The following is a 228,493-nucleotide window of genomic DNA, read 5'->3' as shown; positions in this document are numbered from 1 at the left end:
GCTTGGCAGACGAAGACCGGGGGCAGACACTGGCCCGCAAGCACACGGAAGACCGGTTCTGCGCGCCATGGATGTTGCAAGCGGAGCAAGCGGTGGTGGACATCGCCAACCGCCGGGCCAACGAGACCCAGCACCATGCTTCGCAGGCCACGGTGGATCGCGTCATTGAGGACTACCAGAAAGCCAAGGGCTTCCAGCTCTCGCAAGAGCAGTTGGTGGCCGTGAACCACATCTGTCGCGGCAGTGGCGGGGTGGCAAACTTGAGCGGCTTAGCAGGCACCGGCAAGACCACGATTTCCGAGCTCTACAAGGAAGCGCTGGAATCTGAGGGGATGGTGCTGCTGGGGGTGTGCGTGTCGAACAAAGCCGCCCAGAAGTTGGAAGTGGAATCAGGGATGCCCTCAACCTCCATGGCACAGATGCTTCACGACTTGGCCGAAGGCAAGCGCGAACTCCAGCCCAACGACGTGCTGGTCATTGACGAAGCCGGCATGGTGGACACGCGGGACACCCGAGCCTTGTTGGCCTACGCAGAGAAGGCGAAATCCAAGGTCATCCTTCAAGGCGACGCCGAGCAACTGCAGCCCATCGGGGCCGGGTCCGGTTTTCAGCTCACCAAGCAAGCGGTGGGCGATGTGAAGTTGACCGAGATTCGCCGACAGGCGCGGCAGGAGGACCGCGAGACGGCGATGGGGTTCTACGCCAAAAACGAGAACGGTGAAGTGGTCGATCTGAAAAAGGGCACCCGCAGCCGGCGCGAAACCTTGGAGCTGGGCGATGAGCAGAAGGAGCGCCTGATGGACTCCATCGTGGAAGCCCACTCGCAGGAGAAATGCATCGAGCGCCTGGTGAACGACTACTTCAAGAATCCAGCGGCGCTGGACGACAAGCTGGTGCTGGCCCACAGCCGGGCCGAGGTCGGCGCTCTCAACGCAGGGATTCGAAAAGGCCTCAAAGAACGCGGCGAGATCGGCACGGATGAGGTGGTGGTGGAGGGGCGCGTCAATGGACGAAAGTTCGATCTGGCCTTGGTAGAGGGAGATCGGGTGATGTTCACAGCCAAACGCAAGGACTTGGGTGTGGTCAATGGCACCCAGGCCACCATCCAATCCATCAAAGCGTCGCGCTCTGGCGGCTACGATATCGTCGGCACCTTGCGTTCGGAGAACCCAAAGGAGAATGGGCGCAAGGTGGTGTGGAACACGCACGAGCACAAGGCGGTGGTCCACGACTACGCGGTGACCGTCCACAAGAGCCAAGGGCAGGGCAAGCGCGAAGTGTTCCACCTTATGAACCTTGGGATGATGGACAACGCCAGTTCGCTGGTGGCCTTTACCCGTTTGACTAAAGGGAGCTACAAGCTGTATGGCACCTACGATGACGTGGAGCAACTCAACACCCGCTTGGGGTTGGAGCGATTGAAGGCGACCGTTCTGGACGCGGGGCTAAAAGACGATCCGCAACGGCCGGTTGTCCAGCGCCTTGGGGCAGCTGCACGCCCCACCGCTCAACGCCCAGCCGCTCAGCGAACGCGCATCCAAGGCAAGCTCGACGCGCTGCTGAAGGAGCACGCGGAACGCCCAAAACCGCAGAGGAGCGAGGGCGAGCGCAAGGCCCGTTGGCTGCTGGAAGTGCTGGAGCCGTTGCGGCGGGCGCGCAAGGCGTCTCCCAAGCTGCCGGCGCAGTCCCCGAAACACACGCAGGGCTTCTCGTTGTGAGCAGCAGGCTGGGCGGCCATGCCGCCCATGTGCTTTTCTCTCCAAACCGCTTTTGCTTGGAGGGGCGGCCCGCGGCTTCCGCCGGGGCCCTTGCTTTACAGGGTGGCCATGACCACGGCCTGCAGCACTATCACCGCCACGCCGAAAAGGAAGGGGTAGAGGAACAGCCATTTGAAGAACCCCCAAGCCAGGGACGACGGAGCCCCCGCCGAGCGGCGCGGAACCGCCTCGGGCCACGCATACCCCGCCGCCAAGGACTTCATGTAACCAGTGGTGCGCCTGCGGGGATCGCGGATAAGAATGCCCGGTGGCTTGCTATAGATTCGCCAGCCATGCTGAAAGGCTTTGTAACGCCAAGCGTATTCGTGAGCCTCCGCATCGGCCTGGGTGCCCGTCATGCTCGACAGCGGCACGAACGAGAATCGGCGCCCCTGCCAGCCCCCACGAGCGCTGCGGTGCTGCTGCTCGCGTTGGTTTAAGTCGACGGTCTGCCCCACGTAGCAGCACCCGTTGTCAAAGAACAAGCCGTAGAGATGGCGTGGGCGGGACAGGTATTTCTGATTGCGTTTCCAGTTCAAAGGTCCTCCCAAGATGGGTATACCTACATACCCATAAAAGAAAGATCCGATTCGTCAAGGCTCGCCACGAACAAAGGCCCCGAAGGGCCCTTGCCGAGATACGATCACCTCCTTTTCCACCACGCAATCGTTTAGCGCCCCAAGTTGATGCTCAACCCGAAGCCGGCCACCGGCTTGTTGCCAGAGCCAAAGGACAGGCCAGCAGAAATACTGGTGCGCTCAGACACCCGAGCACCCCAGCCCACGGCCATTGCAGCACTGCCCCCCGAGAATCCCACGCCCACGTTCAGGTTCACCTGGCCAACGGCCGTGCCCCCGTTCTGGGCCGCAGCGGTGGCCATCTGGCTCATCGCGCCGAGTTGTGCGCCCAAGCCGTTGACGCGGCGATCCTGGTGCCGCAAACGGCGGTCCGTATCGACCCAGCGGTCATCCCACACCTGCTGCATTTCGTAGACCTGCCCACCGTTCACAGCATCCGTGGACCCGCGTTCGATGCGCCCCGGAGCCACGCCGGTCACGCGCTGATTGCCCGCGTTGACGCCCGCAGTCGTCACCGAAGGGCCGCCTTGAATCGTCACGCCTTGGCCGTTGAGCGTGGTGGTGCCGACCTGGACGGAGCCCGCGTCAGACAGTTGCACGTTGTCGCTGACCGCCACGGTTTGGGTGCCGTCCGTGTTGTCGGTCACCTCGACGTTCTTGCCCGCCCTTACAGTCGAGCCCGCGCCGGTCCCGGCGGTTCCATCCACCCCATCGGTGCCGGCAGGTCCTTGGACCCCTGGCTCCCCTTTCAGGCTTGCCAGCCAATCTTGTTCATTGCCTTGGAAGCCGTTGGCCAACGCCACCTCGTAGGCGCTTAACCCATCTGCGCCGCGCGGGCCGGGCGTGCCCGAACCGCTGCCTGGGTTTTGTTCAAGGAAAGTCACCCGTCCATCTAGGTCGTCCAAAGCGGCTCCCACAGTTTGATGCGTGGCACCGCTGCGGAACTGATAAATGGGCGCGACAAAGTTGCCGTTGACGAACGTGGCGCCGCCGCCCAACGCTTGGGCCGCCTGACGGACCTGACCGAGGTTTGCGACGTCGGTGTCTGAGGTGCCGGCCCGAACGTTCGTGATTCGGCGGGTGCTCTGGCCTCCGTCCTCAAAAGTGGATCCCACGCTGACTTCGTCGCTGGCCCAGCAACGGCTATGAGAACCCAAAGCGACGCAATCCTGCGCTCGGGCCTCAGCCCCAACGCCTAGTGCAAGTGACTGAAATGCATCGGCAACGGCAGAACTGCCTATGGCGACTGCATGGTCAGCGTTTGCCTCTGCCAAGATGCCTTGAGCAATCGATGCATTGCCCCGCGAACGGCTGAAGTAGCCAAAGGACATGGAAAGATCCCCACTGGCTTGTGACTGGACACCAACCGCCAAGGAATGGGCTCCGGTAGCCGCGGATTGCGCGCCCAGGGCTATGGACGCTTCGCCCCCCGCGTAGCTCAGCGTGCCTACCGCGACGGCGCTCACCGCCGCGGCATTTGCGGCTTGGCCCGTCGCAATGGAGTTCGCGCCGGACGCTTGGGCATTCGTCCCCGACGCCACCGCGTTGTCTGCGGAGGCATTGGCTTGAACACCCGTGGCGACGGCCCCGTTCCCGGAGGCATTGGCATAGGCGCCCGTTGCAGTGGCATTCGGGGCTGAGGCTTGGGCGTATTCCCCGGTCGCCGTCGAGTTGTCTGCGGAGGCGTTGGCTTGAACGCCCGTGGCGATGGCCCCGTTCCCGGAGGCATTGGCATAGGCCCCCGTTGCAGTGGCATTCGGGGCTGAGGCTTGGGCGTATTCCCCGGTCGCCGTCGAGTTGGGTTCCGAAGCCGTGGCCCCGGTTCCCGTGGCGGTTTGAGCAAACGATGGGGAGGCAAACAACGAGGCCCCCATCAAAGCCGTTAAGATCGAAATGCGAAGCGAAGACATGAAAACCCTCCCGAGTATGGATTGATACTTCATCCATAGCAGGCGATTGCATTTCCGCAAGGCGATCAGGCGATCTTTTTCAAGGTGTTAGGGAAGGTGCCGACACAAACCCGAGCCGGGAGCGTCCAGTTCCAGGTCATCCGGTTTTCATTGCCCCACGCCAGACACGACGTTTCCATCCCCGCAGGGCACCAAGCCGGCGCCAGCGCACGGGCCAGCACTTCCGAAGAGGGCTCTCCGGTCACCGAAGGAAACGCGCCCGGCTTGCGCCCCTGCCGGTAGGCCCACTTGGCTTGGCCGCACTCGGCTTTCATCTCGACGTGCGGATAGTCTTTCGGGCTGGTCCATCGGCCGCCCCAGTTCAGCCCCACGATCTCCGCCAGCTCCCCAAAGCGTTGATAGCCGGCCATCACATGGGCATCGTCCAAGTTCCAGCTGGGCTCCCCATTGACGAACACGGCGGCATCCAAGGCCAGTCCGAAGTTGTGGCAGCTGGAGAATGCCCCAACGCTGGTCACGCCAGACCCGGAGGCAAGCAGGGCCGCCTGGCGCTCGGGGCTTCGATACCCTTCCACGGGCCGCACATCAAACCCTTCCGCGGCCAGTTGGGCTTGGACGGCTTCGACCTTTTCCCGCAGCGCTGGGGAAACCCCTTTCCACGTCCTTTCGCTTTTCGGGTGGAAGAATCGGTAAATGGCGCCGTGCGGCTTCGGGGTTTGGAAAACCCAGGGGCTGCTGGGCTTGGGTTTGGATTTGGGTTGAACGGTCGAACACCCGGCCAAGGCCAGGCAAGCCAGAACGGCGGCGATGGTGAAGCGGGGCTGCATGCTTTCCTCCCAGAAAGAACAATGGATGCTTTCAGGGGTAGTGGATTTTCGGAAAAGCGCAAGCGGGCGAAAACAAAAAAAGCCCCCGAACAACCGGGGGAGGAGGCCTGCAGCTCGGGGGCTTAGTGGGGCAGGGAAAAAGGAGTAAGAAACCCCGTCCCGTTGAAAGCCATAGCACACACCAAGGCGAAGTCAACTGCCTTTTTTCTTCCTCGTCTTTTTCAAGTAGTCCCGCTGGGCTTTTTCAGCCGCTGCTTTCGTGACCTCAAAAAGCTCGCCCAAATCTTGCATGTCAGGGTTGTAGTAACGGGTCAGCATCTGGGTGGTCTTGTGCCCCGAGAGTTGCATGACCTGGTGCATGGGCAGCAAGTTGGCCAGCTCGGTGATGCGGGTGTGGCGCAGGTCGTGCAGGGTGGCGTCGGTCACCCCCGCTTGTTCGCGGGCGCGTCCCCAGGCCTGGGTGAGCGTGTCCGAGGCAATCGAGGTCTTGCCCTCGTCCAAGCTGAAGACAAAACCGGAGCTGGGGCGCACGGCGGGCGGGTTCTGGGGAGAGGGCGGGATGCGATCCTTGCGCAGCTTGGCGGCGTGGAGCTCCTTGGTCAGGGTGTCCAGCACCGCAACCGCTTCAGGAGTGAGGAAGATGGTCCGATGGATGGGCTTGCCACCCTTGGGGTTCTTGGTGTCCCGGAACGTGGCCTCGGGGCGCTGCTTGCTGTAGTCCAAATCTTCCCAGCGCAGCTTGATGGCTTCGCTGCGGCGGGCCGCGGTCCAGCGCAGGAAGGCAATGGCGCCCCGGGTGGCCGCGGACATGGGGGCAAGGGCGGTCAGGATGTCCGCCCACTCCTTATCAGTGACCACCCGCTCGCGCTCGTTCCTCACCTTGGGCTTGAGCGTGGCGTGGATGGGGTTGTCCATCTTGAAGCCCCAGCGCTTGATCGCTGCCGTGAAGACGCTGGAGAGAACGGCGAGTTGGCGAGTGATGGTGGCCGGGGCGAGGTAGTAGTCATCTTCCAAAGACCGGGCCATGCCGCCGTTGGCGAGGCCGAAGTCCTGGGGCGTGAGCTTGTCCACCGGCTTGCTGAAGGTGGCGGGGAAGCGCTTGGCGAGCAGGCGCAAGAGGCGCGCATCGTTGTCGCTCCCCTTCTTCTTGCCATCCTTGGCCTTGAGTGAGAGCACCTCGGCGATGTAGCGCTCGATCCAGACCCCCAGGCTCTGGCTGCTCATCAGGTTGGAGGCGGGTTGCTTCTCTTCGTGGAGCGCGGCGCGCTCTGCAGAAGCGAACGCCTCGGCCTGGGCGAGGGCCTTGGCTCGGGTCGCTTCGCTGTAAGGGAAAGTGCGGTTGATGGCGTGCAGGTTGCCCGCTGCATCCTTGCGCTTGATCTTCACTTGGAACGCCGAACCGCGGTCGTAGACGCCCTTTGTGCGGGCGGTTTTTTTGGGACGGGCCATTCGTTCAGTCCTTGATTAGAAGAATGGATTTTCCCAAGGTTTTCCCTTGAGTTCAATAAGTCATTGTTTTTAAATGACTAAAATGAGAATCGTTCGCATGCGTAATGCGTAGGTCGCAGGTTCGACTCCTGTTTCCGGCACCAGTTGCAATGAAAAGCCCCGGTCTTTGGCCGGGGCTTTTTGTTTGGCCGATTGGCGGCGTGTCGCCATCAACGCCGCGCCATCCCCGCATCCTTCGCCAGCCACCACGCCAGCTGCTGGAGATAACCACCCGCTGCTCCCGCCAATGCGCCGATCAGCAGGCGTGCGAGCACTCTGGTCCCGCGGCTGGCCCGCTCGCGTACCCATGGCAGCACCGCGACCACCTGCGCACCCAGCAACAGCATCAGTACGTCCAGTCCCGACGCATCCACCAGCGGCAACAACGGCAGCAGATCCGGATTGCAGGCCAGCACGATCACCAGCGTAGCCCCAAGCACGGCCATCAGCCGGCGCCCGGCGGGCAGGGTGGTCCAGCGCAGCAGTCGTTCGATCATGCGCATGACGTTCCTCGGGTCATGCGCGAGAACCCTCGTCAGGCCCAACCGCCCGCACCGGTTGCCGCAGCACGGTCTTCAATCTCGCCGCGTCGGTCTTTCGCGGATCACTCAGGTAGATCTCATGGTGGGGGCCGGCAAAGGTGTAGCCCAGCGAAGGCATCAGCTCGTCGTGCAGATGAGCCAGGATCGGGCCTTCGTCATCGTAGGGGCCCACATGCAGGGTCTGCAGGCAGAGGCCTTCCTCAAGCACCCTATGACGAAGGCCAGCCGGTGTCTCGCCCAGCTTCTTCGTCGCCTTGGCGATGGCGGTCTCCAGTTGCCCTGGGCTGATCCCGTCCGGCGTACGGATCATCACCGTCCACGACCACTCGTCCTTACGGCGTGCCACAAAGCTCGCCGGGTCGTCGGCGGTCCAAAGCGCTTCCAGCGGCGGCACTACGTAGTCCCGGCCCTCGGCCTTCAGCGCGAACTTCAGTGCATAGCTCACTGCATACAGCCACTGCACCGACTGCAGGTAAGCCGGGGCGGTATTCGGGTCGCCGCGGCCGTCGATCATCAGGTAGGGCAACGGCGGCACCTCCACTTGGACGAACCGGCCTGCCGGGGGCTGGTACAGCGCCCGGTCGCGCTTCTTGAAGTCGATCTTGTCCATGGCGTCCCTCCTGCCTGGAGCATCCCATGTTCCTGTCTGTCCGCGCACCTGAATCTGTTCAGGCGACTTTGCCGAGCGCGGCGGATCACCGGCCGATGCCATCGTGCGTGCGCGGTGCGACAACGTGTCGCAGCCAGAATCGGGCCTTTCCTGCGCTCGATCAATGTCAATGCCTTTCTTAAATGATGGGTGACGGCCTAAAATTGAAAGGCTGACTCGACCCCACCTGCCTGCCTGTCTTCCGGACCGGTGGGACCGGCTTTGGCCGGAACAGGCAGGGACGGGGAACGGCATTCCCTCGCAATTGGATCGACCGATGATTCCGTTGAAAACCCTTGGGCGCTGGTTGCGCCCGGGCCTGCTGCTGTCGTTGCTGGTGATGCTCACCGGCTGCGATGCCGTGGCCATCCTCAGTCCGAAGGGCCAGATCGGCCAGGATGAGAAGACCCTGCTGATCACGGCCACCGTGCTCATGCTGCTGGTCGTCATCCCGGTCATCATCATGACCCTGACCTTCGCGTGGAAGTATCGCGCCTCCAACACCAAGGCCCGTTACGAGCCGAAGTGGTCCCACTCGACGGCGATCGAGGTGGTGGTGTGGTCGATCCCGTGCATGATCGTGCTGGTGCTGGCGGTCCTGACCTGGCGCTCGTCGCACGCACTGGATCCGTACCGTCCGCTGGATTCGGACGTCAAGCCGGTCACCATCGAGGCGATCTCGCTGGACTGGAAGTGGCTGTTCATCTATCCGGAAGAGAAGGTGGCGGTCGTCAACGAAATCAAGTTCCCGGTCAACACGCCACTGAACTTCAAGATCACGTCCGATTCGGTGATGAATGCATTCTTCATCCCGCACCTGGGCAGCATGATCTACTCGATGGCTGCGATGGAGACCAAGCTCCACCTGATCGCCAACGAGACCGGTGAATTCCCGGGCATGTCTTCGCACTACAGCGGCGCGGGCTTCGCCAAGATGCACTTCACCGCCTACTCGGTCACCGATGCCGAATACCGCCAGTGGCTGGACCAGGTCCGCGCCGGCGAGCAGACCCTGGACAAGGCCTCGTTCAAGGCCCTGGGCGAAGCACGCAACGCCGAGTGGTATCCGGTCACCTACTTCGGCAAGACCGAAGAAGGCCTGTTCGACTGGGTCATCGCCAAGCACATGGGCGACAACAAGCATTACGGCATGAAGCACTCGCATGCCGGTGCCGCCGCTGCCGACGCCGCCACCCATGAAGCGCACGAGGGCCACGCCCCCAGTGATGCGCATGATTCCAAGGAATCGGGTGAAAACCTGGATGCCAACGAACACGAACACGCAGGCCATGCCGGCCACGCGGGTTCGGGAGAATGAACATGTTGGGAAAACTCTCTCTTGAGTCGATCCCCCACGATCCGATCGTGCTGACCACCCTGGTCGGCGCGGTGCTGGGTGGCCTGGGCGTCGTCGCCCTGATCACCAAGTTCAAGCTGTGGGGCTATCTGTGGAAGGAGTGGTTCACCTCGGTGGACCACAAGAAGATCGGCGTGATGTACCTCATCGTCGCCTTCGTCATGCTGCTGCGCGGCTTCTCCGACGCCATCATGATGCGCACCCAGCAGGCGCTCGCCGTCGGCGGGTCCGAGGGCTACCTGCCGCCGCACCACTACGACCAGATCTTCACCGCCCACGGCGTGATCATGATCTTCTTCGTGGCGATGCCGCTGATCACCGGCCTGATGAACCTGGCCGTGCCGCTGCAGATCGGTGCGCGTGACGTTGCGTTCCCGTTCGTCAACTCGCTCAGCTTCTGGCTGTTCGTGGCGGGCGCGGTGCTGATCATGCTGTCGCTGTGGATCGGTGAGTTCGCCGCCACCGGCTGGCTGGCGTTCCCGCCGTTGTCGGGTATCGAATACAGTCCAAGCGTCGGCATGGACTACTACATCTGGGGCCTGCAGGTGGCGGGTTTGGGTACCACGCTGAGTGGTATCAACTTCTTCATCACCATCCTGAAGATGCGTACCCCCAGCATGAAGCTGATGCAGATGCCGGTGTTCACCTGGACTGCCCTGGTGACCAACGTGCTGATCGTCGCTGCCTTCCCGGTGCTGACCATCACCCTGGTGCTGCTGACCCTGGACCGTTACCTGGGTACGCACTTCTTCACCAATGACGGTGGCGGCAACGCCATGCTGTACATCAACCTGATCTGGATCTGGGGTCACCCGGAGGTGTACATCCTGGTCCTGCCGGCGTTCGGTGTGTTCTCCGAAGTCATCGCCACGTTCTCGCGCAAGGCGCTGTTCGGCTACAAGGGCATGGTGTACGCCACCGCCTGCATCGGCGTGCTGTCGTTCATCGTGTGGCTGCACCACTTCTTCACCATGGGCTCGGGTGCCAACGTCAATGCCTTCTTCGGCATCACGACGATGATCATCTCGATCCCGACCGGCGTGAAGATCTTCAACTGGCTGTTCACCATGTTCCGCGGTCGCGTGCACTTCACCACCCCGGTGCTGTGGACCATCGGCTTCATGGTCACCTTCGTCATCGGCGGCATGACCGGCGTGATGCTGGCGATCCCGGCCATCGACTTCGTGCTGCACAACAGCCTGTTCCTGATCGCCCACTTCCACAACGTCATCATCGGCGGCGTGGTGTTCGGCATGTTCGCCGGCATCACTTACTGGTGGCCGAAGATGTTCGGCTTCCGCCTCAATGAGTTCTGGGGCAAGTGCGCGTTCTGGTGCTGGTTCATCGGCTTCTACGTGACCTTCATGCCGATGTACGTGCTGGGCTTCATGGGCATGACCCGTCGCCTGCAGAGCACCGTCAACCCGGCCTACGAGCCGCTGCTGCTGGTTGCTGCCTGCGGTGCGTTCATCGTCGGCGCCGGCATCCTGTGCCAGATCATCCAGGTGGCCGTGTCGATCCGCGACCGCAAGAAGACCGTGGACCTGACCGGTGACCCGTGGGATGCCCGTACGCTGGAGTGGGAAACCTCCTCGCCGCCGGCCTTCTACAACTTCGCGACCCTGCCGGACGTCACCGAGCTGGACGATTTCTGGGAACGCAAGCAGCGTGGTGAAGCCTGGCCGAAGCCGGCCAAGTACACCGACATCCACATGCCGCGCAACACCGGCACGGGCGTTGTCATCGGTGCCTTCAGCCTGGTGTTCGGCTTCGCGATGATCTGGCACATCTGGTGGCTGGCCATCGTCGGCTTCGTCGGCATGATCGCCACGTTCATCTACCGCACCTTCGACCAGGACGTGGACTACTGGGTCCCGGCCGCCGAGGTGGAACGCATCGAGAACGCACACCGCAAGCACCTGGAAGCCCAGGGCCTGGTGAAGTCGGAGCTGAAGGCATGAGCACCAATACCTCGACCCTGAGCCACGGGCACGCCGCACACGCGGCGGCCCATGGCCATGACGACCACGAGCACCACGACACCGGCGGCAACACCGTCTTCGGTTTCTGGGTGTACCTGATGAGCGACTGCCTCATCTTCGCCTCGCTGTTCGCCACCTACGTGGTGCTGGCAGGCGGTACCGATGGTGGCCCCACCGCGAAGGACCTGTTCGAGCTGCCGTTTGTGGCGTGGGAAACCGCGCTGCTGCTGACCTCGTCGCTGACCTTCGGCCTGGGCATGATTGCCATGCACCGCAAGCAGATGGGCCAGATGTACCTGTGGCTGGGCATCACCTGGCTGCTGGGCTTCGGCTTCATGTGCATGGAAGTGTGGGAGTTCCAGCATCTGATCCATCAGGGCTACGGTCCGGACCGCAGTGCCTTCCTGTCGGCGTTCTTCGCCCTGGTCGGTACCCACGGCCTGCACGTCAGCGCGGGCCTGCTGTGGCTGCTGGTGATGTTCGTGCAGCTGAAAAAGTACGGCCTGACCGCGACCAACAAGACCCGCATGGCGTGCCTGAGCCTGTTCTGGCACTTCCTGGACCTGATCTGGATCGGCGTGTTCTCCGTCGTCTACCTCAATGGAGCGCTGTAATGGCACATGACAACCATGCACACGACCACGGCACCGGCGGCGAAAGCCACGGCAGCGTGAAGTCGTACCTGATCGGCTTCGTGCTGGCGGTGGTGCTGACCGTCATCCCGTTCTGGATGGTGATGTCGGGCGATTTCTCGCGCACCGTCAACGGTGTGGTGATCGCGGTCACCGCGGTGCTGCAGATGCTGGTCCACCTGGTGTTCTTCCTGCACCTGGACCGCTCTTCGGAAAGCCGCTGGAACGTCAACGCTGCGGCCTTCACCGTCGTGGTGATCGGCATCATCGTGATCGGCACCCTGTGGGTCATGCACAACATGAACGTGCACATGATGCACTGACGTCCTCGCGACGTTCCCACGCAGAAAGGCTGCCCTCGGGCGGCCTTTCTGGTTTTCCGTTGTCCGGTAGTGCCGGCCGCTGGCCGGCAATCGCGGGAAGCCGGCCAGCGGCCGGCTTTACCCCGCCACCCGGCGCAGGAACTCCTCTGCCTCCATCGGCCGGCCCAGGTGGTAGCCCTGCAGCTGGTCGCAGCCCAGCTCGCTCAGGTACTCGCGCTGCGCCTGCGTTTCCACGCCTTCGGCCACCACCTGCAACTGCAGGGTGCGGCCCAGCGCAATGATCGACGACACGATGGCGGCATCTTCGTCGTTGCATTCCAGATCACGAACGAACGCGCGGTCGATCTTCAGTTCGGTGGCCGGCATGCGCTTGAGGTACAGCAGGCTGGAATAGCCGGTGCCGAAGTCGTCGATGGCGATGTGCACACCCATCGTGGTCAGGTCGTTAAGGATGGCCAGGCTGGCATCGACGTCCTTCATCGCGGTGGTCTCGGTGATCTCCAGGGTCAGCCGGGCCGGTTCGATCCGATGCCGCTGCAGTACTTCGCGCACGCTGTCCAGAAGCGCCGGCGAGGCGAACTGCAGGGGCGACAGGTTCACCGCCATCGACCAGTCTGCGTGGCCGGCGTCATGCCATGTCCGCAGCTGCGCGCAGGCCTGGTCCAGTACCCAGTCACCGATCGGCAGGATCAGGCCGCTGCGTTCGGCGATCGGAATGAACACGTCCGGTGCCAGCAGGCCCAGCTCCGGGTGCTGCCAGCGCAGCAGCGCCTCGGCGCCGGTGGCCGGGGCGCCGGCGGCAGGAAACTTGGGCTGGTAGTGCAGGACCAGTTCGTCGCGTGCGATGGCCTTGCGCAGGTCCTGCAGCAGGCGCAGCTGGCGATTGGCACTGAGCTGCATCGAGGGGGTGAAGAAGGTATAGCCGTTCCGCCCGGTTTCCTTGGTGTGGTACATCGCCGCATCGGCGTGCGCCATCAGTTCGCGCTCATTGCTGGCGTCGTCCGGGTACAGGGCGATGCCCAGGCTGGCGCTGACCTGCAGTTCGGCCGCATCCAGCGTGAACGGCTCACCGGCGGCGGCAATGATGCGCTCGGCCACCACCACCGCATCGTCGGGAATATCGATGGCCAGTACGATCACGAACTCATCACCGCCGAGGCGGGCGAAGGTATCCTGCGGGCGCAGCAGGCCGCCGATGCGCTGGGCCACCGCCACCAGCAGGCGGTCGCCGAACTGGTGGCCATAGGCATCGTTGACCGCCTTGAAGCCGTCAAGGTCGCAGAACATCACCGCCACCGCACGATTGCGGCGCCGCGCCTTCTCGATGGCCTGCTCGATGCGGTCCTGCAGCAGCATGCGGTTGGGCAGCTGGGTCAACGGGTCGTGCAGGGCGGCCTGGATCAGCTTGTCGTTGGCGTGCGCCAGCGAATCGGCCAGCAGCCCGGTCCGCACGCGCATCTGCCGGTCGAACAGCGAGGCGACCAGGGCTATACCCAGTGTGGCCACGGTGGTGACGATCACCAGCACCGCCAGCCAGCGCGTGTCGATGCCGCCGCTTCCCACCGCGCCACAGATGCTGCCCTCCGGGAAGCGCGCTGCGGCCATGCCGGTGTAATGCATGCCGACGATGGCCAGGCCCATCACCAGTGAGGCAAGCAGGCGCAGGCGCGTGGTGTTGCGCTGTTCGGCACGTAGCCGGAAGGCGATCCACAACGCCGCACCCGCAGCGCCGATGGCCACCGCAATGGAGGCGGCGAACCAGCCCGGGTGATAGTCGATGCCTGGCTGCATGCGCATCGCCGCCATGCCCAGGTAGTGCATGGTGGCGATGCCCAGGCCCATCAGCACGGCCCCGGCCAGCAGCCGGCGCCAGGGCAGGCTGGGCCGCGACACCAGCCACAGCGCATAGGCCGAGGCGCCGATCGAGACCGCCAGCGAGTACAGGGTGATGCCAAGGTCGTAACCCACCGGAATCGGCAGGTCGAAGGCGAGCATGCCGATGAAGTGCATCGACCAGATGCCCAGGCCCATGGCCGCCGCCCCCCCGGCCAGCCACCAGCGGGCCACGCGACCCTCTGCCGTGGCCAGGCGGCCGGCCATGTCCAGCGCCGTGTACGAAGCAAGAATGGCCACCAGCAGGGAGATGGCGACCAGGCTCTGACTGTAACTGCCAGTCATGTTGAATCCAGAGGAAGAGGGAGGGGCGCCCGCAAGGCGCACGCCCGCGACAGCTATCGGCGCGGGTGGACGGGACTTGAGCGGTCGCAGCACCTGCGACCTGGCTCGGCTATCCTGCCACGCCTGTTCCCATTGCTGGAAATCATCCGATGGCAAAAGCCCGCACCGCCTACGTCTGCAATGAATGCGGCGCCGAATTCAGCAAGTGGCAGGGGCAGTGCACCGAGTGCAACGCCTGGAACTCGTTGTCGGAGATCGTGCTGGAGAGCGCGGCGGCGGCCAAGGCGCCGGCCTCGCGGCGGGCCGGCTGGGCCGGGAAGATCGACCCGCCGAAGATCACCGCGCTGAAAGACGTGGAGCAGACCGAGCATCGCCGGGTCTCCACCGGCATCGGCGAGTTCGACCGCGTGCTGGGCGGCGGCCTGGTCGAAGGCGCGGTGGTGCTGGTGGGCGGCGACCCGGGCATCGGCAAGTCGACGCTACTGCTGCAGGCGGTGGCGAAGATGGCCGCTGAACTGCCGGTGCTGTACGTCACCGGCGAGGAGTCGCTGGCCCAGGTGGCTGGCCGTGCGCATCGCCTGGAGCTGCCGCTGGACGGCGTCAATGCGCTGGCCGAGACCGGCGTCGAGTCGATCCTGCAGCACGCGGCCAAGGCCGGCCCGCGGCTGATCGTGGCCGACTCGGTGCAGACCCTGTGGACCGAAACGCTGACCGCGGCGCCCGGCTCCGTAAGCCAGGTGCGCGAGAGCGCGGCACGGCTGGTGCGCTTTGCCAAGGAAACCGGCACTGCGGTGTTCCTGGTCGGCCACGTCACCAAGGAGGGCGGCATCGCCGGCCCGCGCGTGCTGGAGCACATGGTTGATGCGGTGCTGTACTTCGAGGGCGAGAGCGGCAGCCGCTTCCGCCTGTTGCGCGCCTTCAAGAACCGGTTTGGTGCGGTGAACGAACTGGGCGTGTTCGCGATGGGGGACAAGGGCCTGAAGGAAGTCTCCAATCCATCGGCCATCTTCCTGTCCGGCGGCAGCACCCATCAGCCGGGCAGCTGCGTGATGGTTACCCGCGAGGGCACGAGGCCCCTGCTGGTGGAGGTGCAGGCGCTGGTCGATGCATCGCCGCTGTCGAACCCGCGCCGTGTCGCGGTCGGCCTGGAGCAGAACCGCCTGGCGATGCTGCTGGCGGTGCTGCATCGGCACGGCGGCGTGCTGGTCGGCGACCAGGACGTGTTCGTCAACGTGGTCGGCGGCATCCGCGTGCAGGAGACCGCCGCCGACCTGCCGGTGCTGCTGGCGGTGCTGTCGTCGCTGCAGGATCGGCCGCTGGCGGAAAAGACGATTGCCTTTGGCGAGGTTGGCCTGTCCGGCGAGATCCGCCCGGTGCCCAATGGCGAGGACCGCCTGCGCGAGGCGGCCACCCATGGTTTCAAGCGCGCCATCGTGCCCAAGGCCAACGCGCCCAAGGGCGGCTCGGTGAAAGGCATGGAAGTGATCGCGGTGGAGCGGCTGTCCGAGGCTATCGACGCGGCATGATGCAGTCTCTGCAAGCGTCAATCACGGCAACGGTCAGCTTCCTTGTGCTAGTTTTTCCCGCTCGACGAAGACGCCCTCTGGCGTCTTTCCGTGCCCAGGAGTAAACGATTACATGCAGGACACCGCGCTCACCACCCCCAACGCCGAGATCCGTCGCGCCGGGGTCGATCTCAATGGACTGATGACGGTGCTGGGCAAGCACCTGTATTCCACCCCGGTGGTGGCGCTGCGCGAACTGGTGCAGAACGCGCACGACTCGATCATCCGCCGCCGCATCGAACAGCCCGGCGTCGCAGTGCCGTCGCGCATCTCGGTGCAGGTCGATGCCGGTGCCGGCGTGCTGCGCATCTCCGATACCGGTGCCGGCCTGACCCGCCAGGAGATCCACGATTACCTGGCCACCGTCGGCGTCGGCTATACCCGTGGCCTGCGCCAGGGCGGCGAGGACGATGAGGGCCTGATCGGCATGTTCGGCCTCGGGTTCCTGTCGGCCTTCGTGCTGGCGCGCCGGGTCAGCGTGCGCACCACCTCGTACCAGACCCCGGACCTGGGCCATCTGTACGTGTCCAGCAATGCCGAGCAGTACACGGTAAGCGAAGTGCCGGCACGTGCGGTCGGCACCGAGGTGGAGCTGGAGCTGCATCCTGATTTCCTGCCGCTGGCCAACGAGGCGCGCCTGCACGAGGTGCTGGGCCGCTACTGCGCGCTGCTGTCCGAGCCGATCTTCATTGGCGCTGCGACCGAGGCGATCAATCCCGAGCCGCCACCGTGGCGCGATCAGGGGGATGTTGCCGTGCATCCGGTGCAGGCCCGCCGCCAGGCGCTGCAGTTCGCCGCGCGGTTCGAGCATGATTTCGAGCCGATCGTCACCGTGCCGTTGCGTGCCGATGGCAACAGCGATGCCACCGGCCTGCTGTGGGTGCAGGACGGCGCCACCTATGGCACCAGCGACAACCGCAACCTGTCGGTGTTCGTGCGCGGCATGCTGCTGGATGACGACGCGCGCGACCTGCTGCCGCCGTGGGCCGGTTTCATCGGCGGGGTGATCGAATCCTCGCGGTTGACGCCCACCGCCAGCCGCGAAGACCTGCAGCGCGATGACCAGTACCGCGCGGTGCAGCATGCACTGCTGGAGGCGCTGATCGACGGCCTGGCCGACGTCGCGAAACAGCAGCCGGAAGCCTGGCGGCGCGTGCTGACCCGCCACAACGAGGCCCTGCTGGGTGCGGCACTGTGCGATGAGCGCCTGTTCGAACTGCTGATGGAGCATGTGCGGGTGCCGACCTCGCAGGGCGACCTGCCGGCCAGCGCGTTGCCGGCGCGCGGTGCCGTGCATGTCATCCTCGACAACGGCGGTGGCTTTGAAGAGATGCTGTTCCGCGCGATGGGCGTACCGGTCGCGCATGGCCATCGCTACGCGGTGGTGCCGTTCCTGCGACGCTGGGCACAGGCCAAGGGCCTGCGCCTGGTCGAGCTGGGTACCGAGCAGGGCAACCGTGCGCTGTTCCGCAGTGATGACAGCCTCGACGAGGCGCAGCTGGCCTGGCTGCGCGAACAACTGGGTGACGGCGAACAGTTGCTGCCGGCACGCTTCAGCCCGGAGGCGCTGCCGGTGGTGGTGGTGCCCGACCGCGAGGCCGAGCTGAAGCAGCGCCTGGAAGACGACGAGAACGACAAGCGCGTATCGATGGCGGCGCTGCGCCTGGCGCGCCAGTTCACCGCGCGCATCGAATCACGCGCACCATCGCGGCTGTACCTCAACCTCGACAACCCGGCGGTGCAGGCGCTGTTGCGCGCCCAGCGCGAGGGCCATCCGCAGGCCGAGGCCGCAGCCCGCCTGCTGCGCTCGCTGAAAGTCATCGTCGCCGCGCAGGGCCGCCCGCTGGCACGCGCGAACGCTACGCCCGGCCCGGATCTCAACGGCGCCTTTACCGATATCGCCGGTGCCCTGCAGCAGATGCTGCGCTGAGCACCGCACCTTCTCATCCAGCCTTCGCTAGACAGGAGCAATTACCCCCATGGACATCTGGAACTGGGTCGAAAAGCTGCAGGGTGACCTGCGCCAGGCCGGCCAGGCGCAGAACGCGCACCTGCTGAACCGTCTCGCCGACGAGGTCAGTGAACTGCAGATCGACCGCGTCGATGCGCTGCTGCCCGAAGCGCGCGCATTGGGCAAGGCGTTGGACAACCCGTGGGTTGACGTCTATGTCGGCCACTGGGCGCTGCGCAACCGCGTCGGCAACCGCGTGGAAGGCGAAAGCGCACTCGGCGAAGCCGTAGCGCTGTTTGAACGCGCGCACCGCGAGGACACGCTGGAATGCCCGCAGTCGATCTGCGTGACCCAGGACCTGGCCGCCTGCTACGGCAACATCGATGGCCCGGGCTGGGTGCCCGAGCGCATCGAGGTCTGCGATGAAACACTGGGTCGCATCGACCCGAGCTGGGCCTGTTTCCAGTGCCTGAGCTGCGAGAAGGCCGATGCGCTGCTCGATGATGGCCGTGGCCAGGCGGCACTGGATTACCTGCAGGTGCAGGCCGATGCCGTGGAGGCCTGTGGCAAGGAAGTGTTCGACAGCTTCCCGGAGATGCAGATCAAGATCCTGCTGGGCATGGGCCGTGCCGATGAGGCACTGGCGCTGATCGAAAAGCGGGAGGCCGAAGTTGCTGCGTCCGGAGAGTACGAGCCGGCCAACTGCACGGTGCCGCGCCGCCTGTCCAAGGCCTGGGCGCTGGCCCAGCTGGGCCGCGACGAAGAGGCGCTGCAGCAGCTGGTGCCGTGGAGCGAACTGACCCCGAACTACTGGCGGCTGTGGGCAAACACCGCGGCAGCGCTCTGCCAGCGGGATCCGGCGCGCAATACGTGGGACCTGGGCACGCGCTTCAACACGATCATCGAGCACTTCGCCCGGGTTGGTTCGCATCGCCTGCTGATCGAAGTGGCGGCGCTGAGCCTGGAGCTGGCGCTGCAGCGTGGCGCGCGCTGGGTCGCACTGCGGCAGCTGGAACTGGCCCGCACCCATCTGGCGCAGCTGCGCCAGGACCGTGGTGCCGCGGCCCTGGTGGCCGGCCTGGCCGCGCGCATCGAGGCATTGCCGGACGTCGCGCCGCTGCCGGTGCCGGCCGGCGAGCTGCTGGCATGGCTGGACGCGCAGGGCGAACAGAACCAGTCGCGCGATCCCGAGCGCGAAGCGCAGTGGTTGCTGCAGGCGCATGCCGAGCTGCCCGATGACGAGGCGCTGGCCGACATGGCCGCCTCGGCACTGAATGCCTGCGGCGCGCAGGCCGAGGCGCGGGCGCTGCTGTGGCGGTTCGTGCGCGGCCATGCGCAGCACGATGGCCCCGCGGCCTACACGCTGATGCGCTGGCTGGCCGAACAGGGCGACGACGACGGACTGCGCCAGCTGGCCGATCTCTATCGCGGCAGCGTGCCGGTGTTCGCGCACTGGTGCGAGGTGCAGCGTGCACGCCGCGTGTCCGACTGGCCGGCGCTGGAGCAGGCGGCCCGATCGCTTCTGGAGCTGTCTCCGGGCTCGCACGGCGCGCGCGGCACGCTGGCGCGTATGTACATGGAAACCGGCCGTTTCAGCGACGCCCAGGCCTGTTATGCACAGCTGGTGGAGCTGCTGGAGGAGCCCAATGCCGCGCATTGGGACCACATGAGCGCAGCCAGCGCGGCGCGCGACTGGGACGCCGTGCGCCGCTCGGCGGCGGCGCTTGGCATGGAATTGTCCAGCCAGGAAGGTGTGGTCGAGGAGCCATGGGGCTGGGTGATCATCCGCAGCGAAGAGAACGGCGAGCCGATGGAGTACTACGCCCGTCGCAGCGGTCCGGTGACCGCGCGCATCGTCGAGAACGCGCCGTCCAACCGCGCCCAGCAGGTGGGCGACTGGGTGGTGTTCGATGCCGCGCTGGTGCATCCGGCACCCGAGGAGGAGGAAGCGCGCGAGCATTTCATCCCGACCTACTCGCAGGTGCATGTGCTGGAGCGCGGCGGCTTCGCCCGCAGCTGGATGATCGATGGCGCGCACCCGGGCGAAGAGGCCTGGAACGCCTTCGTCGAGGCGGCCGAAGCACAGGGCTGGAAGGTGTGGTCACACAGTCGACCGGACTACACCGTCACCGACCCCGATGTGGAGGAGGGGACGCTGCCGGGCCTGCTGTTCACGGTGGCCCAGCCGCAGGACCATACACCGCTGGCACTGCACCGCTTCCTCCAGCAGCAGACCGCGACGTGGCCGCATCCGCATTGCTGGCTGCGGCTTGCCGAGGCCTGTGACCAGGACCGCCAGCCGCACCTGGACGTGATCGAGCGTTACGGGTTGTAAGCCGGGTACCGGGTAGTGCCGGCCGCTGGCCGGCAGCACCGGGATATCCTGTAGTGCCGGCCAGCGGCCGGCACTACCTCAGGGAAAAATACGTGGGAAAGACAGGGATGTTCGTGATCGCCGGGGTGCTGCTGGCCCCTACCGCACAGGCCGCACCCGCCTGCCAGGAGCCTGCGGCTGTCGCCCGCGCTTTCTACGAGGCGACGACCGGCAACGGTGATCTGCTGGAGCCGCCGGCCGCGCTGGTCAGCGTGGCCTTCGGCAAGGCGCTGCGTGATGAGCGCGCCTGCCAACAGCGCGAGGAGGGCATCTGCACGATCGATTCCGATCCGTGGCTGGATGCGCAGGACGGCGACATCGAAACGCCGGTGCGCTACAGCTGGGAAGAGGCGTCGGCCACCGCCGGCCAGGTTGAGATGCGCTACTCGGTGTGGAAGAAGGCTTACCTGACCCGCCTGCCGATGGTGCGGCAGGGGCAGGGGTGCTGGCAGGTTGATGACATCCTCACCAACAGCGGTCGTTCGGTCCGGAAAATCCTGGCGCAGCCGATTCCCTGACCGGCGGCAGCGTCCGCGCATTGCGTGGCTGCCGGCCAGCGGCCGGCACTACCAGGGTGGGTGGGGGCGGCCGGTGGCCTGCAGTACCGGGGTGGGTGCCGACCGTTGGTCGGCACACGGCCTATCGCGTATGCCCGAACACCAGCTCGATCACGAACTGGCTGCCGAAGAACGCCAGCAGCAGCAACAGCATCGCCGCCAGCGTCCAGTGCACCGCCTTCATGCCGCGCCAGCCGTAGCGGCGGCGGCCGATCAGCAGCACGCCGAACACGATCCACGACAGCACGCTCAGCACGGTCTTGTGCACCAGCTTCTGCGCCAGCAGGTCATCGACGAACAGTACGCCGGTGACCAGGGTCAGGGTCAGCAGCGCGAAGCCGACGGTGATCACCCGGAACAGCAGCGACTCCAGGTCAGCCAGCGGTGGCAGCGCGCGCAGCCATGGCCGGAACTCGCGGCGGCGCAGGGCGCGCTCCTGCAGCCACAGCATGATCGCCAGCAGGGCGGCGATGCTCAGCGTGGCATAGGCCAGCAGGGCCAGCCAGGCGTGGCTGGCCAGGCGCCAGCCCAGCACCTTGCTCGGCTCGTGGCCGTAGCCGTGGTAGGCCAGCAGCAGCACGGCAGCCAGTGGGAACACCACCACGCCCAGCGCCGACATCCGCCCGCGCGCGCCGACCAGCGAGGTCAGCCAGGCCATGCCCAGGCCGACCAGCGACAGCGCGGCGAAGAAGTGCATGTCCGGCCCGCCGGTGGTACGCATCGCCACCATCACGTGGTAACCGCCATGCAGCAGCATCGCCGGCAGGGCGGGCCACAGCCAGGTGGGCGAGCCGATGGTTTCATCGCGGCCGAGCGCGCGCACCAGCAGGGCACTGGCAGCCAGGTAGAGCAGGACGGCGATGAGAACGATTGTCATCGTTGCAGTTTCGCATACCCCTGTGATGCTGGCGACGGCCCTGTGGTCGCAGTCCGGGGCGACGGCCGGACCCGTTATACTGTCTGCCTTATTGTCCCCCGCTTTCAGACAGGTTGCGCCGCATGTTCGAGTCCCTGACCCAGCGCCTTTCCGGCACCATCGAGCGCCTGCGTGGCCGTGGCCGCCTGACCGAGGAGAACATCCGCGAGGCGACCCGTGAAGTGCGCATCGCACTGCTCGAAGCCGACGTCGCGCTGCCGGTGGTGCAGGCCCTGATCGAGCGCATCAAGGTGCGCGCGGTCGGCCAGGAAGTGCTGAAGTCGCTGACCCCGGGCCAGGCCCTGATCAAGGTCGTGCGCGACGAGCTGACCGCCGTGATGGGCGCCGAAGCCAGCGACCTGAACCTCAACGTTCCCGCTCCGGCCATCATCCTGATGGCAGGCCTGCAGGGTGCCGGCAAGACCACCACGGTGGGCAAGCTGGCCAAGCACCTGAAGGAAAAGCGCAAGAAGAAGGTGATGGTGGTGTCGGCCGACGTTTATCGTCCGGCCGCGATCGAGCAGCTGAAGACCCTGGCCGAGCAGGTCGGCGTGCTGTTCTTCCCGTCCAGCGCCGACCAGAAGCCGGAAGCCATCGTGCGCGCGGCCATCGACGATGCGCGCAAGTCGTTCGTGGACGTGCTGCTGGTCGATACCGCCGGCCGCCTGGCCATCGACGAAGCGATGATGGCCGAGATCAAGGCCCTGCACGCGGCGGTGAACCCGGCCGAAACCCTGTTCGTGGTCGACGCCATGACCGGCCAGGACGCAGCCAACACCGCGAAGGCCTTCGGCGATGCGCTGCCGCTGACCGGCGTGGTGCTGACCAAGACCGACGGCGACGCCCGCGGCGGTGCCGCGCTGAGCGTGCGCTACATCACCGGCAAGCCGATCAAGTTCGTCGGTGTCAGCGAAAAGCCGGAAGGCCTGGACGTGTTCCACCCGGACCGCATCGCCAGCCGCATCCTCGACATGGGCGACGTGCTGTCGCTGGTCGAGCAGGTCGAACAGCAGGTCGACAAGGACAAGGCGGCCAAGCTGGCCGAGAAGGTCGCCAAGGGCAAGAAGTTCGACCTGAACGACATGCGCGACCAGCTGGAGCAGATGCAGAACATGGGTGGCATCGGTGGCCTGATGGACAAGCTGCCGGGCCTGGGCAACATCCCCGATCATCTGAAGCAGCAGGTCAGCCAGGGCAAGGAAGTGCCGCGCATGATCGCCATCATCAACTCGATGACCAAGAAGGAACGGCGCAACCCGAACCTGCTCAACGGCTCGCGTCGCGCGCGCATTGCCAAGGGCTCGGGCGTGACACCGGCCGACGTCAACAAGCTGATGAAGCAGTACATGCAGATGGAAAAGATGATGAGCAAGATGGCCGGCGGCGGCATGAAGGGCATGTTGCGCAGCATGAAGGGCATGATGGGCGCCATGGGTGGCCGCGGCATGCCGTTCCGTTGATGACGGCCCCGGTCGCAGTCTGATGTAGCGCCCGAGCCCACGCCCGGGCGGGGCGGCGCACAGTGGCCGCAGCAGGCCGTCAGGCAGCAGGCTCGACTCTTCCCCTGTCCTGCGCGCACCATGAGGGCCTGTCCAAAATGATGGGCCGTCATGCAGAGTTCCGCTGTAGCTTCCCGCGCCGAGGCGTTCTGCCGGCGCTTTGGCGTTTCCGTTCCAATCCTGCTGGCACCGATGGCCGGCGCCTGCCCGGTGCCGTTGTCGGCCGCGCTGGCCAACGCCGGCAGCATGGGCGCGATGGGCGCGGTGTTGTCCTCTTCGGCCGATATCGGTCGCTGGATGGACGAATTCCGCACCGCTTCGACCGGCCCGGCCCAGGTGAACCTGTGGGTGCCCGATCCCGCACCGACCCGTGATGTTGCCGCCGAGGCCGCCAGCCGCGCCTTCCTCGCGCAGTGGGGCCCGGACGTGCCGGCCAGCGCCGCCGATGCCACGCCCGCCGACTTCGAAGAACAGTTCGCCGCACTGCTGGCCGCGCGCCCGGCGGTCGCCTCGACCATCATGGGCGTGCTGTTGCCGCATCACGTGCAGCAGCTGAAGGACGCCGGCATCGCCTGGATCGCCTGTGCCACCACCTTGTCCGAAGCGCGCGCGGCACAGGACGCTGGTGCCGATGCGGTGGTGGCGCAGGGCGCGGAGGCCGGCGGCCATCGTGGCGCGTTCGATCCGGCGATGGCCGAGCGCCAGTTGGTCGGGTTGTTCGCACTGCTGCCGCGCCTGGCCGATCACCTGCAGATTCCGGTGATTGCCGCAGGCGGCATCGCCGACGGCCGTGGCATCGCTGCCGCACTCACGCTGGGGGCCAGCGCCGTGCAGATCGGCACCGCCTTCCTGCGCACGCCCGAAGCGGCGATCGCTTCGGCGTGGGCTGATGGGCTGGCCGCCAGCGAACCGGAAGACACTTGGCCGACCCGTGCCTTCAGCGGTCGTCTGGGCCGTGGTCTGGCGACACCCTACGTGCGCGCCGCCGCCGCAGAAGGCGCCCCGGCGCCGCGTCCGTACCCGGTGCAGCGCGGCCTGACCGCGCCGATGCGCAAGCAGGCCGCGCAGGAAAACCGCCTGGCGGCGATGCAGGCCTGGGCCGGGCAGTCGGCGTGGATGGCGCCGGCGCAGCCGGCCGCCGACGTGCTGCGCGGCATGTGGGAGCAGGCGCAGGCACTGTTGCCATGATGGTGAGCTGCAACGGCCGGGCGGCGCAGGTGGAGGATCTGCTGCCGGCGCTGGTGAACTACGGCCACTTCACTTCGCTGCAAGTGCGCGACAGCGCAGCGCAGGGCTTGGACCTGCATCTGGCGCGGCTGTCGCAGGCCACGCGCGAACTGTTCGGCAGCAAACTGGATACGGCGCAGGTGCAGGGCTGGATGGCGCAGGCGCTGCGGCAGGCCGGCCTGGCCGATGCCTCGCTGCGGGTGACGGTGTACTCGCGCCGCTTCGATTTCCGCAATCCGCTGGCGGCGGTGCCGGTGGACGTGCTGGTGGCGGTTTCAGCGCCGGTGACGCTGACCGCCTCCAAGCGTGTGCGCAGCGTGACCTGGCAGCGCGAGCTGCCGCAGCTCAAGCATGTGGGCACCTTCGGCCTGTTCGCCGAGCGCCGCGCGGCGATGGCCGAAGGATTCGACGACGTGCTGTTCGTGACCGCCGATGGCGAAGTGAGTGAAGGCAGTACCTGGAACCTGGCCGTGCACGATGGTGAACGGCTGCTCTGGCCGCAGGCGCCGGCCCTGCGCGGGACCGCCGAGGCGCTGCTGAAGCAGCATTGGCCGGGGGCGCAGGCCACGCAGCCATTGCGGCTGGCGGATATGGCCGGCGTGAAAGCCGCTTTTGCCTGTAACGCCAGCGGTCTATGGGCGCTGGAGGCCATTGACGGGCATGTCCTGGCCGGCTCGCCGGCGCTGGCTGAACAGGGCAGGGCGGTGCTGGCGGCGGTGGCCTGGCAGCCGCTCTCCTGAACGAGGCGCGCGGGCTGCCGGTCGCCAAGCATGGCCGGACGCTACCTTGAAGCGTTGCAGCCGGTAGCGCCGGGCCATGCCCGGCGGATGCCGCCGCAGCGAACAACGCACCGGGGTTCCAATCCGATATGAGTACGGTCACCGAGCAGCATCGCGCGGTAGCGATGCACGCAATCAAGATCATGGGGGGGGGGGGCGGCCCAGGGTCCAGGCCTTTCACGATGATCATCGCCTGCGTTCGGTCGATATCCTTACGACGTCCAACTCGCCGGAAGCAGGGCTGAAGTCCATCTCGTCCATCGGTCTGTCGGATTTTGCTTTATGTCATTCAGAGGGGCACGAGCTGGAAACCCGCGTCGAGCTGTGCGCGTGTGCGGAAGATGACACGCAGCACTGGGACAACGTGGTCGCCTCGACCGCCTTTGCAATCATGCGTGATCGTGCGGCGGTGTGGCCGGGTTGCGTGATTCCCGACATCCTGCAGGACTACTTCCCATCGACCCGGATGCCGCACGTCTATCTGGTGCTGCCCTTCTTCTGGAATGACGCAAGTTTTCCAGGGTTGGAGGTTCCGCCCGTGGCGATCAATTGGCTGCAGTGCATCGCCATCCACGAATCCGAGCGGCAACTTGTCGAGCGGATTGGCGGCGATGCATTTGACGACCTGCTGCAGCGGCACGAGGTAGATGTGCTGGACATGCATCGGGCGCCTGTCGCTGGAGCACGTTGACGTTATCGCCATGGGGACGTCGGCGGGGTAAGTCAGAAGTCGATCACATTGCTGAACAAGAGCCGCCGGGCATGGCCCGGCGCTACCGTGAGGGCGCGGCGTCATATGGGGTTGGCTAGGCCGGGCTCTGCCGCTATAATCGCCCGCTTACCTCGCCATCCTGGCGACTGGGCAATAGGAAAAACACCATGGTCAAGATTCGACTGACCCGCGGCGGCGCCAAGAAGCGTCCGTTCTACCACATCATCGTCACCGACGTGCGCAGCGCGCGCGACGGCCGCAACATCGAGCGTGTTGGCTTCTACAACCCGGTCGCCCAGGGCGCCGAGAAGCGCATCGAGCTGGACCTGGCCCGTGTTGACCATTGGGTCAAGAACGGCGCCCAGCCGACCGACAAGGTCCGCAACCTGATCAAGGAAGCGACCAAGTCCCAGGCCGCTGCGGCCTGATCCTGACGGGCCACGCTTCGGCGTGGCCCTCTTGGTTGAAGCAGATGAAAGATATCGAGCGCCGCATCCTGCTGGGCAGGGTTGTCGGCGCTTTTGGTGTGCGCGGCGAGATCAAGCTCGAGTCCTGGACCGAGCCACGTTCCGCCATTTTCCGTTACCAGCCGTGGATCGTGCGCAGCCCGTCCGGCGTGGAAACCACGATAGAAGGTGTGCGTGGCCGTGACAGCGGCAAGCACCTGGTCGCCCGTTTCCCGGGCGTCGAGGACCGCGACGTGGTCGAAGCGATGCGCGGCACCGAAATCTACGTGGCCCGCAGTTCATTGCCGCCACCGAAGCCCGATGAGTACTACTGGGTGGACCTGGAAGGCCTGGACGTGACGACCACCGAGGGCGTCGCCCTGGGCCAGGTCTCGCACCTGTTCAGCACCGGCGCCAATGATGTGGTGGTGGTCCGTGGTGACCGCGAGCGGATGATCCCGTTCGTGCTGCCGGACTTCGTCAAATCGGTCGATTTCGAGGCCAATCTGGTCGTGGTCGACTGGGATCCCGAGTTCTGAGCAGACGCATGCGTTTCGACGTCATCACCCTGTTCCCCGAGTTCCTCGCCCAGTCCGCTGGATTGGGCGTGGTCGGGCGCGCGCGGGAGAAGGGGCTGTTCAGCCTGCATGGCTGGAACCCCCGTGATTACGCCGGAGGCAACTATCGCCGGGTGGACGACCGTCCGTTCGGCGGTGGCCCGGGCATGGTGATGCTGATCGAGCCGCTGCAGGCCTGCCTGCAGGCGATCCGTGAGGCTGATCCGACCCCGGCTCCGGTGATCTACCTCAGCCCGCAGGGCGCGCGGTTGACCCAGGCCAAGGTGCGGGAGCTGGCGGCGCTGCCGCGCATGGTCCTGCTCTGTGGCCGCTACGAGGGCATCGACGAGCGTTTCCTGGAGGCCAATGTCGACGAGGAAATCTCCCTCGGCGACTACGTGCTGTCCGGGGGCGAGCTGGGCGCGGCGGTGATCATCGACGCCGTGGCCCGCCTGCAGGAGGGGGCCCTCAACGATGCGGAGTCGGCGGCGCAGGACAGCTTCGAGGGCGACCTCGGCCTGCTCGACTGCCCGCATTACAGCCAGCCGGCCCAGCACCCGCTGGGAGACGTGCCGGAGGTGCTGCGCTCGGGCAACCACGCGGCCATCGCGGCCTGGCGCCGCCAGCAGTCGCTGCTCCGTACCGCCCAGCGACGCCCGGACCTGCTGGATGAACAGGCGCTGGGCAAGGCCGACCGCAAACTGCTGGACCAGGCCCGCCAGGCGCAGAAACCCAAGGCCAGCCCCTAGCGCAGGGCTGGCTTTATCGGCTATCATGGCCAATTCCCGCCAGCCCCGGTTGGCGCGCGCAGTACCCAAAACAAACGTGCAGCACAGTCCGGTGACTGCATGAGCCCACGTTGTCGATACGACACGCCCACCCGAACAAGAATCGGTGTAACCCATGAGCAAGCTGAACAAGTCCATCGTCGCGGAATTCGAATCCGCCCAGATCACCCGTGAACTGCCGAAGTTCAGCCAGGGCGACACCGTTGTCGTCAACGTGAAGGTGAAGGAAGGCAGCCGCGAGCGCGTGCAGGCCTACGAAGGCGTCGTCATCGCCACCAAGAACGCCGGCCTGAACTCCTCGTTCACCGTGCGCAAGATCTCGCACGGCTACGGCGTCGAGCGCGTTTTCCAGACCCACAGCGCCATCATCGACTCGGTCGAAGTGAAGCGTCGTGGTAAGGTCCGCGCCGGCAAGCTGTACTACCTGCGTGGCCTGGAAGGCAAGGCTGCCCGTATCAAGGAAGACCTGGCTGCCGCTGCTGCCGCCAAGGCTGCCCGTCTGGCCGAAAAGGCCTGATAAACAACTTCGGTTGTTGCCGCGACGGCCACCTTCGGGTGGCCGTTTGCGTTTCCGGCATTGCATCGGCCACGATCGGGTGATGAATGACGTCAATCCGCACTATCCCGTCGTGATCCAATCGGCGCTGCGCTTTCTTGATGACAAGGGGCTGGCACGCGCGCAGTCGGCGCCGCTGTTGCATCGGCTGCTGTGGCGCGCAGGCATCGCACTGCCGCCGCCGATCCTGGCTGGTTTCGGTACCAATGCGCTGGTGCAGGGCCTGCTGTTCGGGCTGTTCTGGACCGCGCTGATGTGGCTGATGCTCTGGCAGGGCAGCGAGCGCCCGCTGGTGCTGTTGCTGGTGGCAGGCCTGTCGGCCGGAGCGCTGTTCGGCCTTGTGATGGCGGCGCTGATGCGCTCGCTGCGCCGCCACCGCCAGCTGCCGGAGTGGCGCCGGTTCCGCGCGCGGCAGGCGGACTGAGCCGATGGCGCACTGCGCCGTGACGCCCGGCACAGGCCGCGCTAGGCTGCAGCGTCATTCCGATGGTCGTACCGTGCGATGCCTGCCAAGCGAACCGCACCCACCGCTGTGCCCACGCTGCTCACCGGTGGCAACCCGCAGATCGCCAAGGGCGAGGGCGATGCTCCGGTGCAGGCGTACATCGCCGCAATGCCGGATTGGAAACGTCCCATCGGCGCACGGCTGGATGCCCTGATCGAACGGGCCGTACCCGGGGTGCACAAGGCGGTGAAGTGGAACTCGCCGATGTATGCGGTGGCTGCGGGCGCAGGCTGGTTTCTCAGCTTCCATTGCTTCACGCGCTACATCAAGGTGGCCTTTTTCCGCGGCGCTGCCTTGACGCCGGTGCCACCGGAGCCCTCCAGGAGCGCCGACACGCGCTACCTGCACATCCACGAATCCGGCCTGTTGGATGAAGCGCAGTTCCTGGACTGGGTGCGCCAGGCCGCTGCGCTGCCCGGCGAGCGCATGTAAGCCCGGCATTCCGTTCCCTTCCCGACGAGAGTCCCTGATGGCCACGCATGCTCCCAACCCTGACGATGCCGGAACACCGGCGGCCGAACTGATCGATGCACGCATCGCCGCGCTGGGGGACTGGCGCGGCGAAACGCTGGCACGCGTGCGTGCATTGATCCATGAAGCGCTGCCGGACGTGCAGGAAGCCTGGAAGTGGCGCGGTACACCGGTGTGGGAGCACAACGGCATCCTGTGCACCGGCGAAACCTACAAGCAGGCAGTGAAACTGACCTTCGCCAACGGTGCCGCGCTGGCGGACCCGAAGGGCCTGTTCAACGCCAGCCTGGAGGGCAACACGCGGCGTGCGATCGACATCCATGAAGGTGCGATGCCAGATTCCGCGGCGTTGAAGGCACTGCTGCGCGCGGCGGCGGCGTTCAATGCGGCGAAGAAGAAGAAGCGCTGACCGTCTTCTGTAGGGCCGAGCCCATGCTCGGCTGACAGGCCTGTGCGGACCAACGGTCCGCACCCACCTCACCGTGGCGGGGCTGACTCCAGCGCGGCATCCGGGTCGGCCACCGGCGACGGCGGACAGGCCGGAATCTCCGACGGCGTGGCCAGCGCTTCGGCGTGTGACGGCTTGCCCAGCATCCTTGCCTTGCGCCAGCCGCCCCAGCGGTAATACGTCAGCGACAGCAGCATCGAGACCAGCGAGCTGACCGGGAAGCTCCACCAGATCGCATCGGCGCCCCAGTACGGCTGCAGCAGCTCGGCGAACGGCACGCGCACGCCCCACAGCGAGCCGGCCAGGATCAGCAGCGGCGGAATCACCGCGCCGGTGGAGCGCACCACGCCGGAGATCACGAAGCTGACGCCGAAGAACAGGAACGAGCCGATCACTACGTGGTTGAGGTGGCGCGCGATGTCCAGTGCCTGGCTGGCCGGTGGCAGGAACAGCGCCAGCAGCTGGCGATCGAACACCACCAGCGGCAGGATCAGCGCGCCGGTCAGCAGGAAATTGAACAGCACGCCCTGGCGTGCGGTGCCGCGTACGCGGTCCCAGCGCTGCGCACCGACGTTCTGCGCCGCCATCGAAGAGCACGCCGCGCCGATCGCCATCGCCGGCATCTGCAGGTAGTTCCACAGCTGCAGGGAAGCGCCGTAGCCGGCGGCGGTGTCGGTGCCGTACTGGTTGACCATGGTCATCAGCAGGATCACCGACAGCGAGATCAGCACCATCTGCAGGCCCATCGGCACGCCCTTGACCACCAGCGCCTTGAGGATGGCCATGTCGAGCTTGAACAGGCGCATGTCGGCGCGGCCGAGCCACAGGGTGTGGCGCTTGTGCCGCATGTACAGCAGCAGGCCGGCCAGCGACAGCGTCTGCGCGACCAGCGTGGCCCAGGCCGAGCCGGCGATGCCCAGCGCGGGGAGCGGCCCCATGCCGAAGATCAGCACCGGGTTCAGCACGATGTCCAGCGCCACCGACACCAGCAGGAAACGGAACGGCGTGCGCGAATCACCGGCACCGCGCAGCGCAGCGGTGAGGAAGGCGAACGCGTACAGCGTCGGCATCGCCAGGAAGATGATCTGCAGGTAGGCCTCGGCCAGCGGCAGCGAGGCGGCCGGCGTGCCCATCGCCGCCAGCAGCGGGTGGGCCATGAACCAGCCAGCGATGGCGATGATCACCGACAGGCCGATGAAGAACGTGGCGCTGGTGCCGACCACGCGGCGTGCCTGCGCGATGTCGCGCGCGCCGATCGCTTGGCCGATCAGGATGGTCGAGGCCATGCCGAAGCCGAACACCGAGCCGATCAGGAAGAACATGATGTTGTTGGCGTTCGCGGTGGCCGTCAGCGCCGCCTCGCCGAGGAAGCGCCCGACCCAGACCGCGTTCACCGAACCGTTCAGCGACTGCGCGATGTTGCCCGCCAGGATCGGCAGCGAAAACAACAGGAGATTGCGCCCGATCGGGCCGGAGGTCAGGTCAAGCGGCGCTTTGGCCATGGAGTGGTGATCGAATCCCGGGAGGCGCACACTAGCACCAAGCCGGTTTGCGGGATGTGGCAATGCATCAACGACTGCAGGTGAAGCGGAGGCTGGCGCTGGCCTTGATCGGCGCCACGCTGGCCGCATGTTCGACAGGTGACCGGCTGGGCGATACCCAGGTGCGGCCGACCGACCGCCCCGAGTGCCTGGTCGGCAGCCAGCGCCAGGATCTGTCTGCCGGCGCACCCACGTTGATCGGCGGCAGCGGCTGCCGCAGCGACCCCGACAACCCGCGTCCCCTGAACAAGCGAACGGAGTAGTCCCTGCCGATGACCGAGCTTTCCCCGCTGTCGCCCAGTGTCCGCCTGGACATCTGGCTGTGGGCGGCCCGTTTCTTCAAGACCCGCAGCCTGGCCAAGCAGGCGATCGAAACCGGCAAGGTCAGCGTGGCCGGGCAGCGCCCGAAATCCTCGCGCGCGGTGCGCGTCGGCGAGCACTTGCAGGTCAACCGTGGTGAGGAGCATTTCGAGATCCAGGTGCTGGGCCTGAGCGACCAGCGCGGGCCGGCGCCGGCGGCGCAGCAGCTGTATGCCGAGAGCGAGGCCTCCAAGGCGCGCCGTGCCGAACAGCGTGCGCTGCGCATCGCCGCACGCGATGGTTTCCAGCCGCCGGAGCACAAGCCGGACAAGCGCGCACGCCGGTTGATCCGCGCGCTGGGTGATATCGACGCGTTGTAGGCGTGCGCCGGGTCATTGCCCGGCGCACACAAGCCTCAGCGTTTGCCGCCCAGCAGGCTGCCGCCGATCTTCAGCAGGTCGCCGACACCGAGCTGGCCGTCACCGTCCTGGTCCAGCACGCTGCCGAGCAGGCCGCCGGCGATGCCACCCTGCTGCTGCACCTGCTGTTTTTCCTGGCCGAGGGCCTGGCTGAGCGCGCCTGCATCGGCTTGTCCGCCGCCGAGGCGCTGGGCGAGGAAGGCCATCACGATCGGTGCCAGGATCTGCAGCAGCTGGCTGGTGCGGCCGCTGTCGAGCTGGGTGGCCTGGGCCAGGCCGGTTTCCACCTTCTGCTGGCTGCCGCCGAAGATGTGGCCGAGGATGCCGGCGCCGTCGCTGGCGGCACCACCGCCACCGCCGCCCAGCACTGAACCGAGCACACTGCCCAGGTCCAGCCCACTGTGGTTGTTCTGCAGTGCGCCGAGCAGCGCCTGCGCGCCCTGCGGCTGCGAGGCGTTGTTGCCCAGCGCGCCCATCAGCACCGGCAGTGCGGCACTGATCGCACCGGAGGCCTGGGTGTCGCTGATGCCGAGCTGCTGCGACACCTGCTGCAGCGGGGCGCCCTGCAGTTTGGCGAGAAGTTCATCGGTCAGGCTCATCTGCGGAATCCTTGATTGGGGTTGGGCGTGCAGAAGGTACGACGCGGACCGTTAAAACGGCGACGCCGCCCCACACGGAGGCGGCGTGCCGTACACGGGGCAGGGCGATCAGAGCTCGATGTCTTCGGCGCCCGGGGTGGCAGTGGGGAAGTCCGCTTCCGGCTGCGCCGGCTTGAACGGATCCGACGGCTGGCTGGCCAGCGCCTTCAGCGCCGCAGCGACGCCGGCACCGTAGGCCGGGTCGGCCTTGCTGCAGTTGTCGATGTGGCGCTGCTTGATGAAGTCCGGCGCATCGCCCAGGGCGCGGGCGGTGTTGGCGAACAGGCGGTCCTTCTGTGCCTGGTTGTAGCTGCGGAACAGCGCACCGGGCTGGCTGAAGTAGTCGGCGTCGTCCTCACGGAAGTTCCAGAAGTCGGCGTCGCCCCGGATCTTCATCGGCGGTTCGCGATACTGCGGCTGCTCCTGCCACTGGCCGTAGCTGTTGGGCTCGTAGTGCGGCAGGCCGCCGTAGTTGCCGTCCACGCGCATCGCACCGTCGCGGTGGTTGCTGTGCACCGGACAGCGCGCGGCGTTTACCGGAATCTGGTGATGGTTCACGCCCAGCCGGTAGCGCTGCGCATCGGAGTAGGCGAACAGGCGCGCCTGCAGCATCTTGTCCGGCGACGGGCCGATGCCCGGCACCAGGTTGCTCGGCGCGAACGCCGACTGCTCCACGTCCTGGTACCAGTTGACCGGGTTGCGGTTCAGTTCGAACTGGCCCACTTCCATCAGCGGGTAATCGCTCTTCGGCCACACCTTGGTCAGGTCGAACGGATGGATGCGGTAGGTTTCCGCTTCCAGCTCCGGCATGACCTGGATGAACAGCTTCCACTTCGGGAAGTCGCCCTTCTCGATCGCGGCGAACAGGTCGCGGCCGTGGCTTTCGCGGTCATGGCCGACCAGGATCTGCGCCTGCGCGTCGGTCAGCGATTCGATGCCCTGCTGGCTGACGAAGTGGAACTTGACCCAGAAGCGTTCGCTGTCGGCGTTGGTGAAGCTGTAGGTATGCGAGCCGAAACCGTGCATGTGGCGGAAGCTGCGCGGGATGCCGCGGTCGCTCATCACCACGGTCACCTGCAGCAGGGCCTCGGGCAGCAGCGTCCAGAAATCCCAGTTGTTGCGCGCGCTGCGCAGGTTGGTATGCGGGTCGCGCTTCACGGCCTTGTTGAGGTCGGCGAACTTGCGCGGGTCGCGCAGGAAGAACACCGGCGTGTTGTTGCCGACCAGGTCCCAGTTGCCTTCTTCGGTGTAGAACTTCAGTGCGAAGCCGCGGATGTCACGCTCGGCGTCGGCGGCACCACGCTCGCCGGCCACCGTGGTGAAGCGCGCGAACATCTCGGTCTGCTTGCCCACCTTCTCGAACAGCTTGGCGCGCGTGTACCGGGTGATGTCGTGGGTGACGGTGAAGGTACCGAACGCGCCCGAGCCCTTGGCGTGCATGCGGCGCTCGGGAATGATCTCGCGGTTGAGGTTGGCCAGCTTTTCCAGCAGCCACACGTCTTCCATCAGCAGCGGGCCGCGCGGGCCAGCGGTCCTGCTGTTCTGGTTGTCCACCACCGGTGCGCCGAAGGCCGTGGTCATCGGCGTGACCGGATCGTCGCCGTGCTTCTGCTTCGGCGTGGTGCTCAGTTCACGCTGCTGCTGGGCGCCTTCTGCCGGCGACGGAGCGGTGTGATACGGGCACTTGGGACTGGTGTTATCGGACTGGCTCATGGCTGGCTCCTGCGGGTGAAGACGGGGGTGGAACATCTTCACTCGACTTTAGCTAGGGCCAGATGAAATGAATAATCGAATGATCCGTTCAGGCCGATAGTTTCTGTCAATTGAAACGTGAAGTAGGATTTGCAGAGCCTTTCGGACGGCCGCCCGCGCCGTGGCGGGAGCCGGGGCCGGGCGCGGCAGTCCTAGAGCAGCGCCTTCAGGCGGTACAACGCTTCCAGTGCCTGCTTCGGGGTCAGCTCATCGGGGTCGATGGCCGCCAGCGCTTCCTGTGCCTTGTTCGATGGCGCGGCGAACAGCCCGAACTGCTGCGGGGCATCCAGCGCCTGCGGCGCCAGTTCGGCGGCATGGCTCTCCCCGCCGCGCTGCTCCAGTTCGGCCAGGCGACGCCGTGCCTGGGCCACGGTGGCGCGCGGCAGGCCGGCCAGTGCCGCCACCTGCAGGCCGAAACTGCGGTTGGCCGGGCCATCCTTGACCGCGTGCATGAACACCAGCGCCTCGCCGTGTTCGACGGCGTCCAGGTGCACGTTGGCGATGCCGCTGCGGCCGCCTTCGTACTGTTCGTCGGCCAGCGCGGTCAGCTCGAAATAGTGGGTGGCGAACAGCGTGTAGCAGCGGTTCTGATAGGCCAGGTGACGGGCCACCGCATCGGCCAGCGCCAGGCCGTCGTAGGTGGACGTGCCGCGGCCGATCTCGTCCATCAGCACCAGCGAATGGGCGGTGGCGTGATGCAGGATGTAGCTGGTCTCGGCCATCTCGACCATGAAGGTCGACTGTCCGCGGGCGAGGTCGTCACCGGCGCCGATGCGGGTCAGGATGCGGTCGATCGGGCCGATCACCGCACGGCTGGCCGGCACGAAGCTGCCGATGTGGGCCAGCAGCACGATCAGCGCGTTCTGCCGCATGTAGGTCGATTTACCGCCCATGTTCGGGCCGGTGATGACCAGCATGCGACGGTCCGGATGCAGGTCCAGGTCGTTCGGTTCGAACGGCTGCTCGCGCACCGCTTCGACCACCGGGTGGCGGCCACGCTCGATCTTCAGGCACGGTGCCGTTTCCAGTTCCGGCCGCGACCAGTCCAGTGCCTGCGCGCGCTCGGCGAAGGCGGCCAGCACGTCCAGTTCGCTCAGCGCAGCGGCACACTGCTTCAACGGTTCCAGCTGTTCGCCGAGGGTATCCAGCAGCTGCTCGTACAGGTACTTCTCGCGAGACAGCGAACGGTCGCGCGCGGACAGCACCTTGTCTTCGAACGCCTTCAGCTCTTCGGTGATGTAGCGCTCGGCATTGGTCAGTGTCTGGCGGCGGGTGTAGTGCACCGGCGCGCGGTCGGACTGGCCCTTGCTGATCTCGATGTAGTAGCCGTGCACGCGGTTGTAGCCCACCTTCAGGGTGGGAATGCCGCTGCTTTCGCGTTCGCGCTGTTCCAGGTCCACCAGGAACTGGTCGGCGTGGGTGGACAGGCGGCGCAGCTCGTCCAGCTCCTCATCGAAGCCGTCAGCCAGCACGCCGCCGTCGCTCAGTTTCAGCGGCGGCATTTCGGCGATGGCACTGGCCAGCAGCTGCGCGCACGCATCGTGTTCACCAAGTGCGGCATGCAGGGCCTGCAGGCGCGGTGAGTCCAGCGGTGCCAGCACCTCGCGCACGGCCGGCAGCAGCCCCAGGCCGTCGCGCAGCGTGGAGAAGTCGCGCGGGCGCGCCGAGCGCAGCGCAACGCGGGTGAGGATGCGTTCCAGGTCGCCCAGGCGGCGGAACTGCTCGCGGATGTCGGCGTCCGCGCCGCGATCGATCAGGGTTTCCACCGCATGGTGGCGCTGCACCAGCACCTCGCGCAGGCGCAGCGGACGATGCAGCCAGCGGCGCAGCAGGCGCCCGCCCATCGGCGTGACCGTACTGTCGAGCACGCCCAGCAGGGTGTTGCGGGTATCCCCGTCCACGCGCGTATCCAGCTCCAGGTGGCGGCGGGTGGCGGCGTTCATCGCGATCGCCTCGCCGGCGGTTTCCATCGCGATCGAGGTCAGGTGCGGCAGGCGCTGCTTCTGGGTCTCCTCGACATAGCCGAGCAGGGCGCCCGCGGCTGCGGTCGCGCGCGGCTTGTCATCGATGCCGAAGCCGCTCAGGTCATGCAGCTTGAAAAACGCCAGCAGCTGTCGGCGGCCGCTGTCGGCGTCGAACAGCCACGGTGCGCGGCGGCGCACCCCGGTGCGCTGGCGCAGGAACTCCGGCCAGTTCTCCTCGTCCGGCACCAGCAGCTCGGCCGGTTCCAGACGGGCCAGTTCGGCTTCCAGAGCGTCGTCGGTTTCCACTTCGTTGACCAGGAAGCGGCCGCCGGCCAGGTCGGCCCAGGCCAGGCCATAGCCCTGCTTGCTGCGCGACAGGGCCATCAGCAGGGTGTCGCGGCGCTCATCCAGCAGCGCCTCGTCGGTGACCGTGCCGGGGGTGACGATACGCACCACCTTGCGCTCGACCAGGCCCTTGGCCAGCGCGGGATCGCCGATCTGCTCGCAGATCGCCACCGACTCGCCCAGCGCCACCAGCCGTGCCAGGTAGCCTTCGTACGCGTGCACCGGCACGCCGGCCATCGGGATCGGTGCGCCACCGGAACTGCCACGCTGGGTCAGGGTGATGTCGAGCAGGCGCGCGGCCTTGCGCGCGTCGTCGTAGAACAGCTCGTAGAAATCGCCCATGCGGAAGAACAGCAGCAGGTCCGGATACTCGGACTTGGCTGCGAAGAACTGCTTCATCAACGGGGTATGTTCGGCGGACTTGTCTTTGGACATGGGACTCGTGAATCGGGGCGTCCGGCCGCGCCGGAGGGCGGCGGCAGCGGAGCCGGTACAGGGCCGTCCATGGTAACTGCTGGGGCGCAGGGCTGCCGCCACGGGTGGCAGGCCGGTGCGGCACGAAAAAGGGTTCAGGCCGGGACCAGGGTGATCTGCCGATGGCTGTCGAAGATCTGCATGATGATCTCGAAGTAGGTCGGGCCCTCGCCCTGTCGCACCGCCTGCAGCCGGCGGGCGATCGCCCGCGCGTTGAAGCTGCCTGGTGCGTCCAGCTTGGCCTGCAGCCACTGGCAGGTCGCCTCCACGCCCAGGGCCGCACGGCTGTGGGCGATATCGCGCCAGATCAGCGTGGCCTGCGCCTGCCCGGCCAACGCGCCATAGCCGCCATGCAGCAGGTCGTCCAGTGCGTCCAGGCTCGGCCCGAGCTGCCATGCCTCGCCGGCCATGAACACGCGGTTGATCTCCGTGTAAAGGCTGGCGATGTCATCAATGGCGGCGCCTTCAATCTGCAGGACGAGGGTCATGCGCCGACTGTAGCGTGGTCCGCGCTGTTGTTGATGGCCCAGCACGAGAGAGCTTTGCGCGGTCGCTCCGGGCTGGATGCCATATGGCATCGCGGTGCGGCTTTGCCACAGGTCACGACGGACGTCGAAGGATGCGTAGAGGGCCAGCGACGATGCGAATCATTGCACTGGCTACGTGGTGGCTTGCTCTGCAGTGGGCGGACGCCACGCCGCCATGCATCTTCTGCATCGGTCATGGATGCCAGGGACTACTCCGGAGAAACACCGATACTGAGCGCGAGTTCATGAGGCTCTCTCGAGAAAGTATCGAACGTTCTTTCCCAGGCCAGAGGCGGAAGGAAGCGTGGCACATGCCTCTGGTGGCTTCTTCGCAGCCCAAGTTAATGCTGGCCACCCGTTCTCCATGCGCCGTCACCGGCTCGCAAAATGAATAACCCGCATTCAGGTCGAATATTGGGTGGTCCGATGCACGTTTGCAATGCGCGGCTGCAGGATTGCCGGTGCGCGGTTTTCACAACAGCCCGCACATTTCAGGATATCTGGATCGATACAATAATATCGGCCCATAAAGTTTCCCCTGCCTGCGCCGCCATCGACCGTACGGCCATTGATCAAGGGAATTGAGATGCTCGCCTTACGCAACCTCCGAGTGGGATCCCGGCTGGGCGCCGGGTTTGGTCTGCTGCTGCTGTTCATCGTCGCCATCGTCGGCCTGGCGTTGTACGGAAATCACCTGAAGTCCACCCAGTTCGAGAAAGTGGTGGACGTCAACATGGTGAAAATGCGGTTGTTGAACGAGATGCTGGATACCAATAATGCGGTGCTGATGCAGCGCCGGCTGATGGTGATCAAGCGCGGTGAGGATTTCGACAGGGATTATCGGAAGGCGCAGGAGCTGTCGCAGGCTTACGACGCCATATGGGCCAAGTACATCAAGATTCCGCGTGATGCCACCGGCGATACGCTGGTCGCGCGGATCGACGCGGCACGCAAGGCCACCGACGCGTCCACCCGGCAACTGCATGAGCGCATGAAGGCCGGCGATTTCGACGGTGCAGCCAAGGAGCTGCTTGCCGAGCAGGGCCTGGCGACGGCCTGGAACGAGGCGATCTCCACCCTGCTGCGGCACCAGGAGGTGCTGACGGCGCGCAGCCGCGAGGACTACCGCGCGACCGAGGCGTGGACCGGCACCTTGTCGATCGTGTTCGGCGTACTGAGCCTGATACTCGGCTCGCTGGCCGCATGGGCCATCACCCGCAGCCTGACCCGGCCGCTGGAGGGAGCCGTGAAGCTCGCCGATGGCATCGCCAACGGGCGGCTGGACAGCAGCATCGACGCCTCCGGCAACGATGAGGTGACGCAGCTGCTCAGGTCGATGCAGCGCATGCAGGCGCAATTGCAGTCTGTGATGGCGGCGCAGGGGGAACTGGCTCGCCAGCACGATGCGGGCAGCCTCAGCTATCGCATGGATGAGAGCGCCTTCCCCGGTGACTACGGGCGCATGGTGCACGAGACCAATGCGCTCGTCGGCTCGCATGTGCAGGTGCAGAACCGGTTGATCGAAGTAATGAAGCACTACGCCAGGGGCGATCTGTCGGTAGACATGGATCCTCTGCCGGGCGAGAAGGCCGCGATCACCCAGGCGATGGACGAGACCAAGGCCAGCCTGTCAGCGATCAACGGTGAGATCCGCAGGCTGGCGACGGCAGCAGCGGCGGGGGACTTCAGCCTGCGCGGTGACGAGCAGCGCTTCGCTCACGATTTCCACGACATGGTGGCCGGGCTCAACCGGCTGATGCAGACCACCGACGAGAACCTGGTGCAGGTATCGAGCCTGTTGCAGTCCATCTCGCGCGGTGACCTGACCGTGCGCATGCAGGGGGACTTCCACGGGGTGTTCGCCCGGATGCGCGATGACTGCAACGCCACCGTCGACCAGCTCACGCAGATCGTCGGCCGCATCCAGGCCAGCGCGTCCAGCATCAACCTGGCGGCAGGCGAGATCGCCGCGGGCAACACCGACCTGTCGCGGCGCACCGAGCAGCAGGCGGCGAACCTGGAAGAGACTGCGGCGTCGATGGAGGAACTGACCTCCACCGTGAAGCAGAATGCCGAGCACGCACGCCAGGCCAATCAGCTCGCGATCGGCGCGCACGGTGTCGCTTCGCAGGGCGGCGAGGTGGTCGGCCAGGTAGTCACCACGATGTCGGCGATCGAGGCCTCGTCGAAGAAGATCGCCGAGATCATCTCGGTCATTGATGGCATTGCTTTCCAGACCAACATCCTGGCGTTGAACGCGGCGGTGGAAGCCGCGCGAGCCGGTGAACAGGGCAGGGGCTTTGCGGTGGTGGCCAGTGAGGTGCGCACACTGGCACAGCGCTCGGCGGGTGCGGCCAAGGAAATCAAGGGCCTGATCGAGGATTCGGTTGGCAAGGTCGCCGACGGCTCGGCGCTGGTCCGCCAGGCTGGCACCACCATGTGCGAGGTGGTGGCCTCGGTGCAGCGGGTGACCGACATCATGGCCGAGATATCTGCCGCATCGCAGGAGCAGAGCTCGGGCATTGAACAGGTCAACCAGGCGGTGGTGCAGATGGACGAGACCACGCAGCAGAACGCGGCGCTGGTGGAAGAGGCCAGCGCCGCGGCTCGTTCCATGGAGGAGCAGGCCAATCTGCTGGCCGAAGCGGTTTCGGTGTTCCGCATCAGTGCGGCAACCACGGCCGCAGCCGTGCGCCCGGTCCTGGCCGCGGTCGCGGCGAAAGTGACTCCGGTACGCCGGCCGGGGGTACTGGTACCACGCATCGAGCCGACGCTGGCTGCGAACGCGGGCGGCTGGGAAGAGTTCTAGCAACAGCGCATGCCGGCAGGGAGACGGCGCCCATCACGATCGTTGACCGTGATGGGCGCGGATTTTTTCCCTGAACGCGCGATGGCCGGCGAGATTGGGGACACGCCCATTTCACTTCCGGTTGCCAACCGCTGGGGGACACTGGCCCCGTACCGGAATTCAGGAGATGGCCATGAAGACCTCGACCCGATTGCTTGTGCTGGGTACCCTGCTGGCGGCCTCGTCGGTGGCCGGCGCGCAGACTTACGGCCCGCGTGATGAGGGGCGCAGGTTCAACGACGGTAGCCGCGTGGTCTGCAAGAACGTGGAAGTGCAGCGCAACTCGCGCGATCCGAACCGCATTGCCGGTACGGCAACCGGCGCGGTAATCGGTGGCCTGCTGGGCAACCAGGTGGGCGGCGGCAACGGCAAGAAGCTCGCTACCGTGGCGGGCGCCGTGGCCGGTGGTGCGGCTGGTCGCCAGATCCAGGGCAACAGCCAGCAGAAGAACGGCGACCGCGTCGTCGAGCGCCGCTGCGAACGCGTCTATCGTTGATCGGTCGCTGCCACACCTGTTCGGCCCTTCCACATCGCAGTATTCGAACGCCGGCCCCGCGCCGGCGTTCGTCGTTCCGGACCCGTATCGCTGAATCTGGCGTCATGCCTATACTGCGCCGACTCAACGGATGAACGTCCAGTGAACGAATCGGCTCCAGCTCCCCAACCGGCACCGCTCGCCGGGCATGACCCGATAGCGGAAGCGACCGCCCATCCCCAACGGGTGCGTGATCGCACCGATGAACTCGAGCTGTTCATTTCGGGCCTGCTGGCGTTCGCGCTGCTGGCCGTGCCGGGCTATCTGTTCGACGCCTGGGCGCGCAGCAGCCTGCACACCGAAGGCATGTACTTCCAGATGCTCTGGTTCGGTTTCAGCATCAGTGTCGGCATGTGCTATGTGCTGGCAGTCGCCTTGATCGTCCACCTCACGGTGCGCGGCTACTGGATCGGGCTGATCGGCCTCCGGTCGCATTTCCCCGATGGCATTGACTGGGCGCGCCTGCCAAGAATGGGGGCGGTCACGCGCGCTTTCCTGCAGGCCCGGGACGGAGGCCTCGATGGCAGCATCGAACGGGCCGACCGGCTGGCGACGATGCTGTTCTCGACCACCCTGCTTGCCGTACAGACATTGGCGGGCACGCTGGTGTTGGCCGTCCTGACGCTCGGTGTGTCGATGGTGATCGGCGCGCTGTCCGGTGGCGCCGATCATGTCGCCATGCTCGCCCTGTGCAGCGTGCTGGCCGCACTGTTGACGCTGGCTGTTACCCCCGGGATCCTGGAAAAGATCGTGGCGCGGCGGCAGGCGCGCGGGCAGCCCCATGAGCGACCGCAGCGACTCCTGCAGGCCATGCTGGCGGCCCTGCAACGGGTTCCGCTGTTGCGCCTGATGCAGACCATGCAGCTGACCATGCAGAGCAACCTGCGCTCGCGCTCGTTCATGGCGGCCTACCTGTTCGCGGTGCTGGTAGCGATGCTGCTGGCCGCCGTGCAGGTGATGGCGTCGTTGAAGTTCTCGCTGTTCAACCGGTACCAGATCGTCACGGAAGCGGCGGTTGAGCACGGCATGCTGAGTGCGCATTACGAATCGATGCGTTCGGCGCATGACCAGCTGCTGCCGTACCCGATGATCCCGTCGGACACGATCAGCGGTGGGCAGCTTCGCGTGTTCATTCCGCATCGCCCGCAACGCGACAATCCGCTGGCGCGCCAGCATTGCACCGCACTTCCGGACGCGCACAATGAAGCCTCCGGGCAACAGGCCGCCAACGCCGCAGTGGAGTGCCTTTCCCGGCTCTGGCAGGTCAAGCTGGACGGCACCCCGGTCGACCTGCATGGCTTCGTGCCCATGGAGCGGCGCGACCTGGATATGCGCGGCCTGGTGGGGTACCTGCCTACCCGCGGCCTCGCGCCCGGACGCCATGACCTGGAACTGGTGTGGAATGCCACAGGCGGCGAGCGCGGGGGCGGACGGCGTCGCGCGTTCCGCATCCCGTTCTGGTACGCCCCGGATCCCTGAGCGTCGGCTCGAAGCGGCCATGCCGCGGCCCTTGAACAGGTTGCCTGCGACTTAATCCCCTCCGTCCCCGTTTCGGGCCAGGAGGCGCCAGGCGGCGAGGCTGCCGTAAAGCAGCAGCAGAAGGGTGAGGGTGATCAGTTCGTGGCTGACGTCGGTCAGGCGGGCGTCCATCTGGTTCAGGCGCACCATCAGGTTGATGCCCGAGGTGGTGGGCAGCAGCTGTGCCAGCCAGACCAGCGGTTGCGGCGTCATCACCGCCGGCCACGACAGGTTGGCCAGGAAAAACAGCGGGATCGAGGTGGCGACGATGTACTGGAAGGCGCGCTCGCGGGTGCGGAAGAAGCTGCCGACCAACAGGCCGAAGGCCACGGTGACGGCGACGAACAAGGTGCCGCCCAGCAGCTGGCCTATCGGGTTGCCGCCGCGCGGGTAGTCCTGCGCCCAGGCAGTGAAACCGGCGTACCAGAACAGGCCGAACAGTCCGATCAGGCCGAAGCCCAACGCCATGCCGGCCAGCGTCGGCAGGTCGAAGCGCAGGCGCCGGCCCAGTGCGAGGCGGCGGCCGCCGAGCAGAACGCCGATGCCCATCAACAGCGTCTGGTGCACGATCAGCTCGGCCACCCCGGGCACGATCGCGCTGCCATAGCCTTCCTGGGTGTTGTACAGCGGACGCTGCACAAGCGTGACCGGCGGGGCCTGCGGTGCACCCATGAAGGCGGCCTGGCCGACCACGGCATCACGCCCGAACGCACCCAGCGCGTCAGCTACGCTGCCCAGCACCCAGCTTGCGCGGCCCAGGTAGGCGCCGTTGCCAAGCAGTACCAGCTTGGCTGGATGGCCGCGCAGGATGTCGCGCTCCAGATTGGCCGGGATCACGACGATCCCCTCGGCCTGGCCGGCTTCCAGCTGCCGGCGTGCGCTGTCGACGTCCGCCGGTTGCCCGACCACGCGCGCAACGCGCAGTGCGTCGAGCTTGCGCAGCAGCTCGCGGCTGGTCGCGCTGTGGTCTTCGTCCACCACCAGCACCGGCAGGTTGCTGGCCACCTGGTGCCGGTAGGCGGCCGGATAGAAGAACGAGTACAGGATCACTGCGCCGACCATCACCACGATCGCGTAGCGGTCGCACACGACCGCCATCAGGGTCTGCCGGAGGCTGCGCCAGAGTACGCTCATGCGTCGCGCCCCGCCGGCTGTGCGGCTTCTGGGGTACGCGCAAAGGCGATCAGGCGCAGCCCGCCGATGCCCCCGGCCACCACCGTCATCAATAGCAGCGTAGCCAGCGGCCATGCCGAAACCTGCAGCGGCGAGCCGATGAACTGCTGTTGGGTCTGCAGCTTGATGTAGGCGCTCAATGGCAGCAGCTGATGCCAGATGCGGGTGAACAAAGGCCCGTCCAGCACCGGGAACGTGGCGCTGGAGAACGCCAGTGCGGTGCCGATGCTGAGGCCCACCGCGGACAGTGCGGTGCCCATGTCGCGGGTGACGCCGACGAAGAACAGCGCGTAGGCGGCGGTGGCCAGGTAGAACAACGGCTGCGCGAGCAGCAGCAGAAGTACGCTGCCGGCCACGCCGTCGCCACGCAGCCATGCCAGGTAACCGATACCGAGCGCGCCATACAGCGAGAACAGCAGGAGGTACGGCGCGACCTTGCCGGCAATCGCCGACCACGGCGTGCGGCCCAGCCAGGCGGGCAGGGTGCCATCGCGGATCTCGCGGCCGAGGCTGCCGGCCACCGCAAGTGCCAGTACCAGTGACAGCACCGCCGGGAAGATCAGCGGCAGCAGGAACAGCTCGTAGCTGCGTGCCGGGTTGTAGAGGATGTCCGACTGCACAGCGATCGGCGCCGCACGCAGCTTGCCCGGGCCGACCTGCAGGCCAATGCGCTCGCGCAGCAGGCGTGCATTCCATGCGGAAACCGCCTCGCCGATGTCGCGCGCCGCCGACTGGCCGGTGGTCATGTAGGTGGCGTTGTAATAGGCGAACACCGTGCCCTGGCGGCCGCGCAGCGCCTGCCGGGTGACATCGCGCGGCACCAGCACGATGGCGAACACGTCCAGGCTGCGCAGCTGCGAACGTGCCTCCTCCAGGTCCGCTGGCTGGCTGGCGACGCGTACGCCGGGACTGGCGTCGAGCATGCGCAGCAGCAGGCGGCTGTCACTGCTGTGGTCAAGGTCAACCACAGCAATCGGGATGTCGCGCATCACCGACGGCGTGAACATCCATGCCATCACTACCAGCATCAGTAGTGGCAGCAAGGTGACCAGCAGCAGGTCGGCACGGTTGCCGCGCAGCGACTGCAGCTCGCGTCGCCACGAAGCGGCGAAGCCGTTGCGGTCCGGGCTCAGTGCTGGGGCCATGCGAACAGCACGCTCATGCCGGGGCGGAAGCCCTCGATGCGGCGTACCGGGCGCACCCGCACCTCGAAGCTGCGGACGTCATAGCCGGACGACTGGCGGGTGGTACGCCAGGTTGCATAGTCACCGGCCGGATTGATGAAGTAGACCTCGAATTCGCCGTCCAGGCCGAGCGCCGGCACGCTGCCCTGCAGCTTGCTGCCGACCTTCAGGCCCTGCATCTGCGATTCGCGCAGGTTCATGGCGACCCACATGCGGTCGATGTCGACCAGGGTGAACACCGGATAGCCGGCCGGCACCAGCTCGCCCGGGTCGGCCATGCGCTTGTTGATCTCGCCCGCCACCGGCGCGCGTCCCTCCACTTCGGCACGCGCCGCGTTGACTTCGGCCACCGCGCCCTGCGCCTGCTGCACCTGGCCCTGTGCGGCGCGCTTGTCCTGCTCTCGGGCGCCGGCCAGTGCCATGTCGTACTGCGCGCGGGCGGCGCGGGCCAGTTCGCGCGAACTGGTGGCCTGGGCATGCGCTTCATCGCGCTTCTGCCGGGTCATCACCCCTTCATTGAACAGGTTCTGCACGCGCCGGTAGGTGGCTTCGGCCAGTGTCGCGCCGGCTTCGGCGCGCTTCCAGTTCGCTTCGGCGGCGCGGATGTCTTCGCTGCGCGCGCCTTCGTCGGCCTTGTCGGCCACCGCCTGCGCAGCCGCCAATGCGCCGTGCGCCTGCTGTTCCTTGGCGGCCACTTCGGGGCTGTCGAGCAGGAACAGCACCTGCCCGGGCTGCACGCGATCGCCCTCGCGCACCTTGAGCTCGGCCACGCGCGCGGTGATCTTGGCGGCCACGTTGATCGTGTCCGCATCGGCCATGCCCTGGATCTGGTCGGCCGGGCTGCGCCAGGCCAGCCACAGGCCGAGCACCACCGCGACCAGCAGGACCACCAGCAGGATCGGTCCCAGCCGTCGCTTGCCGGGGGGCGTCGTCGCATCGTCGTGCAGCACGTCACTCATGGTCGATCACCTCGTCCGCACGCCGCCGGAATTCTTCGAAACGGTCCATCTGTCCACTGATCTCCAGCAACTGTGCCAGCGCAATGTCGTATTGGTAGGCGGCCTGTGCGCGCTCGACACGGGCGCCGCCCAGGCCGAGCCGCGCATCGATCACATCCAGCGAGGTGGCCTGGCCTTCGCGGAATGCCAGCTCCTGCAGGCGCAGGTTTTCCTGTGCCTGGGCGATGCTGCTGTCGAGCAGCACGAACTGCTGGCGCGCGGTTTCCAGTTCGTTCCAGGCCTTGCGCACACCCAGTGCGACCTGGTTCTCGGCCTCGCGCAGGCCGGCTTCGGCCTGGTCCTGTTGTGCACGCGCGGCGCTGATCTGCGCCGGCCGCGAGTTCGGTGACAGGAAGGTGTACTTCAGCCCGATGCCGAACGCCCAGTCCGGGTCGGTCAGCATCTCGTCGCGGCGACGGAAGTCGTATTGGCCGAAGGCGAAGATCTGCGGCTTCAGCTTGGCCTGCTGCACGCGCACGCCCTGTTCGGCCTGCGCCACCATCGCGCGCAAGCGCGCGATCTGCGGCTGGCGCGCCTGCGCCGTGCGCTCGAAGCTGGTCACCGGTTCCAGCGGCACGCGCTGCACGAACAGCGGCGACACCGGCTGCACCTCGCCACCACTGCGCAGCAGCGTGGACAGCGCGGCCTTCAGCGTGGCCAGGTCATTCACCGTCTTCTGATACTCGCGCTCGGCCTTGTCGCGGGCCACGGTTGCCTGCAGGCGCTGGGCGCGGGTGGCGAAGCCCTCGCGTTCGAGCTTTTCGGCATCGGACAGGTGGCGGTTGAGGCCGTCGCGCACGTCGCGGCGCACGTCCACCGCCTGCTCGGCCAGGCGCTGGCCGAAGTAGGCCTGGGCCAGCTGCACGGTCAATGATTGGCGCTGTGCCTCGCGCTCGGCGTTGGCCTGCTCATGGGCGGCGCTGGCCGCACGTTGCGCGGCCGGGATCACGCCGCCGGTGTACAGCGGCAGCACCGCGGTCACTACCGGGCGTGTACGCCAGTCGCGCTCGGTGAACGACAGCGGCGAATCGATTCCGAAGGCTTCAGCCACGGGCGCCAGCGAACCCAGTGGCAGGGTCAGGGTCTTCTGGAACTGCAGGCGGCGCACTTCGCCGGTGATCTCCGGCAGGCGCAGCAGGCGCGTGGCGTCCTGCAGGTCCTGCTTGTTGCGTACCGCTGCATCAGCGGCTGCCAGCGCATCGGAGACCTGCTCCAGGCGTTGCCGTGCCTGTTCCCAGTCCAATGCGGGGGCGTCGTTGCTGTTCTGCGCGGACGCAGCGGTTGGCAGGCAGGTCGCCAGCACCAGCGCCAGCGCGGCCTTCGCGCGGTGCATCCTTGTACGTCGGCCGATCACGCCCATGCCGTCCCAGTGGTAAAGAAGTGCGCAAACGGTAGTGCGCGCGGCGTGAAGCCCGAGTCTGCGGTCATCGGATTGTCCTCAACGAAGGGTGCCGCTGGCTGCCGTGCGCAGCGCCTGGGTGATGTGCTGCAGCGTGCTTGAGCGCACGGCGGCATGCTGCCAGTACAGCGGTACGTCGAGCCAGCGGCGGGGTTCCAGTACCACCACGCGGCCGGCGCGCACGGCGGGCGCGACCAGGGTTTCCGGGGCCATGCCCCAACCGAGTCCGCACGCGGCGGCTTCGACGAAACCGGTGGAAGAGGGCAGGTAGTGTAGCGGCGGCTGCAGTCGCGCGCGGGTCAGGCGCCGCACGAAGCGCCATTGCAGTTCATCCTTGCGGTTGAACACCAGCATCGGTGCGCGCGCCAGGGCCGCGGCCTGCATGCCATCGTTGAAGTACTGGCGGGCGAAGCCGGGCGAAGCGATCGCGTGGTAGCGCATGGCGCCTAGCGGGTGCACGTTGCAGCCCTTCACCGGCTGGCTTTCGGCGGTCACTGCGCCGAGCACGCTGCCATCGCGCAGCAGGTGCAGGGTGTGGTCCTGGTCGTCCATGCGCAGGTCGAACAGGTAGCCATGGCGCTGGTGCAGGTCGGCGACGGCCGGCACGAACCAGGTATCAAGCGAGTCGTCGTTGACCGCCAGGGCGATCGGCGTGCGCGCGGTGTCACTGCCACGCTCGGGCAGCAGCTCGGCCAGCGCCTCGGCCTCGAGCGCCTGCATCGGCCGTACCCGGCGCAGCAGTGCTTCCCCCGCGGCGGTGGGGCGGCACGGTGCCTGGCGAACCAGCAACACCTGCCCGAGCCTGTCCTCCAGGGCCTTGATCCGTTGCGACAGTGCCGACGGGCTGATCGACAGGCGGCGTGCCGCAGCCTCGAAGCTGCCTTCTTCCAGCACCGCAGCGAATGCGGCCAATTGTGGATGTACCAGATCCATGCCGGTGCCCCTTCAGTTTTTCTGCACAGGATAAAGAAAAACCAGATTGTCTTAACCGGCCGTTGGCCGCACCCTGCGCATCCCTTCGCTGCCTGGCTTGTCCTGATGTGGATCGCCGCTACCGCCGCCGGCCTGTTCGCAGGTGCCGGCCTGATCATCGCCATCGGTGCGCAGAACGCCTTCGTCCTGCGCCAGGGCCTGCAGCAGCGTCATGTGGGGAGGGTGGTGCTGGCCTGCGCCGGTGCGGACATCGCGCTGATACTGGCTGGCGTCGGCGGCATGGGCGCGCTGGTGCTGCAGTGGCCGCTGCTGCTGCAGGTGCTGCGCTTCGGTGGCGCCGCGTTCCTGCTGTGGTATGGCCTGCGGGCAGGGCTGCGCGCGTGGCGCGGAGGCAGTGCACTGGCCGCGGCCGAGGCGCAGGGCGGCAGCGCGCGCCAGGTGCTGCTGACCTGCCTGGCCTTCACCCTGCTCAATCCGCACGTCTACCTGGATACCGTGGTGCTGCTGGGCAGTCTGTCCACGCGCTACCCGGGTGACCTGCGCTGGGCCTTCGCCGCCGGGGCGTGCCTGGCCAGCGTGGCCTGGTTCTGTTCTCTGGGCTATGGCGCGCGCCTGTTGCAGCCGGTGTTCCGCAAGCCAGGTGCCTGGCGGGTGCTGGATGCCGCCGTGGCGGTCTTCATGTTCTGCCTGGCGACACTGTTGCTGTTGCGTCCGCTCTAGGCCGCGTCCACCGCGCACAGTGGCGCTTCGCCGGGGCGCAGGGTCAGTACGCACACACCGGTGCGGGTTACCGCCACCGTGTGCTCGAACTGCGCCGACAGTTTGCCGTCGCGGGTGTAGACCGGCCATTCGTCCGGCTGTTGGCGGATGGCCGGCTTGCCCTGGTTGAGCATCGGCTCGATGGTGAACACCATGCCTTCTTCCAGCACCCTGCCGGTGTTGGGATGGCCGTAGTGCAGGATCTGCGGTTCCTCGTGCATTTCCTGGCCGATGCCGTGGCCGCAGTATTCCTTCACCACGCTGTAGCCGTGGCTGCGCGCGTGGCGGGCGATGGCGTGGCCGATATCGCTCAGGTGCGCGCCGGGGCGCACCGCAGCGATGCCTTCCCACATCGCCTGGTAGGCGGTCTGCACCAGCCGGCGCGCGGCGTAGTCGACCTCACCGACCAGGTAGGTGGTGCTGGAGTCGGCGATGTAGCCGTTCTTCTCCAGGGTGATGTCGAGGTTGACGATCTGGCCGCTGCGCAGCACGTCGGTGGTGCTGGGCACGCCGTGGCAGATCACGTTGTCGATCGAGGTATTGAGCACGTACGGGAAGCCGTACTGGCCCTTGCTGGCCGGCCGCGCCTGCAGCTCGTCGACGATCATGCGTTCTACGAAATCGTTGATCTCCATCGTGCTGCGGCCCTGCAGCGGCAGCTGGTCGAGTGCGGCGAACACCTGGGCCAGCAGGCGCCCGGATTCGGCCATCAGCTCAACTTCTTCCGGCCGTTTGATGATGCCCATGGACTCAGGCCTGACCTGGCGCCAGCAGCGGCGGCTGCACCCCGGCCGCGCGCAGTTCACTGGCGACGATGTCCTGGAAGCTCAGCGTGGGGTTCATCTCGCACAGCATGCCGACCCGGATCCAGAAGTTGGCCTGGGCGTTGATCGAACGGCTGGAGACAGTGCAGGCACGGCGCAACTGGTCGTGCAGGGTGTCATCGATGTTGACGATGCCCATCGGCGGTCCTGGAGTGGGAATATACGAAGCGTATATGTTTCGTATATCCGCCTCAAGCCCGCGTTGTTCAGTCCAGGTGGGTGGCAAAGCGCAGGCGGTTGCCGTCGGGGTCGCGCAGCAGCATCTCGCGGCTGCCCCAGTCGGTGTCATGCGGTGGCTGCTCGATCGGCACGTTGGCGGCGCTGAAGGCGCGGTACAGGCTGTCGACGTCGTCGACGATGAAGTACACCGCGCCGCCGACCTCGCAGTCACCGCTGTGCTCGGTGAGGAAGATCGTCTGGCCATCGCGGGTGAGCTGGGCGAACAACGGCAAACCGGCTTCGAAGCGGTGTTCCCAGTCGACCACGAAACCCAGCCCCTGCACGTAGAACGGCAGGGTGGTATCGGCGTGGCGCATGCGCAGTTGCGGGATGACGGTCTGGGGCATGGCGAGGGCTCCGAGGTGGGAACCCAGTGTAGAGCCGAGCCATGCTCGGCTGCTGTTCGCGGTGCCCGCAGTCGAGCATGGCTTGACTCTACAGAAGGCGCCAGCCGAGCGTGGGCTCGGCTCTACCCGGCTCTGGTAGTTGCCAACCTTGGTTGGCATTGCCGGACAGTGGTCAGCAGGCCGTCGGCACGGCGGCCATTGCCGCCAGCAGTTCGCGGTTCACCTGCTGGTGCCGGGCCTGCCAGGCAGGAAGATCATCGGCGCTGACGTCCGGCTGGCCATCCAGCGAAGACAGCCAGCGCTTGAAGCGACTCTGGTAGTTGGCCAGCGACACTTCCCCGGTGATGTCACTGCCGAACAGGCCGCCTGCACGCAGCGCCTCGATCACCACCAGTGCGTCCTCCAGCTGGAATCGGCCCTGGTCCCAGTTGCTGCGCGCGACGTCCTCGGCGAACACGTCCTTGTCGATCGACAGGTAGGTCGGCTGGGGCGACTTGGCCTGTTCGGCAGCGAACGCGGCCACCAGCGCTTCAGGGTGCTCGAAGCGGCGGAACGCGTGGCCCATGCCGAGGCGATGGCCCCAGCTGACATCCACATCCATGCACCAGTACGTCAAGCGACCGCCCAGCAGCGGGCGCCAGTGGTTCTCCCAGGCATGGCCGAGGCCGATGTCGCTGGAGGTAATGCCGAGCACGTGGATGTGCGAGATCTGCGGCAGCTTGCTGGCGGCATTCACCCATGAGCCGCAATGCATGCCGAACGGAAAACGCATGTTGTCCGGATGGTTGTCCAGCACTACCAATTGGAACGGCGCCTGTGTGCGCATGCGGCGCAACAGCGGCAGGCTGAGATGATGGAAGTCGCCACTGCCCAGCATCACGGTGCCGAGCTGCGCGGGCAGCGGCGCCAGCACTTCGGCGGCGAAACGGTGCAGTGTGGCATTGCTGCAGGCGAAGCGCAGCGGGTCGTGCCACTGCGGCAGGGCCAGAGTCTGTGCCTGGGGCAGTGGCAGCACGCCACCGTCCAGGTCGAGGATCAACGGAGAACGCAACGGCATCGTTCAACCGCCTCCATCGGGTTCGCCCTGCAGGTACGGGGCCAGGCGGCGCAGGGCGGCGCGCAGCAGCGGGGAACGGGCGTGGATCGCATGCCGGGTGGAGGTGAAGCTTGCCCCCAGCTCGGCCTTGATCCGCGAGTCGGTCCAGCCGGCCACATAGTGGCTCAGGCCGTGCTGCAGGGCATACTCGAGGTTGTGCATCCAGCTCACCGCGTACAGGTTGTGCTCGCGTGACTGCGGGTAGGCCAGGCCGATGTACTTGTCCACCAGCTTTCCGGCATGCACGTAGCACAGGTTCCAGCCGATCAGCTGCCCTTGGTGGCGATACAGGAACATCCGTCCCTGGCCCTGGCTGTCGGCCAGCAGATGCTGGAAGTAGGGCAGGTCGAGCTGGTCGAAATGCACCGCGCTCTGCGCATACACGCCCAGGTACAGCGCATACAGTTCGGCCTGCAGCTGCGGGTCGGCGAGGACCGGATCGCCGGTGGCGATGCAGTCGATCTGCAGGTCATCACGCGAACGGAGCTTGCGCCGGATGTTCTTGCGGCGCGAGGACGACAGGCGGCCGAGATAGCCATCGAGCGAATCGAAATCGATCGCCACCCAGGCCAGTGGCATGCCTTCCAGTTCAACGAAGCCGCGTGCCAGCAAGGCCTGCAGGAAGGCGCCGCTGTGCGCGTTGGCGGCATCATCCAGCAGCGGTGAATCGATGGCCAGGTCCTTGACCACCAGCAGCCGGGTATCGCCGATCGCGTGACGCGTCACGTCCTCGGCCAGCGCCTCCGGCGCCACGTGCGCCGGCAGCGGGGTGTACTCGGTGCTGGTGGCACCGACGAAACGGGTCTTCCAGGTGATCCATGGCCGCCACAGGCGCGACAGCGGCAGGCCGAGCAGCCTGCCGCGCAGTTCGTCGTCCATCGTGGTGGTCAGGTCCAGCGACGCACGGAAGGTCGGCAGACCACTGGGAAGGCGGCCTGCCTCGAATCCGAGCGGCGGGTGGGCCAGGAAACCCTCCAGCAGCGCGGCCGGTTCCAGCGCGGTGCTGGATGCGCGTGACGTCATCTCCATCGGCACAGGAACCGGCGGCGCATCCAGCCTCAGCCCTTGGCCTTGGTCAGCGCCTGGTCGAGCAGGGTGATCGCCAGGTCGATCTCTTCGTAGCTGATGTCCAGCGACGGTGCGAAGGTGATCACGTTCTTGTACCAGCCACCCACGTCGAGCACGAGGCCCATGCGCTTGCCGTGGTGCAGCAGGTCACCGGCCAGGCCGATGTCGACCATGCGGTCCAGCAGCTCCTTGTTCGGGGTGTAGCCGTCGGCCTGGCAGATTTCCGCACGCAGCGCCAGGCCCAGGCCGTCGACGTCGCCGATTTCCGGGTGGCGCTTCTGCAGGCCGCGCAGGCCGTCGAGGAAGTACGCGCCCTTTTCCGGCACGGTGCGCTCGTAATCCATTTCCTTGCCCAGCTTCAGCACTTCCAGGCCCAGGCGGGTGCCCAGTGGGTTGGAATTGAAGGTGGAGTGGGTGGAGCCCGGCGGGAACACGGTCGGGTTGATCAGCTCTTCGCGCGCCCACAGGCCCGACAGCGGGTTCAGGCCGTTGGTCAGCGCCTTGCCGAACACCAGCACGTCCGGGGTCACGCCGAAGTGCTCGATCGACCACAGCTTGCCGGTGCGCCAGAAGCCCATCTGGATTTCATCGACGACCATCAGGATGCCGTACTTGTCCAGCACGCGCTTGAGGCCGGTGAAGAAGTTGCGCGGCGGGATGACGTAGCCACCGGTGCCCTGGATCGGCTCGACGTAGAACGCGGCGTACTCGGCCTGGCCGACCTTGGGATCCCACACGCCGTTGTACTCGCTTTCGAACAGCCGCTCGAACTGCCACACGCAGTGGTCGGAGTACTCGTCCGGGGTCATGCCCTTCGGGCGGCGGAAGGGGTACGGGAACGGGATGAACATCGCGCGCTCGCCGAAGTGACCGTAGCGGCGGCGGTAGCGGTAGCTGGAGGTGATCGACGACGCACCCAGGGTGCGGCCGTGGTAGCCGCCCTCGAAGGCGAACATCAGGCTCTTGCCGCCGCGCGCGTTGCGCACGATCTTCAGCGAGTCCTCAATGGCCTGCGCGCCGCCGACGTTGAAGTGCACGCGGCCGTCGAGGCCGAACTTCTCGTGCATGTCCACGGCAATGGTCTTGGCCAGCTGCACGCGGGTCGGGTGCAGGTACTGGCTGGCGACCTGCGGCAGGGTGTCGATCTGGTCCTTCAGTGCATCGTTCAGGCGCTTGTTGCTGTAGCCGAAGTTGCACGCCGAGTACCACATCTGCAGGTCGAGGTAGGGCACGCCCGCACCGTCGAACATGTAGCTGCCTTCGCCGCGCTGGAAGATCTTCGGCGGGTCGACGTAGTGGACGGTATCGCCGAAGGAGCTGTAGCGGGCTTCGTCGGCCAGCAGCCGCGCATCGGAGGCAGCCGCGTCGGCGTTCTTGTCAAAAATGTTCATGCAGTTCGGTTCCGTGAAGGACGTTCGAAAGGGAGGACGGGGGAGCGCGGCTGGAAGGGAGTGCTCAGGCGGTGGCCAGCAGCAGGGGCAGTGCGGCGGGCTGCTGGCTGGCGTCGGGGCGACGTGGCTGCAGCAGGCTGCCATCGAGCAAGCGCGGCAACAGTGCGATTGCATCGTGGAAGGTATCGATGGCGGCATGCGCGATGCCGGCCTTCGTGCAATGGGTGATCAGGCGGCGCTTGGCGAACACGAAGTCGGCGTCTTCAGAGACGCAGAAGTCCGAGCTGCCGTCGCCGATCATCAGCACGCGGGGGGCTTCGTTGGCGCGCGCCTGCGCGGCGCAGGCGCATTTGCAGGTGCCACTGCGGCAGCCTTCGGCCTGGTAGGGCGATTCCAGTTCCCAGTGGTCATCGCACCAGCGCAGGTGGTTGGCCACCACCGGCAGCTGCGCCAGGCCGTGGTTGGCGAGGATGCGATGGATCGCATAGTCCAGGCCGTCGCTGACAATGCGCAGTGGCAGGCCCAGCTGCTCGGTGCGAGCGACGAAGGCGACGAAACCTGGATCGATCTGCACCTGGTCCAGATGGGCATCAAGCGTGGCCGGATCCAGTTCCAGCAGCCGCACCTGGCCCTGCATGCATTCACGCGAGCCGATCTTTCCCGCCTTCCACTGGTCTTCCAGTTCCTGCCAGCCCGGCTGGCCGTACTTTTCCAGCAGCGAGTCGATGACATCTTCGAGGCTGATGGTGCCGTCGAAGTCACACAGGATGCTCCAGTGCATGGGCAGGTCCGTCGATGAGAAAGGCGTCCGGCACATTGCCGGGGCAGGCTCAATGTAGGCAGGCCGCCTTTCTCGCTCCTTTCCTGTTGAAAGGCGCTTTTGACGGGCTGGGAAAGCGTTCAGGAAAGTACATGGATGAATGCGCGGAGCGCAGGCCACGCATGCACGTGCCGGTCAGGCGCGGGCCAGGACCTGCAGTATTTCGCCCGTCTCCTCACGGGTCTGCCAGGCGCTGTTGCCAAGGGTGAGCATGCGTGCGGCGAAGTCACGTGCATTGGGCACGTCCTCCTGCGGCACGATGCCACGCAGGTAGGCGTAGTCGGGCAGGGCATGGATGAACATGCGGCTGGCACCGAGGCCGCGCGGCCACAGGTCGTCCAGCGCGGCATCGCGCGCGCGCTGGCTGGGCAGCAGCAGCATCAGCATCGGCCAGGTGCCGCCGGTGCCGGCCAGGCCATCGACCACCTCCACCGCTGGCAGTTGTGCCAGCTGCACGCGCAACTGCAGTGCGCGCAGGCGCCCGGCCTGCAGGAACGCCGGCAATCGCCGCGCGGCATGGGCACCGATGTTCTGTCGCCATCGACTGACCCGGTGCTGCGGTATGTCCAGCGGGAAAATGTCACCGACCGCGTCTTCCAGATCGCCACGCTGCAGTGCGCTGCGCAGCGGATTGCCGTACACCAGCGACAGCAGCGATGGGCGATAGCAGGCGGCAAGGCCAAGCAGCTGCACACTGCGAAGCAGCTCCCAGCGCAGGTTGAAGCGCACGTGTTCGGCGGCATGCTCGGCCAGTTCGGCGCGCAGTTCGTCATCGCGGCTGACCAGCAGGCCGCCTTCGTGCAGGCTCAGTCCCTTCCCTGCAGCGAGGCTGAAGAATCCGATATCGCCACGCAGGCCGACACTGCTGTTGCCCACCCGTGCACCCAGCGCCTGTGCGGCATCTTCGACGACCCGGGTGCCGGCGCCGCGTGCGATGTCGCAGGCCTGTTCGACATCGGCGATGCGCCCGCCCAGGTGGGTCGGCAGGATCGCCAACGTACGCGCATCGGCCAACCGTTTGAGCTGGCCGGGATCGAAGTCGAAGTGGCCGTGCCGGGTATCGCACAGCTGCACGCGCAGGCCGAGGCTGTGCACCGCGATCGGCACCAGCGGGCAGGTGTAGGCCGGCATGATCACTGTGTCGCGCTTTGGCGCACGCTTGCGCAGGGTGCGCAGCGCGATCAGCAGCGCGTGGGTACCGGAACAGGTCAGCTGCAGCGGCGGCGTGCCCAGCTGGTTGGCCAGGATCTCGCGCAGGTCGCCGCCACCGGGAAGGAAGTCGCTGGCCTGCATCGGCAGGCCAGCCGTCGGCGGCAGTTCGCGCGCGAACAGGCTCATCGCCGTGCGCTCATGGCGTGCTTGCGGCGGGGCTGTGCGGATCGTCTGCTTCGGCGCGACCGAGGCAGGCGATGCCGGCCACGATCAGGACCGCACCGACCAGGTGGTGCAGGGTCAGTGGTTCGTTCAACAGCCAAGCCGACAGCAGCAGCACGCTGATCACTTCCAGGTGCGAAGCCGCGAACGCCGGACCGATCGGCGCATGCCGCAGCAGGCTCATCCAGGTGAAGAACGCCCCCACGTAGCCGAGGATGGCGCCGTACACCCACGGCTGCGACAGCACGCGCAGCAGCCACGCCGTGTTGGCCTCGACCGGCAGCGCGGCGTCGCCGGCGTATTTGAAGCACAGCTGGGCCAGTGTGTCGAAGGCCATCAGCAGCGGGAAGCCGATTACATACAGGCGCCTCATGAGCCGGCCCCCACCACCGCCACGCCCGCCGTGACCAGCAGCATGCCGGTCACCCGCAATGGCGTGAGCTTTTCGCGGAACAGGATGCGGCCGGCGATCATCAGCGCCACGATGTTGATCGAGCCAAGCAGCACGCCCTTGGACAATGGAACCAGCGACAGGAACGCAATCCAGGCGACGAACTCAAGCACGTAACAGGCGATGCCGATCCACAGCCAGGGGCGGCTGAGCATGTGCTTCCAGCGCTGCAGTCCCTCGCCCTCCTGCGGGTCGCTGGCGGCGGCCTTGAAGGCGAGCTGGCCACCGGTATCGAGCACGACATTGGCCAGCCACAGCAGCGTGGCAAGTGCCCCCATTTCAGGCCACCGCCTTGAGGACGCCGCTGCGTTCACCGATCCCGGTGAAGAAGCGCGCGCTGCGGCGGATCACCTCGCGGCGTTCGCGGTCGATCGTGATCATGTGGTAGCTGTCCTCCAGCACCACCAGTTCCTTCGGGCCACTGACCCGCGACATCACCAGTTCGGCATTGCCCATGCTGGCCACGTCGTCTTCGCGGGCGTGCATCACCAGGCACGGGGCGGTGACCTGGTGCAGGTGGCGGCGGGTCCAGTTGCTCAGCGCACGCATCTCGGCCAGCGCGTGCCAGGGATTGCCCGGCAGGCCTGCCGCCGCGCTGTCGCCGGACAGCATGGCGGCGCTGACCTGCGCACGCAGGCGCTCGTCGCGCAGGCCGTACGGCGGTTCTTCCATGAACATGCGGTCGCGGCCGATGTTGAAGCGTTTGAACCAAGGCAACAGGAACGAGAGGCGGGCGACGGCGGGAATGTTCCAGCCGTCGTAGCGGAACGTGGCGCCATATACGCCGACGCCGGACACCCAGTCCGGTCGTCGGGCAGCAAGTGCCAGCGACAGCACCGCGCCCATCGACAGGCCACCGACGAACAGCTGGTCGACCTTGCCGCGCGGCTTGCTGCCGCATCTTCCACGCCCTGGTACCACTGTTCCCAGGTGGTCGCCAGCAGGTCATCCACGGTGCCACAATGGCCGGGCAGCTGCACGCCGTGTACGGTGAAGCCGGCGTTGTTCAGCCCTTTGCCCAGCATGCGCATTTCGGCCGGGGTACCGGTCAGGCCGTGAACCAGCAGCACGCCCTGCGGGCCACCGGGGAGGAAGAAGTCGTGCGAGTCGGTCACCTGGCGGCTCCGGGACGGCAGTGGGGAGGGTCAGGATCGCAACCGCGATTTTCGCCAGCCTTTCAGCGTCCCGGCCGGGTCAGGGGGCCTTCAGCAGCGGCAGTGTGATGGCGACCTTGAGTCCGCCGCCGGGGCGGTTGAGGAAGGTCAGGCGCCCGCCGAAGTGCTCCACCGCCTCGTGGGCGATGGCCAGGCCCAGGCCGGTGCCGCTGGCGGTGGTGCCGGGGGCGCGGAAGAAGCGCTCGCCCAGCCGTGGCATCACGTCCTCGGGCACGCCGGGGCCGTTGTCCTCCACGTACAGTTCGACGTCATTGTCATCCAGCGCGTGCACGCCCACCGTGACGGTCGCATCGCGGCCGGCATAGCGCAGCGCGTTGTCGATCAGGTTGTCCAGTGCTTCCTGCAGCTGGGCACCGTTGCCGAGCACGCGCAGCGGCTGCGGGCTGCCGCAGTAACCCAGATCGATGCCATCGCGGATCGCTTCAGGTACGCGTGTACCGACCCACTGCGGCACCCGTTCGCACAGGTCCAACGCCTCCACCGTCTCCGGCACGGTCTGCGCCCGGCTCAGCGCCAGCAGCTGGGTGCTGACCCGCGCGGTGCGCTGGTTGAGCCGGCGGATGTGCTCCAGTGCCTCGCGCACCGTGTCCGGGTCGCCATGCGCCAGTGCCTGGTCCACGTGCAGGGCCATGCCGGCCAACGGCGAGCGCAGCTGGTGCGCGGCGTCGGCGATGAAACGGTTCTGCAGGGTGATCATTTCCGCCTGGCGGGCAAACAGATCGTCGATGGTGCTGATCAGCGGCTGGATCTCCTCCGGCACGTCGGCGTCGGAGATCGGCGCCAGTTCGCCGCGGCGCTGCGCCAGGCGGGTCCTCAGCGGGGTGAGGATGCGCAGGCCATGGGTCACCCCGAACCAGACCAGCGCTGCGGTGCCCAGCGCCAGCATGGTCATCAGCGGGATGATGATCATCAGGATCTCGCGCGCGCGCTGGCGTCGTTCGGCCATGCTTTCGGCCACCGTCACCGCCAGCTGGTCCTGCGGATCGTTCATCGCACGCGTGCAGACGGTGGCCATGCGCACCGGCTGGCCGTTGAGAATGCCATCGTACAGGGTGGGGTCCACGCCGGTGCATTCCTGCGAAGGCGCGTAGGCACTGAAATCCGCATTGCCGCTGAGTGTCCCCTGGCGGCTGCTGTCGACGTTGAAATAGCGATGGCCGTCGGGCTCGTACTCGATCAGGAAGCGCGCCTGCGGAGACAGGTCGCTGGTCACCGGCATGGTGCTCAGCATCTGTGCGAACGAGTGCGTGTCGTCGGTCAGGTTGCGGTCGTGGATGCGGTTGGAATAGTCCAGCGCAACGTAATAGGCCAGGATCGTATTGAAGGTGAGCAGGCCAAGCATCGGCAGCGCCAGGAAGGCGAGCAGGCGCCGTCGCAGGCTGGGGGGGCCGCTGATCACGGGGCGCTGTCGTCCTGTGCGTCTTCCAGCATGTAGCCCAGCCCACGCACGGTGCGGATGCCCATGCCGCCCGGCTGCAGCTTGCGGCGCAGGCGGTGCAGGGCGATGTCCAGGCCGTTGTCGGTCAGGTCCTGGCCCCAGTCGCACAGCGCTTCCACCAGCTGCGCGCGTGAGACGATGCGCTCTGCACGCACCGCCAGTGCCGACAGCAGGCCGAACTCGCGTGCGGTCAGTTCAAGTGGTTGGTCGTCGATCCATACGCGGTGCCCGGCCAGGTCCAGGCGCAAGCGGCCGATGCGCAGGTCCGGATTGCCATTGCTGGTGACCCGCCGCAGCTGTGCACGCACGCGGGCTTCGAATTCGTCCAGTGCGAACGGCTTGACCAGGTAGTCGTCGGCACCGAGGTCGAGCACGCGCACCCGCTCGGCCAGGCCGTCACGCGCGGTCACCACCAGCACCGCCAGGCCATCGCCGCGCTGGCGCAGTCGTTGCAGCACGTCGCGGCCATCCAGTTGCGGCAGCCCCAGGTCCAGCACCAGCAGTGCGTACTGGGTCGAGCCCAGTGCTGCATCGGCGTGCGCACCGTTGTCGACGTGGTCGACCACGTGCCCCTGCCGGCGCAGCGAGGCGCACAGGCCCGAGGCGATGTCCGGGTCGTCTTCAGCAATCAGAACGCGCATGCGCGGGGCTCCTGTAACGGTCAGGCCCACCGGATGGACGGGTTGGGCCTCTCGGCTGCCGAAGGGTAGCCGCAAACCGGGTGAAGGTGGAGCGCGCCGGCACCTCCCGGCACCGTCGCGCTGTCCCTCCATTCAGTCCTGCAGGCCCGGCTCACCCAGCGCCAGCGGCACCCGCGAACCATCCAGCAGGCCACGGCTGAGCTTGCCCTCCTCGATGAACAGCAGTTCGCCGTTCTCGCCGTTCTTGATGCTGCTGTCGATCGCGATCACGCGGTCGCCGTGGAAGCTGCTGACGTGCGGCATCGAGGTGTGGCCGACCACGATGCGGGTGAGCTGCAGGCGGTCGAGCACGGCCTGTACCCCCGCGGTGTCGAGGCGGCCATCGAAATAGCCGCGGTACCAGATCGGGCTGGTCTTGCCGTCATACAGCGGTGCCGTGGCCGGGTCGGCCTTCACTTCGGCCTTGGGCAGGCCCAGCGAGGCCTGATAGGCCGCGTTGGTGCGTGCCGGGTCCAGCGCCAGCTGCACCGCCTCGGGCGAGATGCCGCCGTGCAGGAACAGGGTATCGCCGATCTTCAGCAGCACCGGACGGGTGCGCAGCCACTGCCCGATCACCGAATCGGCACCGTACAGCCGCGGGTAGCTGCGGCCCAGCAGCTGGGCGCTGCGCAGGTACTTCGGGTTGACGTAGCGCAGGTCGTCGTACAGCACCATGGTTTCGTGGTTGCCGAGCACGAAGTGCACTGCGCCACCGGCGGCGGCCGCCTGCTGCTGCAGGCCGTACAGCAGCCAGAACGCCTCGGTCACCTGCGGGCCGCGGTCGAACACATCGCCGGCGATGACCAGGGTGTCGGTGCCCAGCGCCCAGCGGTCCTGCGCATCGATCACCTTGTTGGCGCGCAGCAGGCGCACCAGCAGGCCGTACTGCCCGTGGATATCGGACAGGGCAACGATGCGCGGTACCGCCGGCAGCACGGAGACCGACGGTGCGTTGGGTGCGGCGACATGCACGGTGTGTTCGTAGCCGCAGCGCGGCGGGATATCGGTGCCCGCCGCGTTGATCGGCAGCGCGCGCGACTCGACCTTGTCCGCGCAGATCCATTTCGCCTTCAGCTGCTTGCCGTCGCGGAACACGTACGGGCCGTCGGCTTGTACATGGTCAGCAGGCGCGGCGACCTCGCGGGCCTGCGTGGCTCCAGCCGCACAGGCCAGCAGGGCCAGCGGCAGCAGGCGGGCAAGGCGGAACAGGGCGCGATGCGGCATGGGATGTTTCCTTGGCGGGCAATGAAGAGGCAGGCCCGAAGGCCCGCCCTTGATGCTACGCCGTCGCTGCGCCAGCCGCATTGCCGTTCCGGTCTGTCCGGCATGCGGCCGTCGGCTCAGAACTTCGCGCGCAGGTTGAACAGCACGCGGCGCGGTTCGCCCCAATAGCCGGAGTTGAAGAAGCCGACGTTTCGGTAGTAGACCTTGTCAAACAGGTTGGTGACCGTCACGCCCACGCTCAGGTTGTCGTTGATGCGGTAGCGGCCCATCAGATCGAACAGCACGTAGCCGCCCTGGCTCATCCGACCGGTGGCCGTGACCGGCGCACCGCTGGCGGTGAAGCGGCCGGTGGGAATGGGCTGCATCTGGTAGATCTCGCTCTGCACGCTGACACCGCCGCCCAGCGTCCACTGGCCATGGGTCCAGGTGGTATTGAAGCGGGCCAGGTGCATCGGGCTGGTGCTGGCGAAGCGGCTGCCATCGGGGTTGCTGCTGTAGCTGTAGGTGTAGCCGCCGGTCATGCTCCAGTGGTCGTTGATCGAACCGGAGACTTCGAACTCACCGCCCTGGGTGGTAATGCCACGGCTGGCGATGTACGGCGAACTGCCATCGGGCAGCTTGATCTCGCCACCGTTCGGGTCCAGCTCGGCCACGTTGTCCTGCTTCATGTAGAAGCCGTTCAACGCCGCGTACAGGCGGCCGCCGAAGAAGTCGGCCTTCAGGCCGTACTCGTAGTTGCCACCGGTGGTGGGGGCCAGCAGCTGGTTGTTGATGTCGCGCCGCGCGGTGGCCTGGAACACGTCCGAATAGCTGGCAAAGGCGGTGATGGTGCTGCTCAGATCATACAGCACGCCCACGTATGGGGTCAGCTCATGGGCGGTGGTGCGCGCGCTGCGGCTGGTGAACACGCCGTCGGTGTTGTAGTTGTCGGTGGTGGTGCGGTAATCGGAATAGCGCGCGCCGGCGATGATCTTCAGCGGATCGATCGGGTTCAGGCGCACGGCGGCGTAGTAGCCGGTCTCGGTGGTGTTCACCGTGCTGGACGGAATGCCGTAGTTGTACGTGGTCGGCTTGCCGATGTTGCCGTCCCAGCTGAAGATGCTGGGGAAGGCGGCCACGTTGTACGGGCGCGAGGTGATGCCGGCGCGGATGGTGTCCAGGTCACGGTCGTAGTGGTTGATGCCCACCACCAGCTCGTGCGAACGGCCGAACAGCTGGAACGGACCGGACGCGTACAGGTCGAAGGCATCCTCGCGGGTTTCCGACACCGAATAGGTATCGGCAATGCGCAGGCCCAGACCGGTGACCGGGTCGGCCCAGTTGCCGGTGTTGGAGCCGGCCAGCAGCAGCGAATCGGTATCGGTGGCGCGGTGGTTGTACGCCAGGCGGCCACTCCAGCCGGCGCCGAACTGCTGTTCCAGGGTGGCAAAGTAGTTGGTGCTTTCGCGGTTCCACTCGTTCCAGCGCGCTGCGGCGCTGTAGGAACGCGGCATGTGCGCGCGGCTGCCATCGCGGAAGTACAGCGGCGAGGCGCTCCAGGCGCCGCCATCGGAACCGGTCTTCAGGTAATCGATGCCAGCACGCAGGCGGGTGCTGTCGGTCAGGTCGGCTTCGATCACCCCGTACAGGCTGGGCGACTTGTCATGCTGGAAACGTACCCAGCTTTCCTTGTCGGTGTAGGCGCCGACGAAACGCCCGCGTACGCGGCCACTCTTGCTGAGCGGGCCGGACACATCCACTTCGGCACGCTTGTAATCCCACGAACCGGCGCTGAGGCTGGTGCTGGCCTAGAAGGTTTCGGTCGGGCGCTTGCGCACCATGTTCACCGTGGCCGACGGGTTACCCGAGCCGGTGACCAGGCCGCTGGCACCGCGCACCACTTCAATGCGCTCGTAGATGGAGGTGTCGCTGAGGATCGAGTTGCCGCCGGCACCGGTGGTGTAGTTGGTGGGAATGCCATCGAACATGAAGTTGTTGATGGCAAAGCCGCGCGCATTGAACAGCGTGCGGTTGCTGTCATACGACTGGATGGTCACGCCGGGCGTCTGCTGCAGCACCTCGGAGATCGTGATGAGGTTGAAATCCTCGATGCGCTGACGGGTGAACACGGTCAGCGACTGCGGGGTCTCGCGCAGGGTCAGCGGCAGCTTGGTGGCGGTGTTGGTGCCATAGACCTGGTAGCCCTCGGTGCGCTGGGTCACCATCACCCGGTCCAGTTCGGTGGTGGTCGGCGCACTGTCCTGGGCAAATACCGGCGCGGCGGCGCAGGCGAGCGACAAGGCGAGGGCGTTCCGGCGCAGGGCGCCAGAGTGCGTGTGCTTCATGCAATGACCTTTCTAGTTCAGGAACGGGAAGACGGGCGTGGCGCCGGCTTGGCCGGGCTGCGGAAACTGAGCCAGAGCACCATGGCTCCGGCGCCTGCGGCGAGCACGCCACACCAGCCCACGAAGCTCTGGGCAACGCCCCAAGCCGCGATGCTCGGTGCCAGGCTGGCCGCCAGCGCGGCCGCGCCCAGCAGGCGCAGCAGGCGGCGGCGCGGCGCGGCGGGGGCATGACCGGTGACGTCGCGATGGTGGCGTTCCATCGCCAACGCCAGACATACGAAGCCGACGGTCGCCAGCAGCAGGGCGAGCGCGCTCATGCGCTGGCCTCGGCAGCCGGGGCGGCGCGTGCGGCACGTGGCTTGCGTTGCGCCGGCACGAAACGATGCACCTTGCGCGCTGCCCACAACAGGCTGGCGCCGATCAGCAGCAGGCCGATGTCGATGCCGGCCCGGGCGCCATCACCGTTGGCCAGTGCAGTGACCGCGCCCCCCTGCCAGGCCGCCAGGTTGTACAGCGGCAGGCCCAGCGCCAACACGCCGGCCAATGCCAGTTGTTCCACCCAGCCGCGACGGGCCGGACGGAATAGCGCGTGCAGCAGGCAGGCCGCCCACGCGTAGAAGAACACCTTCACTTCGGCATCGCTGCGGTTGGCCAGCTCCACCGGCAGCAGGCGGTTGCCCCACAGGAAGGCCAGCATGGCGACCGGCAGGCCGCTGACGAAGCCGATGTTCAGGCGTTCCACGATGCGGAAACCCAGATGCGGACGCGCGGGGTCGGGCAACTGGGTGCGGCGCTTCACCGTCCACAACACCAGCCCGGTGGCGACCATCAGCGTGCCGGCAACGCCGGACAGGAAGAACAGCCAGCGCATCGTGGTGGGCGCGAAACGTGCCGCGTGTAGTCCGATCATGCCGTCGCGGGTGACCACGGCGGCCGAGCGCGGCGGGGCAGCATCGAGCAGTTCGCCGCGCGCGTCGAAGGTGAGGGTGTCGTTGGCCCCGGCAATCTGGTCGGCCTGCTGGCGGCGCACGGCAATGCGCATCGACGCATCGCCTGGCTGGTCGATCTGCAGCGACGCGGCATGGCCACCGCCCCACTGCAATTCCGCACGGCGCAGGACCTGGGCCAGTGCGGGCGGCGCAGCGGCTACGCCACTGGGTTCGACCTTTTCCGCGCGCGGGAACAGTTCGGCGAAGAACGCATCGCGTCCACCGGGGTAGTTCGCGTCCACCGCCCACGGCATGTACAGCGTCATCAGGGTGATCAGGCCGGTGTAGGTGATCATCAGGTGGAACGGCAGCGACAGCACCGCCAGCGCGTTGTGGCCGTCCAGCCAGGTGCGTTGGCCCTTGCCGCGGCGGAAGGTGAAGAAGTCGGTGAAGATCTTCTTGTGGGTGATGACCCCGCTGATGATCGCCACCAGCATCAGCATGGAACAGGCACTGATGAACCAGCGCGCCCACAACACCGGTACGTAGTGCAGATCGAAATGCAGGCGATAGAAGAAGTTGCCACCGCGTGTCTCGCGCACCTGCACCGGGGTGCCGTTGGCATCCAGGGTGGCTTGGTTGGGATTGCGCTGGCCACGCCGGCGTTCCTTTTCGCCCTTCGCCTGCCAACTGACGGTGGTGGCACTGCTGCGCGAATCGGGCAGTTCGATGCTCCAGCGCTGCGCGTCCGGTGCAGTGCGGGCCAGGAACTGCTGGGCCTGGGTGACGGCGGTCGTGGCCTCGGCGGGCAGGCCGATTTCCGGCTGCATCCAGCGGGTCAGTTCTTCCTTCCAGTACGATGCGGTACCGGCAATGAAAATCAGGAACAGCACCCAGCCGACCACCAGGCCCGACCAGGTGTGCAGCACCGATTGCGATTGGCGGATGCCGCCCAGGTTGTCGGCGCTGCTCATGAGTAGTTCCCGCGCAGCAGCCAGGCGATCAGTGCAGCGAGGGCGCCCGCGGCCAGCAGGCCCACAGCGGCACGCAGGGTGCTGCGCGCGGCGTAGGCCCAGATGGCGGCCAGTGCGTAGACCACGAACGCGGCCATGGTCGCCACCAGGGTGGCATCGGCCTTGGCGCCCGGCAGCAGACGCGCCAGTGCGGCGGCCCAGCAGGCAGCCACGGCGTAACCGCCCAGCAGCGCCAGCAGACCGCGCGCCCACAGCAGGCCATGACCGTTACCGCGCGCCACGCGCTTGGCCGGCGCAGCGCCGGCAGCAGAAGGAGAGGTAGGAGCGGCCATCGCCGATTTCAATGAGAACCGTGTGCAATTGCAATTGAATGCTATTTGACACCGGTGACCCTGTCGAGTCCCCCATTCGGGGGGGGGGCGCCGTTTACAGCTTGCGCACCACGGTAGCGTGCGCCGGCAGTGGCTGTCCGTGGGTGTCCAGCGGTTGCATGTAGGGCACGGTTGAGCCGTTGTCACGCTGGACCAGGGAAGAGTGGGCTTCGCCAGCGCCGAAGCGATGGCGTTCGCCCCACTGGCGCAGCGCGACCAGCAGCGGGAACAGCTCCTGGCCGGCGGCGGTGAGCACGTATTGCTGGTAGGCCGAGCCATCGGAGGCCGGTTGCAGTTGCAGGATGCCCGCCTCGACCAGCCGGCGCAGGCGGTCGCTGAGGATGTTGCGCGCGGCGCCGAGGCTGCGCTGGAAGTCGCCGAAGCGGGTGATGCCATCGAAAGCATCGCGGATCACCAGCAACGCCCAGCGGTCACCGAGCAGGTCGGCGCTGCGGGCGACGGGGCAGGGGCTGTCGGCGTGCATGGCAGGTTCCGCAGAAGGTGGTTGCAGTTTAAAACCAATGCCGCTAGCCTGCATCAAGTTTCAAATTGCAACTACATGATGAGCCTCGCCCCGACACCCCGCTCCCTGCTGGTCCTGCTCGCGGTCGCCGCCGGCGCCAGCGTCGCCAACGTCTACTACGCGCAGCCGCTGCTGGACCAGCTCGCGCGCGCCTTCGCGCTGGACCGGGCGGTGGCGGGTGCGGTGGTGTCTGCCACCCAGGCCGGCAGCGTGCTGGCGCTGCTGGGCCTGCTGCCGCTGGCCGATCGTGGTGACCGTCGACGCCTGCTGCGGTTGCAGTTGGTGGCACTGGTGCTGGCGTTGCTGTGGCTTGCCGCGGCACGCACGGCAGTCTGGTTGTTGTCGGGCATGCTGCTGGCCGGTTTGCTGGGCACGGCGCTGACCCAAGGACTGATCGCCTACACAGCCACGCTGGCACCGCCCGAGCAGCGGGGGCGCGTGGTGGGCGCCGTGCAGGGTGGGGTGTTCATCGGCCTGCTGCTCGCGCGTGTGCTATCGGGGGCAATCGCGTCTGCGCTGGGCTGGCGCGCGGTCTATCTGCTGTCGGCGATGGTGATGGTGGCCTTGGCGGCGCTGTTGTGGCAGCGCCTGCCCGCCGTGCCGGTGCCGGTGGTTCCCCCGCGCTGGCGCGAACTGCTGGATTCGATGCTGGGCATGCTGCGCAACGACCGGACCCTGCGTGAGCGCGGTCCGTTGGCACTGTTGCTGTTTGCCGGGCTCAATGTGTTCTGGGCGGCGGTACCGCTGCCGCTGTCGGCTCCGCCGTTGCACTGGTCGACCGCGGCCATCGGTGCACTGGGCCTGGCGGGCGTGGTAGGGGCGCTGCTGGCGGCGCGGGTCGGGCATTGGATGGATCGCGGCTTCACGCATCGGGTCAGCGTCGGCGCGCTGTTGTTGATGCTGGTCGCGTGGTGGCCGCTGCTGGGCCTGCCGCGTTCGCTGTCCTTGCTTTTGCTGGGTGTGGTCGTGCTCGACCTCGGCGGCCAGGCACTCCATGTCTCGAACCAGGCATTGTTGCTGCGTGCACCGACAGAACAGCATGGGCGCCTGGTGGCGTTGTACATGTTGTTCTATGCAGTTGGCAGTGGGGCGGGTGCGGCTGCGGGGCCTTGGGTGCAGGCCCGGCATGGCTGGCCAGCAGTGTGCCTGTTGGGCGCCGGCATCGCGCTGCTGGCGCTGCTGTGGTGGGCAGCATGGCGGGTGGTGGCGTTCAACGCATCGGCTGGCGCGCGAACCGGTAGAGTCGACTGTCGGTAGAGTCGACTGTCAGTCGACTGCTCTTCGCCCCGCATGCGAAAAATCCCGCGCTGCGCGCGATAGTCGACCAGCGGTCGACTCTACCTGTCCTGTCGTCATCGCTGCAGTGCACGCCGCCCCGGGGCTTCCTGCAGGTCCGCGCTGGCCACCACCACGCGGTTGCGGCCGCTGCGCTTGGCCTCGTACATCGCCGCGTCGGCACGTGCCATCAACCGTTCGTAGTCCGGATGACCATCGTGACCGGCCACGCCGATGCTGGCGGTCAGCTCCAGCACCTGGCCATTGGCTAGTGCTACCGGTGATTGTGCGATCTGCCGGCGCAGGCTCTCGGCGATCACCGAGGCCTGTGACTCGCTGGCGGCCACCAGCACCACCACGAATTCTTCACCGCCATAGCGGAACAGGTAGTCGCTGCCCCGCGTGAGTTGGCCGAGCAGGCCGGCCACGTGCTGCAACGCGCGGTCGCCGGCATCGTGGCCGTGGCCGTCGTTGATCGCCTTGAAGTGATCCAGGTCGAGCAGCAGCAGCGAGAACGGCGTGCCGTTGCGCGTGGCCAGCTCGATTTCCCGGCGCAGCACGGTCGGCAGGAAGCGGCGGTTGAGCAGGTTGGTCAGCGCATCGCTGCCGGCATCCAGTTCGCCGATGCGCTCGAACAGCAGGGTCATCAGGGTGCGGATGGCGGCCAGATCCTCGCGGATGGCCGGCAGCACCGCCAGCCGCTGCGCCGGGACATCGTTGCTTGCCTGTTGCAGGTTCCCGTCGATGCGGGCCATCAGCTGGCCGACCTGCTGGGTTTCGCTGCTCTCGCCGAAGCTGGGGATGCCCTTGTGGGTGAACCACAGGCCGAATTCCGAGGTCGCCAGGCTGGCGCTTTCGCCGGCCTGCACGTGGCCGGCCAGTGCGTACAGGAGTGCGTTTTCCCAGTCCAGCAGCAGGGCGCGCTGGCGCTCGCGCTCGGTGCTGACGTTCTGCACCAGCGAGAACAACCGGTAGGCCGCATCGGCACGGGTGGATCGTTCGCGCGCATGGGTGTAGGCCAGGGTCATGCCCTCCATGGCGATGTCCATGATCGCGCTGAGGCAGTCGATGGCGGCGAACGCGGTGGCACTGTCGGGTGCGTCGTCGCGCAGGCGCACGAACAGCTCGTGCTTGAGCACGCGCGCGCCGCGGGTGACCAGGTCGACCGGAATGCCGACCCGGGCATGCACATCGCCGATCACCCGTTGCGAGGCCACGGCACTGGCGATCCTGTCGCGATCAGTGGTCAGCAGTTGCACCAGCCAGCGCTGCATGGCCGGCTGCAGGCGCTGCTTGACCTGGTCGTGGGACAGGAAGCGGCGTGCACGCCCGTCCTGCAGCAGCACTTCGTAAAAGCGCTGTGCCAGCACGGCTGGGGCATCGGTGGCAGCGGCCTTGAGCAGCGCGGTGGCGGCAGGGCCAGCCTGTTGCAGGCAGTGCTGCCAGGCTTCGGCCAGCGGCTGGCTGGCATCGTCCAGTTGCGGTGTTTCCACGTCGATCTCTGACTGCGTACGACAAACCACGGGTATCGGCCGTGGCGGCGTGCGGTTGATGGCGGGTTAGCCGGCCAGTTTACGCGCGGTGCAGCGTTGCACGGTGCGCAAAGCACATCGGCGCCACTGCGGCAATGAGTGAACGCATTTGAGAATCACTCGCATTGATGAGAGAATGTACGCACGGATCGGGCCGCAGGCGACTGCAGCGACGCTCCGCCTCCCCCTCGTCGTTGCCTCAAGCCCTTTGCCAGAGGCCCCGTTGCCCTGCCAGAAGGTCCAGATCATGTCTCCTGCCGTTGTCCTTTCGCCGCGCCCGCTGGCGCTTGCCGTTGCCGCCCTGCTGGCGGGCAGCGCCCTGGCCGCCCGGGCCGAGACCGACGCCACCGATATCGACACGGTGCACGTCACCGCCTCGCAGATCGCGCGCCAGGCGCTGGGTACCTCGACCATCACCGCCGAGGACATCGCCAGGCGCCCGCCGGCCAACGACATCGCCGAACTGCTGCGCACCATGCCGGGCGTCAACCTGACCGGCAACAGCGCCTCGGGCCAGTACGGCAACAACCGCCAGATCGACCTGCGTGGCATGGGCCCGGAAAACACCCTTATCCTGGTCGACGGCAAGCGCGTCGGTGCCCGTGATGCCGTGCGCATGGGGCGCAGCGGCGAGCGCAATACCCGCGGCGATACCAACTGGGTGCCGGCGGAAATGATCGAGCGCATCGAAGTGCTGCGCGGCCCGGCGGCGGCACGCTACGGCTCCGGTGCTTCCGGCGGCGTGGTCAACATCATCACCAAGCACCCGACCGGCGATCTGACCGGTGCGGTCGACCTGTTTGGGTTGGTGCCCGAGCACAGTGCCGAAGGGGGCAGCGAGCGCGTCGGCCTGCAGCTCAGCGGGCCGATGACCGATACCCTGTCGTTCCGCATGTACGGCAATCTCAACAGGACCGACGCCGATTCGCTGGACCTCAATCGCCGGTACGCGACGAATCCGAACGCGGTGCCGCCAGCCGGCCGCGAGGGTGTCAAGAACCGCGACGTCAACGCGCTGCTGCGCTGGGACGTGACCGCCAACCAGGTGGTGGAGTTCGAAGCCGGCACCAGCCGCCAGGGCAACATCTACGCCGGCGACCGCGCCGTCAGCACCACCGGTACCTCGACCGGCGTCGATCTGGCGGCACTGGCCGAGGGCGAAGCGGAGACCAACCGCATGTACCGCAACACCGGTGCGGTCACCCACCGCGGCCGTTGGGGTGATGTCACTTCGCGGGTGACGGCCGCAGTCGAGGCGGTCAACAACTCGCGCATCAATGAAGGCCTGGCCGGTGGCCCGGAAGGCAGCTTCAACGGCACCGACTGGTCTACCTCGCGCCTGCGCAACTACCAGCTGGATGGCGAAGTGAGCTTCCCGACCGCGCTGGGCGGCGCAGAGAACATCTGGACGCTCGGCTTTGAATACCTGGACAGCCGCCTGACCGATCCGTATTCGATGAGCCAGTCCAGCAGCAGCGGCGGCGGTATTCCAGGGTTGTCGGCCGACCGTGCGCGGGGCAAGGCCGACGCGCAGACCACGGCGGCGTTCGTGGAAGACAACATCTACCTGGGCGAGCGCTGGATCGTTACCCCGGGCCTGCGCTTCGACCACCACAGCCAGTTCGGCAACAACACCAGCCCCAGCCTCAATGCGCAGTTCCGCATCAACAGCGACTGGGTGGTGAAGGGCGGCATTGCCCGCGCGTTCAAGGCGCCGAACCTGTACCAGTCGAATCCGGACTATCTCTACTACACCCGCGGCAACGGCTGCCCCAATGCGCTGCCGAGCCTGGGCGCCGGTTGCTACATGCGCGGCAACGCGGACCTGAAGGCGGAAACCAGCCTGAACAAGGAACTGGGCATCGAGTGGGCACCGCAGAGCGGCTGGCAGGCGTCGTTGACCTACTTCCACAACGATTACAAGGACAAGATCCAGGCCGGATACACCCAGATCGGGCTGACCGCCGACACCAAGGGCCGCATCTTCCGCTGGGAGAACGCGCCGAAGGCGATCGTGCAGGGGCTGGAAGGCAACCTGGTCATTCCGCTGCTGGGCGAGCAGGGCAACCGCCTGAAGTGGAGCAACAACTTCACCTACATGGTGGAGAACGAGAACAAGACCACGCATCAGCCGCTGTCGGTGATTCCGAAGTACACGATCAACACCATGCTGGACTGGCAGGCCACCGACAGGCTGTCCGTGTTGCTGACCGGCACCTTCTACGGCAGGCAGGAACCGGCCACGACCAACATCAACAACGACCCGCGCTGCACTGGCAGCTGCGATGCATCGATCGCGCTGCAGGATCGTGGCGCGTACAACATCTGGGGCGTGAGCGCGCGCTACAAGGTGACCGAGACGGTCAGCTTCGGTTTCGGAGTGAACAATCTGGCCGACAAGCGCTTGTTCCGCGAGGCCAACAGCAGCGATGCCGGGGCGGCGACCTACAACGAGCCGGGCCGCGCATACTGGGCCAGCCTGCGCTTCGGCTTCTGACCGCAGGCGGTCGTCGGTCTGCAGCCCTCGCCGGGCCATGCCCGGCGAGGGCTCGGGTGGCCTGCAATGTTATAAACATCGTAATAGTCTCCCCCGCCGGCACCGCGTAGCCTGCACCGCATCGCAAAGGAGCTGTTGCCATGGGCCACGACCACGACCACCTGCCATCCCAGATCCGCCACGAGAAACCCCTGTGGTGGGCACTCGGCCTGACCACCACCTTCCTCGTCGTCGAAGTGGTGGGCGCGTTCTGGACCAACAGCCTGGCGCTGCTGTCCGACGCCGCACACATGGCCACCGATGCGCTGGCGCTGATGATCGCGCTGGTCGCGGTGCGGCTGAGCCGGCGCCCGCCGGATGCGCGCCGCACCTACGGCTATGCACGGCTGGAAGCGTTGGGCGCGATGATCAACGGTGCCATGCTGTTCGTGGTCGCCGCCTACATCCTGTGGGAGGCGGTCGGCCGTTTCCGCCAGCCGCAGGAGATCGCCTCCTCCGGCATGCTGGTGATTGCTGCGGCGGGCCTGGTCATCAACCTGATCTCGATGCGCCTGCTGCAGGCGGGCAGTGGCGAGAGCCTCAACGTGAAGGGCGCCTACCTGGAAGTGTGGGCCGACATGCTCGGCTCGGTGGCAGTGATTGCGGGCGCATTGTTGATCAAGTGGACCGGATGGAAGCCGATCGACCCGATCCTGGCGGTGCTGCTCGGCCTGTGGGTGCTGCCGCGGACCTACGTGCTGATGCGTGAGGCGATCAACGTGCTGCTGGAAGGCGTGCCCAAGGGCACGGATGTTGCGAAGGTGCGCGACAGCCTGTCCGGCCATGCTGCAGTGCTGGATGTGCATGACCTGCACGTGTGGGCGCTGGCCTCGAGCACGCCGGCGCTGACCGCACACATCGTGATGCGCGACGGCACCGACGCCGATGCATTGCGCCGCGAGCTGGGCGGTCGCCTGCATGATGACTTCGGTATCGAGCACGTGACACTGCAGATTGAAGCGGACCATTGTGGCGAAGCCTGTGGCGGGCCGGCGCCGGCCAAGGGCGGCGGACACGAGGGCCACGAGGGCCACGACCATGGCGAGGACGCGCAGGGCCATCGTGGCCACGTGCATCGTTGAATGAAAATGAAGGCCGCACCGGGGAGTGCCCGGTGCGGTCATTCGTCGCGTCGCGAGGCCAGCCGATCCGCCAGCCGGGTTGGCTCCGGAAGCCGATAGCCACGCAGGGTGTGCTGCACCCAGCCCAGCGCGGTGTCGGCACTGACCCGATGGCCACCGGCCACGAACAGCGGCTTGCAGCGCACCTTGCTGCGCAGCACCCAGCCCAGTTGCTCGTCGCCATCCAGCAGCGGTGTATGCGCACCAGCTTCGGCGCCCGGTTCGACGAACCTTCCCACCAGTTTCGATTTCGCCACGCCGATGCTCGGCAGATCGGTGACCACGCCAAGATGCGCGGCGACGCCAAGCCGGCGCGGATGGCTGATGCCGTGGCCATCGACGAACACCAGGTCCGGCGTTCGTGGCAGCAGTGCCAGTGCGGCCAGCAATGCCGGCAGCTCGCGAAAGCTGAGCAGGCCCGGGATATAGGGCATCAGTGTGGGAACCCGCGCGATCTCCTGCGCCACGGGCTGCAGCGTCTTTGCATCCAGCAGTACCGCCGCGGCGCGGGTGATGGCGCCGTTGTCTTCGAAGCCGACATCCATCCCGGCCAGCCAGCGCACGCTGCGTGGCAGGCGGTCCTGGCGCTCCACGCAGCCCGCCAGTTGCAGCTGCTGCGCACGGGCGGCAGCGACGCTGCCTTCCCAGCGCCCGGGATCGATCACCGTATTCATGGGTCACAGCATCGCACGGGCGGCGCCACGGCCCGGTGAGCGGCGGCCGGGCTACAATGGCGGCCTGCCTATCCTCGCGTTGGAGACCCTGCAGTGACCCGTAGACTCGTACTGTTGCGCCATGGCCAGAGCCAGTGGAACCTGGACAACCGCTTCACCGGTTGGGTCGATGTTGACCTGACCGAGCAGGGGCGTCGCGAAGCGGCCGCCGCCGGTCGCCTGATGCGCGAGGAAGGCCTGCAGTTCGACGTCGCCCATACCTCCGTACTGAAGCGCGCCATCCACACCCTGCAGGGTGCGCTGGCCGAGCTGGAGCAGGACTGGCTGCCGGTGAACAAGTCCTGGCGCCTCAATGAGCGCCACTACGGCGGCCTGCAGGGCCTGGACAAGGCCGAGACCGCGGCCAAGCACGGCGAGGAGCAGGTCAAGGTGTGGCGTCGTTCGTACGACATCCCGCCGCCGCCGATGGAACTGGAAGATCCGGGCCACCCGATCCATGACCGCCGTTACGCCGGTCTGGACCGCAACGCGCTGCCGGGCACCGAGTCGCTGGCCACCACCCTGGATCGCGTGCTGCCGTACTGGCACGACGCCATCGCCCCGCAGCTGAAGGACGGCAAGACCGTGCTGGTCACCGCCCACGGCAACTCGCTGCGCGCGCTGTACAAGTACCTCAACAATGTCTCGCGCGAGGAAATCCTCGAGCTGAACATCCCGACCGGCATCCCGCTGCTGTTCGAACTGAACGATGACCTGACCGTGCAGTCGTTCCGCTACCTGGGCGACCCGGAAGCGGCGCGCAAGGCCGCCGAAGCCGTGGCCAACCAGGGCAAGGCGAAATAAGAAGCAGAAGGCCGGCGCAAGCCGGCCTTCGCTTTTGTAGAGCCGAGCCCACGCTCGGCTGCTTTGGGCTTTTGCCGCACGAAGCATGAACCCGCAACGGAGAGCAGTCGAGCATGGCTCGACTCTACAGAAGGACGCTCTGTGACCTTTGGCCGGTCCCCAACCTCACGCCCCCGGCTACCCTGTGAAATTACCCGCAGGAGAGCCTCATGAACGTCCGCAACCTGGTCCCGCTGGGCCTGACCATCGCCATCGCTGCCTCGCTGGCCGCCTGTGGCAAGAACGAAACCGCTCCGGCGGCCAGTGCCGACGCCAAGCCGGCCTTCGACCTGTCGCAGATCAAGACGCCGCTGATCTCGCTCAACAGCGCCGATCTGGATCCGGCCATCTCCGCCTGTACCGACCTCAATGGCTTCGTCAACAGCAAGTGGCTGAAGGCCAACCCGGTGCCGGGCGATCAGACCACCTGGGGCAGCTTCGAGATCCTGCGCGAGCGCTCGCTGGAAGTGCAGCACGCGCTGGTCCAGCAGGCCGCCGCCAGCCAGGCCAAGGCCGGTTCGGTGGAAGCCAAGATCGGTGATATCTGGAAGACCGGCAACGACGAAGCCAAGATCGAAGCCGCCGGCCTGGCGCCGCTGCAGCCGCAGCTGGACAAGATCACTGCACTGAACGACACCGCTGCCATCACCCAGTACCTGCGCGACAGCCAGGCCGAGGGCAAGGGCGTGCTGTTCTCGCTGTTCGCCAATGCCGACTACAAGGATTCGGCCAACGTCATCGCCTACGTCGGCCAGGGCGGCCTGGGCCTGCCGGAGAAGGGCTACTACTTCGACGATGCGCAGGCCAAGATCCGCGACGCCTACGTGGCCTACATCGCACAGGTGCTGACCCTGTCCGGTGTGGACGCGGCGCAGGCCGCCGAGCAGGCCAAGGCCGTGATGGCCTTCGAAACCCGCCTGGCCAAGGCCTCGATGTCGCGCATCGAAATGCGTGACCCGGCCAAGCGCTACAACCCGCTCAGCGCCGCAGATGCCGACAGGCTGACCCCGAACTTCAGCTGGACCGCGCTGTTCGACACCCTGAAGGTGCCGGCCGCACAGAAGTTCTCGCTGGCGCAGCCGGGCTTCTTCGGTGAAATGGACAAGATGCTCGCCGATGTGCCGGCCAGCACCTGGCAGGCCTACCTGCGCTTCCACACCATCGACGATGCCTCGCCGTACCTGAGCAGCCAGTTCGAGAAGGCCAACTTCGATTTCTACGGCACCACCCTGCGTGGCCAGAAGGAAATGCAGCCGCGCTGGAAGCGCGTGCTGGAGTCGGTCAACGGTGGCATGGGTGAGGCCCTGGGCCAGCTGTACGTCGACGCCGTGTTCCCGGCCGAGTCGAAGGTGGCCATGCAGCACCTGGTGGAAAACCTGTCGCAGGCGCTGAAGGCGCGCCTGGAACAACTGCCGTGGATGGGCGAAGAAACCAGGAAGAAGGCACTGGAGAAGTGGGCCAGCTTCACCCCGAAGATCGGCTACCCGGACAAGTGGCGTGACTGGTCGGGCCTGCAGACCAACGGCGACAGCTACCTGGGCAACATGCAGGCGGCGCGTGCGTTCAACTACCGCTACATGCTGGACAAGATCGGCAAGCCGGTGGACAAGACCGAATGGGGCATGACCCCGCAGACCGTCAACGCGTACTACAACGCCACCAAGAACGAGATCGTGTTCCCGGCAGCGATCCTGCAGGCGCCGTTCTTCGACGCCAAGGCGGATCCGGCGCTGAACTACGGCGGCATCGGTGCGGTCATCGGCCACGAGATGATGCACGGCTACGACGACTCGGGCAGCCAGTTCGCCGCCAACGGCAACTTCGACAACTGGTGGACCGACGCCGACCGCAAGGCCTTCACCGAGCGTACCGACCAGCTGGTCGCGCAGTTCGACGGCTATGAAGCGGTGCCGGGGATGAACGTGAAGGGCAAGCTGACCCTGGGCGAGAACATCGGCGACCTGGGCGGCCTGACCGTGGCCTATGACGCGCTGCAGATGGCGCTGAAGGAAGACCCGAAGGCGAATGTCGAGGTCGATGGCCACAGCCAGGACCAGCGCTTCTTCATGAACTGGGCCACGGTGTGGCGCCGCAATTTCACCGATGGTGAGCTGCGCGTCCGCCTGAACACCGATCCGCACGCCCCGGCCAGCTTCCGTGCCAACGGCGCACCGTCGAACATGCCGTCCTATGCCGCTGCATTCCAGTGCAAGGCCGGCGACGCGATGGTGCGTGCCGACGACAAGCGCGTGGTGATCTGGTAATCGATTACCCGTGACTGCGTGATGCGAAAGGCCCGGCGAATGCCGGGCCTTTTGTTTACCGACCCGGTGGCGCCGGATCGGTAGAGTCGACCGCTGGTCGACTATCGCGCGCAGCGCGGGATTTTCGCGGTCTGGACGAAGAGCAGTCGACCAACGGTCGACTCTACAGGTGCGTCGGCGGGCGCGTCAGTTCATGCCCGGCGGCGGGCAGCTACGCCAGCGCAGGTTCCCGCGCCAGCATGCGATGGAAGCGCTGCAGCACGTAGGGGTCCACCAGCCCGCCGGACTGCGCTTCGATGATCCGCAAGGCGGTTTCGTGCTCCATTGCGTCGCGATACGGGCGTACGCTGGTCATCGCATCGTAGGCATCGACGATGGTGACGATGCGCGCGCCCAGGGGAATGGTTTCACCGCGTAGCCCGTCGGGATAGCCGCTCCCATCGAACGCCTCGTGATGGGCACGGATCAGCTGCGCGACCGGCGCGGCGTCACTGCGACCGGTCGCCAGGAAGATGTGTTCGCCGCGCACCGGATGCTCACGCATGATCGCGCGTTCCTCGTCGGTATGGCGGCGCGGGGCCAGCAGCACCTCGTCGGGAATGCCGATCTTGCCGATGTCATGGAAGCGCGCGGCCAGGCCGACCTGTGCACAGGCCTCCTGACCCAGGTCGCAGTGCGCGGCCAGGCACTGCGCGAGCAGGCCGACGCGGTCGCAGTGGTGGCGGGTGTAGGCGTCGCGCATCTGCAGCGACATCGAGAGCGCATCGATCAGGCAGGACTGCGCGTGCAGCAGGTCGGGGGCGGGTACGGCGTCAGGGAGCATGGTCATCCGCCCGCACCGGGTGGGGACCGGTGCGGGGTGTTCGGGGGGGGGCGATCAACCCGGGGCGAGGGTGGTCAGAAGGGCGCGGGCCGCATTGAAGCGGTCTTCCGGCAACGGCAGCGGGTGCTTGATGCGCAGCTTGTCGGGCCCTTCCATGGCGTAGAGGTTCGGTTGTTTCTGGATCAGCTGGATCACCGCCATCGGGTCGATGTTCGGCTTGGACTCGAACACGATGCGGCCACCGTTCTCGCCCAGGTCCAGCTTGCGGATGCCCAGCGTGTTGGCCTTGAGCTTCAGCTCGGCGATGGCGAACAGGTGCTTGGCCGCATCCGGCAGCAGGCCGAAGCGGTCGATCATCTCCACCTGCAGCTCGCGCAGCGCATCGGTGTCGCGCGCGCTGGAAATACGCTTGTACAGGGTCAGGCGCGTGTGCACGTCCGGCAGGTAGTCTTCCGGGATCAGCGCCGGCACATGCAGCTCGACCTCGGCACCGCGCACTTCTTCACCGGCATCCAGGTCGGGCAACTTGCCCTGCTTGATGCTGCGTACCGCGCGTTCCAGCAGCTCGGTATAGAGGCTGAAGCCGACCTCGGCCATCTGCCCGCTCTGGTCCTCGCCAAGCAGTTCACCGGCGCCGCGGATTTCCAGATCGTGGGTGGCCAGGGTGAAGCCGGCGCCCAGCTCGTCCATCGAGGCGATCGCTTCCAGGCGCTTCTCGGCGTCGGGTGTGATCGCGCGACGGTCGGGGGTGATCAGGTAGGCGTAGGCACGGTGGTGCGAACGACCGACGCGGCCGCGCAGCTGGTGCAGCTGGGCCAGGCCGAAACGGTCGGCACGGTTGATGATGATGGTGTTGGCGTTGGGGATGTCGATGCCCGATTCGATGATCGTGGTCGACAGCAGCACGTTGAAACGCTGCTTCTGGAAATCCAGCATCACCTTTTCCAGTTCGCGCTCGGGCATCTGCCCGTGGGCGATGCCGATGCGTGCCTCCGGCACCAGCTCGGACAGCTCGCGCTGCATGCGGCCGATGCTCTCCACGTCGTTGTGCAGGAAGTACAGCTGGCCACCGCGCGCGAGCTCGCGCTGGAAGGCTTCGCGCAGCAGCGCGTTGTCCCACTGGGTGATGAAGGTCTGCACCGCCAGCCGGTTCGGCGGCGGCGTGGCGATGATCGACAGGTCGCGCAGGCCGGCCATGGCCATGTTGAGCGTGCGCGGGATCGGCGTGGCGGTCAGCGTCAGCAGGTGCACGTTGGCGCGCAGCGCCTTCAGCGCCTCCTTCTGGCGCACGCCGAATCGCTGCTCCTCGTCGACGATGACCATGCCCAGGTCCTTGAACTTCACGTCCGGCTGCAGCAGGCGATGGGTGCCGACGATGACGTCGATGGTGCCGGCAGCGACCTTTTCCAGTTCGGCCTTGATTTCCTTGCTGGTCTTGAAGCGCGACAGCACCTCGACCTTCAACGGGTAATCGGCGAAGCGGTCGCGGAAGTTGCGGTAGTGCTGTTCGGCCAGCAGCGTGGTCGGCACCAGCACGGCCACCTGCTTGCCGGCACTGGCGGCGGCGAACGCGGCGCGCACCGCCACCTCGGTCTTGCCGAAGCCGACGTCGCCGCAGACCACGCGGTCCATCGGCTGGCTGCTGGCCAGGTCGCGCAGGGTCGCATCGATCGCGGCCAGCTGGTCCGGGGTCTCCTCGAACGGGAAACCGGCCGCGAACGGCTCGTACATCGCGCGGTCGACCTGCAGTGCCAGGCCGGCACGCGCTTGGCGGCGGGCCTGGATCTCCAGCAGCTCGGCAGCAACGTCGCGTACTTTCTCGGCGGCCTTGCGCTTGGCCTTGCTCCACTGCTCGCCACCGAGCGAATGCAGCGGCGCGGTTTCCGCCGACGCACCGGAATAGCGGCTGATCAGGTGCAGCTGGGCGACCGGCACATACAGGCGGTCGCCCTTGGCATATTCGATTTCGAGGAACTCGCCGGGCATGCCGCCGACGTCCATCGCGATCAGGCCACGATAGCGGCCGACGCCATGATCCTCGTGCACGATCGGCGCGCCCTCGGTCAGTTCACCGAGGTCGCGGATGATCGCTTCCGGCTCGCGGCCGGCACGGCGCGTGCGCCGGGTGCTGCCGGCGCGCTCGGGGAACAGCTGGCGCTCGGTCAGCACCGCGATGCGCGGATCGTCCAGCGCGAAGCCATCCTCCAGCGGTGCCACCGCGATCGCGAAGCGCGCGTCGTCGGCGAGGAAGCTGGGCAGGTCGGCCACCACCGGCGGCTTCAGCTCGGCGGCCTGCAGCACTTCCAGCAGCGCCTCGCGGCGGCCGGGTGAATCGGCGGCGATCAGTACCCGGCCCGGATAATGGCCGAGGAAGGATTTCAGCGCATCGCCGGCGGGGGCTTCGCGCGCGGCCACCGGCAGCGGGGGCAGCGGCTGGTCGCCCAGCGCGTGCGCGTCGGCGATGCGTGCGTGGTCGGCGGCCCATACCTCGATGCGCGGGGCATCGTTCAGGCGCTCGCGCAGCAGCTCCGGCGACAGGTACAGCGCCGACGGCGGCAGCAGCGGCCGTTCCACATCGTGGCGGCGCTGCTCATAACGCTCGCCGGTCTGCGCCCAGAACGCCTCGGCGGCTTCGCCGGCACCGGCACAGACCACCGGCAGGCTGCCGCTGGGCAGGTAGTCGAACAGGGTCGCGGTGCGCTCGAAGAACAGCGGCAGGTAGTACTCGACGCCGGCCGGGGCCAGCCCGGACTTCAGATCCTGGTACAGCGAACTGCGCCGGGTATCCACATCGAAACGCTCGCGCAGCGTGGCCAGCACGCGTGCGATGCTGGCCTCGTCCATCGGCACTTCGCGGCCGGGCAGCATGTGCACCGCCTCGACCTTGTCCAGCGAACGCTGGCTTTCCGGATCGAAGGCACGGATCGAGTCGATGTCCTCGTCCAGTAGTTCTACCCGCAGCGGCTCGTCGGCGCCCATCGGGAACACGTCCAGCAGGCCGCCGCGCACGGCGAAGTCGCCCGGGTCCATGACCTGCGGCACGTTGCGGTAGCCGGCGCTTTCCAGGCGGCGCTTCTCGGCCTCCAGGTCCAGGCGCTGGCCGACCTTCAGGTCGAAGCTGCCACCGATCACATAGCTGCGCGGGGCCAGCTGCTGCAGCAGGGTCTGCACCGGCACGATCACCAGGCCACGCTTCAGCGTGGGCAGGCGGTGCAGGGCAGCCAAGCGCTGCGAGATGATGTCCGGATGCGGGCTGAAGCGGTCGTAGGGCAGGGTTTCCCAGTCAGGGAAGGCGACCACCGGCAGGGCCGGGTCGCCGCCAAGCAGGGTCTGCAGGTCGGCTTCAAGCTGGTTGGCACCGTGGTTGTCACGGGCGATCACCAGCAGCGGGGCGTCGTGCGCGCGCGCGGCCTGGGCCAGGTACCAGGCCAGGGCGGTCGGCGAGGCGGGGGCGCGCCACCAGGCGCGGAGCTGGCCGGCACGCGGCAGCGGCGGGGCGGGGTATGAGGTACGCGACATGGACTCCGGATTTTAGCAGAAGCCCCTGCCGGGCCCATGATCGTGACGTGAGCGGGTGTAGCGCCGGGCCAAGCCCGGCGAGCGCGGCGGTTGAATCAACGTCGCCGGGCATGGCCCGGCGCTACCTTCAGTTGTCCAACTCCAGCACCATCCGCACCAGGCCTTCGGCACCGTTCGGATGCGGCACCGGCTTGAAGCCCAGCGAGGCGGCCAGCTGCTTCATCGGCTCGTTCTCGGCGGCAACGTCGCCGTACAGGCGGTCCAGGTACTTGCCGCGGCCCCACTTCACCAGCTTGCGCATCAGCTGCCGGCCCAGGCCCTGGCCGATCAGGAAGCGGCTGATCAGGATCGCGTACTCGGCTTCACGGGTGCCGGGGATGATCGAGGCCCGGGCAACCGCGCCGACCACCGCTTCGCCAGCGGGCAGGGACTCGGCTGCGACCAGGGTGATCTCGGTCTTGGGGTTCGGGTGGGTCAGGCGCTGGGTAGTCTCCGGCGACAGTTCGGTCACCGCCTGCAGGAAACGATCACGGATTTCTTCCGGCCCGAACAGGCTGAATGCCGCTTGCAGCGGTGCGCCATCTTCCGGGCGGATGGGGCGGATCAGCAGCTCGTGGCCGCTGGGAGCCTTGAAGATCTCATGCCAGGGCGGCATGCGGTTGCGAGTGGCCATACCGGGTGATTCCTTGGTGGTCCATCGATTGTGGCATCACCGGGGCTGCATTCCGTGAACGGAAGGCTCACGGCGGTACAGCCTCGTGAAGGCCGTTATTCGGGGGCTTTGAGCCAATCCAGGCGGGTGCTGGCACCGGGTTCGCCCAGGTGCTGGCGCAGCGCCGGCAGGGCCGGGCCGACCACCCGGTCGAACTGCCAGGGCGGGTTGAGCAGCAGCATGCCGCTGCCGTTGAGCCGCAGCGGCGAGTCGTCAGGGCGCACCAGGAACTCGATCGTCATCGCCGACTTGACCGGCAGGGCAGTGGCCTTGCGCAGGAAGTGCAGGATGGTGCGCCGCTGCTTGATCGGGAACCAGACCGCACAGGTGGCCTGCGGCCAGCGTGCCAGGGTCTCGGCCAGGGCGGCCAGGACGTTCTGGTATTCCGCGTCCTGGGCCTCGTACGGCGGGTCGATCAGGACCAGGCCACGGCCGATCTTGCTGCCGTTGAACTTCGGCGGCAGCAGCGAGCGCAGCAGGGCATAGCCATCGCCGGCGCGCACGTCGACGCGGCTGTCATGGGCGAACAGGGCCTTCAGCGTGGCCGTTTCGGCCTCCTGCAGTTCACAGACCGCCATGCGGTCCTGCGCGCGCATGGCCTGTGCGCTCAACAGCGGCGAGCCCGGGTAGTTGGTCAGCGCGCCCACCGGATTGTCGGCCTGCACCGCCTTCAGGTAGCGCTCGACCACCTCGGGCAGCTTGGGCTGGGCCATCAGCCGCATGATTCCGGACTCGGCCTCCAGCGTCTTGCGGCTCTCTTCGCTGGCCAGCAGGTAGCGGCCGGCACCGCCGTGGGTATCGAGCACGAAGAACGGGCTGTCCTTGCGCTTGAAGCTGTCGATCAGGGCCAGCTGCACGATGTGCTTGAGCACATCGGCGTGGTTGCCGGCATGGAAGGCGTGGCGGTAGTTCATGGGCGGCAGTGTACGGGGCGGCGGCCGCAGCGGCTATGCTGCGCGCCATGACAGCTCCCGTTGCCCATGTCCTGGTGGTCGAGGACGAAGCCGCCATCGCCGAAACCGTGCTCTATGCGCTGCGCAGCGAAGGCTATGCCGCCAGCCACTGCCTGCTCGGCGGCGAGGCCCTGCAACGGCTGCAGGCCGGCGATATCGACGTGGTGGTGCTGGACGTGGGCCTGCCCGACCTGGGCGGTTTCGAAGTGTGCCGGCGGCTGCGCGCGCAGCCCGGGCCGGCGGCCCAGCTGCCGGTGATCTTCCTGACCGCCCGCAACGATGAAGTGGACCGCGTGCTGGGCCTGGAACTGGGCGCCGACGATTACATGACCAAGCCGTTCTCGCCGCGAGAGCTGGTGGCGCGGGTGCGTGCGCGCCTGCGCCGCGTGGCACCGGTCAACGCAGGACCCAGCGCCGATGCGGGCTGGCAGGAACATGGCGCCTTTGCCATCGACCGCGAAGGTCGGCGTATCCGCTTCCGCGGCCAGGCACTGGACCTGACCCGCTACGAGTACGCGCTGCTGGAAGCGCTGCTGCAGCGCCCGGGCGCCATCCTCAGCCGTGCCCAGCTGATGGACCGTGGCTGGGACAGCAGTGCCGACAGCGCCGACCGCACCGTTGATACGCATGTAAAGACGCTGCGCGCCAAGCTGCGCGCGGCCGGTGCCAGCGAAGACCCCATCCGCACCCACCGTGGCCTTGGCTACGCGCTGGAGGTCTAGCCGATGCGCCTGGTATTGAAGCTGTTCCTCGGCTTCTTCCTGATAACCGGCATCGCCGCGTTCTTCGTGATGCGCGTGTTCGTCAACGAAGTGAAGCCCGGCGTGCGCCAGGCGATGGAATCGACCCTGGTCGATGCGGCCAACGTGCTGGCCGAGATGGCCGCCGCCGACGTCAAGGCCGGCACCATCGGCAGCGGCAGCTTCACCCGCAACCTCGCCAAGGCGCGGCAGCGTGACCTGAAAGCGATGGTCTGGCGCTTTCCCAAGCGCTCACTGGACTACCGGGTGACCATCACCGATGCCAAGGGCATCGTCATCTACGACTCGCTGGGCCGCGACCTGGGGCGCGACAACTCGCGCTGGAATGATGTCTATCGCACCCTGCGTGGCGAGTACGGTGCCCGCTCCAGCCCGGAAACGCCGGGCGAGGAAGGCAATACGGTGATGCATGTGGCGGCGCCGGTATACGACCCGGACGATGGGCGCACGCTGATCGGCGTGCTCAGCCTGGCCCAGCCCAACCGCAGCATCGATCCGTTCATCGCTGCAAGCCAACGCGCCATCATCGAGCGCGGCGCCTGGCTGATCGGATTGTCGGCGCTGGTCGGCGTGCTGGTGACGATGTGGCTCACCACGGGCCTTGGCCAGCTCAGCCGCTACGCGCGTGCGGTCAGCGCCGGCGAACCGGTGCCACCCCCGCGGCGGCGCCGCGACGAGATCGGCGACCTGGGCCAGGCACTGGAAACGATGCGCCGCCAGCTGGAGGGCAAGGCCTACGTCGAGCAGTACGTGCAGTCGCTGACGCATGAAATGAAGAGTCCGCTGGCGGCGATCCGCGGTGCCGCCGAGCTGCTGCAGGAGCCACTGCCGGAGGCCGACCGCGTGCATTTTGCACGCAGCATCGTCGATCAGCAGGAGCGGCTGACCGAGACCATCGACAAGCTGCTGGCACTGGCTGAAGTGGAACAGCACGGCTGGCTGCAGACCCGCGATCCGATCGCGCTGCCAACCCTGCTGGCCGATGCGGCGGCGGCCGCGCAGGTGCGTGCGCAGGCGGCCGGCGTGCAGGTGCGCATCGGCAGCGTACCCGACATGCGCGTGCAGGGTGATGCCTATCTGCTGCGGCAGGCGTTGCACAACCTGATCGACAACGCCATTGCCTTCTCACCGCCCGGCGCGGACATCGCGCTGCAGGCCGAGGTGGACGGGCAGGGCGTACGCCTGCAGGTAGCGGATCGCGGTGCCGGCATTCCCGACTACGCGCGCGAACGGGTGTTCGAACGCTTCTATTCGCTGGCCCGCCCCGGCAGCGGCCGGCGCAGTTCCGGCCTGGGCCTGCCGTTCGTGCAGGAGGTCGCGCGCCTGCACGATGGTCGCGCCAGCCTCGACGCGCGCGACGGCGGTGGCACCGTCGCCAGCCTGTGGCTGCCGTTGTCAGTGCCGGGCCAGCGCTCCCGCCGCTGACTTCACATTCGCTTCAAATTCGCCACAAACCCCGCTCACCGTGGCGGTCCATCCTGCAGTCCTCTCCAACGAGGATGGACCATGAAATCCCTGAAGATGCTGCTGCGCTTCGCCATTGTCGGCGGCCTGATCCTGCTGCTGCTGGTTCCGCTGACGATGATCCGCAGTGTCATCAACGAACGCAGTGCGTACCGCGACGAGGCTTTCTCGCGGGTGGCCGACAGCCGCGCCGGCGCACAGCAGCTGGTGGGCCCGGTGCGGGTGGTGCCATGGGTGGAACGCAAGCAGGTTGAACTGGTCAACCCGCTGGGCGTCAAGAAGACCGAAGTGCAGGTCACCGAGGGGCACTGGCTGCAGATGCCGGCGTCGCTGGAGGTGGGCGGCGAAATGCTGCCGAGCCAGCGTGAGGTGGGGCTGTTCAAGGTGCCGGTGTACAGCTGGAACGGCCAGATGAAGGCGACCTTCGCCGCAGACGATTACCCGGTGAAGGCGGGCCGCAGTTACGGCCAGCCGTATGTGGCGGTGGGGGTTTCCGATGTCCGTGGCCTGGTCGGCACGCCGAACCTGCGCGTGGATGGCAAGCAGCTGCGTTTGCTGCCGGGTGTTGGTGCGGCCAGCGAGATCGGGCGGGGCCTGCATGCACCGGTGGCCGGTTTCGATGCGGATCAGGGCGGCACGCTGGCCGCCAGCACCGTTGAACTGGAGCTGCGCCTGGATGGCAGTCGCATGCTGTCGGTGGTGCCGGTGGGCGATGACACCCACATCGCGCTGCGTTCGAGCTGGCCGCATCCGTCGTTCAGCGGAGCTTTCCTGCCCAACGAGCGCCGCGTTGATGCGCAGGGATTCGATGCGCGCTGGGCGGTGTCCTCGCTGGCCTCCGACGCACAGCGGCAGCTGCGCAATGACGGTTCGGTGGACTCGCAGGCGGTGACGGTGTCGCTGGTCGATCCGGTCGATACCTACACCCAGGCCGACCGTGCCTCGAAGTACGGCGTGCTGTTCGTGCTGCTGACCTTCCTCGGCTTCATCCTGTTCGAGCTGATCAAGTCGCTGCGCATCCACCCGCTGCAGTACCTGATGGTCGGCCTGGCGCTGGCGATCTTCTTCCTGCTGCTGATCAGCCTGTCCGAGCACATCGCGTTCTGGAAGGCCTACCTGGTTTCGGCGGTGGCCTGCATCGGCCTGCAGGCGGTGTACCTGGCCAATGTGCTGGGCCACTGGAAGCGCGGCTTCGGCTTCGCGGCGCTGCTGACCGTGCTGTACGGCGCGCTGTATGGCCTGCTGGTGTCGGAGAACAATGCGCTGCTGATGGGTTCGCTGCTGCTGTTCGTGATCCTGGCGCTGGCGATGTGGGTGACCCGTCGGGTGGACTGGTACGCGCTCGGCGCGGACCTGAAGTAAGGAGCAGGCCATGAGTTGGCGCCAGGGATTGCGGCAACGGGCACGGCAGGGTATTCCGGCCCTGTTGGAAGTGGATGCACTGCTGCAGGCACATGGCGTGCTGGCGGCCCTGCCGGGGGCACGGATCGCCCCCGGCCTGGTCCGCTTCCAGCTGGCGGCGGCGACCTGCCAAGGACTGCGGGGCAAGGGCCTGGGCTGGTTGCAGGGTGCGCGGCAGGGACGTGGCGCAGTGGCCGGACGGGTGCCGCGCTACCGGCCATGGAAGGCCGGGGCGGAAGCGCTGGCCGAAATCGGCATCGACGGCCTGCCCGATGACTGGCCCGCGCATGCGGCGGTGTACGGCTGCTGCAGCGTCGACCGGCGGCACTGGTTGTTGTTGCTGCCGGAGCGGGCGCAGTTGTGGTTGGGGTGGAGGGGGTGACCGGGTTGTTCATCCACGCATGGCGTGGATCTACTGCTGTCCATGACCGATGGGACGGTATCGGCGCGCCCCTGCTGGCTAGACTCGATGGGTTGAAGATCGAGCCGAAGGGCAGGGGTGCGATGTGTTGAAGTGGGGCGTGCTGGCCGCAGCGCTGGTGATGGGTGGCAATGCAGGGGCGCAGCAGCGCGAGACGGTGGACCTGGACATGGTCAGCCGCATCCGCCAGGAGGCCTTCCACCGGTCGCAGGTGATGGACACCTTCAGTTACCTCACCGAACGAATTGGACCGCGGTTGACCAACTCGCCGGCGATGGGCCGCGCCAATGCGTGGACCCGCGGCAAGTTCAACGAATGGAAGCTGGACAACGTCCACGACGAGGCCTTCGATGATTTCGGCCGTGGCTGGGAATTCACCTCGGCGAGCGTGGAAATGCTGGGTGACCGCGTGCAGCCGCTGCATGCGCTGCCCAAGGCCTGGACCCCCGGTACGAAGGGCCCGGTCGAAGGCGAGCTGGTGCAGGTCGACATCAAGAAGCCCGAAGACATAGAGAAGTACCGCGGCAAGCTGCGTGGCAAGATCCTCCTGCTGGGCGAGGCACGCGAATACAAGCGGGGCACCGAGCCCGATTCGCACCGCCACGACGCCACCTCGCTGGAGGGCCTGCAGGAGTTCACCCTGCCCAAGGACAAGGACGCCACCGCCGAGCGCGCCAAGCGGGTCAAGGAATACCAGGAACGCCAGCAGCTGGCGGCCAAGGTCAATGCCTTCTTCGTGGAAGAGGGCGCGCTGGCCTCGATCGGCATCAGCAGCTGGGACAACGGCATCATCCGCGTTGCCGGTGGTGGTTCGCGCAAGGCCGGTGAGTCGGTGGGCATTCCCGAGCTGGCGATGATCAGCGAGCACTTCAATCCGCTGGTACGCGCGCTGGAGGCCAAGCAGACCGTGCGCCTGCGCGTGGATGTGGCCGCACGCTTCACCGACGAGGCCGACCAGCCCGGCTACAACACGCTGGCCGAGATCCGTGGCAGCAGCAAGCCCGATGAAGTGGTGATGATCGGCGCGCACCTGGATTCCTGGCACAGCGGCACCGGTGCGGCCGACAACGCCGCCGGCGTGGCGGTGATGATGGAGGCGATGCGCATCCTCAAGGCCACCGGCGCCAAGCCCAGGCGCACCATCCGCGTGGCGCTGTGGAGCGGCGAGGAGCAGGGCCTGATCGGCTCGCAGGCCTATGTGGCCAAGCACTTCGGCAAGTTCCCGGAGCCGACCGACCCGGCGCAGAAGGCGCTGCCGGCGTCGCTGCGCGAGCCGACCGGCGCACTGCAGAAGACCCGCGACTACGGCAAGTTCCAGGTCTACTTCAACATGGACAACGGCTCGGGCCGCTTCCGTGGCATCTACGCTCAGGAAAACCTGGCGGCCATGCCCATCTTCGAAGCCTGGCTGGCGCCGTTCCATGACGTGGGCGCAACCACCGTGGCCACCCGCAACACTGGCAGCACCGACCACATCAGCTTCGACCGCATCGGCCTGCCGGGCTTCCAGTTCATCCAGGACCGGCTGGACTACTTCACCAATGTCCACCACAGCCACCTGGACACCTGGGACCACGCCGAACCGGAAGACCTGAAGCAGGCCGCTGCCATCGTCGCCTCGTTCGCCTACAACGCCGCGATGCGCGAGCAGCCGTTCCCGCGCAAGGTGGAACCGTAAAAGGGGACGGAGGGGATTAAGTCGCATCTCCCCTCCGTTTCCCGGTTGCAGTGCCCACGGGCTGGGCAATCACGACTTAATCCCCTCCGTCCCCTTTTTCCGTCGGGGGCGGTGGGCTGGTAAAATCGGGGGATTCCCGTTCCTCGAGCCGTCCATGACCTGCCGCACCCGCTTCGCCCCCAGTCCCACCGGCTACCTCCACATCGGTGGTGCCCGCACCGCGCTGTACTGCTGGCTGGAGGCCCGCCACCGTGGCGGCGAGTTCGTGCTGCGCATCGAGGACACCGACCGTGAACGCAGCACCCAGGGTGCGATCGACGCCATCCTGGAGGCGATGGAGTGGCTGGGCCTGGACTATGACGAAGGCCCGATCTACCAGACCGACCGCGTTGCCCGTTACCAGGAAGTGGCCGAGCAGCTGATCGCCGAGGGCAAGGCGTACTACGCCTACGAGACCCGCGAAGAGCTGGACGCGATGCGCGAGGCTGCCATGGCCAGGCAGGAGAAGCCGCGCTACAACGGCGCTGCGCGCGATCTGGGCCTGCCCTACAGGGACGACCCGAACCGCGTCATCCGCTTCAAGAATCCGCTGGAAGGCACGGTGGTGTTCGACGACCTGATCAAGGGCCGCATCGAGATCGCCAACAGCGAGCTGGATGACATGGTGATCTTCCGCCCGGACGGCTACCCCACCTACAACTTCGCGGTGGTGGTGGACGACTGGGACATGGGCATCACCGAGGTCATCCGCGGCGACGACCACATCAACAACACCCCGCGCCAGATCAACCTGTACGAAGGCATTGGTGCGCCGGTGCCGAAGTTCGGCCACATGCCGATGATCCTGGACGAGCAGGGCGCCAAGTTGTCCAAGCGCACCGGCGCGGCCGACGTGATGCAGTACAAGGACGCCGGCTACCTGCCCGATGCGCTGCTGAGCTACCTGGCCCGTCTCGGCTGGTCGCACGGTGACCAGGAGCTGTTCAGCCGCCAGGAGCTGATCGAGCTGTTCGACGTGAAGGACTGCAACTCCAAGGCCTCGCGACTGGACATGGCCAAGCTGGGCTGGGTCAACCAGCACTTCCTGAAGACCGAGGATGTGGCCGCGATCGTGCCGCACCTGGTCTACCAGCTGCAGAAGCTGGGGCTGGACGTGGCTGCCGGACCGGCACCGGAGGACGTGGTGATCGCCCTGCGTGAACGCGTGCAGACCCTGAAGGAGATGGCCGAGAAAGCCGTGGTCTGGTACCAGCCGCTGACCGAGTACGATGACGCGGCGGTGGCCAAGCACTTCAAGGCCGGTGCCGAGGTGGCGCTGGGCAAGGCCCGCGAGCTGCTGGCGGCGTTGCCGGAATGGACCGCCGAATCGGTGGGCCTGGCCCTGCATGACGCGGCCGCAGCGCTGGAGATCGGCATGGGCAAGGTGGCCCAGCCGTTGCGCGTGGCCATCACCGGTACTCAGGTCAGTCCTGACATTTCCCATACCGTGTACCTGGCTGGCCGCGAGCAGGCCTTGAAACGCATCGATGTGGCCATCACCAAGGTAGCAACGGCCTGAGGCATCCTTGCCAGGCCCGAACCGGAGAACGCGCATGTCCGCCAAGACCGCCACTGCTTGTACCGCCCCGCACCACCACGTCCACGACGCATCGGATTTCGTGGCGGTGGTCGAGCGTGTCTCGCGCGAACGCGGGCTGCGCCTTACCCCGATCCGCGCCAATGTACTGAAGCTGATCGCCGAGGCCGGCAAGCCGGTCAAGGCCTATGAGTTGCTGGAATGGGTGCGCAACGGCAAGGGTGTGGGTGCTGATGCCCCGCCCACCGTGTACCGCGCCCTCGACTTCCTGATGGCCAATGGTTTCGTGCACAAGCTGGAATCGGTGAATGCCTTCGTGGCCTGCCACCACCCCAGCAGCGCCGCGCATTCGGTGCCGTTCCTGATCTGCAACAGCTGCCACAGCGCGGTGGAACTGGAAGACCGGGAAATCGTCAGCCAGCTGGAAAAGCGCGCCAAGGAACTGGGCTTCCAGCCGCAGGCACAGACCCTTGAAGTGCACGGTCTCTGCGCGCGCTGCGCGGGGTAATGCAATGGTAGTGCCGGCCGCTGGCCGGCATCCTGAGTGGGGTCAGATCCCTTTGCCAGTGGCAAAAGGGATCTGACCCCGTTTCATGACAAGGGCTAGTCCTTCGGTTTGCCTGCCGTATCCACCCGCACGATCACCGACATGCCGGGCCGCAGCCGCGCCGCCAGTGCCTGACCCGGATCGATCGAGATCCGCACCGGCAGCCGCTGCACCACCTTGGTGAAGTTGCCGCTGGCATTGTCCGGGCGCAACACGCTGAACTCCGACCCGGTGGCGGGCGCGATCTCTTCGACACGGCCCTTCAGCACCTGCCCCTGGAACGCGTCCACCGAGAACGTGGCCGGCTGGCCGATCGCCATCCCCCAGGTCTGGCCTTCCTTGTAGTTGGCCACCACCCACAGCGTGTCAGGTACCAGGAACAGCAGCTGCGAGCCGGCCGCGACGTACTGGCCCACGCGTACGCTGGCTTCACTGATCTGGCCGTCGCGCGGTGCGTGGATCACCGTATTGGCCAGATCGATGCGGGCCAGCTCCAGCTGCGCCTGCGCGCTTTCCACCTGGGCCTCCAGGCTTTTGCGCGCGACCTGGGTCGATACCAGCGTTTCCTCGGCGATGCGGATCTGCGCCTGCGACTGCTGCACGCTGGCCTGCGCCGAGGCCTGGCTGGTGCGGAACTTGTCGCGGTCATTGATCGACACGAGTTGCTGTGCGGCCAGTTCCTCGTAGCGCTTCAGCTCGTTGCGCGAGCGCTGCAGTTCGGCCTGGCCGGCCGAGAGCGTGGCGCGCGCCGAGGCGATCTGCGCACGGTTCTGCGCCTGCGACTGGTCGGAGTTGGCCAGCGCCGCACGCGCGCTGTCCAGCGTTGCCTGCGCCTGGGCGACACGCTGCGCATAGATGCGGTCATCGATGCGCAGCAGCGGCTCGCCTTCCTTCACGTGCTGGAAGTCCTTCACCAGCACCTCGGTCACATAGCCGTTCACCTGCGGCGCCATCACCGTGATCTGGCCGCGCACATAGGCGTTGTCGGTCACCATCACGCTGCTGGTGAACGGCCACAGGTGCCAGGCACGCAGGATCAGCGCAATGCCCAGCAGGGCGACAATCACCATCACCGCCACGCTGCGCGCGCTGGGCTTGAGGTACTTCGGCGCGACCGCGGGTTCTACCGGCGTGGACGCGGGCGCCGCGTCGGTGGGCGGCGGCGGGGTGACGTTGTCGGCGTCGTCGGGTCGGGGCGGTACGGGAGGCATGGGGGGACTCAACGGGATGCGGCCGGCGTGGCCGCGGTGGAAACGGGCGGGTGGCGCTTGCGCCATTGCTTCAGTACGGCGGTACGCAGCGACAGCAGCAGCAACCAGCACAGGAAACCGATCGCCAGCCAGCCGCTCAGGGTGAACACATCATTGAAGCCACGCACGTTGGCTTCTCGGCGCGTGGTCTGTGCCAGCTGCGCGCTGCCCTGTGCGCTGCGCAGGACCGGGTCGGTGATCTGGGCGCTGTACGGCTGCTGCTGGAGACGCAGGCGTTGCGCTACCACCGGATCGGCCGGATCGAGCTGGCTGGTCAGCGCGCTGGAATACAGTTGCTCGCGATGCAGCTGGAAGGTGCCCAGCACCGCCGAGCCGGCCAGGCCGCCCAGCGTCTGCGTGATCGACAGCGTCACCAGGAAGGTGATCATGTGGTCCACGCCCTGTTTCAGCGCAGCAGAGATGCCAAGCATGATCAGGGGCCCCATGAACATGCCCGCACCGACCGAGGCCAGGAACTGGCTGGCGTAGAAGTCGTGCGGCCGATCCATGCTGGTGCGGTGCTGGTCGAAGAACGCGGCGGCGCCCAGCAGCAGGATCGCCATCAGCAGCTGGGCGATCAGCCGCTTCGGGCCGAAGGTAAGCGAGGCACCGGCGATTCCGGTGATCACCCCGGCCAGGATCACCACGAACAGCGGCCGCATCTGGTCCGGTCCCATGCCCAGCGTGCGCATCAGGTTGACCACGCCGTAGGATTGCTCGGTGGTCAGGAAGCGGATCAGGAAGGCGCCGACGATGAAATGCAGCACCGGCAGCGTCGACAGCCAGCGGATCTGCAGCAGTGGGTTACGCCGGTAGTGCTCGATGATCAAGGCGGTGGTGGACAGCACGATCGAAGCGATCAGCGCCCAGCCCAGCCACGCTGTATTGAGCCACCAGCGCGTGTAGCCCTGCGCCAGCACGATCACCAGCAGGGCGACGGCCGGGGCGAGCAGCGCGAACGTGAGGAAGTCCAGTGGCTCGAACGCCTTCACCTGGATGCCCGGCGGCAGCTTCAGCACTACCACTGCGGCGAAGGCGCACAGGGCCAGGCCGGCCTCGAACGAGTACAGTTGGTGCCACTGGCCGGTATCGACCAGGCCCGGGGAGACGATCCAAGCGATCGGCACCGCCAGCTGGGAAAGGCCGACGCCGACCACCAGCAGATTGCCGGTGAAGCGCCGCGGCAGCGCCTGCAGCATGTACAGCGTGCCCAGCGTTGAACAGGCCGCGCCGGCGAAGCCGCTGGCGGCACGGGTCAGCATCGTGGTCTCGAAGCTGCCGACGAACAGGTGCAGCACCGCCAGCGCCGCATACAGCCCCAGCCCGATTTCGGCGAACAGGCGGATGCCGTACTGCTGGCGGAACTTGAAGGCCAGCAGGTTGGCGGTGACGTTGACCATGGCATAGGCCGCTACCAGCCAGCTGCCCTGGGTCGGGGTCAGCGCCAGCTGGCCCTGCAGGAACGGCAGGTTGGCGGTGACCAGCGCATTGCCGAGGCCGCCGGTGATCGCTACCAGCAACGATACCAGCGCATAGGCCGCACGCCGGTACGGCGGGTGCCAGGGCATCGACGCCGAGCCGGGCATGGTCGGCTTCTCATGTTCCTCCCAATCCGGAACCGGCTTCAGATACGGCTGGACCATCAACGGGCCTCGCTGGCAGCTCCCTGGAGACCGCCACGCAACAGTTGCAGGGCGCGCCCGGCCAACTGGGCGCGCTCGTCGCGGGTCTTGCCGCGCAGGGCCGCACCCAGCATGCCCGAGATCAGTGAAATATCCGTCTTTTCCAGGTCGGCACGGCACAGTCCGGCGGCCTTGGCGCGCGCGATCGGTTCCTCCAGCAGGTCGCGCACGGTCTCGCGCGCAGCGCGCATGGACGGCACGTCCGAATCGACCGCACGCCAGTAATCGGCCAGCGCCGGCGAATCGATGATGCGCTGGGCCATGCCGTCGAATACCTCGAACAGGGCGTCGTCGCGGTCGCCGAGCTGTTCGACCTGGCGCCGGATGCGGTCGACCGTACGCTGCAGCAGCGCCTGGATCAGCGCGGTGCGGTCGGGGAAGTTGCGGTACAGGGTGGCGCGGCCCACCTGGGCGCGTTCAACCACCAGGTCCAGCGGGGCGGTGACACCGTGTTGGCCGAACACATGATCGGCGGCGTCGAGGATGAGGGCGCGGCGGGCAGCGGCATCGGCACGTTGGGCGGTCATGGGTATATTTTCGGACATTATTGTCCGGTTGGCGAGACATTGAGTGACGGGATTGTCCGCTTGTTGTCGTACGCACATCTTTGTGACGGATACGTGATGGTGAGAATCTGAACGAAAGCGGGGCCCGAAGGCCCCCCGCTGGAGTTGTTGTAGATCCACGCCATGCGTGGATGAAAAGGCTTGGCGCCGGAACGGATGCGGCTAGCCGGTGGCTGATCCGCTCATCTGGCCTTCTTCCTGCTCTTGATGAAATCAATGAACCCCTTCTCATGGCCCTCAAAGACACGACGGCCGTACTTCCGGTACTGCGGTTCAAATAGTGTGTAGGCCCCATCCAGGTCTCCGGCCTCGAACTCAATCGTTGCAAGGAGCTCGTCCATGTACTCGCTTGAGGCTTCTCCTTGTCCATAAATGCCTCTGGCGACCATCGCCCACGCTCTGGCCTTCTCAAACTGAGCGGTATCGCGATAGAAGACAGCTATTCCATACGAGGTAATCTGGCCGTAGCCATAAGCAGATTTCGGCTCTGGAATCATGTCCCGGCTTTCAAGGAAGCGATGCTCTGCCTCCGCAATGTCGCCGGCCAGCCAAGCGGTTCTCCCGCGTTTGGCGATTGCAAGGAAGCGTTCTTCCAGTTCGGCATCGAGACTCAGGGCCGTGCAAATGTTTCCGCTCAGTTTGTCTATTGGATTGACACCGGGCTGAGTCTAGCCGCGTAGCAGATGGTGATGCGTCGGTAGTGCGCCGCTTTCACCAGTTCATGCCATATACGACAAAAAAAGGGGGCCTTTCGGCCCCCTCAGGTAATGTTCCGACGGCGCAGGCCGATCAGAAGAACGCGCGGATGCCGAACGCGACACCACGGCCCGGCAGCGGCGAGTAGTCGCGCAGCAGCGAAGTATGCGGGCGCACTTCGCGGTTGGTCAGGTTGCTGCCATCCAGGAACACCTCATAGCTGTTACTGGCGTTGCGATCCCAGCGGTAGGCCAGGTGCGCGTCGACCAGGGTGTAGCCGTTGCTCGGCTCCTCGTTCTGCGCGACGTCCTTCTGGCGGCTGTAACGCACCGCACCGACCGAGGCGCGCCAGCCGTCCTTCGACCAGCGCAGGTCGGCACCGACGCGGGCCGGGGCGATGCGCGGCAGGTAGCCGGTGTTGGCAAGTTCCACGCTGTAGTTATGGTTGTGGTCGCCATGCGGAACGGCAATGTCGAGGTTGCGGCTGCCGCTGCCATCCAGCTTGGCTTTCACGTAGTCACCGAACAGGCGCAGGTCCCAGTCACCGGCGCCGCCCTCGAACAGGTGCACCAGGGCCTCGGCCTCGGCACCGCGGAATACCGCGTCCTGCTGGGTCCAGGCGCGGACCGGCAGGCCTTCGGTAATACCGGTGTCGGCCAGGTAGATGAAGTCCTTGAACCTGGTCTGGTAGACCGACGCGGAGAAGTCCAGGCGCTCGCTGTGGGTGTGGATACCCAGTTCCACGCGCTGGCCGCGCTCGGTCTTCAGGTTGGCGTCGCCGATCTCCAGCGAACGGGTGGCGATGTGGGCGCCGGCGGCATACAGCTCCTCGTTGGTGGGTGCACGCTCGGAGCTGTCCACGCCGATACGCAGGTCAACGGCGTCGTTGAGCTTCCAGATGCCGGCGGCAGACAGGTTGGTGGCGCCGAACGTGCGGCGCCGGTAATCACCGGTCGGGTCCAGCTTGACCTGGTCGTGGCGGCCGCCCAGTTCCAGCTTGAACGGTCCGAACTGCTTTTCCTGCAGCACGAACAGGCCGATGTTCTTCGTGCCTGTATCCGGAACGAACGCCTCTTCGCCCTTGGCGCCGAAATCACTGTTGCCGAACTGCAGGCCGAAGGCGCCGTCCCAGCCACCGATCTGCTGCTGCACCGCTTCCAGGCGCGCTTCGATGCCACGGTTGGTGAAGCGGGTCGACGGCGTGCCGGCCTCCAGCTCCACGTGCTCGTAGTCGGTATAGGCCACGCGTGCGTTGATGTTCTTCAGGAACGAGACCGGGTCATAGATGCCGGCCTTGGTCTCGAAGCGGTTCTGCACCATGTCGATGCGCACGTCATGCTCGTCGCCGCCTTCCTCTTCGTCGCCATGGTCGTGGCCGTGGTCATGGCCGTGATCGTCGCCATCGGCGTGCACGTGTGCGCCGTTGGGAATGCCGTAGTTGGTGCGGTAGGTGCTGGCAGACACGCCGAAGTAGCCAGCGTCGCCCAGCCAGGTCGCGCCAACGCCACCGGCACGCGTGCGGATCGAACTGTTGTCCAGGCGGCCGCGACGCGGTTCCTCGCCTTCCTCGCCCGCAGGGTCATGGTCGTCGAGGTGGTCTTCCAGGCTGTCGATCACCGCATAGCCAGGGATGCGGTAATCGTCGCCATTGCGTACCAGGCCATCCACATGCAGCACCACGTTGCCGCTGACGCCATCCAGGCGGAACATGCCGCTGCGTTCATCGTTGACCGAATTTCCGCGCAGCTCGGCGCGGCCGCTGAGCGGGCGTTCCGGCAGATCGCGCGCGATGCGGCCGTCGACCACGTTGACTGCGCCACCAATGGCGCCGCTGCCGAACAGCAGCGTGGCGGGGCCCTTCAGCACTTCGATCTGGTCGGCCAGGAACGGCTCGATGCTGGTGGCATGGTCGGCACTGACCGTGGAGGCATCCATGTTGCCCATGCCGTTGGACAGCACGGCCACGCGTGGGCCTTCCTGGCCGCGGATGATCGGGCGGCCGACGCCGGGACCGAAGAAGGTGCTCTGCACGCCGGGCAGCTTGGCCACGGTATCGCCGAGGGTGCCGGCCTTCTGCTCGTCCAGGCGTTCACCGGCCAGAACCTCCACCGGGCGTGCCAGCGATTCGGCATCACCCTGCAGCGGCGACGCGGTGACCTGCACCGACGACAGCTCGGTCAGGTGGCGGTCACGATGGGAGGTGTCCTGGCCGGCTGCAAAGGCGACGGACGGCAGCAGGGCAGCGAGGGCCAGGGCCAGGGAATGCGGCTTGAGCCGTGGGGTGTGGGCGGGCATGGACGGGTCCTTTGTTACAATGTATCAATCACGGGGCGCACGAATCCCGTCGATGGGACAGGGTGAGGGAAACCGTGCGGGTCGGAGAGGGATGTTATATTATTCCATAACGATTCGCCGACCCTGCTGGAAGTCATGTCCCTGTCCTCACGCCTGCGCCACCTGCTCGACCGTTTCGGCGCTACTGGTTCGATGCTGTGCGCGGTGCACTGCGCGGTGATCCCGGTACTGCTGGCCGCAGCGCCTTCGTTGGGGCTGTCGTTCTGGCTGAGCGATGGGGTGGAACAGGCGCTGGTGGTGTTCGTCACCCTGCTGGGGCTGTTCAGCCTGGTCTGGGGCTACCGCCGGCACGGTGCGCTGCGTGCGCTGGGCTTCCTGATTCCCGGCCTGGTCGCATTGTGGGCCGGCGTGCTGTACGACCCGTTGCACCACAATGCGGTGCCGCACGCGGTGGTGATGACCGTCGGCGGCCTGCTGGTGGGGGTGGCCCACCTGGTCAATCTTCGCCTCAACCACGGCCACGTGCACGACGCCAGCTGCGCGCACTAGGCGCTCCGTGATAGGATTTTCGATCGTGCGCGGGGGCGCCCAGCAAGGCGGCCCCGCCGAACCCGTGTCAGTACGGGGTAACCAGATTTCACACTTGAGGAGTTGAAGACATGGGTAAGGGTGACCGCAAGACCGCCAAGGGCAAGCGCTACAACGCCAGCTACGGCAACGCCCGTTCGCACACCGCGAGCAAGGTCGCCGTAGGCGCCGCCGCCCCGGTTGCCAAGAAGACCGTGGCCAAGGCTCCGGCGAAGAAGGCTGTGGCGAAGAAGGCCGTCGCCAAGGCCTGATCCGGCCGACCGACCGGTCCAAAGAAAAACGCGGCGCCTGGCGCCGCGTTTTTTTTATGCACGTTTTTGTAGAGCCGAGCCCATGCTCGGCGCAATGCAGCCGAGCGTGGGCTCGGCTCTACAATCGGATCAGCGCAGGGTCTTCTTCAGCGTTTCCGGATTTCCGTCGTTCGGCGCGGCCGGCACCTGCAGCAGGTGCGCCAGCAGCGGGTAGACGTCGACATTGTCGAAGCCATCGATCACCAAACCCTGTCGGAATGACGGGCCGCTGGCCACGAACACGGCACGCATGGAGGGCAGGGCATTGTCGTAGCCATGCGAGCCGCGATCCTGATGGTCGCGTTTGGCGATTTTCTCCTGATGCAGGGCATCCCAGCCTTCATCCATGGCACAGACGATGGCCGGAACCCGCGGATGCGTGCCATAGTGCCAGCGTGCCGGCAGGTTCTCCTTCTTCCAGCATTCGTAGTGCGCGTGGCGTCCGAGCAGGGCGCGTTCGGCTTCCGCTTCGCGGCCGGCGACCGGCGCAAAACCCACCGACTGGCCCTGGCTGATATTGCGTGCAATGGCCGGGTCGGCCATCGACTCGGTGGAGATCACCTGGCCGACCGGCACGCTGGCCATGCCATGGTCAGAGACCACGATCACGTTGGTGGTCGCGGCCAGGCCGCGCTGCTGCAGCCCATCGAGCACCTGGCCGACGATCTGGTCGGCGCGCACGATGGCGTCGGCATACTGCTTCGACTCGGGGCCGTAGTTGTGGCCGGCCTTGTCCACGTGTTCCATGTACAGCGTGGTCAGGCGCGGTGCATCGGCGTCGGTCTGCGCCAGCCAGTGGAGCACGATGCCGGCCCGCTGTTCCAGCGGTTGCTTGCCGTCGTACACGCGCCACTTGCTGGGGCGCACGCCGCGGATTTCAGACTCACTGCCCGGCCACGCCGTGGTGGCCGAACGTACGCCAGCGTTCTCGGTACTGACCCAGATCGGTTCGCCACCCCACCAGCCGCTGGTGGTGACCGCGTCGCGGTTGCTCAGTTCGAAACGGCCCAGGGTTGCATCGTCCATGCTGTTGTTGACGATGCCGTGGTGGTCCGGACGCAGGCCGGTGACGATGGTGTAGTGGTTGGGGAAGGTCAGCGACGGATAGGACGGCGTCATCCAGCGTGCACGCACGCCGCCGTCGATCAGTCGCTGCAGGTTCGGGGTCAGGCCGCGGTCCAGCGCGTCGGCACGCAGGCCATCGATGGAGATCAGCAGCAGCTTGGGCGGCGCAGCCGCAGCGACGGGTGTGGGAACGGAGGCGGAAGGGGCGGGCGCGGTGGTGCAGGCGGCCAATGGCAGCAGCAGCGCCAGCGCGCAGGTCAGGCGTACGGAAGTCATCCGCGCATGATAGTGCGAGGTAATGACGCGCCCAAGACACGGCGCACTATTGCGCGCCGTGTCCGCGCATTTTTCCTTATCCCCGCGCCTGTCGGCGCGCCCCCTTCAACAAGAAGGGGGCTTTTCTCCAGACAATTTACAGACGCTTCATCCACGCATGGCGTGGATCTACCGCGTCGACCAAGGTCGACACCTACCCACCGCCGCGGGAATCTGTCGAAGGTGGGGCGGTGTGGGTTGGCAGGACCGTTGGCGCCATGGATGGCGCCATCGAGCCCCCATGGATGGGTTTACGGCGTCTCCTGCCCACCCATACCGCCCCACCCAACGCGTAGAAAATCGGAGCTGTATTGGCTCTTGACCTTGCCGTTGCCTCTGCGGGTGCCGAGCGCAGCCCGGCCAGCCCTCTCAGGCGAACAGCGGGGCCTGGCGTTGTTCCAGCCGAAGCAGCGCCGCCTTGGTTTCCAGGCCGCCGCCGAAACCGGTCAGTGCGCCGTTGCTGCCGATCACGCGGTGGCAGGGCAGGATGATCGGCAGCGGGTTGCGCCCGTTGGCTGCACCGACCGCACGGGTCGCGCTGGGTTGGCCCAGGTGCTGCGCCAGCTGCAGGTAGCTCCAGGTCTGGCCGAACGGAATCAACGCCAGCGCCTGCCACACACGCAGCTGGAACGGCGTGCCGCGTGGTGCCAGCACAAGGTCGAAGCTGCTGCGTTCGCCGTGCAGGAACTGCAGCAGTTGCTCGCGCGCTTCTGGCAGCGCATCCGGTGCGTAGTGCCAGTCATCGCGCCCGCGTGCCGGATGGCGGTTCTCGGGGAAAAGCACATGTGACAGGCCACGTTCGTCACCGGCGATGGTCAACACGCCGATCGGGCTGTCGAAACGGTCGAACAACAGGGTCATGTCGGTTCTCCAACGAACGTGCCGGACAGGTGCCAAAGGTGCAGCACCGCGTAAGCGCGCCACGGCCGCCACGGTTGCGAGCGCGCTTCGGTTGCACGTTCGCTCAGGCGCTGGCCCTGCGCGTGGCCGAGCACCTGCTGTAGTACAAGATCGCCGGCCGGGAACGCATCGGGCTGGCCGAGCCCGCGCAGGGCGATGTACTGCGCCGTCCACGGGCCGATGCCGGGCAGCGCGACGCAGCGCGCAACGAATTCCTCCAATGCCTGCCCGGGCGCGAAGTCGAGCTGGCCGCTGGCGCAGGCGGCCGCCAGCGCACGCACGGTGGCGGCGCGGCTGCGCGGCAGGCCGATCGATTCCAGGGGCGCTTCGGCCAGCACCTCGGGCGCCGGGAACTGGCGATCGAATTCCGATGGCATGCCCGGCAGGTGCGCGCCATAGGCGTCGACCAAGCGCCGCGCGAAGGTGGTGGCTGCGGCCACGCTGACCTGCTGTCCGAGCACGGCGCGTACGCCCACCTCGAAGCCATCCCAGCCGCCGGGTACGCGCAGCCCGGGGCGTTCGGCGATACCGCGCGCCAGCAAGGGTTCTTCGCTCAGCGCGGCGTGCACCTGCTGCAGGTCCGCGTCCAGATCGAATACGCGGCGCACGCGGCGCACGATGTCCGGAATCAGACGCGGATCGACCGCGCCCAGCTGCAGGCGCAACTCCGGGCGCTTCGGGTCGGCGGTGACCCGCAGCAGGGTGGGGCGTTCGGGCGTGCCCAGCACACGCTGGTAGCTGTCTTCGCCGATCAGTTCGATGCCAGGCAGGCTGCGTTTGCGCAGGAAGGCCAGCATGCGCGGGAAGTCCAGCGGCGGGCGATACACCAGGCGCAGCACCAGGCCGCCGTCATCGGCGGCCAGCGGCTGGTGCTGGCGACGCAGCGCCGTCGGTGCCATGCCGCAACCCTGCAGGAAAGCGGTGTTGAAGCGGCGCAGGCTGTTGTAGCCGGCGGCCAGCGCAACGTCGGTCACCGGCAGCGTGGTCTCGGTCAGCAGTTGCTTGGCCAGCAGCAGGCGATGGGTGGCGTGGATCTGCGCCGGCGTCGCGCCCAGGTGTTCAACGAACAGGCGCTGCAGCTGGCGCGCGCTCAGGCCGATCTTCTGCGCGAGGTCCGCGACGGGCTGCTCCTGAAGGAAGCCGCCATGGATCAGGGCGAGTGCGCGTTGCACGGTCTGCCCGGCCAATGCCTGCTGGGCCTGCGGTGCCAGTTCAGGACGGCAGCGCAGGCACGGGCGGTAGCCGGCAGCTGCGGCCGCAGCGGCGGTGGGGTAGTAGGTGATGTTGCGCGGCTTCGGTGGCGGTGCCGGGCACACCGGGCGGCAGTAGATGCCGGTACTGCGCACGGCGGTGAAGAACACGCCGTCGAAGCGCGCGTCGCGGGCCAGGCGGGCACGGTCGCAGGCGGCGGTGTCGAGGGCGAGGGCGGTATCCATGGCGCCAGTCTAGGCGTGTGCGGCTGGAGATACTCGCCACATTCGGACATGGATGCTGAAGAGGGTTGGGCAGGGCTGCGCCCTGCACCCGCAGAGGCAACAGCAACAGCAGGCTTCCTGCGGGAGGGCGGGGTGGGGCCGGTGGCAGGGGGCGCTGCAAGTACGTCCCTGTAGCTCGGTCGCCGCTTGCTCGTGTGCGCTGTCCTGCGCACACGGCAAGACCGGGGTTGGGCGTCCTGCCCAACCCGCCCGAGGCATGCCTCGGGCCCATGGCGCTCACGCCCCTGCCACCGGACCCACCCCGCCTTCGACAGTTTCCCGCGGCCTGCCGGAACGGCATCCCGCTCTGGGTGTCGACCTCGGTCGACACGGTAGATCCACGCCATGCGTGGATGGAGTGGTGCAAGACGCTGTAATGAAAAGGTTGGAGCCAGAGGGTCAGAAGGGGTTCAGTGCCACGCGCTGAACGGGTGCCCCGGACGGGTAGACTGTGGCTCCTGCTCACGTGAAGACTGGTTGCCCGATGTCCGCCAAACGCCGCTGGTTGCCCCTGTTGTGCCTGGCCCTGGCGGGCTGCAGCCAGCTGGAAAATCCGGGCAATGTGACTGCTGCCGACAAGGCGGCGCGGGCACCGGCCAGCGATGGCGAGAACATGGTGTCGATCAATGCGGCCGATGCACCGCCACCGCCAGCGCCGCCGCGCAGCCAGGCGGATCGGCCGTGGCCGCAGGCGCAGCTTGAGAATGGCCGTGCCTGGGTCAGCTGCAGCACGGAATATGCTGGCGATGCCGGCGACGGTGTCGAGCTGGAAGGCCTGCAGCGCGAGCAGATCACTCAGGCGCTGGCGCCGTGCGCCGAGCGCGGCCTGATGCGCGTGCGTTACGCCGGCAAGATCAATCCGGGCTTCGCCGAGATGATGTGGCGGTTGGCGGTGGTCGCCGACCAGCAGAAGATCCACAAGCGCATCCTCGATCTGGATTCCAGCGGCGGCCAGGTGGAATCGGCGATCGTTGCCGGTGACAGCATCGGTGAATCCGGCTGGACCATCTGGGTGCGCGAAGGCTCGATCTGCCACAGCGCCTGCGTGTTCGTGCTGGCCGCCGGTGACAACCGCCTGCTGTCGGGCAAGGTCGGCATCCACCGCATGATGCGGATCAGCTCCAAGGCCACCTCGCGCGCGGAACTCAACCGCGAGCTGCACGAGGTCTACGACAACGTGAAGGACTATCTGCAGCGCAATGGCGTGGCGGTGGGCGTGGCCGATCTGATGATGACCGTGCCCAACCGCAGCCTGCGCCTGCTGACTCCGGACGAGCTGCGCCAGTACGGCCTGGATGGGACCAATGCGGTGCAGGATGATCTGGAACGGATCAAGCAGATGCGTGCCTGCGGCGATGATTTCGTGCAGCGCAAGGACGCGTTCCTGGTCGCCTTCGACCAGCAATGCAAGCGCGAAGGCGCCGACATGGAGTCGATCAACAGCTGCGGCCAGGCGTTGAAACAGCGCTTCGGCTTTCCCGACGCGGTGTGCCCGGACGAAAGCCCGCTGTCGGAGATCGATGTGGCGACGCTGCCCCCGGCACCGCCGGAACCGCCGATGGCCGAGCAGGCAGCCGACGATGCAGGCAAGTCTGCGGCGCAGGCCGATGCGGCGGCGGTGGAAGGCAACGCCCACGCGCGCTGACGAACCGCTCACCGCGCTGGCGTAGACTGCGGTCCTTTCCTCGAGAACCGGCGGTGTCCATGAAGCGCGCGCTCCTGCTGCTGTCCCTGCTGCCCCTGACTGCGTTGGCGCAGGCACCTGCGCCGGCCACGCCGGCACCGGCACCCGCGCGCCCGGCCCCGGCATCGCCGGCGGCTGCGAAACCGGCCACCGCCGGCGCTCCGGCATTGACCGCCGCGCAGCAGGCCCAGGTGCAGAAGCAGGACGCCGAAATGGGCGCGGCTGCGTTGAAGGCGGCGCAGCTGGTCGATGCCAACCGCGCCGGCGAACTGTGGGATGGCGCTTCGGCCGTCGCCCGTCGTGCGGTGCCGAAGGCCGCCTTCGTCAGCCAGCTGACCACCGAGCGTGCGCGCCTGGGTGCGTTGGCCGGGCGAGGCCAGCCCACCATCACCCGGGTCAAGTACAGCGCCGGTGCTGCGGTGCCGGAAGGGCTTTACATCAACGTCAGCTTCCCGACCCGTTTCGCCAACAGCGCGCAGCCGGTGCGCGAGCTGGTCTCGTTCCGTTTCGACGAAGACCAGGTGTGGCGCCTGGCCGGTTACAGCCTGCGTGCGTCGGCACCCTGAGGAGATGAGCGATGGCAACTGAACTGACAATGCTGGCCTGGTCGATCGTGCTCGGCTTCGTGTACATCTTCGCCACCTCCACCGTGGTCACCCGCGAGCGCGGGATGAAGTGGAATGCCTCGGCACGCGATGGCGATGCAAAGCCGCTCAGCCCGCTGGCCGGCCGCCTGCAGCGGGCCCAGGCCAACTTCCTGGAAACCTTCCCGTTCTTCGCCGCTGCCGCCATTGCAGTAGTCGTGTCCGGTCGCGGCAACGGCACCACGGCGCTGGCTGCGCAGGCCTACTTCTGGGCGCGTGTGGTCTATCTGCCCCTGTACGCGGCCGGCGTGCCCTACCTGCGCAGCCTGGTGTGGCTGGTGTCGCTGCTGTCGATCCTGGCGCTGGTGTTCGCGTTGTTGTGACCCGCGCCTGATCCAGATCAAGGCCGGTCAGGCGCGCGGCGCTATGCTGGCCCGGACTGAATCAACGGCAGGAGGCGCGCATGCGCAGGATGGACGTGGTGGTGGTCGGCGCCGGACCGGCGGGCCTGTGCTTCGCTCGGGCGCTGGCCGGCAGTGGCCTGCAGGTCGGGCTGGTCGAAGTTCAACCGCGCCAGGCGCTGGCCGAGGCCGCCTTCGATGGCCGCGAGATCGCGTTGACCCATGCCTCGCGGCAGAGCATGGAGCAGCTGGGGCTGTGGCAGCGCCTGCCGCCGGCCGAGGTCGCTGAACTGCGCGATGCCAAGGTGATGAACGGCGGTTCGCCGTTCGCGCTGACCTTCGCCAGCAGCCAGGTCGACGGCCAGCCGCTGGGCTGGCTGGTGCCCAACCATCTGATCCGCCGCGCTGCATGGGATGCCGTGCAGGACCAGGATGGTCTGGACCTGTTCGACGGGCGCAAGGTGCAGCGCGTCCAGGCCGATGCGCAGGGCCACGTGGTCAGACTCGATGACGGCAGCCAACTGCACGCCCGCCTGCTGGTCGCGGCTGACAGCCGCTTCTCCGCCACCCGCCGCATGCTTGGCATCGGTGCGCAGATGCGCGACTTCGGCAAGTCGATGCTGGTGTGCCGCATGCAGGTCGAGCGCGACCATCACCACACGGCCTGGGAATGGTTCGGTTACGGCCGCACCATGGCGCTGCTGCCGCTCAACGAGGGCCAGGCATCGGCGGTGATCACGCTGCAGCCGCGGCAGATCGAAGAACTGCTGGCGATGGATGAGGTGGCCTTCGGCGATGCCATCAGTGCGTGCTTTGAACATCGCCTGGGCCGCATGCAGCCGGTGGCGACGCCGCAGGCGTACCCGCTGGTAGGTGTGTACGCGCACCGTTTCGTCGGCGAGCGTTCTGCGCTGATCGGCGATGCCGCAGTCGGCATGCATCCGGTCACCGCGCATGGCTTCAACCTGGGCCTGGCCAGCGCACAGCGGCTGGCGCAGGGCATCGTCGCGCAGCAGCGTCGCGGTGCCGACATTGCTGCCGCCGGCATGCTGACCAGCTACCAGCGGGGCCATCGGCTGGCGTCGCGGCCGCTGTACGAGGCCACCAATGCGATCGCCAGCCTGTACACCGACGACCGTCGCCCGGCGCGCCTGCTGCGTGCGGCTGGCCTGCGCCTGGCGCAGGGCGTGGCACCGTTCAGGCAGCTGATCGCCTCGCACCTGACCCAGCGCGTGGCCTGAACGGCTTCAGATCAGCCGGCAGCCAGCACCCGGATCTGGCTGCCGGAAAATTCGACCACCTGGCCCGCGCGGATCTTGCAGGCCTTGCGCAGCTCGATTTCGCCATCGACCCGCACCTGGCCTTCACTGATGACCATCTTGGCCTCGCCGCCGCTGGTGACCAGGTCGGCCAGCTTGAGCAGCTGCTTGAGTTCGACGTAGTCACCGTCGAGGTCGAATTCGAGAATCTGCATGGAGCGGGTTCCTGGGAAGAGGGCGCAGGCCAGCGGCCGGGCCGGGAAGCGGGCGCGTATTGTGCGCCAGCACGGGCTCGACGGCACGCGCACGGAAAGCTGTACGCCTCGTTCAGGATCAATGCGGTATCATCCCGCTCTGAGCGAGTGAAATCTCCTCCGACCGAGCAGCGCCAGGGCACGCGATAAGAAGGGCGCCCAAAGCGCGGACCATCCCTTTTTTATCGCACTGCCAGGAAGACGGCAGTGCCTTCGGAGTTCCCCATGTCCCAAGATTCCCAAGCGCCGCTGCAGTTCGCGCAGCTCGGCCTGTCCGAGCCCGTGATGCAGGCGGTCACCGCCATCGGCTACGAAACCCCGTCGCCGATCCAGGCCGCCACCATCCCGGCGATGCTGGAAGGCCGCGACGTGCTGGGCCAGGCCCAGACCGGTACCGGCAAGACCGCTGCGTTCGCACTGCCGGTACTGTCCAACATCGACCTGCAGCAGATCAAGCCGCAGGCCCTGATCCTGGCGCCGACCCGCGAACTGGCCATCCAGGTCGCCGAGGCGTTCCAGTCCTACTCGTCGAAGATCCCGGGCTTCCGCGTGCTGCCGGTGTACGGCGGCCAGCCTTACGGGCAGCAGCTGTCGGCGCTGCGCCGTGGCGTGCACATCGTGGTCGGTACCCCCGGCCGCGTGATCGACCACCTGGACCGCAGCACCCTGGACCTGTCCGAGCTGAAGACCCTGGTGCTGGACGAAGCCGATGAAATGCTTCGCATGGGCTTCATCGACGACGTCGAAGCGGTGCTGAAGAAGCTGCCGGAGCAGCGCCAGGTGGCCCTGTTCTCGGCCACCATGCCGCCGCAGATCCGCCGCATCGCGCAGACCTACCTGCAGGATCCGGTGGAAGTGACCATTGCGGCCAAGACCACCACCTCGGCCAACATCCGCCAGCGTTACTGGTGGGTGAGCGGCATGCACAAGCTGGATGCGCTGACCCGCATCCTGGAAGTCGAGCCGTTCGACGCGATGATCATCTTCGCGCGCACCAAGGCCGGCACCGAAGAACTGGCCAGCAAGCTGCAGGCCCGTGGCCTGGCCGCTGCCGCCATCAACGGCGACATGCAGCAGGCCCAGCGTGAGCGCACCATCGCCATGCTGAAGGAAGGCAAGCTGGACATCCTGGTTGCCACCGACGTGGCCGCGCGCGGCCTGGACGTGGAGCGCATCAGCCACGTGCTGAACTACGACATCCCGTACGACACCGAAAGCTACGTGCACCGCATCGGCCGTACCGGTCGTGCCGGCCGCAGCGGCGAGGCGATCCTGTTCGCGACCCCGCGCGAGAAGGGCATGCTGCGCCAGATCGAGCGCGCCACCCGCCAGCCGATCGAAGAGATGCAGCTGCCGAGCGTGGAAGCGGTCAACGACACCCGCATCAACAAGTTCACCTCGCGCATCAGCGAAACCCTGGGTGCCGGTGGCCTGGACTTCTACCGCCAGCTGCTGGAGCGCTTCGAGAACGAGCAGAACGTGCCGGCCATCGAGATCGCCGCCGCGCTGGCCAGGATGCTGCAGGGTGACACCCCGTTCCTGCTGCAGCCGCCGGTGCGTACCCCGCGTGAAGAGCGCGCCCCGCGCGAGCGTTTCGACCGTGGCGACCGTCCGGAGCGTGGCGATCGCTTCGACCGCAACGAGCGCGGTCCGCGCTTCGAGCGTGGCCCGCGTCGCGACGACGCCGAAGGTGGTTTCGAGCAGCGTCCGCGCCGTGAGGTTCCGCCGCGTGGTGCACCGGAGCAGGGCATGGAGACCTACCGCATTTCGGTGGGCCATCAGCATGGCGTGAAGCCGGCCAACATCGTCGGCGCCATTGCCAACGAAGCGGGCCTGGAAAGCCGCTTCATCGGCCGCATCGACATCCACGACGACTTCTCGCTGCTGGACCTGCCGGCACAGATGCCGCCGGACGTGCTGTCGCACCTGCAGAAGGTGTGGGTGTCCGGCCAGCAGCTGCAGATGCGTGCGCTGGCTCCGGGTGAAGAAACCAACCCGGCCCCGCGTCCGTTCAAGCCGCGCTTCGACAAGCGTGGCCCGGGCGGCCCGGGTGGCCCGCGTCGTGGTGGCCCGGGTGGTCCGGGTGGCCATGGTGGCGACCGCGGCGGTGACCGCGACAGCCGCCCGCCGCGTCGTGACGGCTTCAAGCCGCGCGGCCCGCGCAGCTTCTAAGCCGCACCCGCAGCCGTCCATAACAACGCCAGCCCCCGGGCTGGCGTACAGGAAAAGGGGACGGAGGGGATTAAGTCGTAAATGGCAGGCCATGCGCTTATGCCGAAAACGACTTAATCCCCTCCGTCCCCTTTTTCGCATGGCCCACACATTGCCGGTCATAGGCTGGGCCGGTTCCAAGGCAGGTTGTCACCGCAGCACATTCGGGGGGATCCGGGATGGGTAGAAGTGGCACGGACCAGCAGAGCCGGCGGGTGCCGATGACCCGTGGGCTGGGATTGCGCTTTGCGTTGTTGACGGGCATGGCGATCGGGCTGGTCGCATTGTCCGCGTTGATCCAGGAACTGCAGGCGGCTTCGACGGCCTGGATCGCCGGCCAGGGTTACTGGTCACGCGGGCAGCAGGATGCCACTGCTGCGCTGAGCCGCTACCTGGCGCGCGGCCATGCCCAGGACCTGGAGGACGCGCGCCAGGCCCTGCGGATTCCGTTGGGAGATCTGCAGGCCCGGTTGGCGCTGGAACAGGCGGTACCGGACGAGGAGAAGGCCCGGCAGGGCTTCCTGCAGGGTGGCAACGCGCATGCCGATATCCCGCGTCTGGTGTTCTCGTTCCGCTATGCACGCGACATCGGCGCCTTCCGCGAAGCAACCGCGTTGTGGCGGCAGACCGACGATGACCTGTTGGCGGTGCAGCGGCTGGTCGCCGAGCTGCAGTCGGCGCACGCCGAAGGCACGCTGCCAGTGGCCGACCGCGACCGTTACCTGCAACAGTTGCGCGATCTGGACCGGCGGCTGCAGGTGCAGGCGCAGTCGTTTTCCCGAGCGTTGCTGCGCATGGCCACGATGGTGCGGATCGCCACGCTCGTGGTTGGTGGGCTGTCGGTGCTTGCGATCAGCCTGATGGCGGTGGCCCTCGCGCGCCGCGTCGGCAAGGACCTGACCGAACATGAAAGCCGCTTCCGCGCCGCCTTCTATCAGGCCAATGTCGGCATGCTCAAGCTCGACACCGAAGGCAAGGTGATCGAAGCCAACCAGGCGATGGCCGATATCCTCGACTACCGGCGCGACGTGCTGCTGCAGATGTCGTTGGGCGATCTGCTGATGGACGGCGAGCTTGTCATCGATGGGGTGGGCCGTATCGACTGGGACCGGCAGCTGCGGCCGAGCGAACTGCGCTTCCGCCGTCGCGATGGCAGCCTGGTCTGGGGCCGCTGGAGCGGCACCGGCGTGCGCAGCGCCGCCGGTGGCCTGTCGGTGTTCGCGATCATCGAGGACGTCAGCCAGAACCATGCACTGGCGCGCGAGATCGAGCACCACGCCAGCCATGACCCGCTGACCGGCCTGATCAACCGCCGCGAGATCGAACGGCTGCTGGAACGCGCGCTGTTGCAGGTGCGCAGCGAAGGCGGCACGCACGCGCTGTGCTATATCAACCTGGACCATTTCAAGCTGGTCAACGACAGCTTCGGCCACGCCGCTGGTGACCAGATGCTGCGCGCCTTCGCCGAGTACCTGGTGGCGGCGGTGCGTGATGGTGACTGGGTCGGCCGGCTGGGTGCGGACGAGTTCGCGGTGTTCCTCGCCCATGCCGGGCAGGACGAGGCCAAGCGCGTGCTGCAGCGGGTGATCCGCAACCTGGGCCAGGCCACGTTTCCGATCAGCGAGGGCAGCCCGCAGCTGAGCTGCAGCATCGGCGTGGTCGAGGTCAGTGCAGATGCGCCGGACGTGAACTGGTTGATGAGTGCCGCCGACAGCGCCTGCTATGCCGCCAAGCAGGCCGGGCGCAACCGCGTGCACTGCTTCAATGAGAACCGCATGGCGCTGGAGGAGCGGCGGCAGGAGGCCGAGCGCCTGCAGGGCGTCAGCCTGGCGATGGCCGAGAATCGCATGCTGCTGTATGCACAGCGCATCGCCCGCGTGGGGGATCCGTCCTACCTGCACTACGAGGTGCTGGTGCGCATGCGTGGCACCGATGGCAGCCTGCATCTGCCCGGCCAGTTCATGCCGGCGGTGGAGCGCTATGGCATGGCGGTGGCGCTGGACCGGCACGTGCTCGGGCTGCTGTTCCGCCACCTGCAGGTGTGCCCGGCGCACGTGCGCCAGCTGGGCCTGTGCAACGTCAACGTGTCCGCGCAGTCGATCGCCGAACCGGGATTCCTCGCCTTCGTCTGCGACCTGCTCGAGCGCAACCGCGCGCTGGCCTCCAAGCTGTGCTTCGAGATCACCGAGACTGCGGCGATCAGCAACCTCAGCCAGGCCCGCGCCTTCATCGATGCGGTGAAGGCACGGGGGTGCCGGATGGCGCTGGATGACTTCGGCTCCGGCCTGTCTTCCTTCGGCTACCTGCGCCAGTTGCCGGCGGACATCCTGAAGATCGACGGCGCCTTCGTGCGCGACATGGATACCGACCCTGTCAGCCACGCCACGGTGCGCGCGATCAGCGAGCTCGGGCGCGAGCTGCAGATGGAAGTGGTGGCCGAGTGGGTGGAGACCGCCGAGGTTGCCGGTGCGCTGACCCGGCTTGGCGTACAGGGGCTGCAGGGCTATGCCATCGAACGGCCGCAGCCGCTGGAGCGGCTGACCCTGGTCGATCTGCGCCCGGTACGGCTGGTCGCGGTGAAGGGGCCGCCGGCGGCTGGCTGAACCGCGGGCGCCGACTTTGGTGTACACATGCGTGGCGTGCCCGGCTGCGATAATGCGCGTCAGGGGCGGCGCGCAGTGGGCGCGGACGTAAGCAGGAACAGGACGTGGCGTGGGCGGCAGGCAGTGGCGGTATGGAACAGGAGCGGTGCTGGCCGTCCTGATGGTGTGGTTGGCGTTGCCGTGGCCGCTTCAGGCTGCAGAGGCCGTGCCGGGCCATGATTATCTCCTGGTCGGCGGCGCTACCGACGAGCCGACGCCGCACCGCGCATGCACGCCGCAGATGCTGTCCGGCGCCCGCCAGCAGGTGCTGGTGCCGGCTCCGCCGCAGGGCTGGTCAGGCCAACCGCAGGCGCTGGACGTGTTCAACGTCTTTGCCGGTGAAGTGCGCGTCCAGCATGGTGACCGCGAGATCTGCGGCAACATGCACGACGCGCGCACCCGCGATTCACGTTTCCGGGCTGGCATCGGCCTGGTGGCGGTACCGCCGGCCGGCAGCCATGAGCCGTTCCTGGTCTCCTGGCAGACACCGCTGAAGACACGTTGGGTACCGACCCTGCGGCTGGGCGCGCCCAGCCCGGTGCAGCAGAACGACACCGCCCGCCTGCTGGTGCGCGCGGCCTGCATCGCGGTGGCGATCGCGCTGGCGCTGTCGGCGTTGATGGCCTTCCTGACCACCCGGGACCGCAGTTTCCTGGTCTACATCGCCGGCACCACCGTGATGGTGCTGTGGCAGGCCATCCTCGGCGGGCTCAGCGGCTATCCGGAACCCTGGCTGCCGGTGGGCGAGCACGGCGCATGGTGGCTGCTGGCGCTGACCGCTGCTACCCAGGCACTGGTGCTGCCGGCGCTGTGGCGGCTGAACGGAGGCGATCGCGTGCTGCCTCGATCGCGCCCGGCCCAACTGGTGGTGTTGTGGGCCCTGATGGCGCTGGCCGTGCTGGTGCCGTGGCTGCGCTGGGAGCATCTGGCGTGGGTCGCGAAGGGCTTGCAGGTGTCCTATCTGTCCGGATGTGGCCTGGCACTGATGGTCGGCGTCTGGGCACGCTGGCGCGGCGACCGTTGGGCGCAGGCGGGTCTGGCCGCGCTGGCACCGATGCTGGTACTGATCATCGCCGATGCCTGTGGTGCGGCGTGGCTGCTGGAGTACCGGGTGGAGGCGCTGCAGCTGGCGGTGACCTGGCTGTTGATGATGGCCGCGTATGCGTTGAACCAGCGGCTGGGCCGGCTGCGCCAGCAGCGTGATGAACTTCGCCAGCTGGCCGAGACCGACGGCCTGACCGGGCTTCCCAACCGTCGCGCCGGACTGCAGCAGCTGGCCCGCCATCTGGAACGGGTGGACCGTGAGCGCGGCCCGCTGGTGATCGGCTTCCTCGACATCGACCTGTTCAAGGACATCAACGACCGCCACGGCCACGCAGTGGGCGATCAGGTGCTGGTGGCGGTGGCGCGTGCCCTGCGCGCGGCGGTGCGCAGCCAGGACGAAGTGGTGCGGATGGGCGGCGAAGAGTTCCTGCTGCTGATGCCCGGCATGCCGCGCGAGGTGGCGTCGGCACGGCTGGACCGCCTGCGCCAGCGCATCACCGAGGCTGGCCAGGCCCTGCAGGTGCCGGGGCTGGAGGTGACCGCCAGCATCGGCCTGGCGCAGTGGCGACCGGGCGAGGACGATCTGGCCGGGCTGCTGCGGCGCGCCGACCATGCCATGTACGTGGCAAAGCGGGCGGGCCGCAACCGGGTCTTCGACGGCGAGGAGCTCGATCCGCCCGCCCTGGCATGAAGCGCAGCGGGCGGCGATGCCGGATAATGGGCCGATGACCACCCGACTCAACAAACATATCGCCGACACCGGCTTCTGCTCCCGCCGCGAGGCCGATCGCCTGATCGCCGCGCGCCGCGTTACCGTCAACGGCCATCCGGCCGGTACCGGCGCGGTGGTGGGCGAGGAAGACCAGGTGCTGGTCGACGGCCAGCCGCTGCGCGCCCGCGTGGCACGCAAGCCCGGCGCCCGCCGCCACGTCTACATCGCATTGAACAAGCCGGTCGGCGTCACCTGCACGACCGAAACTTCGGTCAAGGGCAACATCGTCGACTTCGTCGGCCATGAACAGCGCATCTTCCCGATCGGCCGCCTGGACAAGGACTCCGAAGGCCTGATCCTGATGACCAGCAATGGCGATATCGTCAACCAGATCCTGCGTGCCGAGAACGGCCACCAGAAGGAATACCTGGTGGCGGTGAACAAGCCGGTCACCGATGAGTTCCTGCGCGGCATGGCGCGCGGCGTGCGCATCCACGACCAGATGACGCTGCCGTGCAAGACCTCGCGCATCGCCAAGTTCGGTTTCCGCATCACCCTGCAGCAGGGCCTGAACCGGCAGATCCGCCTGATGGCTGCCGAGTTCGGCTATCGCGTGACCCAGCTGCGCCGCGTGCGCATCGACAACATCAAGATCGGCGCGCTGAAGCCGGGCCAGTGGCGCAACCTGACCGAGCAGGAGCTGCAGGGCCTGCTGCCGAAGCAGCTGGACTGGTAACGCGCGGTAGTGCCGGCCGCTGGCCGGCTACTCCAGGCATCGAATGCGCGCGGGATGCCGGCCAGCGGCCGGCACTACCCGTTGTGCGGATTACACGCCGGCATCAGCTAGACTTTGCAGTGACCTGCCGGAAGTGACGCTGCATGATCAAGCCCGACAAGCCTGCCAACGAAGCCCTCCGGCTCGAGGCGCTGTACCGCTACCGGATCCTTGATTCGCAGCGCGAGAAGTCATTCGACGACCTGGTGGCGATCGCCAAGGCGGTCTGCGGTACCTCGATGGCGGCGGTGACCCTGATTGACGTCGAACGGCAATGGTTCAAGTCGATCCAGGGCATCGACGCGGCGGAAAACCTGCGCAGCGAATCGATGTGTGGCCACGCCATCCTGCAGCCGCATGAAATCATGGTGGTCGAGGATGCGTTGCAGGACATCCGCTTCCACGACAACCCGGTGGTGACCGGCGACCCGCACATCCGCTTCTACGCCGGTGCGCCGCTGATCAGTTCCGATGGCCTGCCGCTGGGTACGCTGTGCGTGTTCGATGCACAGCCGCAGCACCTGCCAAGCGACAAGGCCGAGGCGCTGGCCGCGCTGTCGCGGCAGGTGATGCTGGTGATGGAGCTGCGCCGTTTCGCGCTCGACATCCAGAACCACATGCTGGAACGCGATGATTACGAGCGCCTGCTGTCGGAGTACCACGACGTGCTGCTGGCGCAGAACGCCGACCTGGCCGAGCAGAGCCGCACCGATGCGCTGACCGGCCTGCCAAACCGCCGCGCGATGGCGGCGGCGCTGGACGAGGCAGTGGCGGTGACCGGGGATCAGCCCGCTGTGGCCTGCGTCGCGCTGCTGGACATCGACCACTTCAAGCACATCAACGATTTCCAGGGCCACGCCACCGGCGACCGGGTGCTGGCCGAGCTGGGCACGCTGCTGCGCTCGCACTTCGCCGGCCGTGGCATGGCCGCGCGCTATGGTGGCGAGGAGTTCGTGGCGGTGATGCCGGCGACCGACCTGCAAACCGCCGAACTTCAGTGCGAGTTCCTGCGCCTGGCCGTTGCTGATCTGCCGCTGGGGTTCCCGGTCACGATCAGTATTGGAGTGGCCCAGCACCAGCCCGGTGAAAGCGTGGATGAGACGCTGGCACGTGCCGACAAGGCGCTGTACCGGGCCAAGGGCAAAGGCCGCAACCGGGTGGAACGGGCGGACTGAAACACGGCGGTTCGCGCGTTGAACGCATGCGACGCGTGGATGATTCGATGCCGCTCCAGTAGATCCACGCCATGCGTGGATGCTCTTCCCGTTTCACTTGGCGTCGCAGCTCCTGCGATCAGAACCGGCCAGCATGACGCTCTGTTTCCCCGGACGCCGCCCATGCTGCAGACCCTGGCCATCGCCCACTATCGTTCGCTGCACGGGCTCGTACTGCCGCTGCAGCAGTTGAATGTGGTGACCGGTGACAACGGCAGTGGCAAGTCCAGCCTGTACCGTGCCCTGCGCCTGCTGGCCGAGACCGCGCAGGGCGGCGTCGCGGCGGTGCTGGCCCGCGAAGGCGGGCTGGGCTCGGCGCTGTGGGCGGGTCCGGAAAAAATGGACCGTCGGGTTGCTGCCGGCGAAATCCCCCTGCAGGGCGGCCCACGCCAGGAATCGGTGGGATTGAAGTTGGGCTTCGCCACTGACGAATTCGGCTACGCCATCGATCTGGGCTACCCGCCGCCCAGTCGATCGGCCTTCGCACTGGACCCGCAGATCAAGGCCGAGGCGATCTGGGCCGGCCCGTTCCTGCGCAGCGCCAACCTGCTGGTTGATCGCCGTGGGGCAATGGTTCGGCAACGTCATGCGCGCGGTTGGGATCTGGTGGATGACCGGTTGTCGCTGTTCGACAGCCTGTTCACCCAGGTCGGCGATCCGCAGCGCCTGCCGGAAACCATCGCCCTGCGCGAGTACATCCGTCGCTGGCGCTTCTACGACTATTTCCGCAGCGACGCCGATGCACCGGCGCGGCAGCCGGCGATGGCCACGCGCACGCCGGTGCTGCATCACGACGGCCGGGATCTGGCCGCGGCCTGGGTCACCATCCTCGAGATCGGAGACCCGGTGGCGTTGGCACGCAGCGTCGGCGATGCGTTCCCCGGTGCCACGGTCGGCTTCGAGGAGCTGGACGGTCGACTGGCCCTGCGCTTCCACCAGCCGGGGTTGCTGCGGCCGTTGTCGATGGCCGAACTGTCCGACGGTACGCTGCGCTTCCTGCTGCTGGCTGCTGCGCTGCACACGCCGCGTCCACCGCCGCTGCTCGTGCTCAACGAGCCGGAGACCAGCCTGCATCCGGACCTGCTGCCGGCGCTGGCGCGGCTGATCATCGCAGCCAGTTCGCGCAGCCAGGTATGGGTGGTGTCACACGCCAGCCGCCTGATCGCGGCGCTGGAACAGGCGCCAGGGTGCCATTCGCTGCATCTGTACAAGGAACAGGGCCGCACGCTGTTGAGCGGGCAGGGCCTGCTGGATGCGCCGGCCTGGCATTGGCCGCAGCGTTGATACGGGCGTCCACGCCATGCGTGGACGCATTCAATCGGCGATGTTGCGCGCCTCGGCCGTGCCAAGAATCTCCGGATGCTGCACCGGCTTGCGGCGGTTCAGCAGCGGATGCAGGAACACCGCGCCGACGATGATCGCCACGCCCAGGTAGAACCACGGGGTGACCTCGTGCTGCTCGCGCAGCAGCACCACCGCCAGCACCACCGCATAGACCGGCTCCAGGTTGGTCACCAGCTGCACCGTGTAGGCGCTCAGGTGGCGCAGTGCGACCAGGGCCAGGGCAAACGGCAGCAGCGTGCAGAACCCGGCCAGCACCAGCAGCAGGATGCCGTCGTGCAGGTCCGGGACCACCCACAACGGGCTGGCCAGCGCAGGCAGCAGGTAGGGCATCAGCGGCGCCAGCAGGGTCAGGGTGAGGGTGCCCGCACCCAGCTCCAGCGCGGTGACCGTGAGCGGATCGGCGTGGCTGACCATGCGCTTGTTGAGCGAGCCGAACACCGCCACCAGCAGCGCTGAGATCGCGCCGATCAACACACCCAGGCGCATGCCATCGGGCACGCCACCGACCACCAGCGCAACACCCGGCAGCACCGCCAGGCCGAACGCCAGCTCACGCAGCTGGAACGGCCGCTTGGCCACCCACGGTTCGATGATCGAGGTGAACACCGGCGCCAGTGCGATGCAGGTGGCAGCCACCGAGGCATTGGCCAGCTTCACCGCGCCATAGAAGGTCAGCCAATGCAGGGCGACCAGCGCGCCAATGCCGGCGTAGCCGGCGACCAGCCGCAGGGGCAGGGTGCGCAACCCGCGCCAGACCCGTGGCAGCAGGGCCAGCATCGCCGTCACCAGCAGCATGCGCCACCACACCAGCGGCAGTGCGGGCAGGGTGATCAGCTTGCCGAGGATGGCGGTGATGCCCCACAGCAGGACACAGAAGTGGATCTGCCACAGCGCTTTGCGGGTGTCGGGTGTGCTCATCGGCCTATTGTGAGGCAATCGCGCGGCCGTCGGCGATGACTGTGGCATGCTCGCGGCATCGACCCAGAGAACCGAGCCATGGCAGCCGATTGCTCCCTTCTGCGCGGATGGGCCGCACTGACTGCCCTGATGGCGGCAGCCTCGCTGCTGTTGCAGTACCTGTTGCTGGTGCAGGGGCCGGGGGCGGCGGCCGGGATCGGCGTGGCGACGCTGCGTTTCTTCGGCTATTTCACCATTCTCAGCAACCTGGCTGTCTGCGTCGGATGTGGGTGGGTGGTCCTTGGCAGAGTGCTCAAGCCGGCGGTGGCGGCGAGCCTGGCGCTGTGCATCGGTGTGACCGCGTGCGTCTACGTGCTTGCATTGCAGGGGCTGTGGCAACCGACCGGGCTGCAATGGTGGGTCGATGCGGGCCTGCACTATGTCGTGCCTGCCCTGTTCCTGCTGGGGTGGCTGCTGCTGTTGCCGCACGGTGAGCTGCGCTGGCGCGCGCTGGGCGGCGTGCTGCTGGTACCGCTGGCCTACCTTGGCTGGGCGATGCTGGTCGCTGCAACGACCGGACAGGCGCCGTATCCATTCCTCGAACTGCAACGCCTGGGCCTGGCGGCCTTCCTGCTCAACGTGCTGCGCGTTGCGGGCGTGTTCGTGGTGGGCTGGACCCTGCTGTGGGGGCTGGACCGCTGGCGCCGTCGATGAGGCGCTGCAGGGCCATCGCTGCCGCCGGGTTGCGGGCCTTGCCTGCACCGATGCACAGCAGGTAGACCTCGCGCGGGGTTTCCGGGGCGTGCCCGGCCAGACAGGGCAGGTCGTCCACCGGCTCGCCGCGTGACCAGCGTCGCGCGCGTTCAGCCCAGCGCTGCTGCACGGGCGCAGGCAGGCCCTCTTTCAAGCGGACTTGGCTGCGCTTGATCCGCGCGTAGACGAAGCCCGAACTGACGTCGCCGTGCAGCGGCGCCTCGTCGCTGTCCTCGATCACCAGTGCCACGCCGTGGCGGCGCGCGGCGGCGACCAGTGCGGGGCCATGTGCTGCGGCATTGCGGACCTCCAGCGCATGCTGCAGCGGCACCCCTTCCAGCTGCTTCGGCAGCTGCGCCATCAGCGCGTCCAGTGCATCGGCGTCGGCCGGGTGGCGTGGATCGAACTGCCACAACAACGGGCCAAGCCGGTCACCGAGCGCGATCGCTGCCTGCAGGAAGGGCGCGGCTGCCTCCACCGTGCTGGACAGGTCGCGGCGCTGCACCAGGTAGCGCGGTGCCTTCATCGCAAAGCGGAAGCCTTCCGGCGTCTGCGCGGCCCACTGCGCGCACTGTGCGGCGGTGGGCGTGCGGTAGAAGGTGCCGTTGATTTCGATGCAGCGCAGGGCGCGGCTGGCATGGGCCAGCTCTTCACGCTGCGGCAGGCCCACGGGGTAGAAAACGCCGCCGCGCCATTCGGGAAACACCCAGCCACCGATGCCGCAGCGGATCTCCGCCTGCCGGGCGGTCGCGGTCACTGGCCGTGGTCCGTGCGCCACGGGTCGTAGCTGCCGAACCACCACAGATAGCCTTCCGGGTCGGCGCAGGCATAGCCACGGCCGCCGTAGTCCTGGTCGGCGATGTCGATGACGATGCGGGCACCGGCGGCCTTGGCCCGGGCGTAGTGCGCGTCGGCATCGGTGACGATCACGCAGGCACTCTGCGTCTGGCGGCCGCCGACCTCATCAGGCAACGCCGCATGCTCGCTCCACGCGCTCTGGTTGCTGGCCGAGCCCAGCATGATCATGCCGGTGCCGAAGGTCAGCTGCGCATGGAACACCGTGTCGCCGTCGGCATACACGGCCTGGGCATGGAAGCCGAAGGCGCGCTGCAGCCAGTCGATGGCGGCCTGCGCGTCGCGATAGCGCAGGCACGGAATGATGGTGGAGCCGTTGCTCGGTTGGCCGTTTCCGCCCATGACACCCCTCCAATGGCACAGGGCAGGGTGCGCCGCAGACCGTTACCATCCCGCGAAACCCCGGTGACGGCCTGCACATGGCCGCTACCCCTGTTCGGAGATCGTGCTGGATGAAACCCTGGATTGGAGGAGCCGTGCTGCTGGCGTGCACGACCATGGCGAGCGCTGCCACCCCGGCGCAGCTGCAGGAGCTGGATGCGACCGTCGAGCGCGTGCGCGCGCAGTTCGACGTGCCCGGTATTGCGGTGGCGGTGGTCAAGGATGGCGAGGTGGTGCTGGAGCGCGGCTGGGGCGTGCGCGAGCAGGGCAAGCCGGAACCGGTGCAGGCCGATACGCTGTTTGCCATTGCGTCCAACACCAAGGCGTTCACCGCCACTTCGCTGAACCTGCTGGCCGAGGACGGCAAGCTGAAGATGGATGACAAGGTGATCGACCACCTGCCGTCGTTCCGCATGTCCGATCCGTTCGTGACCGGGCAGATGACGATCCGCGACCTGCTGTCGCACCGCAGCGGGCTGAGCCTGGGTGCCGGCGACCTGCTGTTCTGGCCGGCCACCTCCTACAGCAATGCCGAAGTAGTCGAACGGCTGGGCAGGGTGCCGCTGAAGGGCGGTTTCCGCGAGAGCTACGCGTACGACAACATCCTGTACGCGGTTGCCCAGCAGGTGATCGAGCATGTCTCGGGCATGAGTTACCAGCAGTTCCTGCAGACGCGCATCTTCGACAAGGTGGGCATGACCGGCACGCGCTACAACGCCGATCACCTGAAGCCGGGCGACAAGGCCGCGGTCGGCCACGCCAAGTACGATTTCAAGGACCTGCGCACCGTTGCGCCGCTGACCTGGTCGAACAATGCCGGCGCCGGCGGCATCTATTCCAGCGCGCACGACATGGCGCGCTGGATGCAGGTGCAGCTGGCCGAAGGCAAGCTGGCCGACGGCACGCCGTTGTTCAGCGAGAAGAGCCAGCAGCAGATGTGGCGGATGATCACGCCGCAGTCGATCCCGGCGCCGAGCGTGCCGGAGCTGGCACCTGCGCGGGCCAACTTCGCCGGCTATGGCGAAGGCTGGAGCCTGAGCGACTACCGTGGGCAGAAGCTGGTCTGGCATACCGGTGGCTGGCCGGGCATGGTTTCGCGGCTGACCCTGGTACCGGGCGAGAAACTGGGCGTGGTGGTGCTGACCAATCAGGAAGTGGGCGCGGCGTTCAATGCGATCACCCTGAGCGTGCTCGATGCCTACCTGGGCGGTGAAAAGCATGACTGGGTGGACGCCTATGCCAAGGCCGTGGCCAAGGGACAGGACAAGGCCGACGAGGCCTGGGCCAAGCACCAGAGCGCACGCGACAAGGGCAGCAGGCCATCGCTGGCGCTGGCCGGCTACACCGGCAGCTTCCGTGACCGCTGGTATGGCGACATGCAGATCAGCGCCGAAGGCAAGGGCCTGCGCCTGCGCTTTGCGAAGACCGCGCAGCTGAGCGGGCGCCTGGAGCACTGGCAGCACGACACCTTCATCGTGCGCTGGGACGACCGTTCGCTCAACGCCGACGCCTTCGTGAACTTCAGCCTGGACCCGGACGGCAAGGTACGCGAGGTGCGCATGCAGCCGATTTCCGACCTGACCGATTTCAGTTTCGATTTCCAGGACCTGCTGTTCACCCCGGTGAAATGACGCCGCCGGGCGTGCCCCGGCGCTGACGTTTGACGAATCCGATGGGTAGTGCCGGCCGCTGGCCGGCCACTTCAGCTTCCCGGGAGGCGTCACAAGGTTGCCGGCCAGCGGCCGGCACGACCGCAGCCGCAGCGATCATCGGCCGGCGTACACATGCGGCGTGGGATACTCCGCCGGCTAAGATGGCGAGGGAATGCGATGTTCCGTTGGTTTGAATCCCTGATTCCGGTGTTCCCGCCCGTGGATGGGCGCATGCCACCGCGCAAGGTGCTGCCGTTCTACCTGCACTACCTGCGCCCGGTGTGGCCGGTGCTGCTGGCCACGCTCATCGCCGGCCTGCTCCTGGCGCTGGTGGAAGTGGCCATGTTCGATTACCTGGGCCGCATCGTCGACATGGTCGCCGAGCAACCCGGTGCCGATTTCTTCAAGCGCCATGCCAATGAACTGGGCTGGATGCTGTTCATCACGGTCATCGCGCGGCCGATCCTGGTCGGCCTGCACAACCTGCTGGTCAACCAGGCCATCGTGCCCGGCCTGAGCAACCGCTCGCGCTGGCTGATGCACAACTACGTGGTTCGGCAGAGCCTGAGCTTCTTCCAGAACGACTTCGCCGGCAGCGTCGCCAACCGGGTGATGCAGACCGGTACCTCGCTGCGCGAGTCGGCGGTGCAGATGGTCGACTCGCTCTGGTACATCGTGGTCTATACCGGCACCGCGCTGTACCTGTTCGCGCAGGCCGACTGGCGGCTGATGGTGCCGCTGATCCTGTGGCTGCTGGCCTACGTGGTGATCATGGTCTACTTCGTGCCGCGCGCGAAGGAGCGGGCCTGGATCGCCTCGGAAGCACGTTCGAAGGCAATGGGCCGCATCGTCGATGGCTACACCAACATTCCCACGCTGAAACTGTTCGCCCATGGCGGGCGCGAGCAGGCCTACGTGGCCGAGTCGATCCAGGAGCTGGCAGTCAAGCACCGCGCGCAGACCCGGGTGACCACCGGCATGGACCTGACCATCGCCATCGTCAACGGTTTCCTGATTGCCGGTACCTGTGGCCTGGCCCTGTGGCTGTGGAATGGCGGCCACATCACTGTCGGCGCGATCACGCTCGCGACCGGCCTGGTGATCCGCATCCACAACATGTCCGGCTGGATCATGTGGACCATCAACGGCATCTTCGAGGACATCGGTACGGTACAGGATGGCATCACCACCATTGCCCAGCCGCTGACCGTGCAGGACCGCGAGGACGCGGTGCCGCTGCAGGTGACCCGCGGTGGCGTGCACTTCCAGGACATCCACTTCCACTACGGCAAGAAGGGCGGCGTGATCGCAGGCCTCGACCTGGTGGTGAAGCCGGGCGAGAAGATCGGCCTGGTGGGTCCTTCCGGTGCCGGCAAGTCGACCCTGGTCAACGTGCTGCTGCGCCTGTACGACCTGGAAAGCGGCCGCATCCTGATCGACGACCAGGACATTGCCTACGTCACTCAGGAAAGCCTGCGCCAGCAGATCGGCGTGGTCACCCAGGATACCTCGCTCCTGCATCGCTCGATCCGCGACAACCTGCTGTACGGCCGCCCGGACGCGACCGATGAGCAGTTGCGCGCTGCGGTGGCCAAAGCACGTGCCGAGGCCTTCATCGATACGCTGGTGGACGGGCAGGGGCGTCGTGGCTACGACGCGCATGTCGGCGAGCGCGGCGTGAAGCTGTCCGGCGGCCAGCGCCAACGCATCGCCATTGCCCGCGTGCTGCTGAAGGACGCACCGATCCTGGTGCTGGACGAAGCAACCTCGGCACTGGACTCGGAAGTGGAAGCGGCGATCCAGGACAGCCTGGATGAGCTGATGGGCGGCAAGACGGTGATCGCCATCGCGCACCGGCTGTCGACCATCGCGCGCATGGACCGGCTGGTGGTGATGGACCAGGGCCGCATCGTCGAGACCGGCAGCCATGCCGAACTGATTGCGGCCGGTGGCCTGTATGCGCGCTTGTGGGCGCGGCAGACCGGTGGCTTTGTGGCTGCCGATCAGTGACTTCGATGTGACCGCGTTGCAAGGTGCCAAGTTACATCGTCACCCGTCCGGATGATTTCAGGTTTCACTTGCTCCGATGTTTGGAGGTCGCGGCTGATCGCCAAAGAACACCCTGGCATCGGGGATGTATCCCTCGTCCACGAGTACCGCGGCCATGCCTCTTGAATGCAGAAGATCATCCAAGGGCAGAGTGGTGAAAACCGTACTGTGCCGCGAAGTAGTTGAGCGGAGCACTGCAACCCAGTGAGTTCGTCTCTGGATATCAAGGTCAATATTCATCGTAGTGGCGATCGCGTCGTTGGTCAGACGAGCCCAGCACCGGGAGGGCGATGGAGGGGCATGCAGGAGCGCGCCCGATTCAATATCTCCCTCTGCCCACGCATGACCTAGCTCATCTAGGTTATCGAGCCAGGGCCGCAGGCTTGATGTGGCATCCGAGAAGCATTTGCGGTCTTTCACGGAGTCAATGTGAAAATTCTGGATAGTTTCCCTGGCGCCTCTCACCAGCATCGGGAAGCGGGCGTTGATCATCGGGATCCCATGATCGCGGGCCATGCGGTCAATGGCTCGAGAAAGTGGCTCACCGGCTCGGGCTCCACTGAATTGCAGTGCAGCATCATGAATTTTCCAAGCCGCGTACATTGGGCGCATCCTCTCAATGCTCGCGTCATGCAGGCCATAGAGAATCTTGAGATCGCTCAATCGCGTGTACTCTTCTTCGGTGAGCTCGTCACGAAGCGTTCTTCTACCTGAAAGGAACTTGAGCTTGCGGATGGCGGGCCACAGAATGAGGCTGCGAAATACCCCGCCATCGTGCTCCACGGTCACGCCCGGAGGGCTCAGAATTGCATCAGACGTCGAGATTGCTGCTTCAACGCTGCGAGTATCGATGGATAGGCTCTTTCTTAGGGGTTGAATCGTGCCCAGTACAAGCAGCGTTGAAGAGCCTTTTCTGAACTGCCAGATGCGCGGGCCGGGGGCTGAGTGGACCGCGTGGATCGCAGGGAGATGAGTTGCATCGGCATTCTCTTGATCCGTTGCGTATCCATTGATGGGCGCCATCGCCATCAGGGCGATGGCCGCCAAGGTAATGGAAGGAGAATGAAATTGATCCATGTTCAATCCAGGCATGTCGTATAACGCGTGTGTGGCTTGGTTCGCGGGTCATTGGAGAACATGTGCCAAGCTTCATCGATTGTTTCGGGGTGGAACATCGGGAACTTGGAGGATTTCATGAAGTGTTGCCTGATGTACTGCCAATAGATGGCCTGAGGTCCCATTGCACGCTCAAGGAAACGATAGACTTCAGCCATCGTCCAGTAGTCAGCTACTTCAGATGGAAGCGATGCTCGCGTCGGTATAGGCTCGATGGCATCTCCGAAAGTAATAGTTGCTCGAAGATCCCGGTCAACGACGGAGATGGCTGGCAATATGCAACTTCCGGTTTTGCGCGCCATTGCGGCGGTTCCCAGCATGATGTCCAAGGGGCGCCCCAAAAATGGAATGCAATAGGCTTCTTCGCGAAAGCGGTGGACATCGGGCATCATGATGACTGCAGCTCTATTTTTCAGTGCGCGAAGCGCTATGCCTATCCCTCTGGCATTCGAGTGGATGATGCTCGCGCGGCATCCGGCGTGATTGAAGAGCCGGTGGTACAGGTCGTCGAACAATTCGTTGCCTGCATGGTTCTTTGGGTCGCCATAGAAGATGTAGATGTCACGCAGATGGCGAATGTGCTCCATCAGACGGACCGCAGACAGGGTATAGTGGCCGTGATGCGGCAGTGCGATCACAACTCCCCTGTCGGCAGGGAGCTTTCCATCGATTGAGGAGTAGTCGGAACGGTCGATGCAGTGGACCGCCTCCAACAGTGACGGGCGGCAAAGGTCAGCCAACTGGGAGCTGATGGAGGCTTTCGATTGATACCAGCTGTAGTAGGAATCCATATCGAGTCCGCTGACTTCGCATGCGGAGAGGATGGCTTTCCTTTCCCTATCGGAAAGGGTCAATCCAAGCTGTTGCTCTGTCTGGACGCTGTGCCGAAAGGTGGCCTCCGGGGCAGGCTGACGACTCTCATGTGCTTGACTTTCGTGCATCCTGGACCTCCTTTGCTGGCTGCGATGCGCGGTAGAGGTTCTTGAGTTGTCCATGGAGCCAATCGAAATGCTTGGGATTGAAGTCAGGATGCTTCCAGTACATGTGCATCAGAGCTGAGTGAAAGACACGCTGACGGAATCTGCTCTCGACTAGCCGTGTAGCAGGCCATCGCTTTGTCTGAACTGGTTGCGCGAGCCAGTCTCCTCCAAGCTTCTGGTTGGAATCCAGATGGTTCGAAATAGTGCGCAGAACGGAAGTGATGGGTGAGCAGGGTGGCAATTTGATCGTGTCATCGCATGTGCCTGTCATGATTTGAAATTCGTGGATGCTGTTGAGGACTCCTTCCACCAGAGGCAGGTAGCGCTGCTGCCCGTGGTGGGACGTCAAGACAGGAGCGTCAAGGCTGGATGTAAGCTGGTCACTGAACACGATAATGGTGTGAATTCCCGCATCACCCTCCAGTTTGCGAAGCGCGTCGGATGGCGTTGTCGAGTAAGCGGGATCTGTGCCAATTGTCTCGGTGATCAATCCCCTTCTGCGGAGTTCGATAGCGCGATTAATATTGGATCGAGTCGTCGCGGCAATGATTGCGGTCGATGATGATGTGTCGTTTGGCAAGGGGAATGTTCCATCGCATCGCATGCGGCTTTGTTCTGGGCTTTGTGCTATTCGGCTCATGCCGTCATGACTGCGAGTCATCGTGATTCTGATCCTGTTTGATAGTGTTGATGGCACGCATCCACGCCGCGTGCCATCAACGGAGTCTGTCAGCGCTCTTCGTAATTGTTCGATCCGCAGCAGTCACTGCTGAATGCGGCTACTTTGATTTCGTCCGCCTCGGTTTCAAACACTGCGTCGAGGGATCTTGCATTTGCGCTGGATGATTTCATCCATGCGGCGACGGCGTTTGGATCTGAAATGGTTGCGGATGCGTGCATGACGTAATTCCTTTTATAGGTGTGTGTTGATGACCAGGGCACATCCCTTGGTCGGCATCAAGAATGCGCCGTCCGTATGGCTACTTGCTGTCAGTGGTAGCGGGTTCGTTGCGTAGGACTTCTCTTTTAATTTCTGCATCAGTCTCGTAGTCGAGCAAGCTGCTCTGCGCGCTGTGTCCGTGGCTTGTTCTGATGCCTGGAGCTTCTCTTGAATGTCGGGGCCGGGGATGTAGCGCAGGGCGGCGTCGAGATCCTGGATCGGTTCGGCGCTCGCGTGTATCAATCAGACGAGGACGTGACTCAGGGAGCATCCTCGAGTGGGAGGCGATCACTGGATATTTCACGACTGGATGCGTTTGCATCGCGTGTCGGGGAGGTCATGGGTTGACGGTGCTACCATCCCCATTCGGTAGCTCGGAGAACGGTCTGTTCACCGTTTTGACATTGCCGTGCCGACCGTTGATCAGCAGACATGGGCTCGAGACTCTATCTGCACTATAGGAGCAGTGATGCAGGTTCAATCGTGCTCAAAGACTCGGATGCACTTCCGTATCTTTCGTTGCCTATCGCTGGTGACGAGCCTTGTGACCGCTGTTCCAGCCATCGCGGACAATGGCGAGGTGAGCGGAACACGTGAGGGCTCACTTGAGCAGGTCATCCTGCTCAGCCGCCACAACCTGCGCGCGCCGGTGGTGGCGTCGGGCGCGCTGGCCAATGCCACTCCGGAGCGCTGGCCAGGCTGGGACGTGGGCGCAGGCGAGCTCACCACCAAAGGCGGCGTGCTGGAGGTCTATATGGGCCGTTACATGGGCCGGTGGCTGCGTCAGGCGCAGCTGTTGCCGGCTTCGGGTTGCCCGCAGTTGGCTGACTTCCACGCCCATGCCAACAGCCTTCAGCGCACCCAGGCCACCGCGCAGTTCTTCGTTGCCGGTGCCTTCCCGGGCTGTCATGTCGCGGTCGAGCAGCGCATGGCGCTGGGCACGATGGATCCGTTGTTCAATCCGGTGATCCACAACAGAGACACGGTCTTCCGCGAGCGCGCTATGTCGGCAATGCAGCCAGCGCTGGCCGCATCGGAACTGGCACCGGCACTGTCCGTGGTGGAGCAGATCACCCGCTACCCGCAGTCGGCGGCCTGTGCGGGGCACAGCGAGTGCCATCTGATGCTGGCCGACACGATCTTCAATGCGGAACCGGGCAAGGAACCACGCGCGTCCGGTTCGCTGGCCCTGGCCAGCGGGTTGGTCGATGCCTTCTTGATGGAGCACTACCAGGGCAGTGGCATCCCCCGCGAAGGCTGGGGCCGGTTGACCACCGAGGCGCAATGGCAGGCGCTGGCGCAGATCCGCAACCGCTACCAGGACATCCTGTTCGGAACGCCCGAAGTGGCGCGCGATGTGGCCGCCCCGCTGCTGGCAAGAGTGAATGCGTTGTTCGAGGACCCGGCATCGCCAAAGGTGAGCCTGCTGGTCGGCCACGATTCCAACATTGGTTCGGTGCTGGTGGCGTTGGGAATCACGGACTACAGCCTGCCGGGGCAGTACGAGAAGACGCCGATCGGCGGCCTGCTGCAGTTCGAGCGCTGGCGTGATCGTGGGGCCGGTGAAGTGCGTTACCGGTTGGTGTATGTCTATCCCACGCGCGAGCAGCTACGTGGTGCGATCCCGTTGACCGACGCACAGCCGCCGGGCCGGGTGGAGCTGATGCTGCCGGGCTGCGCGCAGTCGGGTTGCAGTGAAGCGCAGTTCAACAACCTGTTGCATTCACCTTGAATCCGGGATGGATGGCGGCGTCGCAGTGTGATGAGACGGAAGCAGCTTCGCGCCCCTTATGCTCGGATTCGAGTAGTCTCCAGCAATCAACCAAGCGATCCCGGTGAATCATGAACATCACGGACTTCCTTGTAATGGACGGTGATGGAGATGAAATATGGGCCGACCCCCATGGCAGCAACATTGCCTTTACGTGTTTTGATTGTGGATATCCGGTGGTGGCTGATGCCTCGGAGAACCAACGTGGGAGCGATGAGGATTGTCCCGCTGCCTGCCGCGGGTGTGGTGTGGAGTACTTCCTCGATTTGAGACTGGACTCGAGGAAGCTGTATATCCACATCGTCTGATTGAGTGGCGGCAGAAGCGGTGCGAACCAAGGTTCGCACCCACCAGGATGGCAGTTCGCACCACCAGGATGGCAGTTCGCAACCGCCAGAACAGAAAACGGCCCGGGTTTTTCCCCGGGCCGTTATCATTCAGCTCACACCGGCGCGATCACTCGATCGGCTGGTCCAGCATCAGCTGGCGTGCGAAACGCACCGGCGGTGCGCCGTAGGACAGTACCTGGTCGTGGTACGCCTTCAGGTTGAACTTGTCGCCCAGCTTCTCCTGCACCGCCTTGCGGGTGTCGAAGTGTTCCTGCGCACCGACGAAGTAGGTCGGCAGCTGCGCCGAGGTCAGCTGCGCGCGCACCCACTTGCCGGCCGCTTCGCTTTCCTGCTGGAACGCGTCGTGGGTCATCAGGTGCATCGCCTTCTCGCGATCCCAGTTGTCCACGTGCACGCCCTGGTCGAGGATCGCGTTGGAGATCGTGCGCAGGTAGAACTTCAGCTGCACCAGGTGGAACAGCGGGTCGTTGTTGAGGTAACCCTGCTCCTGCATCATGCGCTCGGTGTAGACCGCCCAGCCTTCGGCGAACAGGCCCGAACGCAGCACCGCACGCAGGGTGGAAGGGAACTTGGCCGAATGCCAGCCCTCCAGGTAATGGCCCGGGGTGCCTTCGTGGATGCTCAGCAGGTGGATCATGCGCGAGTTGTACTCACGCAGGAACGAGTCGACCTGCTTGTCGTTCCAGTCGTCCGGAATCGGCGACACGGCGTAGAAGGTCTTCAGGTTCTTGTCCAGCGGACCCGGCGAATCGCAGTAGGCCACGGCCACGCCACGTTGGAATTCCGGCATCAGGATGATGTCCACCGGCGCATCGGGCAGCGTCATCAGGTCGTGCTCGCGCACGAATGCGGTGGACTGCTCCAGCGCGGCCTTGGCATCGTCGACGACCTTGTCGCGTGCCGGCTTGTCGGCGTAGGCCAGTTCCAGCGCAGCTTCGATCGCCTTCTGCTGCTGCTCGTCGGTCGGCTGGGCCGGCATCTCCGGCGCACCCGGCTTGTCCTTCAGCACGGTCTGCGCGATGCCGTACATGTCCTCGCGCACACGCTTGAGTTCGGCGCGCGCACGGTCACCGATCTCCTGGCGCGACAGCGAGGAGCTCAGCGCGAATTTCAGCTTCTGGTCGTATTTCTCCGCACCGATGCGGAAATCGCCCTTGGCGTTCGGTACCAGGGTCTTGTCCAGCCAGGTCTGTTGCTCGTCCACGGCCTTCTTCAGGCCGTCGATGGCCGCTTGCAGACGCTGCTGGTCGGCCTGCGGCAGTTCGCCGATGTGCGGGGTGATGAAGGTATCGACGATGCTGAGGATGCCCTTGTTCTGCTTGGCAACGGTCTCGGCGTGGATCTTCGGCACGCGGGCCGGGTCCAGGTTCTCGCGGGCCTGGGCGAAGATCGCCGGCAGCTTTTCCATGCGCGCGGTGGCCGACTTCAGGCGCTCCGGCAGTGGCGCGAACTCGCGCGCCATCAGGCCGTAGATCGCGCTGCCGGCGATGCCGTTGTACAGCTGCGGGTCCCACTTGCCGGACTGAAGCACTTCGGCGTTCCAGATTTCCGACTGCAGCTGGTTGCGCAGGATCGCCGCGTCCACCTGGTTCTCGCGGCCCAGCTTGGCCACGTCGATCTTGTCCAGCTCGCCCAGCAGCGCCTTGTAGGCGGCCACGGTCTTCTGCTGGCCGGCGGCACTGAGGTCGTCCAGTTCGCTGTCGTAGCGGTGGTCACCGATCTGGGTGGCGCTGACCGGCGACAGCTGCATCCAGGTATCCAGCGCGCGCTTGGAGAGATCGGCGAAGGCGGCATCGACCGCCGCATCACCGGCCCGCTGGCTGGCGGCCGGGGTGGAAGCGTTGGTCGGGGCGTCGGCCGGCTGGCAACCGGCCAGCGCAGCGACCAGGGCGAGGGCAAGAAGATGCGGGCGCATCGGCATTCCTGTACGGGGTCAAACCCTGAGCATAGGGCCCCGTCGCTGCTTTGTCCCCGTGCCATAGGATTACCATGGGCGGATTCAAGGACCCTCCAAAGGAGCGCAGGACATGGAATACCAGGGAAGCTGCCATTGCGGCAGGATCGCATTCACCGTACAGGCCGAGGCGCCGATCAGCGACGTCATCGACTGCAACTGTTCGATGTGCCGGCGCCGCGGCAGCCTGCTGTAGTTCGCCCCGCGTGCGGCGTTCCAGCTGACCACCGATCCGGCTGACGTGGCCACCTACCACTTCAACAAGGCCCACATCGACCATCACCACTGCCGCGAATGTGGCGTCGCCCCCTACAGCGAAGCGGTCGATCCGCGTAGCGGCACACCGATGGTGGCGGTGAACGTGCGCTGCGTGCCGCAGGTCGATCTGGCTGGCCTTTCGGTGACCTCCTACGACGGAGCCGCACTGTGACGGGCGCGCGCGCCTGGACGCGCAGCCTGGCGATGCCGGTGGTGCTGCTGGCATTGGCGGGCTGCGCCAAGCAGGGCGACATGGCCGCGGATGCGGGCGCCCCGGCCGCCGAAGCGGCCGTCGCGTCGCCAGAAGGTGCGTTCCTCGCCTATGAACATGACGTGCAGGTGCAGCTGGAGGCGGCAAAGATCGCGCCGCGCATCCAGCAGATCGCCCAAGCCTGCCAGAGCGCGAAGTTCGGCGACTGCGCGGTATTGCAGGTCGACCAGCGCAGTGGCGAGCAACCCAGCGGTGAGGTCAAGGTGCGCATCGCGCCGAAGGGCGCCGAGCCGCTGATCGCGATGGCCGGTGAGGGCGGAACGCTGCAGTCGCGCACCACCCGCGCCGAGGATCTGGCACAGGCCGTGGCAGACACGGCGCTGACCAAGGCGCGGCTTGAAAAGGAGCACGCCCGCCTGCTGTCCTACCAGGACCGCAAGGACCTGAAGATCGAAGATCTGATGGCGATCACCACGCGCCTGTCAGAGATCGAGGCGGGTGTCGAGCAGGCCAACAAGGACGCCGCGCAGCAGCGCCGGCGCATCGATACCCAGCTGGTGACGCTGCACTTCGAGACCACTTCGGGCCAACGCAGCCGAAGTGAGATCGGCGAGGCGCTGAGCGAGTCGGGCAGCATTCTCAGCACCAGCGTGGCGTTCCTGATTCGTGCTGTTGCCGCGCTGCTGCCGGTGGCGGTGCTGGCCCTGGTCGCAGCCTGGGGCGTGCGCGCATGGTGGCGTCGCCACCGTCGCAAGCTGCCGCCCAACCGCTGAGGTCAAGGCTGATGCCGGCAGCCCGCCGGCATCAGCCCTCGTCGGTTTCGTACTCGACGAACACATCCAGCTCCAGCGCCAGATCCTGCACGGCGTCGCGCACCTTCTGCGCGGTGCTTTCATTGCCCACTTCCACTTCCAGCTCGTGGATGCCCGGGCCGATGTCATCGGACAGCCCGGCCGAGCTGGAGTCGTCGTCGTCCATGTGCGGCATCAGGTCGTCGGTTTCCTCGACATGCTCGATGCCATCCAGGCCGAGCAGCAGGTCGCTGATGGCACGGGCGTCGTCTTCGGTTCCGGTAATGCGCAGTCGCAGCATGGCCATGGCGTAGGTACGTTGTGGAGTTGCCTGCAGCCTAGCCAGCATCGGGCAAAGAATGGGTGAGGGCGAAGTCAGGTGGGCGTGGCCGGGCGCCCGAGCAGGCTGTCCGGCAATGCCGGAATCGGTGTGCGTTCGTCCTGCGCCTGTTCCAGCAGCCAGTCGATGAACAGGCGTGCGGCCGGGCTGGGCGGTTGTCCTTCGGCATGCACTACGTGATACGCATAGCGCGCCTTCAGCGCCGGGCCGGGCAGGCGCACCACCTCGTAGCGCTGCAGGTAGGGCTGGGCGATGTGGGTGCGCGCCAGCACCGCGCCCATGCCATACACCGCTGCACGCATCGCGTCGGTGCTGTCGGCGAAGGTGTGCATGGGTGGCAGCGGCGACGGCGTGCGCACGCCGGCGTGGCGGAACCAGTCGCGCCAGCCCTGCGGCGACAGGTCGGTCAGCAGCGGCAGGTCGGCGATGCGCGCCGGATCGACCAGCGTTTCGACGCCGGCCAGTGCCGGTGAGGCGACCGGGAACAGGTAGTCATCCATCAGGTGCTGCGCACGCAGGCCGGGCCATTGGCCCAGGCCGTAGCGGATGCCCACTTCCGGGCCGTTGTCGTCATAGCGATCCAGCCCGCTGCCGGTATGCAGCTCGATGCGGATGTGCGGGTAGGCCTGGGTGAAGCGCGGCAGCCGTGGCAGCAGCCAGCAGTAGGACAGCGAGCGCAGCGTGGTGATGCGCAGCGGCACGCTGTCGGCATCCGGCTGCAGGTGATGGGCGACGGCCGCGACATCGGTGAAGGCGGCGCTGGCAGCGTCGGCCAGTTGCCGGCCCTCGGCAGTCAGGCGCACGCCGCGGGCGTGGCGCAGGAACAGGCGAACTTCAAGTACTTCTTCCAGGCGGCGGACGTGGTGGCTGACCGCGCTGGCGGTCAGGTGCAGCTCCTGCGCGGCCTGGGCGAAGTTCTGGTGGCGCGCCGCGACCGCGAACACGGCCAGTGCGGGTAGCAGGGAAGGGCGTAGCAGCATGTCGAGCCTCAAACCATATTTGTGGCTGGCAGCGATACTACGCGCTTGTGCCGCGGGCGTCTGCGCCTGATCCTGTCCGCCTTGGCGAAGAATTGACGATGTACGGAGGCAAGGCATGAATGCGGTCCCACAGGCGGCCGAGCGCGATTGGCGCACGCCGCTGGAATTGACCCTGCTGGGCGCCATCTGGGGCTGCTCGTTCCTGTTCATGCGGGTGGCGGTGCCGTCGTTCGGCCCGTTCGCGCTGGTCGAGGTGCGGCTGGTGCTGGGTGCGCTGGTGCTGCTGCCGTTCCTGTGGCGCGCCCGCGCGCAGTTCCCGCCGCGGCGCTGGCTGTGGCTGGCGCCGATCGGCCTGATCAACTCGGCGTTGCCGTTCGTGCTGTTCGCCTATGCAGCGGAACAGGCGCCGGCGGCGATCGGCGCGATCTGCAATGCGATGACGGTGCTGTTCGCCGCGCTGATCGCGTTCCTGTTCTTCGGCGAGAAGATCGGCATGCGCCGTGCCGGGGCGCTGCTGGTCGGCTTCGCCGGCGTGGTGGTGCTGGCCACGGCCAAGGTTTCCGGCCTGAGCATCGGCACCGCAGTGCTGGCCGGTGCGGCGGCATCGCTGCTGTACGGCCTGGGCGTGAACCTGGTGAAGCGGCACATGACCGGGTTGCCGTCGGCCGCCGCCGCGGCGGCAACGCTGTCCTGCGCCTCGCTGTGGATGCTGCCGATGGCGGTCAGCCACTGGCCGCAGGCGGCGATTCCGGCCAAGGCCTGGGGCGCGGCGATCGCCCTCGGCGTGGCCTGCACCGGGCTGGCGTTCCTGATGTTCTATCGCCTGATCGGCCGTATCGGCCCGTCGCGTGCGTCGACGGTGACCTACCTGATTCCGTTGTTCGGTGCGGCGTTTGCGTGGTTGTTCCTGGGGGAGGCGGTGACGGTACAGATGCTGGTGGCGGGGGCGTTGATTCTGGGGAGCGTGGCGGTGAGTCAGAAGGGCTGAGGCGTTGGCGTTTTGCGCGTGGCGCGTGCTGAAGGTGCTTCATTGTTCATGGGCGTTACTTTTCTTTGTACGCAAAGAAAAGTAACCAAAAGAAACGTTCCGCCGGCCGCGAGCCGGTGCTGCGCACCGGTACCCTGCGCTCCTCGGCCCGTCGAGGGACGGCGCGGGAACTCGCTGCGCTCAAACACCCGCGCCTCTTCGCCCTCGCCGGACCTGCGGTGCTCGGCTCGCTCAAGGCGGACCCAAGATCAAAGGCAAAAGCGGTCGCTTCGCTCGCCGGGCCCGGCCCGGCACTACCAAACATCGTCGTGCAGCTGTGGCTCTTGACCTTGAGTCCGCCTTGAGCGAGCCGAGCATCGCAGGGGAATCAGGGGCGAAGAGGTGCCGATGTCTGAGCGCAGCGAGTTCGGCACCGTCCCCTGATTCACCGAGAAGCGCAGGGGACCGACGTGCGAAGCACGGCGGCTCGCGACCTGGCGGCGCGTTTCTTTTGGTTACTTTTCTTTTCGCGCGAAAAGAAAAGTGACGCCCATGAACAGTGAAGCACCTTCAGCACGCGCCACGTGCAGGAAGCCAGGCTCCTACCGCACCGGCACCGGAATATTGCACAGATCGATATGCCCGGCCGGGCGCTTGTAGAAATCATCCACGCGGTTGCGCCGCGCCTCCACCGTATCGGCGAAGGTCTTCGAATCGGTGCGCAGCACCTGGATCGGCGTGCGCTCGGCCACCGGCACGTCGCTGGCACGGCGGATCGACACGATCGGCGTACGCAGCTTCGGGTCGGTGTAGAAGCCCATCGGCGCCGGTCCGCGCGGCGTCGCGCTGAGCAGTTCCATGCCCTTCAGCACGCGACCCACCAGCGTGATGTTGCGGTCCAGCTGGCGCGGTGACTGGCCGGTCACTACGTACAGTTCGGCGCCGATGCTGCTGTCTTCCTCGTTGCTGCGGCCGGCGCCGAGCATCCCGTAGCAGTGCGCCAGCCAGGCCTTGCCGGCTTGCGGGTCCTGGCCGACCGGGAAGCCGTCGACGAAACCGGTCTGCGCGGCCCAGCCATCGCGGTCCGGCAGCACGCTGACCTTCAGGCCGGCGCTGGCGCGCTCGAACTCGGCCGGCAGCTTGCGCGCGGCACTGCCGAACGGCTTGGCCTTGGCTGCGTCATCGGCGTCGGCATCGCCGAACTGCACCACGAAGTTGTCCTGCGAACGGTAGATGCTGGTGCCGTCCCAGAAATGTTCGTGGGCGAAGGTCTGGATGTTGGCCACATGCCGCGGGGCGAACTGCGGTGCCAGCTCGATGATCACGCGCCCGGCGGGCAGGTCCATGTACAGCAGGTTGGCCGGGTCCGGCGTGCGCCAGTCGCTGGCCGGCGAGGCGTCCAAGATCTGCTGCGGGCTGCGGTAAGGCGAGGCCGCGCTGGCCATGGCGGGCAGCAGGCAGGCGAGGGCGAGGGCGGTCAGGGCAAGGCGACGGCGGTGCGGCATGGGAACCCCGGAACATGAACGAGGCTTCGATTCTGCGCGAGCAATTCGGTCACGCCAACCGGCAGAGTGACTAACGACACATTCGCTATACCGAACTTCGCACTACTGTGGACTTCAACGTAGTGGAGGGCAGGTCATGGTCGAAGACGATGTCCACCTGAAGAAGTTCCAGAAGGAGCTCAGCGCCGGAACCGTGTCGCTGGCCCTGCTGGCGGTGCTGGCCCGGGCCGGGGAGCCGCTGTACGGCTATCTCATTGCCAAGGAGCTGGAGCGGGTGGGCGAGGGCGTGCTGAGCGGCAAGCAGAGCGCGCTGTACCCGGTGCTGCGCAACCTGGAGGGCGCCGGGCTGCTGGAAAGCCATGTGGAGCCATCCAGCAGTGGTCCGCCCCGGCGCTACTACCGCATCAATGAACGTGGCCGCGAGGTGCTGGCGCAGTGGCGCCAAGCCTGGCAGGCCACCCGTGATTCCGTCGATTCCGTGTTGGAGGGGGTACCGCAATGAACGACCCGAGCCTGGCAGGCCGAGCCCTGCCGACCACCATCCCGCAGTATCTGGCGCAGCTGCGCGCGGCGCTGGAAGGTGCCGATCCGGCGATGGTGCAGGACGCGTTGTACGACGCCGAGGAATACCTGCGCTCGGAGCTGGCGGCGCAGCCCGGCCGCAGCGAAGCCGAGGTCATCGCCGACGTGGCCGGCAGCTATGGCGCCCCGGACGAAGTGGCCGAGATCTACCGCGAGACCGAAGTGACGGTGAACCGCGCGCTGCGCACGCCGCGTGCGGATACCGCGCCGGTGCTGCGTGCAGCGGCCGAAGCCAGTGGCGTCGAGCCGGCCTCACCGCCGCAGGCGCCGGTGCAGCGTTCGCTGCTGGCGCGCTTCTTCGGCGTGGTGACCGATCCGCACACCTACGCTGCGCTGTTCTACATGCTGCTGTCGCTGGCCACCGGCATCTTCTTCTTCACCTGGGTGGTGACTGGCCTGTCATTGTCGCTGGGCCTGCTGATCCTGATCATCGGCATTCCGCTGACCGTGCTGTTCTTCGGCTCGGTGCGCGGGCTGGCGCTGCTGGAAGGGCGGTTGGTGGAAGCACTGCTGGGCGAGCGCATGCCGCGCCGCCCGCGTTACACCGACCGCAGCCGCACCTGGCTGCAGCGCATCGGCGACATGTTCACCGATGGCCGTACCTGGCTGACCCTGCTGTACTTCGTGCTGATGCTGCCGCTGGGCGTCATCTACTTCACCATCGCGGTGACGTTGCTGTCGCTGTCACTGGGGTTCATCTGGGCACCGGTGGCCGCCCTGTTCAGCGGTGACATTCCGGGCGTGTACGTCGACGGCGTGAACGTGTTGCCGATGGCCGCTTCGCCGCTGGTGGGCATCGTGATCGCCGCCGTGGGCGTACTGCTGCTGTTGTTGACCATGCACCTGGCACGCGGCGTCGGCAAACTGCATGGTCTGATCGCCAAGAACCTGCTGGTGCGGTTGTAAGCGGGAGCCCAGGCTTCGGTAGGTGCCAACCTTGGTTGGCACGATCGATCAGATGCCGGGATCCATGGTAGAGCGCCAACCAAGGTTGGCATCTACCAGGGCCTGGTTACCCCGCTTTTCGCCGCAACGGGGTGACGTTGCTCTTCTTCTTCGTAGCCTTCGCCGCCGGGGTTTCGGCATGCGCGGCGAAGAAGTCGCGTACCTTCGGGTACACCACTTCGCGCCAGCGACGGCCACTGAAGATGCCGTAGTGGCCGGCGCCTTCGACGATGAAATGCTCGCGGCGGTCAGCAGCAATGCCGGTGCACAGCGCCTGCGCGGCTTCGGTCTGGCCGAGGCCGGCGATGTCGTCCAGTTCGCCCTCGATGCTCAGCAGCGCGGTATCGCGGATCGCCGACGGGTCGACCTTCTCGCCATTGACCACCCACTCGCCACGCGGCAGCAGGAAGTCCTGGAACACCACGCGGATGGTGTCCAGGTAGTACTTGGCCGGCATGTCCAGCACCGCGTTGTACTCGTCGTAGAAGCGACGGTGCGCGTCGGCGTCTTCCAGGTCGCCCTTGACCAGGTCGGTGTAGAAATCCCAGTGCGAGCTGAAGTGGCGGCTCGGGTTCATCGACAGGAAGCCGGCGTGCTGCAGGAAGCCCGGATACACGCGGCGGCCGGCGCCGGGGTAACTGGCCGGCACGGTGTGGATGACGTTGTTCTCGAACCACGACAGCGGGTTCTGCGTGGCCAGGTTGTTCACTGCGGTCGGGCTGCAGCGCGCATCGATCGGGCCGCCCATCATCACCAGCGTGCGCGGCGTCGGCTCGCCACGGCTGGCCATCAGTGAAACCGCGGCCAGCACCGGCACGGTGGGCTGGCACACGCTGACCACGTGCAGGCGCTCGACACCCAGGTGGCGGATGAACTCCTGGATATAGGCGATGTAGTCGTCCAGGCCGAACTCGCCTTCGCTGGCCGGTACCATGCGCGCGTCAACCCAGTCGGTGACGTACACGCGGTGGTCGCGCAGGAGCGTGCGCACGGTATCGCGCAGCAGCGTGGCATGGTGGCCGGACAGCGGTGCCACCACCAGCACGAACGGCTGGTTGAGCATGGTGTGCAGCTGGTCGGCTTCATTGCTGTGGCGCTTGAAGCGCAGCAGCTTGCAGAACGGCTTGCTTACTTCCTCGTGCACGACGATCGGCACGCGCTCGCCTTCGACCTCGATTTCGTTGATGCCCCACTCGGGCTTCTCGTAATCCTTGCCGATGCGATGGAACAACTCGTTGACCGCCGCCAGGCGATCGGCACCCGGCATCTGCGACCACCAGTGGCCCGGGTTGGCGAAGAACTTGGCGTTGGCCTGGGCCTGGTGCACCCAGGGGGCAAGCAGGTTGCGGGTCAGTTCGTGCAGTTGATAGAGCATGACGACCGAATATGTATGGTCATATGTTGCCGCGCAGCATATCCCATCCGGGTGTCCCGCACGTTAAGTTGCCTGAAAATAATGAATCCGAATTCACATCCGTTCCAGCGCGGCGGCATCGCCTGCCAGGGCGGGGCCGAGCCAGCAGTGCGACCCCACCGGCTGCAGGCCGTGCCGGGCCAGCGTGCGGCGGTACCAGCGCGCCGGGCGGGCGTGGAAGCCCTCGTGGTCGCCGTCGAATTCATCCTCGGCGGCGAAGGTCTCCAGGAAGGCCACGCCACCGGTCAGCTCGGCCACCCCGGCCAGGCCGGCGCGCAGTTCACGGTCGGGCACGTAGTGCATCACGTCCGAGCACACCAGCAGGTCGACCGGGGCGCAGGGCCGCAGCCAGGCGAAATCACCGAAGGCGGCCAGGTGCAGGTTGCGGGTCCTGCCGTAGCGGCGCACAGCGTACTCGCTGCTGTCGAAGCCGAGATATTCGACCTTCGGACGCAGCTTCAGCAGCGGTGCGCGCCAAGCGCCTTCACCGCAGCCGATATCCAGCACGCTGCGGATCGGCCGCTCCAGGTAGTACTCGGCGCTGGCCACGGCCAACGCAACCTTGCGCGCCAGGCGGGCGCTGCCGCCGATGTCGGCACGGCGGTACCAGCGTTGGAAGTAGGCGGCGTCGTAGGTCTTGTCCATGGGGCGGTGCGCGATCGGGGAAAACGGCGCCTATCGTACGGTGTTGCGGCGCGCCATGCGTCGATGTGTCGCGGCGGGCGTGCCTGCGGCGGCTTCGCCACGGCATGCGAGAATGGCCGCCAACCTACGCCAGCCGCCGGAGCGAGCGCATGCAGAGCTACTACTGGGTCAAGACCTTCCACATCGTGTTCGTGGTGGCGTGGATGGCCACGGTGTTCTACCTGCCGCGCATCCTGGTGAACCTGGCCGAGACCGCGGGCCAGCCGGCGGTGAGCGAGCGCCTGCAGCTGATGGGCCTGCGCCTGTACCGCTTCGGCCACTCGATGTTCGGCTTGGCGTTCCTGCTCGGCCTGGTGCTGTGGCTGGGCTACAAGGTCATCCCCGATTTCCCGACCATGGTGGCTCCGGGAGCTGCCGGCTGGCTGCACGCCAAGCTGGGGCTGGTGGTGCTGCTGCTGGTGTACTTCGGCTGGACCGGTCGCCTGCTCAAGGGCGTGGCCAAGGGCCGGGCGCTGCCGTCGTCGCGCGCGCTGCGCTGGATCAACGAGGTCCCGCTGCTGGCGTTCATTCCGATCGTGTGGCTGGTGCTGGCCAAGCCGTTCTGAGGCGGGGTCACCTGCGTCCGGTAGATCCACGCCATGCGTGGATGCTGTCAGGGCGCAAACGAAGGAGCCGGGCAAATGCCCGGCTCTTTCATTTCTGCAATCACCTCGTGTTGCCGGCCAGCGGCCGGCACTACCGGGCTTAGGCTGCTTCGTACGTGCCGTAACTGCGCAGGCGCGTGTAGCGCTGTTCCAGCAGCTGTTCGGTGGACAGCTTGTCCAGCGCGTCCAGTTCGTTCAGCAGCACGGCCTTCAGGCGCTTGGCCATCTGCGTCGGGTTGCGGTGGGCGCCACCGGTCGGCTCGCGCACGACCTTGTCGACCAGGCCCAGGCTCTTCAGGCGCGGGGCAGTCAGGCCCAGTTGTTCGGCCGCTTCCTTGGCCTTGCCCGCGTCCTTCCACAGGATCGAGGCGCAGCCTTCCGGCGTGATGGTCGAGTACACCGCGTATTCCAGCATCACGGTGCGGTCGCCCACACCCAGTGCCAACGCACCGCCGGAGCCGCCTTCACCGATCACGGTGCAGATGATCGGCACCTTCAGCTCGGCCATCTCGATCAGGTTGCGCGCGATCGCTTCGGACTGGCCGCGCGACTCGGCGTCGATGCCCGGCCAGGCGCCGGCGGTGTCGATCAGGGTCAGCACCGGCAGGCCGAAGCGCTCTGCCATCTTCATCAGGCGCAGTGCCTTGCGGTAGCCCTCCGGCTTGGGCATGCCGAAGTTGCGCTTGATCTTTTCCTTGGTGTCGCGGCCCTTCTGGTGGCCGATCACCATTACCGCGCGGCCATTGATGCGGGCCAGGCCGCCCATGATCGCCTTGTCGTCGGCGAAGGCGCGGTCACCGGCCAGCTCCTGGAACTCATCGAACATGACGCGGATGTAGTCGGCGGTGTACGGACGCGACGGGTGCCGGGCCAGCTGCAGCACCTGCCACGAGGTCAGGTTGCGGAAGATCTGCGCGGTGCGCATGCGCAGCTTGTCCTGCAGCGCGTGCACTTCCGCCTCGACATTGACCGCCGGCCCGGCACTGGCGTTGCGCAGTTCCTGGATCTTGGCTTCCAGGTCGGCGATGGGTTGCTCGAAGTCGAGGTAGTTCGGATTCATCGGAAGCCGTCGTGTAAAGAAGGGGGCAATTCTAGCCGAATGCGTGCAAACCACCCGTACGCCTTCGTCTGGAAGGCGACGGTAGCGCAGCCGGGCAGGCGGCGCCAGTCAGCTCAGGGCACCACCAGGGCGCTGCGGCCCATCAACTGGCTGCGCTGGGAAACGAAGTCGTTGTAGGCCTCGTTGGCCTCCCGGCCCAGGCCGCTGCCCAGGGTGGCGGTGGCCGAGGTGAAGGCCATCTGCGCGTCGAAGTCCTGCTTGCGCAGGGCCTTCTGTTCATCGGCGGTGGTGGCCTTCAGCCAGCGCGCATAGACCTCGCGCAGCGGCGCGGCGTGCGCCTCGAAGGCGGGGTCAAGGGCCGGCAGGCTGGCCGGGGCCGGCTCCAGGCTGAATGCCGGCGCGACGTAGCCGGCCGGCTGTTGGCGCTTGAATGCACCGGGTTCGCCCATGCCTTCTTCGACGTAGGTGATGAAGTCCGGGGCCGTGAACACCTTGGCCACGATCTGGCCGCCGCTGGAATCGACATGGGCCACCACCTTTTCCTTCGGGAACGGCTCGCGCACGCCGTAGGTCCAGGTCTTGTCGATGAACAGGTCGTGGCGCGTCTCGAAGGGACCTTCGAAGCTGACCCCGCCCAGTTCGATCCCGTTGTTGCCGACGCCGAAATTCTTCAGCTTGCTCTCGTCGGTGACGTAGACCTCGCGTGCGATCACGTATTCGCTCAGGGTCGGGTTGATCAGGCCGCCACGACCGTCGACGTAGACGATGAAGCGCACGTCGCCAAGCGCGTCTGTGTGCAGGCGATGTTCGCCAATGGCGAGCGAGATCGGGCGCGAGCCGTGCGCGGCCACTGGCACGTCCTGGCCGTCGATGCTCAGCGCCAGCGGCGCGTCGGTCGGGTTGTCGATCTGGAACTCGATCTTCGACGGCGAGCAGGCGGCCAGTGCCAGCGCGGCAACGAACGGAAACAGCAGGGTCTTCATGGGCGATCGTCCTTGATGGTTGGAACGGGAAAACAGGAACACGAAGGAGCCAGCCTCAGCTGGCCCACGGCGGGCTGTACCGCACCTTCAGCGTGCGTACGGCCGGGTCGGCGCGCAGCGCCTCCATCAGCTTGGAATCGATGCGTACCGCGCTCTGCCCGGAGACATCGAGCATGCCGGCGACACCGCCGTGCGGGCCCTTCAGCAGCAGGTCCAGGCGCAGCGGCGTGCGCCCCGGGCGATGGCGGTCGAGCAGGGCATTGATGCGCTCCCAGACCGGGCGCTGCTGGCGCAGGTCCAGGCGCAGCGACAGCCGCGTGGCGTAGTTGGCGCAGACTTCGTCGAAGTCCCAGCACTGGCGGATGCGCAGCGCGTAGCCACCGTTGAACTCGTCCTCGCGCAGGCCGCCCTTGACCACCAGGATGCGGTCCTTGGTCATCAGGTGGCCGAACTCGGCCATTGCATCGGAGAACGCACTGCACTCGACGCGGCCGCGGCCATCCTCCAGCTGGATGAAGATCTGGCTTTCGCCCTTGCGGCGCACGCCGACCACCTGGCCTGCCAGCACGGTCTGCACCTCCGGGCGCCAGCGCTTCTCGCCGCCACCGCCGCCACCGCTGTTGGCGCTCCAGATTTTCTCCACCGAACCCAGGTCGTTGCCTACCAGATCGCGCACATCGTCGCGCCAGGGATCGAACGGGTGGCCGCTGAGGTAGAAGCCCAGCGTGTCGCGCTCGCCGTTGAGGCGCTGCAGCAACGGCCATTCTTCGGCTTCTGGCAGGTCCAGCTGGATCGAAACGGTGCTCGGGTCGGGCCCGCCAAACAGCGAGTTCTGTCCGGACGCACGCTCGCGTGCCATCTGATCAGTGGCCTTGATCACTTCCGGCAACTGCAGCATCAACGAGGCACGGTTGCGGCCGAGCTCATCGAGCGCACCGCAGTTGATCATCGCTTCCAGCGTGCGCCGGTTGAGCTTGGCCGAGCCGACGCGGGTGCAGAAGTCCAGCAGATCCTTGAACGGGCCGCCCTTCAGTCGTTCCTCGACCACCGCTTCGCAGGCGCCCTGGCCCACGCCCTTGATCGCGCCCAGGCCGTACTGGATCGTGTCCGGGGTGACCGCTTCGAACATGAAGGCCGACTGGTTCACCTTCGGCGGCAGCACGGTCAGGCCGAGGTTGCGCACCTCGTCGAGGAAGCCGACCACCTTGTCGGTGTTGTCCAGGTCCGAAGACAGCGTGGCCGCCATGAATTCGGCCGGATAATGGCGCTTCAGCCACGCGGTCTGGTAGCTGACCAGTGCGTATGCAGCGGCGTGTGACTTGTTGAAGCCATAGCCGGCGAACTTCTCCATCAGGTCGAAGATCTCGTCGGCCTTGGGGCCATCGACGCCGCCCTTGGCCGCACCTTCGCGGAAGATCTCACGGTGCTTGGCCATTTCCGCCGGCACCTTCTTGCCCATCGCGCGGCGCAGCAGGTCGGCGCCGCCCAGCGAGTAGCCGCCGACGATCTGCGCCATCTGCATCACCTGCTCCTGGTACACCATGATGCCGTAGGTGTCCTTCAGGATCGCTTCGGTGCGCGGATCGGGATAGATGATTTCTTCCTGGCCGTGCTTGCGCGCGTTGAACGAAGGAATCAGGTCCATCGGGCCAGGGCGGTACAGCGACACCAGCGCGATCAGGTCTTCGAAACGGTCGGGGCGCGCGTCCTTCAGCAGGCGGCGCATGCCCGAGGATTCGAACTGGAACACCGCGCCGGTGTTGCCGTTGGCGAAGATGTCCTTGTAGGTGGGCGCATCGTCGAGCGGGATCGCGGCAATGTCGACCGGCGGAATGCCCGCGCGTTCGTGGCGCTTGTTGATCGCCTTCACCGCCCAGTCGATGATGGTCAGCGTGCGCAGGCCGAGGAAGTCGAACTTCACCAGGCCCACTTCTTCCACGTCGTTCTTGTCGAACTGGGTGACCGGGTTCTTGCCGAGCCCATTTTCGTCGTGTTCCGCATACAGCGGGCAGAACTCGCTCAGCGGCTCGGGCCCGATCACCACGCCGCCGGCGTGCTTGCCGGCGTTGCGGGTCAGGTCTTCCAGCTGCAGCGCCAGGTCGATCAGGTCGCGGACATCGTCCTCTGTCTCGTAGCGCTGGATCAGTTCCGGCGACGCCATTTCCGAGCTCGGGCCTTCCTTGCCCCTGCCCAGCGCATCCTTCAGGTGGATACCCAGGATGTTCGGGATCAACTTGGAAACGCCGTCGACCAGGCCGTACGGGAACCCGAGCACGCGGCCGGAGTCGCGCACCACCGCCTTGGCGGCCATTGTGCCGTAGGTGATGATCTGGCTGACGCGCTCGCGCCCATACTTGCGCGCGACGTAGTCGATCACCTCGTCGCGGCGGTCCATGCAGAAGTCGATGTCGAAGTCGGGCATCGACACGCGTTCCGGATTGAGGAAGCGCTCGAACAGCAGGTTGTACGGCAGCGGATCCAGGTCGGTGATCTTCAGCGCCCACGCCACCAGTGAACCGGCACCCGAGCCGCGGCCGGGGCCGATCGGAATGCCCTGGTTCTTGCCCCATTGGATGAAGTCGGCCACGATCAGGAAGTAGCCGGGGAAGCCCATCTTGATGATGGTGTTGAGCTCGAATTCCAGGCGTTCGAAGTACTCTTCCCGGGTCTTGCCCGGCGCCAGCGGATTCTTCTCCAGGCGCTCTTCCAGGCCCTCGCGCGACATCTTCTGGATCCAGGTATCCAGCGTTTCGTCGTCGGGCACCGGGTAGTTGGGCAGGAAGTAGGTGCCCAGCCGCATCTCGATGTTGCAGCGCTCGGCCAGCGCCAGCGTGTTGTCGATCGCGTCGGGGATGTCGGCGAACAGCGCGCACATCTCCTCGGCCGACTTCAGGTACTGCTGGTCGCTGTACTCGCGCGGACGCTTGGGATCGTCCAGCACGCGGCCGGTGGAAATGCACACGCGCGCCTCATGCGCGCTGAAATCGGAGGGCGACAGGAAGCGCACGTCATTGCTGGCCACCACCGGCAGGCCACGCTGGCCCGCAGCCATCAGCGCGAACTGGTTGAAGGTTTCCTCGCCCTCGCGGCCGGTGCGGGTCAGCTCCAGGTGCAGGCCATCGCCGAACACCCGTTGCCAGTCGGCCAGCTGCTGCTCGGCCAGCTCATGCTTGCCGTCCAGCGCCAGGCGTCCGGCCAGGCTCTGCCGGCCGGCCAGCGCGAACAGGTTGGCGTTGCCGGCCTTCAGCCAGTCCGGGTGGATGGCTACGCCGCCTTCGGGGCGATGGCCTTCCATCCAGGCGCGGGTCAGCAGCCGCGACAGGCTCAGGTAGCCTTCGCGATCACGGCACAGCAGGGTCATCCGCCACGGGTCCTGGCCTTCCTCGGCGATCAGCACGTCGGCACCGGCGATCGGCTTGATGCCCACGCCTTCGGCGGCCTTGTAGAACTTGACCAGGGCGAACAGGTTGTTGAGGTCGGTCACCGCCAGCGCCGGCAGGCCGAGCTCGACCGAGCGCGACAGCAGGTTGGCCTGCTTGGCCTTCTTCGGGTCCGCCTGGTCCGGCTTGGCCGGCACACGGATGGTGGAGTCCGCCAGCGAGAACTCGGTGTGGACGTGGAGATGTACGAAGCGGGAGTTGGACATGCCGGACCAGGTTGGAGCGCGCGGGCCCCGGGTGCTGACGGAGGTTCGTCGCCGGGGTCGGGAAGCGCTGGAATGCCCGGTCAGGGTAGCGAGGGCAGGGGGTTGCCACAAGGCTTGACAGGGGCACGGCGTGGCGCCGGATTCAGGCGTGCGGGAGACCGCCTTCTGTAGAGCCGAGCCCATGCTCGGCTGTCCAAAGCAGCCGAGCATGGGCTCGGCTCTACAACTCCAGCTGGCTCAGGCGATGGCCGCCGCCTGCGTCAGGTCCAGACACTCACGCACCGGAGCGAAGCTGCGGCGGTGCTCCATGCAGGGGCCGTGCTCGCGCAGGGCGGCCAGGTGGGCCGGGGTGCCGTAGCCCTTGTGCTGTTCGAAGCCGTACTTCGGATGGCGGGCATGCACCTCCTGCATGTAGCGGTCGCGCGAGACCTTGGCCAGGATCGAGGCGGCCATGATCGCGCGGTCGATGCCATCGCCGCCGACCAGCGCCTGCGCCGGCAGTGCCAGGCCCTTGGGCACCACGTTGCCGTCGATGCGCGCGAAGCCGGCCACATGGGCGACCGCTGCAACGACGTCACGCATGCCCTGCAGGGTGGCTTGGTAGATGTTCAGGCGGTCGATGGTGTCCACGTCCACCAGCACCACATGCCAGGCCAGGGCGCGCTCGATGATGCGGTCATGCAGCTGCTCGCGGCGGGCCGCGGTTAGCTGCTTGGAGTCATCCAGGCCGTTGATCCGTGGTCGCGACGGGTCGAACACCACCGCTGCCACCGCGACCGGCCCGGCCAGTGGACCACGGCCTGCCTCGTCGACGCCAGCGACCAGGCGCTCCGGCTCGACCACGGGCGCACCGTCGAACAGGGTCAGGCTGGCTGCGGCGGCGTGACGGCGGCTCATGCCTGTGCCTGGTCGCGCATCAGCAGTTCGCCAACGGCGTCGGCGGCACGCGCCGAGGCGTTGCGGCGCAGCCGCTCGTGCAGGCGCACGTAGGCATCCTGCAGATCGGTCACCCGCTGCGGGTGGTCGAACCACTGCTGGATGGCCGCGGCCAGCTTGTCCGGCGTGCAGTCGTGCTGCATCAGTTCCGGTGCCAGGTCCTGCCCGGCCAGGATGTTGGGCAGGGCGAAGCGGTCGACCTTGATCAGGCCGAGCGCCTTCACCAGTCGATAGGTCAGTTCGTTGACGCGGTAACCGACCACCATCGGCCGCTTCACCAGCATGGCCTCCAGGGTCGCGGTACCGGAGGCCAGCACCACCACGTCGGCGGCGATCATCGCGTTGCGCGCCTGGCCATCCAGCACATGCGAATAGGCCACCGGCAGCGCCGAGCGCGACAGCTGTTCCTCGATCAGTTCCCTGCAGGCCGGGTTGGCGGCAGGCACCACCACATGCAGGCCCGGAATGCGTTCGGAGACCTGCCAGGCGGCTTCGAAGAACGGTTCGCCCAGGCGCGAGATCTCGCCCAGGCGGCTGCCCGGCAACACTGCCAGCACCTTGGCCGAGGCCGGCAGTCCGAGCGCGGCGCGTGCTTCCTCGCGATTGCCCTGCAGCGGAATGTCATCGGCCATCGGGTGGCCGACGAAGCGCGCGTCGATGCCGTGCCTGGCATAGATCGGTGGCTCCATCGGGAACAGGCACAGCACCAGGTCGGCGCTGCTGCCGATCTTCTCGGCGCGCTTTTCGCGCCAGGCCCAGACCGAGGGACTGACGTAATGCACGGTGCTCACGCCACGCTGCTTCAGCCAACGCTCGATACCCAGGTTGAAGTCGGGGGCGTCGATGCCGATGAACACGTCCGGCTGCCAGTCAAGCGCACGCTGGCGGAACGCCGAACGTAGCTTGAGCAGGCGCGGCAGGTGGCGCAGCACTTCGGTCAGGCCCATCACCGCCAGCTCGCTGGCATCGTGCCAGGTCTGGCAGCCCGCGCTGCGCATGGCGTCGCCACCGATGCCGGCGAACTCGGCATTCGGGAAGCGCGCTTTCAGTTCGCGGACCAGGCCCGCACCGAGCAGATCGCCGGAGGCCTCGCCGGCCACCAGCGCGATCCGCAACGGGCGCTCGCTGAGCACCCGTTGCGCCGGGACGCTGCCGGTCATCGAGGCCAGCGGGATCACTGCGGCGCCGGCCGGCGCCTGGCCGGTCGTGCTGCTCATCGCAGCAGGGGCCTCTCGGCGTGCTCGATGAAGTCCAGCATCGCCTTTACGTCGTCGCTGTCACGCGCCTGCTCGGTCAGCTGCACCTTGGCCTCTGCCAGCGGCAGGCCCGCCACGTACAGCGTGCGGTAGGCACGCTTGATGGCCGAAATGCGGTCAGCGTCGAAGCCACGTCGCTTCAGGCCTTCGCTGTTGATGCCGCGCGGGCGTCCCAGCGAATCAGTACCGACCATGGTGAACGGCGGTACGTCACCATTGGTCAGCGCGCCCATGCCGAGGAAGGCATGCGCGCCGATCCGGCAGAACTGGTGGGCACCGGCGAAGCCGCTGATGATCACGTAGTCGCCCACGGTCACATGGCCGGCCAGGGTGGTGTTGTTGGAGAACACGCAGAAATTGCCGACATGGCAGTCGTGCGCCACGTGCGTGTAGGCCAGCATCCAGTTGTCGTTGCCGATGGTGGTGATGCCGCCGCCGCCGCCGGTGCCGCGGTTCAGGGTGACGAACTCGCGGAACACGTTGCGGTCGCCGATCACCAGTTCGGTGCGCTCGCCGCCGAACTTCTTGTCCTGCGGCTCGCCACCGATCGCGGCATGGCCGACGAAGCGGTTGTCGCGGCCGATCCGGGTCGGGCCGTGGATGCTGCAATGGGGGCCCACCACCGTACCGGCACCGATTTCAACGTCGGGGCCGATCAGGGTGAAGGCGCCCACCTGGACATCGTCGGCCAGGCGTGCGGCCGGGTCGATGACGGCGGTGGGGTGGATCCGCGGTGCGTTGTCAGTCATTGCTGCCTCCAGTGGATCAGCCCTTGGCGCCGGCACACATGACCTCGGCCGACGCGACGACTTCGCCGTTGACCTTGGCTTCGCCGTAGTACCAGCCCATGTTGCGGATCAGGCGCTTCATCTGCACGTCCAGCATCAGCACGTCGCCGGGGACGACCTGCTTGTTGAAGCGGGCGTTTTCCACCTTGACCATGTAGAACAGCTTGGACTGCGCATCGCGGCCAAGCGTGAGCTGGGTCATCACGCCGCCGGCCTGCGCCAGCGCTTCGATGATCAGTACGCCGGGCATGATCGGGCGGCCCGGGAAGTGGCCCTGGAAGAACGGCTCGTTGATGCTGACGTTCTTCTGCGCCAGGATCCGCTTGGCCTCGACGTCGAGTTCAAGCACCCGGTCCACCAGCAGGAACGGGTAGCGGTGTGGAAGCAGTTCCTGGATCTGGCAGACGTCGATCGGAAGCTGCAGCGAATCGTTCATTCTTTCTCCTTGCCAGCAGCCAGGACGCGGCGAGCCAATGCGTCCAGCTGCTTGAAACGCGCGGCGTTCTTGCGCCACGTACGGTTGTCGGTCAACGGGGTGCCGGATGAGTACTCGCCCGGCTCATGGATGGAATTGCGGACCACCGACTTGCCGGTGATCACGACCTTGTCGCAGATCTCCAGGTGGCCGACAACGCCGACGTGGCCGCCGAGCAGGCAATAGCGGCCGATCTTGGCGCTGCCGGCGATGCCGGTGCAACCGGCGATGGCCGAATGCGCACCGATCTGCACGTTGTGCGCGATCTGCACCAGGTTGTCCAAGCGTACGTCTTCGTCCAGCACGGTGTCTTCCAGCGCGCCACGGTCGACGCAGGTGTTGGCGCCGATTTCGCAATCGTCGCCGATGCGCACGCCGCCGAGCTGCGGCACCTTGATCCACTTGCCGGCGTCCATCGCCAGGCCAAAGCCGTCGGCGCCGAGCACGGCACCGGGATGCACGCGCACGCGCTTGCCCAGCCGGACCCGGGTGACCAGGGTGACCCGGGCGATCAGCTCACAGCCGGAATCCAGGCTGCAGTCCTCGCCGATCACGCTGCCGGCGCCGATGATGCAGTTCTCGCCGACCACGCTGCGCGCACCGACCGAGACGAACGGACCGATGTGCGCGCTGGCCGCAACCTGGGCACTGGGGTCGATCACCGCGCTGGGGTGGATGCCCGGCGGACGGGTCGGCGCGATGTCGAACAGCGCGGCGATCTTGGCGAAGGTGGTGTACGGGTCCTTGGCGACGAGCGCGGCGCCGGGAGCGGACTCGGCGTCTTCGGCACGCAGCACCACCAGCGAGGCCTGGCTGTCGGCCAGCTGGGCGCGGTAGCGCGGGTTGGCAAGGAAGGTCAGCTGGCCAGGACCGGCATGGGCGAGGGTGGCCACGCCATGGATGGCGGTGGCGGGGTCGCCATGGACCTGCAGGCCGAACTGCTCGGCGAGTTGCTGGGCGGTGTAGGTGGGAGTATTCACGGCGGGAGTTTAACGTGTGACGCCATTGCGGTCATGCGGGGTCAAAAGCGGCGCCTGGCTGATGTCCCGGGGTGATGGCGCAGGGGGCTGCCCAGGACACGCCGTAGACCCATCCCTGGGGGCTCGATGGCGCCTTGCTCGTGTGCGCTGTCCTGCGCACACGGCAAGACCGGGGTTGGGCGTCCTGCCCAACCCGCCCGAGGCATGCCTCGGGCCCATGGCGCCAACGGTCCTGGTCAGCCCCCTGCGCCATCACCAGATGATTTCACGCGAGCGCGGGAAGTAACGGCGGCGGCGAGCAAGTAAAACGAAAACGCCGGGCAATGCCCGGCGCTTCGCGCCCCGTCTGGTGGAGAGCCCCCCTTTGTTAAGGGGGGCGCGCCAGCGGCGCGGGGGATAGGTGAAATGCGCGGGCAATTCACCGGAGGTGGATCAGTTCTGAGGAACAGAGTTCCTCAGAACTGGCCACCGAACGTGAATTGCAGGCGCTCGATCTTGTCATCGTCTTCCTTCTTCAGCGGGAAGGCGTAGCTGATCGAGATCGGGCCGACCGGGGCGCGCCACAGCAGGGCCACACCGGTGGACACGCGCAGCTCGTTGGCCTTGAAGTTGTCCACGCCGGTATACACGTTACCGAAGTCGACGAAGGCCGACACACGCGCCGACGGGCTGTCGAACAGGCGCGGGAAGTAGGCCTCCACCGACCCAACGGTCTTCAGCGAACCACCCAGCGGCTGGCCTTCCGGATAACCGGTGGTGACTTCGCGCGGGCCGAGTGTGTTGTCCTCGAAGCCGCGCACCGAGTTGGTACCACCGGCGTAGAAGTTCTCGAAGAACGGCAGGCCGCTGGCGGTGACGGTGCGGGTGGTGCCATCCGGATTGGTCAGCGTACGGGTGTAGTCGTTGCCGTAGGCATCGCCGTAGCCGATTTCGGCACGGGTGTTGATCACCAGCGACGGCATGATCGGCCAGTACTTGCTGATCTGGTAGTTCAGCTTGTAGTACTCGATGGTCGAACCCGGCAGCGTGGTTTCCAGGCCGATGCGCTGGTAGGTACCGCGCGTGGGCATGAAGTAGTCGTTGCGCGAGTCGCGCGCCCAGCCCAGCTCGGTGCGCCATGCGTGGAAGGTGCGCTTACCGACTGCATTGATGTAGTCGATGATCGACTGCGGGGTCGAGCCTTGGTAAGTGGTGATCTGGTTGCTGTCGATGCCGAACATCAGCGAGACGGTATCGGTCTCGGTCAGCGGCACGCCAAACACCACCTGCGCGGCACCGTTGGTGCTGTTGTACTGCGCGGTGTTGAAGTCGGAGTAGTCCAGTTCGCGCCAGGACAGGTTGTAGCCCAGCGAGACGCCGTCATCGGTGAAGTACGGGTTGGTGTAGCTGAAGCCGTAACGCTGCAGGTAGCTGCTGCGCGAGGCTTCGACCGACACGCGGTTGCCGCCGCCGAGGAAGTTGTTCTGCGACAGCTGCACCGACGTGGTCATGCCGTAGGACTGCGAGTAACCCAGGCCGAACACGAAGCTGCCCGAGGTGGTTTCCTTGACGTTGTAGACGACGTCGACCTGGTCGTTGCTGCCGCTGACGGCCGGGGTCTCGACGTCCACCGATTCGAAGTAGCCCAAGCGCTGCAGGCGGATCTTGGAACGATCGATCGCGGCCTGCGAGTACCAGCTGTTCTCGAACTGGCGCATTTCGCGACGCATCACTTCGTCGGACGTACGCGTGTTCCCGCGGAACAGGATGCGACGCACCGACACGCGCGGGCCGGGCACGACCTGCATGTTGATCGCCACGGTCTGCTCGGCGCGGTTGGTGGTCGGGATCGGGTTCACCTTGGCGAACGCGTAGCCGATGTTGGACAGCGAATTGGTGATGGTGTCCGAGCTGAACTCCAGCAGCGCACGCGAGAACGTATCGCCGGACTTCTGGATCACCATGCGCTCGACGTCCTCCTGCGGGAGGATGGTGTCACCGCTGACCTTGATCTCGGAGATCTTGTACTGCGCACCTTCGGTCACGCCGGCGGTGAGGAACATGTCGCGCTTGTCGGGGCTGATCGACACCTGGGTCGAATCGATGCTGAAGTCGACATAGCCGCGGTCCAGGTACCAGGAATTGAGCTTTTCCAGGTCGCCGGACAGCTTTTCCTTGGAGTACTGGTCGTCACGGCGGTACCAGGACGCCCAGTTGTGCTCCTTGGACTCCCAGGTTTCCAGGATGTCCTTGCTCTCGAACTTTTCGGTGCCCACCAGGTTGACGTGGCGGATCTTGGCCGCCTTGCCTTCCTTGATGGCGATGGCGATGTCCACGCGGTTGCGGTCCAGCGGGCTCACCGTGGGGGTGATCTCGACGTTGTACTTGCCGCGGTCGTTGTACTGGCGGCGAAGTTCCTGGGTCACGCGGTCCAGGCTCAGCCGATCAAAGGTGCCGCCCTCGGTCAGGCCGATGTCGGACAGGCCCTTGAGCAGCTGCTCGGACTTGATGTCCTTGTTGCCGGTCACGGTCAGCTTGTTGATCGCCGGGCGTTCCTTGACGGTCACTACCAGGATGCTGCCCTGTCGGTCCAGCTGCACATCCTCGAAGAAGCCGGTCTTGTACAGGGCGCGGATCGTCTCGCCGACCTTGCTGTCGGTGACCGTCTCGCCACGTTCCACCGGCAGGTAGGTGAACACCGTGCCCGAGCTGATGCGCTGCAGGCCGTCGACGCGGATGTCGCTGACAGTGAAGGGCTCGGCTGCCTGGGCCAGGGCGGGGGCGCCGGTGACGGCGGCAAGGGCGAGGGCCAGCAGGCGGCGATTGGGGAGTCGCGTCATGTCACGTCCGGTAGGAAGGTCGATTTCATTGGTGCGGGATGCCGACGCTGTAGACGGCAACAACGTGGAAAAGTTCATCGCGGGACCAGGCCGAGGATGTCGTTGTAGAACGCCAACCCCATCAGCCCGGCCAGCAACGCCAGGCCGATGTACTGGCCGGCGGCGATGGCACGCTCGCTCAGCGGGCTGCCCTTGACCAACTCGATAAGGTAATACAGCAGGTGGCCGCCGTCCAAGATCGGGATCGGCAGCAGGTTGATGATGCACAGGCTGAGGGACAGCAGGGCAAGGAACTGCAGGAACCAGTCGAGGCCGCGCTTGGCCGAGACATTGGCCACCCGGGCGATGGTGACTGGCCCGGACACGTTCTGCAGCGAGGCCTTGCCGGTGACGATTCGGCCCATCATGCCCAGCGAATCTGCCGCCAGGCGGCCGGTTTCGCGCACAGCCACGGTGACCGCGTCGAGCGGGCCATAGCGAAGCAGGGTGTCGTAGGGAGGGCTGAACGAAGTCGGGAACTGCACGCCGATCTGCCAGGTCGGTTCACCCCTGGAATCCTTGCCCTGGCGCGGGGTGACTTCCAGCGCCAGGCGTTCACCGCCGCGCAGGACCTCGATCATGCCAGGGCCGCCGGCGCGGCCCAGCGTCTGGATCTCGCCGATGACCTGATCGGCACCATCGATGCGCTGGCCATCAATGGCCACGATCAGGTCCCCCGGCTGCAGCTGCCCGGCCACCACCGAATCCGGCGTCAGCGAGTCGACCAGCGCCGGCTGCAGCCACGACTGCCAGTACAGGCCGGCCAGGATCGGCACCCGCCGCTCATCGAAACCTGCCGGCAGCTGCGACAGCGGCAGAGTGCGCATGCGTACCTGGTCAGCCGTATCCAGCACCTCCAGCCTCACGTCGCGGCGGTCCATCGCGGCCGCGGTCAGCGCCATGCTGGCTTCACCGAGGGTAACGACCGGGCGCTCGTCCACGCGCAGCACGCGGTCACCGCTGGCCAGCCCGGCACTGGCAGCGATGCCGCTGACACGGCCGATCGTCGGCGAATAATCCTGCTTGCCGATCACGAACATCGCCCACAGCAGCAGGATGCACAGCAGCAGGTTGGCGATCGGGCCGGCGGCAACGATGGCAATGCGCTGCCAGACGCTCTTGTGGTTGAAGGCCTGGCCGCGCTCGTGGGGGTGGACTTCAACCTCGCGTTCGTCGAGGAACTTCACGTAGCCGCCGAGCGGGATGGCGGCAATGGCGAACTCGGTGCCGTGCCTGTCCCGGCGAGACCACAGCGGCCGGCCGAAGCCGACCGAGAAGCGCAGGATCTTGACCCCGCACAGGCGCCCGACCCAGTAATGCCCGAACTCGTGGAACGTGACCAGCAGCCCGAGGCTGACAATCATCCACCAGACCGATCCGATGAAGTCAGTCATGCAGGCTCACAATGGCGGGCAGGGGCGGCGGCGTCATGCTGGGCGAGGCAGTCGTTCAGGCGGCGTCGATGGCGTTCAGGGTGAGCTGGCGTGCCCGCTGGTCGGCGCACAACAGGACCTCCAGTGTATCGGCTGGCTGGGTCGGCAGTGTTGAAAGAGCGTTAGCAACCAGCTTCGGGATGGTCAGGAAACCGATCCGGCCCTGAAGAAACGCTGAAACCGCCTCTTCATTGGCGGCGTTCAGCACCGCCGGTGCGGTGCCGCCGGCCTGCATGGCCTGCCAGGCCAGCGCAAGACAGGGGAACGCGTCCGTGTCCGGGGCCTCGAAATCCAGCCGGCCCTGGGCCAGCAGATCCAGCCCGGCCACGCCCGATTCGATGCGTTGCGGCCAGCCCAGGCCAACGGCGAGGGTGGTGCGCATGTCCGGCAGGCCCATCTGTGCCAGGGTCGAACCGTCAACGAACTCGACCAGCGAATGGACCAGGCTCTGCGGGTGCACCAGTACCTCGATGCGTTCGCCGGGTACGCCGAACAGGTGGTGGGCCTCGATGACTTCCAGGCCCTTGTTCATCAACGTCGCCGAATCGACCGAGATCTTCGGCCCCATCGACCATTTCGGGTGGGCAACGGCCTGGGCCGGGGTGACCTGGGCCAGTTCGTCGCGGCTGCGGCCACGGAATGGGCCGCCGGAGGCGGTCAGCAGGATCCGGCGCACGCCGGCGCCATCAACGCTGGCATCGCGTGAGCGCAGGCACTGGAAGATTGCGCTGTGTTCGCTGTCGATCGGGATGATCTCGGCGCCCGCGCGTTCAGCGGTGCGGGTCAGCAGCTCACCGGCCAGTACCAGTGATTCCTTGTTGGCCAGCAGGATGCGCTTTCCCGCGGCGGCTGCGGCCAGGGTGGAAGACAGCCCGGCTGCGCCAACGATCGCGGCGACCACGGTGTCGCAGGCGTCACTGGCGGCCAACTGGTCCAGCGCGGCATGGCCGGCATGCGCCTCGGTGGACAGCCCCGCATCGCGGAGGCCGTCGCGCAGTTCGGTGAACAGCGCTTCGTCGGCGATGACCGCGTGCGCTGGCCTGTGCTGGCGGCACAGTGCCAGCAGCGCCTGCACCTGGCGGCCGGCAGCGAGCACCGTGGCCTGGTAGCGGTGCGGGTGGCGGGCGATCACGTCCAGCGTGGAAGCACCGATCGAGCCGGTGGCGCCGAACACGGCGACCCGGCGCAGGTCTGCGACAGCATTCATGGTCAGAATCCGAAGATTTCCTTGCCGAGTGCGAACACCGGCACGGCAGCCAGGACACCGTCGACACGATCGAGCACACCACCATGGCCCGGAATCAGGTTTCCGGAGTCCTTGGCGCCGGCGTGGCGCTTGATCAGGCTTTCGAACAGGTCACCCAGCACCGAGGCGAACACGGCCACCACCGAGGTGATCAGCAGGCCTGGCAGGTGCCCGGCGTCGATGCCGGCCAGCCAGCCCAGGCCGAGGGCCACGGCGACACCGGCCAGCAGGCCGCCGAGCAGGCCTTCCCAGGTCTTGTTGGGGCTGATCCGTGGGGCCAGCTTGTGCTTGCCGAAGTGACGACCGGCGAAATAGGCGCCCGAATCGGCCGCCCAGACCAGTGCCAGCGCAGCCAGCAGCCACAGGTGGCCCTGCCTGCCCGGCGGATCGCCGCCGGCATGGATCAGCACCAGCGCAGCCCAGGCCGGAACGATGGCCAGCGTACCGGCCAGCATCTTCACGATGCGCGAGGGTGGCGACGGCTGCGCACCGAAGTTGAAGAAGCGCAACCAGACCAGCGCGGCCAGCCACCAGGCCACGCCGGCCAGGGTGGTGATCTGGAACAGCACCAGCGTGCTGCCATCGGCCCAGACCAGCAGCACCATCAGCAGCAGGTTCAGTACCAGCAGCACGGTACGCGCCAGGGTGTCTTCGATGCCGGCCAGCTTCAGCCATTCCCACAGGCCGATCAGCAGCACCGCAGCGGCCGCCGCTGCCAGCCACTGGGTCGGCAGCAGCAGGATCGCGGCAATGGCGACCGGCGCCATGATCAGCGCGGCAAGGACTCGGATCTTGGTCATGGGCTGGAAGTCTCGGTGGCCAGTGCGGCGATCTGGGCGCTGGTCAGGCCGAAACGACGCTCACGTCTGCCATAGGCGTCCAGCGCCTGCTGCAGCTGCCCGGCATCGAAGTCCGGCCACAGGGCATCGGTGAACCACAGCTCGGTATAGGCCAGCTGCCACAGCAGGAAGTTGCTGATGCGGGTGTCGCCACCGGTGCGGATGAACAGGTCCGGCGGTGGCAGGTCGGCCAGGGCCACCTGGCTGCCCAGCAGCGATTCATCGATCTGCTCGGGCAGAAGGCGACCGGCCGCCACTTCGACGGCCAGGGCGCGCGCGGCGCGGGCGATGTCCTGGCGGCCGCCGTAGCTGGCGGCGATCGACAGGGTCAGGGTGGTGTTGTCGGCGGTGCGCTGCTCGGCCAGCTGCATGCGGCTGACCAGCCCTGCACCGAAGCGCTCGCGTTCGCCGATGAAGCGAACGCGCACGCCACGCCGATGCAGCTCGTCCACTTCGCGGTCGAGCGCGCCGAGGAACAGCTTCATCAGGGCATCGACTTCTTCCTGCGGCCGGCCCCAGTTCTCGCTGGAAAACGCGAACAGGGTCAGCGCCGGTATGCCCAGTTCAAGGCAGCGCTCGATGGTGCGGTTGACCGCGCGCGCGCCGGCCCGGTGGCCGATCACGCGCGGACGACGGCGCTGCTGTGCCCAGCGCCCATTGCCATCCATGATGATGGCGATGTGGCGGGGCAGGGCGGCCGGCAACGGAGGTGGGACTGAAGGCATCGACTTCAGACCGACAGCAGTTCTTTTTCCTTGTCGGCAACGACCTTGTCGACATCCTTGATGTTGGTGTCGGTCAACTTCTGGATGTCGTCTTCACCGCGCTTCTTCTCGTCTTCGCTGATCGCCTTGTCCTTGACCAGCTTGGCGATTTCCTTGTTCGCGTCCTGGCGGATGTTGCGGATCGCGATCTTCGCGCCTTCGCCTTCCTTCTGCACCTGCTTGACCAGCTCCTTGCGGCGCTCTTCGGTCGGCGGCGGCAGGTTGATGCGGATCGCAGTGCCCAGCGTGTTCGGGGTGAATTCGGCGTTGTAGAGACCCTTTTCGATCTCCTTGATCATGCCCTTGTCGAACGGCGTGACCAGCAGCGAGTGCGCGTCGGCGTTGGAGATCGACGCGACCTGGTTCAGTGGGGTGCTGGCGTTGCCATAGGCGCTGACCGTGACACGGTCCAGCAGGGCCGGGGTGGCGCGGCCGGTGCGGATCGAGGTGAGGGTGTGCTTCAGAGCGTCGATGCTCTTGGCCATGCGCGTCTGCGCGTTGTTCTTGATGTCGTTGAGCATCGCCGGGTCCTGGGTGTAACTGGAATCGGGCGATTATAGGCGAATACGGGACGCTGCCGGGCCTGAATCGGCCCGGAGCTCGCCTGGCGCTCAGGCTCAGGCCGGGTCGCGGCCCTGGACCAGGGTGCCGATGTTCGCGCCGCTGAGGATCTTCAGCAGCTCACCCGGCTGGCCCATGTCGAACACGCGCATCGGCAGGTCGCTGTCGCGGGCCAGCGCGAAGGCCGCCGTATCCATCACTTCCAGGCCGCGGCGGATGACTTCGTCGTAGCTCAGGCTGTCGAAGCGGACCGCGTCGCTGTGCTTGTTCGGGTCCTTGTCGTACACGCCATCGACCTTGGTGGCCTTCAGCAGCAGGTCGGCGCCGATCTCGATCGCGCGCAGCGCGGCGCCGGAGTCGGTGGTGAAGAACGGGCTGCCGACGCCAGCGGCGAAAATCACCAGGCGGCCCTTTTCCAGATGGCGGATGGCGCGGCGGCGGATGTAGTCCTCGCACACGTCGTTGATCTTGATCGCGCTCATCACGCGGGCCTTGGCGCCCAGTTTCTCGAGGGCGTCCTGCATGGCCAGGGCGTTGATGACCGTGGCCAGCATGCCCATCTGGTCGCCGGTGACCCGGTCCATGCCGCCAGCGGCCAGGCCGGCGCCGCGGAAGATGTTGCCGCCGCCGATCACCAGTGCCACTTCGGCACCGGCCTGCTGGGCTTCGATGACCTCGCGGGCCAGGCGGTTGATGACCTTCGGGTCGATGCCGTAGTCCTCATCTCCCATCAGCGCCTCCCCGGACAGTTTCAGGAGGATGCGGCGATAGGCGAGCTTGGACATGGGGACCTCGGGTGCGTGGAAATCGCGGGGGATTCTACGCGCATGCGGCGTAGGGCCAAAGTGTTTTGTGCACTGCGGCGCGAAATCCTGCCATCCGCCCCGGTCATGCAGGGCGTCCCGTTCAGCCCAGCTCGGCGCCGGCGGTGGCTGAAAGCTCGTCGTGGCCGAGCGCACCGGGGGAGCGGGCGATCACCCGGTTACGGCCCAGGTTCTTCGAGCGGTACAGCACGTCGTCGGCGGCGCGCAGGAGGTCCTGCACGTCGGCAAAGCGCTCGTAGCCGCCCTGGGTAGCCACGCCGGCGGAGAAGGTGACGAACAGCGGCCCTCCCTCCAGTTCGGCCATCGGCGTGGCGACGATGTTTGCCAGTACGCGCCGGATTACGTCAAGGGCCACGGACTCACTGGTATTGGGCAGCAGCGCGACGAATTCCTCGCCGCCGAAGCGGGCCACGGTATCGCTATGGCGCAGCTGGCCCTGCAGCTTGCCGGCAAAGGCGCGCAGCACCTCGTCGCCGGTCAGGTGGCCGTGGGCGTCGTTGATCTTCTTGAAGTCATCCAGGTCGATGAAGGCCACCGACAGCGGCCAGCCCTGACGCCCGGCGCGCAGGAACTCCTGCTCGAGCACCGCCTCCAGCTGGCGCCGGTTGAGCACGCCGGTCAGGGCGTCGCGGTGGGCCTGGTCAGCCAGGCGCTTGGCCCGCGCCTCGAATTCGTCGGCGCGGCGGCGTGCCTGCTCGGCATCCTGCAGCTCGCGCAGGTTGCGCAGGGTGGCCAGCTCCTGCGCGTGGTCGATCAGCTCGCGGACCCGCGAGGGCGAGTTCAGGCCGGCCTCGAACAGGCTGGCGATATCCGGCAGGGCCTCGCTGATGCGGGTCAGCACCTGGTCGAAACGGGCGCTGTCGAGTTCCAGCCGCTCATGCACCTGGTGCAGGGCGCGCTCGCGGGCGGCATCGGCGTCATCGTCCAGCCAGATGTCGGCAACGGCGCCGGACAGCTGCACGCAGGCCTGGAACGGCGAATCGGCGGCGTCGTCGTCCTCGCTGTGGCTGATGCTCTCAACCAGATAGCGTGGCAGGCCCCATTGCTCGGCCACCCAGGCGCCGACATCGGCGTGGCTGCAGCCGAGCGCGTCGCGTTCGCGGGCGACCAGGTCCGTGTTGTCACGGGCTTCGCGCAGCAGCGGCAGGTAACGCTCCGATTCGGCCTGGGCCAGGCACAGCACGCCCAGGTCCTGCAGCAGCCCGGCCAGCATCAGTTCCTCCAGCCGGCGCAGGCCGCGGGCCTGGCCCAGCTGGCTGGCGGCCAGTGCACTGAGAATGCTGCGCTTCCACGCGCGCTGGCGCAGGTCGTGGTCGGCGCCTGCGCCGCCGGTCAGGCCCTGGGTGACGGTGAAACCCAGGGCAAGGCTGATTGTGGCGTTAAGGCCGAGCATGGTCAGTGCCTGGCCAAGGTTCTCGATGCGGCGGCGGCTGGCGTACAGCGGCGAATTGGCGATGCGCAGCATGCGAGCGCTCAGCGCCATGTCGATGGCGATGATGTCGGCGGCGGTGGCGATATCCGCTTCCGGGTCCTGTGCCAGCTCGATGATGCGCAGGGCAATACCGGGCGGCGAGGGCAGGTTGCGGCAGAGCGCCAGGGCAGCTGTCAGCTCGGGAGGCATGTCGGGTCGTTCAATTCCATTAGGACAAGAATACCTAGGAATGCATCACAGTCCGCGATTTTCCTTCCTGCTACGCGACTGTGGATTCCCTGCGCCGAGTATCGGCTTGATTCGCGCGCAACGCAAAGAGCCCTGATATCGGGCTGTGCCTGGCGTCAGTGCGCGCACCAACGGTGCCCACTCACCGATGCAGTGGGTACAAAAAAAGAGCCGCGGTTTCCCGCGGCTCCTTCTGGTCGCTTCACAGCCGGAGGGCTGGAATCAGACCTGCATCGCCTTGGCAACTTCGGCGGCGTAGTCTTCCACCACCTTCTCGATGCCTTCGCCGACGATCAGCAGCTTGAAGCCAGCCACATCGGCGCCAGCGGCCTTGACCACCTGCTCGACGGTGGTGTCGCCCAGCACGTAGGTCTGGCCGTACAGGGTCACGTCGCTGACGATCTTGTTGATCTTGCCGCTGATGATCTTTTCCAGGATCTCGGCCGGCTTGGCCTTGTCCTTCTCGGACATCTTGGCCAGCTCGATTTCCTTTTCCTTTTCGACGAAGTCGGCCGGAACGTCCGCAGCCTTGTTGTGCGGCGGCTTCAGCGCGGCCACGTGCATGGCCAGGCCGCGGGCCAGCTCGACGTCGCCGCCGATCAGGTCAACCAGCACGCCGACCTTGCCGTTGGTGTGGACGTAGGCGCCGATGTTGCCGGTGGTGTCGACCTTGACCATGCGGCGGATCTGGATGTTCTCACCCAGGGTCTGCACGGCGGTGGCGCGGGCTTCTTCAACGGTGCGGCCATCGGCCAGCGTGGCAGCCTTCACGGCTTCCACGTCGTTGGCGCCCGATGCCAGGGCGGCAGCGGCGACGGCGTTGACGAAGGTCTTGAAGTTGTCGTCGTTGGCGACGAAGTCGGTTTCCGAGTTGACTTCGACCAGCACGGCCTTGCCGCCATCCTGGGCCAGGCCCAGACGGCCTTCGGCGGCCACGCGGTCAGCCTTCTTGTCGGCCTTGGCAGCGCCGGACTTGCGCATGGCTTCAGCAGCGGCGTTGATGTCGCCGTTGGCTTCGGTAAGCGCCTTCTTGCATTCCATCATGCCGGCGCCGGTGCGCTCGCGCAGTTCCTTGACCAGGGAAGCAGTGATTTCCACGGGATTACCTCACGAAAGAAAGGGGTTGGGCCGGCATGGTGGCCGGCCCGTGTGACACGGTCCTGTCACGCGCCAAGGGCTGCGTGCAGGAGGGTGGACGCCGGGCGTCCACCCTGTGGCCTGGATCAGGCCTGGGCGTCGTCGCCCTTCTTGGCAGCCTTCTTGGCCGGAGCGCGGCGGGCCGGCTTCTCTTCGCCTTCGGCAGCGGCTTCAGCGAACTCTTCCTCACGCACCGAAGCGGCGTGCGGAGCAGCAGCCTTGCCTTCCAGCACGGCGTCGGCAGCGGCGCGGGCGTACAGCTGCACAGCGCGGATGGCGTCGTCGTTGCCCGGGATGGCGTAATCAACCAGTTCCGGGTTGTAGTTGGTGTCGACCACGGCGATGACCGGGATGCCCAGCTTCTTGGCTTCCTTGATCGCGATGTCTTCGTGGCCGATGTCGATCACGAAGATCGCGTCCGGCAGGCGGTTCATGTCCTTGATGCCGCCCAGCGAGGCTTCCAGCTTGTCGCGCTCGCGACGCAGGCCCAGCACTTCGTGCTTGACCAGCTTCTCGAAGGTGCCGTCGGTTTCACCGGCTTCCAGTTCCTTCAGGCGGGCAACCGACTGCTTGACGGTACGGAAGTTGGTCAGGGTGCCGCCCAGCCAGCGCTGGTTCATGAACGGCATGCCGCAACGCTCGGCTTCTTCCTTGATGGTTTCGCGGGCGCTGCGCTTGGTGCCCAGGAACAGGACGGTGCCGCGCTTCTGGGCAACCGACGAGATGAAGTTCATCGCGTCATTGAACAGCGGGACGGTCTTTTCCAGGTTGATGATGTGGATCTTGCCGCGGGCGCCGAAGATGTACGGAGCCATCTTGGGGTTCCAGTAGCGGGTCTGGTGGCCGAAGTGGACGCCGGCTTCCAGCATCTGACGCATGGTGACCTGGGGCATTGCAATACTCCTGATATGGAACCAGCGATTCCGCCCGCGGGAATAGGTATGCGGGACGCGTGGAAGCGCGATCGGTTCCGGGGTTGGGCTTCCCTGTTGCCTCCGTGGCCGAACTCCTTGCGGAGCACCCCGGCACGGATGGGGGCAGCAGGTGTGGATTCACCGGTGACGTCCGGTGTGGACGGGTTCCCGCGCACGCAGGCGGCAGGAATCCGGACGATTATAGCCCGCTGCGGGCGCTCGCTGCAATTGCGGGGTCAGATGCGGCCAGATCGACCTCGCGGCCGTCCTGCAGGCGTGCCCGGAAGCGGCCACCTGCGTAACTGTCCGCGCGGGCGGGCAGGGGCCAGCGTCGTTCATGGCCGGCGAGGATGTAGCCGGCCAGCCCGCCCACCAGCACTGTCGATTGGCCGTCCGCCGCGATGAAGCGCAGGTCGTGCAGGCGGCCGTGCAGCGTACCGCAGTTGCTGAGTCGCAACGCAGGCTGCGACCCCAGGGCCTCGATCCGACCCTGCAGGCGGGCGTGCAGCACTGGCGCCGCGGCGCCCCGGAACAGCGGTAGCGAGTAGCGCGGCAGCCCTGCCAGCGCCGGCGTCAGCACGATCCTGTAGGCCTGTTCACCCATTGCCGCGGCCGGATCGCGTGGCAGCAGCCAGACGCGCTGCGTACCGCCCGGGGCGAGATCCAGCCGCGCCGGGCTGACCCGGATCTGGTCGCTGGGCTGCAGTCGTTCGGCGTCCAGCTGCTGATCCCAGGCCAGCACCTGCACGTGGCCCTGCCAGCGGCCGGGCCCGGGATTGCGTAGCCACAGCTCGGCGCGGCCGCCTTCGGCCGGCAGCTGCAGGGTGGTAGGCAACACCTCAAGCGCCGCAGCCGGCCGCGCCAGCAGTGCAAGCAGGATCAGCAGCGCGCGCATCAGTAGATGAGGGTCACGGCGGGTGTTGCGTTCTCGTCCGTCGCCGGTGGTGCGAGCTCGCGCACCTGGGATGGCAGCTGGGGTGTATCGCTGCGCTGGTGCGGCGCCGTACAGCGCGCGCCACCGGTGTCGTCGCTGCAGGAGTCGACCACGGTCAGCCGGATCTGCAGGGAGCTGCTGGGTTCGGCCAAGGCCGGCGTACTGGCGACCAGCATCGCCGCGATCGAAAATGTGCGAACCACCTGCCATCCACCATGCTGAAAGACTTGCTGCGCGGTATCGGCGGGATGTGCCGGAACTGTAGCGCCGAGCCGGCGCTCGGCACGGCCTTCGTCCGGTGGGTGCCGACCGTTGGTCGGCACGCCGGTCAATAGGTGATCGTCACCGTCACCAGGTCGTTGTAGGTACCAGCCGGGGGCTGGCCGGTGACCGGCGGCACCCGGCCGTAGATGGTCAGCTGCTGTGCGCTGCCGGTGCCGGTGCCGCTGGCCGTGTCGACAGTCAACGTATTGCCCCAGCGCAGGCTCCGGGCCGAGTCCCGGTACAGCTCGTAGGGAAGGTAGTAGGTACTGCCGCCGATGGTGGTGGCCATGCGGCGGATGCTGGTCGCGGCAGGGTTGTTCCGGCCGTTGTTGAGTCCGACCTGGAAGGCGGTGTTCTTCAGGCAGGTCAGTGTCAGAGTGGCGGTCCGGTCGATGTTGGCGGGAATGCCGCCGGTGACGTTGCCGAAGTTCATGTCGGTGGTGACGTAGCTGCCGCACTGCGGCAGCACATTGGCGCTGGCGGTGAAACTGAAGGCTGCGCTTGCGCTGTTGGTGCCGGTGGCGCCGCCGTTGCAGGTGGCGGGCACTGTGGCATTGCCGAGCAGGACCTCGTTCCAGGCCCAGGTCAACACCACGTCGGCGCCGCTGAAGGTGCTGCTGTAGGCGCCGGAGGCCAGGATCTGATTGGCCGGAATCTGCCCGAACAGCTGCACGGACTGCGCACCGCTGCCGCCGGCGACCAGCGGCACGCTGTAGGTCATGGTCAGTTCCTGTGCCGGGGGCGTGCCGCGCGGGACCAACCCCGTCACCTGGCTGAAGTTCGAGGAGTTGTAGAGCTGGAAGTTCATGCTGTCGCTGCTGCTGGTCTTCATCGTCCGCCAGCTTGAACTGCTGCCGCCACCACTGCCTGCGCCGATGCCGACGCAGACGCGCACACCGGTTGTGGCCAGCGCGCTCAGCGCGGCGGTGGTGCATGTCACCGTGATATTGAGGTTGGCCGTGCTCGGGCCAGGCGCATTGCTGTTGATGTTGCCGAACGGCAGCGTTGGATTGGCGACCGCGGTGCAGACCGCGACGGCGCGGGCCGGTCCTGCCGCCAGCAGGCCAGCGAACAGCAGCAGGCCGAGCAGCAACGTCCTCATGGCGCCACCTCCGGAACGCACTGCAGCGGCGCCGGTTTCGGCCGCGCGCCGGTCGCCACCACCCTGGGCGGGTCGGGGACCTTCACCCGGCAGGGGCCGCGGCTGGTGGTGACGTACAGCACGCTGCCGGCGGCAACGTCTTCCAGGTACAGCAGGCCGTCATAGCCGACCGTGGCCTGGCGGCCATCGGGCAGCTGCACCTCGCTGCCCACCTCCAGCGGCTGCCCGTCCATTGCCAGCAGGGTCAGGCTCAGCGACGGTCGCGAGCGCAGCTCGAAGGCAATCCGGGTGCCGGCGCGCTGGCGCGGGGTCACCCAATTCTCGATGCGGTCGGCACGCATGTCCTCGGGCAGGTCCAGGGTGTCGATCGAGACCCGGTTGCGCTGCCAGGACAGCAACGGGCTGACCAGCAGCAGGCCGCGATCATCGGTGACGCCGATCAGGCGGTTTTCCAGCCGCACCGGCACGCCGCCGACGCCACTGGTGCTGATCACCGCGAACGCGTCCGACACTTCGCGCGTGGCGAAGGTGTGGCCACCCATCCACACCACGCTGCCGCTGGCGCTGGCGTAGGCATAGTTCAGCCCGCCCTGGCGCGAGGCGCCGAACGAATAGCGGCCGGTATCGTTGAGGATGCCGACCTCGGCCAGGCCGCCATTGCCGTCCTCGCCATGGCGCAGCTGTGCGCGCCAGCCGACGCCGCCGGCACTGCCATCCCCGGGCACCGGCTGGGTCACGTCCGCGACCCAGCTCTGGCTGTCGCCGTTGCGTTGGCTCGAGAGGCTGGCCTGGCGGTTGTTGCCCAGACTGGCGGTCAGCGACAGGTAGATGCTGCGGTCGTCGCTCTGGTCCAGGTTCTGGTTCAGCGACAGGTAGGCCGACCAGCGCTGGCTCCAGCTGCGCGACCAGAACAGGCTGGCGTAGCGGTTGTCGTCGCCGTCGGGGTAGCGCAGGCGCAGGTAGCTTGCGCTGAGCGTGCCCAGCCGCAGCAGGTCCAGGCCGAGGGTGGCCTGCTCGCTGATGCTCGGTGGCAGGTTGCCCTGCAGTGCGCCCAGGTCGCGGTAGTCGCCGTGGCTGCGCACGCTGCGCAGATTGACGTTGAAGCGGCGGTTGTTCCAGCTGTAGCCCAGCGCCCATTGCCCGCCCTGCAGGCCGTGGTAATCACTGCGTGCATAGGCCGCATTGAACACGCCGGCAGCGCCGAGCAGCCACCAGCCGCCGATGCCGGCCTGGGCCAGGCCGCCGCCGCCTTCGGCATGCGCCTCGCCAGTGAAGGCATCGCTGATGCCGCCGCGCCAGCTGGCACTGGCCACCGTGCGATCGTCGTAGCCGAAGGAGCGCTGGCCGAAGTCCTCGCGCAGCTGGCCGACGCCGACCGACCAGTCCGAAAGGCCCTTGGCCAGCAGTTGCTGAGTGCCATAGAAACTGAAATCCAGTGTCTGCATGCGGCCGAACGCATCGGTTACCACCACCTGCGCATTGCCGGTGCCGCTGATACCAGGCTGTGCCGCCAGCTGGAAGGGACCGACCGGGACCTGTCCGCTGTACTGGCGCAGGCCATCCACGTACAGCTCGACCGTGGAGGGCACCACGGCCTGGCCGAGGAAGCTCGGCGTGGGCGTCAGTACGCGATAGGGCTGCAGCCCGTAGTTGCGACCGATCTGCACGCCACCCAGGCGCACTGGCCGGGTCCAGTCGACGAAGCCGCTGTAGAAGTCGCCGACCTCCAGCGTCGTTGCGCTGTCGGGGAAGTCCAGGCTCCAGCGGGTGTCCAGGCGCACGCTTTCGCCGCGCCAACGGCGATCACCGGGTTGCTGGTAGCGGCGGCTGATGGCGGTGTTCTCAAAAGTCCCGTTGCCGATGCCGAACACGCGCAGCTCCGAGCTCAGGCTGAGGTTGCCGAGCGTGTCCACCCGGCTGCCGTATACGTCGTAGTTGAGCAGCACGCCCGGCGAGGCAGTGCCAGTCGGCGCACGCGCCTGCGGCCGGCTGAGCACCGTGGTCGGCAGGGTCAGCTGGTCCAGCGGCACATCCAGCGCCAGGGTCTGCATGTGCGCGTCGTAGCGCACCACCGCGCCACTGATCTGGTCCAGGTAGACCGGTACCTCGCCGCTGGCATTGAAGCCGAGCTGGCGCAACACCTCGGGGCTGGCCTGAAGCCGGCCGCGGTTCTCGATGAACGGCAGCAGGCCGCGTGGCGTGCTGTTGAGCGACACATCCAGGTACAGCGTCTGGCTGGCGGTCAGTGGGGTCGGGGGCGGCAGGGTGGCATCGGCCGACACGCCGGAGACATCAACGGCCGCGCCGGACGCATCGGCGGCCTCGGTCGCCGCGGGAGCCAGGGCAGCCAGCAACGCGCCCATCAAGGCCTCAGCGAGCCGGTGGGGGCGACAGTGGCGTCTGTTCCGACTCGCCATTGAGCTTGGCCGTGATCTGGTCGTTGTCGCGGTCGATCGCCACGCGCTCGATCGGCCAGCGCATCACCTGGCCCGGCAGCACGTAGCCCAGCAATCCGGGATGGACGATGCGCGGACGCGTGGCGCTGCCCAGCGCAAGATCGGCGATCTGCGCGTAGCTGTCACCCGTATTGGCCACCTCCACGCCATTGCGGCCATCCGCCAGTGTCACCAGGCGGGCCTGCAACTGTGGGGCGAGGGCGCCGGCCGAAGGCTGCACGAACACGGGGATCGAATAGCGCAGGACGAACTGCATGCCCTCGGCACGCGTGGCCAGGTCCGGGATCTGGTCCACGATCAACCGGTAGTGCCGTTGTGCAGGCGGTGGCTCGTTGTCCGGACGCATCACCCGCACCAGTTGCTGCTGGCCCGCAGCCAGTTCCTGCATGGGCGGTGTGGCCATCAGCTCATCGGTGGGCAGCAGCCGTTCCTGGCCGTCCTGCTGCACCCAGCGGAACACGCGCACCTGCAGCTTCACCGGCGCGGTGCCGCTGTTGGTCAGCCATAGCTCAGCCGCACGCTGGCGCGCCTCCAGCTGCAGGCTGGTCGGCGCGACCTGCAGGCTGGTGGCGCCGGCGGTGGCGGTGGCCAGCAGGCACAGGGCGAGCAGCGCCACGCCGGTGGCGCGCCACGGGCGGAGTCCGGCCATGCGGGCGTGCTCCATCAATAGGTGATCGTGGCGGTAACCGTATCCAGGTAGCTGCCGGTGGCCGGGTTGTTGGTGCTCAGGTTCAGGATCTGGCCGTAGACAACGTACGGCACGGCCAGGCCGGTGCCGATGCCGGCCTGGGTATTGGTGCCGGTTGTGGATCCCCAGACCAGGGTATGCGCGGCATCCTGGTAGAGCTGGTAGCCGACATAGTTGTTGGCGGTCACGGCGGCATTGGTGTTCTTCATGCGCCGCGTGGTGACGTCGTTTGCGGTGCCCGCGTTGGCGCCCGCATTCAGCGCGATCGTGTACGGCGTCAGCGCCGAGCACTGCGCGGTGACCGTGCCCTGGCCGAGGGTGGGCGTGGCGGTGGTCGACGCCGCCGTGCCGAAGTCGACGTTGGTAGCGGCCGCGGCCGTGATGGTGCAGGCCTTGGTGACCACCAGCGTGACGTTGAAGGTGGTGGTATCTGCGGCCAGGGCCGGGCTGGACAGCAGGAGGCCGGCGAAGGCCCAGGCAAGCGGAGAACGAAGCGCGGATCGCATGGACAACCTCCCTGACCCGAAGGTCCGTTGAACAAGGCGAAGGCGGCACGATCGGCACCGCTTCGGCGACGGTGACCCCAGCTTAGGTGGCGTAAGTGTCTGTAATCTGTGATAAACAGGCGGGCGAAAGGGTGGAGGGCATCACGCTTTCATTTTCCTTGCCGAAAGCGTGCATGGCCCGGTGCATGGCCCGGAATGCCAGTTGGGTGGCGTTCGTTCAGATTGCGGCCGGATCGGCGATAATGGGTGCCATGAGCGTGAATCTGAAAACCCCGCAGGAAATCGAGATGATGCGCATCGCCGGCCGCTTGGCCAGCGAAGTGCTGGACATCGTCACCCCCCACGTCAAGCCCGGTGTCACCACCGAGGAGCTGGACCGCATCTGCCACGACCACATCGTCAACGTGCAGGGCGCCATTCCGGCCAACGTCGGCTACCGCGGCTTCCCGAAGACCGTGTGCACCTCGGTCAACAATGTCATCTGCCACGGCATCCCCAGTGAAGGGAAGGTGCTCAAGGATGGCGACATCATCAATATCGATGTCACCGTCATCAAGGACGGTTGGCACGGCGATACCAGCCGCATGTACTTCGTCGGCACGCCGTCGGTGATGGCCCGCCGCCTGGTGGAAACCACCTACGAAGCCATGTGGCGCGGCATCCGCGCCGTGCGTCCGGGCGCCACCCTGGGCGACATCGGCCATGCCATCCAGAGCTATGCCGAAGGCGAGCGTTTCAGCGTGGTGCGCGAGTACTGCGGCCACGGCATCGGCAAGGTCTACCACGATGAGCCGCAGGTGGTGCATTACGGCCGCCCGGGCCAGGGCCTGGTGCTGCAGCCGGGCATGACCTTCACCATCGAACCGATGATCAACGAGGGCACCCGCTACAACAAGGTGCTGCCGGATGGCTGGACCGTGGTGACCAAGGACCGCAAGCTGTCGGCGCAGTGGGAGCACATGGTCGCGGTCACCGAGACCGGCGTCGACGTGCTGACCCTGTCGCCGGGCGAGTCGCAGGTTTCCTGACGATGCTGCCGGCGAGTTCGCTGCTGGACACGCCGGCCGCGTCGCTCAACGACCCGGACTGGGCCGCTGCGGCGCGGCAGGCGCTGCAGCAGGCCGACGCACGCCTGTACCGCCGCTTCGACCAGGGCGACAACATCGAGCGCCTGCTGGCGTTGCGTGCGCGCGCTGCCGATCACTTGATCCGCCTGGCGTGGCAGCGTTGCCTGCCGGCCGGCAGCGGCCTGTCGCTGTTCGCGGTCGGCGGCTATGGCCGCGGTGAACTGTTCCCGCGTTCGGACATCGACCTGCTGGTGTTCGGCGATCCGCCGGCACAACTGGCGCACGAGGCGGCATTGGCGCGCCTGTTCGCGCTGCTGTGGGACTGCGGGTTGGCTGTCAGCCATGCGGTGCGTTCTGCATTGCAGTGCCGCGAGGCGGCGGCTGACCAGACCGTGCTGACCGCGCTGATCGAGGCGCGTCCGATCCTGGCCGATGACGCCGCCCGCCGCGCGCTGCGCGAGGCCATCGACGATCGCGAACTGTGGCCGGCACGCACTTTCTTCCTGGCCAAGCTGGAAGAGCTGCGCAACCGTCACCAGCGCTTCGGTGATACCGCCGACAACCTGGAGCCGGACCTGAAGGATGGCCCCGGTGGCCTGCGCGATCTCAACACGCTGGGCTGGATGGCACTGCGCGCGTTCGGCGTGCGCGACCTGGAAGCCCTGGTCGGGCTCGGCCATCTGGGTGCCGACGAAGCCGCGGCGCTCAAGCGCGAACGTGCCGTGCTGGCGCGACTGAGGTTTGGCCTGCACCTGGTAGCACGTCGCCCGGAAGAGCGCCTGCGTTTCGATTACCAGAAGACCCTCGCCGCGCGCCTGGGCTTCGAAGACGACGCCGAGAGCCTCGGTGTCGAGAAAATGATGCAGGGCTTCTACCGCGCCGCGCTGGTGGTGCGGCGGATCAGCGACCGCCTGCTGCAGCGCTTCGAGGAGCAGTTCGACGGCGAGGCGCAGCCGGAGCCGCTGACCGTGGGCTTTTCCCTGCGCCGTGGCTACCTGGCCGCCAACGAGGCCGACTGGCCGCAGGGCGACATTGGCCAAGTGTTCGCGCTGTTTTCCAGCTGGGCCAACAACCCGCAGGTGCGCGGCCTGCACTCGCTGACCGCGCGTGCGCTGGCCGAGTCGCTGCCGCTGCTGCCGGCCTATGACCAGGCCGACGCCGACGCACGCGAGCACTTCCTTGCCCTGCTGCGTGGCCAGCGCCCGGTCGACACGCTTTCGCGCATGGCGCGGCTGGGCGTGCTTGGCCAGTGGATTCCCGCGTTCGCCCAAGTCAGCGGGCGCATGCAGTTCGACCTGTTCCATGTCTACACCGTCGACCAGCACACGCTGATGGTCCTGCGCAACATCGGCCTGTTCGCCAGCAGCCGTGCCGACGAGCGCTTCTCGATCGCGCACGAAGTGTGGCCGCGCCTGCGCAAGCCGGAGCTGCTGCTGCTGGCCGGCCTGTTCCATGACATTGCCAAGGGCCGCGGCGGCGACCACTCCGAGCTGGGTGCGGTGGACGCGCGCGCGTTCTGCCAGGCACATGCGCTCAGTGGCACCGATACCGAACTGGTCGCCTGGCTGGTCGAACAGCACCTGCGCATGTCGGTGACCGCGCAGAAGCAGGACATTGCCGACCCGGTGGTGATCCATCGCTTCGCCACCCTGGTCGGCAGCCGCGACCGCCTGGACTACCTGTATCTGCTGACCTGTGCCGATATTGCCGGCACCAGCCCGAAACTGTGGAACGCCTGGAAGGATCGCCTGCTGGCCGACCTTTACTTCGCCACCCGGCGCGCGTTGCGCGAAGGGCTGGAGCATCCGGTGCCCGCCGCCGAGCGTGTGGCCGAGGCGCGTGACAGCGTGCGCGCACTGGTGCGCGAGCAGGGTTACGACGATGCCACCATCGACCGCCAGTTCGCGGTGATGCCGGATGAGGGCTTCATCCGCCTGCGCCCCGAGCAGCTGGCCTGGCAGGCCGCTGCGCTGGTGCCGGTGAAGCAGGGCCAGACCCTGGTCAAGGTCCGCCGGATCAGTGTCGACGACCCCGCGCTGGAAGTGTTCGTGCACTCGCCCGACCGCGACGGCCTGTTCGCCGCGATCGTGATGACCCTGGACCGCAAGGGCTACGGGATCCACCGTGCACGCGTGCTGGATGGCCCGGCCGACACCATCTTCGATACCTTCGAAGTGAACCCGGCCGACACGTTTGCCGATGGCAGCAGTGCCAACCTGGAGGCGGCGCTGCGCGAGGCCCTGAGTGGCGACCTTGCGCGGCTTCGGCCGTCACGCCGGGTGGTGCCGCGGCAGCTGCGTCATTTCCGTTTTGCGCCGCGCATCGAATTCCGCGATGAACCGGGCGCAACCCGTTTTGCCCTGGTCGCCCCCGACCGTCCCGGCCTGCTGGCCGATGTGGCGTTCGTGCTGCGCAACCAGGGCCTGCGCGTGCATGATGCGCGCATTGCCACGTTCGGCGAACGCGCCGAAGACACCTTCGTGATCAGTGACGAACACGACCTCCCCCTGACTGAACCTGCCCGGCAGCAGCTGCATGACGCGATGCTGGCCTGCCTGGACCCTGATCGAAACGCCGGAGACCCCGCCTGATGGCCACCAAGCCTGCTAAGAAGACTGCTGCCACCGCCAAGAGCGCAGCGGCCAAGAAAACTGCCGCCGTGCCGGCTGCGAAGAAGGCTGCCGCGCCGAAGAAAGCCGCGGTGGTGAAGGCGCCGGCGAAGAAGGTGGCGGCACCGAAGAAGGCCCCGGCCAAGAGCGCAGAAGCCGCACGCGCCGAAACCATCGCCCGCAAGTCGCTGCGCAAGCCGGCCGCGCCGGGCGTGGAAGAACTGAAGTTCGGCATCGAAAGTGCCTTCGAACGCCGCGCCACGCTGACCCTGCACGAACTGGAAGGCTCGACCAGACCGCTGGTCAACCGTGTGATCGACGGCCTGGAGAGCGGTGAATTCCGCGTCGCTGAGCCGGACGGCCAGGGCGGCTGGAAGGTCAACGAGTGGCTGAAGAAGGCGGTGCTGCTGTATTTCCGTGTCAACGACATGGCGGTGGTCGATGCACGCCCGGCACCGTTCTGGGACAAGGTCGAATCGCGCTTCGCCGGCTATGACGAAGCGAAGTTCCGCCGAGGCGGCGTGCGCGTGGTGCCGGGCGCGATTGCTCGCCGTGGCACGTATTTCGGCAAGGATGTGGTGCTGATGCCGAGCTTCACCAACATCGGCGCCTATGTCGGCGAAGGCACCATGGTGGACACCTGGGCCACCGTCGGTTCCTGCGCGCAGATCGGCCAGCACTGTCATCTGTCCGGCGGTGCCGGCATCGGCGGCGTGCTGGAGCCGCTGCAGGCCAGCCCGACCATCATCGAGGACCATTGCTTCATCGGTGCCCGCTCGGAAGTGGTTGAGGGTGTGGTGGTCGGCCACCACAGCGTGATCGGCATGGGCGTGTTCCTCAGCCAGAGCACCCGCATCTACAACCGCGCCACCGGTGAGATCAGCTACGGCTACATCCCGCCGTACAGCGTGGTGGTGTCCGGCTCGCTGCCGAGCAAGGACGGTACCCATTCGCTGTACTGCGCGGTGATCGTCAAGCAGGTCGATGCCAGGACCCGCAGCAAGACCAGCGTCAACGACCTGCTGCGGGGCCTGGCCGACTGAAGGTGACTGCGCCGGAGGATCCGGCGCAGTACGCGAGCTACCGGCATCCCCCCGACGTCCTGTTCGGGCGGATGCCGCCGCGCCTGCCGCGTGCGCCGCGCTGTGGCAGGCGACCCACCGTGCCGTGCCGTTTAGGGTCGTGCCCGAGCGCCTGTTGTGAGATTCTGGCCCTCTGTTTTCCAGCATCACAGATGGCCATGAGCAACACTGTCTACGGTTTGAAGAACTGCGATACCTGCAAGAAGGCGACCAAGTGGCTGGACCGCTTCGGCGTGCCGTACACCTTCGTCGACTACCGCGACAACAAGCCCAGCCCGGAAACACTGCTGGCGTGGGCTGAGCAGCTGGGTGGCCTGGCCGCGATGGTGAACAGATCCTCCACCACCTGGCGGCAGCTGCCGGACAACCGCAAGGCCGCCGCTTCCGAGGCCGAATGGAAACTGCTGCTGCGTGAGTACCCGCAGTTGATCAAGCGCCCGCTGGTGGTTACCGCCGACGGCAAGGCCAGCCAGGGTTTCAGTGACAACGGCTTCAAGGCCCGCTTCGGCGTGGGCCAGTCATGAGTGCCGTCCTCGACCTGGCCTGCGAGCTGATCGCGCGCCCCTCGGTTACCCCGGACGACGCCGGTTGCCAGGCACTGCTGGCGGCGCGGTTGAAGCAGGCAGGGTTCCACTGTGACCACCTGCGTCTGGGTGAGGTCGACAATCTGTGGGCGACCCACGGCCAGGGTGCGCCGGTGCTGGTGCTGCTGGGCCATACCGACGTGGTGCCGACCGGTCCGCGCGAGGCCTGGACCAGCGACCCGTTCACCCCGCAGATCCGCGACGGCGTGCTGTATGGCCGTGGCGCCGCCGACATGAAGGGCAGCGTGGCCGCGTTCGTGGTGGCCGCCGAGCAGTTCGTCGCCGCGCATCCCGATCACCCCGGCACGCTGGCAGTGCTGCTGACCAGCGACGAGGAAGGCGACGCGATCGATGGCGTGCGCCACGTCGCGCGCCTGTTCGCCGAGCGCGGCCAGCGCATCGACTGGTGCATTACCGGCGAGCCATCATCGACAGCGGCGCTGGGCGACCTGCTGCGCGTCGGGCGTCGCGGCAGCCTGTCGGCCAAGCTGCGCGTGCAGGGCGTGCAGGGTCACGTGGCGTATCCGGAGAAGGCACGCAACCCGATCCACCAGGCGGCGCCGGCCCTGGCCGAGCTGACGGCGCGACGCTGGGACAAGGGGTACGAGAGTTTCCCGCCGACCAGCCTGCAGATCTCCAACATCCGTGCCGGCACCGGCGCCAACAACGTGATTCCCGGGGAGCTGGAGGTCGATTTCAACATCCGCTACAACCCGCACTGGGATGCACCGAAGCTGGAAACGGAGATCACCGCGCTGCTGGACCGGCACGGCCTGCAGTACGCGCTGAAGTGGCATCGCAGCGGCGAGCCGTTCTACACCCCGGAAGGCACGCTGCGCGCCACCGCACGCGCGGTGCTGGCCGAGCACATCGGTCGTGCCCCTGAGGAAAGCACCGGTGGCGGCACCTCCGATGCACGCTTCATCGCGCCGCTGGGTGCGCAGTGCATCGAAGTGGGGCCAGTCAACGCCAGCATCCACCAGGTGGATGAGAACGTGCGCGTGGATGATCTGGAAGCGTTGCCGGGGCTTTACCAGCGACTGGTGGAACGGCTGCTGGCGTGAGGCATGGCGCCGGGCACGGCCCGGCGCTCCCCCTGTGAGTGCCGACTGCTGGGTGCCGACCGTTGGTCGGCACACCTTCACCTGGTTGCCAATGCAACGGTTGCGCAGCGCCGGAATCCGGGGTAGGGTCGATGCCATGTCGATCCGCCTGGCTACCGCCGTCAATAACAACAACCGCAATAATCTGCGCGCGAATAATCGTGCGCGGCCGATGCGGGACTGCGCCCTGGGTAGATAGACAGCAACACACGCCCGGACACCAGAAAACCCGCATCGGTCGATGCGGGTTTTTTTGTGCCCGGGCGCAGCCCCACCCGGGCCTGGATGGCCGGTCGAACACCCTCCCACCCGTGAAATTCCCCCAACAGGAGCTCCCCCCATGTGTTCGATATTCGGAATCTTCGGCCTGCAGGCCGGTGACGATCTTCCGGCTCTGCGCCGCCATGCGCTGGAACTGTCGCAGCGCCAGCGCCACCGTGGCCCGGACTGGAGCGGCGTGTATCTTGACGAAGGTGCGCTGCTGGTCCACGAGCGGCTGGCCATCGTCGACCCGGCCGGTGGCTCGCAGCCGCTGCTGTCGGCCGATGGCCAGCTGGCGCTGGCGGTGAACGGCGAGATCTACAACCACCAGCAGTTGAAGGCCACGCTGACCACCGCCTACGACTTCCAGACGGGTTCGGACTGCGAGGTGATCAACGCGCTTTACCGCCAGGGCGGATCGCCGGCGCAGTGGCTGGAGCAGCTCAACGGCATCTTCGCCTTCGCGCTGTGGGATCGTGATGCCGGCCGCGTGCTGGTGGCGCGCGATCCGATCGGCGTGGTGCCGTTGTACTGGGGCCACGATGCCCAGGGCCGCCTGCGCGTGGCCTCGGAAATGAAGGCGGTCGATACCTGTGCCGATGTCGCGCAGTTCCCGCCGGGCCACTATTTCGACAGCGCCAGTGGCGAGCTGGTGCGCTACTACCAGCAGTCGTGGCGCGCCTACGCTGACGTGCAGGGGCGCCAGGCCGATCTGGCCGAACTGCGCCAGGCCTTCGAGCATGCGGTGGAACGCCAGTTGATGAGCGACGTGCCATACGGCGTGCTGCTGTCCGGTGGCCTGGACTCGTCGCTGGTGGCGGCGGTGGCCGCACGCTATGCGCGTCGCCGCATCGAGGATGGCGGGCAGACCGAAGCCTGGTGGCCGCGCCTGCATTCGTTCGCGATCGGCTTGAAGGGCTCGCCCGATCTGGCTGCCGCTGCCATTGCTGCCGAAGCGCTGGGTACCGTGCATCACGGCTTCGAGTACACCTTCGAGGAAGGCCTCGATGCGCTGCCGGAAGTGATTCGCCACATCGAAACCTACGACGTCACCACCATTCGCGCCTCGACGCCGATGTTCCTGCTGGCGCGGCGGATCAAGGCGATGGGGGTGAAGATGGTGCTCTCCGGCGAGGGCAGCGACGAGATCTTTGGTGGCTACCTGTATTTCCACAAGGCGCCGGATGCGCGTGAATTCCACGAGGAGCTGGTGCGCAAGCTCGACGCGCTGCACAACTACGACTGCCTGCGTGCCAACAAGTCGATGATGGCCTGGGGCGTGGAGCCACGGGTGCCGTTCCTCGACCGCGAATTCCTCGACGTGGCGATGCGCTTCGATGCCGCGCACAAGATGGTGGGCGCCGGCTTTGGCGGTCGCCGCATCGAAAAGGCGGTGCTGCGCGAGGCGTTCGACGGCTACCTGCCGGACAGCATCCTGTGGCGGCAGAAGGAACAGTTCAGCGATGGCGTGGGTTATGGCTGGATCGATGGGCTGAAGGCACATGCCGAGGCGCAGGTGAGCGACCGTGTACTGGCGGCCGCCGACAAGCGCTTCCCGCACAACCCGCCGCAGACCAAGGAGGCGTACTACTACCGCCACCTGTTCGAGCAGTTCTTCCCGAGCCGGGCAGCGGCCGAGACCGTGCCGGGGGGCAAGTCCATCGCCTGTTCGTCGCCCGCGGCCATTGCCTGGGACGCCAGCTTCGCCGCGGCTGCAGATCCCTCGGGCCGCGCGATCGCCGGAGTGCACGAGCAGGCACTGGCCTAGGCGCGAGAAAGGGGAGGGAGGAGCGCACGTCGTATGTGCCACAAACGTCTTAATCCCCTCCGTCCCCTTTTTTGTATGATCGCCCCCCGTACATCGGGGAATGTTCATGGACGTACAGAACGGGGGCCAGGCGCCGCAGATGAAGTGGGGATGGCGCTACCTGGGCTGGGCCGTGGTACCACTGCTGGCCGGCGTGCTGCTGGCCCGCTATGCCGGGCCGGCTGCGCCCGAAGCGGTTGCGCGTGCCACGGCCGCCACCGAAGGCAGCTGGGCGCAGCACCTGGCGTCACCGCTGGGCCTGTTCCTGCTGCAGCTGCTGGTGCTGCTGCTGGTGGCCAAGGGCGCGGGGGCGCTGCTCAAGCGTCTGGGGCAGCCGGCGGTGATCGGCGAGATGGCGGCCGGCCTGATGATGGGGCCGCTGGTGCTCGGCAGCCTGCTGCCGCAGCTGCAGGGTGCGCTGTTCCCGGCCAGTTCGCTGGGCCCTCTGGGCATGCTCAGCCAGCTGGGCGTGCTGATGTTTCTGCTGGTGGCCGGTGCCGAACTGGACCTGGCGGCACTGCGCGGCCGCCGGCGTTTCGCCTTCACGGTCAGCCATGCCGGCATCGCGGTGCCGTTCGTGCTCGGCGTCGCGTTGGCGATCGGGCTGTACCCGCAGCACGGCCCACAGGGGGTGGGCTTCACCGCATTCGCGCTTTTCGTTGGCATATCGATGAGCATCACCGCGTTCCCGGTGCTGCTGCGCATCCTCGCCGACCGTGGCATCACGCAGACGCCGCTGGGCCAGACCGCCATCGCCTGCGCGGCTTTGGGCGATGCCACCGCATGGTGCCTGCTGGCACTGATCGTGGCGGCTGCACAGGCCAGCGGATGGCTGCCGGCCAGCCTCAACCTGCTGTGCGTGGTCGCCTTCGTGGCGCTGATGCTGGGGCTGGTGAAGCCGTGGTTCGCCCGCCAGCAGATCGTGCCGGGGCGTGAAGGGCGCTGGCTGCTCGGCATCCTGCTGCTGTCGCTGGGCAGTGCCCTGATCACCGAGATGCTCGGCATCCACGCGCTGTTCGGTGCGTTCGCTGCGGGCGTGGCGGTGTCGTCCAACGCGCAGCTGCGCGGCCTGTTGATGGCCCGCGTCGAACCGTTCGCGGTGACCCTGCTGCTGCCGCTGTTCTTCGCCATGACCGGCCTTCGCATGCGCGCCGACGCGCTGCAGGCCAGCGACATCGTGCTGTGTGGTGTGGTGATCGCAGTGGCCACGACCGGCAAGCTGCTGGGTACCTTCAGCGCCGCGCGCAGTGCCGGCATGCCCACCCGTGAGGCGTGGCGGCTGGGTGCACTGATGAACACCCGTGGCCTGATGGAGCTGATCGTGCTCAACCTGGGTTACGAACTTGGCCTGCTCGGTGACCGCCTGTTCGCGGTGCTGGTGATCCTGGCGCTGGTGACAACGGCGATGACCGGGCCACTGCTGAACCTGATCGAGCGGCGCAGGGGCTGAGTTGAGCGGTAGTGCCGGCCGCTGGCCGGCAACCATGCAGGTGTGTGCAGCATCATGAGGTTGCCGGCCAGCGGCCGGTACTACCGCGCCGGCACCAGCGTCATCGAGTGCTGCGCCTTGCCGGGCAGGAACGGCGTCGGCCGCCCATGCACCCAGTCTTCGTGGCCGGCGCCCCAGTACGGCGACAGCGGGTGCCCGCTCTGGCCGCCGGGCATATGCACGATGCCGTCGGCCTCGTGCCCGGGCGAAACCACCATGCGTTCGGAAGCACCGAAGCCCGGCGTCTGCACGCGCGGCATGTCGCGGTCGCCGGGCAGGCGGTCGGCCGGCATGCACAGCCAGTGTTTGGCGATGTCCGGCAGCGCCCGTGCGATGGGGTGGCAGATCGCCGCCGTATTGCGTTCGCCCCAGCTGCGCTTGGCCAGTGGGCCCTGCCTGGCCAGCTCGCTCTCGGTGCGGCGTGCGGCGTCGATCAGCAGCGCATCCCAGCTGTCGAAGGCCGGTGGCAGCAGATTGGCCGGACGCTGCTGCAGCATCGGCCAAGCCACGCCTTCCAGCTGCGCCAGGCGCGGCTCCAGATAGTCATCGCCCAGCTGCGCATTGGCCGGTGCCAGCAGTGCATCGGACAGTGTTGTCATCACCTGCGTACGGAACTCGCGCACCACCCGGTAGCTGACCGAGCTGGCCGAGGCACGGCCGTCCCATTGATGGCTGGCCTCCTTCAAACGCTTCAGTGCAGGGTCGTCACTGCGCTCGATGACGTCGTGCAGCAGGGCCCACCAGCGCTGCAGGAACACCGCGCGATCGTCGAGCTGGATCGCCAGCAGGTCGTGCTCGTCGAAGCGCTCCTGGATCGCCAGCAGGTCACGGATCTGCCGGGCCCGTGCTCCCAGGTCATAGCCACCGTTGCCGACGCTGGCCAGTGCCTCGCCGTCGAGGACGCGGCCGTTGGCGGTCCACAGGCGGTGGTTGGGAGGATCGATCAATGCCGGTGAAGCATCGCTGCGGATCGGCCACGGCGCACAGTCCTGGTTGTTGCCGGCACTGAAGCCGGCCGGCGCGCAGCCCGGACCGCGATCCGGGCGGGCGCCGATCAGCCGCCAGGCGATGCGTCCGCTGCGGTCGCCGACCACCAGGTTCTGCGCGGGAATGCCGGCGTGGTCGGCGAACTTCAGTGCAGCGTCCAGATCGCCAGCGCGGGCCAGGTCACCGAAGTCCAGCCGCACCGCGCCGGGCAGGTGGGCGACCCAACGCAGCGCGTCACCGCTGCCATCGGCATGGGCGTGCAGGATCGGGCCCCAGGCGGTTTCGCGTACCGGGAACAGCACGTCGGCCTGGCCGGCCACCGCAATCCGCTCTTCATGCACGGTCACCTCGGCATTGGCCGGTTCCGAGCGGTAATCGGCGGTGTCGATGTAGCTGTTGGTGAAGCCCCAGGCCACGTGCCCGTTGCTGCCGACGATCACCGCCGGCAGGCCGGGCAGCGAGAAGCCGGTGACATCGACCTGGCCGCCGGCAGCCTGTGGATCGGGGTAGCGCAGGCGCACGCGGAACCACAGGCCGGGGGCACGCAGGCCCAGGTGCATGTCGTCGGCGACGATCGCGCGGCCGTCGGCGGTAAGCGCCCCGGCCACCGCGAAGTTGTTGCTGCCGACGACGTCGGCTTCTTCCTGCTCGGTGCCCGACTTTCCCTTCAATGTGCGCAGGTCGAGCTGGCTGGCGTCGGGCAGGGCAGCATTGCCGCTCGGTTCGCCGAACAGCGGTGCATCCCATTCGGTACCGTCGTGGGCAATCAGCGCGTAGAGCGCTGGCGGCACCACGGCGCGGATGCGGCTCAGCGCAAGCTCGGTCTGATTGCCCGGGTCCTGCAGGTCGGCATACATGGCCAGCCCGGCCAGCACGCTGTCGCTGGCCTGCCAGGGTTGTGGCGATTGCCGCAGCAGCAGGTAGGCCCACGGGCGCACGGAGAGATCGGCCAGGCCCTGATTGACCCCACCGACATAGGCGCTCACCGCTTCGATGTTGTCGCCCAGCGCAGCCTGCATGTTCGCCTCGGTGCGCGCGCGCAGCCGATGCACGCGCATGCGCTTGTCGGCGTCGATGGCCTTCGGCCCGAACAGCGCCGACAGCTCCCCGGCGGCACTGCGGCGCATCAGGTCCATTTCGAAATAACGTTCCTGCGCGTGCACGCGGCCGAGTGCGCGCATCGCATCGGCCTGGCTGCCGGCGGTGATGGTGACCACCCCCAGCGCATCGCGCTCGAGGGTGACCGGCGCGGCCAGCCCCGGCAAGGCATGCTCGCCGTCCAGGTCGGCCAGGCTGCCCCGCAGCAGGAGCCACAGGACCAGTGCGGCGATCAGCACGATGGCGATCACTACGCCCAGCACCCAACGCCATGTACGTCGCATCGCACGTCCTTTCCGAACTCGTGGGCCGATTGTAGCCGCAGGCGCAACTGCGACTGATTCCGATTAGATCACCGTACTTTGAAATGCGGCACCCTATGCCGCATCGATTCACAGGAGCCCCCCATGAAAGGCAACCCGGACGTCATCGCCTGCCTGAAGGAACTGCTGCGCGGCGAGCTCGCTGCCCGCGACCAGTACTTCATCCATTCCCGCCGCTACGAGGACCAGGGCCTGTTCGCGCTGTACGAACGCCTGAACCACGAGATGGAAGAGGAAACCCAGCATGCCGATGCGCTGCTCCGCCGGATCCTGTTCCTGGGGGGCGACCCGGACATGCGCCCGCATGCCACCGAGCCGGGCAAGACCGTGGAGGAGATGCTGCAGAAGGATCTCGACACTGAATACGCGGTTCGGAACAATCTCGCCGCCGGCATGAAGCTGTGCGAGGAGAAGGGCGATTACGTGAGCCGCGACATCCTGCTGGCGCAGCTGAAGGACACCGAGGAAGACCACGCCTGGTGGCTGGAGCAGCAGCTGGGCCTGATCAAGCGCATCGGCCTGGAGCTGTACCAGCTGAGCAAGATCGACGGCAACGGCGCCCCGGCGCACTGAGCCGGCGTCGCTCTCTGTAGAGCCGAGCCATGCTCGGCTGCTGTTGGATCCGAGTCGAGCATGGCTCGACTCTACAAAGTTCTGTCGCCCGCCAGCACCGGAGCACCGCCAGCCAGCTTTCGCCAGCCAGCTGCTCCACCGCCCGCCAGCCGACAACGAAAAAGCCGGGGATTGCCTCGGCTTTTTCGTGTCCGGGTTCGGATCCGTTTTCAACGAAAACGGCTCTGACCCCTCCCTCCGGTCGGATCGCGCGACGACGGAGATTCAAGTCAGACAGGGGAAATCACAATTCGTCAGCGTCGGAGAGATCCTGATAGCCCACAGGAGTCGTCCCATTGAAGTCGACCAGAACCCCGTATGGGTGGCAGATTGTCAGTCGTCCCTCTGCAAAGAGAATCGACCACCTTTTCTGTTCCCAGAACGTAAGTTCTGGCTCGGATGCCAGCGGGCCTTCCCCCGAAGAAGCTTCGGCCGGGAAGTGAACGGCGAGATGTTCCAAGGCTTGTTGCTGCAGGGCTGGGAGCTCCGAGAGCTGCCCCATCACGAAGCCCACCTCTGGGATCAGTTGACCGTCTTCGGACGTCTGGATCGAGAAGAATGTGCCGTCCTTTGCAGGCAAGCGTCCTTGGGCGAACCAACCTGTATCGGAGTCGCCGACGATGTGCAGTTCGCCCAGGCCTTGAACCTGAATTATTGAAGGGATCATTCGGCAGTTGGTCGTGGTAGCAATCGTCTGAGTGTGAGGCAAAAACGCAAATAGCCAGGATCTCCCCGGCTATTTGCGTTCAATTGGTCAACGATTGTCGCTTATGCCCTGTTCGTCTATCGAGGCAAAGCGTGTCAACCAAGGTTGACACCTACCAGGGGCGGTGTCCGGGGTCAGAGCCCTTTCCGGTGGAAAGGGATCCGACCCACGTGCCCCTCACTCCACCGACAGGCCTTCCACCTTCTGCCAGCCGCGCGGCAGCAGGTGGCCGCGGGTGGCGCGGGCGCCGAGGTAGGCATCCAGCTCGTTGAACTTCAGGCCCATGGTGCGCTGGCCGCTGCGCACCTGCAGGGTCTGCCCCGGGCTGATCGCCACGATGGCGACCACGCGTTCGGTGGCGAGCTTGGCCTTCGGGATCTCGATGATCTTGTTGCCCTTGCCCTTGTCCAGTTCCGGCAGGTCGTTGGCGGCGATCGCCAGCAGGTTGCCCGAACTGGTCACCGCCACGATGCGGTCGGTGGCGACGTTGGCGACCACCGACGGGGTCAGCACCGACGAACCTGCGGACAGGTTCAGCATCGCCTTGCCGGCCTTGTTGCGACCGATCAGGTTCTCGAAGCGGGTGACGAAGCCATAGCCATGACTGGAGGCCAGCACGAAGCGGGTGTCCGGCTCGGCACTGGCCAGGGTCACGAAGCTGGTGCCCGGTGCCGGCGAGAAGCGGCCGGTCAGCGGTTCGCCATTGCCACGCGCGGAGGGCAGGGTGTGCACCGGCGTCGAGTAGGCGCGGCCTTCGCTGTCGAGGAACGCGACCTGCTGGGTGCTGCGAGCGCGCACCGCGCCCTGCAGCCCGTCGCCTTCACGGTACGACAGTGCGGATGCATCGACGTCGTGGCCCTTGGCGGCGCGGATCCAGCCCTTCTCCGACAGCACCACGGTCATCGGCTCGCTCGGCACCAGCTCGGTCTCGTCGATGGCCTGCGCCGCCTGGCGCTGCACCAGCGGCGAACGGCGTGCGTCGCCGAACTTCCTGGCGTCGGCGGTCAGTTCATCGCGGATCAGCTTCTTCAGCTTGGCCTTGCTGTCGAGGATGCCGAGGATCTTCTCGCGCTCCTTGGCCAGTTCATCCTGCTCGCCGCGGATCTTCATTTCCTCCAGGCGGGCCAGCTGCTTCAGCTTGGTTTCCAGGATGTACTCGGCCTGTTCCTCGGACAGGCCGAAGCGCGCGATCAGTGCGGCCTTCGGTTCGTCCTCGGTACGGATGATGTGGATCACCTCGTCCAGGTTGAGGAAGGCGACCAGCAGGCCTTCCAGCAGGTGCAGGCGACGTTCGACCTTCTGCAGGCGGTGCTGCAGGCGGCGGGTCACGGTGTTGCTGCGGAAGGTCAGCCATTCGCTGAGCAGCATCTTGAGGTTCTTCACCTGCGGACGCCCATCCAGCCCGATCACGTTGAGGTTGACGCGGTAGCTGCGCTCCAGGTCCGTGGTTGCGAACAGGTGGCCCATCAACTGGTCGGCGTCGACGCGGTTGGAACGCGGCACCAGCACCACGCGCACCGGATTGGCGTGGTCGGATTCATCACGGATGTCCTCCAGCCACGGCAGCTTCTTGGCACGCATCTGCGCGGCGATCTGCTCGATCACCTTCGACGGCGACACCTGGAACGGCAGCGCCGTGATCACGATGTTGCTGGCTTCCTTGGTGAAGGTCGCGCGTGCACGCACGCTGCCGTTGCCAGTCTCGTAGATGTTGCGCAGGTCATTGGCCGCGGTGATGATCTCGGCGCTGGACGGGTAGTCCGGGCCCTGCACGTGTTCGCACAGGTCGCGCACGGTGGCGTCGGGGTTGTCCAGCAGGTGCAGCAGCGCACTGACGATCTCGTTGAGATTGTGCGGCGGCACGTCGGTGGCCATGCCCACGGCGATGCCGGTGGTGCCGTTGAGCAGCAGGTGCGGGAGCCGCGCCGGCATCCAGGTCGGTTCCTGCAGGGTGCCGTCGAAGTTCGGTGCCCAGTCGGTGGTGCCCTGGCCCAGTTCGCCCAGCAGCACTTCGGCGATCGGGGTCAGCTTGGATTCGGTGTAACGCATCGCCGCGAACGACTTGGGGTCGTCGCTGGAGCCGAAGTTGCCCTGGCCCTCGATCAGCGGGTAGCGGTACGAGAACGGCTGTGCCATCAGCACCAGCGCCTCGTAGCACGCGCTGTCGCCGTGCGGGTGGTACTTACCGATGACGTCGCCGACGGTGCGCGCGGACTTCTTCGGCTTGGACGCGGCATTCAGGCCCAGCTCGCTCATCGAATAGATGATGCGGCGCTGCACCGGCTTCAGGCCGTCGCCGATGAACGGCAGGGCGCGGTCCAGGACCACGTACATCGAGTAGTCGAGGTAGGCGCGTTCGGCGTACTCGCGCAGCGGCAGTTGTTCGAATCCGTGGAACACGGGACGGGCAAGTTCGGTCATGCGGCGTTGTTACCTATGTCGGGAGGCGGCGACGGCGGTCGCCGCTCGCAATCCTGTGATTATCCGGATGCGGCGGGGGATGCCAAGCCGCGTGCAGGGTCCAGCCCGGTTTCCAGGCCATGCCCGGCCCGCGCCAGGTAGCGCCCAGGCGGCAACCCGAAGTGACGGCGGAACACGGTGACGAACGCGCTGGCGCTGCTGAAGCCCAGTGCGTGGGCGATGTCGGCCACGCTGCGGCCCTCGGTCAGCTGGCGCAACGCCTCGGACAGGCGGGCCTGTTGCCGCCACTGGGCGAAGCTGAGCGTGGTCTCGTCGCGGAAGTGACGGGTCAGGCTGCGCGGCGACAGGCCGGCCCAGTGGGCCCATTCGGCCAGGCTGCGCTCGTCGGACGGGTCGGCCAGCAGCTGCGAGGCGATCTTCAGCAGGCGCCGGTCGTAGGGCATCGGCAGATGCATGCGCTGACGCGGCGCGGTGCGGATCTCGTCCAGCAGCACCTCGATGATGTGCTGGCGCTCGGGCGTGGTGTCATAGCCCAGCGGCCATTCGCAGATGCGCTCGGCCAGCGCCTGCGCCAGCTTGGACAGGCCCAGCACGCAGGGGTCGGCGGGCAGGGTGGCACAGGCGGGTGCGGCCAGCGCCATGCCCCAGCCACGCAGCGGCCCGTCGAGGGTGACCGTGTGCGGCTCCAGAGGCGGCATCCAGCCGGCCGAACCCGGCGCCAACGACCAGGTGCCGTGCGAGGTGCGGGTGGTCAGCAGGCCACGCTCCACGTAGATCAGTTGCGCGCGCTGGTGATGGTGCCAGTCCACCTCACGGACCAGTCCCTGCGGGCTGTCGAAGCGGTAGGCGACCACCGATGGGCCGTCGTTGCGCTCGAACCAGTCCAGCGCGTCGTCGCGCAGCAGGCGCTTGGGAGGGGGAATTTCTGCCTTGTTCATCATATCCGCTGGCTGAAATGTGTCATCCATTGGCTGAATTGTACTACCGGGCCAGCTGACCAGGTCATTAAGGTAGGCGCCTTCACCGATCCAGCCCATTGCTGCAACACAGCATTCGATGCCAGATCGAATATTTCCATTGAGAAATATTTTTTTTGGAAGAGAATGCTCCCCCATGATCTGTCCTGCAACCACTCCCCCCAGCTTCGGCCTGCTGCTGCGCCAGGTGCGCGACGGGCTGGTCCGCCAACTCGACGCGTCCATGGCGGAAGAAGACCTGGGCATCGGCTTCACCCACTACATCGGGTTGAAGGTGCTTTCCAACATGGCGCCGTGCACCGCCAACGAACTGGCCCAGGCCATCGACCAGGTGCCCAGCGCCGTGACCCGGCTGCTGGACAAGCTGGAGGCACTGGGCTGCGTCCGTCGCCAACCGCATGCCCAGGACCGTCGTGCGCTGCAGATCGTGCTGACCGATGAAGGCCGCGCGTTGTGGGCGCGGCTGAAGCTGCGCGGCGACGCGGTGATGGATTACGCCCTGCGTGATCTCTCAACCGACGAGCGCACGCTGCTGCTGTCCCTCCTTACCCGAATCCGCGATTCCTTGACGACCCCATGAACCCGATCCCGCATTTCACTTTCCGCCGGTCCTGGCGCACGCTGCTGGTGTCAGCGCTGGCCCTGGCCCTGGCCGCCTGTGCCAGCAGTCGTGGCCTCAATCCGCAGGGCCACGTGCTGGATGTGGACAGCCTGCACAGCGAACGCACCCTGGCCGACACCGACCTGAGCGCCACCGGCTTCCCGGCGCAGGACTGGTGGAAGGCGCTGGGCGATGCGCAGCTGGACGCGCTGGTCGCCGAGGGCCTGGCCGGCCACCCGAGCCTGGACGCCGCCGACGCGCGCCTGCGCCAGGCCCAGGCCCAGGTCGGCACTGCGCGTGCCGACGAACTGCCGAGCCTGTCGGTGTCTGGTGGCTACACCGGCCTGCGCCTGCCTGAGTCGATGGCAGGCAGCGAGATCGGTGGCCATTACGCCGGCAGCAGCCAGGTCGCCTTCGACTTCAGCTACGGCGTGGACCTGTGGGGCGGCAAGCGCGCCGCCTGGGAAGCCGCCGTGGACGGTGCGCACGCCGCCACCGTTGAAGCGCAGGCCGCCCGCCTGAACCTGTCCACTGGCATCACCCAGGCCTATGCCGACCTGGCCTACGCGTGGCAGCTCAACGACGTGGCCGAGGAAGAGCTGAGCCGTTCGCAGAAGTCACTTGAGCTGACCCGCCAGCGCCGCCGCGCCGGCATCGACAGTGATCTGCAGGTGCGCCAGGCCGAGGCCCGCGTGCCGGCCGCGCAGCAGCAGGTGCAGGCCGCCCAGCAGCGTATCGACGCCGCCCGCACCGCACTGGCCGCGCTGGTCGGCAAGGGCCCGGACCGTGGCCTGTCGATCCAGCGCCCGCAGCCGTTGAACCCGGTGGCGCTGCAGCTGCCTGGGGTGCTGCCCAGCGAGCTGCTGGGCCGTCGCCCCGACATCGTGGCCGCACGCTGGCGCGTTGAAGCGGCCGACAAGCAGATCAAGGTCGCGAAGACGAAGTTCTACCCGAGCTTCAACCTGACCGCGCTGGCCGGCGTGGTCGCCCCGAATGTGAGCGACCTGCTGAAGAGCAGTTCCACCTTCGCCTACATCGGCCCTGCGCTGAGCCTGCCGATCTTCGAAGGCGGCAAGCTGCGCGCCAACCTGGCCAATACCGATGCGCAGTACGACCTGGCGGTGGCCAACTACAACCAGACCGTGCTCGATGCGCTGCGTGATGTGGCCGACCAGGTCAACGCGGTGCGCTCGCTGGCACAGCAGGCGCAGTCGCAGCAGCAGGCGGTGGACACCGCACGCGCTGCCTTCGACCTGGCCCAGCAGCGCTACCGCGCCGGCATCGGCAGCTACCTGGACGTGCTGACCGCGCAGTCCACCCTGCTGCAGTCGCAGCAGCAGCTGGCCGGCCTGCAGTCGCAGCAGGTGCAGTCCTCGGTGCGCCTGAGCAAGGCGCTGGGTGGTGGTTTCCAGCCCACTGACGCCGACCGCGCACCGATCGCCTCCCATTCCGATTCCTCGCATTCCTGAAGATCTCCGACATGAGCCAGACCCAAGACACCGCGGCCCCGGCCGCCCCCAACCGCCGCGGCAACCTGCTGCGCGGCCTGTTCGTGATCGTCGTGCTGCTGCTTGCCGCTTTGGCGCTGTGGTACTTCATGTTCGGCCGTTGGTTCGAAGAGACCGACGATGCCTACGTGCAGGGCAACCAGGTGCAGATCACCCCGCTGGTGGCCGGCACCGTGGTCGCCATCAATGCCGATGACGGCATGCGCGTGGAGCGCGGCCAGCTGCTGGTGCAGCTGGACCCGTCCGACACCGCAGTGGCGCTGCAGCAGGCCGAAGCCAACCTGGCCAAGACCGTGCGCCAGACCCGCGGCCTGTACCGCAGCGTGGAAGGCGCGCAGGCGGACCTGAACGCCCGCCAGGTGACCCTGAAGCGCGTGCGCGAAGACTACGCCCGCCGCAAGGACCTGGCCGCCACCGGCGCCATCTCCAACGAAGAACTGGCCCACGCCCGCGACGAGCTGGCCGCGGCCGAAGCGGCCGTGGCCGGTTCGCGCGAGACCGTCGAGCGCAACCGCGCGCTGGTCGACGACACCGTGATCGCCACCCAGCCGGACGTGCAGGCCGCCGCCGCACAGCTGCGCCAGGCCTTCCTCAACAACGCCCGCGCCGGCATTGTCGCGCCGGTCTCCGGCTACGTCGCCCGTCGTTCGGTGCAGGTCGGCCAGCGCGTGCAGCCGGGCAATGCCCTGATGGCCGTGGTGCCGACCGAACAGATGTGGGTCGAGGCCAACTTCAAGGAAACCCAGCTGCGCCACATGCGCCTGGGCCAGGAAGTGGAGCTGAAGTCGGACCTGTACGCCGGCGACGTGAAGTACAAGGGCCGCATCCAGAGCCTGGGCTTGGGCACCGGCTCGGCGTTCTCGCTGCTGCCGGCGCAGAACGCCAGTGGCAACTGGATCAAGATCGTGCAGCGCGTGCCGGTGCGCATCGCCATCGATGCCAAGCAGCTGGCCGAACACCCGCTGCGCATCGGCCTGTCGATGAAGGCCGAAGTGAGCCTGCGCGACCAGAAGGGCGAAGTGCTGCCGAGTACCCCGGCCAAGGGCACGGTGTTCGACACTGACGTGTATGCCAAGCAGCTGCATGATGCCGATGAGGTGATCCACACGATCATCCAGGGCAACCTGCCGCAGCAACAGGCGAAGGTGGGCTGAGGTCGCCATGTCCGCACAAGCTCCAGCCGCGCCCGGCGCTCCGGGCGCACCGGCGGCGCCGGCTGCGGCCTCCGGGTTCCTGCCGCCCAGCGTCGCCCTGTGCACGGTGGGCCTGGCGATGGCCTCGTTCATGCAGGTGCTCGACACCACTATCGCCAACGTCTCGCTGCCGACCATCGCCGGTAACCTCGGTGCCAGTTCGCAGCAGGCGACCTGGGTCATCACCTCGTTCGCGGTCAGCACGGCCATCGCGCTGCCGCTGACCGGCTGGCTCAGCCGCCGCTTCGGCGAACGCAAGCTGTTCGTCTGGGCCACGCTGGCCTTCGTCATCACCTCGCTGCTGTGCGGCCTGGCGCAGAGCATGGGCATGCTGGTGGTGTCGCGCGCGCTGCAGGGCTTCGTGGCCGGCCCGATGTACCCGATCACGCAGTCGCTGCTGGTTTCGATCTACCCGCGCGAGAAACGTGGGCAGGCATTGGCACTGCTGGCGATGATCACGGTGGTCGCGCCGATCTGCGGGCCGATCCTCGGTGGCTGGATCACCGACAACTACAGCTGGGAGTGGATCTTCCTGATCAACGTGCCGCTGGGCATCTTCGCTGCCTTGGTGGTGGGCAACCAGCTGAAGGGGCGGCCGGAGCAGATCGAGAAGCCGAAGATGGACTACGTCGGCCTGATTACCCTCGTGATCGGCGTCGGTGCGCTGCAGCTGGTGCTCGACCTGGGCAACGACGAGGACTGGTTCGCGTCGATGAAGATCGTGGTGCTGGCCTGCGTGGCCGTGGTGACGCTGACGGGGTTCCTGATCTGGGAGCTGACCGACAAGGATCCGATTGTCGACCTGAAGCTGTTCCGGCACCGCAACTTCCGCGCCGGCACGCTGGCGATGGTGGTGGCCTACGCGGCGTTCTTCAGCGTGGCGCTGCTGATCCCGCAGTGGCTGCAGCGTGACATGGGCTACACCGCGATCTGGGCGGGCCTGGCAACGGCGCCAATCGGCATCCTGCCGGTGATCATGACCCCGTTCGTGGGCAAGTATGCATCGCGCTTCGACATGCGCATGCTGGCCACGATCGCCTTCATCGTGCTGTCGATGACCAGCTTCCTGCGCTCGAACTTCAACCTGCAGGTGGACTACATGCACGTGGCCGGCGTACAGCTGATCATGGGCATCGGCGTCGCGCTGTTCTTCATGCCGGTGCTGCAGATCCTGCTGTCGGACCTGGATGGGCGCGAGATCGCGGCGGGCTCCGGCCTGGCCACGTTCCTGCGTACGCTGGGCGGCAGCTTCGCGGCGTCGCTGACGACGTGGCTGTGGGCGCGGCGCACCCAGGTGCACCATGCCGACCTGACCGAGCATATCTCGGCCTATCAGCCGGGCATGCAGGACCAGGTCACGGCGATGGGGCAGGGCGACCTGCAGCACGGCGCAGCGGTACTGAACAACATGATCAACCACCAGGCATCGCAGATGGGCTTCAACGACATCTTCTTCCTGCTGGGCTGGATCTTCCTGGCGATCATTACGTTCCTGTGGCTGGCCAAGCCGCCATTCGGCGCAGGTGCGGGTGCGGCCGCCGGTGGTGGGCACTGAAAACTCCCTGGAAACACGTGCTGTATTTTGACCCCGCCGCAAGGCGGGGTTTTTGTTTGTGCAACGTGGGTCGCACGGGCCCTGCCGTTGGGGGAGTGCAGCGGCGCAGGTTCAGCGCGTGCGATAGACGCGCTTGAACACCACCCGATCACGGAACAATCGGGAAATGGCCCACATTCCCGCCACAAGTACGGCGCCGCACGTGATCCAGCCGGCAGTGGCCTGCAATCGGCTGCCGACCAGCGCGCCGCAGATGATGGCGGCGACAAAGACGAACATTACGGCCTCCTTCGATGCGCCGTAGTGGACCTCGGCCTGGCATCCCACGCATACGCGTACGCCGTGGTTCGAGCCGGTGTGGCAGTGAGGGCAGATGATGCTGCGCTGCATTGGGGCATCCTTTGGGGAAAGGGGGGGCGCTGGTCCGGTCGTGTCGATAGACCTGCAACCGGCTCCGGTAAATCTGCCTCCCACCGAAAAGGAATCGGGTGGATCTCGACTAGGAAAAGTACGAATTGAACGGGGAACGTGAAATGCGCCCCAAAAGGGGGGCGTTCAAGGTCTGGTGACGGCGCGCCGGGGGGAGGTATACACCCGCAGGCGACGCCCGGGTGGTGCGAGATACGACAGTCCGAGTCGCGGTTGCGATGCCACGCTCGCCAGGCCCCGGAAACGAAAAAACCCGCTTTCGCGGGTTTGATCATCTTGAGTCGTGGTGCCCAGGAGAGGACTCGAACCTCCACGGTTTTACCCGCTAGTACCTGAAACTAGTGCGTCTACCAATTCCGCCACCTGGGCGACTCAGGAGATGAATTGTGCGGGACGGCAGAGGATGTGTCAACAACATTTCACAGCTTTTTCTGCGGCTGCACGCCCAGGTGAAGCAGCAGGCTGCGCATTGCCGATGACAACTGCGCCCACTCGGCAAAACAGGCGCACAGGCGACGCTGTGCCCACGCATCGGCGAGCGGTACGGCGACGGTATGCGTGCTGCGCCGGTGCTGGCGGGCGATGGTCCGCGGCACGATGCCGATACCAATGTCGTGGCCGACCATGATGCACACCCCTTCGAAGGTCTTCATGCGGATGCGCACGTCCAGGCGCCGCCCGATGTCGCGCGCTTGGTCTTCGATGTAGGCCTGCAGTGCATTGCCGTCGGCCAGCGCGACGAAGGTCTCGCCGGCAACATCGGCGAAGGCCAGGCTGCGCCGCGATGCGAGGCGATGGTCTGCGGGCAGCAGCATCACCAGTGGATCTTCGGCGACCACGTGCTGCTGCAGGCCGGCAGCGTCGACCGCATCACTGATGATGCCGGCCTCGGCCTGGCCAGCGTTGATCGCACGCACGACTTCGGGGCTGGTGCGCTCCAGCAGTTCCACGTGCAGGCGCGGGCGTTCGGCCAGCCACGGTGCCAGCCGCGAAGGCAGGTAGTTGGTCAGTGCTGCGGTGTTGGCATACAGATGCAGTGTGCCGCGCGCGCCGTGCGCGAACGCCTGCAGTTCACCGCGCAGCTGCGCCTGCTGCTGCAGGATCAATCGTGCATGGTGGGCGAGGGCGGCGCCGGCTTCGGTCAGGCTGACGCCGCGGGGGTGCCGGTTCAACAACGCGGTGCCGGCATCGGCTTCGATCGTGCGCAGGCGTTCGCTGGCCGACGCCAGTGCCAGGTTTGCCTGCGCTGCGCCGGCCGTGATGCTGCCCGCCTCGGCAATCGCCAGGAACAGGCGCAAGTCGGCGATATCCATCCGCATGTGATGCCCTCATCGCAACGGCTGCGTCTTCGGATCAGCCGAAGGCAAGGCCGGAAACACCGCATTGTGCGCCGAGCGGCCGGCCGATCCAATGAAGGCATGAATGAATCGATGTACTTCTACGTGCTGCTGGTGGTGGTGTTCGTGCTGGCCGGTGTGGTCAAGGGTGTGACTGGGATGGGGTTGCCGACGGTGGCGATGGGGCTGCTGGGCAGCACGCTGTCGCCGGTGTCGGCGGCGTCGATGCTGTTCATTCCCACCTTCGTCACCAATGCGTGGCAGCTGTTGTCCGGGCCGTCACTGGACCGCATCGTGCGGCGCCTGTGGCCGATGATGCTGGCCGTGGTGGTGGTGACGCTGGGCTCGGCGGCGCTGCTGGTGCGGGTCGATCGCACTTGGTCGCGCGTTGCGCTGGGCGTGGCATTGGTGGTCTATGCCGCCTATGCGTTGCTTGCGCCGGTGTTCCGCGTGCAGCAGCGGCGCGAGCGTTGGCTGGGGCCGCTGGTGGGGGCGTTGTCGGGCGTGGTGACCGGCGCCACCGGCGTGTTCGTGATGCCGGTGGTTCCATACCTGCAGTCGCTGGGGTTGCAGCGCGAGGAGCTGGTGCAGGCGCTGGGGCTGGCGTTCACGGTGTCAACGATTTCGCTGACCGCCGGCCTGGTGCTGCACGGCGCATTCGGCATCCAGCAGCTGGGGCTGAGTGCGCTGGCGGTGCTGCCGGCATTGCTGGGCATGTGGCTGGGGCAGGTGATCCGGCAGCGCATCAGTGCGCGGGTGTTCCGGGGCTGCTTCCTGGGTTTCCTGCTGTTGCTCGGGCTGGAGCTGGTGCTGCGGCCGCTGCTCTGATGCCGGATTCCGGGCATGAAAAAACCCGCTCTCGCGGGTTTTTCTCATTCTCGACGTGGTGCCCAGGAGAGGACTCGAACCTCCACGGTTTTACCCGCTAGTACCTGAAACTAGTGCGTCTACCAATTCCGCCACCTGGGCGTCGAGGAGCGAGATTATGGGGTGTTGTTATGGGGGTGTCAACACTTTTTCTGGATCCGGTGTCGGACCCCGTTTCGCGTGCGGAGCGGGCTCTGACCCCATCTCAATCGCTTGGGTCGGAGCCCTTTCCTTCGGAAAGGAATTCGACCCCGCTGCTGGATTGCAGGCAAAAAAAATCCCCGCCGAAGCGAGGAGTTTTTTCGTTGGTGCCCAGGAGAGGACTCGAACCTCCACGGTTTTACCCGCTAGTACCTGAAACTAGTGCGTCTACCAATTCCGCCACCTGGGCGTTCCAGAGGCGCAATTGTGAAGATGAATCCGCAGGCTGTCAACGACTTCCTGAATATTTTTCACGCAAGGCCTTCAAGACGGCCACTGACCCGTTCTGCACGCCGTCAACGGCTACCATGTAGGGCGATGACTACCAAAAAACCAAGCAAGGGCGGGAGCACCTCCCGCAGCCAAGCCCCGAAGAAGGGCGCCAAGGCGGGCACGGCCCGCGCCACCAAGCCGGGCAAGCCGTTGCCGGGCTGGTTCCCCGAATTGAATGAAGGCGGCGCACCGCCGCGTGGCCGCAAGGTCCGCAGCAGCGACGCACCGGGCCCGGCGCCGGGCCGCAAGTTGCCGCCGACCGGCAAGGTGATCGACGATCCCTATGCCGCCCGCGAAGCCGAGAAGTACGAACAGCCCATCGCCAGCCGCGAAGCCATCCTGGCCCTGCTGGAGCGTTGCGAAGGGCCGCAGACGGCCGAGGAGCTGGGCGCGCGCCTGGGGCTGACCGCACCGGACCGGGCCGAGGCGCTGTCGCGCCGGCTCGGTGCCATGGTCCGTGATGGCCAGCTGGTGCAGAACCGCCGTGGCGGTTTCGCCCCGATCCAGACCCTGAACCTGGTCACCGGCGTGGTGATCGCCAACCCGGAAGGATTTGGCTTCCTGCGCCCGGTCGAGGGTGGCGACGACCTGTTCCTGCCACCGTATGAAATGCGCAAGGTCATGCATGGTGACAAGGTGCTGGCCCGTGTGACCGGCATCGACCACCGTGGCCGCCGCGAGGGCAGCATCGCCCGCGTGCTTGAGCGCGGCATGACCCGCCTGATCGGCCGTTTCAGTGTCGAGATGGGCATCAACTACGTGGTGCCCGATGACAAGCGCGTGCAGCGCAACGTACAGGTGCCGCCGGACCAGATCGGTGGCGCGCGCGACGGCCAGCTGGTGGTCTGCGAACTGACCCAGGCGCCGGATAGCCGCCGTCCGCCGATCGGCCGCATCATTGCCGTGCTCGGCGACAAGCTGACCGCCTTGCTGGTGGTGGAGACCGCCATCCACGGCCATGAACTGCCGTTCGAATTCCCGCAGGAAGTGCTGGACGAAGCGGCGTCGGTGCCGCTGGTGGTCGAACCGGCGATGATCGGCGACCGCGTCGATCTGCGCAGCATGCCGCTGGTCACCATCGACGGTGAAGATGCCAAGGACTTCGACGACGCGGTGTACTGCGAGCCGAACGTCGATGGCTTCCGGCTGGTGGTGGCGATTGCCGATGTCTCCAACTACGTCCGGCCCGGCACGCCACTGGACGAAGAAGCGCAGAAGCGCGCCACCTCGGTGTACTTCCCGGGCTTCGTGGTGCCGATGCTGCCGGAGACGCTGTCCAACGGCATCTGTTCGCTGATGCCGAAGGTCGACCGCATGTGCTTCGTCTGCGACATGCAGATCGACCGCGACGGCCTGGTCACGCATTCGCGCTTCTACGAAGCGGTGATGAACTCGCATGCGCGCCTGACCTACACCCAGGTGTGGAAGGCGGTGGGCGAGGACGATGCCGATACCAAGGCCTGGATGGGCGACCTGCTGCCGCAGGTGCAGCGCCTGCACCAGCTGTACAAGGTGCTGTCCAAGGCACGCGCCAAGCGCGGTGCCATCGAATTCGAAAGCAGTGAAGTGCGCTTCGTGCTGGACAACCGCGGTGAAGTGACCCAGGCCGGCATGCTGGTGCGCAACGACGCGCACAAGCTGATCGAGGAGTGCATGATCGCGGCCAACGTCGAGGCGGCGAAGTACCTGCTGTCGCGCCATGTGCCGGCCCCGTACCGCATCCACGAGAAGCCGCCGGAAACCAAGTACGCCGACCTGCTGGAGTTCCTCAAGGAGTTCAAGCTGAGCCTGCCGCCGTGGTCGAAGGTGCGCCCGGGCGATTACACCAAGCTGCTGAAGAAGATCCGCGACCGCCCCGATGCCACGCTGCTGGAATCGGTGCTGCTGCGCAGCCAGAGCCTGGCCATCTACAGCCCGGAAAACCACGGTCATTTCGGCCTGGCACTGGAGGCGTACGCGCACTTCACCTCGCCGATCCGTCGCTACCCCGACCTGCTGGTACACCGCGCGATCAAGCACGCGTTGTCCGGCAAGCCGCTGGACAAGTTCACCTACAACGCGCGCGAAATGGCTGCGCTGGCGCTGCAGTGTTCCGAGCGTGAGCGCCGTGCCGACGAGGCCGAGCGCGAGGTCGACGAGCGTTACCGCGCGGCGTGGATGGAAAAGCACGTGGGCGGCCAGTTCGACGGCGTGATCAGCGGCGTGACCAGCTTCGGCCTGTTCGTGGAGCTGGATGAGTCGAAGGTGCAGGGTCTGGTCCACGTGACCCAGCTGCCGCAGGACTATTACAAGTTCGACGCGACCCGCAAGACGTTGACCGGCGAGCGCCGCGGCGGCAGCTACCGGTTGGGCGACCGCGTGCGCATCCTGGTGCTGAAGGCCAGCATGGAAGAGCGCAAGATCGACTTCCGCCTGGTCGAGCACAAGGGTGAGGACGAGGGCGATGGCCTGCCGCCGCTGCCGGAGCGTGGCAAGCCGGCCAAGCGGAAGAAAGAGAAATATTGATGACCGTGGTAGTGCCGGCCGCTGGCGGGCATCCATGGCACCCTCGGCACCGACGGGTTGCCGGCCCGCGGCCGGCACCACCAGGAGACATCGCATGCAAGGCCAACCCGAATACAGCGGCGGCTGCCAGTGCGGCGCGATCCGCTTCCAGGCCCGTGGCGAGCTGACCCACAGCTCGATCTGCCACTGCCGCATGTGCCAGAAGGCCTTTGGTGCGTACTACGCGCCCTTGGTGTCGGTGCGGGGCGTGCAGTTCAGCTGGACCCGCGGCCAGCCGCGCTATTTCCAGTCCTCCAACGTGGTGCGGCGCGGGTTCTGCGCCGACTGCGGCACGCCGTTGACCTACGAAGCGCCCGATGGCGTGGCGGTGGCTGCCGGTGCGTTTGACGAACCCGAACGCCTGCCGCCGACGATCCAGTACGGAGTCGAGCGCAAGCTGCCCTTCGTCGACAGCCTGGCCAGCCTGCCGGCGCGACGTACCGAGGAAGACATCGCCGCGCTGGATTTCCTGGCCACGATCGTGTCCCACCAGCACCCCGACCACGACACCCCGCACTGGCCGCCGCGCAGCCGTTCAGCCGGGGGATGAACGGCCGGTAGCGCCCGGCCATGCCCGGCGAGCGCGAAGCGCGGCCGCCGCCGATGCTCTACCATAGCCCCCCCCTTTCCGGTCCCCGCCCGCATGAGCAAGAACAGCCAGTGGATTGTCGGCGTCAACGCCGTCGCCTCCTCCATCGAGAACGACGCCGAGAACGTCCGCGAAGTGCTGGTCGAGGCCGGTGCGAAGAACCCGCGCCTGACCGAGATCGAGGAAAACGCCCGCCGCAAGGGCATCGACGTGCGCAAGGTGAACAGCCAGGCGCTGGACGGTGTCGGCGGTTCGGTACGCCACCAGGGCGTGGCCGCGCGCTATGCCGCCGCCCGCACTTACAGCGAGAACGAGCTGGAAGGCCTGGTCACCGCAGCCGAGGGCAAGGCCCTGCTGCTGGTGCTGGACGAAGTGCAGGACCCGCACAACCTTGGCGCCTGCCTGCGCTCGGCCGCTGCGGCCGGTGCAACCGCAGTGATCATCCCCAAGGACAAGTCGGCCACGGTGAACGCGACCGTACGCAAGACTTCGGCCGGTGCCGCCGATCTGATCCCGGTGGTGGCGGTGACCAACCTGTCGCGCTGCCTGAAGGACCTGCAGAGGCAGGGCGTGTGGATCTATGGCCTGGCCGGCGAAGCCACCGCTTCGCTGTACCAGCTGGACCTGAAGGGCAACATCGCCCTGGTGCTGGGGGGCGAGGCCGATGGCCTGCGCCGCCTGACCCGCGAGAACTGCGATGGCCTGGTCAAGATCCCGATGCCGGGTGAGATCGAGAGCCTGAATGTCTCCGTCGCCGCCGGCGTCAGCCTGTTCGAGGCCGTGCGCCAGCGCGGCTGATCTCTAGAGCCGAGTCCACGCTCGGCGATCGCATACCCGATCAAGGAAGCAGCCGAGCATGGGCTCGGCTCCACAGTAGCCGCTACCCCGCGCTGCCGCCCAGCGCCTTGAACAGGGTCACATCGTTGTTCAGCTGCCCCTGCCGCGCGCGCGCCAGTGACAGCTCGGCATCGCGCCGGGTCTGCTGCGCTTCCAGCCAGGTGCGCAGGTCGGTCGCGCCCACGCGGTAACGCACTTCCTGCGCGCGTTCCACTTCCACCGCTTCGTCATACGACGCCTGCGAGGCCGCCACCTGCCGCGCCAGCTGCTCGCGTGCCGACAGCGCGTTGTCCACTTCCGAGAGCGCGGTGTACAGCGTCTTGCGGAAGTTGGCCGCGGCGATCTGGTAGGCGGTGCCGGCGATGTCGGTATCCAGCTGCGCGCGCTGCAGGTTGAGGAACGGCAGTGACAGGCCCGCGCCCAGCGTGGCCACCGGATTGCGCAGCACATTGCCTAGCGAGGTGGCGCTGGAACCGAGGCTGCCGGTCAGGCTCAACGCCGGGTAATACTGGGTTGCCGTGACCTTGATCGTCTTCAGGCTGTTGCGCAGGCGCAGCTCGGCCGCGCGCAGGTCGGGACGGCGGCCCAGCAGGTCGGCCGGCAACCCCTCGACGATGTCCGGGCTGCGTGCGCCCAGCAGGTCCTGCGGTTCGTCCTGCTGCGGCCAGGGCGTGCCATCCAGCAGTACGGTCAGTGCATTGCGCACTTCCACCCGCTGCTGTTCCAGCGCGCTCTGCGCCGAGCGCTGCGACTGCAGGTTCTGCAGCGCCTGGCGCACTTCCAGGCGCGATACCGCGCCGGTGTCGAAGCGGGCCTGCACCAGTTCGCGGGTACGTTCCAACCGCTCCAGGTTGGCCTGGCCGGTGGCGATGGACTGGTTGAGATAGGCCAGGTTCCAGTACTGGGTGATGGTGTCGCCGATCACCAGCAGCGCGGTGTTCTGCCGGTCTTCCTCGCTGGCTTCGGCTTCCCAGCGGGCGATGTCGCGCTGGGTGCGCAGGCGCCCCCACAGGTCCACTTCCCAGCCCAGCGAGACGCCGGTGGAATAGCTGCGGCGCCAGTCATCGGCCTGGTCGGTGGCGCGGCTGGCACTGCCGCTGACGCCCGATGACGAAGGCTGCGGCCACAGCGCATTGCTGGCCAGGCCGGCCTGCAGGCGTGAACGCTGCACGGCCAGGCCGGCGGCGGCCAGATCGCTGTTGGCGGCCAGCGCCTGCGCCACCAGACGGTCGAGGCGTTCATCGCCGAAGCCGGTCCACCAGGTGTCCTGCCGGATGTCGCGGCCGGGTGTATCCAGGCTGCTGCGCGGGCCGTCGGCCGGTGCATTGAGGGTGGCATCGCCACGCCCATACTGCGCCGCCACGGCCGGGTCATGCACCGGATAGCGGCCGACGGAGGCGCAGCCGGACAGGGCGAGTACAACCGCACCGGCCGGCAGCAGGTGCCGGGGAGCGGGGAAGGGCAGTCGGATCATCTTCTTCATTCGCGGGCCAAGGCCTCCACCGGATCGAGTTGTGCGGCGTTGCGTGCGGGCAGGAAGCCGAACGCCACGCCGATCAAGGTCGAGCAGGCGAACGCGGCAACGATCGAGGCGGTGGAGAACAGCACCTGGAAATCGCTGGCGAAGCGGCCGATCATCGAGCCCAGCAGCAGCGCCAGGCCGATGCCGAGCACGCCGCCGAGCAGGCACACCAGCACCGCCTCGATCAGGAACTGCTGGCGGATATCACTCTGCCGTGCACCCACCGCCATGCGCACCCCGATCTCACGGGTGCGCTCGGTCACCGACACCAGCATGATGTTCATCACGCCGATGCCACCGACCAGCAGTGCGATGGCGGCGATGGCACCGATCAGCAGGGTCATCGTGCGCGTGGTCTGCTCGATGGTCTGGCGGATCTCCGCGCTGTTGCTGAGGAAGAAGTCCTCGGTGCCATGGCGCAGGGTCAGCAGGCGGGTGATTGCTTCCTGCGCCGCATCCATCGGTGTGTCGTCGTCCACGCGTACGGTGATGCTGGAGACGTGGCTCTGGCCGAGCATGCGCGACATCACCGTGGTGTACGGCACCCACACGCTGAGGCTGGTACTGCCACCGAAGCCGAAACTCTGGCGCTTGGCCACGCCGACCACGCGTGCCGGCACGTTGCCGAGCAGGATCACCTGTCCGACCGGGTCGACATCGGGAAAGAACTGGGTCTGGGTGTTCTCGTCGATCACCGCCACCTGGCCCAGGCCCTTGACTGCATCGGTATCGAAGAAGCTGCCGCTGAGCAGAGTCACACCCTTGACCCGGAAGAACTGCTCGCCGACGCCGCTGACCTGGGCGGTCGACGACTGGTTGCGATAACGCGCGGTGACCGAGGTCGATACGCTGGGGGTGGCGCTGTCCACGTAGCTCTGCTTTGCCAGTGCATCGGCATCGCTGGCCTTGAGCGTCTGCACCCGGGCCGAGCGCATGTCGCCGAAACCACGGCCGGGATAGACGTCGATGGTGTTGGTGCCGAGCGCGCTGATGTTCTGCAGGATCTGCTGCTGCGAGCCGTTGCCCAGCGCCACCACCGACACTACCGAGGCGATGCCGATGATGATGCCGAGCATGGTCAGGAAGGTCCGCAGCCGATGGGCGTTCATCGCCAGCAGCGCCATGCGGAACGCTTCGGAGAAGCGGTCTCGGGCCGCCCGCCAGCTGTTGCCGTGGGCGGCCCCGGTACTGGCTTCGCGCTGCGCACGGTAGGCCGGCGCATTCGGGTTGGCGCGGTCGGCGATGATCTCGCCATCGCGGATCTCGATGATGCGCTGTGCGTGCTGGGCCACGCTCATGTCGTGGGTGACGATGATGATGGTGTGGCCTTCGGCATGCAGTTCGCCGAGGATCGCCATCACTTCCTCACCGGATTTCGTATCGAGCGCGCCTGTGGGTTCGTCGGCCAGGATCACCTCGCCGCCGTTCATCAGCGCGCGTGCGATCGACACGCGCTGCTGCTGGCCACCTGACAGCTGGCCGGGCTTGTGATGCATGCGGTCGCCCAGGCCCAGGCGTTGCAGCAGCTGCTCGGCACGCGCATTGCGCACTGCGCCCGGGCTGCCGGCGTACACCGCCGGCACTTCCACATTGCCGCGCGCGTCGAGGTCGCCGAGCAGGTGGTAGCGCTGGAAGATGAAACCGAAATATTCGCGGCGCAGTTCGGCCAGTTCGTCCGGCGCCATCTTTCCGGTCTCGCGGCCGGCCACCTGGTAGCTGCCGCGGGTGGGGCGGTCGAGGCAGCCGAGGATGTTCATCAGTGTCGACTTGCCCGAGCCGGACTGGCCGACGATGGCCACCATCTCGCCAGCATCGATGTCGAGATTGACGTCGCGCAGCACGGCGATCACATCATCACCGGCCGGGAACTCGCGTCGCAGGTCGCGCAGGCGCAGCAGCGGCGCCGTCGTGCTCATCGGCGCGGCCCCATGCCCGGGCCGCCGACCCGCATCTGCATGCCGCCTCGGTTCCCGCCACCGGCACCGGCACCGGCGGCGCTGGCTTCGCCGACCACCACGCGCTCGCCTTCCTTCAACCCGGACAGGATCTCGGCGGAGGCGCCATTGTTGATGCCCACCGTGACCTTGCGCGGCTGCGGCTGGCCCTTGTCGTCCAGCACCCGCACCATGCGCTCGTCGCCACGGCGCTTCGGCCCCAGCGCCACCGCCGGCACCATCAGCACGCCCTTGGCCTGCTTGAGCAGTACCGAGACCTGCGCGGTCATGTCGATGCGCAACGTGCCGTACGGATTCTCCACGTCGAACAGCGCGTTGTAGTAGACCGCGCTGCTGGAACTGGAACTGGACGAACTGCTGGAGCTGGAGGAGCTTTCGTTGGCGATCGAGGCCGGCGCCGGATTGATCTGGCGCAGCGTGGCGTGGTACTTGCGGTCCGGGTCACCCAGCGTGGTGAAGTACACCGGCATGCCGGGCTTGATCTTGACCACGTCGGCCTCGGAGATCTCGGCATTGACGGTGACCACGTCCAGCCGCGCCAGCATCACGATGGTCGGTGCGGTCTGGTTGGCGTTCACGGTGCGGCCTTCCTCCGCCACCACCGCCACCACGGTGCCGTCCATCGGCGCGGTGATGCGGGTGTAGGCCAGGTTGGCGCGGGCGGTGCCCAGTTCTGTTTCGCGGCCCTTGATCTGCGCCTCGTAGGACTGCAGCTGGGCACGGGCGGTCTTCAACTGCGCCTCGGCGGCATCATATTCCTGGCGCGAGGTGGCTTCGGCAGCCAGCATCTGCTGCTGCCGCGCGAATTCCAGTTCGGCCTGGCGCAGGGTGGCCTGCTGCACGGCGCGCTGCGCGGTGACCTGGTCCAGCGAGGCCTGCGCGTTGAGCACCTGGTTCTGCTGGGTGGTGGCATCGATCTCGGCGATCAGGTCGCCTTCCTTCACGGTGTCGCCCAGCTGTACCTTCAGCGACTTGATCTGGCCCGAGGCCTGGGCGCCGACGCTGACCAGCTTGTAGGCGTCGATCACACCGGTGGCCTCCACTGTCTGCTCGATGTCACCACGGCTGACGGGCGCGGTCGCCACCGCCGGGACGGCCGGCTTGCGCAGCAGCCACCAGGCGGCTGCAACGACGGCAAGGGCAAGCAGGGCGACCAGTATCAGGCGACCCCGGCGGGTCGCGGGCAGCAGGCGGAACGTCACGTCGTGGCTTCACTCTCGGGGCCGCGTGGGCGGCGTTGGCGGGCATTGTGAAGACCGGGCGACAGGCGGCTCAATCCTCGGGGTATGTCTCTATGTAACACTGTCGGCAAATAGGCGTAACCACAGGTATCCCGACCATCGGTGGATACACTGGTACGCATTGCCCCGGATGCGGTTCAGCTGCCGACACGGGATGATCGCGACATGGAGACTGAAAACACGATGCATCGACTGCTGATCGTCGACGACGACAATGACATCCGCACCCTGCTGGCCGAGCAGCTCGGCCGCGCCGGCTACCAGGTGAGCACGGCGGCTGATGGCACCGCCATGCGACAGCTGCTGGACCGTGAGCACGTGGACCTGATCGTGCTCGACCTCAACCTGCCGCGTGAGGATGGCTTGACCCTGTGCCGCGACCTGCGCGCGCGCTCGAACACGCCGGTGATCATGCTGACGGCTCGTGCCGAGCCGATTGACCGCGTGCTGGGCCTGGAGATGGGCGCCGATGACTACCTGGCCAAGCCGTTCGAGCCGCGCGAGCTGCTGGCGCGCATCCGCAATGTGCTGCGCCGGACCGAGGCGCTGCCGGCCAACCTGGAGCCATTGGCGATTCGCCGTGCGCGCTTCTCGCGCTGGGTGTTCGACCTGGAACACCGCCATCTGGTTGACCCGGACAACCGCGTGGTGGTGCTGTCCGGCGCCGAGTTCCGGCTGCTGCGGGTGTTCATTGCCCATGCCAACAAAGTGCTGTCGCGCGAGCAGCTGGTCGCGCTCAGCAGCGGGCGCAATTACGAGGCACAGGACCGTGCCATCGATCTGCAGGTCAGCCGGCTGCGCAACAAGCTGGGCGACGACGGTGGCCCGGATGGGCTGATCAAGACCGTTCGCAACGAAGGCTATGTACTGGCCTCCTCGGTGAACCTGGAATAGGCCGCGATGAAACGCCTGCGCCATTTCCTGTCCTCGATGGTCGGGCGGTTGTTCGTGATCCTGCTGCTGGGCATGAGCGTGGCCGCGATCGGCGCGACCATGCTCGCCACCTCCAAGCGGCAGCAGGAGTTCGAGCGGCAGAACCTGAACCGCATCGCCGACCGCCTGCAGGGTTACGTCAACCTGCTGGACGGCAATCCGGAACTGCGCGAGCGCCTGCTCGAGATCGGTGGGCCCAGCGTCCGCGCCCTGCAACCCGGCGCGCGCCTGGGGCGGGCCGATACAGCTCTGATGGAAGTGCTGGATGATCGGCCAGGCCCGGTCGCACGCGCGCACGTGCACTTCGCTTCATTCCGCTCCTGCATCCCCAAGCTGCAGGAACTGCTGCCGCCGCCGCCGCCCGGGCATCGCAAGCACCCGCGCGAGCGTGATCCGGCGTTCATTCCGCCCAAGTGCCGCGCGGTGGACGTAACGCTCACCGATGGCACGCTGCTGAAGCTGGCGCTGGATTCGCCGGCGGTAGCGCACAACGGCATCCTCGCCGTTGACCCGTGGTTCCTGACCCTGCTGGTGTTGGCGATCGCGGTGCTGGCCTATATCGTCGCGCGCATTGCAAGCGCGCCGCTGCAGGAGTTGGCCGCTGCCGCCGAAGACCTGGGCGACGACCTGCAGCGCGATCCCTTGCCGCTGCGCGGGCCGCGCGAAGTGCAGCGCGCCGCCGAAGCCTTCAACGCCATGCAGCACCGGCTGCAGCGGCATCTGGCCGAGCGCACGCAGATGCTGGCAGCGATCACCCACGATCTGCAGACGCCGCTGACGCGGCTGCGGCTGCGGCTGGAGAATGTCAGCGACGAGGCCCTGCGTGAGCGCCTGATTGGCGATCTGGCCGCGATGCAGGCACTGGTGCGCGAGGGCCTGGAGCTGGCCCGCAGTGCCGAGAGTGCCGAGCAGCGTGCAGCACTGGACCTGGATTCGCTGCTGGAGAGCATTGTCGAGGACACCGCCGAAGGCGGCGCCGATGTGGTCTTCGAAGGCGGCAGCGGGGCGGTGCTGATGCTGCGCCCGCTGGCCATGCACCGCCTGTTCTCCAACCTGGTGGACAATGCGGTGATGTATGCGCAACGGGCGCGGGTACGGGTCGAGCGCAGTGGGGGTGCGATCACCGTGGTGGTGGCCGATGATGGCCCGGGCCTGGCCGAGGAGCAGCTGGAGGCGGTGTTTGATCCCTTCGTGCGGGTGGAAACCTCGCGTTCGCGCCAGACCGGCGGGGCCGGGCTGGGCTTGACCATCGCCCGCGCCCTGGCCGAGAAGGATGGGGCGCGGCTGTGGCTGCGCAACCGTGCCGAAGGCGGGCTGGAGGCGGTGGTGCAGTGGCCGGCCAGCGCCCAGGTGACGCCGCCGGGGCGCGCCGGCTGAGCCTTCGCAGCTGGCGATGGTGACGCGGTGGGCCGGCTTTGGCCTATCATCTGCCCAACTTCCCAGTTCCCCCCCGATGAGCCAGCCCGTTCCCGCCGGCATGCCGCTCCGCGCTGCCCGGCCGTTCCCGCACGCTGCCAGGCACGGCAGCCCTGCCTGGCCGCCGCCGCTGTACTGATGGCCGCACAGGGGGACATCCGGCGCTGGGCGGAGCGCCGCGGATCAGATATCGGTCGATGGCTGCGACAGGGCCTGCTGTGCCTACTGCTGGCCCTCGCGCTGCCGGTGGCTGCGCAGGAAGGGGCGCCGCCGCTGCGCGACTATGCCATTGATGTATGGACCTCGCGCAATGGCCTGCCGCACAACTCGCTGCGTGACATCGCGCAGACCCCCGAAGGCCACCTGTGGTTCGCGACCTGGGAAGGCCTGGTGCGCTACAACGGCCTGGATTTCACCGTGTTCGACCGCAGCACCCGCCCGGGCCTGCGCGACAACGGCATCGGTGCGCTGTTCGTCGACCGCCAGGGTGGCTTGTGGATCAGTGATTCGCGCGGCAACGTCAGCCACCGTGGCAGCGATGGCCAGTGGCGCGTCTGGGAGCACCAGGCCGATACGCCGCAGGTGCTGATACAGTCCATGCAGATGGACAGCCAGGGCCGGCTGTGGCTGCTGTACGAGGGCAAGGGCATCGGCTATCTGACACCGGACAATGGCATCGTCTACCAGGCGCCGGCGGCGGACCTTCCGATGGCGATGAGTTTCACCAAGCTGGTGGTCGATGCGCAGGACCGGGTCTGGGTCGGTACGCTGGACGGGCTGGTGCTGCGCGACAACGACGGCGTGCTCAAACGCGCGCCCGCAGCCTGGGGACTGGGGGCCGGCAGTGGTCTTTCATGGCCCTACCGTGCGCCGGATGGTGCGCTGTGGATCGTCGCCGGCGAGCGCCTGTACCGGGTGGAAGATGACCAGCTGGTGCTGATGCACCGTCTGCCGGGACAGCTGCACATGACCTCGATGCTGCAGGATCGCCATGGTGACCTGTGGCTGGGCACCGAGAACCAGGGCCTGCTGCGCATCTCCGCACATGGCCTGGAGCGGCTGCCGGCAGGCCTGAACCTGCCGGGCGGACGCGTGGTCAGCCTGCGCGAGGACGCCGAGGGAAGCATCTGGGTGGGCGCCAACGGCGGGCTGTACCGCCTGCGCGAAACGCTGTTCAGCAGTTACACCGAGCGCGATGGGCTCAGTGGCGACTATGTGCGCACCGTGTTCGAGGACCGCGACCGCCAGCTCTGGGTGGGCAGCGCCAGCGGCCTCGATCTGCAGACGGCCGACGGCCGCTTCCGTGCGATGCCCCTGCACAACCGCGGTGGCAAGGCACCTTCGGTGCTCAGCCTGGCGCAGGGACCGGACGGTGACCTGTGGGTCGGCACGTTCGGCGATGGCGTCTACCGTCTTGGTCCCGACGGCCGGCTGCGGCACAACTACGCCGCTGCCGATGGCATGCCGGGCGGCAACATCCGCGCGATCAGCGTAGACCCACAGGGCGTGGTCTGGGCCGGCACGCAGAAGGGCGTGGTCCGCATCGACGGCGACCGTGTGCAGGTATCAAGCATGGCGGGCATGCCCGGCGGCCTGATCACCGCGCTTGAGCACGATCACCAGGGCAACCTGTGGATCGGCACCATCGAGGGAATCCGCGTGCTGCGCGGCGACCACGTGCAGTCGATCGACCTCGCGCCGATGGGCGGTGGCCGCAGCGTGTTCGGCTTCCACCAGCTGGGCGACGCGATGTGGATCAGCAGCGACCGTGGCCTGTACCGCTGGCGGAACGGGATGCTGGCGCGGGTGGGGCTCGAGCAGGGTATGCCGGTGGACGCGGTGTTCCAGCTGGTGCCTGATCGTCTTGGCAACGTGTGGGTCAGCAGCAACCGAGGCGTGCTGCGCACCGACATGGCTACCCTGAACGCGGTGGCCGATGGCCGAGCACCCCGGGTGATGGTGGAGCGCTACAACGAGATCGACGGCATGGCCAATGCGCAGGCCAACGGCAGCTCGGGCCCTTCGGCGATCCTGCGCCAGGACGGCACGTTCTGGGTGGTGACTGCCGGTGGCCTGAGCACGGTTGATCCGCAGCGCCTGCAGCGCTTCCGCGAGCGGCCATCGCCGCCCGCCGCGATCGAGAGCGTGCAGGTGGATGGCGCGCCGGTGCATTGGGAAGGACCGGATCGCAACGCCATTCCCGGTGGCCGCCGCCTGGCGGTCAGCTATGTCGGCCTGAGCTACCTGATGTCTGACAGGATCCGTTACCGCACGCGGTTGGATGGGCTTGATGCCGGCTGGGTCGAGCGCGGCCCGCAGCGCAGCGTGGAGTTCGTCGGCCTGCCGCCGGGCGAATACACCCTGCACGTGGCGGCGGCACATCCCGGTGGCAGCTGGGGCCAGCAGGAGGCGGTGTGGAGCTTCACCGTGGAGCCGTTCTGGTGGCAGCGACGCAGCGTGCAGGTGCTGGGGGCACTGGTGCTGCTGACCGGGCTGGTGGCGCTGTACCGCTTGCTGCTGCAGCAGTTGAAGGCCAGCAACCTGCGCCTGGCACGTCGGGTTGACGAAGCAACTTTCGACCTGCAGGCCAAGACCGTGCACCTGCAGGCGTTGAACCAGGAAAAGACCGAACTGGCCGAGCGCCTGGCACGCCAGGCTGAGGCATTTGAACGGCAGGCCCGCGAGGATGCACTGACCGGCCTGCCCAATCGCCGCGCCTTCGACGAAACCCTTGCCCGCGACTTCGCCCGTTCGCAGCGCAGTGGTCATCCACTGTGCCTGGTGGTGCTGGATATCGACCACTTCAAGGACGTCAACGACCGCCACAGCCACAGCATCGGCGATGCCGTGCTGGTGCAGGTGGCGCGCTTGATCGCTGCGGCCTGCCGCGATTCGGACCTGCCGGCGCGCACCGGCGGTGAAGAGTTCGCGCTGCTGCTCAACGACACCCGCCTGGAAGAGGCCGCACAGCTGTGCGCACGCCTGCGCGGCCTGTTCCATGACCACCCGGACTGGGCCGGTGTGGAAGGCCTGCGCGTGACCTTCAGCGCGGGCCTGGTGGAGCTGGATGCCGACGACCGCACCCCGGCGCTGCTGTACCAGCGCGCAGACCGCGCACTGTACCGCGCCAAGAGCGATGGCCGCGATCGTACGAGTATTGGTTGATCGCATCCAGGCGTGGCGTGGATCTACCGCGCGGTGTGTGGTGGGTGCGGACCGTTGGTCCGCACTGCGTGGATGCGGTTGCGCCGTTGGCTGCCTTACCGCGGCCAGGCGTTGGCGATGGTGCAGAACAGCCGCGCGGTCTGTTCGGTGTCATACACCGCGCTGTGTGCCTCGTTGGCATCCCAGCCCAGCCCGGCGGCCGTGGCGGCGCGCGCCAGCACGGTCTGTCCGTAGGCGATGCCGGCCAGGGTGACCGTGTCGAACACGCTGAACGGATGGAACGGGTTGCGCTTGTGACCGGTGCGGGCCACGGCGGCGTTGACGAAGCCAAGGTCGAAATGGGCGTTGTGGCCGACCAGGATCGCGCGCTGGCAGCCGTATTTCTTCATTGCCGCGCGCACCGGGGTGAAGATGTGGTCCAGTGCGGCCTTTTCTTCCTTGGCCAGCCGGAACGGATGGTCGAGGATGATGCCGGTCACTTCCAGCGACTTCGGGTCGATCTCCAGGCCTTCGGCCGGCACTACATGGGCGCTCGCGGTCTGGCCCGGGTACAGCAGGCCGTTCTCGTCCATCTCGATCGGCACTGCGGCTATTTCCAGCAGCGCGTTGCGCTGGCTGTCGAAGCCGCCGGTTTCCACATCCACCACCACCGGCAGGAAACCGCGGAAGCGTTGTGACATCGCGCGCTGCGCCTGGGATACTGCGGAATCGGGAGCGGCGGCAGGTGCGGGAATGGGGTCGGTCATGCGTGAATTCTAGCAGAGCGACCCTGAGCGCCCGGCCACGCAGCCCATGCCCGCCACCGTGGCAGAACCCGGTAGGTGCCAGCCTTGGTTGGCACGCGATGCGCCGACCAAGGTCGGATCTACCGGAACGCGGGACGTGCCGTCGTACCCGACGGATGCCACCGCCACAGCAACGCATCCACGCTCAGCCTGCCTGCGCCGGTGAAGACCAGCGGCAGCAGCATCGCCATGAACAGCACCGGCAGCTTGAAGTTGCCGTAGCCCTGGTCGCTGATCGCATACCCCATCGCGAGGTCGCCCAGCGAGTTCCATTGCATCGGCCAGTGCACGGCGTAGGTGGCCACCACGGTCAGCACCAGCAGGCTGGCAGCGGCAAAACGGGTACCAAAACCGAACAGCAGGCAGGCTGCGCCGAGCAGTTCAAACCAGGTGGCCAGTTGCCAGTTCAGGGCAGCGGGCAGCTGGTTGAACGGAAACGGGAAGGCGTCCTGCAGATCGGCGAACCAGTTCTGGCCTTGGAGTTTCTCGCGGCCGGATTCGAAGTATTCCCAGGCCAGCAGCAGCCGCAGGCCGAGCGGGGCCAACCAGGGGGCGAGACGGTCCAGCTGGCCACGCGCGGTGGCCAGGAGCGGGAGCTTCATCGGTGCATCTCCGGGGCGGGGAAGGGAGGTGTCAGGCAGGTGCGGTCAAAGGGCCGATCACGCCGGCCCGCAGGAACTGCTGCAGCAGCGCGGCACCGGGTTCGGCCAGCGCCTGTTCGGCCAGGCCATGCGCGGCGGCCAGTTGCTTCAGATAGGCATGTCCATCGAGGCCGGGCTGCTCCCCGATGCTGGACAGCAGGTACACCGCCAGCGGGCTGAGTACGGCGAAGCGCACCTCGCCATCGGCCTCGCGACGCACCAGCAGGCCGGTCGGCTCGGCCGGCAACTGGGTAGGTGCGTCCTCGGCGCCGAGGCGGTGCACCGGCCATTGGTACAGCAGCGGCCACGCCAGCGGTGAGCGCTGCAGCGGCACCCGCAGCGGGTCGATGTCCGCTACGACCGGCAGCGGTTCGGCGTCCAGTTGGTACAGCGCGGTTTCCACCCACTCGTAGTGGGCCAGTTCGGCCAGCGCAGGGTGTGGCAGCTGCGGCTGTGCCTGCAGCCACTGCACGAATTCGGCGGCCAGTTCGGTGAACAGCGGCGTCTGGCAGCGATGGGTTGCGAAGTAGTGGCGCACCAGTCCGCTCCAGGCTGATACGCCGAGCAGGCGCACGCAGACCGGAAAGCCGTTGCTCAACAGGCCGAGCAGGTTGTTGAACAGCAGCCGCTGGTAGACCGCGACGCGCCGTGGCTCCAGCCCGCCCGGTGGCGGCACGCCCTGGGGATCTCGCAGATAGGCGGTGAATGCGTGCTGCTGCGCACGCAGCGTGGCGGGGGTATCAGCCATATGCCGCCTCCGCGTGCACGGCCTGCAGGCGGCGGATGGTCTGCAGTTCGCCGCGCAGTTCGGCATAGGGCGGGAAATTGAAATCGCGTTCGAGCAGGGTGGGGCGAGCGCCGATGCGCGCATAGGTGCGTGCCAGCAGCTCCCAGACCGGGTCGATCACCGCGCTGCCGTGGGTATCGATCTTCAGGTCCGGTGCCTCGTCCAGATGCCCGGCCACGTGCAGGCAGACGATGCGGTCTGCGGGCAGGCCAGCGATGAACGCGTCGGCGTCGTAACCGTGGTTGCAGGCGTTGACGAAGACGTTGTTGACGTCCAGCAGCAGGTCGCAGTCGGCTTCGGCAAGCACGGCGTTGGTGAAGGCCAGTTCGTCCATCGCCGGTTCCGGTGCCAGGTAGTAGGACACGTTTTCCACCGCGATGCGGCGACCCAGCACGTCCTGCACGCAGGCGATGCGTGCGGCGGTATGGCGCACCGCTTCATCGGTGAAGGGGATCGGCAGCAGGTCGTACAGGTGGCCGTCGTCGCTGCAGTAGCTCAGGTGTTCGCTGTACAGCGGCACGCGGTGTTTTTCCAGGAACTGGCCAACCTGCTCCAACAGCTGCGTATCCAGTGGCGCAGTGCCGCCCAGCGACAGGGACAGGCCGTGGCAGCTCAGCGGATGGCGCTGTGCCAGCTCGGCCAGTGCGTCACCGGCGGGGCCGCCGACATGGATCCAGTTCTCCGGCGTGCATTCGAGGAAATCGAAATCGCTAGCCGGTGCATCGCGCAGCTCCTGCAACAGCGCCCGGCGCAGCCCCAACCCGACGGCCGCCGCACGAAGCGGCGACCGCAGGTTGGCGATGCTGGCGCGGACCTCAGTGCTTGCCACCGCACTTGCCTTCGCCACACTTGCCTTCGGCGGCCTTCTTGTCGCCGGCCTGAGCCTTGGCGCCTGCTGCCGCACCGGCAGCCTTGCCCTTGTCGGCGCCGCACTTGCCTTCGGCGGACTTGCCATCTGCGCCACACTTGCCTTCGGCATGCTTGGCGGCCTCTGCGGAGGTCTTGGCTTCGGCGCCCTTGGCATCGGTGCTGGCCTTGGCAGCCTGGCCAGCCACCAGATAGCCCTGGGCCAGGTCGCTCATGCTCAGCGCCGAGGCATTGGCGGTGATGCCAAGGCCGGCGGCCAGGGCGGTAGCAGTCAGCAGGGACAGGGTCTTGTTGGAACTGCTCATCGGTCGTGCTCCTGGGTGGTGTGGGCGGGTGCCCGGGTGGCCGGCAGGGATGCCGGTGGAAACGATGGTGCAGCGATCCTACTCAACGAATCCTCGCCAAGACCTCAAATTTTCGTGAGGTTTGTTCCAGAAGGGGAACACGGTTCCCGGTGGATCCACGCCATGCGTGGATGAATCGCCGGAACGCCCAGAAACAAGAGGGCCGCTGTCACCAGGACAGCGGCCACCTTGGAGTCGACTCCGGTGTTGCAGTGCAGCGTCAGGGCTGGCCGGTGCTGGAGGTCTCGTCGCGCTTCTCGCGCGGCGGCAGCGGCTGCTCCCCGTGCACCAGGAACCATACGTTCTCGGCGATGTTGGTGGCATGGTCGCCCACGCGCTCCAGGTTCTTGGCCATGAACAGCAGGTGCGTGCACGGGGTGATGTTGCGCGGGTCTTCCATCATGTAGGTCAGCAGCTCGCGGAACAGCGCGGTGTACTGTGCGTCCAGCCGGGCGTCGTCCTCGCGCAGTTCCAGTGCGGCGTCGGCGTCGTTGTCGCGGTAGGCGGCAATGGCACGACGGACCTGCTGCGCCGCCAGGCGGCCCAGCGCACGCAGGCCCTGGATCTGCGGCAGCGGCGGCACCTTGCCCAGCGCGATCGAACGCTTGGCCACGTTCGCTGCATAGTCGCCGATGCGTTCGATGTCGGCCGGGATGCGCAGGCCAGCGAGGATCTCGCGCAGGTCGCGCGCCATCGGGCCACGCAGGGCCAGGCGCATCACGTCATGGCTGATCTGCTGCTCCAGCGCATCAATGGCTTCGTCGTTGGCGATGATGCGATGGGCGGCGTTCTCGTCGCGCTTCTCGATCACGTCCATCGACGCTTCGAGCTGGGCGACGGCCATCTCGCCCATGCGCACGATTTCGGCCACCAGGCGCTGCTGCTCTTCGTCGTAGCTCTTGACGATGTGGTCGTTGGGAAGGTTCATGGTCTGAAATCCGGGTGGAGCCAGGCTGTGCCTGGCTGGGACATGTGGCGAAGGATCAGCGTCGATCAGCCGAAGCGACCGGTGATGTAGTCCTCGGTCTGCCGCTGCGACGGCTGCGAGAAGATCACTTCGGTGCGGTCGTGCTCGATCAGGTCGCCCAGGTACATGAAGGCGGTGTAGTCGGAAACGCGCGCGGCCTGCTGCATGTTGTGGGTGACGATGACGATGGTGTACTCGTGCTTGAGCTCTTCCACCAGCTGCTCGATGCGGCTGGTCGAGATCGGATCCAGCGCCGAGGTCGGCTCGTCCAGCAGCAGCACCGACGGGCGCAGCGCCACGGCACGGGCGATGCACAGGCGCTGCTGCTGGCCACCGGACAGGCCCAGCGCGCTCTGCCCCAGCTTGTCCTTCACTTCGTCCCACAGTGCACCCTGGCGCAGTGCCTGCTCGACGCGGTCGGCCATGTCGGCCTTGCTCAGCTTCTCGTGGTGGCGGATGCCGTAGGCCACGTTCTCGAAGATGGTCATCGGGAACGGCACCGGCTTCTGGAACACCATGCCGACCTTGCTGCGCAGGCGGTTCATCGGGTACTTCGGCGACAGGATGTTCTCGCCGTCCAGCAGCACTTCACCGCGCGCTTCCAGCTTCGGGTACAGCGCGTAGATGCGGTTGAAGATGCGCAGCAGGGTCGATTTGCCGCAACCGGAAGGACCGATCAGCGCGGTCACGCGCTTTTCCGGAATTTCCAGGTTGATGCCCTTCAGGGCGTGGAACTTGTCGTAGTAGAAGTCCAGTCCACGCGCAGCCAGCTTCACCGGCGACGGCGTGTGCAGGCTCTCGTGCGAGGACGGCACGGCGATGCGCTGCATCGGCACGGCGTTGGAAAGGTCGTTCATGGCGTTGTCCACGGAAAGGTCAGTCATGGGAGATACGGTTGCGCAGCAGGATGCCGCGGGCGGCAAGGCTGACCAGCAGCACGAAGACAGTCAGCACCAGGGCACCGGCCCAGGCCAGTACCTGCCAGGATTCGTACGGGCTGCCGGCGAACTGGTTCATCACCACCGGCACCGAAGCCATCGGCTGGAAGATGTTGTTGTTCCAGTACTGGTTGCCGAAGGCGGTGAACAGCAGCGGAGCGGTCTCGCCGGAGATGCGGGCCAGCGCCAGCAGGATGCCGGTGATGATGCCGGCCGAGGCACTGCGGTACAGCACCTGCACGATCACCTTCCACTGCGGGATGCCCAGCGACAGGGCCGCTTCGCGCATCTGCGAGGGCACCAGGCGCAGCATCTCGTCGGTGGTGCGCACCACCACCGGCAGCACGATGAAGGCCAGCGACAGGGCGCCGGCGAACGCCGAGAAATTGCCGCCGGTCTGCATTACATACAGCGTGTAGACGAACAGGCCCAGCACGATGGACGGCGCCGACAGCAGGATGTCGTTGACGAAGCGGACCACGGTGCCGGCCTTGCGGGCGTTGCCATACTCGGCCAGCCAGGTGCCGGCCAGCACGCCCAGCGGGGTGCCGATGCCGATGGCCAGTGCACACATCACGGCACTGCCGAAGAAGGCGTTGGCGAGGCCGCCGTCCTGCATCGGCGGTGGCGTCATCTTGGTGAACAGATCCCAGTTGATGCCGGCCAGGCCCTTGGCAGCCAGGGTGAACAGGATCCAGCCCAGGAAAAACAGGCCGAACAGGGCGGTGGCGCAGGACGCAGTGATCGCAACGACGTTGCCGATGCGGCGGCGCAGGTACAGCGAATCAGCGGTGGTGGACATCAGTTGCCCTCCTTGCGGGACAGGCGCATCAGCATCAGGCGGGCGATGGCCAGCACCACGAAGGTGACGATGAAGAGGACGAAGCCGAGCAGCAGCAGGGCCGAACGGTAGGTCTCAGTGGCTTCGCCGAAATCATTGGCGATCAGCGCAGCGATGGTGGTGCCCGGTTCCAGCAGCGACGGCGACAGGCGCACGCTGTTGCCGATCACGAAGGCCACCGCCATCGTTTCGCCCAGCGCGCGGCCCAGGCCGAGGAAGATGCCGCCGATGACCGCCGAACGGGTGTAGGGCAGGACGATGTCCCAGCTCACTTCCCACTTGGTGGAGCCCAGCGCATAGGCCGATTCCTTCAGGCGGGTCGGCACGGTCAGGAACACTTCGCGCATCACCGAGGAGATGAACGGAATGACCATGATGGCCAGCACGAAACCGGCGGTGAGCATGCCGATGCCCAGCGGCGGGCCCTGGAACATCGGGCCGATCACCGGCCATTCGCCCAGGGTCTCGTTGAGGAACGGGGTGACGTACTCGGTCATCACCGGCACCAGCACGAACAGGCCCCACATGCCGTAGATGATCGAAGGGATGCCGGCCAGCAGTTCGATGGCGGTACCGACCGGGCCACGCAGCCAGCGCGGCGCGACTTCGGTGAGGAAGAAGGCGATGCCGAAGCTGACCGGCACGGCGATGACCATCGCGATGACGGCGGTGACCAGGGTGCCGTAGATCGGGGCGAGCGCGCCGAACTTGTTTTCGACCGGATTCCAGTCAGCGGAGACGAAGAAGCTCAGGCCCTGCATCTGCAGGGCATGGCGACCGCCCCACAGCATCGACAGCGCGGCGCAGGCCAGGGCGATCAGGACGAAGATGACGGTGCCGACCAGCACCCATCGGAACAGTGTGTCGTTGCGGGCATCACGCGCATCACGCGTGGACGGGGCGGCTACAGGCTGGGCGATGGCATTCATGGGGACGGCTGGGCCAGGAAGGGGCGGGGCGGCACGGCGTGGAACAAGCGGTGCCCGCGCGGGGCGGGCACCGTCGAGTCCCTCACTTCAGGTCGGTCGCCCAGTAGGCCTCGATCTGCTTGACCAGTTCGGCCGGCAGCGGCACGTAGTGCAGCTCGTTGGCCTGCGCCTGGCCGTTTTCGAAGGCCCACTTGAAGAAGGCCAGGGTGTCCTGGTTGCGCTTGGCATCCTTCGGCTTCTTCTGCATCAGCATGAAGTTGGTGGCGGTGATCGGCCACGCCTGCTCGCCCGGGGCATTGGTGATGACCAGGTTGAAGTCCTTGGCGCTGGCCCAGTCGGCGCTGGCGGCCGCGGCGGCGAAGGTCTCCGCGCTCGGCTCGACCCAGTTGCCGGCGGCGTTCTGCATGGCGGTGTACGGCATGCCGTTCTGCAGCGCGTAGGCCAGTTCGACGTAGCCGATCGAGCCCTTGATCTGCTTCACATAGGAAGCGACGCCTTCATTGCCCTTGCCACCGACGCCGTCCGGCCACTGCACCGAGGTGCCTTCGCCGACCTTGCTCTTCCACTCCGGGCTGACCTTGGACAGGTAGTTGGAGAAGTTGAAGGTGGTGCCCGAACCGTCCGAACGGTGGACCAGGGTGATCTTGCCGTCTGGCAGCTTCACGCCCGGGTTGGCGGCGACGATGGCCGGGTCGTTCCAGGTCTTGACCTTGCCCAGGAAGATGTCGGCCAGCAGGGCGCCGCTCAGGCGCAGCTTGCCGGCTTCCAGGCCTTCGATGTTGACCACCGGCACCACGCCGCCGATGGCCGACGGGAACTGCGCCAGGCCGGCCTGGGCCAGCTCCTCGCTGCTCAGCGGCTTGTCGGACGAACCGAAGTCGACGGTGCCGGCCTTGATCTGGGCGATGCCGCCGCCGGAGCCGATCGACTGGTAGTTGATCTTGGCGCCGGTGCTGGCGTTGTAGTCAGCCGACCACTTGGAGACCAGCGGGAAGATGAAGGACGCGCCCGCGCCGGACACTTCGGCGGTCACCTTGGCACCGGCAGCGGCGGGGGCAGCGGCAGCATCAGTGGCCGGCTGCTGCGCGGCCTGCTTGTCGCCACCGCAGGCCGACAGGCCCAGGGCGATGGCCAGGGAAAGGGCGGCAAGGCCGGCCGAGTGCAGTTTCATGGTCACTCCATAGCGGGGAAGAGCCGACGTGGTCGGCGGATGCGGCTATGAAATGATGTTTTTGTTACAGCCGTATTACGACCATGACAGAGGTGCCCTGGATCACGTTCTGACAAGGGTTTCACAGGATTGGCGCCGATCCGGCAGGTGCCCGGAAACCCCGGATCTGCGCACTGATATGACGGCCGGTGCAAGGTAGAGCCGAGCCCGCGCTCGGCTGTTCCCTGCCCTCGGTAGCTGCGGACCGTGGGTCCGCACGCTCCAGAGCGCAGCCGAGCGTGGCTCGGCTCTACAGAGTCAGGCGCATCCCCAAGAACAAGAAGAGCGCGAGATCTCGAGGATCTCGCGCCCGGGTGGGAGCGGCGGGGGAGAGAGGACCCGCCGCCCCCGTTCCTGCGGGGGAACGCGCTTACTTCAGGTTCTGCGACCAGTAGGTCTCGATCTGGCGCACCAGGCTGTCCGGCAGCGGCACGTAGTCCAGCTGGCGGGCCTGGGCATCGCCGTTCTTGTAGACCCAGCGGAAGAATTCCTGGGTCGCCTTGCCATTGGCAGCATTCTTCGGCGTTTTCTGCACCAGGATGAAGTTGGTGGCAGTGATCGGCCAGGACTCGGCGCCCGGCGCATTGGTCATCACCAGGTAGAAGTCGCGGGCGTTGGCCCAGTCGGCACTGGCGGCAGCGGCAGCGAACGAGGTGTCGCTCGGCTGCACGAACTTGCCGGCGGCATTCTTCATCGCCGTGTAGGAGAGCTTGTTCTGCAGCGCGTAGGACAGTTCGACATAGCCGATGCCGCCCTTGATCTGCTTCACATAGGCGGCAACACCTTCGTTGCCCTTGCCGCCGATGCCGGCCGGCCACTGCACCGAGGTGCCTTCACCGACCGAGCTCTTCCACTCCGGGCTGACCTTGGACAGGTAATTGACGAAGTTGAAGGTGGTGCCCGAGCCGTCCGAACGATGCACGACGGTGACCTTGGCGTTGGGCAGGGTCACGCCCGGGTTCAGCGCGGCGATGGCCGGGTCGTTCCAGGTCTTGATCTTGCCCAGGAAGATGTTGGCCAGCACCGCGCCGTCCAGCTTCAGCGCGCCCGGCGCGATGCCGGCCACGTTGACTACCGGCACCACGCCGCCGATCACCGACGGGAACTGCGCCAGGCCCGCAGCAGCCAGGTCTTCCGGCTTCAGCGGCGCGTCGGAGGAGCCGAAATCAACGGTCTTGGCCTTGATCTGGGCAATGCCGCCGCCGGAACCGATGGACTGGTAGTTGACCTTGTTGCCGGTTGCGGCGCTGTAGTCGGCCGACCACTTGGACATGACCGGGTAGATGAACGATGCGCCCGCGCCGGTGATATCGGCGGCGTTGGCGGCGAACACGGACGATGCAGCCAGGATGGCGACAGCGGCGCGCGACTTGAAGGCGTGGATCACGGGGAGACTCCTGGGGTGGTGGTCGAAGGGCGGTTGCCCGACGTTTCGGTGCACATTCCATAACGGTTGCGTGACACGCCCGCGTCTGTCATATGACGCGGGCGTGACATGCGTCATGAGGGATGTCACGTCCGCTGCGCCGGCTGGGCAGCGCGGGTGCCGATGCAACGACGAAGGCACGGCCGGTGCCGTGCCTTCGCGGTTCAATGCAGGTGGCGGGACTTACCAGAAGAACTGCGCGCGGGCTTCCAGGATGTTGGGATCGTCGTTGACGAAACCGCGCGCCGTGGAGCTGTACTTCTTGCTGTCGACCATCACGTAGTTGAGCATCAGCTTGAAGTTGGAACGCAGGTACCAGTTCGCGCCCACGGTCCAGATGTCCATCTTGCCACCCAGCACGCCATCGACGATCGGCGGGCGACCGGCGACCGGATTGGCGGCGAGGTTGCCGTCATTGAGGTCCATGTGGTCGTAGCGCACGCCCAACTGCCACTGGCCGCCGGCCGGGTTGTTCGGCAGGCCGGTGCCCGGAGTGCCGCCCTTGTAGCTCCAGGTCTCGCCGGTGACGTTCCACACGCCGCTGATGTAGTAGCCGTCGCTGGTGTAGTTGTCGTGGTCGTAGCGCTTGGCCTTGCTGGTGTAGTACTCGGCCTGGGCCTTGAAGGGACCCTGGAAGTACATCGCTTCGGCACCGATGGTGCTGACGCGGTCGGTGTCGGTCAGGTTGCCGCTGTCGACCAGGCGGGCAGTGGCGAGGTCGGCATTCGGACGCGCACGCACGCGCAGGGTGTCGGCGTCGGCGTCGTAGTTGACGTAGCTCAGGCCGAAGTGCAGGACCTGGCCCTTTTCATTGATCGGGGCCCAGGTGCCACGCGCGCCGTAGCCGCTGCCGTGGGCCAGGTTGCGGGTCAGCTCGCGGCCGAAGGCGCTGGCGGTCACCGACCAGTTGTCCTGGCCGTAGCTGTACGCGCCGCCCAGGCGGCGGGCGATGGCATAGGTATTGGTGACCGCTGCCTTGGAAATGAAATCGTTGTTCTTGGTGCTGGACAGTTCTTCCAGGCTGTTGGGCTGCTTGAACTGGCCCAGCTGCAGGAAGTGGTTGGCGTTGCCCAGCAGCTTGTACTTCACGTTGGTGTCGAGGAACTTGTCGGCCTTGGCGTCATAACCGACCACCCACTCCACGTTGCCCGGGCCCTTGCCCTTGAGCACCAGCTCGGCGCGACGCAGTTCGAATTCGCTGTTCTTGCCGTTGCCGGCGTCGCCACCGTTGAGGTCCACCACATCGTTGTGGAACCAGTTGCCGTCGGCCTGGACCAGGCCTTCGAAGGTGATTTCCGAACCGCCGATCACGTCGATGGCGACTTCGGCGTGTGCAGCCGGCACATACAGCGCAGCAGCCACGGCCACCGTCAGGAGTTGGTGATGCAGTTTCATGGAGAGGAGCCTTGCAGGCAGGTGGGAAGATGCGCGCAGGCTAGAAGGTAAAGATTGCGTAAATGTGACAGTTCACGCGCGGCAGACATCCACCGCAGGCCCCGTCACGGCAGGGCCTGCCATTGAAACCGCTTGCGTATGACGCCCGGATTGCGCCTTGGTTGCAGTCGATCCACGCCCTGCATGGATGCGGCCGTCACTCGGCCGCGGTCTTGTCCTTGAACCGGCACAGGTCGGCGATCACGCAGCCCGGGCAGTCCGGCTTGCGCGCCTTGCACACGTAACGTCCGTGCAGGATCAGCCAGTGATGCGCGTCGAGCAGGAACTCGGCGGGGATCACCTTCACCAGCTTGTCTTCCACTTCGCGCACATTCTTTCCCGGGGCCAGGCCGGTACGGTTGGCGACGCGGAAGATGTGCGTGTCCACCGCCATTACCGGCTCGCCGAAGGCGGTGTTGAGCACCACGTTTGCGGTCTTGCGGCCCACGCCCGGCAGTGCTTCCAGCGCATCGCGATCGCGCGGCACTTCACCGCCATGCTTTTCCAGCAGGATCGCGCAGGTGGCAATCACGTTCTTCGCCTTGGCATTGAACAGCCCGATGGTGGAGATGTACTGCTTCAGCCCGTCCTCACCGAGCGCAAGGATCTTTGCCGGGGTGTTGGCGACCGGGAACAATCGGCGCGTGGCCTTGTTGACGCCGACGTCGGTGGCCTGCGCCGACAGCGCCACCGCCACCAGCAGCTCGAACGGCGAGCTGTACTCCAGTTCGGTCTTCGGGTGCGGGTTGAGTTCGCGCAGGCGGGTGAACATCTCCACCACGTCGGCGCGCGGCATCGTGCCGCCACGCCGCGCCGGGGCGCGTGCGGTTTTCTTCGTGGTCGCCATTACTGCTCCTTGCCGCTGGCGCGGGCCTTGGCCCGGGCGAGGATGGCGGCTGCCGCGGCGGGAAGGGCGGGCTTCACGTCCGGCGCCGGGGCGGGCGTGCGCCGCGCGTCGCGTTCGGCTTCGCGGCGGGCCAGTCGCACCGCACGGGCGCGGTAGCGTTCGCGTGCCGCCCAGGCGGCCTGAAGCTGCTGCTGGGCCTGCTGCAACCGCTGCGGGAGTTCCGGGTGGCCGGGCAGCAACTGCGCGTCGTCGGCGCGGGCGACATAGTCCATCAGCCCGGCCTGCAGGGCGCCGTCAAGATCGTCTGCCTGGACCCGGGCGAACAACTGCGCGGGATTGGGTCGGGAAGCCATGGCGTCAGCGGTTCTGGAACGCCGGCGGGCGGCGCTGCAGGAAGGCGCTGGTGCCTTCGCGCATGTCCTCGGTGGCGAACAGCAGGCCGAACTGCGCGCTTTCGTACTCCAGCCCGGCGTCCAGGCTGCATTCGCCGCCCACGTGCACCGCATCGAGCAGGCCACGCAGGGCCAGCGGGGCCGAGCGTGCCAGCTGGCGGGCAATGTCCTGCACGCGATTGTCCAGCGCGTCGGCGGGCACCACTTCGTTGACGATGCCCAGTTCCAGCGCACGCGCGGCGGTGATCGGCGCCCCCAGCAGGCACAGCTCCAGGGTGGTGGCGCGGCCGCACAGGCGCAGCAGGCGCTGGCTTCCGCCGAAGCCGGGGATCAGGCCGAGGTTGATTTCCGGTTGGCCGACCTTGGCGGTATCTGCGGCGATGCGCAGATGGCAGGCCATCGCCAGTTCCAGTCCACCGCCCAGTGCGAAACCATTCACGCGTGCGATGACCGGCTTCGGCATCCGTTCAATCTGGCGCATCAGGGTCTGGCCCGACAGCGAGAAATCACGTCCCTGAACCGCGCTGAGTGTGTTCATCTCGGCGATGTCGGCGCCAGCCACGAAGGCCTTCGGACCGGCCCCGGTCAGTACCACGACGCGCACCTCCGGATCGGCGGCGGCGTCGCTGAAAGCCCCTGCAAGGGCCTCCAGGGTCGCGGCGTTGAGGGCGTTGAGCTTGTCCGGGCGCTGGACGGTCACGGTGCGGATGGCGCCGTCGTCGGAGACAGCGATCAGGGCATCGGCCACGGGGAAAACTCCTGAAACGTTAAAAAAAAGTGATATTGAACTCTGCAAACGCAGGCGGGTCATAGCCTGCATCGTGAGTAGCGGTTACACGTTGCGCCCGTTATCCTAACCCGTCGCCTCAGGGCGGCGCAGAACGTCCCTGAGTTACCACCCCTGGAGAACTGTTTGATGAAGTTGCGTTCTATCGCGGTCGCCGTCGCGGCCCTGGCCCTGACGGGCAATGCCTTCGCCCAGGACGTCTCGTCCGAAAAGGGCAAGCTGAGCTACTACTTCGGTTACGACTACGGCAACAACCTGGCGGAGCTGACCGGTCGTGGTGAGCAGCTGGACATCAACTCGGTGGTGAAGGGCCTGCAGGATGCCTACGCCAAGAAGCAGCCGGCGATCACCGCCGAGCAGCTGAAGCCGGCCGTTGAAGCATTCCAGAAGCGCGAGCAGGGCCGTGCCCAGGCTGCCAAGGCCGAGTACGAGAAGGCTGCTGCCGAAAACAAGACCAAGAGCGATCAGTTCATCGCGGCGAACAAGGCCAAGGCCGGCGTGCAGTCGCTGCCGAGCGGCGTCCAGTACCGCGTGATCGAAGCCGGCAAGGGTGCCAAGCCGACCCAGGCCAGCACCGTGCAGCTGGAAGTGGCCGGTCCGTTCCCGTACGGCCAGCGCCCGACCGAAGCCCGCCCGGCCCAGCAGATCCCGTCGATCAAGGTCAGCGACGTCGAAATGAAGGCCATGCGCGAGACCCTGCTGCAGATGCCGGCAGGCTCGAAGTGGGAAGTCACCCTGCCGCCGGACCAGGCCTACGGTGCCGATCCGCGCACCCCGTTCCCGCCGAACGTGGCTGTGCAGTTCGAGATCAAGCTGGTCAGCGTCAAGTAAATCGAAACAGCAAACGAAACGCGCCGGTGATCCCACCGGCGCGTTTCTGTTTGTGCAGCCCCTGGCGGTGAAACGCCTGCGCTGCGCGCGAGCGTCGACTGACAGTCGACTCTTCCGTTGGGCCGGGCCACCCGCGCAAATTCAGCCCGATCGCGCTACTGTTGCCGGGTGCAAACAATGGAAGAAACGGCGCGTGTTGTCGCAAGTCCCTGCATCGGAGTGTGCACGCTGGATCCGCACCGGCAATGCGCCGGCTGCGGGCGGCATATCGATGAGATCGCGCGGTGGTCGTCGATGAGCAACGAGGAACGCAGCCGCATCCTGCATCGCGTGCAGCCCCTGCGGCAACAACTGCAGCAGTCCCTGCGCGGATCGCTGGCCGACCACGAGCGCTTGGTGCGCGCGTTGCATCCTTTGGCCGAACCGCCGGCCGGCGACGGCTGGAACCGCAGCGAGCTGATCGACCTGCTGCCACCGGGGCCGCCTGTGGAGGCGGCGGTGCTGGCCGGCATCGTGCCGCGCGCCAACGGCGCGCAGGTCATCCTCACCCGCCGCACTGAAACCCTGCGTACACATGGCGGCCAGGTCGGGTTCCCCGGTGGCCGCACCGAACCCGATGACCGCGACGCGCTGGCGGCCGCCCTGCGCGAGAGCCAGGAAGAAATCGCATTGGCGCCCAGCCAGGTGCAGCCACTTGGCTATCTCGACCCCTTCGTGACGATCACCGGCTACCGGGTCACGCCGGTGGTGGCGGTGGTCGATCCGGAGTTCGTGCCGGTGCCGCAGCCCAGTGAAGTGGCCGAAGTGTTCGAGGTGCCGCTGGACTACCTGATGGCCCCTGACAGCCTGCGCCAGGTCGAAATCAATCATCGCGGCCGCATCCGCCACGTCCTTGAGTATGGCTGGCCCGGCCAGCGCATCTGGGGGGCGACCGCGGCCATCCTCTACAACCTGCGTCGCCGCCTGGAGCAAGTGCAATGAACCCGATCAAGCAGCCGTGGACCACCCTGGTCGATGTCGACACCCTGGCTGCCGCGTTGGGCGAAGGCGTACGCGTGGTCGACGCCCGTGCCACCGCCAGTACCGCCGTGCGCGTGGTCGATGCGCGTGCTTCGCTGGCGGACCCGCAGGCTGCGGGCGGCCAGTACCTGGCAGGACACATACCGACTGCGGTGCATGCCGATCTCAACCGTGATCTGTCCGATCTCAGCCGCGTCGGCCATGGTCGCCATCCATTGCCCGACAGCGATGCCTTTGCCGCGAAACTGGGGCAGTGGGGCATCGGCCTCGACACCCAGGTGGTGGTCTACGATGGCAGCGACGGCAGCATGGCCGCCTCGCGCCTGTGGTGGCTGCTGCGCTTGATCGGGCACACCAAGGTGGCTGTGCTCGACGGCGGCATCGCTGCCTGGCAGGCCGCCGGTAACGCGTTGGAAAGCGGCCAGGCTGAAGTGACAGCGCTGCCTGCCTACCCGGGCCGCTTCGACACCACTCAGGTCGCCAGCGCCGATGAAATCACCGCGCGCCTGAAACATGCACCGGGCTGGTTGGTCGACGCACGCGCAGGTGAACGCTTCCGCGGCGAAGTGGAGCCGCTGGACCCGGTCGCTGGCCACGTACCCGGCGCGGTCAACCGCCCGTTTGCGTTGAACGTCGCCGACGGCCGCCTGCGCGATGCACAGGAACTGCGCGCCGAATTGCAGGGCGTGATCGGCAACCGCGATCCGCAGCAGGTGGTGCTGATGTGCGGCTCCGGCGTGACCGCCTGCCACCTGCTGCTGGCGATGGAAAGCGCAGGACTGAGCGGCGCGCGCATCTATGCCGACTCCTGGAGCGGCTGGGTGAGCGACAGCAGCCGCCCGGTGGCGACCGGCGCCTGAGCGATCCGAGCAGAAAGCAGTCGAGCGCGGAGCCTCTCCAGAGCCGAGCGGCCGGCTCCACGCGCATGGCGATGCCTTCAAATCATCGGCGCCCGCAGGTCATGGAGCGCGGCTCGACTCTACAAAGGCACCCTCCGATCGATTCGACTCCGTGCCGACCAACGGTCGGCACCCACCAACAGCGGCAGAAATCTGTCGAAGGCGGGGTGGGTCCGGTTGCGGGTGTCCGCGGCATGGATGCCGCGGCCAAGCCCCGAGGGGTGAGGGCGCTTTGCTTGCGAAGTACTGCTTCGCGAGCGCCCGAACGCACAGCCGCCAGCGGCTGGGCCGGCCTGGGGATTTACGGCGTCCCCCGCAACCGGGCCCACCCTGCCATCCCATGGATAGCCTGCTGTTGCCGGCCAGCGGCCGGCACTACCGCAGGTGCAGGGCGCAGCCCTGCCGCTTACCCAACCGGCTGCAGCGGCACCTTCGCCAGCACCCGCGCCCAAGGGAACAACGGGCCCGGGTCGCGTTTGCGTGCCACCCTCAGCGTCGGATCATCGCTGGCCGGCACCTGCTCCAGGTCCAGCTGGTCATGCCCGGCAATCCGCTGCAGCGACGGATAGCGCACCACCAGCGCCTGCAGCAGCCGCTCCAGCGCTTTCAGTTGCGCCTCGGTGTAGGCCTCGTCCATCGCCTGGTGACGGCTGTCGAACCAGTGCGGGTAGCGCCCGGTATTGACCAGCTCGATGCCCAGCGTATGCGCGTTCATGCCGCGCACGTGGTGGGCCACGCGTTCGGGCGCAACGTACTGCACCACGCTGCCATCGCGGTCGATGTAGAAGTGCCCGCTGTTGCCGGCACCGCTGTCATACAGCACGCGCTCGCCGTACTCGCGGGCCGTCGCCAGATCGGGCAGCTCGGTGCAGTGGATCACCACCATCTCCAGCGTGGCCGGATCGCGCAGCGGCAGTCGGTCGTGGTAGGGCAGGGGCTGCAGCTGCAGGCCGGGCAGGAGCGGGTTGGGCATCCGGCGATGCTAGCATTGCGGCATGAACCTGCCTTCTCTTTCCTGGTTGGCCCGCGCCCACGGAGCACGCGCATGAGTCGCGGCCACTGCATCCTCTCCCATGGCTTCGAAAGCGGCCCGGAGGCGACCAAGGTCACCGCGCTGGCCGAGGTGGCCCAACGCCTGGGCTGGACCCACGAGCGCCCCGACTACACCGATCTGGACGCGATGAGCGAGGTCAGCCGGGTGGGCGACGTGCCGACCCGCCTGCGCCGTCTGGTTGAACGCGCCGCCATCGCTGCCCGTCAGGGGCCGGTGGTACTGGCCGGCTCCAGCCTGGGCGCCTACATTTCCGCCATCGCCTCGCTGCAGGTGCCGGTAGCCGGCCTGTTCCTGATGGTGCCGCCGACCACCATGGGCCCGATGCCGGCGCTGGACGCCGCTGCGGTGCCGACCACGGTGGTGCAGGCCTGGCATGACGACGTGGTACCGGCTGCCGGCGTGATTGCCTGGGCGCAGGCGCGTTCGGCGCAGTTGCTGCTGGTTGACGATGGCCACCGCCTGGAGCGCCACGTGGAGGCCTCTGCGCAGGCCTTCGAGCGCCTGCTGCGGCAACTGTGAAGCCGGGGCGCACGGCGCGCCCGCCCGCATTGACTACAATGGCAGCCCCGCCGCCCCCGGCGCGGGCCTGCCGGCCGTGCCTACGGCCCTCCTTTCCGACCGGCCCGGCCCCTGTGCCGCGCCCGACCACCTGCGAACCGACCCCGTGAAATTCTTCGTCTCCTGCGCCAAGGGCCTGGAATACCTGCTTGCCGATGAACTGTCGGCCCTGGGCCTTGCCAAGGCCACCGCCACCATTGCCGGCGTCAACGCCGAGGGCGAACTGGCGCAGGCGCTGCGGATCGTGATGTGGTCGCGCCTGGCCAGCCGCGTGCTGTGGCCGATCGCCGAGTTCGACTGCCCGGACGAGCAGGCCCTGTATGACGGCGTGCGTGCGCTGCCGTGGCACGAGCACATCACGCCGGAGATGACCCTGGCGGTGGACGCACACGTGTCCGGTGACAAGATCACCCATGCGCGCTTTGCCGCGCAGCGGATCAAGGACGCCATCGTCGACCGGATGCGTGATGAAGGCCTGGAGCGCCCCTCGGTCAACACCGACCTGCCCGATGTGCGCGTCAACCTGTCGCTGCGCAAGGGCCGTGCTTCGCTGTCGATCGACCTCGGCGGTGGCCCGCTGCATCGCCGTGGCTGGCGTGGTGCCGCCCACGAGGCGCCGCTGAAGGAAAACCTGGCCGCCGCGCTGCTGCTGCGCGCGCAGTGGCCGCGCCTGCACACCGCCGGAGGCGGCCTGCTGGACCCGATGTGTGGCAGCGGCACGCTGCTGATCGAAGGTGCACTGATGGCCGCCGACGTCGCCCCTGGCCTGATGCGGCATGGCAGCCTGCCGCCGAGCCGTTGGCTGGGCTTCGACAAGGCGGCCTGGAAGTCCATCCAGAGCGAAGCACGCGAGCGCGAAGCGGCCGGCCTGGCCGCGCTGAAGCCGGTCATCCATGGCAGCGATATCGACCCGGCCGCGATCCAGGCCGCCCGCGAGAATGCAGAGGTTGCCGGCGTCGCCCACGCGATCCGCTTCACCCGCGCCGATGTCGCCGACCTGGCCGCGCCCGAACAGGAGATCGGAGCGGTGGTCTGTAACCCGCCGTACGACGAACGCCTGGCTGCCGATCCGGCGTTGTACCGTGCACTGGGCAATGCCCTGCAGAAGGCCGTGCCGCAGTGGCGTGCCAGCCTGCTGTGCGGCAATGACGAGCTGGCCTTCGCCACTGGCCTGCGCGCCAGCAAGAAGTACCAGATGTTCAACGGTGCGCTGGAATGCGCGCTGATCGTCTGCGATCCGATTGCCGTGCCGGGTCGTGATCCGGCACAGCCGCGCGAGCTGAGCGAAGGCGCGCAGATGGTGGCCAACCGGCTGCGCAAGAACCTGAAGAAGTTCAAGAGCTGGCGTGCCCGCGAGGACATCACCTGCTTCCGCGCCTACGACGCCGACCTGCCGGAGTACGCGGCGGCCATTGATGTCTACGAGGAAGACGGGGGCAAGCGCCGCACCTTCCTGCATGTGCAGGAGTACGCGGCACCGGCGGCGATTCCCGAGAACGACGTGCGCCGCCGCCGCAACGAGCTGCTGGCCGCCGCGCGCGAAGTATTCGGCGTGCCGCCGGAGCAGGTGTCGATGAAGTCGCGCGAGCGCGGCAAGGGCGGCAGCAAGTACGGCCGCTTCGAGCAGCGTGACGAGTTCATCGTGGTGCGCGAGAACCATGCACTGCTGCAGGTGAACCTGTTCGACTACCTGGACACCGGCCTGTTCCTTGACCATCGCCCGCTGCGCCGGATGATGGCCGAGCAGGTGCGTGGCAAGCGTTTCCTGAACCTGTTCTGCTACACCGGCGTGGCCAGCGTGCAGGCCGCCGTGGCCGGTGCCGCCAGCACCACCAGCGTCGACCTGTCGGCCACCTACCTGCAGTGGTGCTACGACAACCTTGCGCTGAACGGGCAGGGGGGCAACCAGCACCTGCTGGTCCAGGCCGACGCGATGGCCTGGCTGGAAGGCGACCGCGGCCAGTACGACGTGATCTTCTGTGATCCACCGACTTTCTCCAACTCCGCCCGCGCCGATGATTTCGACGTGCAGCGCGAACAGGTGAAGCTGCTGCGGGCGGCGGTGGCCCGGCTGGCACCGGGTGGCGTGCTGTACTTCTCCAACAACTTCCGCCGCTTCAAGCTGGAAGAGAACGCCATCGCCGAATTCGCCCAGTGCCGCGAGATCACCGCACGCACCATCGGTCCGGATTTCGAGCGCAACGCGCGCATCCACCGCGCATGGGAACTGAAGCGGCTGGGGTAAGCCCGGTAGTGCCGGCCGCTGGCCGGCAACGGTGTCAGATCCGCAAAGGGTTCATGAGGTGCCGGCCAGCGGCCGGCACTACCCCTGTCTGGCCGGTGGATCCACGCCATGCCTGGATGGTTGTTCAGTAGATCCACGCCATGCGTGGATGGAGGTTACAGCAACGCCACCACCAGCCCCAGCGCCGGCAGCGTGATCGCCAGCGGTGCGATCCACTTCGGCCGGTACGGATACAGCCCGAACGACAGTGCCACGCCGCACATGGTCATTGCGCCCAGCCACAGCACCGGGCCCATCGCCCAGCCGTGATCGGCCACGCACAACGCGAACGCCACCGTCAGCAGGGCCCAGCCCAGCACCCGCCACTGCGTGCGCCGTGCCGGGCTGGCCGCAGCCTTGCCGTGCAGGTCGTACTGGTGTCTTTCCATCGCCAGCGACAGCGCGGTGAACGCGGAAAACGACAGGGTCAACGCCAGCAGCATCATGCACTGGCCTCCGCTTCGGCGGTTTCGACCACAGCCACTGGCGCCGCAGCCGCCGCACGCTTCTTCTTCTCGGCCGCGCTCAGCGGTGGCGTCCAGCGCTGCATGCGCCAGCCGCACATCGCCAGCATTGCGCCGAAGACGATCATCGAAAGATCGACGCCGGCCAGTACCCAGTCGCCGTTGCGCAGGGTGTTGCCCAGGTGCGCATGCGTGGTCAACGCATTGACCACCGGCACCAGTGCGAACGCGGCCGCGCCCAGGTAGAGCTGCCACGCCCACATCATTCGCTTCGGCCAGATGAAGGCGGCCAGCAGCGCGCCGGCCCAAGCGTAGAAGAATACGTTGGCCTCCGCACTCGAGCGCTCGGCGATGTCCAGCGGCAGCAGGCGGTTGCCCCAGAAGTACGCCGCGAAGGCGATCGGCAGGCCAGCCACGGTGCCGATGTTGAGCGCATCGACCAAGCGAAGGCCGAAGCCGGTGCGTCCACTCTTGGCATGCTTCGGTCGTTCCTTCACCGCCCACAGCACCACGCCGCTGGCGACCATCAGGCAGCCCACCAGACCGGACAGGAAGAACAGTGCACGCAGGCCCCAGTCCGCAAAACGCGCCAGGTGCAGGCCGTACAGCACACCACGGGTGGCGGTGGCACCGCCCGATGGCGGCGTTTCCTCAAGCAGAGCACCGCTGACCATGTCGTAACGCACGGCCGGGGTGTCGATGGACAGGCGCTTGCCATCGCGCTGGCGGATGTCGATCACCGCATTGGCCGCCCCCGGATTGGACACGGTGAAACCGGCCACCTCCACGCCGTGCCAATGCGCGCGTGCGCTGTCCAGCAACTGTGCGATCGGCAGCGGCGTGGCGCGGCCCTCGGCGGGCGAGGTCACTTCCGGAAGGCCGCCGAAAGCCTCGCTGATGAATTTGTCCTCGTCCTGGGGGTAGGCGACCTTCACTCCCCACGGCAGGTACATGATCATCAGGGTGACGATGCCGGTGTAGGTGATCATGGCGTGGTACGGCAGCGCCATCACCGCGCTGACGTTGTGGAAGTCGAGCCAGGAGCGCAGGCCCTTGTCCTTGCGGAAGGTGAAGAAGTCCTTGAAGATCTTCTTGTGGGTGATCACGCCGGTGATGATCGCCACCAGCATGAACATCGCGCAGAACCCGACCAGGTAGCGCGCCCAGTACACCGGGATGTAGTGCAGATCGAAGTGCAGGCGGTAGAAGAAGTCGCCTCCACGGGTCTCGCGCGCCTTCAGTGCCTGGCCGCTGTTCGGGTCCAGCGTGGCGTCGCCGAAGCCACCGCGGCGGCCACGGCTGGGGTCGGCCAGTTCCGGTGGCAGCCGCCAGAACATCTGCATGGCCGGGTTGCGCGGCTGCGGCAGGGTGACGAACCAGTTCTCGGCGTGGCTCGCATTGGCCTGCAGGTAGTCCACCGCGCGCTGCGCGGCGACGTCGATGCTGACGTTGCTGGACGGCAGCTCCGGGCGCATCCAGCGGCTGATTTCTTCACGGTAGTAGCTGGCCGTGCCGGCCATGAAAATCAGCAGCAGCAACCAGCCGACCAGCAGGCCGGTCCAGGTGTGCAGCCAGGCCATCGACTGGCGGAATCCGTTCTTCATGCCCAGGCCCCCAGCATGCGCGCGATGGCAGCCATCAGCAGGGCGGGAGCGAGAATGCCGACCCACGCACGCAGCGCGCTGCGGGTGGCGAACGCCCACAACGCCGCGCAGGCGGCGACCAGGATCGCCAGCAGCATGCCGGTCAGCACGGTCTGGCCGCGCGCGCCGGGCAGCGCCACCGCGCAGAACACGCTGGTCACCGAGGCCAGCGCATAGCCGCCGAAGATCGCGGCCAACGAACGTGACAGCACGCCCCAGCGCGGGTTGGAGAAGAAGGTGCGGGGGCTGGCGGTTGCGGGCGAGCGGTCCACGGCGTTCCTGCAGGTTTCAGTGGAAGAGGGCCGGCGCACCGCAGTGCGCCGGAGGAGGCCATCCCTGGCCTGGCACCGGTCGCAGAACCGGTGCCATCCATCAGGGTCAGAGCTTCCAGCGCAGCGTCACGGTGACATTGCGTGGTTCGCCCCAGTACACGCCGTTGTAGAAACCGACGTTGTTGAAATACTTCTTG

Annotated in this window: 200 protein-coding genes, 3 tRNA genes and 4 pseudogenes (2 of these 207 only partly in view); 85 read left to right on the top strand and 122 right to left on the bottom strand. The window is 66.8% G+C overall.

The window, feature by feature from the left end:
- On the top strand, positions 1-1,718 hold the 3' portion of the coding sequence (gene mobF, locus ROV95_RS16450) for a MobF family relaxase (RefSeq protein WP_136191679.1). 1,210 nt of this gene lie to the left of the window's left edge; the window shows 1,718 of its 2,928 coding nt (coding positions 1,211-2,928); the start codon falls outside the window, past its left edge; it ends in the stop codon at positions 1,716-1,718.
- Positions 1,719-1,813: 95 nt separating this feature from the next.
- On the opposite strand, the gene ROV95_RS16445 is transcribed toward mobF, so the two are convergent.
- The 6 genes from ROV95_RS16445 to ROV95_RS16420 form a co-directional block, all read right to left on the bottom strand.
- On the bottom strand, positions 1,814-2,296 hold the full coding sequence (locus ROV95_RS16445; RefSeq protein ID WP_024957456.1) for a GIY-YIG nuclease family protein: 483 nt from the start codon (positions 2,294-2,296) through the stop codon (positions 1,814-1,816).
- 131 nt (positions 2,297-2,427) lie between these two features.
- Positions 2,428-4,245 carry a YadA-like family protein gene (locus ROV95_RS16440; protein ID WP_130519067.1) on the bottom strand — a complete coding sequence of 606 codons (1,818 nt, stop codon included), beginning with the start codon at positions 4,243-4,245 and terminating at the stop codon, positions 2,428-2,430.
- 65 nt (positions 4,246-4,310) lie between these two features.
- Positions 4,311-5,072: a M15 family metallopeptidase gene (locus ROV95_RS16435; RefSeq protein ID WP_024957458.1), complete on the bottom strand. Its 762-nt coding sequence runs from the start codon at positions 5,070-5,072 to the stop codon at positions 4,311-4,313.
- 192 nt (positions 5,073-5,264) lie between these two features.
- Positions 5,265-6,521 (bottom strand): site-specific integrase, encoded by a 1,257-nt coding sequence (locus tag ROV95_RS16430; RefSeq protein WP_024957459.1) that lies wholly within the window; start codon positions 6,519-6,521, stop codon positions 5,265-5,267.
- A gap of 209 nt (positions 6,522-6,730) precedes the next feature.
- Positions 6,731-7,063 (bottom strand): hypothetical protein, encoded by a 333-nt coding sequence (locus ROV95_RS16425; RefSeq protein ID WP_019659277.1) that lies wholly within the window; start codon positions 7,061-7,063, stop codon positions 6,731-6,733.
- 13 nt (positions 7,064-7,076) lie between these two features.
- A complete protein-coding gene (locus tag ROV95_RS16420) occupies positions 7,077-7,712 on the bottom strand; it encodes a GyrI-like domain-containing protein (protein ID WP_312545357.1) in 636 nt (211 codons plus the stop codon).
- Between the two features lie 316 nt (positions 7,713-8,028).
- Between ROV95_RS16420 and cyoA the strand changes: the two genes are divergently transcribed.
- From cyoA to cyoD, 4 genes are read left to right on the top strand one after another with little or no spacing between them, the layout of a single operon-like run.
- A complete protein-coding gene (gene cyoA / locus ROV95_RS16415; protein WP_014646391.1) occupies positions 8,029-9,069 on the top strand; it encodes a ubiquinol oxidase subunit II in 1,041 nt (346 codons plus the stop codon).
- Between the two features lie 2 nt (positions 9,070-9,071).
- Positions 9,072-11,069: a cytochrome o ubiquinol oxidase subunit I gene (gene cyoB / locus ROV95_RS16410; RefSeq protein ID WP_019659275.1), complete on the top strand. Its 1,998-nt coding sequence runs from the start codon at positions 9,072-9,074 to the stop codon at positions 11,067-11,069.
- Complete coding sequence (gene cyoC / locus ROV95_RS16405; protein WP_019659274.1) at positions 11,066-11,704, top strand: cytochrome o ubiquinol oxidase subunit III; 639 nt, start codon at positions 11,066-11,068, stop codon at positions 11,702-11,704. Before cyoB ends, cyoC begins: the two co-directional genes overlap by 4 nt.
- Positions 11,704-12,045 (top strand): cytochrome o ubiquinol oxidase subunit IV, encoded by a 342-nt coding sequence (gene cyoD, locus ROV95_RS16400; RefSeq protein ID WP_005415725.1) that lies wholly within the window; start codon positions 11,704-11,706, stop codon positions 12,043-12,045. The genes cyoC and cyoD overlap by 1 nt, the downstream gene beginning before the upstream one ends.
- Before the next feature lie 117 nt (positions 12,046-12,162).
- Here the strand turns inward: cyoD and ROV95_RS16395 are convergent, their stop codons facing one another.
- Positions 12,163-14,223: an EAL domain-containing protein gene (locus ROV95_RS16395; RefSeq protein ID WP_312545355.1), complete on the bottom strand. Its 2,061-nt coding sequence runs from the start codon at positions 14,221-14,223 to the stop codon at positions 12,163-12,165.
- A gap of 149 nt (positions 14,224-14,372) precedes the next feature.
- Here ROV95_RS16395 and radA point away from each other — a divergent pair, with 149 nt between their 5' ends.
- From radA to ROV95_RS16375, 4 genes are all read left to right on the top strand, one after another.
- A complete protein-coding gene (radA, locus tag ROV95_RS16390; RefSeq protein WP_019659272.1) occupies positions 14,373-15,749 on the top strand; it encodes a DNA repair protein RadA in 1,377 nt (458 codons plus the stop codon).
- 112 nt (positions 15,750-15,861) lie between these two features.
- On the top strand, positions 15,862-17,718 hold the full coding sequence (locus ROV95_RS16385; protein WP_019659271.1) for an ATP-binding protein: 1,857 nt from the start codon (positions 15,862-15,864) through the stop codon (positions 17,716-17,718).
- 49 nt (positions 17,719-17,767) lie between these two features.
- A complete protein-coding gene (locus ROV95_RS16380) occupies positions 17,768-20,074 on the top strand; it encodes a tetratricopeptide repeat protein (RefSeq protein WP_312545353.1) in 2,307 nt (768 codons plus the stop codon).
- 92 nt (positions 20,075-20,166) lie between these two features.
- Positions 20,167-20,631, top strand: a complete 465-nt coding sequence (locus tag ROV95_RS16375) for a hypothetical protein (RefSeq protein ID WP_312545352.1) — start codon at positions 20,167-20,169, stop codon at positions 20,629-20,631.
- Positions 20,632-20,752: 121 nt separating this feature from the next.
- Here the strand turns inward: ROV95_RS16375 and ccsA are convergent, their stop codons facing one another.
- The gene (gene ccsA, locus ROV95_RS16370; RefSeq protein ID WP_312545350.1) at positions 20,753-21,547 is read right to left on the bottom strand and encodes a cytochrome c biogenesis protein CcsA; all 795 of its coding nucleotides are present in this window, start codon (positions 21,545-21,547) and stop codon (positions 20,753-20,755) included.
- Positions 21,548-21,669: 122 nt separating this feature from the next.
- Here ccsA and ffh point away from each other — a divergent pair, with 122 nt between their 5' ends.
- From ffh to ROV95_RS16315, 11 genes are all read left to right on the top strand, one after another.
- Positions 21,670-23,046: a signal recognition particle protein gene (gene ffh / locus ROV95_RS16365; protein ID WP_010483267.1), complete on the top strand. Its 1,377-nt coding sequence runs from the start codon at positions 21,670-21,672 to the stop codon at positions 23,044-23,046.
- Between the two features lie 150 nt (positions 23,047-23,196).
- Positions 23,197-24,273, top strand: a complete 1,077-nt coding sequence (locus tag ROV95_RS16360; RefSeq protein ID WP_206621924.1) for a nitronate monooxygenase — start codon at positions 23,197-23,199, stop codon at positions 24,271-24,273.
- Positions 24,270-25,052, top strand: coding sequence for an aminotransferase class IV family protein (locus ROV95_RS16355; protein ID WP_312545347.1), 783 nt, complete (start codon positions 24,270-24,272; stop codon positions 25,050-25,052). Before ROV95_RS16360 ends, ROV95_RS16355 begins: the two co-directional genes overlap by 4 nt.
- Positions 25,053-25,128: 76 nt before the next feature.
- Entirely contained in the window at positions 25,129-25,782 is a 654-nt protein-coding gene (locus ROV95_RS16350; protein WP_312545346.1) for a suppressor of fused domain protein, read from the top strand.
- 188 nt (positions 25,783-25,970) lie between these two features.
- Entirely contained in the window at positions 25,971-26,231 is a 261-nt protein-coding gene (gene rpsP / locus ROV95_RS16345) for a 30S ribosomal protein S16 (protein ID WP_005415733.1), read from the top strand.
- A gap of 44 nt (positions 26,232-26,275) precedes the next feature.
- Positions 26,276-26,788, top strand: coding sequence for a ribosome maturation factor RimM (gene rimM / locus ROV95_RS16340; protein ID WP_134730323.1), 513 nt, complete (start codon positions 26,276-26,278; stop codon positions 26,786-26,788).
- Between the two features lie 8 nt (positions 26,789-26,796).
- Positions 26,797-27,555, top strand: coding sequence for a tRNA (guanosine(37)-N1)-methyltransferase TrmD (trmD, locus tag ROV95_RS16335; RefSeq protein WP_312545344.1), 759 nt, complete (start codon positions 26,797-26,799; stop codon positions 27,553-27,555).
- 154 nt (positions 27,556-27,709) lie between these two features.
- Positions 27,710-28,111: a 50S ribosomal protein L19 gene (rplS, locus tag ROV95_RS16330; protein ID WP_005408597.1), complete on the top strand. Its 402-nt coding sequence runs from the start codon at positions 27,710-27,712 to the stop codon at positions 28,109-28,111.
- Between the two features lie 82 nt (positions 28,112-28,193).
- On the top strand, positions 28,194-28,574 hold the full coding sequence (locus ROV95_RS16325) for a DUF6404 family protein (protein WP_058983283.1): 381 nt from the start codon (positions 28,194-28,196) through the stop codon (positions 28,572-28,574).
- A 78-nt stretch (positions 28,575-28,652) separates the two neighbouring features.
- Entirely contained in the window at positions 28,653-29,087 is a 435-nt protein-coding gene (locus ROV95_RS16320) for a DUF1801 domain-containing protein (protein ID WP_019659261.1), read from the top strand.
- A gap of 37 nt (positions 29,088-29,124) precedes the next feature.
- Positions 29,125-29,535 carry a DUF1801 domain-containing protein gene (locus ROV95_RS16315; protein WP_019659260.1) on the top strand — a complete coding sequence of 137 codons (411 nt, stop codon included), beginning with the start codon at positions 29,125-29,127 and terminating at the stop codon, positions 29,533-29,535.
- Positions 29,536-29,603: 68 nt separating this feature from the next.
- On the opposite strand, the gene ROV95_RS16310 is transcribed toward ROV95_RS16315, so the two are convergent.
- Positions 29,604-31,076 (bottom strand): MATE family efflux transporter, encoded by a 1,473-nt coding sequence (locus tag ROV95_RS16310; RefSeq protein ID WP_312545340.1) that lies wholly within the window; start codon positions 31,074-31,076, stop codon positions 29,604-29,606.
- Between the two features lie 62 nt (positions 31,077-31,138).
- On the opposite strand from ROV95_RS16310, the gene ROV95_RS16305 reads away from it, so the two are divergent.
- Both ROV95_RS16305 and ROV95_RS16300 read left to right on the top strand, forming a co-directional pair.
- Positions 31,139-31,378, top strand: coding sequence for a hypothetical protein (locus ROV95_RS16305; protein ID WP_312545338.1), 240 nt, complete (start codon positions 31,139-31,141; stop codon positions 31,376-31,378).
- Positions 31,379-31,387: 9 nt separating this feature from the next.
- On the top strand, positions 31,388-31,795 hold the full coding sequence (locus ROV95_RS16300; protein WP_021202477.1) for an RNA-binding S4 domain-containing protein: 408 nt from the start codon (positions 31,388-31,390) through the stop codon (positions 31,793-31,795).
- Between the two features lie 35 nt (positions 31,796-31,830).
- On the opposite strand, the gene ROV95_RS16295 is transcribed toward ROV95_RS16300, so the two are convergent.
- The 4 genes from ROV95_RS16295 to ROV95_RS16280 form a co-directional block, all read right to left on the bottom strand.
- Positions 31,831-32,433: a DUF937 domain-containing protein gene (locus ROV95_RS16295; RefSeq protein ID WP_058983293.1), complete on the bottom strand. Its 603-nt coding sequence runs from the start codon at positions 32,431-32,433 to the stop codon at positions 31,831-31,833.
- A 108-nt stretch (positions 32,434-32,541) separates the two neighbouring features.
- The gene (locus ROV95_RS16290; RefSeq protein WP_312545430.1) at positions 32,542-34,053 is read right to left on the bottom strand and encodes a catalase; all 1,512 of its coding nucleotides are present in this window, start codon (positions 34,051-34,053) and stop codon (positions 32,542-32,544) included.
- Positions 34,054-34,376: 323 nt separating this feature from the next.
- On the bottom strand, positions 34,377-36,968 hold the full coding sequence (mutS, locus tag ROV95_RS16285; RefSeq protein WP_134730317.1) for a DNA mismatch repair protein MutS: 2,592 nt from the start codon (positions 36,966-36,968) through the stop codon (positions 34,377-34,379).
- Between the two features lie 134 nt (positions 36,969-37,102).
- Entirely contained in the window at positions 37,103-37,495 is a 393-nt protein-coding gene (locus ROV95_RS16280) for a barstar family protein (RefSeq protein ID WP_312545333.1), read from the bottom strand.
- Between the two features lie 625 nt (positions 37,496-38,120).
- Here ROV95_RS16280 and ROV95_RS16275 point away from each other — a divergent pair.
- The 3 genes from ROV95_RS16275 to ROV95_RS16265 all read left to right on the top strand — a co-directional run bounded on the left by ROV95_RS16275 (position 38,121) and on the right by ROV95_RS16265 (position 42,396).
- Entirely contained in the window at positions 38,121-40,343 is a 2,223-nt protein-coding gene (locus ROV95_RS16275; protein ID WP_312545332.1) for a methyl-accepting chemotaxis protein, read from the top strand.
- A 166-nt stretch (positions 40,344-40,509) separates the two neighbouring features.
- The gene (locus ROV95_RS16270; RefSeq protein ID WP_014646414.1) at positions 40,510-40,878 is read left to right on the top strand and encodes a glycine zipper 2TM domain-containing protein; all 369 of its coding nucleotides are present in this window, start codon (positions 40,510-40,512) and stop codon (positions 40,876-40,878) included.
- Positions 40,879-41,103: 225 nt separating this feature from the next.
- Positions 41,104-42,396, top strand: coding sequence for a hypothetical protein (locus tag ROV95_RS16265; RefSeq protein WP_312545433.1), 1,293 nt, complete (start codon positions 41,104-41,106; stop codon positions 42,394-42,396).
- A 47-nt stretch (positions 42,397-42,443) separates the two neighbouring features.
- Here ROV95_RS16265 and ROV95_RS16260 read toward each other — a convergent pair.
- The 5 genes and pseudogenes from ROV95_RS16260 to ROV95_RS16240 all read right to left on the bottom strand — a co-directional run.
- Positions 42,444-43,569 (bottom strand): annotated as a pseudogene (locus tag ROV95_RS16260) (ABC transporter permease); the annotation flags it as partial.
- Positions 43,566-44,753 carry an ABC transporter permease gene (locus ROV95_RS16255; RefSeq protein WP_312545330.1) on the bottom strand — a complete coding sequence of 396 codons (1,188 nt, stop codon included), beginning with the start codon at positions 44,751-44,753 and terminating at the stop codon, positions 43,566-43,568. The gene ROV95_RS16255 and the pseudogene ROV95_RS16260, both read right to left, overlap by 4 nt.
- Entirely contained in the window at positions 44,738-45,751 is a 1,014-nt protein-coding gene (locus tag ROV95_RS16250) for an efflux RND transporter periplasmic adaptor subunit (protein WP_072166865.1), read from the bottom strand. The genes ROV95_RS16255 and ROV95_RS16250 overlap by 16 nt, the downstream gene beginning before the upstream one ends.
- Complete coding sequence (locus ROV95_RS16245; RefSeq protein ID WP_180876044.1) at positions 45,744-47,150, bottom strand: TolC family protein; 1,407 nt, start codon at positions 47,148-47,150, stop codon at positions 45,744-45,746. Before ROV95_RS16245 ends, ROV95_RS16250 begins: the two co-directional genes overlap by 8 nt.
- Positions 47,151-47,228: 78 nt before the next feature.
- On the bottom strand, positions 47,229-48,122 hold the full coding sequence (locus ROV95_RS16240; RefSeq protein WP_312545327.1) for a LysR family transcriptional regulator ArgP: 894 nt from the start codon (positions 48,120-48,122) through the stop codon (positions 47,229-47,231).
- A 105-nt stretch (positions 48,123-48,227) separates the two neighbouring features.
- On the opposite strand from ROV95_RS16240, the gene ROV95_RS16235 reads away from it, so the two are divergent.
- Positions 48,228-48,842 (top strand): LysE/ArgO family amino acid transporter, encoded by a 615-nt coding sequence (locus ROV95_RS16235; RefSeq protein WP_312545325.1) that lies wholly within the window; start codon positions 48,228-48,230, stop codon positions 48,840-48,842.
- Here the strand turns inward: ROV95_RS16235 and map (ROV95_RS16230) are convergent.
- From map (ROV95_RS16230) to ROV95_RS16135, 20 genes and pseudogenes are all read right to left on the bottom strand, one after another.
- Positions 48,839-49,621 carry a type I methionyl aminopeptidase gene (gene map / locus ROV95_RS16230; protein ID WP_312545428.1) on the bottom strand — a complete coding sequence of 261 codons (783 nt, stop codon included), beginning with the start codon at positions 49,619-49,621 and terminating at the stop codon, positions 48,839-48,841. The two genes, ROV95_RS16235 and map (ROV95_RS16230), sit on opposite strands and share 4 nt — an antisense overlap.
- A gap of 10 nt (positions 49,622-49,631) precedes the next feature.
- Entirely contained in the window at positions 49,632-49,844 is a 213-nt protein-coding gene (locus tag ROV95_RS16225; RefSeq protein ID WP_019659200.1) for a ParD-like family protein, read from the bottom strand.
- A gap of 67 nt (positions 49,845-49,911) precedes the next feature.
- A complete protein-coding gene (locus ROV95_RS16220; protein WP_053498166.1) occupies positions 49,912-50,271 on the bottom strand; it encodes a VOC family protein in 360 nt (119 codons plus the stop codon).
- Between the two features lie 172 nt (positions 50,272-50,443).
- A complete protein-coding gene (locus tag ROV95_RS16215; RefSeq protein ID WP_312545322.1) occupies positions 50,444-51,328 on the bottom strand; it encodes an arginase family protein in 885 nt (294 codons plus the stop codon).
- Positions 51,329-51,331: 3 nt separating this feature from the next.
- Complete coding sequence (locus ROV95_RS16210; RefSeq protein ID WP_312545320.1) at positions 51,332-52,396, bottom strand: GNAT family N-acetyltransferase; 1,065 nt, start codon at positions 52,394-52,396, stop codon at positions 51,332-51,334.
- Between the two features lie 29 nt (positions 52,397-52,425).
- Positions 52,426-53,826 (bottom strand): aminotransferase class III-fold pyridoxal phosphate-dependent enzyme, encoded by a 1,401-nt coding sequence (locus ROV95_RS16205; RefSeq protein ID WP_312545319.1) that lies wholly within the window; start codon positions 53,824-53,826, stop codon positions 52,426-52,428.
- A 64-nt stretch (positions 53,827-53,890) separates the two neighbouring features.
- Positions 53,891-54,607 carry an MtnX-like HAD-IB family phosphatase gene (locus tag ROV95_RS16200; RefSeq protein WP_312545318.1) on the bottom strand — a complete coding sequence of 239 codons (717 nt, stop codon included), beginning with the start codon at positions 54,605-54,607 and terminating at the stop codon, positions 53,891-53,893.
- A 174-nt stretch (positions 54,608-54,781) separates the two neighbouring features.
- A complete protein-coding gene (locus ROV95_RS16195; protein ID WP_312545317.1) occupies positions 54,782-55,984 on the bottom strand; it encodes a DegT/DnrJ/EryC1/StrS family aminotransferase in 1,203 nt (400 codons plus the stop codon).
- A 10-nt stretch (positions 55,985-55,994) separates the two neighbouring features.
- Positions 55,995-56,393, bottom strand: coding sequence for a DMT family transporter (locus ROV95_RS16190; protein WP_019659193.1), 399 nt, complete (start codon positions 56,391-56,393; stop codon positions 55,995-55,997).
- Positions 56,390-56,749: an EamA family transporter gene (locus ROV95_RS16185; protein WP_021202495.1), complete on the bottom strand. Its 360-nt coding sequence runs from the start codon at positions 56,747-56,749 to the stop codon at positions 56,390-56,392. The genes ROV95_RS16190 and ROV95_RS16185 overlap by 4 nt, the downstream gene beginning before the upstream one ends.
- A 1-nt stretch (position 56,750) precedes the next feature.
- Positions 56,751-57,586, bottom strand: a pseudogene (locus tag ROV95_RS16180) (alpha/beta fold hydrolase).
- A gap of 79 nt (positions 57,587-57,665) precedes the next feature.
- The gene (locus ROV95_RS16175; protein ID WP_312545315.1) at positions 57,666-59,045 is read right to left on the bottom strand and encodes a sensor histidine kinase; all 1,380 of its coding nucleotides are present in this window, start codon (positions 59,043-59,045) and stop codon (positions 57,666-57,668) included.
- Positions 59,042-59,725, bottom strand: coding sequence for a response regulator (locus ROV95_RS16170; protein ID WP_049414101.1), 684 nt, complete (start codon positions 59,723-59,725; stop codon positions 59,042-59,044). The genes ROV95_RS16175 and ROV95_RS16170 overlap by 4 nt, the downstream gene beginning before the upstream one ends.
- Before the next feature lie 132 nt (positions 59,726-59,857).
- Positions 59,858-60,988 (bottom strand): metallophosphoesterase, encoded by a 1,131-nt coding sequence (locus ROV95_RS16165; RefSeq protein WP_312545314.1) that lies wholly within the window; start codon positions 60,986-60,988, stop codon positions 59,858-59,860.
- Between the two features lie 116 nt (positions 60,989-61,104).
- Positions 61,105-62,727 carry a TonB-dependent receptor gene (locus ROV95_RS16160; RefSeq protein ID WP_312545313.1) on the bottom strand — a complete coding sequence of 541 codons (1,623 nt, stop codon included), beginning with the start codon at positions 62,725-62,727 and terminating at the stop codon, positions 61,105-61,107.
- A gap of 48 nt (positions 62,728-62,775) precedes the next feature.
- Positions 62,776-63,312, bottom strand: coding sequence for a TonB-dependent receptor plug domain-containing protein (locus ROV95_RS16155; RefSeq protein ID WP_312545311.1), 537 nt, complete (start codon positions 63,310-63,312; stop codon positions 62,776-62,778).
- 17 nt (positions 63,313-63,329) lie between these two features.
- A complete protein-coding gene (locus ROV95_RS16150) occupies positions 63,330-63,629 on the bottom strand; it encodes a DUF3325 domain-containing protein (RefSeq protein WP_312545309.1) in 300 nt (99 codons plus the stop codon).
- On the bottom strand, positions 63,626-65,215 hold the full coding sequence (locus ROV95_RS16145) for a PepSY-associated TM helix domain-containing protein (protein ID WP_069139140.1): 1,590 nt from the start codon (positions 65,213-65,215) through the stop codon (positions 63,626-63,628). Before ROV95_RS16145 ends, ROV95_RS16150 begins: the two co-directional genes overlap by 4 nt.
- The gene (locus tag ROV95_RS16140) at positions 65,212-65,547 is read right to left on the bottom strand and encodes a DUF3649 domain-containing protein (protein WP_312545308.1); all 336 of its coding nucleotides are present in this window, start codon (positions 65,545-65,547) and stop codon (positions 65,212-65,214) included. The genes ROV95_RS16145 and ROV95_RS16140 overlap by 4 nt, the downstream gene beginning before the upstream one ends.
- A gap of 94 nt (positions 65,548-65,641) precedes the next feature.
- On the bottom strand, positions 65,642-66,070 hold the full coding sequence (locus tag ROV95_RS16135; protein ID WP_069139141.1) for a helix-turn-helix domain-containing protein: 429 nt from the start codon (positions 66,068-66,070) through the stop codon (positions 65,642-65,644).
- Positions 66,071-66,148: 78 nt separating this feature from the next.
- On the opposite strand from ROV95_RS16135, the gene ROV95_RS16130 reads away from it, so the two are divergent.
- Positions 66,149-67,366, top strand: a complete 1,218-nt coding sequence (locus tag ROV95_RS16130; RefSeq protein ID WP_312545306.1) for an MFS transporter — start codon at positions 66,149-66,151, stop codon at positions 67,364-67,366.
- A 95-nt stretch (positions 67,367-67,461) separates the two neighbouring features.
- Here ROV95_RS16130 and ROV95_RS16125 read toward each other — a convergent pair whose 3' ends face one another.
- The gene (locus ROV95_RS16125; protein WP_134730274.1) at positions 67,462-68,877 is read right to left on the bottom strand and encodes a GGDEF domain-containing protein; all 1,416 of its coding nucleotides are present in this window, start codon (positions 68,875-68,877) and stop codon (positions 67,462-67,464) included.
- 286 nt (positions 68,878-69,163) lie between these two features.
- On the opposite strand from ROV95_RS16125, the gene ROV95_RS16120 reads away from it, so the two are divergent.
- Together ROV95_RS16120 and ROV95_RS16115 are read left to right on the top strand one after the other, a co-directional pair.
- Positions 69,164-71,413, top strand: a complete 2,250-nt coding sequence (locus tag ROV95_RS16120) for a TonB-dependent siderophore receptor (protein ID WP_312545304.1) — start codon at positions 69,164-69,166, stop codon at positions 71,411-71,413.
- A 140-nt stretch (positions 71,414-71,553) separates the two neighbouring features.
- Positions 71,554-72,534: a cation diffusion facilitator family transporter gene (locus tag ROV95_RS16115; RefSeq protein WP_312545303.1), complete on the top strand. Its 981-nt coding sequence runs from the start codon at positions 71,554-71,556 to the stop codon at positions 72,532-72,534.
- Positions 72,535-72,572: 38 nt separating this feature from the next.
- On the opposite strand, the gene nfi is transcribed toward ROV95_RS16115, so the two are convergent.
- The gene (nfi, locus tag ROV95_RS16110; RefSeq protein WP_312545301.1) at positions 72,573-73,247 is read right to left on the bottom strand and encodes a deoxyribonuclease V; all 675 of its coding nucleotides are present in this window, start codon (positions 73,245-73,247) and stop codon (positions 72,573-72,575) included.
- 93 nt (positions 73,248-73,340) lie between these two features.
- Between nfi and gpmA the strand changes: the two genes are divergently transcribed.
- Both gpmA and ROV95_RS16100 read left to right on the top strand, forming a co-directional pair.
- Positions 73,341-74,090 carry a 2,3-diphosphoglycerate-dependent phosphoglycerate mutase gene (gene gpmA, locus ROV95_RS16105; RefSeq protein ID WP_019659181.1) on the top strand — a complete coding sequence of 250 codons (750 nt, stop codon included), beginning with the start codon at positions 73,341-73,343 and terminating at the stop codon, positions 74,088-74,090.
- Positions 74,091-74,299: 209 nt separating this feature from the next.
- Positions 74,300-76,393 carry a M13 family metallopeptidase gene (locus ROV95_RS16100; RefSeq protein WP_312545299.1) on the top strand — a complete coding sequence of 698 codons (2,094 nt, stop codon included), beginning with the start codon at positions 74,300-74,302 and terminating at the stop codon, positions 76,391-76,393.
- 211 nt (positions 76,394-76,604) lie between these two features.
- Here ROV95_RS16100 and ROV95_RS16095 read toward each other — a convergent pair whose 3' ends face one another.
- The 4 genes from ROV95_RS16095 to rlmJ form a co-directional block, all read right to left on the bottom strand.
- The gene (locus ROV95_RS16095) at positions 76,605-77,222 is read right to left on the bottom strand and encodes an HD domain-containing phosphohydrolase (RefSeq protein WP_058983344.1); all 618 of its coding nucleotides are present in this window, start codon (positions 77,220-77,222) and stop codon (positions 76,605-76,607) included.
- 48 nt (positions 77,223-77,270) lie between these two features.
- Entirely contained in the window at positions 77,271-80,735 is a 3,465-nt protein-coding gene (mfd, locus tag ROV95_RS16090; RefSeq protein WP_180876009.1) for a transcription-repair coupling factor, read from the bottom strand.
- A 127-nt stretch (positions 80,736-80,862) separates the two neighbouring features.
- The gene (locus tag ROV95_RS16085) at positions 80,863-81,408 is read right to left on the bottom strand and encodes a GNAT family N-acetyltransferase (RefSeq protein ID WP_019659177.1); all 546 of its coding nucleotides are present in this window, start codon (positions 81,406-81,408) and stop codon (positions 80,863-80,865) included.
- A 95-nt stretch (positions 81,409-81,503) separates the two neighbouring features.
- The gene (gene rlmJ / locus ROV95_RS16080; protein ID WP_021202507.1) at positions 81,504-82,361 is read right to left on the bottom strand and encodes a 23S rRNA (adenine(2030)-N(6))-methyltransferase RlmJ; all 858 of its coding nucleotides are present in this window, start codon (positions 82,359-82,361) and stop codon (positions 81,504-81,506) included.
- A 35-nt stretch (positions 82,362-82,396) separates the two neighbouring features.
- Between rlmJ and creB the strand changes: the two genes are divergently transcribed.
- The 7 genes from creB to ROV95_RS16045 all read left to right on the top strand — a co-directional run bounded on the left by creB (position 82,397) and on the right by ROV95_RS16045 (position 90,209).
- A complete protein-coding gene (gene creB, locus ROV95_RS16075) occupies positions 82,397-83,122 on the top strand; it encodes a two-component system response regulator CreB (protein ID WP_312545293.1) in 726 nt (241 codons plus the stop codon).
- A gap of 3 nt (positions 83,123-83,125) precedes the next feature.
- Positions 83,126-84,586 carry a two-component system sensor histidine kinase CreC gene (creC, locus tag ROV95_RS16070; RefSeq protein WP_312545291.1) on the top strand — a complete coding sequence of 487 codons (1,461 nt, stop codon included), beginning with the start codon at positions 83,126-83,128 and terminating at the stop codon, positions 84,584-84,586.
- 81 nt (positions 84,587-84,667) lie between these two features.
- Positions 84,668-85,987 (top strand): cell envelope integrity protein CreD, encoded by a 1,320-nt coding sequence (gene creD, locus ROV95_RS16065; protein WP_312545290.1) that lies wholly within the window; start codon positions 84,668-84,670, stop codon positions 85,985-85,987.
- A gap of 10 nt (positions 85,988-85,997) precedes the next feature.
- Positions 85,998-86,408: a hypothetical protein gene (locus ROV95_RS16060; RefSeq protein ID WP_019659172.1), complete on the top strand. Its 411-nt coding sequence runs from the start codon at positions 85,998-86,000 to the stop codon at positions 86,406-86,408.
- 124 nt (positions 86,409-86,532) lie between these two features.
- The gene (locus ROV95_RS16055; protein ID WP_155029183.1) at positions 86,533-88,125 is read left to right on the top strand and encodes a M28 family metallopeptidase; all 1,593 of its coding nucleotides are present in this window, start codon (positions 86,533-86,535) and stop codon (positions 88,123-88,125) included.
- 154 nt (positions 88,126-88,279) lie between these two features.
- On the top strand, positions 88,280-89,683 hold the full coding sequence (gltX, locus tag ROV95_RS16050) for a glutamate--tRNA ligase (RefSeq protein ID WP_134732486.1): 1,404 nt from the start codon (positions 88,280-88,282) through the stop codon (positions 89,681-89,683).
- Between the two features lie 34 nt (positions 89,684-89,717).
- Positions 89,718-90,209, top strand: a complete 492-nt coding sequence (locus ROV95_RS16045; protein WP_021202513.1) for a Fur family transcriptional regulator — start codon at positions 89,718-89,720, stop codon at positions 90,207-90,209.
- A 95-nt stretch (positions 90,210-90,304) separates the two neighbouring features.
- Here the strand turns inward: ROV95_RS16045 and ROV95_RS16040 are convergent, their stop codons facing one another.
- The 5 genes from ROV95_RS16040 to ROV95_RS16020 form a co-directional block, all read right to left on the bottom strand.
- The gene (locus tag ROV95_RS16040; RefSeq protein ID WP_021202514.1) at positions 90,305-91,459 is read right to left on the bottom strand and encodes an HlyD family secretion protein; all 1,155 of its coding nucleotides are present in this window, start codon (positions 91,457-91,459) and stop codon (positions 90,305-90,307) included.
- A gap of 8 nt (positions 91,460-91,467) precedes the next feature.
- Positions 91,468-93,141, bottom strand: coding sequence for an MFS transporter (locus tag ROV95_RS16035; RefSeq protein WP_312545288.1), 1,674 nt, complete (start codon positions 93,139-93,141; stop codon positions 91,468-91,470).
- Positions 93,141-93,707: a TetR/AcrR family transcriptional regulator gene (locus ROV95_RS16030; RefSeq protein WP_312545286.1), complete on the bottom strand. Its 567-nt coding sequence runs from the start codon at positions 93,705-93,707 to the stop codon at positions 93,141-93,143. Before ROV95_RS16030 ends, ROV95_RS16035 begins: the two co-directional genes overlap by 1 nt.
- A 221-nt stretch (positions 93,708-93,928) precedes the next feature.
- Entirely contained in the window at positions 93,929-94,243 is a 315-nt protein-coding gene (locus tag ROV95_RS16025) for a hypothetical protein (RefSeq protein WP_312545285.1), read from the bottom strand.
- 292 nt (positions 94,244-94,535) lie between these two features.
- A complete protein-coding gene (locus ROV95_RS16020; RefSeq protein WP_312545283.1) occupies positions 94,536-96,737 on the bottom strand; it encodes a TonB-dependent receptor in 2,202 nt (733 codons plus the stop codon).
- A 135-nt stretch (positions 96,738-96,872) separates the two neighbouring features.
- Between ROV95_RS16020 and ROV95_RS16015 the strand changes: the two genes are divergently transcribed.
- Both ROV95_RS16015 and ROV95_RS16010 read left to right on the top strand, forming a co-directional pair.
- Positions 96,873-97,286: a MerC domain-containing protein gene (locus ROV95_RS16015; RefSeq protein WP_019338435.1), complete on the top strand. Its 414-nt coding sequence runs from the start codon at positions 96,873-96,875 to the stop codon at positions 97,284-97,286.
- 110 nt (positions 97,287-97,396) lie between these two features.
- A complete protein-coding gene (locus ROV95_RS16010) occupies positions 97,397-97,576 on the top strand; it encodes a 30S ribosomal protein THX (RefSeq protein ID WP_004150462.1) in 180 nt (59 codons plus the stop codon).
- A 129-nt stretch (positions 97,577-97,705) separates the two neighbouring features.
- Here ROV95_RS16010 and ROV95_RS16005 read toward each other — a convergent pair whose 3' ends face one another.
- The 3 genes from ROV95_RS16005 to ROV95_RS15995 form a co-directional block, all read right to left on the bottom strand.
- A complete protein-coding gene (locus ROV95_RS16005) occupies positions 97,706-98,956 on the bottom strand; it encodes an ectonucleotide pyrophosphatase/phosphodiesterase (RefSeq protein ID WP_312545281.1) in 1,251 nt (416 codons plus the stop codon).
- A gap of 408 nt (positions 98,957-99,364) precedes the next feature.
- Positions 99,365-99,856, bottom strand: a complete 492-nt coding sequence (locus ROV95_RS16000) for a methylated-DNA--[protein]-cysteine S-methyltransferase (protein ID WP_021202265.1) — start codon at positions 99,854-99,856, stop codon at positions 99,365-99,367.
- Entirely contained in the window at positions 99,853-101,331 is a 1,479-nt protein-coding gene (locus ROV95_RS15995; protein ID WP_019659161.1) for a DNA-3-methyladenine glycosylase 2, read from the bottom strand. Before ROV95_RS15995 ends, ROV95_RS16000 begins: the two co-directional genes overlap by 4 nt.
- Positions 101,332-101,854: 523 nt before the next feature.
- Here ROV95_RS15995 and ROV95_RS15990 point away from each other — a divergent pair.
- The 4 genes from ROV95_RS15990 to ubiM all read left to right on the top strand — a co-directional run bounded on the left by ROV95_RS15990 (position 101,855) and on the right by ubiM (position 105,280).
- A complete protein-coding gene (locus ROV95_RS15990; RefSeq protein ID WP_111098978.1) occupies positions 101,855-103,015 on the top strand; it encodes a hypothetical protein in 1,161 nt (386 codons plus the stop codon).
- A 59-nt stretch (positions 103,016-103,074) separates the two neighbouring features.
- On the top strand, positions 103,075-103,620 hold the full coding sequence (locus ROV95_RS15985; RefSeq protein WP_019659159.1) for a DUF4019 domain-containing protein: 546 nt from the start codon (positions 103,075-103,077) through the stop codon (positions 103,618-103,620).
- Between the two features lie 11 nt (positions 103,621-103,631).
- A complete protein-coding gene (locus ROV95_RS15980; RefSeq protein ID WP_019659158.1) occupies positions 103,632-104,021 on the top strand; it encodes an MAPEG family protein in 390 nt (129 codons plus the stop codon).
- A gap of 80 nt (positions 104,022-104,101) precedes the next feature.
- Positions 104,102-105,280: a 5-demethoxyubiquinol-8 5-hydroxylase UbiM gene (gene ubiM, locus ROV95_RS15975; RefSeq protein WP_312545276.1), complete on the top strand. Its 1,179-nt coding sequence runs from the start codon at positions 104,102-104,104 to the stop codon at positions 105,278-105,280.
- Between the two features lie 11 nt (positions 105,281-105,291).
- Here ubiM and ROV95_RS15970 read toward each other — a convergent pair whose 3' ends face one another.
- Complete coding sequence (locus ROV95_RS15970) at positions 105,292-105,513, bottom strand: RNA-binding S4 domain-containing protein (RefSeq protein ID WP_019659156.1); 222 nt, start codon at positions 105,511-105,513, stop codon at positions 105,292-105,294.
- Between the two features lie 264 nt (positions 105,514-105,777).
- On the opposite strand from ROV95_RS15970, the gene ROV95_RS15965 reads away from it, so the two are divergent.
- The 6 genes from ROV95_RS15965 to ROV95_RS15940 all read left to right on the top strand — a co-directional run bounded on the left by ROV95_RS15965 (position 105,778) and on the right by ROV95_RS15940 (position 115,434).
- On the top strand, positions 105,778-107,724 hold the full coding sequence (locus ROV95_RS15965; protein ID WP_251102961.1) for a DEAD/DEAH box helicase: 1,947 nt from the start codon (positions 105,778-105,780) through the stop codon (positions 107,722-107,724).
- Between the two features lie 218 nt (positions 107,725-107,942).
- Positions 107,943-110,366 (top strand): EAL domain-containing protein, encoded by a 2,424-nt coding sequence (locus ROV95_RS15960; RefSeq protein WP_111101996.1) that lies wholly within the window; start codon positions 107,943-107,945, stop codon positions 110,364-110,366.
- Between the two features lie 109 nt (positions 110,367-110,475).
- Entirely contained in the window at positions 110,476-112,140 is a 1,665-nt protein-coding gene (locus ROV95_RS15955; protein ID WP_312545272.1) for a diguanylate cyclase, read from the top strand.
- A 34-nt stretch (positions 112,141-112,174) separates the two neighbouring features.
- Positions 112,175-112,897 carry a pseudouridine synthase gene (locus tag ROV95_RS15950; protein ID WP_019659152.1) on the top strand — a complete coding sequence of 241 codons (723 nt, stop codon included), beginning with the start codon at positions 112,175-112,177 and terminating at the stop codon, positions 112,895-112,897.
- Between the two features lie 143 nt (positions 112,898-113,040).
- Entirely contained in the window at positions 113,041-114,111 is a 1,071-nt protein-coding gene (locus ROV95_RS15945) for a sensor domain-containing diguanylate cyclase (protein ID WP_058983380.1), read from the top strand.
- A gap of 162 nt (positions 114,112-114,273) precedes the next feature.
- Positions 114,274-115,434, top strand: coding sequence for an AAA family ATPase (locus ROV95_RS15940; protein WP_312545270.1), 1,161 nt, complete (start codon positions 114,274-114,276; stop codon positions 115,432-115,434).
- A 30-nt stretch (positions 115,435-115,464) separates the two neighbouring features.
- Here the strand turns inward: ROV95_RS15940 and ROV95_RS15935 are convergent, their stop codons facing one another.
- The gene (locus ROV95_RS15935) at positions 115,465-116,412 is read right to left on the bottom strand and encodes a DMT family transporter (RefSeq protein WP_010486385.1); all 948 of its coding nucleotides are present in this window, start codon (positions 116,410-116,412) and stop codon (positions 115,465-115,467) included.
- Positions 116,413-116,490: 78 nt separating this feature from the next.
- Here ROV95_RS15935 and ROV95_RS15930 point away from each other — a divergent pair, with 78 nt between their 5' ends.
- The gene (locus tag ROV95_RS15930) at positions 116,491-117,105 is read left to right on the top strand and encodes a Pr6Pr family membrane protein (protein ID WP_229301601.1); all 615 of its coding nucleotides are present in this window, start codon (positions 116,491-116,493) and stop codon (positions 117,103-117,105) included.
- Here ROV95_RS15930 and ROV95_RS15925 read toward each other — a convergent pair.
- On the bottom strand, positions 117,026-117,901 hold the full coding sequence (locus ROV95_RS15925) for a DUF72 domain-containing protein (protein ID WP_312545269.1): 876 nt from the start codon (positions 117,899-117,901) through the stop codon (positions 117,026-117,028). The two genes, ROV95_RS15930 and ROV95_RS15925, sit on opposite strands and share 80 nt — an antisense overlap.
- Positions 117,898-118,341, bottom strand: a complete 444-nt coding sequence (locus tag ROV95_RS15920) for a VOC family protein (protein ID WP_134729408.1) — start codon at positions 118,339-118,341, stop codon at positions 117,898-117,900. The genes ROV95_RS15925 and ROV95_RS15920 overlap by 4 nt, the downstream gene beginning before the upstream one ends.
- Before the next feature lie 110 nt (positions 118,342-118,451).
- Here ROV95_RS15920 and ROV95_RS15915 point away from each other — a divergent pair, with 110 nt between their 5' ends.
- Positions 118,452-120,011: a serine hydrolase gene (locus ROV95_RS15915; RefSeq protein WP_019659145.1), complete on the top strand. Its 1,560-nt coding sequence runs from the start codon at positions 118,452-118,454 to the stop codon at positions 120,009-120,011.
- Between the two features lie 198 nt (positions 120,012-120,209).
- Positions 120,210-122,042 (top strand): multidrug efflux ABC transporter SmrA, encoded by a 1,833-nt coding sequence (gene smrA / locus ROV95_RS15910; RefSeq protein ID WP_019659144.1) that lies wholly within the window; start codon positions 120,210-120,212, stop codon positions 122,040-122,042.
- Between the two features lie 57 nt (positions 122,043-122,099).
- Here the strand turns inward: smrA and ROV95_RS15905 are convergent, their stop codons facing one another.
- The 4 genes from ROV95_RS15905 to ROV95_RS15890 all read right to left on the bottom strand — a co-directional run bounded on the left by ROV95_RS15905 (position 122,100) and on the right by ROV95_RS15890 (position 125,077).
- Complete coding sequence (locus ROV95_RS15905; protein ID WP_312545267.1) at positions 122,100-123,158, bottom strand: TraB/GumN family protein; 1,059 nt, start codon at positions 123,156-123,158, stop codon at positions 122,100-122,102.
- Positions 123,159-123,160: 2 nt separating this feature from the next.
- Positions 123,161-124,138, bottom strand: a complete 978-nt coding sequence (locus ROV95_RS15900) for a hypothetical protein (protein ID WP_312545266.1) — start codon at positions 124,136-124,138, stop codon at positions 123,161-123,163.
- Positions 124,116-124,838: a hypothetical protein gene (locus ROV95_RS15895; protein WP_312545265.1), complete on the bottom strand. Its 723-nt coding sequence runs from the start codon at positions 124,836-124,838 to the stop codon at positions 124,116-124,118. The genes ROV95_RS15900 and ROV95_RS15895 overlap by 23 nt, the downstream gene beginning before the upstream one ends.
- A gap of 68 nt (positions 124,839-124,906) precedes the next feature.
- Positions 124,907-125,077 (bottom strand): hypothetical protein, encoded by a 171-nt coding sequence (locus ROV95_RS15890; protein WP_157999904.1) that lies wholly within the window; start codon positions 125,075-125,077, stop codon positions 124,907-124,909.
- A gap of 539 nt (positions 125,078-125,616) precedes the next feature.
- Between ROV95_RS15890 and agp the strand changes: the two genes are divergently transcribed.
- The gene (agp, locus tag ROV95_RS15885) at positions 125,617-126,849 is read left to right on the top strand and encodes a bifunctional glucose-1-phosphatase/inositol phosphatase (protein WP_312545262.1); all 1,233 of its coding nucleotides are present in this window, start codon (positions 125,617-125,619) and stop codon (positions 126,847-126,849) included.
- A gap of 110 nt (positions 126,850-126,959) precedes the next feature.
- Positions 126,960-127,196 (top strand): hypothetical protein, encoded by a 237-nt coding sequence (locus ROV95_RS15880; RefSeq protein ID WP_043396519.1) that lies wholly within the window; start codon positions 126,960-126,962, stop codon positions 127,194-127,196.
- 148 nt (positions 127,197-127,344) lie between these two features.
- Here the strand turns inward: ROV95_RS15880 and ROV95_RS15875 are convergent, their stop codons facing one another.
- Entirely contained in the window at positions 127,345-129,153 is a 1,809-nt protein-coding gene (locus tag ROV95_RS15875; RefSeq protein WP_312545260.1) for a DUF885 domain-containing protein, read from the bottom strand.
- A 112-nt stretch (positions 129,154-129,265) separates the two neighbouring features.
- Here ROV95_RS15875 and ROV95_RS15870 point away from each other — a divergent pair.
- Both ROV95_RS15870 and ROV95_RS15865 read left to right on the top strand, forming a co-directional pair.
- Positions 129,266-129,622: pseudogene (locus ROV95_RS15870) on the top strand (GFA family protein).
- Positions 129,623-129,654: 32 nt separating this feature from the next.
- Positions 129,655-130,434, top strand: a complete 780-nt coding sequence (locus tag ROV95_RS15865) for a DUF4349 domain-containing protein (RefSeq protein ID WP_155030420.1) — start codon at positions 129,655-129,657, stop codon at positions 130,432-130,434.
- A 31-nt stretch (positions 130,435-130,465) separates the two neighbouring features.
- Here the strand turns inward: ROV95_RS15865 and ROV95_RS15860 are convergent, their stop codons facing one another.
- Positions 130,466-130,759, bottom strand: a complete 294-nt coding sequence (locus ROV95_RS15860) for a hypothetical protein (protein ID WP_021203661.1) — start codon at positions 130,757-130,759, stop codon at positions 130,466-130,468.
- Positions 130,760-130,827: 68 nt separating this feature from the next.
- Entirely contained in the window at positions 130,828-131,772 is a 945-nt protein-coding gene (locus ROV95_RS15855) for a LysR substrate-binding domain-containing protein (protein ID WP_171952267.1), read from the bottom strand.
- 115 nt (positions 131,773-131,887) lie between these two features.
- Between ROV95_RS15855 and ROV95_RS15850 the strand changes: the two genes are divergently transcribed.
- Positions 131,888-132,760 (top strand): DMT family transporter, encoded by an 873-nt coding sequence (locus tag ROV95_RS15850; protein ID WP_058983404.1) that lies wholly within the window; start codon positions 131,888-131,890, stop codon positions 132,758-132,760.
- A 581-nt stretch (positions 132,761-133,341) separates the two neighbouring features.
- Here ROV95_RS15850 and ROV95_RS15845 read toward each other — a convergent pair.
- Complete coding sequence (locus ROV95_RS15845) at positions 133,342-134,244, bottom strand: peptidylprolyl isomerase (protein WP_312545257.1); 903 nt, start codon at positions 134,242-134,244, stop codon at positions 133,342-133,344.
- A 136-nt stretch (positions 134,245-134,380) separates the two neighbouring features.
- On the opposite strand from ROV95_RS15845, the gene ROV95_RS15840 reads away from it, so the two are divergent.
- The gene (locus ROV95_RS15840; protein WP_021203665.1) at positions 134,381-134,746 is read left to right on the top strand and encodes a PadR family transcriptional regulator; all 366 of its coding nucleotides are present in this window, start codon (positions 134,381-134,383) and stop codon (positions 134,744-134,746) included.
- Positions 134,743-135,732 carry a sensor domain-containing protein gene (locus ROV95_RS15835; protein ID WP_312545255.1) on the top strand — a complete coding sequence of 330 codons (990 nt, stop codon included), beginning with the start codon at positions 134,743-134,745 and terminating at the stop codon, positions 135,730-135,732. The genes ROV95_RS15840 and ROV95_RS15835 overlap by 4 nt, the downstream gene beginning before the upstream one ends.
- Before the next feature lie 106 nt (positions 135,733-135,838).
- Here ROV95_RS15835 and phaZ read toward each other — a convergent pair whose 3' ends face one another.
- Both phaZ and ROV95_RS15825 read right to left on the bottom strand, forming a co-directional pair.
- Positions 135,839-137,146: a polyhydroxyalkanoate depolymerase gene (gene phaZ / locus ROV95_RS15830; protein ID WP_155029199.1), complete on the bottom strand. Its 1,308-nt coding sequence runs from the start codon at positions 137,144-137,146 to the stop codon at positions 135,839-135,841.
- Between the two features lie 93 nt (positions 137,147-137,239).
- Positions 137,240-137,830 carry a class I SAM-dependent methyltransferase gene (locus ROV95_RS15825; protein WP_019659136.1) on the bottom strand — a complete coding sequence of 197 codons (591 nt, stop codon included), beginning with the start codon at positions 137,828-137,830 and terminating at the stop codon, positions 137,240-137,242.
- 149 nt (positions 137,831-137,979) lie between these two features.
- Here ROV95_RS15825 and ROV95_RS15820 point away from each other — a divergent pair, with 149 nt between their 5' ends.
- Complete coding sequence (locus ROV95_RS15820; RefSeq protein ID WP_312545253.1) at positions 137,980-138,435, top strand: CopD family protein; 456 nt, start codon at positions 137,980-137,982, stop codon at positions 138,433-138,435.
- A gap of 139 nt (positions 138,436-138,574) precedes the next feature.
- Here the strand turns inward: ROV95_RS15820 and ROV95_RS15815 are convergent, their stop codons facing one another.
- From ROV95_RS15815 to ROV95_RS15700, 24 genes and pseudogenes are all read right to left on the bottom strand, one after another.
- A complete protein-coding gene (locus ROV95_RS15815; protein ID WP_019659134.1) occupies positions 138,575-139,534 on the bottom strand; it encodes an acetyl-CoA carboxylase carboxyltransferase subunit alpha in 960 nt (319 codons plus the stop codon).
- A gap of 113 nt (positions 139,535-139,647) precedes the next feature.
- Complete coding sequence (locus ROV95_RS15810) at positions 139,648-140,517, bottom strand: hypothetical protein (RefSeq protein ID WP_312545252.1); 870 nt, start codon at positions 140,515-140,517, stop codon at positions 139,648-139,650.
- 55 nt (positions 140,518-140,572) lie between these two features.
- A complete protein-coding gene (dnaE, locus tag ROV95_RS15805; RefSeq protein ID WP_164145401.1) occupies positions 140,573-144,163 on the bottom strand; it encodes a DNA polymerase III subunit alpha in 3,591 nt (1,196 codons plus the stop codon).
- Between the two features lie 237 nt (positions 144,164-144,400).
- Positions 144,401-145,060 carry a ribonuclease HII gene (locus ROV95_RS15800; RefSeq protein ID WP_021203671.1) on the bottom strand — a complete coding sequence of 220 codons (660 nt, stop codon included), beginning with the start codon at positions 145,058-145,060 and terminating at the stop codon, positions 144,401-144,403.
- Positions 145,057-146,220 (bottom strand): annotated as a pseudogene (lpxB, locus tag ROV95_RS15795) (lipid-A-disaccharide synthase); the annotation flags it as partial. The pseudogene lpxB and the gene ROV95_RS15800, both read right to left, overlap by 4 nt.
- A 92-nt stretch (positions 146,221-146,312) precedes the next feature.
- A complete protein-coding gene (gene lpxA, locus ROV95_RS15790; protein ID WP_005415844.1) occupies positions 146,313-147,104 on the bottom strand; it encodes an acyl-ACP--UDP-N-acetylglucosamine O-acyltransferase in 792 nt (263 codons plus the stop codon).
- Positions 147,105-147,120: 16 nt separating this feature from the next.
- The gene (gene fabZ, locus ROV95_RS15785) at positions 147,121-147,579 is read right to left on the bottom strand and encodes a 3-hydroxyacyl-ACP dehydratase FabZ (RefSeq protein ID WP_005415845.1); all 459 of its coding nucleotides are present in this window, start codon (positions 147,577-147,579) and stop codon (positions 147,121-147,123) included.
- Complete coding sequence (lpxD, locus tag ROV95_RS15780) at positions 147,576-148,598, bottom strand: UDP-3-O-(3-hydroxymyristoyl)glucosamine N-acyltransferase (protein ID WP_021203673.1); 1,023 nt, start codon at positions 148,596-148,598, stop codon at positions 147,576-147,578. Before lpxD ends, fabZ begins: the two co-directional genes overlap by 4 nt.
- 455 nt (positions 148,599-149,053) lie before the next feature.
- Positions 149,054-151,417: an outer membrane protein assembly factor BamA gene (gene bamA, locus ROV95_RS15775; RefSeq protein WP_021204147.1), complete on the bottom strand. Its 2,364-nt coding sequence runs from the start codon at positions 151,415-151,417 to the stop codon at positions 149,054-149,056.
- Positions 151,418-151,491: 74 nt separating this feature from the next.
- Entirely contained in the window at positions 151,492-152,850 is a 1,359-nt protein-coding gene (rseP, locus tag ROV95_RS15770; protein ID WP_021204146.1) for an RIP metalloprotease RseP, read from the bottom strand.
- A 55-nt stretch (positions 152,851-152,905) separates the two neighbouring features.
- Entirely contained in the window at positions 152,906-154,096 is a 1,191-nt protein-coding gene (locus ROV95_RS15765; RefSeq protein ID WP_021204145.1) for a 1-deoxy-D-xylulose-5-phosphate reductoisomerase, read from the bottom strand.
- Between the two features lie 2 nt (positions 154,097-154,098).
- The gene (locus tag ROV95_RS15760; RefSeq protein WP_312545249.1) at positions 154,099-154,935 is read right to left on the bottom strand and encodes a phosphatidate cytidylyltransferase; all 837 of its coding nucleotides are present in this window, start codon (positions 154,933-154,935) and stop codon (positions 154,099-154,101) included.
- Complete coding sequence (gene uppS / locus ROV95_RS15755; RefSeq protein WP_019659124.1) at positions 154,932-155,699, bottom strand: polyprenyl diphosphate synthase; 768 nt, start codon at positions 155,697-155,699, stop codon at positions 154,932-154,934. The genes ROV95_RS15760 and uppS overlap by 4 nt, the downstream gene beginning before the upstream one ends.
- Positions 155,700-155,704: 5 nt before the next feature.
- Positions 155,705-156,259 (bottom strand): ribosome recycling factor, encoded by a 555-nt coding sequence (gene frr / locus ROV95_RS15750; RefSeq protein ID WP_312545248.1) that lies wholly within the window; start codon positions 156,257-156,259, stop codon positions 155,705-155,707.
- 96 nt (positions 156,260-156,355) lie between these two features.
- Positions 156,356-157,084 (bottom strand): UMP kinase, encoded by a 729-nt coding sequence (gene pyrH / locus ROV95_RS15745; RefSeq protein WP_019659122.1) that lies wholly within the window; start codon positions 157,082-157,084, stop codon positions 156,356-156,358.
- 121 nt (positions 157,085-157,205) lie between these two features.
- Positions 157,206-158,744, bottom strand: a complete 1,539-nt coding sequence (locus ROV95_RS15740; protein ID WP_021204144.1) for a GGDEF domain-containing protein — start codon at positions 158,742-158,744, stop codon at positions 157,206-157,208.
- Positions 158,745-159,005: 261 nt separating this feature from the next.
- Positions 159,006-159,881 (bottom strand): translation elongation factor Ts, encoded by an 876-nt coding sequence (tsf, locus tag ROV95_RS15735; protein ID WP_019659120.1) that lies wholly within the window; start codon positions 159,879-159,881, stop codon positions 159,006-159,008.
- Positions 159,882-160,006: 125 nt separating this feature from the next.
- Positions 160,007-160,813 (bottom strand): 30S ribosomal protein S2, encoded by an 807-nt coding sequence (gene rpsB, locus ROV95_RS15730; protein ID WP_005408748.1) that lies wholly within the window; start codon positions 160,811-160,813, stop codon positions 160,007-160,009.
- A gap of 220 nt (positions 160,814-161,033) precedes the next feature.
- Entirely contained in the window at positions 161,034-161,729 is a 696-nt protein-coding gene (locus ROV95_RS15725) for a molecular chaperone (RefSeq protein ID WP_171952261.1), read from the bottom strand.
- Positions 161,729-161,971 carry a hypothetical protein gene (locus ROV95_RS15720; protein ID WP_238558860.1) on the bottom strand — a complete coding sequence of 81 codons (243 nt, stop codon included), beginning with the start codon at positions 161,969-161,971 and terminating at the stop codon, positions 161,729-161,731. Before ROV95_RS15720 ends, ROV95_RS15725 begins: the two co-directional genes overlap by 1 nt.
- A 125-nt stretch (positions 161,972-162,096) precedes the next feature.
- Entirely contained in the window at positions 162,097-163,134 is a 1,038-nt protein-coding gene (locus ROV95_RS15715) for a spore coat U domain-containing protein (protein ID WP_312545243.1), read from the bottom strand.
- Positions 163,131-165,497: a fimbria/pilus outer membrane usher protein gene (locus ROV95_RS15710; RefSeq protein ID WP_312545241.1), complete on the bottom strand. Its 2,367-nt coding sequence runs from the start codon at positions 165,495-165,497 to the stop codon at positions 163,131-163,133. The genes ROV95_RS15715 and ROV95_RS15710 overlap by 4 nt, the downstream gene beginning before the upstream one ends.
- A 7-nt stretch (positions 165,498-165,504) precedes the next feature.
- Positions 165,505-166,254: a molecular chaperone gene (locus tag ROV95_RS15705; RefSeq protein ID WP_134729442.1), complete on the bottom strand. Its 750-nt coding sequence runs from the start codon at positions 166,252-166,254 to the stop codon at positions 165,505-165,507.
- Positions 166,254-166,784 carry a spore coat U domain-containing protein gene (locus tag ROV95_RS15700; protein WP_019659113.1) on the bottom strand — a complete coding sequence of 177 codons (531 nt, stop codon included), beginning with the start codon at positions 166,782-166,784 and terminating at the stop codon, positions 166,254-166,256. Before ROV95_RS15700 ends, ROV95_RS15705 begins: the two co-directional genes overlap by 1 nt.
- Positions 166,785-167,026: 242 nt before the next feature.
- On the opposite strand from ROV95_RS15700, the gene map (ROV95_RS15695) reads away from it, so the two are divergent.
- The 7 genes from map (ROV95_RS15695) to ROV95_RS15665 all read left to right on the top strand — a co-directional run bounded on the left by map (ROV95_RS15695) (position 167,027) and on the right by ROV95_RS15665 (position 176,747).
- A complete protein-coding gene (gene map / locus ROV95_RS15695; RefSeq protein WP_032955117.1) occupies positions 167,027-167,812 on the top strand; it encodes a type I methionyl aminopeptidase in 786 nt (261 codons plus the stop codon).
- A gap of 2 nt (positions 167,813-167,814) precedes the next feature.
- Positions 167,815-170,442, top strand: a complete 2,628-nt coding sequence (locus tag ROV95_RS15690; protein WP_312545237.1) for a [protein-PII] uridylyltransferase — start codon at positions 167,815-167,817, stop codon at positions 170,440-170,442.
- Positions 170,442-171,503 (top strand): 2,3,4,5-tetrahydropyridine-2,6-dicarboxylate N-succinyltransferase, encoded by a 1,062-nt coding sequence (gene dapD / locus ROV95_RS15685; RefSeq protein WP_312545236.1) that lies wholly within the window; start codon positions 170,442-170,444, stop codon positions 171,501-171,503. Before ROV95_RS15690 ends, dapD begins: the two co-directional genes overlap by 1 nt.
- Before the next feature lie 191 nt (positions 171,504-171,694).
- Positions 171,695-172,066, top strand: a complete 372-nt coding sequence (locus ROV95_RS15680; protein ID WP_312545235.1) for an arsenate reductase — start codon at positions 171,695-171,697, stop codon at positions 172,064-172,066.
- The gene (gene dapE / locus ROV95_RS15675) at positions 172,063-173,190 is read left to right on the top strand and encodes a succinyl-diaminopimelate desuccinylase (RefSeq protein WP_312545234.1); all 1,128 of its coding nucleotides are present in this window, start codon (positions 172,063-172,065) and stop codon (positions 173,188-173,190) included. The genes ROV95_RS15680 and dapE overlap by 4 nt, the downstream gene beginning before the upstream one ends.
- 379 nt (positions 173,191-173,569) lie before the next feature.
- A complete protein-coding gene (asnB, locus tag ROV95_RS15670; RefSeq protein ID WP_312545233.1) occupies positions 173,570-175,258 on the top strand; it encodes an asparagine synthase B in 1,689 nt (562 codons plus the stop codon).
- 100 nt (positions 175,259-175,358) lie between these two features.
- Positions 175,359-176,747: a cation:proton antiporter gene (locus ROV95_RS15665; RefSeq protein WP_312545231.1), complete on the top strand. Its 1,389-nt coding sequence runs from the start codon at positions 175,359-175,361 to the stop codon at positions 176,745-176,747.
- A gap of 80 nt (positions 176,748-176,827) precedes the next feature.
- Here ROV95_RS15665 and ROV95_RS15660 read toward each other — a convergent pair whose 3' ends face one another.
- On the bottom strand, positions 176,828-179,155 hold the full coding sequence (locus ROV95_RS15660) for a penicillin acylase family protein (protein WP_312545229.1): 2,328 nt from the start codon (positions 179,153-179,155) through the stop codon (positions 176,828-176,830).
- A gap of 123 nt (positions 179,156-179,278) precedes the next feature.
- Between ROV95_RS15660 and bfr the strand changes: the two genes are divergently transcribed.
- On the top strand, positions 179,279-179,767 hold the full coding sequence (gene bfr, locus ROV95_RS15655) for a bacterioferritin (protein ID WP_005408763.1): 489 nt from the start codon (positions 179,279-179,281) through the stop codon (positions 179,765-179,767).
- 283 nt (positions 179,768-180,050) lie between these two features.
- Here bfr and ROV95_RS15650 read toward each other — a convergent pair whose 3' ends face one another.
- From ROV95_RS15650 to ROV95_RS15640, 3 genes are all read right to left on the bottom strand, one after another.
- Positions 180,051-180,473 carry a hypothetical protein gene (locus ROV95_RS15650; RefSeq protein WP_312545227.1) on the bottom strand — a complete coding sequence of 141 codons (423 nt, stop codon included), beginning with the start codon at positions 180,471-180,473 and terminating at the stop codon, positions 180,051-180,053.
- A 216-nt stretch (positions 180,474-180,689) separates the two neighbouring features.
- Complete coding sequence (gene parC, locus ROV95_RS15645; protein ID WP_021204132.1) at positions 180,690-182,933, bottom strand: DNA topoisomerase IV subunit A; 2,244 nt, start codon at positions 182,931-182,933, stop codon at positions 180,690-180,692.
- Positions 182,934-182,992: 59 nt separating this feature from the next.
- On the bottom strand, positions 182,993-183,874 hold the full coding sequence (locus tag ROV95_RS15640) for a helix-turn-helix transcriptional regulator (protein WP_312545226.1): 882 nt from the start codon (positions 183,872-183,874) through the stop codon (positions 182,993-182,995).
- Positions 183,875-184,046: 172 nt separating this feature from the next.
- Here ROV95_RS15640 and emrR point away from each other — a divergent pair, with 172 nt between their 5' ends.
- From emrR to emrB, 4 genes are read left to right on the top strand one after another with little or no spacing between them, the layout of a single operon-like run.
- Entirely contained in the window at positions 184,047-184,490 is a 444-nt protein-coding gene (gene emrR, locus ROV95_RS15635) for a multidrug efflux system transcriptional regulator EmrR (RefSeq protein WP_019659100.1), read from the top strand.
- Complete coding sequence (gene emrC, locus ROV95_RS15630; RefSeq protein WP_312545225.1) at positions 184,487-185,980, top strand: multidrug efflux transporter outer membrane subunit EmrC; 1,494 nt, start codon at positions 184,487-184,489, stop codon at positions 185,978-185,980. Before emrR ends, emrC begins: the two co-directional genes overlap by 4 nt.
- 11 nt (positions 185,981-185,991) lie before the next feature.
- Positions 185,992-187,173, top strand: coding sequence for a multidrug efflux MFS transporter periplasmic adaptor subunit EmrA (emrA, locus tag ROV95_RS15625; protein WP_021204129.1), 1,182 nt, complete (start codon positions 185,992-185,994; stop codon positions 187,171-187,173).
- 7 nt (positions 187,174-187,180) lie between these two features.
- Positions 187,181-188,767, top strand: a complete 1,587-nt coding sequence (gene emrB, locus ROV95_RS15620) for a multidrug efflux MFS transporter permease subunit EmrB (RefSeq protein ID WP_312545223.1) — start codon at positions 187,181-187,183, stop codon at positions 188,765-188,767.
- 111 nt (positions 188,768-188,878) lie between these two features.
- On the opposite strand, the gene ROV95_RS15615 is transcribed toward emrB, so the two are convergent.
- The 3 genes from ROV95_RS15615 to ROV95_RS15605 all read right to left on the bottom strand — a co-directional run bounded on the left by ROV95_RS15615 (position 188,879) and on the right by ROV95_RS15605 (position 190,515).
- Complete coding sequence (locus ROV95_RS15615; RefSeq protein WP_019659096.1) at positions 188,879-189,157, bottom strand: hypothetical protein; 279 nt, start codon at positions 189,155-189,157, stop codon at positions 188,879-188,881.
- Positions 189,158-189,480: 323 nt separating this feature from the next.
- Positions 189,481-189,565: transfer RNA gene (locus ROV95_RS15610), tRNA-Leu, on the bottom strand.
- Between the two features lie 50 nt (positions 189,566-189,615).
- Positions 189,616-190,515 carry a LysR family transcriptional regulator gene (locus ROV95_RS15605; RefSeq protein WP_021204128.1) on the bottom strand — a complete coding sequence of 300 codons (900 nt, stop codon included), beginning with the start codon at positions 190,513-190,515 and terminating at the stop codon, positions 189,616-189,618.
- A 99-nt stretch (positions 190,516-190,614) separates the two neighbouring features.
- Here ROV95_RS15605 and ROV95_RS15600 point away from each other — a divergent pair, with 99 nt between their 5' ends.
- Entirely contained in the window at positions 190,615-191,361 is a 747-nt protein-coding gene (locus ROV95_RS15600) for a sulfite exporter TauE/SafE family protein (RefSeq protein WP_312545221.1), read from the top strand.
- A gap of 56 nt (positions 191,362-191,417) precedes the next feature.
- On the opposite strand, the gene ROV95_RS15595 is transcribed toward ROV95_RS15600, so the two are convergent.
- Both ROV95_RS15595 and ROV95_RS15590 read right to left on the bottom strand, forming a co-directional pair.
- Positions 191,418-191,502 (bottom strand) — tRNA-Leu (locus ROV95_RS15595).
- 204 nt (positions 191,503-191,706) lie between these two features.
- A tRNA-Leu gene (locus tag ROV95_RS15590) sits at positions 191,707-191,791 on the bottom strand.
- A 128-nt stretch (positions 191,792-191,919) separates the two neighbouring features.
- Here ROV95_RS15590 and rnr point away from each other — a divergent pair.
- The 3 genes from rnr (at position 191,920) to rlmB (ending at position 195,805) form a co-directional block, all read left to right on the top strand.
- Positions 191,920-194,379, top strand: coding sequence for a ribonuclease R (rnr, locus tag ROV95_RS15585; RefSeq protein ID WP_312545220.1), 2,460 nt, complete (start codon positions 191,920-191,922; stop codon positions 194,377-194,379).
- A gap of 94 nt (positions 194,380-194,473) precedes the next feature.
- On the top strand, positions 194,474-194,968 hold the full coding sequence (locus ROV95_RS15580; RefSeq protein WP_019659092.1) for a GFA family protein: 495 nt from the start codon (positions 194,474-194,476) through the stop codon (positions 194,966-194,968).
- Between the two features lie 93 nt (positions 194,969-195,061).
- The gene (rlmB, locus tag ROV95_RS15575) at positions 195,062-195,805 is read left to right on the top strand and encodes a 23S rRNA (guanosine(2251)-2'-O)-methyltransferase RlmB (protein ID WP_019659091.1); all 744 of its coding nucleotides are present in this window, start codon (positions 195,062-195,064) and stop codon (positions 195,803-195,805) included.
- An 82-nt stretch (positions 195,806-195,887) separates the two neighbouring features.
- Here the strand turns inward: rlmB and ROV95_RS15570 are convergent, their stop codons facing one another.
- The 3 genes from ROV95_RS15570 to ROV95_RS15560 are packed head-to-tail and all read right to left on the bottom strand — an operon-like array spanning position 195,888 to position 200,523.
- Positions 195,888-197,327: an efflux transporter outer membrane subunit gene (locus ROV95_RS15570; protein ID WP_312545218.1), complete on the bottom strand. Its 1,440-nt coding sequence runs from the start codon at positions 197,325-197,327 to the stop codon at positions 195,888-195,890.
- The gene (locus ROV95_RS15565) at positions 197,324-199,282 is read right to left on the bottom strand and encodes a MacB family efflux pump subunit (protein WP_312545216.1); all 1,959 of its coding nucleotides are present in this window, start codon (positions 199,280-199,282) and stop codon (positions 197,324-197,326) included. The genes ROV95_RS15570 and ROV95_RS15565 overlap by 4 nt, the downstream gene beginning before the upstream one ends.
- Entirely contained in the window at positions 199,279-200,523 is a 1,245-nt protein-coding gene (locus ROV95_RS15560) for an efflux RND transporter periplasmic adaptor subunit (protein ID WP_312545215.1), read from the bottom strand. The genes ROV95_RS15565 and ROV95_RS15560 overlap by 4 nt, the downstream gene beginning before the upstream one ends.
- A gap of 204 nt (positions 200,524-200,727) precedes the next feature.
- Here ROV95_RS15560 and ROV95_RS15555 point away from each other — a divergent pair, with 204 nt between their 5' ends.
- From ROV95_RS15555 to ROV95_RS15545, 3 genes are all read left to right on the top strand, one after another.
- Positions 200,728-201,456, top strand: a complete 729-nt coding sequence (locus tag ROV95_RS15555) for a response regulator transcription factor (protein ID WP_019659087.1) — start codon at positions 200,728-200,730, stop codon at positions 201,454-201,456.
- 6 nt (positions 201,457-201,462) lie between these two features.
- Positions 201,463-202,872, top strand: a complete 1,410-nt coding sequence (locus ROV95_RS15550) for an ATP-binding protein (protein WP_021204122.1) — start codon at positions 201,463-201,465, stop codon at positions 202,870-202,872.
- 177 nt (positions 202,873-203,049) lie between these two features.
- Positions 203,050-206,076, top strand: a complete 3,027-nt coding sequence (locus ROV95_RS15545) for a ligand-binding sensor domain-containing diguanylate cyclase (protein WP_021204121.1) — start codon at positions 203,050-203,052, stop codon at positions 206,074-206,076.
- 95 nt (positions 206,077-206,171) lie between these two features.
- Here ROV95_RS15545 and rnt read toward each other — a convergent pair whose 3' ends face one another.
- From rnt to ROV95_RS15470, 15 genes are all read right to left on the bottom strand, one after another.
- Positions 206,172-206,822: a ribonuclease T gene (gene rnt / locus ROV95_RS15540; protein ID WP_019659084.1), complete on the bottom strand. Its 651-nt coding sequence runs from the start codon at positions 206,820-206,822 to the stop codon at positions 206,172-206,174.
- A 119-nt stretch (positions 206,823-206,941) separates the two neighbouring features.
- Positions 206,942-207,463 carry a DoxX family protein gene (locus ROV95_RS15535; RefSeq protein WP_312545212.1) on the bottom strand — a complete coding sequence of 174 codons (522 nt, stop codon included), beginning with the start codon at positions 207,461-207,463 and terminating at the stop codon, positions 206,942-206,944.
- Positions 207,464-207,494: 31 nt separating this feature from the next.
- On the bottom strand, positions 207,495-208,250 hold the full coding sequence (locus tag ROV95_RS15530; RefSeq protein WP_134734947.1) for a putative DNA-binding domain-containing protein: 756 nt from the start codon (positions 208,248-208,250) through the stop codon (positions 207,495-207,497).
- Complete coding sequence (locus ROV95_RS15525; RefSeq protein WP_312545209.1) at positions 208,243-209,118, bottom strand: DUF692 domain-containing protein; 876 nt, start codon at positions 209,116-209,118, stop codon at positions 208,243-208,245. The genes ROV95_RS15530 and ROV95_RS15525 overlap by 8 nt, the downstream gene beginning before the upstream one ends.
- Entirely contained in the window at positions 209,105-209,461 is a 357-nt protein-coding gene (locus ROV95_RS15520) for a hypothetical protein (RefSeq protein WP_058979473.1), read from the bottom strand. The genes ROV95_RS15525 and ROV95_RS15520 overlap by 14 nt, the downstream gene beginning before the upstream one ends.
- Positions 209,462-209,720: 259 nt before the next feature.
- On the bottom strand, positions 209,721-210,428 hold the full coding sequence (gene phoU, locus ROV95_RS15515) for a phosphate signaling complex protein PhoU (RefSeq protein ID WP_005408787.1): 708 nt from the start codon (positions 210,426-210,428) through the stop codon (positions 209,721-209,723).
- A 65-nt stretch (positions 210,429-210,493) separates the two neighbouring features.
- The gene (gene pstB, locus ROV95_RS15510; RefSeq protein WP_005408788.1) at positions 210,494-211,324 is read right to left on the bottom strand and encodes a phosphate ABC transporter ATP-binding protein PstB; all 831 of its coding nucleotides are present in this window, start codon (positions 211,322-211,324) and stop codon (positions 210,494-210,496) included.
- Positions 211,325-211,343: 19 nt separating this feature from the next.
- The gene (gene pstA, locus ROV95_RS15505; RefSeq protein WP_005415894.1) at positions 211,344-212,207 is read right to left on the bottom strand and encodes a phosphate ABC transporter permease PstA; all 864 of its coding nucleotides are present in this window, start codon (positions 212,205-212,207) and stop codon (positions 211,344-211,346) included.
- Positions 212,207-213,175: a phosphate ABC transporter permease subunit PstC gene (pstC, locus tag ROV95_RS15500; RefSeq protein ID WP_312545207.1), complete on the bottom strand. Its 969-nt coding sequence runs from the start codon at positions 213,173-213,175 to the stop codon at positions 212,207-212,209. Before pstC ends, pstA begins: the two co-directional genes overlap by 1 nt.
- 82 nt (positions 213,176-213,257) lie before the next feature.
- Complete coding sequence (gene pstS / locus ROV95_RS15495) at positions 213,258-214,346, bottom strand: phosphate ABC transporter substrate-binding protein PstS (RefSeq protein WP_019659078.1); 1,089 nt, start codon at positions 214,344-214,346, stop codon at positions 213,258-213,260.
- 409 nt (positions 214,347-214,755) lie between these two features.
- A complete protein-coding gene (gene pstS, locus ROV95_RS15490; protein WP_005415897.1) occupies positions 214,756-215,772 on the bottom strand; it encodes a phosphate ABC transporter substrate-binding protein PstS in 1,017 nt (338 codons plus the stop codon).
- 222 nt (positions 215,773-215,994) lie between these two features.
- Complete coding sequence (locus tag ROV95_RS15485) at positions 215,995-217,206, bottom strand: OprO/OprP family phosphate-selective porin (protein ID WP_049411264.1); 1,212 nt, start codon at positions 217,204-217,206, stop codon at positions 215,995-215,997.
- Between the two features lie 196 nt (positions 217,207-217,402).
- The gene (nth, locus tag ROV95_RS15480) at positions 217,403-218,092 is read right to left on the bottom strand and encodes an endonuclease III (protein ID WP_021204114.1); all 690 of its coding nucleotides are present in this window, start codon (positions 218,090-218,092) and stop codon (positions 217,403-217,405) included.
- Positions 218,092-218,445, bottom strand: coding sequence for a hypothetical protein (locus ROV95_RS15475; RefSeq protein WP_005408795.1), 354 nt, complete (start codon positions 218,443-218,445; stop codon positions 218,092-218,094). Before ROV95_RS15475 ends, nth begins: the two co-directional genes overlap by 1 nt.
- A gap of 4 nt (positions 218,446-218,449) precedes the next feature.
- Positions 218,450-219,232: an enoyl-CoA hydratase-related protein gene (locus ROV95_RS15470; RefSeq protein ID WP_312545204.1), complete on the bottom strand. Its 783-nt coding sequence runs from the start codon at positions 219,230-219,232 to the stop codon at positions 218,450-218,452.
- Positions 219,233-219,400: 168 nt separating this feature from the next.
- On the opposite strand from ROV95_RS15470, the gene ROV95_RS15465 reads away from it, so the two are divergent.
- From ROV95_RS15465 to ROV95_RS15455, 3 genes are all read left to right on the top strand, one after another.
- Positions 219,401-220,102, top strand: a complete 702-nt coding sequence (locus ROV95_RS15465; RefSeq protein ID WP_019659072.1) for an FKBP-type peptidyl-prolyl cis-trans isomerase N-terminal domain-containing protein — start codon at positions 219,401-219,403, stop codon at positions 220,100-220,102.
- A 177-nt stretch (positions 220,103-220,279) separates the two neighbouring features.
- Positions 220,280-221,083 (top strand): CoA pyrophosphatase, encoded by an 804-nt coding sequence (locus tag ROV95_RS15460; RefSeq protein WP_171952249.1) that lies wholly within the window; start codon positions 220,280-220,282, stop codon positions 221,081-221,083.
- A complete protein-coding gene (locus tag ROV95_RS15455; RefSeq protein ID WP_021204111.1) occupies positions 221,080-221,982 on the top strand; it encodes a sulfurtransferase in 903 nt (300 codons plus the stop codon). The genes ROV95_RS15460 and ROV95_RS15455 overlap by 4 nt, the downstream gene beginning before the upstream one ends.
- 445 nt (positions 221,983-222,427) lie before the next feature.
- Here ROV95_RS15455 and ROV95_RS15450 read toward each other — a convergent pair whose 3' ends face one another.
- Positions 222,428-222,994 carry an N-acetylmuramoyl-L-alanine amidase gene (locus tag ROV95_RS15450; RefSeq protein WP_021203541.1) on the bottom strand — a complete coding sequence of 189 codons (567 nt, stop codon included), beginning with the start codon at positions 222,992-222,994 and terminating at the stop codon, positions 222,428-222,430.
- A gap of 72 nt (positions 222,995-223,066) precedes the next feature.
- Here ROV95_RS15450 and ROV95_RS15445 point away from each other — a divergent pair, with 72 nt between their 5' ends.
- Both ROV95_RS15445 and rlmKL read left to right on the top strand, forming a co-directional pair.
- The gene (locus tag ROV95_RS15445) at positions 223,067-223,594 is read left to right on the top strand and encodes an alpha/beta hydrolase (RefSeq protein WP_024958728.1); all 528 of its coding nucleotides are present in this window, start codon (positions 223,067-223,069) and stop codon (positions 223,592-223,594) included.
- Positions 223,595-223,739: 145 nt separating this feature from the next.
- Positions 223,740-225,878: a bifunctional 23S rRNA (guanine(2069)-N(7))-methyltransferase RlmK/23S rRNA (guanine(2445)-N(2))-methyltransferase RlmL gene (gene rlmKL / locus ROV95_RS15440; protein ID WP_134729479.1), complete on the top strand. Its 2,139-nt coding sequence runs from the start codon at positions 223,740-223,742 to the stop codon at positions 225,876-225,878.
- Between the two features lie 155 nt (positions 225,879-226,033).
- On the opposite strand, the gene ROV95_RS15435 is transcribed toward rlmKL, so the two are convergent.
- The 4 genes from ROV95_RS15435 to ROV95_RS15420 all read right to left on the bottom strand — a co-directional run.
- Positions 226,034-226,363, bottom strand: a complete 330-nt coding sequence (locus ROV95_RS15435) for a DUF3325 domain-containing protein (RefSeq protein WP_019659066.1) — start codon at positions 226,361-226,363, stop codon at positions 226,034-226,036.
- Positions 226,360-227,985, bottom strand: a complete 1,626-nt coding sequence (locus ROV95_RS15430) for a PepSY-associated TM helix domain-containing protein (RefSeq protein WP_312545198.1) — start codon at positions 227,983-227,985, stop codon at positions 226,360-226,362. Before ROV95_RS15430 ends, ROV95_RS15435 begins: the two co-directional genes overlap by 4 nt.
- Complete coding sequence (locus ROV95_RS15425; RefSeq protein WP_010486186.1) at positions 227,982-228,296, bottom strand: DUF3649 domain-containing protein; 315 nt, start codon at positions 228,294-228,296, stop codon at positions 227,982-227,984. Before ROV95_RS15425 ends, ROV95_RS15430 begins: the two co-directional genes overlap by 4 nt.
- A gap of 106 nt (positions 228,297-228,402) precedes the next feature.
- Positions 228,403-228,493, bottom strand: partial view of a TonB-dependent siderophore receptor gene (locus tag ROV95_RS15420; protein WP_155029219.1) — the 3' end only. It continues 2,108 nt past the right edge of the window; only the last 91 of its 2,199 coding nucleotides appear in the window; the start codon falls outside the window, past its right edge — the gene reads right to left on this strand; the stop codon is at positions 228,403-228,405.

The sequence above is a fragment of the Stenotrophomonas maltophilia group sp. msm1 genome, from assembly GCF_032025805.1.
Lineage (GTDB): Bacteria > Pseudomonadota > Gammaproteobacteria > Xanthomonadales > Xanthomonadaceae > Stenotrophomonas > Stenotrophomonas hibiscicola.
This window is presented reverse-complemented; position numbering and strand designations above follow the sequence as displayed.

Bases quoted from the DNA above. Each gene is read 5' to 3' on its own strand.
- ROV95_RS16440 (WP_130519067.1), bottom strand. From the start codon at position 4,245: ATGTCTTCGCTTCGCATTTCGATCTTAACGGCTTTGATGGGGGCCTCG.
- ROV95_RS16435 (WP_024957458.1), bottom strand. From the start codon at position 5,072: ATGCAGCCCCGCTTCACCATCGCCGCCGTTCTGGCTTGCCTGGCCTTG.
- ROV95_RS16430 (WP_024957459.1), bottom strand. From the start codon at position 6,521: ATGGCCCGTCCCAAAAAAACCGCCCGCACAAAGGGCGTCTACGACCGC.
- ROV95_RS16425 (WP_019659277.1), bottom strand. From the start codon at position 7,063: ATGCGCATGATCGAACGACTGCTGCGCTGGACCACCCTGCCCGCCGGG.
- ROV95_RS16420 (WP_312545357.1), bottom strand. From the start codon at position 7,712: ATGGACAAGATCGACTTCAAGAAGCGCGACCGGGCGCTGTACCAGCCC.
- cyoA (WP_014646391.1), top strand. From the start codon at position 8,029: ATGATTCCGTTGAAAACCCTTGGGCGCTGGTTGCGCCCGGGCCTGCTG.
- cyoB (WP_019659275.1), top strand. From the start codon at position 9,072: ATGTTGGGAAAACTCTCTCTTGAGTCGATCCCCCACGATCCGATCGTG.
- cyoC (WP_019659274.1), top strand. From the start codon at position 11,066: ATGAGCACCAATACCTCGACCCTGAGCCACGGGCACGCCGCACACGCG.
- cyoD (WP_005415725.1), top strand. From the start codon at position 11,704: ATGGCACATGACAACCATGCACACGACCACGGCACCGGCGGCGAAAGC.
- ROV95_RS16395 (WP_312545355.1), bottom strand. From the start codon at position 14,223: ATGACTGGCAGTTACAGTCAGAGCCTGGTCGCCATCTCCCTGCTGGTG.
- radA (WP_019659272.1), top strand. From the start codon at position 14,373: ATGGCAAAAGCCCGCACCGCCTACGTCTGCAATGAATGCGGCGCCGAA.
- ROV95_RS16385 (WP_019659271.1), top strand. From the start codon at position 15,862: ATGCAGGACACCGCGCTCACCACCCCCAACGCCGAGATCCGTCGCGCC.
- ROV95_RS16380 (WP_312545353.1), top strand. From the start codon at position 17,768: ATGGACATCTGGAACTGGGTCGAAAAGCTGCAGGGTGACCTGCGCCAG.
- ccsA (WP_312545350.1), bottom strand. From the start codon at position 21,547: ATGACAATCGTTCTCATCGCCGTCCTGCTCTACCTGGCTGCCAGTGCC.
- ffh (WP_010483267.1), top strand. From the start codon at position 21,670: ATGTTCGAGTCCCTGACCCAGCGCCTTTCCGGCACCATCGAGCGCCTG.
- ROV95_RS16360 (WP_206621924.1), top strand. From the start codon at position 23,197: ATGCAGAGTTCCGCTGTAGCTTCCCGCGCCGAGGCGTTCTGCCGGCGC.
- ROV95_RS16355 (WP_312545347.1), top strand. From the start codon at position 24,270: ATGATGGTGAGCTGCAACGGCCGGGCGGCGCAGGTGGAGGATCTGCTG.
- ROV95_RS16350 (WP_312545346.1), top strand. From the start codon at position 25,129: ATGCCCGGCGGATGCCGCCGCAGCGAACAACGCACCGGGGTTCCAATC.
- rpsP (WP_005415733.1), top strand. From the start codon at position 25,971: ATGGTCAAGATTCGACTGACCCGCGGCGGCGCCAAGAAGCGTCCGTTC.
- rimM (WP_134730323.1), top strand. From the start codon at position 26,276: ATGAAAGATATCGAGCGCCGCATCCTGCTGGGCAGGGTTGTCGGCGCT.
- trmD (WP_312545344.1), top strand. From the start codon at position 26,797: ATGCGTTTCGACGTCATCACCCTGTTCCCCGAGTTCCTCGCCCAGTCC.
- rplS (WP_005408597.1), top strand. From the start codon at position 27,710: ATGAGCAAGCTGAACAAGTCCATCGTCGCGGAATTCGAATCCGCCCAG.
- ROV95_RS16325 (WP_058983283.1), top strand. From the start codon at position 28,194: ATGAATGACGTCAATCCGCACTATCCCGTCGTGATCCAATCGGCGCTG.
- ROV95_RS16320 (WP_019659261.1), top strand. From the start codon at position 28,653: ATGCCTGCCAAGCGAACCGCACCCACCGCTGTGCCCACGCTGCTCACC.
- ROV95_RS16315 (WP_019659260.1), top strand. From the start codon at position 29,125: ATGGCCACGCATGCTCCCAACCCTGACGATGCCGGAACACCGGCGGCC.
- ROV95_RS16310 (WP_312545340.1), bottom strand. From the start codon at position 31,076: ATGGCCAAAGCGCCGCTTGACCTGACCTCCGGCCCGATCGGGCGCAAT.
- ROV95_RS16305 (WP_312545338.1), top strand. From the start codon at position 31,139: ATGCATCAACGACTGCAGGTGAAGCGGAGGCTGGCGCTGGCCTTGATC.
- ROV95_RS16300 (WP_021202477.1), top strand. From the start codon at position 31,388: ATGACCGAGCTTTCCCCGCTGTCGCCCAGTGTCCGCCTGGACATCTGG.
- ROV95_RS16295 (WP_058983293.1), bottom strand. From the start codon at position 32,433: ATGAGCCTGACCGATGAACTTCTCGCCAAACTGCAGGGCGCCCCGCTG.
- ROV95_RS16290 (WP_312545430.1), bottom strand. From the start codon at position 34,053: ATGACCACGGCCTTCGGCGCACCGGTGGTGGACAACCAGAACAGCAGG.
- mutS (WP_134730317.1), bottom strand. From the start codon at position 36,968: ATGTCCAAAGACAAGTCCGCCGAACATACCCCGTTGATGAAGCAGTTC.
- ROV95_RS16280 (WP_312545333.1), bottom strand. From the start codon at position 37,495: ATGACCCTCGTCCTGCAGATTGAAGGCGCCGCCATTGATGACATCGCC.
- ROV95_RS16275 (WP_312545332.1), top strand. From the start codon at position 38,121: ATGCTCGCCTTACGCAACCTCCGAGTGGGATCCCGGCTGGGCGCCGGG.
- ROV95_RS16270 (WP_014646414.1), top strand. From the start codon at position 40,510: ATGGCCATGAAGACCTCGACCCGATTGCTTGTGCTGGGTACCCTGCTG.
- ROV95_RS16255 (WP_312545330.1), bottom strand. From the start codon at position 44,753: ATGGCCCCAGCACTGAGCCCGGACCGCAACGGCTTCGCCGCTTCGTGG.
- ROV95_RS16250 (WP_072166865.1), bottom strand. From the start codon at position 45,751: ATGAGTGACGTGCTGCACGACGATGCGACGACGCCCCCCGGCAAGCGA.
- ROV95_RS16245 (WP_180876044.1), bottom strand. From the start codon at position 47,150: ATGGGCGTGATCGGCCGACGTACAAGGATGCACCGCGCGAAGGCCGCG.
- ROV95_RS16240 (WP_312545327.1), bottom strand. From the start codon at position 48,122: ATGGATCTGGTACATCCACAATTGGCCGCATTCGCTGCGGTGCTGGAA.
- ROV95_RS16235 (WP_312545325.1), top strand. From the start codon at position 48,228: ATGTGGATCGCCGCTACCGCCGCCGGCCTGTTCGCAGGTGCCGGCCTG.
- ROV95_RS16225 (WP_019659200.1), bottom strand. From the start codon at position 49,844: ATGGGCATCGTCAACATCGATGACACCCTGCACGACCAGTTGCGCCGT.
- ROV95_RS16220 (WP_053498166.1), bottom strand. From the start codon at position 50,271: ATGCCCCAGACCGTCATCCCGCAACTGCGCATGCGCCACGCCGATACC.
- ROV95_RS16215 (WP_312545322.1), bottom strand. From the start codon at position 51,328: ATGCCGTTGCGTTCTCCGTTGATCCTCGACCTGGACGGTGGCGTGCTG.
- ROV95_RS16210 (WP_312545320.1), bottom strand. From the start codon at position 52,396: ATGGAGATGACGTCACGCGCATCCAGCACCGCGCTGGAACCGGCCGCG.
- ROV95_RS16205 (WP_312545319.1), bottom strand. From the start codon at position 53,826: ATGAACATTTTTGACAAGAACGCCGACGCGGCTGCCTCCGATGCGCGG.
- ROV95_RS16200 (WP_312545318.1), bottom strand. From the start codon at position 54,607: ATGCACTGGAGCATCCTGTGTGACTTCGACGGCACCATCAGCCTCGAA.
- ROV95_RS16195 (WP_312545317.1), bottom strand. From the start codon at position 55,984: ATGAGCCTGTTCGCGCGCGAACTGCCGCCGACGGCTGGCCTGCCGATG.
- ROV95_RS16190 (WP_019659193.1), bottom strand. From the start codon at position 56,393: ATGAGGCGCCTGTATGTAATCGGCTTCCCGCTGCTGATGGCCTTCGAC.
- ROV95_RS16185 (WP_021202495.1), bottom strand. From the start codon at position 56,749: ATGGGGGCACTTGCCACGCTGCTGTGGCTGGCCAATGTCGTGCTCGAT.
- ROV95_RS16170 (WP_049414101.1), bottom strand. From the start codon at position 59,725: ATGCGCGTTCTGATTGCTGAAGACGACCCGGACATCGCCTCGGGCCTG.
- ROV95_RS16165 (WP_312545314.1), bottom strand. From the start codon at position 60,988: ATGCCGCATCGCGCCCTGTTCCGCCTTGCCCGCCTGCTGCCGCTGGCC.
- ROV95_RS16155 (WP_312545311.1), bottom strand. From the start codon at position 63,312: ATGAAGCACACGCACTCTGGCGCCCTGCGCCGGAACGCCCTCGCCTTG.
- ROV95_RS16150 (WP_312545309.1), bottom strand. From the start codon at position 63,629: ATGAGCGCGCTCGCCCTGCTGCTGGCGACCGTCGGCTTCGTATGTCTG.
- ROV95_RS16145 (WP_069139140.1), bottom strand. From the start codon at position 65,215: ATGAGCAGCGCCGACAACCTGGGCGGCATCCGCCAATCGCAATCGGTG.
- ROV95_RS16140 (WP_312545308.1), bottom strand. From the start codon at position 65,547: ATGGCCGCTCCTACCTCTCCTTCTGCTGCCGGCGCTGCGCCGGCCAAG.
- ROV95_RS16135 (WP_069139141.1), bottom strand. From the start codon at position 66,070: ATGCACGCCGACAGCCCCTGCCCCGTCGCCCGCAGCGCCGACCTGCTC.
- ROV95_RS16130 (WP_312545306.1), top strand. From the start codon at position 66,149: ATGAGCCTCGCCCCGACACCCCGCTCCCTGCTGGTCCTGCTCGCGGTC.
- ROV95_RS16120 (WP_312545304.1), top strand. From the start codon at position 69,164: ATGTCTCCTGCCGTTGTCCTTTCGCCGCGCCCGCTGGCGCTTGCCGTT.
- ROV95_RS16115 (WP_312545303.1), top strand. From the start codon at position 71,554: ATGGGCCACGACCACGACCACCTGCCATCCCAGATCCGCCACGAGAAA.
- nfi (WP_312545301.1), bottom strand. From the start codon at position 73,247: ATGAATACGGTGATCGATCCCGGGCGCTGGGAAGGCAGCGTCGCTGCC.
- ROV95_RS16100 (WP_312545299.1), top strand. From the start codon at position 74,300: ATGAACGTCCGCAACCTGGTCCCGCTGGGCCTGACCATCGCCATCGCT.
- ROV95_RS16095 (WP_058983344.1), bottom strand. From the start codon at position 77,222: ATGACCATGCTCCCTGACGCCGTACCCGCCCCCGACCTGCTGCACGCG.
- mfd (WP_180876009.1), bottom strand. From the start codon at position 80,735: ATGTCGCGTACCTCATACCCCGCCCCGCCGCTGCCGCGTGCCGGCCAG.
- ROV95_RS16085 (WP_019659177.1), bottom strand. From the start codon at position 81,408: ATGGCCACTCGCAACCGCATGCCGCCCTGGCATGAGATCTTCAAGGCT.
- rlmJ (WP_021202507.1), bottom strand. From the start codon at position 82,361: ATGAACTACCGCCACGCCTTCCATGCCGGCAACCACGCCGATGTGCTC.
- creB (WP_312545293.1), top strand. From the start codon at position 82,397: ATGCTGCGCGCCATGACAGCTCCCGTTGCCCATGTCCTGGTGGTCGAG.
- creC (WP_312545291.1), top strand. From the start codon at position 83,126: ATGCGCCTGGTATTGAAGCTGTTCCTCGGCTTCTTCCTGATAACCGGC.
- creD (WP_312545290.1), top strand. From the start codon at position 84,668: ATGAAATCCCTGAAGATGCTGCTGCGCTTCGCCATTGTCGGCGGCCTG.
- ROV95_RS16060 (WP_019659172.1), top strand. From the start codon at position 85,998: ATGAGTTGGCGCCAGGGATTGCGGCAACGGGCACGGCAGGGTATTCCG.
- gltX (WP_134732486.1), top strand. From the start codon at position 88,280: ATGACCTGCCGCACCCGCTTCGCCCCCAGTCCCACCGGCTACCTCCAC.
- ROV95_RS16045 (WP_021202513.1), top strand. From the start codon at position 89,718: ATGTCCGCCAAGACCGCCACTGCTTGTACCGCCCCGCACCACCACGTC.
- ROV95_RS16040 (WP_021202514.1), bottom strand. From the start codon at position 91,459: ATGCCTCCCGTACCGCCCCGACCCGACGACGCCGACAACGTCACCCCG.
- ROV95_RS16035 (WP_312545288.1), bottom strand. From the start codon at position 93,141: ATGGTCCAGCCGTATCTGAAGCCGGTTCCGGATTGGGAGGAACATGAG.
- ROV95_RS16030 (WP_312545286.1), bottom strand. From the start codon at position 93,707: ATGACCGCCCAACGTGCCGATGCCGCTGCCCGCCGCGCCCTCATCCTC.
- ROV95_RS16025 (WP_312545285.1), bottom strand. From the start codon at position 94,243: ATGATTCCAGAGCCGAAATCTGCTTATGGCTACGGCCAGATTACCTCG.
- ROV95_RS16020 (WP_312545283.1), bottom strand. From the start codon at position 96,737: ATGCCCGCCCACACCCCACGGCTCAAGCCGCATTCCCTGGCCCTGGCC.
- ROV95_RS16015 (WP_019338435.1), top strand. From the start codon at position 96,873: ATGTCCCTGTCCTCACGCCTGCGCCACCTGCTCGACCGTTTCGGCGCT.
- ROV95_RS16010 (WP_004150462.1), top strand. From the start codon at position 97,397: ATGGGTAAGGGTGACCGCAAGACCGCCAAGGGCAAGCGCTACAACGCC.
- ROV95_RS16005 (WP_312545281.1), bottom strand. From the start codon at position 98,956: ATGACTTCCGTACGCCTGACCTGCGCGCTGGCGCTGCTGCTGCCATTG.
- ROV95_RS16000 (WP_021202265.1), bottom strand. From the start codon at position 99,856: ATGACCCTGTTGTTCGACCGTTTCGACAGCCCGATCGGCGTGTTGACC.
- ROV95_RS15995 (WP_019659161.1), bottom strand. From the start codon at position 101,331: ATGGATACCGCCCTCGCCCTCGACACCGCCGCCTGCGACCGTGCCCGC.
- ROV95_RS15990 (WP_111098978.1), top strand. From the start codon at position 101,855: ATGTCCGCCAAACGCCGCTGGTTGCCCCTGTTGTGCCTGGCCCTGGCG.
- ROV95_RS15985 (WP_019659159.1), top strand. From the start codon at position 103,075: ATGAAGCGCGCGCTCCTGCTGCTGTCCCTGCTGCCCCTGACTGCGTTG.
- ROV95_RS15980 (WP_019659158.1), top strand. From the start codon at position 103,632: ATGGCAACTGAACTGACAATGCTGGCCTGGTCGATCGTGCTCGGCTTC.
- ubiM (WP_312545276.1), top strand. From the start codon at position 104,102: ATGCGCAGGATGGACGTGGTGGTGGTCGGCGCCGGACCGGCGGGCCTG.
- ROV95_RS15970 (WP_019659156.1), bottom strand. From the start codon at position 105,513: ATGCAGATTCTCGAATTCGACCTCGACGGTGACTACGTCGAACTCAAG.
- ROV95_RS15965 (WP_251102961.1), top strand. From the start codon at position 105,778: ATGTCCCAAGATTCCCAAGCGCCGCTGCAGTTCGCGCAGCTCGGCCTG.
- ROV95_RS15960 (WP_111101996.1), top strand. From the start codon at position 107,943: ATGGGTAGAAGTGGCACGGACCAGCAGAGCCGGCGGGTGCCGATGACC.
- ROV95_RS15950 (WP_019659152.1), top strand. From the start codon at position 112,175: ATGACCACCCGACTCAACAAACATATCGCCGACACCGGCTTCTGCTCC.
- ROV95_RS15945 (WP_058983380.1), top strand. From the start codon at position 113,041: ATGATCAAGCCCGACAAGCCTGCCAACGAAGCCCTCCGGCTCGAGGCG.
- ROV95_RS15940 (WP_312545270.1), top strand. From the start codon at position 114,274: ATGCTGCAGACCCTGGCCATCGCCCACTATCGTTCGCTGCACGGGCTC.
- ROV95_RS15935 (WP_010486385.1), bottom strand. From the start codon at position 116,412: ATGAGCACACCCGACACCCGCAAAGCGCTGTGGCAGATCCACTTCTGT.
- ROV95_RS15930 (WP_229301601.1), top strand. From the start codon at position 116,491: ATGGCAGCCGATTGCTCCCTTCTGCGCGGATGGGCCGCACTGACTGCC.
- ROV95_RS15920 (WP_134729408.1), bottom strand. From the start codon at position 118,341: ATGGGCGGAAACGGCCAACCGAGCAACGGCTCCACCATCATTCCGTGC.
- ROV95_RS15915 (WP_019659145.1), top strand. From the start codon at position 118,452: ATGAAACCCTGGATTGGAGGAGCCGTGCTGCTGGCGTGCACGACCATG.
- smrA (WP_019659144.1), top strand. From the start codon at position 120,210: ATGTTCCGTTGGTTTGAATCCCTGATTCCGGTGTTCCCGCCCGTGGAT.
- ROV95_RS15905 (WP_312545267.1), bottom strand. From the start codon at position 123,158: ATGGATCAATTTCATTCTCCTTCCATTACCTTGGCGGCCATCGCCCTG.
- ROV95_RS15900 (WP_312545266.1), bottom strand. From the start codon at position 124,138: ATGCACGAAAGTCAAGCACATGAGAGTCGTCAGCCTGCCCCGGAGGCC.
- ROV95_RS15895 (WP_312545265.1), bottom strand. From the start codon at position 124,838: ATGACTCGCAGTCATGACGGCATGAGCCGAATAGCACAAAGCCCAGAA.
- ROV95_RS15890 (WP_157999904.1), bottom strand. From the start codon at position 125,077: ATGCACGCATCCGCAACCATTTCAGATCCAAACGCCGTCGCCGCATGG.
- agp (WP_312545262.1), top strand. From the start codon at position 125,617: ATGCACTTCCGTATCTTTCGTTGCCTATCGCTGGTGACGAGCCTTGTG.
- ROV95_RS15880 (WP_043396519.1), top strand. From the start codon at position 126,960: ATGAACATCACGGACTTCCTTGTAATGGACGGTGATGGAGATGAAATA.
- ROV95_RS15875 (WP_312545260.1), bottom strand. From the start codon at position 129,153: ATGCGCCCGCATCTTCTTGCCCTCGCCCTGGTCGCTGCGCTGGCCGGT.
- ROV95_RS15865 (WP_155030420.1), top strand. From the start codon at position 129,655: ATGCCGGTGGTGCTGCTGGCATTGGCGGGCTGCGCCAAGCAGGGCGAC.
- ROV95_RS15860 (WP_021203661.1), bottom strand. From the start codon at position 130,759: ATGGCCATGCTGCGACTGCGCATTACCGGAACCGAAGACGACGCCCGT.
- ROV95_RS15855 (WP_171952267.1), bottom strand. From the start codon at position 131,772: ATGCTGCTACGCCCTTCCCTGCTACCCGCACTGGCCGTGTTCGCGGTC.
- ROV95_RS15850 (WP_058983404.1), top strand. From the start codon at position 131,888: ATGAATGCGGTCCCACAGGCGGCCGAGCGCGATTGGCGCACGCCGCTG.
- ROV95_RS15845 (WP_312545257.1), bottom strand. From the start codon at position 134,244: ATGCCGCACCGCCGTCGCCTTGCCCTGACCGCCCTCGCCCTCGCCTGC.
- ROV95_RS15840 (WP_021203665.1), top strand. From the start codon at position 134,381: ATGGTCGAAGACGATGTCCACCTGAAGAAGTTCCAGAAGGAGCTCAGC.
- ROV95_RS15835 (WP_312545255.1), top strand. From the start codon at position 134,743: ATGAACGACCCGAGCCTGGCAGGCCGAGCCCTGCCGACCACCATCCCG.
- phaZ (WP_155029199.1), bottom strand. From the start codon at position 137,146: ATGCTCTATCAACTGCACGAACTGACCCGCAACCTGCTTGCCCCCTGG.
- ROV95_RS15825 (WP_019659136.1), bottom strand. From the start codon at position 137,830: ATGGACAAGACCTACGACGCCGCCTACTTCCAACGCTGGTACCGCCGT.
- ROV95_RS15820 (WP_312545253.1), top strand. From the start codon at position 137,980: ATGCAGAGCTACTACTGGGTCAAGACCTTCCACATCGTGTTCGTGGTG.
- ROV95_RS15815 (WP_019659134.1), bottom strand. From the start codon at position 139,534: ATGAATCCGAACTACCTCGACTTCGAGCAACCCATCGCCGACCTGGAA.
- ROV95_RS15810 (WP_312545252.1), bottom strand. From the start codon at position 140,517: ATGAAGACCCTGCTGTTTCCGTTCGTTGCCGCGCTGGCACTGGCCGCC.
- dnaE (WP_164145401.1), bottom strand. From the start codon at position 144,163: ATGTCCAACTCCCGCTTCGTACATCTCCACGTCCACACCGAGTTCTCG.
- ROV95_RS15800 (WP_021203671.1), bottom strand. From the start codon at position 145,060: ATGAGCCGCCGTCACGCCGCCGCAGCCAGCCTGACCCTGTTCGACGGT.
- lpxA (WP_005415844.1), bottom strand. From the start codon at position 147,104: ATGACTGACAACGCACCGCGGATCCACCCCACCGCCGTCATCGACCCG.
- fabZ (WP_005415845.1), bottom strand. From the start codon at position 147,579: ATGAACGATTCGCTGCAGCTTCCGATCGACGTCTGCCAGATCCAGGAA.
- bamA (WP_021204147.1), bottom strand. From the start codon at position 151,417: ATGACGCGACTCCCCAATCGCCGCCTGCTGGCCCTCGCCCTTGCCGCC.
- rseP (WP_021204146.1), bottom strand. From the start codon at position 152,850: ATGACTGACTTCATCGGATCGGTCTGGTGGATGATTGTCAGCCTCGGG.
- ROV95_RS15765 (WP_021204145.1), bottom strand. From the start codon at position 154,096: ATGAATGCTGTCGCAGACCTGCGCCGGGTCGCCGTGTTCGGCGCCACC.
- ROV95_RS15760 (WP_312545249.1), bottom strand. From the start codon at position 154,935: ATGACCAAGATCCGAGTCCTTGCCGCGCTGATCATGGCGCCGGTCGCC.
- uppS (WP_019659124.1), bottom strand. From the start codon at position 155,699: ATGCCTTCAGTCCCACCTCCGTTGCCGGCCGCCCTGCCCCGCCACATC.
- frr (WP_312545248.1), bottom strand. From the start codon at position 156,259: ATGCTCAACGACATCAAGAACAACGCGCAGACGCGCATGGCCAAGAGC.
- pyrH (WP_019659122.1), bottom strand. From the start codon at position 157,084: ATGTCCAAGCTCGCCTATCGCCGCATCCTCCTGAAACTGTCCGGGGAG.
- ROV95_RS15740 (WP_021204144.1), bottom strand. From the start codon at position 158,744: ATGCCTCCCGAGCTGACAGCTGCCCTGGCGCTCTGCCGCAACCTGCCC.
- rpsB (WP_005408748.1), bottom strand. From the start codon at position 160,813: ATGCCCCAGGTCACCATGCGTCAGATGCTGGAAGCCGGCGTCCACTTC.
- ROV95_RS15725 (WP_171952261.1), bottom strand. From the start codon at position 161,729: ATGCGCGCGCTGCTGATCCTGCTTGCACTGCTGGCGCGGCCGGCTGCG.
- ROV95_RS15715 (WP_312545243.1), bottom strand. From the start codon at position 163,134: ATGAGGACGTTGCTGCTCGGCCTGCTGCTGTTCGCTGGCCTGCTGGCG.
- ROV95_RS15710 (WP_312545241.1), bottom strand. From the start codon at position 165,497: ATGGGCGCGTTGCTGGCTGCCCTGGCTCCCGCGGCGACCGAGGCCGCC.
- ROV95_RS15705 (WP_134729442.1), bottom strand. From the start codon at position 166,254: ATGGAGCACGCCCGCATGGCCGGACTCCGCCCGTGGCGCGCCACCGGC.
- ROV95_RS15700 (WP_019659113.1), bottom strand. From the start codon at position 166,784: ATGCGATCCGCGCTTCGTTCTCCGCTTGCCTGGGCCTTCGCCGGCCTC.
- map (WP_032955117.1), top strand. From the start codon at position 167,027: ATGGGTGCCATGAGCGTGAATCTGAAAACCCCGCAGGAAATCGAGATG.
- ROV95_RS15690 (WP_312545237.1), top strand. From the start codon at position 167,815: ATGCTGCCGGCGAGTTCGCTGCTGGACACGCCGGCCGCGTCGCTCAAC.
- dapD (WP_312545236.1), top strand. From the start codon at position 170,442: ATGGCCACCAAGCCTGCTAAGAAGACTGCTGCCACCGCCAAGAGCGCA.
- ROV95_RS15680 (WP_312545235.1), top strand. From the start codon at position 171,695: ATGGCCATGAGCAACACTGTCTACGGTTTGAAGAACTGCGATACCTGC.
- dapE (WP_312545234.1), top strand. From the start codon at position 172,063: ATGAGTGCCGTCCTCGACCTGGCCTGCGAGCTGATCGCGCGCCCCTCG.
- asnB (WP_312545233.1), top strand. From the start codon at position 173,570: ATGTGTTCGATATTCGGAATCTTCGGCCTGCAGGCCGGTGACGATCTT.
- ROV95_RS15665 (WP_312545231.1), top strand. From the start codon at position 175,359: ATGTTCATGGACGTACAGAACGGGGGCCAGGCGCCGCAGATGAAGTGG.
- ROV95_RS15660 (WP_312545229.1), bottom strand. From the start codon at position 179,155: ATGCGACGTACATGGCGTTGGGTGCTGGGCGTAGTGATCGCCATCGTG.
- bfr (WP_005408763.1), top strand. From the start codon at position 179,279: ATGAAAGGCAACCCGGACGTCATCGCCTGCCTGAAGGAACTGCTGCGC.
- ROV95_RS15650 (WP_312545227.1), bottom strand. From the start codon at position 180,473: ATGATCCCTTCAATAATTCAGGTTCAAGGCCTGGGCGAACTGCACATC.
- parC (WP_021204132.1), bottom strand. From the start codon at position 182,933: ATGACCGAACTTGCCCGTCCCGTGTTCCACGGATTCGAACAACTGCCG.
- ROV95_RS15640 (WP_312545226.1), bottom strand. From the start codon at position 183,874: ATGATGAACAAGGCAGAAATTCCCCCTCCCAAGCGCCTGCTGCGCGAC.
- emrR (WP_019659100.1), top strand. From the start codon at position 184,047: ATGATCTGTCCTGCAACCACTCCCCCCAGCTTCGGCCTGCTGCTGCGC.
- emrC (WP_312545225.1), top strand. From the start codon at position 184,487: ATGAACCCGATCCCGCATTTCACTTTCCGCCGGTCCTGGCGCACGCTG.
- emrA (WP_021204129.1), top strand. From the start codon at position 185,992: ATGAGCCAGACCCAAGACACCGCGGCCCCGGCCGCCCCCAACCGCCGC.
- emrB (WP_312545223.1), top strand. From the start codon at position 187,181: ATGTCCGCACAAGCTCCAGCCGCGCCCGGCGCTCCGGGCGCACCGGCG.
- ROV95_RS15615 (WP_019659096.1), bottom strand. From the start codon at position 189,157: ATGCAGCGCAGCATCATCTGCCCTCACTGCCACACCGGCTCGAACCAC.
- ROV95_RS15605 (WP_021204128.1), bottom strand. From the start codon at position 190,515: ATGCGGATGGATATCGCCGACTTGCGCCTGTTCCTGGCGATTGCCGAG.
- ROV95_RS15600 (WP_312545221.1), top strand. From the start codon at position 190,615: ATGAATGAATCGATGTACTTCTACGTGCTGCTGGTGGTGGTGTTCGTG.
- rnr (WP_312545220.1), top strand. From the start codon at position 191,920: ATGACTACCAAAAAACCAAGCAAGGGCGGGAGCACCTCCCGCAGCCAA.
- ROV95_RS15580 (WP_019659092.1), top strand. From the start codon at position 194,474: ATGCAAGGCCAACCCGAATACAGCGGCGGCTGCCAGTGCGGCGCGATC.
- rlmB (WP_019659091.1), top strand. From the start codon at position 195,062: ATGAGCAAGAACAGCCAGTGGATTGTCGGCGTCAACGCCGTCGCCTCC.
- ROV95_RS15570 (WP_312545218.1), bottom strand. From the start codon at position 197,327: ATGAAGAAGATGATCCGACTGCCCTTCCCCGCTCCCCGGCACCTGCTG.
- ROV95_RS15565 (WP_312545216.1), bottom strand. From the start codon at position 199,282: ATGAGCACGACGGCGCCGCTGCTGCGCCTGCGCGACCTGCGACGCGAG.
- ROV95_RS15555 (WP_019659087.1), top strand. From the start codon at position 200,728: ATGGAGACTGAAAACACGATGCATCGACTGCTGATCGTCGACGACGAC.
- ROV95_RS15550 (WP_021204122.1), top strand. From the start codon at position 201,463: ATGAAACGCCTGCGCCATTTCCTGTCCTCGATGGTCGGGCGGTTGTTC.
- ROV95_RS15545 (WP_021204121.1), top strand. From the start codon at position 203,050: ATGGCCGCACAGGGGGACATCCGGCGCTGGGCGGAGCGCCGCGGATCA.
- rnt (WP_019659084.1), bottom strand. From the start codon at position 206,822: ATGACCGACCCCATTCCCGCACCTGCCGCCGCTCCCGATTCCGCAGTA.
- ROV95_RS15535 (WP_312545212.1), bottom strand. From the start codon at position 207,463: ATGAAGCTCCCGCTCCTGGCCACCGCGCGTGGCCAGCTGGACCGTCTC.
- ROV95_RS15530 (WP_134734947.1), bottom strand. From the start codon at position 208,250: ATGGCTGATACCCCCGCCACGCTGCGTGCGCAGCAGCACGCATTCACC.
- ROV95_RS15520 (WP_058979473.1), bottom strand. From the start codon at position 209,461: ATGAGCAGTTCCAACAAGACCCTGTCCCTGCTGACTGCTACCGCCCTG.
- phoU (WP_005408787.1), bottom strand. From the start codon at position 210,428: ATGAACCTTCCCAACGACCACATCGTCAAGAGCTACGACGAAGAGCAG.
- pstB (WP_005408788.1), bottom strand. From the start codon at position 211,324: ATGAACGACCTTTCCAACGCCGTGCCGATGCAGCGCATCGCCGTGCCG.
- pstA (WP_005415894.1), bottom strand. From the start codon at position 212,207: ATGTCCACCACCGCTGATTCGCTGTACCTGCGCCGCCGCATCGGCAAC.
- pstC (WP_312545207.1), bottom strand. From the start codon at position 213,175: ATGAATGCCATCGCCCAGCCTGTAGCCGCCCCGTCCACGCGTGATGCG.
- pstS (WP_019659078.1), bottom strand. From the start codon at position 214,346: ATGAAACTGCACTCGGCCGGCCTTGCCGCCCTTTCCCTGGCCATCGCC.
- ROV95_RS15485 (WP_049411264.1), bottom strand. From the start codon at position 217,206: ATGAAACTGCATCACCAACTCCTGACGGTGGCCGTGGCTGCTGCGCTG.
- nth (WP_021204114.1), bottom strand. From the start codon at position 218,092: ATGGCGACCACGAAGAAAACCGCACGCGCCCCGGCGCGGCGTGGCGGC.
- ROV95_RS15475 (WP_005408795.1), bottom strand. From the start codon at position 218,445: ATGGCTTCCCGACCCAATCCCGCGCAGTTGTTCGCCCGGGTCCAGGCA.
- ROV95_RS15465 (WP_019659072.1), top strand. From the start codon at position 219,401: ATGAAGTTGCGTTCTATCGCGGTCGCCGTCGCGGCCCTGGCCCTGACG.
- ROV95_RS15460 (WP_171952249.1), top strand. From the start codon at position 220,280: ATGGAAGAAACGGCGCGTGTTGTCGCAAGTCCCTGCATCGGAGTGTGC.
- ROV95_RS15455 (WP_021204111.1), top strand. From the start codon at position 221,080: ATGAACCCGATCAAGCAGCCGTGGACCACCCTGGTCGATGTCGACACC.
- ROV95_RS15450 (WP_021203541.1), bottom strand. From the start codon at position 222,994: ATGCCCAACCCGCTCCTGCCCGGCCTGCAGCTGCAGCCCCTGCCCTAC.
- ROV95_RS15445 (WP_024958728.1), top strand. From the start codon at position 223,067: ATGAGTCGCGGCCACTGCATCCTCTCCCATGGCTTCGAAAGCGGCCCG.
- ROV95_RS15435 (WP_019659066.1), bottom strand. From the start codon at position 226,363: ATGATGCTGCTGGCGTTGACCCTGTCGTTTTCCGCGTTCACCGCGCTG.
- ROV95_RS15430 (WP_312545198.1), bottom strand. From the start codon at position 227,985: ATGAAGAACGGATTCCGCCAGTCGATGGCCTGGCTGCACACCTGGACC.